208 protein-coding genes, 1 pseudogene and 2 riboswitches (2 of these 211 cut by a window edge) are annotated in these 230,686 nt (G+C 58.6%); of the genes and pseudogenes, 157 read left to right on the top strand and 52 right to left on the bottom strand.

What is annotated here, in order from left to right:
- Together ACP26L_RS30570 and ACP26L_RS30565 are read left to right on the top strand one after the other, a co-directional pair.
- On the top strand, window positions 1-253 hold the 3' end of the coding sequence (locus ACP26L_RS30570; RefSeq protein ID WP_426449228.1) for a CvpA family protein. 353 nt of this gene lie to the left of the window's left edge; only the last 253 of its 606 coding nucleotides appear in the window; its start codon lies off the left edge, out of view; its stop codon occupies window positions 251-253.
- A 194-nt stretch (window positions 254-447) separates the two neighbouring features.
- A complete protein-coding gene (locus ACP26L_RS30565) occupies window positions 448-1,926 on the top strand; it encodes a PLP-dependent aminotransferase family protein (protein ID WP_426449226.1) in 1,479 nt (492 codons plus the stop codon).
- A 121-nt stretch (window positions 1,927-2,047) separates the two neighbouring features.
- Here the strand turns inward: ACP26L_RS30565 and ACP26L_RS30560 are convergent, their stop codons facing one another.
- The 3 genes from ACP26L_RS30560 to ACP26L_RS30550 all read right to left on the bottom strand — a co-directional run bounded on the left by ACP26L_RS30560 (window position 2,048) and on the right by ACP26L_RS30550 (window position 3,956).
- Window positions 2,048-2,779 (bottom strand): SDR family NAD(P)-dependent oxidoreductase, encoded by a 732-nt coding sequence (locus ACP26L_RS30560; RefSeq protein WP_426449224.1) that lies wholly within the window; start codon window positions 2,777-2,779, stop codon window positions 2,048-2,050.
- Between the two features lie 178 nt (window positions 2,780-2,957).
- A complete protein-coding gene (locus ACP26L_RS30555; RefSeq protein WP_426449222.1) occupies window positions 2,958-3,335 on the bottom strand; it encodes a cupredoxin domain-containing protein in 378 nt (125 codons plus the stop codon).
- Window positions 3,336-3,599: 264 nt separating this feature from the next.
- Complete coding sequence (locus tag ACP26L_RS30550; protein WP_426449220.1) at window positions 3,600-3,956, bottom strand: phage holin family protein; 357 nt, start codon at window positions 3,954-3,956, stop codon at window positions 3,600-3,602.
- Window positions 3,957-4,179: 223 nt separating this feature from the next.
- Here ACP26L_RS30550 and ACP26L_RS30545 point away from each other — a divergent pair, with 223 nt between their 5' ends.
- From ACP26L_RS30545 to ACP26L_RS30445, 21 genes are all read left to right on the top strand, one after another.
- Window positions 4,180-6,564, top strand: coding sequence for an endonuclease MutS2 (locus ACP26L_RS30545; RefSeq protein WP_426449218.1), 2,385 nt, complete (start codon window positions 4,180-4,182; stop codon window positions 6,562-6,564).
- A gap of 185 nt (window positions 6,565-6,749) precedes the next feature.
- Complete coding sequence (locus ACP26L_RS30540; protein WP_426449216.1) at window positions 6,750-7,427, top strand: PspA/IM30 family protein; 678 nt, start codon at window positions 6,750-6,752, stop codon at window positions 7,425-7,427.
- Window positions 7,428-7,536: 109 nt separating this feature from the next.
- The gene (locus tag ACP26L_RS30535; RefSeq protein ID WP_426449214.1) at window positions 7,537-7,956 is read left to right on the top strand and encodes a DUF350 domain-containing protein; all 420 of its coding nucleotides are present in this window, start codon (window positions 7,537-7,539) and stop codon (window positions 7,954-7,956) included.
- A gap of 178 nt (window positions 7,957-8,134) precedes the next feature.
- Window positions 8,135-8,626, top strand: coding sequence for a hypothetical protein (locus ACP26L_RS30530; protein ID WP_426449212.1), 492 nt, complete (start codon window positions 8,135-8,137; stop codon window positions 8,624-8,626).
- A 201-nt stretch (window positions 8,627-8,827) separates the two neighbouring features.
- A complete protein-coding gene (locus tag ACP26L_RS30525) occupies window positions 8,828-10,117 on the top strand; it encodes an MFS transporter (RefSeq protein ID WP_426455160.1) in 1,290 nt (429 codons plus the stop codon).
- A gap of 182 nt (window positions 10,118-10,299) precedes the next feature.
- The gene (gene cysK / locus ACP26L_RS30520) at window positions 10,300-11,229 is read left to right on the top strand and encodes a cysteine synthase A (protein ID WP_426449210.1); all 930 of its coding nucleotides are present in this window, start codon (window positions 10,300-10,302) and stop codon (window positions 11,227-11,229) included.
- 241 nt (window positions 11,230-11,470) lie between these two features.
- The gene (locus ACP26L_RS30515; protein ID WP_426449208.1) at window positions 11,471-11,767 is read left to right on the top strand and encodes a hypothetical protein; all 297 of its coding nucleotides are present in this window, start codon (window positions 11,471-11,473) and stop codon (window positions 11,765-11,767) included.
- Between the two features lie 250 nt (window positions 11,768-12,017).
- On the top strand, window positions 12,018-12,509 hold the full coding sequence (locus ACP26L_RS30510; RefSeq protein ID WP_426449207.1) for an Lrp/AsnC family transcriptional regulator: 492 nt from the start codon (window positions 12,018-12,020) through the stop codon (window positions 12,507-12,509).
- 14 nt (window positions 12,510-12,523) lie between these two features.
- The gene (locus tag ACP26L_RS30505) at window positions 12,524-13,726 is read left to right on the top strand and encodes an aminotransferase class I/II-fold pyridoxal phosphate-dependent enzyme (protein WP_426449205.1); all 1,203 of its coding nucleotides are present in this window, start codon (window positions 12,524-12,526) and stop codon (window positions 13,724-13,726) included.
- 132 nt (window positions 13,727-13,858) lie between these two features.
- Window positions 13,859-14,128, top strand: coding sequence for an aspartyl-phosphate phosphatase Spo0E family protein (locus ACP26L_RS30500; RefSeq protein WP_426449203.1), 270 nt, complete (start codon window positions 13,859-13,861; stop codon window positions 14,126-14,128).
- A 119-nt stretch (window positions 14,129-14,247) separates the two neighbouring features.
- On the top strand, window positions 14,248-14,769 hold the full coding sequence (locus ACP26L_RS30495) for a hypothetical protein (RefSeq protein ID WP_426449201.1): 522 nt from the start codon (window positions 14,248-14,250) through the stop codon (window positions 14,767-14,769).
- Between the two features lie 38 nt (window positions 14,770-14,807).
- Window positions 14,808-15,031: riboswitch (cobalamin riboswitch) on the top strand.
- Window positions 15,032-15,224: 193 nt separating this feature from the next.
- A complete protein-coding gene (locus ACP26L_RS30490; protein ID WP_426449199.1) occupies window positions 15,225-16,235 on the top strand; it encodes an ABC transporter substrate-binding protein in 1,011 nt (336 codons plus the stop codon).
- A 1-nt stretch (window position 16,236) separates the two neighbouring features.
- The gene (locus ACP26L_RS30485; protein WP_426449197.1) at window positions 16,237-17,277 is read left to right on the top strand and encodes a FecCD family ABC transporter permease; all 1,041 of its coding nucleotides are present in this window, start codon (window positions 16,237-16,239) and stop codon (window positions 17,275-17,277) included.
- 130 nt (window positions 17,278-17,407) lie between these two features.
- Complete coding sequence (locus tag ACP26L_RS30480) at window positions 17,408-18,199, top strand: ABC transporter ATP-binding protein (RefSeq protein WP_426449195.1); 792 nt, start codon at window positions 17,408-17,410, stop codon at window positions 18,197-18,199.
- Window positions 18,196-19,275 carry a nicotinate-nucleotide--dimethylbenzimidazole phosphoribosyltransferase gene (cobT, locus tag ACP26L_RS30475; protein WP_426449193.1) on the top strand — a complete coding sequence of 360 codons (1,080 nt, stop codon included), beginning with the start codon at window positions 18,196-18,198 and terminating at the stop codon, window positions 19,273-19,275. The genes ACP26L_RS30480 and cobT overlap by 4 nt, the downstream gene beginning before the upstream one ends.
- Window positions 19,272-19,847: a bifunctional adenosylcobinamide kinase/adenosylcobinamide-phosphate guanylyltransferase gene (cobU, locus tag ACP26L_RS30470; protein WP_426449191.1), complete on the top strand. Its 576-nt coding sequence runs from the start codon at window positions 19,272-19,274 to the stop codon at window positions 19,845-19,847. The genes cobT and cobU overlap by 4 nt, the downstream gene beginning before the upstream one ends.
- Before the next feature lie 78 nt (window positions 19,848-19,925).
- On the top strand, window positions 19,926-20,927 hold the full coding sequence (gene cbiB / locus ACP26L_RS30465; RefSeq protein WP_426455159.1) for an adenosylcobinamide-phosphate synthase CbiB: 1,002 nt from the start codon (window positions 19,926-19,928) through the stop codon (window positions 20,925-20,927).
- Window positions 20,906-21,715, top strand: a complete 810-nt coding sequence (cobS, locus tag ACP26L_RS30460; protein WP_426449189.1) for an adenosylcobinamide-GDP ribazoletransferase — start codon at window positions 20,906-20,908, stop codon at window positions 21,713-21,715. The genes cbiB and cobS overlap by 22 nt, the downstream gene beginning before the upstream one ends.
- Window positions 21,716-21,727: 12 nt before the next feature.
- Window positions 21,728-24,541 carry a cobyric acid synthase gene (locus ACP26L_RS30455; protein WP_426449187.1) on the top strand — a complete coding sequence of 938 codons (2,814 nt, stop codon included), beginning with the start codon at window positions 21,728-21,730 and terminating at the stop codon, window positions 24,539-24,541.
- A gap of 14 nt (window positions 24,542-24,555) precedes the next feature.
- Complete coding sequence (locus ACP26L_RS30450) at window positions 24,556-25,125, top strand: cob(I)yrinic acid a,c-diamide adenosyltransferase (RefSeq protein WP_426449185.1); 570 nt, start codon at window positions 24,556-24,558, stop codon at window positions 25,123-25,125.
- Window positions 25,122-26,042, top strand: coding sequence for an RluA family pseudouridine synthase (locus ACP26L_RS30445; protein WP_426449183.1), 921 nt, complete (start codon window positions 25,122-25,124; stop codon window positions 26,040-26,042). The genes ACP26L_RS30450 and ACP26L_RS30445 overlap by 4 nt, the downstream gene beginning before the upstream one ends.
- 312 nt (window positions 26,043-26,354) lie before the next feature.
- Here the strand turns inward: ACP26L_RS30445 and ACP26L_RS30440 are convergent, their stop codons facing one another.
- Window positions 26,355-27,098 carry a YdcF family protein gene (locus ACP26L_RS30440; protein ID WP_426449181.1) on the bottom strand — a complete coding sequence of 248 codons (744 nt, stop codon included), beginning with the start codon at window positions 27,096-27,098 and terminating at the stop codon, window positions 26,355-26,357.
- 303 nt (window positions 27,099-27,401) lie between these two features.
- Here ACP26L_RS30440 and ACP26L_RS30435 point away from each other — a divergent pair, with 303 nt between their 5' ends.
- The 10 genes from ACP26L_RS30435 to ACP26L_RS30390 all read left to right on the top strand — a co-directional run bounded on the left by ACP26L_RS30435 (window position 27,402) and on the right by ACP26L_RS30390 (window position 36,501).
- Complete coding sequence (locus tag ACP26L_RS30435) at window positions 27,402-27,776, top strand: arsenate reductase family protein (protein WP_426449179.1); 375 nt, start codon at window positions 27,402-27,404, stop codon at window positions 27,774-27,776.
- A 29-nt stretch (window positions 27,777-27,805) separates the two neighbouring features.
- Complete coding sequence (locus ACP26L_RS30430) at window positions 27,806-28,882, top strand: site-2 protease family protein (protein ID WP_426449178.1); 1,077 nt, start codon at window positions 27,806-27,808, stop codon at window positions 28,880-28,882.
- A gap of 58 nt (window positions 28,883-28,940) precedes the next feature.
- Entirely contained in the window at window positions 28,941-30,140 is a 1,200-nt protein-coding gene (locus ACP26L_RS30425; protein WP_426449176.1) for an aminotransferase class I/II-fold pyridoxal phosphate-dependent enzyme, read from the top strand.
- Between the two features lie 174 nt (window positions 30,141-30,314).
- Complete coding sequence (locus tag ACP26L_RS30420) at window positions 30,315-31,397, top strand: Gfo/Idh/MocA family protein (protein ID WP_426449174.1); 1,083 nt, start codon at window positions 30,315-30,317, stop codon at window positions 31,395-31,397.
- Window positions 31,398-31,432: 35 nt separating this feature from the next.
- Window positions 31,433-32,452: a Gfo/Idh/MocA family protein gene (locus ACP26L_RS30415; RefSeq protein ID WP_426449172.1), complete on the top strand. Its 1,020-nt coding sequence runs from the start codon at window positions 31,433-31,435 to the stop codon at window positions 32,450-32,452.
- Window positions 32,449-33,429 carry a helix-turn-helix domain-containing protein gene (locus ACP26L_RS30410; protein ID WP_426449170.1) on the top strand — a complete coding sequence of 327 codons (981 nt, stop codon included), beginning with the start codon at window positions 32,449-32,451 and terminating at the stop codon, window positions 33,427-33,429. Before ACP26L_RS30415 ends, ACP26L_RS30410 begins: the two co-directional genes overlap by 4 nt.
- 267 nt (window positions 33,430-33,696) lie before the next feature.
- Entirely contained in the window at window positions 33,697-34,590 is an 894-nt protein-coding gene (locus ACP26L_RS30405; RefSeq protein WP_426449168.1) for a 5'-3' exonuclease, read from the top strand.
- A 179-nt stretch (window positions 34,591-34,769) separates the two neighbouring features.
- The gene (locus ACP26L_RS30400) at window positions 34,770-35,222 is read left to right on the top strand and encodes an acyl-CoA thioesterase (protein ID WP_426449166.1); all 453 of its coding nucleotides are present in this window, start codon (window positions 34,770-34,772) and stop codon (window positions 35,220-35,222) included.
- Between the two features lie 13 nt (window positions 35,223-35,235).
- Window positions 35,236-36,150, top strand: a complete 915-nt coding sequence (locus ACP26L_RS30395) for an ArsR/SmtB family transcription factor (RefSeq protein WP_426449164.1) — start codon at window positions 35,236-35,238, stop codon at window positions 36,148-36,150.
- 33 nt (window positions 36,151-36,183) lie between these two features.
- Window positions 36,184-36,501: a cupin domain-containing protein gene (locus tag ACP26L_RS30390; RefSeq protein WP_426449162.1), complete on the top strand. Its 318-nt coding sequence runs from the start codon at window positions 36,184-36,186 to the stop codon at window positions 36,499-36,501.
- Window positions 36,502-36,641: 140 nt separating this feature from the next.
- Here ACP26L_RS30390 and ACP26L_RS30385 read toward each other — a convergent pair whose 3' ends face one another.
- Complete coding sequence (locus ACP26L_RS30385) at window positions 36,642-36,935, bottom strand: DUF3055 domain-containing protein (protein WP_426449160.1); 294 nt, start codon at window positions 36,933-36,935, stop codon at window positions 36,642-36,644.
- A 273-nt stretch (window positions 36,936-37,208) separates the two neighbouring features.
- Between ACP26L_RS30385 and ilvD the strand changes: the two genes are divergently transcribed.
- Window positions 37,209-38,894 carry a dihydroxy-acid dehydratase gene (gene ilvD / locus ACP26L_RS30380; RefSeq protein ID WP_426449158.1) on the top strand — a complete coding sequence of 562 codons (1,686 nt, stop codon included), beginning with the start codon at window positions 37,209-37,211 and terminating at the stop codon, window positions 38,892-38,894.
- Window positions 38,895-39,217: 323 nt separating this feature from the next.
- Here ilvD and ACP26L_RS30375 read toward each other — a convergent pair whose 3' ends face one another.
- Window positions 39,218-39,526: a hypothetical protein gene (locus ACP26L_RS30375; RefSeq protein WP_426449156.1), complete on the bottom strand. Its 309-nt coding sequence runs from the start codon at window positions 39,524-39,526 to the stop codon at window positions 39,218-39,220.
- Window positions 39,527-39,758: 232 nt separating this feature from the next.
- Between ACP26L_RS30375 and ACP26L_RS30370 the strand changes: the two genes are divergently transcribed.
- Window positions 39,759-40,769, top strand: a complete 1,011-nt coding sequence (locus tag ACP26L_RS30370; RefSeq protein ID WP_426449154.1) for an HRDC domain-containing protein — start codon at window positions 39,759-39,761, stop codon at window positions 40,767-40,769.
- 292 nt (window positions 40,770-41,061) lie between these two features.
- Here ACP26L_RS30370 and corA read toward each other — a convergent pair whose 3' ends face one another.
- Window positions 41,062-41,997, bottom strand: a complete 936-nt coding sequence (corA, locus tag ACP26L_RS30365; RefSeq protein WP_014652656.1) for a magnesium/cobalt transporter CorA — start codon at window positions 41,995-41,997, stop codon at window positions 41,062-41,064.
- Between the two features lie 454 nt (window positions 41,998-42,451).
- Window positions 42,452-42,601: riboswitch (SAM riboswitch) on the top strand.
- 129 nt (window positions 42,602-42,730) lie between these two features.
- Between corA and metA the strand changes: the two genes are divergently transcribed.
- From metA to ACP26L_RS30340, 5 genes are all read left to right on the top strand, one after another.
- On the top strand, window positions 42,731-43,657 hold the full coding sequence (metA, locus tag ACP26L_RS30360; protein WP_426449151.1) for a homoserine O-acetyltransferase MetA: 927 nt from the start codon (window positions 42,731-42,733) through the stop codon (window positions 43,655-43,657).
- A complete protein-coding gene (locus ACP26L_RS30355) occupies window positions 43,654-44,868 on the top strand; it encodes an aminotransferase class I/II-fold pyridoxal phosphate-dependent enzyme (RefSeq protein WP_426449149.1) in 1,215 nt (404 codons plus the stop codon). Before metA ends, ACP26L_RS30355 begins: the two co-directional genes overlap by 4 nt.
- Window positions 44,869-45,126: 258 nt before the next feature.
- Window positions 45,127-45,948, top strand: a complete 822-nt coding sequence (blaOXA, locus tag ACP26L_RS30350; RefSeq protein WP_426449147.1) for a class D beta-lactamase — start codon at window positions 45,127-45,129, stop codon at window positions 45,946-45,948.
- Window positions 45,949-46,221: 273 nt separating this feature from the next.
- On the top strand, window positions 46,222-47,358 hold the full coding sequence (mqnC, locus tag ACP26L_RS30345; protein ID WP_426449146.1) for a cyclic dehypoxanthinyl futalosine synthase: 1,137 nt from the start codon (window positions 46,222-46,224) through the stop codon (window positions 47,356-47,358).
- Window positions 47,359-47,507: 149 nt separating this feature from the next.
- Window positions 47,508-48,695, top strand: coding sequence for a glycosyltransferase family 4 protein (locus ACP26L_RS30340; RefSeq protein ID WP_426449144.1), 1,188 nt, complete (start codon window positions 47,508-47,510; stop codon window positions 48,693-48,695).
- 142 nt (window positions 48,696-48,837) lie between these two features.
- On the opposite strand, the gene ACP26L_RS30335 is transcribed toward ACP26L_RS30340, so the two are convergent.
- Both ACP26L_RS30335 and ACP26L_RS30330 read right to left on the bottom strand, forming a co-directional pair.
- Window positions 48,838-50,508, bottom strand: coding sequence for a L,D-transpeptidase family protein (locus tag ACP26L_RS30335; RefSeq protein ID WP_426449142.1), 1,671 nt, complete (start codon window positions 50,506-50,508; stop codon window positions 48,838-48,840).
- 125 nt (window positions 50,509-50,633) lie between these two features.
- Complete coding sequence (locus ACP26L_RS30330) at window positions 50,634-51,743, bottom strand: diguanylate cyclase (protein ID WP_426449140.1); 1,110 nt, start codon at window positions 51,741-51,743, stop codon at window positions 50,634-50,636.
- Between the two features lie 129 nt (window positions 51,744-51,872).
- Between ACP26L_RS30330 and ACP26L_RS30325 the strand changes: the two genes are divergently transcribed.
- From ACP26L_RS30325 to ACP26L_RS30310, 4 genes are all read left to right on the top strand, one after another.
- Window positions 51,873-52,811: a putative sporulation protein YtxC gene (locus ACP26L_RS30325; RefSeq protein ID WP_426449138.1), complete on the top strand. Its 939-nt coding sequence runs from the start codon at window positions 51,873-51,875 to the stop codon at window positions 52,809-52,811.
- A 316-nt stretch (window positions 52,812-53,127) separates the two neighbouring features.
- Window positions 53,128-55,068 (top strand): threonine--tRNA ligase, encoded by a 1,941-nt coding sequence (thrS, locus tag ACP26L_RS30320; RefSeq protein WP_426449136.1) that lies wholly within the window; start codon window positions 53,128-53,130, stop codon window positions 55,066-55,068.
- A 334-nt stretch (window positions 55,069-55,402) separates the two neighbouring features.
- Window positions 55,403-56,086, top strand: a complete 684-nt coding sequence (locus ACP26L_RS30315) for a 3D domain-containing protein (protein ID WP_426449134.1) — start codon at window positions 55,403-55,405, stop codon at window positions 56,084-56,086.
- Window positions 56,087-56,470: 384 nt separating this feature from the next.
- Window positions 56,471-56,812, top strand: a complete 342-nt coding sequence (locus ACP26L_RS30310) for a hypothetical protein (protein WP_426449132.1) — start codon at window positions 56,471-56,473, stop codon at window positions 56,810-56,812.
- Window positions 56,813-56,980: 168 nt separating this feature from the next.
- Here ACP26L_RS30310 and ACP26L_RS30305 read toward each other — a convergent pair whose 3' ends face one another.
- Window positions 56,981-58,270 carry an ammonium transporter gene (locus ACP26L_RS30305; RefSeq protein WP_426449130.1) on the bottom strand — a complete coding sequence of 430 codons (1,290 nt, stop codon included), beginning with the start codon at window positions 58,268-58,270 and terminating at the stop codon, window positions 56,981-56,983.
- 249 nt (window positions 58,271-58,519) lie between these two features.
- Here ACP26L_RS30305 and ACP26L_RS30300 point away from each other — a divergent pair, with 249 nt between their 5' ends.
- From ACP26L_RS30300 to ACP26L_RS30110, 39 genes are all read left to right on the top strand, one after another.
- Window positions 58,520-58,945, top strand: coding sequence for a YugN-like family protein (locus ACP26L_RS30300; RefSeq protein WP_426449128.1), 426 nt, complete (start codon window positions 58,520-58,522; stop codon window positions 58,943-58,945).
- A 206-nt stretch (window positions 58,946-59,151) separates the two neighbouring features.
- Entirely contained in the window at window positions 59,152-60,732 is a 1,581-nt protein-coding gene (locus tag ACP26L_RS30295) for a S1C family serine protease (RefSeq protein ID WP_426449127.1), read from the top strand.
- A gap of 120 nt (window positions 60,733-60,852) precedes the next feature.
- Complete coding sequence (locus ACP26L_RS30290; RefSeq protein WP_426449125.1) at window positions 60,853-61,545, top strand: response regulator transcription factor; 693 nt, start codon at window positions 60,853-60,855, stop codon at window positions 61,543-61,545.
- 2 nt (window positions 61,546-61,547) lie between these two features.
- Window positions 61,548-63,062: a sensor histidine kinase gene (locus ACP26L_RS30285; protein WP_426449123.1), complete on the top strand. Its 1,515-nt coding sequence runs from the start codon at window positions 61,548-61,550 to the stop codon at window positions 63,060-63,062.
- A gap of 38 nt (window positions 63,063-63,100) precedes the next feature.
- Window positions 63,101-64,054, top strand: a complete 954-nt coding sequence (locus ACP26L_RS30280) for a 4-hydroxy-3-methylbut-2-enyl diphosphate reductase (protein WP_426449121.1) — start codon at window positions 63,101-63,103, stop codon at window positions 64,052-64,054.
- 33 nt (window positions 64,055-64,087) lie between these two features.
- A complete protein-coding gene (locus ACP26L_RS30275; RefSeq protein ID WP_426449119.1) occupies window positions 64,088-64,615 on the top strand; it encodes a DUF2062 domain-containing protein in 528 nt (175 codons plus the stop codon).
- A gap of 195 nt (window positions 64,616-64,810) precedes the next feature.
- The gene (aroF, locus tag ACP26L_RS30270; RefSeq protein ID WP_426449117.1) at window positions 64,811-65,857 is read left to right on the top strand and encodes a 3-deoxy-7-phosphoheptulonate synthase; all 1,047 of its coding nucleotides are present in this window, start codon (window positions 64,811-64,813) and stop codon (window positions 65,855-65,857) included.
- 250 nt (window positions 65,858-66,107) lie between these two features.
- The gene (gene glnA / locus ACP26L_RS30265; RefSeq protein ID WP_426449115.1) at window positions 66,108-67,532 is read left to right on the top strand and encodes a type I glutamate--ammonia ligase; all 1,425 of its coding nucleotides are present in this window, start codon (window positions 66,108-66,110) and stop codon (window positions 67,530-67,532) included.
- Between the two features lie 405 nt (window positions 67,533-67,937).
- The gene (locus ACP26L_RS30260; RefSeq protein ID WP_013920409.1) at window positions 67,938-68,132 is read left to right on the top strand and encodes a helix-turn-helix domain-containing protein; all 195 of its coding nucleotides are present in this window, start codon (window positions 67,938-67,940) and stop codon (window positions 68,130-68,132) included.
- A 326-nt stretch (window positions 68,133-68,458) separates the two neighbouring features.
- Window positions 68,459-68,899, top strand: a complete 441-nt coding sequence (locus ACP26L_RS30255; protein ID WP_426449113.1) for a hypothetical protein — start codon at window positions 68,459-68,461, stop codon at window positions 68,897-68,899.
- Window positions 68,900-68,930: 31 nt separating this feature from the next.
- The gene (locus tag ACP26L_RS30250) at window positions 68,931-69,692 is read left to right on the top strand and encodes a tyrosine-protein phosphatase (protein WP_426449111.1); all 762 of its coding nucleotides are present in this window, start codon (window positions 68,931-68,933) and stop codon (window positions 69,690-69,692) included.
- Between the two features lie 42 nt (window positions 69,693-69,734).
- On the top strand, window positions 69,735-70,472 hold the full coding sequence (locus ACP26L_RS30245; RefSeq protein WP_426449109.1) for a YveK family protein: 738 nt from the start codon (window positions 69,735-69,737) through the stop codon (window positions 70,470-70,472).
- Window positions 70,453-71,130 carry a CpsD/CapB family tyrosine-protein kinase gene (locus ACP26L_RS30240; RefSeq protein WP_426449107.1) on the top strand — a complete coding sequence of 226 codons (678 nt, stop codon included), beginning with the start codon at window positions 70,453-70,455 and terminating at the stop codon, window positions 71,128-71,130. The genes ACP26L_RS30245 and ACP26L_RS30240 overlap by 20 nt, the downstream gene beginning before the upstream one ends.
- A 280-nt stretch (window positions 71,131-71,410) precedes the next feature.
- Entirely contained in the window at window positions 71,411-72,301 is an 891-nt protein-coding gene (gene galU, locus ACP26L_RS30235; RefSeq protein WP_426449105.1) for a UTP--glucose-1-phosphate uridylyltransferase GalU, read from the top strand.
- A gap of 85 nt (window positions 72,302-72,386) precedes the next feature.
- Window positions 72,387-73,343: a GDP-L-fucose synthase gene (fcl, locus tag ACP26L_RS30230; RefSeq protein ID WP_426449103.1), complete on the top strand. Its 957-nt coding sequence runs from the start codon at window positions 72,387-72,389 to the stop codon at window positions 73,341-73,343.
- A gap of 13 nt (window positions 73,344-73,356) precedes the next feature.
- Window positions 73,357-74,349 carry a GDP-mannose 4,6-dehydratase gene (gene gmd, locus ACP26L_RS30225; RefSeq protein ID WP_426449101.1) on the top strand — a complete coding sequence of 331 codons (993 nt, stop codon included), beginning with the start codon at window positions 73,357-73,359 and terminating at the stop codon, window positions 74,347-74,349.
- Window positions 74,350-74,406: 57 nt separating this feature from the next.
- Window positions 74,407-75,921, top strand: a complete 1,515-nt coding sequence (locus ACP26L_RS30220; RefSeq protein ID WP_426449099.1) for a lipopolysaccharide biosynthesis protein — start codon at window positions 74,407-74,409, stop codon at window positions 75,919-75,921.
- A gap of 17 nt (window positions 75,922-75,938) precedes the next feature.
- Window positions 75,939-77,051, top strand: coding sequence for a glycosyltransferase family 4 protein (locus tag ACP26L_RS30215; protein WP_426449097.1), 1,113 nt, complete (start codon window positions 75,939-75,941; stop codon window positions 77,049-77,051).
- Window positions 77,048-78,184 (top strand): glycosyltransferase family 4 protein, encoded by a 1,137-nt coding sequence (locus tag ACP26L_RS30210; RefSeq protein ID WP_426449096.1) that lies wholly within the window; start codon window positions 77,048-77,050, stop codon window positions 78,182-78,184. The genes ACP26L_RS30215 and ACP26L_RS30210 overlap by 4 nt, the downstream gene beginning before the upstream one ends.
- A 26-nt stretch (window positions 78,185-78,210) precedes the next feature.
- Window positions 78,211-79,428: a hypothetical protein gene (locus ACP26L_RS30205; protein ID WP_426449094.1), complete on the top strand. Its 1,218-nt coding sequence runs from the start codon at window positions 78,211-78,213 to the stop codon at window positions 79,426-79,428.
- 39 nt (window positions 79,429-79,467) lie between these two features.
- Window positions 79,468-80,646, top strand: a complete 1,179-nt coding sequence (locus ACP26L_RS30200) for a glycosyltransferase (protein WP_426449092.1) — start codon at window positions 79,468-79,470, stop codon at window positions 80,644-80,646.
- Window positions 80,615-81,175 carry a WcaF family extracellular polysaccharide biosynthesis acetyltransferase gene (locus ACP26L_RS30195; protein WP_426449090.1) on the top strand — a complete coding sequence of 187 codons (561 nt, stop codon included), beginning with the start codon at window positions 80,615-80,617 and terminating at the stop codon, window positions 81,173-81,175. The genes ACP26L_RS30200 and ACP26L_RS30195 overlap by 32 nt, the downstream gene beginning before the upstream one ends.
- 2 nt (window positions 81,176-81,177) lie before the next feature.
- On the top strand, window positions 81,178-82,413 hold the full coding sequence (locus ACP26L_RS30190; protein WP_426449089.1) for a glycosyltransferase family 4 protein: 1,236 nt from the start codon (window positions 81,178-81,180) through the stop codon (window positions 82,411-82,413).
- Window positions 82,414-82,607: 194 nt separating this feature from the next.
- The gene (locus tag ACP26L_RS30185; protein WP_426449087.1) at window positions 82,608-83,348 is read left to right on the top strand and encodes a YveK family protein; all 741 of its coding nucleotides are present in this window, start codon (window positions 82,608-82,610) and stop codon (window positions 83,346-83,348) included.
- Between the two features lie 466 nt (window positions 83,349-83,814).
- On the top strand, window positions 83,815-84,705 hold the full coding sequence (gene galU / locus ACP26L_RS30180) for a UTP--glucose-1-phosphate uridylyltransferase GalU (protein WP_426449085.1): 891 nt from the start codon (window positions 83,815-83,817) through the stop codon (window positions 84,703-84,705).
- 12 nt (window positions 84,706-84,717) lie between these two features.
- Window positions 84,718-85,413 carry a sugar transferase gene (locus ACP26L_RS30175; protein ID WP_426449083.1) on the top strand — a complete coding sequence of 232 codons (696 nt, stop codon included), beginning with the start codon at window positions 84,718-84,720 and terminating at the stop codon, window positions 85,411-85,413.
- A 20-nt stretch (window positions 85,414-85,433) separates the two neighbouring features.
- Window positions 85,434-86,693, top strand: a complete 1,260-nt coding sequence (locus ACP26L_RS30170) for a glycosyltransferase (protein ID WP_426449081.1) — start codon at window positions 85,434-85,436, stop codon at window positions 86,691-86,693.
- A gap of 39 nt (window positions 86,694-86,732) precedes the next feature.
- A complete protein-coding gene (locus tag ACP26L_RS30165) occupies window positions 86,733-88,076 on the top strand; it encodes an O-antigen ligase family protein (RefSeq protein WP_426449079.1) in 1,344 nt (447 codons plus the stop codon).
- Window positions 88,073-89,311: a glycosyltransferase family 4 protein gene (locus ACP26L_RS30160; RefSeq protein ID WP_426449077.1), complete on the top strand. Its 1,239-nt coding sequence runs from the start codon at window positions 88,073-88,075 to the stop codon at window positions 89,309-89,311. The genes ACP26L_RS30165 and ACP26L_RS30160 overlap by 4 nt, the downstream gene beginning before the upstream one ends.
- Window positions 89,312-89,338: 27 nt before the next feature.
- Window positions 89,339-90,391 (top strand): glycosyltransferase, encoded by a 1,053-nt coding sequence (locus ACP26L_RS30155; protein ID WP_426449075.1) that lies wholly within the window; start codon window positions 89,339-89,341, stop codon window positions 90,389-90,391.
- A gap of 30 nt (window positions 90,392-90,421) precedes the next feature.
- Complete coding sequence (locus tag ACP26L_RS30150; protein ID WP_426449073.1) at window positions 90,422-91,750, top strand: UDP-glucose dehydrogenase family protein; 1,329 nt, start codon at window positions 90,422-90,424, stop codon at window positions 91,748-91,750.
- Between the two features lie 26 nt (window positions 91,751-91,776).
- On the top strand, window positions 91,777-93,156 hold the full coding sequence (locus tag ACP26L_RS30145) for a sugar phosphate nucleotidyltransferase (RefSeq protein WP_426449071.1): 1,380 nt from the start codon (window positions 91,777-91,779) through the stop codon (window positions 93,154-93,156).
- Between the two features lie 27 nt (window positions 93,157-93,183).
- Entirely contained in the window at window positions 93,184-94,080 is an 897-nt protein-coding gene (locus ACP26L_RS30140) for a glycosyltransferase (RefSeq protein ID WP_013920386.1), read from the top strand.
- A gap of 174 nt (window positions 94,081-94,254) precedes the next feature.
- The gene (locus ACP26L_RS30135) at window positions 94,255-95,601 is read left to right on the top strand and encodes a lipopolysaccharide biosynthesis protein (RefSeq protein ID WP_426449069.1); all 1,347 of its coding nucleotides are present in this window, start codon (window positions 94,255-94,257) and stop codon (window positions 95,599-95,601) included.
- Window positions 95,567-96,541: a polysaccharide pyruvyl transferase family protein gene (locus tag ACP26L_RS30130; RefSeq protein ID WP_426449067.1), complete on the top strand. Its 975-nt coding sequence runs from the start codon at window positions 95,567-95,569 to the stop codon at window positions 96,539-96,541. Before ACP26L_RS30135 ends, ACP26L_RS30130 begins: the two co-directional genes overlap by 35 nt.
- A gap of 83 nt (window positions 96,542-96,624) precedes the next feature.
- The gene (locus ACP26L_RS30125; RefSeq protein WP_426449065.1) at window positions 96,625-97,167 is read left to right on the top strand and encodes an acyltransferase; all 543 of its coding nucleotides are present in this window, start codon (window positions 96,625-96,627) and stop codon (window positions 97,165-97,167) included.
- Between the two features lie 192 nt (window positions 97,168-97,359).
- Window positions 97,360-98,859: an MBOAT family O-acyltransferase gene (locus ACP26L_RS30120; RefSeq protein WP_426449064.1), complete on the top strand. Its 1,500-nt coding sequence runs from the start codon at window positions 97,360-97,362 to the stop codon at window positions 98,857-98,859.
- Window positions 98,828-99,703 carry a hypothetical protein gene (locus ACP26L_RS30115; RefSeq protein WP_426449062.1) on the top strand — a complete coding sequence of 292 codons (876 nt, stop codon included), beginning with the start codon at window positions 98,828-98,830 and terminating at the stop codon, window positions 99,701-99,703. The genes ACP26L_RS30120 and ACP26L_RS30115 overlap by 32 nt, the downstream gene beginning before the upstream one ends.
- Window positions 99,704-100,101: 398 nt before the next feature.
- Entirely contained in the window at window positions 100,102-100,947 is an 846-nt protein-coding gene (locus tag ACP26L_RS30110) for a Kelch repeat-containing protein (protein ID WP_426449060.1), read from the top strand.
- A gap of 74 nt (window positions 100,948-101,021) precedes the next feature.
- Here the strand turns inward: ACP26L_RS30110 and ACP26L_RS30105 are convergent, their stop codons facing one another.
- Window positions 101,022-102,605: a right-handed parallel beta-helix repeat-containing protein gene (locus tag ACP26L_RS30105; RefSeq protein ID WP_426449058.1), complete on the bottom strand. Its 1,584-nt coding sequence runs from the start codon at window positions 102,603-102,605 to the stop codon at window positions 101,022-101,024.
- Window positions 102,606-102,736: 131 nt separating this feature from the next.
- On the opposite strand from ACP26L_RS30105, the gene ACP26L_RS30100 reads away from it, so the two are divergent.
- From ACP26L_RS30100 to ACP26L_RS30090, 3 genes are read left to right on the top strand one after another with little or no spacing between them, the layout of a single operon-like run.
- Window positions 102,737-104,410, top strand: a complete 1,674-nt coding sequence (locus tag ACP26L_RS30100; protein ID WP_426449055.1) for a right-handed parallel beta-helix repeat-containing protein — start codon at window positions 102,737-102,739, stop codon at window positions 104,408-104,410.
- A gap of 44 nt (window positions 104,411-104,454) precedes the next feature.
- A complete protein-coding gene (locus tag ACP26L_RS30095) occupies window positions 104,455-105,522 on the top strand; it encodes a polysaccharide pyruvyl transferase family protein (RefSeq protein WP_426449054.1) in 1,068 nt (355 codons plus the stop codon).
- The gene (locus tag ACP26L_RS30090; protein ID WP_426449052.1) at window positions 105,515-106,945 is read left to right on the top strand and encodes a lipopolysaccharide biosynthesis protein; all 1,431 of its coding nucleotides are present in this window, start codon (window positions 105,515-105,517) and stop codon (window positions 106,943-106,945) included. Before ACP26L_RS30095 ends, ACP26L_RS30090 begins: the two co-directional genes overlap by 8 nt.
- A 201-nt stretch (window positions 106,946-107,146) precedes the next feature.
- Here ACP26L_RS30090 and ACP26L_RS30085 read toward each other — a convergent pair whose 3' ends face one another.
- On the bottom strand, window positions 107,147-107,515 hold the full coding sequence (locus ACP26L_RS30085; RefSeq protein WP_426449050.1) for a helix-turn-helix domain-containing protein: 369 nt from the start codon (window positions 107,513-107,515) through the stop codon (window positions 107,147-107,149).
- Between the two features lie 477 nt (window positions 107,516-107,992).
- On the opposite strand from ACP26L_RS30085, the gene ACP26L_RS30080 reads away from it, so the two are divergent.
- On the top strand, window positions 107,993-108,160 hold the full coding sequence (locus ACP26L_RS30080; RefSeq protein WP_426449048.1) for a hypothetical protein: 168 nt from the start codon (window positions 107,993-107,995) through the stop codon (window positions 108,158-108,160).
- Between the two features lie 122 nt (window positions 108,161-108,282).
- On the opposite strand, the gene ACP26L_RS30075 is transcribed toward ACP26L_RS30080, so the two are convergent.
- Complete coding sequence (locus ACP26L_RS30075) at window positions 108,283-108,651, bottom strand: helix-turn-helix domain-containing protein (protein WP_426449047.1); 369 nt, start codon at window positions 108,649-108,651, stop codon at window positions 108,283-108,285.
- Window positions 108,652-108,925: 274 nt separating this feature from the next.
- On the opposite strand from ACP26L_RS30075, the gene ACP26L_RS30070 reads away from it, so the two are divergent.
- Window positions 108,926-109,267, top strand: coding sequence for an XRE family transcriptional regulator (locus ACP26L_RS30070; protein WP_013920371.1), 342 nt, complete (start codon window positions 108,926-108,928; stop codon window positions 109,265-109,267).
- 182 nt (window positions 109,268-109,449) lie between these two features.
- Window positions 109,450-109,608, top strand: a complete 159-nt coding sequence (locus ACP26L_RS30065) for a hypothetical protein (RefSeq protein WP_426449045.1) — start codon at window positions 109,450-109,452, stop codon at window positions 109,606-109,608.
- Between the two features lie 55 nt (window positions 109,609-109,663).
- On the opposite strand, the gene thpR is transcribed toward ACP26L_RS30065, so the two are convergent.
- Complete coding sequence (gene thpR, locus ACP26L_RS30060) at window positions 109,664-110,233, bottom strand: RNA 2',3'-cyclic phosphodiesterase (RefSeq protein WP_426449044.1); 570 nt, start codon at window positions 110,231-110,233, stop codon at window positions 109,664-109,666.
- A gap of 100 nt (window positions 110,234-110,333) precedes the next feature.
- Here thpR and serC point away from each other — a divergent pair, with 100 nt between their 5' ends.
- Window positions 110,334-111,422: a 3-phosphoserine/phosphohydroxythreonine transaminase gene (gene serC, locus ACP26L_RS30055; RefSeq protein WP_426449042.1), complete on the top strand. Its 1,089-nt coding sequence runs from the start codon at window positions 110,334-110,336 to the stop codon at window positions 111,420-111,422.
- Between the two features lie 274 nt (window positions 111,423-111,696).
- Here serC and ACP26L_RS30050 read toward each other — a convergent pair whose 3' ends face one another.
- The gene (locus ACP26L_RS30050; protein ID WP_013920367.1) at window positions 111,697-112,413 is read right to left on the bottom strand and encodes a response regulator transcription factor; all 717 of its coding nucleotides are present in this window, start codon (window positions 112,411-112,413) and stop codon (window positions 111,697-111,699) included.
- 119 nt (window positions 112,414-112,532) lie between these two features.
- Between ACP26L_RS30050 and trmL the strand changes: the two genes are divergently transcribed.
- Entirely contained in the window at window positions 112,533-112,997 is a 465-nt protein-coding gene (gene trmL / locus ACP26L_RS30045; RefSeq protein WP_426449039.1) for a tRNA (uridine(34)/cytosine(34)/5-carboxymethylaminomethyluridine(34)-2'-O)-methyltransferase TrmL, read from the top strand.
- Between the two features lie 161 nt (window positions 112,998-113,158).
- Window positions 113,159-113,413 carry an AbrB/MazE/SpoVT family DNA-binding domain-containing protein gene (locus tag ACP26L_RS30040; protein ID WP_426455157.1) on the top strand — a complete coding sequence of 85 codons (255 nt, stop codon included), beginning with the start codon at window positions 113,159-113,161 and terminating at the stop codon, window positions 113,411-113,413.
- Window positions 113,414-113,512: 99 nt separating this feature from the next.
- Here the strand turns inward: ACP26L_RS30040 and ACP26L_RS30035 are convergent, their stop codons facing one another.
- Complete coding sequence (locus tag ACP26L_RS30035) at window positions 113,513-115,078, bottom strand: alpha/beta fold hydrolase (RefSeq protein ID WP_426449038.1); 1,566 nt, start codon at window positions 115,076-115,078, stop codon at window positions 113,513-113,515.
- Window positions 115,079-115,470: 392 nt separating this feature from the next.
- On the opposite strand from ACP26L_RS30035, the gene ACP26L_RS30030 reads away from it, so the two are divergent.
- The gene (locus tag ACP26L_RS30030; RefSeq protein ID WP_426449036.1) at window positions 115,471-115,620 is read left to right on the top strand and encodes a hypothetical protein; all 150 of its coding nucleotides are present in this window, start codon (window positions 115,471-115,473) and stop codon (window positions 115,618-115,620) included.
- A 682-nt stretch (window positions 115,621-116,302) separates the two neighbouring features.
- Here ACP26L_RS30030 and ACP26L_RS30025 read toward each other — a convergent pair.
- The 4 genes from ACP26L_RS30025 to ACP26L_RS30010 are packed head-to-tail and all read right to left on the bottom strand — an operon-like array spanning window position 116,303 to window position 121,258.
- On the bottom strand, window positions 116,303-117,376 hold the full coding sequence (locus ACP26L_RS30025; RefSeq protein WP_426449034.1) for a phosphodiester glycosidase family protein: 1,074 nt from the start codon (window positions 117,374-117,376) through the stop codon (window positions 116,303-116,305).
- Between the two features lie 23 nt (window positions 117,377-117,399).
- Entirely contained in the window at window positions 117,400-117,834 is a 435-nt protein-coding gene (locus ACP26L_RS30020; protein ID WP_426449032.1) for a hypothetical protein, read from the bottom strand.
- The gene (locus ACP26L_RS30015) at window positions 117,831-119,447 is read right to left on the bottom strand and encodes a response regulator transcription factor (RefSeq protein ID WP_426449030.1); all 1,617 of its coding nucleotides are present in this window, start codon (window positions 119,445-119,447) and stop codon (window positions 117,831-117,833) included. Before ACP26L_RS30015 ends, ACP26L_RS30020 begins: the two co-directional genes overlap by 4 nt.
- Window positions 119,444-121,258 carry a cache domain-containing sensor histidine kinase gene (locus ACP26L_RS30010; RefSeq protein ID WP_426449028.1) on the bottom strand — a complete coding sequence of 605 codons (1,815 nt, stop codon included), beginning with the start codon at window positions 121,256-121,258 and terminating at the stop codon, window positions 119,444-119,446. Before ACP26L_RS30010 ends, ACP26L_RS30015 begins: the two co-directional genes overlap by 4 nt.
- A 161-nt stretch (window positions 121,259-121,419) precedes the next feature.
- On the opposite strand from ACP26L_RS30010, the gene ACP26L_RS30005 reads away from it, so the two are divergent.
- From ACP26L_RS30005 to ACP26L_RS29985, 5 genes are all read left to right on the top strand, one after another.
- Entirely contained in the window at window positions 121,420-122,301 is an 882-nt protein-coding gene (locus ACP26L_RS30005) for a carbohydrate ABC transporter permease (RefSeq protein WP_426449026.1), read from the top strand.
- Window positions 122,301-123,134 carry a carbohydrate ABC transporter permease gene (locus ACP26L_RS30000; RefSeq protein WP_426449024.1) on the top strand — a complete coding sequence of 278 codons (834 nt, stop codon included), beginning with the start codon at window positions 122,301-122,303 and terminating at the stop codon, window positions 123,132-123,134. The genes ACP26L_RS30005 and ACP26L_RS30000 overlap by 1 nt, the downstream gene beginning before the upstream one ends.
- A gap of 466 nt (window positions 123,135-123,600) precedes the next feature.
- Window positions 123,601-124,908, top strand: a complete 1,308-nt coding sequence (locus tag ACP26L_RS29995) for an ABC transporter substrate-binding protein (RefSeq protein ID WP_426449022.1) — start codon at window positions 123,601-123,603, stop codon at window positions 124,906-124,908.
- 225 nt (window positions 124,909-125,133) lie between these two features.
- A complete protein-coding gene (locus ACP26L_RS29990; RefSeq protein ID WP_426449020.1) occupies window positions 125,134-126,462 on the top strand; it encodes an MFS transporter in 1,329 nt (442 codons plus the stop codon).
- Window positions 126,463-126,640: 178 nt separating this feature from the next.
- Window positions 126,641-127,570 (top strand): NAD(P)/FAD-dependent oxidoreductase, encoded by a 930-nt coding sequence (locus ACP26L_RS29985; RefSeq protein ID WP_426449018.1) that lies wholly within the window; start codon window positions 126,641-126,643, stop codon window positions 127,568-127,570.
- Between the two features lie 214 nt (window positions 127,571-127,784).
- Here the strand turns inward: ACP26L_RS29985 and ACP26L_RS29980 are convergent, their stop codons facing one another.
- The gene (locus tag ACP26L_RS29980) at window positions 127,785-128,549 is read right to left on the bottom strand and encodes a polysaccharide deacetylase family protein (protein WP_426449016.1); all 765 of its coding nucleotides are present in this window, start codon (window positions 128,547-128,549) and stop codon (window positions 127,785-127,787) included.
- 401 nt (window positions 128,550-128,950) lie between these two features.
- A complete protein-coding gene (locus ACP26L_RS29975) occupies window positions 128,951-129,694 on the bottom strand; it encodes a DUF2161 domain-containing phosphodiesterase (protein WP_426449014.1) in 744 nt (247 codons plus the stop codon).
- A gap of 115 nt (window positions 129,695-129,809) precedes the next feature.
- Between ACP26L_RS29975 and ACP26L_RS29970 the strand changes: the two genes are divergently transcribed.
- The 6 genes from ACP26L_RS29970 (at window position 129,810) to ACP26L_RS29945 (ending at window position 138,597) form a co-directional block, all read left to right on the top strand.
- Window positions 129,810-131,255 (top strand): sn-glycerol-1-phosphate dehydrogenase, encoded by a 1,446-nt coding sequence (locus tag ACP26L_RS29970; RefSeq protein WP_426449012.1) that lies wholly within the window; start codon window positions 129,810-129,812, stop codon window positions 131,253-131,255.
- 3 nt (window positions 131,256-131,258) lie between these two features.
- Window positions 131,259-132,905 (top strand): LytS/YhcK type 5TM receptor domain-containing protein, encoded by a 1,647-nt coding sequence (locus tag ACP26L_RS29965; protein ID WP_426449011.1) that lies wholly within the window; start codon window positions 131,259-131,261, stop codon window positions 132,903-132,905.
- Between the two features lie 158 nt (window positions 132,906-133,063).
- Window positions 133,064-133,798, top strand: coding sequence for a LytR/AlgR family response regulator transcription factor (locus tag ACP26L_RS29960; protein WP_426449009.1), 735 nt, complete (start codon window positions 133,064-133,066; stop codon window positions 133,796-133,798).
- A 118-nt stretch (window positions 133,799-133,916) separates the two neighbouring features.
- Window positions 133,917-136,001, top strand: a complete 2,085-nt coding sequence (locus tag ACP26L_RS29955; protein ID WP_426449007.1) for a carbon starvation CstA family protein — start codon at window positions 133,917-133,919, stop codon at window positions 135,999-136,001.
- Complete coding sequence (locus ACP26L_RS29950) at window positions 135,994-136,197, top strand: YbdD/YjiX family protein (RefSeq protein WP_013920347.1); 204 nt, start codon at window positions 135,994-135,996, stop codon at window positions 136,195-136,197. Before ACP26L_RS29955 ends, ACP26L_RS29950 begins: the two co-directional genes overlap by 8 nt.
- A 504-nt stretch (window positions 136,198-136,701) precedes the next feature.
- Complete coding sequence (locus ACP26L_RS29945; RefSeq protein WP_426449005.1) at window positions 136,702-138,597, top strand: PrkA family serine protein kinase; 1,896 nt, start codon at window positions 136,702-136,704, stop codon at window positions 138,595-138,597.
- Between the two features lie 616 nt (window positions 138,598-139,213).
- Here the strand turns inward: ACP26L_RS29945 and galE are convergent.
- Complete coding sequence (gene galE, locus ACP26L_RS29940) at window positions 139,214-140,221, bottom strand: UDP-glucose 4-epimerase GalE (protein ID WP_426449003.1); 1,008 nt, start codon at window positions 140,219-140,221, stop codon at window positions 139,214-139,216.
- A gap of 159 nt (window positions 140,222-140,380) precedes the next feature.
- Here galE and ACP26L_RS29935 point away from each other — a divergent pair, with 159 nt between their 5' ends.
- Window positions 140,381-140,608, top strand: coding sequence for a hypothetical protein (locus tag ACP26L_RS29935; RefSeq protein ID WP_426449001.1), 228 nt, complete (start codon window positions 140,381-140,383; stop codon window positions 140,606-140,608).
- A 132-nt stretch (window positions 140,609-140,740) separates the two neighbouring features.
- Here the strand turns inward: ACP26L_RS29935 and ACP26L_RS29930 are convergent, their stop codons facing one another.
- The gene (locus tag ACP26L_RS29930) at window positions 140,741-142,300 is read right to left on the bottom strand and encodes an ATP-binding protein (RefSeq protein ID WP_426448999.1); all 1,560 of its coding nucleotides are present in this window, start codon (window positions 142,298-142,300) and stop codon (window positions 140,741-140,743) included.
- 266 nt (window positions 142,301-142,566) lie between these two features.
- On the opposite strand from ACP26L_RS29930, the gene ACP26L_RS29925 reads away from it, so the two are divergent.
- Complete coding sequence (locus tag ACP26L_RS29925) at window positions 142,567-143,346, top strand: class I SAM-dependent methyltransferase (RefSeq protein WP_426448997.1); 780 nt, start codon at window positions 142,567-142,569, stop codon at window positions 143,344-143,346.
- Here ACP26L_RS29925 and ACP26L_RS29920 read toward each other — a convergent pair.
- Window positions 143,336-143,524: a hypothetical protein gene (locus tag ACP26L_RS29920; protein ID WP_426448995.1), complete on the bottom strand. Its 189-nt coding sequence runs from the start codon at window positions 143,522-143,524 to the stop codon at window positions 143,336-143,338. The genes ACP26L_RS29925 and ACP26L_RS29920 overlap by 11 nt on opposite strands.
- 229 nt (window positions 143,525-143,753) lie before the next feature.
- On the opposite strand from ACP26L_RS29920, the gene ACP26L_RS29915 reads away from it, so the two are divergent.
- The 4 genes from ACP26L_RS29915 to ACP26L_RS29900 all read left to right on the top strand — a co-directional run bounded on the left by ACP26L_RS29915 (window position 143,754) and on the right by ACP26L_RS29900 (window position 149,669).
- The gene (locus ACP26L_RS29915) at window positions 143,754-145,124 is read left to right on the top strand and encodes an MATE family efflux transporter (RefSeq protein ID WP_426448993.1); all 1,371 of its coding nucleotides are present in this window, start codon (window positions 143,754-143,756) and stop codon (window positions 145,122-145,124) included.
- Window positions 145,125-145,306: 182 nt separating this feature from the next.
- On the top strand, window positions 145,307-147,427 hold the full coding sequence (locus ACP26L_RS29910; RefSeq protein ID WP_426448992.1) for a sensor histidine kinase: 2,121 nt from the start codon (window positions 145,307-145,309) through the stop codon (window positions 147,425-147,427).
- Between the two features lie 30 nt (window positions 147,428-147,457).
- Window positions 147,458-148,165 carry a response regulator transcription factor gene (locus tag ACP26L_RS29905; protein ID WP_426448990.1) on the top strand — a complete coding sequence of 236 codons (708 nt, stop codon included), beginning with the start codon at window positions 147,458-147,460 and terminating at the stop codon, window positions 148,163-148,165.
- 181 nt (window positions 148,166-148,346) lie between these two features.
- Window positions 148,347-149,669: a protoglobin domain-containing protein gene (locus ACP26L_RS29900; RefSeq protein ID WP_426448989.1), complete on the top strand. Its 1,323-nt coding sequence runs from the start codon at window positions 148,347-148,349 to the stop codon at window positions 149,667-149,669.
- A gap of 401 nt (window positions 149,670-150,070) precedes the next feature.
- Here the strand turns inward: ACP26L_RS29900 and ACP26L_RS29895 are convergent, their stop codons facing one another.
- The 4 genes from ACP26L_RS29895 to ACP26L_RS29880 all read right to left on the bottom strand — a co-directional run bounded on the left by ACP26L_RS29895 (window position 150,071) and on the right by ACP26L_RS29880 (window position 152,631).
- Entirely contained in the window at window positions 150,071-150,604 is a 534-nt protein-coding gene (locus ACP26L_RS29895) for a hypothetical protein (protein WP_426448987.1), read from the bottom strand.
- 178 nt (window positions 150,605-150,782) lie between these two features.
- Window positions 150,783-151,448, bottom strand: a complete 666-nt coding sequence (locus tag ACP26L_RS29890; protein WP_426448985.1) for an exonuclease domain-containing protein — start codon at window positions 151,446-151,448, stop codon at window positions 150,783-150,785.
- A gap of 172 nt (window positions 151,449-151,620) precedes the next feature.
- Window positions 151,621-152,271 carry a hypothetical protein gene (locus ACP26L_RS29885; protein WP_426448984.1) on the bottom strand — a complete coding sequence of 217 codons (651 nt, stop codon included), beginning with the start codon at window positions 152,269-152,271 and terminating at the stop codon, window positions 151,621-151,623.
- Window positions 152,272-152,277: 6 nt separating this feature from the next.
- Window positions 152,278-152,631, bottom strand: a complete 354-nt coding sequence (locus ACP26L_RS29880; RefSeq protein WP_426448983.1) for a PadR family transcriptional regulator — start codon at window positions 152,629-152,631, stop codon at window positions 152,278-152,280.
- Window positions 152,632-153,002: 371 nt separating this feature from the next.
- On the opposite strand from ACP26L_RS29880, the gene ACP26L_RS29875 reads away from it, so the two are divergent.
- The 11 genes from ACP26L_RS29875 (at window position 153,003) to ACP26L_RS29825 (ending at window position 166,114) form a co-directional block, all read left to right on the top strand.
- Complete coding sequence (locus tag ACP26L_RS29875) at window positions 153,003-153,875, top strand: PRD domain-containing protein (RefSeq protein ID WP_426448981.1); 873 nt, start codon at window positions 153,003-153,005, stop codon at window positions 153,873-153,875.
- 13 nt (window positions 153,876-153,888) lie between these two features.
- Window positions 153,889-154,395: a PTS sugar transporter subunit IIA gene (locus tag ACP26L_RS29870; protein WP_426448979.1), complete on the top strand. Its 507-nt coding sequence runs from the start codon at window positions 153,889-153,891 to the stop codon at window positions 154,393-154,395.
- Between the two features lie 91 nt (window positions 154,396-154,486).
- Window positions 154,487-155,977 carry an N-acetylglucosamine-specific PTS transporter subunit IIBC gene (gene nagE / locus ACP26L_RS29865; protein WP_426448977.1) on the top strand — a complete coding sequence of 497 codons (1,491 nt, stop codon included), beginning with the start codon at window positions 154,487-154,489 and terminating at the stop codon, window positions 155,975-155,977.
- A 192-nt stretch (window positions 155,978-156,169) separates the two neighbouring features.
- Window positions 156,170-157,498, top strand: coding sequence for an extracellular solute-binding protein (locus ACP26L_RS29860; protein ID WP_426448975.1), 1,329 nt, complete (start codon window positions 156,170-156,172; stop codon window positions 157,496-157,498).
- 349 nt (window positions 157,499-157,847) lie between these two features.
- Entirely contained in the window at window positions 157,848-158,732 is an 885-nt protein-coding gene (locus ACP26L_RS29855) for a carbohydrate ABC transporter permease (RefSeq protein WP_426448973.1), read from the top strand.
- 2 nt (window positions 158,733-158,734) lie between these two features.
- The gene (locus ACP26L_RS29850; protein ID WP_426448971.1) at window positions 158,735-159,562 is read left to right on the top strand and encodes a carbohydrate ABC transporter permease; all 828 of its coding nucleotides are present in this window, start codon (window positions 158,735-158,737) and stop codon (window positions 159,560-159,562) included.
- A gap of 83 nt (window positions 159,563-159,645) precedes the next feature.
- Window positions 159,646-161,451, top strand: coding sequence for a cache domain-containing sensor histidine kinase (locus ACP26L_RS29845; RefSeq protein ID WP_426448969.1), 1,806 nt, complete (start codon window positions 159,646-159,648; stop codon window positions 161,449-161,451).
- Window positions 161,452-161,456: 5 nt separating this feature from the next.
- Window positions 161,457-163,082, top strand: coding sequence for a response regulator transcription factor (locus ACP26L_RS29840; RefSeq protein WP_426448967.1), 1,626 nt, complete (start codon window positions 161,457-161,459; stop codon window positions 163,080-163,082).
- Window positions 163,069-164,652 (top strand): beta-N-acetylhexosaminidase, encoded by a 1,584-nt coding sequence (gene nagZ / locus ACP26L_RS29835; RefSeq protein WP_426455155.1) that lies wholly within the window; start codon window positions 163,069-163,071, stop codon window positions 164,650-164,652. Before ACP26L_RS29840 ends, nagZ begins: the two co-directional genes overlap by 14 nt.
- A 251-nt stretch (window positions 164,653-164,903) precedes the next feature.
- Window positions 164,904-165,455: a hypothetical protein gene (locus tag ACP26L_RS29830; protein ID WP_426448965.1), complete on the top strand. Its 552-nt coding sequence runs from the start codon at window positions 164,904-164,906 to the stop codon at window positions 165,453-165,455.
- Window positions 165,452-166,114 carry a GDSL-type esterase/lipase family protein gene (locus ACP26L_RS29825; RefSeq protein WP_426448963.1) on the top strand — a complete coding sequence of 221 codons (663 nt, stop codon included), beginning with the start codon at window positions 165,452-165,454 and terminating at the stop codon, window positions 166,112-166,114. Before ACP26L_RS29830 ends, ACP26L_RS29825 begins: the two co-directional genes overlap by 4 nt.
- A 321-nt stretch (window positions 166,115-166,435) precedes the next feature.
- Here ACP26L_RS29825 and ACP26L_RS29820 read toward each other — a convergent pair whose 3' ends face one another.
- Both ACP26L_RS29820 and ACP26L_RS29815 read right to left on the bottom strand, forming a co-directional pair.
- Complete coding sequence (locus tag ACP26L_RS29820; RefSeq protein ID WP_426448961.1) at window positions 166,436-167,242, bottom strand: histidinol-phosphatase; 807 nt, start codon at window positions 167,240-167,242, stop codon at window positions 166,436-166,438.
- Window positions 167,243-167,252: 10 nt separating this feature from the next.
- Window positions 167,253-168,155 carry a LysR family transcriptional regulator gene (locus tag ACP26L_RS29815; protein WP_426448959.1) on the bottom strand — a complete coding sequence of 301 codons (903 nt, stop codon included), beginning with the start codon at window positions 168,153-168,155 and terminating at the stop codon, window positions 167,253-167,255.
- 377 nt (window positions 168,156-168,532) lie between these two features.
- On the opposite strand from ACP26L_RS29815, the gene ACP26L_RS29810 reads away from it, so the two are divergent.
- Window positions 168,533-170,014 carry an MDR family MFS transporter gene (locus ACP26L_RS29810; protein WP_426455153.1) on the top strand — a complete coding sequence of 494 codons (1,482 nt, stop codon included), beginning with the start codon at window positions 168,533-168,535 and terminating at the stop codon, window positions 170,012-170,014.
- Between the two features lie 12 nt (window positions 170,015-170,026).
- Entirely contained in the window at window positions 170,027-170,584 is a 558-nt protein-coding gene (locus ACP26L_RS29805) for a PadR family transcriptional regulator (protein ID WP_426448957.1), read from the top strand.
- 387 nt (window positions 170,585-170,971) lie between these two features.
- Here ACP26L_RS29805 and ACP26L_RS29800 read toward each other — a convergent pair whose 3' ends face one another.
- Window positions 170,972-172,234 (bottom strand): MFS transporter, encoded by a 1,263-nt coding sequence (locus ACP26L_RS29800; protein WP_426455152.1) that lies wholly within the window; start codon window positions 172,232-172,234, stop codon window positions 170,972-170,974.
- A gap of 432 nt (window positions 172,235-172,666) precedes the next feature.
- On the bottom strand, window positions 172,667-173,443 hold the full coding sequence (locus ACP26L_RS29795; protein ID WP_426448955.1) for a MerR family transcriptional regulator: 777 nt from the start codon (window positions 173,441-173,443) through the stop codon (window positions 172,667-172,669).
- A 227-nt stretch (window positions 173,444-173,670) separates the two neighbouring features.
- On the opposite strand from ACP26L_RS29795, the pseudogene ACP26L_RS29790 reads away from it, so the two are divergent.
- The 3 genes and pseudogenes from ACP26L_RS29790 to ACP26L_RS29780 all read left to right on the top strand — a co-directional run.
- A pseudogene (locus tag ACP26L_RS29790) lies at window positions 173,671-177,090 on the top strand (DEAD/DEAH box helicase); the annotation flags it as partial.
- A 150-nt stretch (window positions 177,091-177,240) separates the two neighbouring features.
- Window positions 177,241-178,065: an Lhr family helicase gene (locus ACP26L_RS29785; RefSeq protein ID WP_426455151.1), complete on the top strand. Its 825-nt coding sequence runs from the start codon at window positions 177,241-177,243 to the stop codon at window positions 178,063-178,065.
- Between the two features lie 227 nt (window positions 178,066-178,292).
- Window positions 178,293-178,892 (top strand): hypothetical protein, encoded by a 600-nt coding sequence (locus ACP26L_RS29780; protein WP_426448954.1) that lies wholly within the window; start codon window positions 178,293-178,295, stop codon window positions 178,890-178,892.
- 119 nt (window positions 178,893-179,011) lie between these two features.
- Here the strand turns inward: ACP26L_RS29780 and ACP26L_RS29775 are convergent, their stop codons facing one another.
- Together ACP26L_RS29775 and ACP26L_RS29770 are read right to left on the bottom strand one after the other, a co-directional pair.
- A complete protein-coding gene (locus tag ACP26L_RS29775; protein WP_426448952.1) occupies window positions 179,012-179,140 on the bottom strand; it encodes a hypothetical protein in 129 nt (42 codons plus the stop codon).
- Window positions 179,141-179,242: 102 nt separating this feature from the next.
- Window positions 179,243-179,770, bottom strand: a complete 528-nt coding sequence (locus tag ACP26L_RS29770) for a hypothetical protein (RefSeq protein WP_426448950.1) — start codon at window positions 179,768-179,770, stop codon at window positions 179,243-179,245.
- A 129-nt stretch (window positions 179,771-179,899) separates the two neighbouring features.
- Here ACP26L_RS29770 and ACP26L_RS29765 point away from each other — a divergent pair, with 129 nt between their 5' ends.
- Window positions 179,900-180,790: a DinB family protein gene (locus ACP26L_RS29765; protein ID WP_426448948.1), complete on the top strand. Its 891-nt coding sequence runs from the start codon at window positions 179,900-179,902 to the stop codon at window positions 180,788-180,790.
- Between the two features lie 317 nt (window positions 180,791-181,107).
- Here ACP26L_RS29765 and ACP26L_RS29760 read toward each other — a convergent pair whose 3' ends face one another.
- The 4 genes from ACP26L_RS29760 to ACP26L_RS29745 form a co-directional block, all read right to left on the bottom strand.
- Entirely contained in the window at window positions 181,108-181,908 is an 801-nt protein-coding gene (locus ACP26L_RS29760) for an HAD-IIA family hydrolase (RefSeq protein WP_426455150.1), read from the bottom strand.
- 265 nt (window positions 181,909-182,173) lie between these two features.
- Window positions 182,174-182,296 (bottom strand): hypothetical protein, encoded by a 123-nt coding sequence (locus ACP26L_RS29755; protein WP_426448946.1) that lies wholly within the window; start codon window positions 182,294-182,296, stop codon window positions 182,174-182,176.
- A gap of 999 nt (window positions 182,297-183,295) precedes the next feature.
- Window positions 183,296-185,278: a sensor histidine kinase gene (locus tag ACP26L_RS29750; protein ID WP_426448944.1), complete on the bottom strand. Its 1,983-nt coding sequence runs from the start codon at window positions 185,276-185,278 to the stop codon at window positions 183,296-183,298.
- Window positions 185,271-185,966 carry a response regulator transcription factor gene (locus tag ACP26L_RS29745; RefSeq protein ID WP_426448942.1) on the bottom strand — a complete coding sequence of 232 codons (696 nt, stop codon included), beginning with the start codon at window positions 185,964-185,966 and terminating at the stop codon, window positions 185,271-185,273. Before ACP26L_RS29745 ends, ACP26L_RS29750 begins: the two co-directional genes overlap by 8 nt.
- Before the next feature lie 323 nt (window positions 185,967-186,289).
- Here ACP26L_RS29745 and ACP26L_RS29740 point away from each other — a divergent pair, with 323 nt between their 5' ends.
- The 11 genes from ACP26L_RS29740 to ACP26L_RS29690 all read left to right on the top strand — a co-directional run bounded on the left by ACP26L_RS29740 (window position 186,290) and on the right by ACP26L_RS29690 (window position 196,219).
- Window positions 186,290-186,781: a cysteine dioxygenase gene (locus ACP26L_RS29740; protein ID WP_426448940.1), complete on the top strand. Its 492-nt coding sequence runs from the start codon at window positions 186,290-186,292 to the stop codon at window positions 186,779-186,781.
- A 126-nt stretch (window positions 186,782-186,907) separates the two neighbouring features.
- Entirely contained in the window at window positions 186,908-187,867 is a 960-nt protein-coding gene (locus tag ACP26L_RS29735) for an acetylxylan esterase (RefSeq protein ID WP_426448938.1), read from the top strand.
- Between the two features lie 98 nt (window positions 187,868-187,965).
- Window positions 187,966-189,243: a serpin family protein gene (locus ACP26L_RS29730; protein WP_426448936.1), complete on the top strand. Its 1,278-nt coding sequence runs from the start codon at window positions 187,966-187,968 to the stop codon at window positions 189,241-189,243.
- Between the two features lie 99 nt (window positions 189,244-189,342).
- On the top strand, window positions 189,343-190,107 hold the full coding sequence (locus ACP26L_RS29725; RefSeq protein WP_426448934.1) for a TIM barrel protein: 765 nt from the start codon (window positions 189,343-189,345) through the stop codon (window positions 190,105-190,107).
- Between the two features lie 336 nt (window positions 190,108-190,443).
- Complete coding sequence (locus ACP26L_RS29720; RefSeq protein ID WP_426448932.1) at window positions 190,444-191,442, top strand: ABC transporter ATP-binding protein; 999 nt, start codon at window positions 190,444-190,446, stop codon at window positions 191,440-191,442.
- Window positions 191,432-192,229, top strand: a complete 798-nt coding sequence (locus ACP26L_RS29715) for an ABC transporter permease (protein ID WP_426448931.1) — start codon at window positions 191,432-191,434, stop codon at window positions 192,227-192,229. The genes ACP26L_RS29720 and ACP26L_RS29715 overlap by 11 nt, the downstream gene beginning before the upstream one ends.
- 7 nt (window positions 192,230-192,236) lie before the next feature.
- Window positions 192,237-193,037, top strand: coding sequence for an ABC transporter permease (locus tag ACP26L_RS29710; protein ID WP_426448929.1), 801 nt, complete (start codon window positions 192,237-192,239; stop codon window positions 193,035-193,037).
- 198 nt (window positions 193,038-193,235) lie between these two features.
- Window positions 193,236-193,688 (top strand): NUDIX hydrolase, encoded by a 453-nt coding sequence (locus tag ACP26L_RS29705; RefSeq protein ID WP_426448928.1) that lies wholly within the window; start codon window positions 193,236-193,238, stop codon window positions 193,686-193,688.
- A gap of 89 nt (window positions 193,689-193,777) precedes the next feature.
- Complete coding sequence (locus ACP26L_RS29700; RefSeq protein ID WP_426448926.1) at window positions 193,778-194,605, top strand: VanW family protein; 828 nt, start codon at window positions 193,778-193,780, stop codon at window positions 194,603-194,605.
- 141 nt (window positions 194,606-194,746) lie between these two features.
- Window positions 194,747-195,196, top strand: a complete 450-nt coding sequence (locus tag ACP26L_RS29695; protein WP_426448924.1) for a chemotaxis protein CheX — start codon at window positions 194,747-194,749, stop codon at window positions 195,194-195,196.
- A 246-nt stretch (window positions 195,197-195,442) separates the two neighbouring features.
- Window positions 195,443-196,219: an SDR family NAD(P)-dependent oxidoreductase gene (locus ACP26L_RS29690; protein ID WP_426448923.1), complete on the top strand. Its 777-nt coding sequence runs from the start codon at window positions 195,443-195,445 to the stop codon at window positions 196,217-196,219.
- A gap of 220 nt (window positions 196,220-196,439) precedes the next feature.
- Here ACP26L_RS29690 and ACP26L_RS29685 read toward each other — a convergent pair whose 3' ends face one another.
- The 3 genes from ACP26L_RS29685 to ACP26L_RS29675 form a co-directional block, all read right to left on the bottom strand.
- Window positions 196,440-197,453, bottom strand: a complete 1,014-nt coding sequence (locus tag ACP26L_RS29685) for a hypothetical protein (protein ID WP_426448921.1) — start codon at window positions 197,451-197,453, stop codon at window positions 196,440-196,442.
- Window positions 197,454-197,499: 46 nt separating this feature from the next.
- A complete protein-coding gene (locus tag ACP26L_RS29680; protein ID WP_426448919.1) occupies window positions 197,500-198,288 on the bottom strand; it encodes an RNA polymerase sigma factor in 789 nt (262 codons plus the stop codon).
- A gap of 169 nt (window positions 198,289-198,457) precedes the next feature.
- On the bottom strand, window positions 198,458-198,754 hold the full coding sequence (locus ACP26L_RS29675; protein ID WP_426448917.1) for a YusU family protein: 297 nt from the start codon (window positions 198,752-198,754) through the stop codon (window positions 198,458-198,460).
- 27 nt (window positions 198,755-198,781) lie between these two features.
- Here ACP26L_RS29675 and ACP26L_RS29670 point away from each other — a divergent pair, with 27 nt between their 5' ends.
- Window positions 198,782-199,681: an alpha/beta hydrolase family protein gene (locus ACP26L_RS29670; protein WP_426455148.1), complete on the top strand. Its 900-nt coding sequence runs from the start codon at window positions 198,782-198,784 to the stop codon at window positions 199,679-199,681.
- Window positions 199,682-199,831: 150 nt separating this feature from the next.
- Here ACP26L_RS29670 and ACP26L_RS29665 read toward each other — a convergent pair whose 3' ends face one another.
- Complete coding sequence (locus ACP26L_RS29665; RefSeq protein WP_426448915.1) at window positions 199,832-200,509, bottom strand: MOSC domain-containing protein; 678 nt, start codon at window positions 200,507-200,509, stop codon at window positions 199,832-199,834.
- 90 nt (window positions 200,510-200,599) lie between these two features.
- Here ACP26L_RS29665 and ACP26L_RS29660 point away from each other — a divergent pair, with 90 nt between their 5' ends.
- Complete coding sequence (locus ACP26L_RS29660; protein WP_426448913.1) at window positions 200,600-200,797, top strand: hypothetical protein; 198 nt, start codon at window positions 200,600-200,602, stop codon at window positions 200,795-200,797.
- Window positions 200,798-201,103: 306 nt separating this feature from the next.
- On the opposite strand, the gene ACP26L_RS29655 is transcribed toward ACP26L_RS29660, so the two are convergent.
- Entirely contained in the window at window positions 201,104-201,346 is a 243-nt protein-coding gene (locus ACP26L_RS29655) for a hypothetical protein (protein ID WP_426448912.1), read from the bottom strand.
- A gap of 227 nt (window positions 201,347-201,573) precedes the next feature.
- Between ACP26L_RS29655 and ACP26L_RS29650 the strand changes: the two genes are divergently transcribed.
- From ACP26L_RS29650 to ACP26L_RS29640, 3 genes are all read left to right on the top strand, one after another.
- Entirely contained in the window at window positions 201,574-202,491 is a 918-nt protein-coding gene (locus ACP26L_RS29650) for a LysR family transcriptional regulator (RefSeq protein WP_426448910.1), read from the top strand.
- Between the two features lie 388 nt (window positions 202,492-202,879).
- Window positions 202,880-204,496 (top strand): FAD-dependent oxidoreductase, encoded by a 1,617-nt coding sequence (locus tag ACP26L_RS29645; RefSeq protein ID WP_426448908.1) that lies wholly within the window; start codon window positions 202,880-202,882, stop codon window positions 204,494-204,496.
- Complete coding sequence (locus tag ACP26L_RS29640) at window positions 204,493-204,825, top strand: 4Fe-4S binding protein (protein ID WP_426448906.1); 333 nt, start codon at window positions 204,493-204,495, stop codon at window positions 204,823-204,825. The genes ACP26L_RS29645 and ACP26L_RS29640 overlap by 4 nt, the downstream gene beginning before the upstream one ends.
- Window positions 204,826-205,321: 496 nt before the next feature.
- On the opposite strand, the gene ACP26L_RS29635 is transcribed toward ACP26L_RS29640, so the two are convergent.
- A complete protein-coding gene (locus tag ACP26L_RS29635) occupies window positions 205,322-205,561 on the bottom strand; it encodes a thioredoxin family protein (protein ID WP_426448904.1) in 240 nt (79 codons plus the stop codon).
- A gap of 207 nt (window positions 205,562-205,768) precedes the next feature.
- Between ACP26L_RS29635 and ACP26L_RS29630 the strand changes: the two genes are divergently transcribed.
- Both ACP26L_RS29630 and ACP26L_RS29625 read left to right on the top strand, forming a co-directional pair.
- A complete protein-coding gene (locus ACP26L_RS29630) occupies window positions 205,769-207,301 on the top strand; it encodes a DEAD/DEAH box helicase (protein WP_426448902.1) in 1,533 nt (510 codons plus the stop codon).
- Window positions 207,302-207,317: 16 nt separating this feature from the next.
- Complete coding sequence (locus tag ACP26L_RS29625) at window positions 207,318-207,857, top strand: hypothetical protein (protein WP_426448900.1); 540 nt, start codon at window positions 207,318-207,320, stop codon at window positions 207,855-207,857.
- Between the two features lie 1,345 nt (window positions 207,858-209,202).
- On the opposite strand, the gene ACP26L_RS29620 is transcribed toward ACP26L_RS29625, so the two are convergent.
- The 3 genes from ACP26L_RS29620 to ACP26L_RS29610 form a co-directional block, all read right to left on the bottom strand.
- A complete protein-coding gene (locus ACP26L_RS29620; RefSeq protein WP_426448898.1) occupies window positions 209,203-210,699 on the bottom strand; it encodes an MDR family MFS transporter in 1,497 nt (498 codons plus the stop codon).
- A gap of 118 nt (window positions 210,700-210,817) precedes the next feature.
- Window positions 210,818-211,243 (bottom strand): MarR family winged helix-turn-helix transcriptional regulator, encoded by a 426-nt coding sequence (locus tag ACP26L_RS29615; RefSeq protein ID WP_426448896.1) that lies wholly within the window; start codon window positions 211,241-211,243, stop codon window positions 210,818-210,820.
- A 216-nt stretch (window positions 211,244-211,459) separates the two neighbouring features.
- Window positions 211,460-213,106: an FAD-dependent oxidoreductase gene (locus ACP26L_RS29610; RefSeq protein ID WP_426448894.1), complete on the bottom strand. Its 1,647-nt coding sequence runs from the start codon at window positions 213,104-213,106 to the stop codon at window positions 211,460-211,462.
- Window positions 213,107-213,329: 223 nt separating this feature from the next.
- On the opposite strand from ACP26L_RS29610, the gene ACP26L_RS29605 reads away from it, so the two are divergent.
- The 4 genes from ACP26L_RS29605 to ACP26L_RS29590 all read left to right on the top strand — a co-directional run bounded on the left by ACP26L_RS29605 (window position 213,330) and on the right by ACP26L_RS29590 (window position 217,031).
- Window positions 213,330-214,547 (top strand): S-layer homology domain-containing protein, encoded by a 1,218-nt coding sequence (locus ACP26L_RS29605; protein WP_426448892.1) that lies wholly within the window; start codon window positions 213,330-213,332, stop codon window positions 214,545-214,547.
- Between the two features lie 229 nt (window positions 214,548-214,776).
- Window positions 214,777-216,042 carry a threonine ammonia-lyase IlvA gene (gene ilvA, locus ACP26L_RS29600; protein WP_426448890.1) on the top strand — a complete coding sequence of 422 codons (1,266 nt, stop codon included), beginning with the start codon at window positions 214,777-214,779 and terminating at the stop codon, window positions 216,040-216,042.
- Between the two features lie 36 nt (window positions 216,043-216,078).
- Complete coding sequence (locus ACP26L_RS29595) at window positions 216,079-216,237, top strand: hypothetical protein (protein WP_426448889.1); 159 nt, start codon at window positions 216,079-216,081, stop codon at window positions 216,235-216,237.
- A gap of 83 nt (window positions 216,238-216,320) precedes the next feature.
- Window positions 216,321-217,031 carry a DUF4253 domain-containing protein gene (locus ACP26L_RS29590; RefSeq protein ID WP_426448887.1) on the top strand — a complete coding sequence of 237 codons (711 nt, stop codon included), beginning with the start codon at window positions 216,321-216,323 and terminating at the stop codon, window positions 217,029-217,031.
- A 1-nt stretch (window position 217,032) separates the two neighbouring features.
- Here the strand turns inward: ACP26L_RS29590 and ACP26L_RS29585 are convergent, their stop codons facing one another.
- Window positions 217,033-218,277, bottom strand: coding sequence for a serine hydrolase domain-containing protein (locus ACP26L_RS29585; protein ID WP_426448885.1), 1,245 nt, complete (start codon window positions 218,275-218,277; stop codon window positions 217,033-217,035).
- Between the two features lie 256 nt (window positions 218,278-218,533).
- Between ACP26L_RS29585 and ACP26L_RS29580 the strand changes: the two genes are divergently transcribed.
- Window positions 218,534-219,100, top strand: coding sequence for an RNA polymerase sigma factor (locus ACP26L_RS29580; protein WP_426448883.1), 567 nt, complete (start codon window positions 218,534-218,536; stop codon window positions 219,098-219,100).
- Window positions 219,075-219,920: a hypothetical protein gene (locus ACP26L_RS29575; RefSeq protein WP_426448881.1), complete on the top strand. Its 846-nt coding sequence runs from the start codon at window positions 219,075-219,077 to the stop codon at window positions 219,918-219,920. Before ACP26L_RS29580 ends, ACP26L_RS29575 begins: the two co-directional genes overlap by 26 nt.
- A 112-nt stretch (window positions 219,921-220,032) precedes the next feature.
- Here ACP26L_RS29575 and ACP26L_RS29570 read toward each other — a convergent pair whose 3' ends face one another.
- Complete coding sequence (locus tag ACP26L_RS29570) at window positions 220,033-220,902, bottom strand: helix-turn-helix transcriptional regulator (RefSeq protein WP_426448879.1); 870 nt, start codon at window positions 220,900-220,902, stop codon at window positions 220,033-220,035.
- A gap of 178 nt (window positions 220,903-221,080) precedes the next feature.
- Between ACP26L_RS29570 and ACP26L_RS29565 the strand changes: the two genes are divergently transcribed.
- Window positions 221,081-221,827, top strand: a complete 747-nt coding sequence (locus ACP26L_RS29565; RefSeq protein WP_426448877.1) for an SDR family oxidoreductase — start codon at window positions 221,081-221,083, stop codon at window positions 221,825-221,827.
- Window positions 221,828-222,338: 511 nt separating this feature from the next.
- Here the strand turns inward: ACP26L_RS29565 and ACP26L_RS29560 are convergent.
- Window positions 222,339-222,713, bottom strand: a complete 375-nt coding sequence (locus ACP26L_RS29560) for a hypothetical protein (RefSeq protein ID WP_426448875.1) — start codon at window positions 222,711-222,713, stop codon at window positions 222,339-222,341.
- A gap of 302 nt (window positions 222,714-223,015) precedes the next feature.
- Window positions 223,016-224,323 carry an aminotransferase class I/II-fold pyridoxal phosphate-dependent enzyme gene (locus ACP26L_RS29555; RefSeq protein WP_426455146.1) on the bottom strand — a complete coding sequence of 436 codons (1,308 nt, stop codon included), beginning with the start codon at window positions 224,321-224,323 and terminating at the stop codon, window positions 223,016-223,018.
- A 237-nt stretch (window positions 224,324-224,560) separates the two neighbouring features.
- Between ACP26L_RS29555 and ACP26L_RS29550 the strand changes: the two genes are divergently transcribed.
- The 5 genes from ACP26L_RS29550 to ACP26L_RS29530 form a co-directional block, all read left to right on the top strand.
- Window positions 224,561-225,316: a DeoR/GlpR family DNA-binding transcription regulator gene (locus ACP26L_RS29550; protein ID WP_426448873.1), complete on the top strand. Its 756-nt coding sequence runs from the start codon at window positions 224,561-224,563 to the stop codon at window positions 225,314-225,316.
- 340 nt (window positions 225,317-225,656) lie between these two features.
- The gene (kduI, locus tag ACP26L_RS29545; protein WP_426455144.1) at window positions 225,657-226,490 is read left to right on the top strand and encodes a 5-dehydro-4-deoxy-D-glucuronate isomerase; all 834 of its coding nucleotides are present in this window, start codon (window positions 225,657-225,659) and stop codon (window positions 226,488-226,490) included.
- Window positions 226,491-227,531: 1,041 nt separating this feature from the next.
- Window positions 227,532-228,542 carry a substrate-binding domain-containing protein gene (locus tag ACP26L_RS29540; RefSeq protein WP_426448872.1) on the top strand — a complete coding sequence of 337 codons (1,011 nt, stop codon included), beginning with the start codon at window positions 227,532-227,534 and terminating at the stop codon, window positions 228,540-228,542.
- A complete protein-coding gene (locus ACP26L_RS29535) occupies window positions 228,532-230,418 on the top strand; it encodes a cache domain-containing sensor histidine kinase (protein ID WP_426448870.1) in 1,887 nt (628 codons plus the stop codon). The genes ACP26L_RS29540 and ACP26L_RS29535 overlap by 11 nt, the downstream gene beginning before the upstream one ends.
- Before the next feature lie 6 nt (window positions 230,419-230,424).
- Window positions 230,425-230,686, top strand: the start of a protein-coding gene (locus ACP26L_RS29530) for a response regulator transcription factor (RefSeq protein ID WP_426448868.1). Its footprint extends 962 nt past the window's final position; only the first 262 of its 1,224 coding nucleotides appear in the window; it begins with the start codon at window positions 230,425-230,427; its stop codon lies off the right edge, out of view.

Here is a 230,686-nt window from a genome sequence, read left to right as displayed (position 1 = left end):
ACCGGGCTTGAAGCAGCTCAACCAGCTCAGCGGTGCGCTGCTGGGCCTGGCGGAGGCGGGCCTGCTGCTCATCCTGGCCCTGCACGTCATGACCGTGACGCCGGCCGAGCCGGTCCAGCGGCTGCTGAAGTCGTCGGTGACGGCTCCCTATATTTTCGAACAGATGCCTGCGCTGACGGGCCGGCTCAGGGAGCTATGGGAGCGAAGCCGGGAGGAAGAACCCCGGACGGCGGCTGTCCGGCAAAGCGGGTAACCCAGAAGGACCTTTCGGATTTCGCGAAAGGTCCTTCTGCATTAGCTGACGATTCCAAGCCCGGCTTCCCTTCCAGGTAGGGGAAGCGCCTACCCGTACGGCCGGAGGCTTCCAACTGTTATAGTGTTATATGTACAGGAACCCATGCCGGCGTGCATGCTAAGAAAACCCAAATCACCGGTGGAGGTGCCCCCATGCATATTGAATTGACACGAAAAAGCGCGGTAGCTCTGACCGGGCAGATCGTCCAGTCCTTCCGGGACCGCATCGATTCCGGGCTGCTGAGGCCGGGGGAGAGGCTGCCTTCCGTAAGGAACCTGTCCGCCTTCCTGAAGATCAGTCAAGTGACGGTGAGCAAGGCTTACGGTGAACTGGAAGAGAAGGGATACATCGCGTGCACGCAGGGCAGGGGCTGCTTCGTAATGGTACCGCCCGAGGAAGCGCCGGCTGCCCGGCCGAATCCCGAAGACTGGCAGCTGGCTCTGCCGGATTATCTGCCGAGAGCCCAGCTGTGGAGGCATTACAACGAGGGGGAGGGCATGTACCGTTTCAATACGGCGGCCATTCAGCCGGCGCTGCTGCCCTCGGTGGAGATTGGGAGGAACATCCAGCGGCTGATCGCGGAAGACCCTTCCCTGATCGGTACGTACGGCCCTTTCCAGGGGGATGGCGGGCTGCTTCGGGCACTGGGACGCTACCTGGCGGAGCGGGGCATCGCTGCGGGTCCGGAGGAGCTGCTCGTGACCAGCGGCTCGCAGCAGGGGATTGACCTGGCCGCCCGCACCTTCGTGGGGCCGGGGGATACGGTGTATATGGAGGCGCCCACCTATACGGGAGCGATCGATGTCTTTGCGAGCCGCGGAGCGAAGATCATGACGGTGCCGGTGGATGCCGAAGGCATGCGGACGGACCTGCTGACACGGCTCTGCGACACCCATCCGCCGAAGGTGATCTACACGATACCGACCTTCCATAATCCTACGGGGGTCACGATGAGCATGCGGCGCCGGCAGGAGCTGCTTGAGATTGCCCGGAGCTACGGGTGCCTGATCATCGAGGACGATCCGTTCAGCGACCTCTATTTCGGCGAGGCTCCGCCCCGTTCGCTGAAGTCCATGGACCGGGAAGGGCACGTCATCTACCTCAAAAGCTTCAGCAAAGTGCTCTCCCCGGGCTGCCGGGTGGCCTGCGCGGCGGCTTCGGGCGGGCTGATCGCAAGACTGACCGCCGCGAAGGCCACGGCAGATCTCGGTTCGCCGCTCCTGCCGCAGAAAGCGGTCGAGCCGCTGCTGGCCCGGCGGCGCTATGAAACGTATATGAGCGGTCTCCGGGAGGCTATGGCGGCCCGGTGCCGGCTGGTGACCGGACTGCTCAAGGCCCATGCGCCGTCCTCCGTATCCTGGAGCGAACCGGCAGGCGGCTTGAACCTGTGGCTGACGCTCCCTGCCTGGGCGGACAGCGGTACGATCTACCGGGAGGCGCTCAAAAAGAACATTGTACTCCTTCCTGGCACGGCCTGTTATGCTGCAGAGCCCCAGAGGAACCACCTGCGGCTCTCCTTCACCCAGATGGGGGAAGAGGAGCTCCGAGAGGGAACGCTGCGGCTCTGCCGCGTGCTCCAGGATAGTCTGGCACAGGAGAAGGCGGGCCGGCCCTCCAAGCCTGTCCTTTGACCCCCGCCGGCCGGAGTTCGTCTATACAGCCAGTCTGCAGCCAGGAGCCAAAAAACACCTCCGCCTACCGGACCTCTGCAGTCCGTGTAGTCGGAGGTGTTCGTCGTTGAGCGGTACGGCTTCACGCCCGCTCGATGCGGTAGCGGGTGGCCCGCTCGCCGTGTGACCCGCCGGCCAGCACGAGCCGTGAGGAGAAGCGGCTGCCGTCCGGTGCGGCCAGGGCCACAATCTCGTGAGCGACCTGGAAGGGGTCCCGGCCTGTGGCATGCATCTCGGTCTTGATGGTGCCGGGATCGTAGAGGTTGGCGATAATCCGGGAGCCGCTCTCTTCTTCTGCGGTCGTGCGGGTCAGCGACTCCAGCCCGGCCTTGGAAGCGGCATAGGCCGCAAAGCCGCCGGCCCCGTTGGCCGCAAGCGACGAGGTGATGCTGACGATCCGGCCGCCCCCCTGCCGGCGCATCACCGGGATCACCTCACGGGTCATCAGGAACGCGCCCGTCAGGTTCACCGCAATCTGCTCGTTCCACTCGGCCAGTGTGGTGTCGGCGACACGGCCCGCTTCGAACACGGCGGCGTTGTTGATCAGAGCGTCGATCCGGCCGAACGTCTCCAGAGCAGCCGCGACGATTCGCCGCACGTCCTCCTCCCGGCTGATATCGGCCCGCAGGGCAAGGGCGCTGCCGCCCGCTTCGCGGATTTCCGCAGCGGCCGCTTCGACTTTGCCTGCACGCCGGCCGCAGAGCACGACGTTTGCGCCTTCCGCAGCAAGACCGAGGGCAGCGGCCCGGCCGAGACCCGAGCCGGCTCCCGTGACGATGACCGTCCAGCCGTCCCATTTTCGTTCATTCCCCATGATTCCTACCGCCTTTTACGTCTATTTGTCATGTTCCTATCGTATCAGAACAGGGCGGGACCGTGAAATCACGATTTTTGATGGAAGGCATAAGAAAAGATTAGGAAAGGCGGCCGGACTGTCTAACGACGCTGAAGATCAGCGGAATATATGATTTGCGCAGTCAAGAGCATAGGGCTTATTCGACGATCAATTTGGCCGTCATCATCGCATGGCCGGGACCGCACGGCTGGGAGCAGATGATGTCGTAGCTGCCTGGTTTGTCGGGTTTGATGGTCGCTGTTTTCTTCTGGTTGCTGAGCTCGACTTTCAGCCCGTTGATCGTGACGGCGTGCAGCCCTTCTTTGTTCTGCAGCGAGAAGGTGACTTCTTCGCCGGCCTTCACCTTATATTCCGTTTTGTCGAATTTATAATTCGTGGCTACCAATTGAACCTGCTGGCCTGAGCCGGATGCGGCTGCGGGAGCCGCTTCCGGAGTGGCGGCCGGCTTAGCGCCGCAGGCGGAGAATACGAGCAGCATGCCTGCGGCCGCTGCCATCGTCATTATTTTTTTCATCGGAAAGTACACCCCTTTGTATGGACTGATGTGGAAATAAACGGTATATGCCGTACCTCCTCACCATACTCTTTTTCGGGGGCTGTGGCTGTGTCGGACCGGTGACACTCTGCTGAATATTGTTTGACAAGGGGCGGCGAAGAACCGCCGGACGGAAGAGTTCGCGTGCCCAGATAGGCGCGTACCCGAACATGCCCCTCCCCTCACATACAAAAAAACCAGCCGCTGCAGTTTCGGCGGCTGATTCTTTGGGCTGCCCGCTCCTTAATGCTGCGAGCCGCTGTGCTCGAACGGAGTCTTCACCGGGATGAACAGGTCGATAATCCCGATGACGAGGGCTGCCAGGATGGCACCGATGATGCTTGTCGACATGCCGCCTACGATGAACTGGGCGCCCCAGATAATGAGCGCACTCGTAATGAAGCCGACGATCCCGCGGCCGAACGGCGTGATTTTGCGTCCGAAGATGCCTTCGATCACCCAGGCGGCAACAGCGATTACCAGTGCGAGGAAGAAGGCACTCCAGAATCCGCCGACGGAGAAGCCGGGGACAATCCAGCTTACGACCAGCAGCATGAAGGCGGAAACGATAAATCTGACGAGATGACCCAGCAAATGCATCGTTCTACTCCTCCTTGGCTTCCTTGCGGCGTATTTGTCAACCTTGGCAAAGGGTGCACAGATGTATGATTCCCCGATCTGATCCGGGGTAACATGGCAAACCTTGGGGAATCCATTAGCTTTACTTCCGCGGGTTGGATATAATAAATGGAGGGATTTCCTTCAGGCGTTGACTGCGTATGAACGTCTCCAAACAGTGGAAAGGCAGGACCATACACAACCAATGAACACGAACTCATCATATAGTCAAAAAATACTGGCCACGCTTGATTTCCACGCCGTGCTTCAGCGGTGCGCGGCGCATGCCAATACCTCGCTCGGCAAGAGCCGGGTGGAAGAGCTGGAGCCAAGCGGCGCCTTCGAGGAAGTGAAGCGCCGCCTGCAGGCGACCGACGAAGCGGTCAATGTGGACCGGCTCAAGGGCGGCGCCCCGTTCGGAGGCATCCGCGACATCCGGCCTGCGCTGCACCGCGCCCGCATCGGCGGGATGCTGAACCCTGCGGAGCTGCTTGATATCTCGCTGACGAGCCAGGGAGGACGCCGTCTGCAGCGGTTCCTCGAGAGCGTGCACGAAGACTATCCGGTGCCTCTGCTCGTCGAGACGACGGAGCCGATGACCGATCATAAGGCGCTGGAGGACCGCATCCGCCTATGTATCGACGAGAACGCGCATGTGGTCGATTCGGCCAGCCCGGAGCTGGCGCGCATCCGTTCGGAGCTGCGCGGCAGCGAATCCAAGGCGCGCGAGCGGCTGGAGCAGATGGTGCGGACCCCGTCGATCCAGAAGATGCTGCAGGATAATCTCGTGACCATCCGCAATGACCGGTACGTGATTCCGGTCAAGCAGGAATACCGGAGCCACTTCGGCGGCATGATTCACGACCAGTCGGCCTCGGGGGCGACGCTGTTCATCGAGCCGGAAGCGGTCGTGCAGATGAACAACCGCGTGCGTGAGCTGAAGCTGCGGGAAGAAGCTGAGGTCGAAAAGATCCTCCGGATGCTCTCTGCCCTGGTGGCTGAAGCGGCCGACCCCCTCGTGGTGAACGTGGAGATCTTGGGCGAGCTCGATTTTATCTTCGCCAAGGCGGGGCTGGCCCGCGAGATGAAGGCCACGCTTCCGCTTCTGAACGACCGCGGCTTCATTAAGCTGAAGCGCGGCCGACATCCGCTGATCGCGTCTGAGAACGTTGTGCCGCTGGATGTGGAGCTTGGAGGCAAGTATTCTTCGATCATCGTGACCGGTCCGAATACAGGAGGCAAGACGGTATCCCTGAAGACGATCGGCCTGCTCTCGCTGATGGCGATGTCAGGGATGTTCGTTCCGGCGGAAGAAGGCAGCCAGCTCTGCGTCTTCGACGCGATCTATGCGGATATCGGAGACGAGCAAAGCATCGAACAGAACCTCAGTACGTTCTCGAGCCACATGACGAACATCATCCGCATTCTCCGGGAGATGACTCCGAAGAGTCTGGTGCTGCTTGACGAGCTCGGGGCCGGAACCGATCCGGCCGAAGGCTCGGCGCTCGCCATCTCCATCCTCGACTACATGCACCGCATGGGCTGCCGCATCGTGGCCACGACACACTATACGGAGCTGAAGGCCTACGCCTACGATCGCCAGGGAGTCATCAACGCGAGCATGGAGTTCGACGTGCAGACGCTGCGGCCGACCTACCGTCTGCTCGTGGGCGTGCCCGGACGAAGCAATGCGTTTGCGATCGCCGAGCGTCTCGGTCTGTCGCGGTCGATCATCGAGAACGCCCGCGGCCAGGTGGGCGAAGAAGAGCAGCGCGTGGAGTCGATGATCGCGACACTTGAGCAGAACACGATCCAGGCGGAGGCCGAGCGGGTGACGGCCCAGGAGCTCCGCCGCGAGGTCGAGGCGCTTCGGGAGAAGCTGAACGCCGAGCGGCGCAAATTCGAAGAGCAGCGCGATAAGCTGCTCGAGAAGGCCGAACGCGAAGGCCGGGAAGCGGTGGCCAAGGCGCGCCGGGAAGCCGAGGAAGTGATCACCGAGCTGCGGAGGCTGCAGCGGGAGGAAGCGGGCGGCGTCAAGGACCACAAGCTCAGCGAGCTGAAGAAGAAGCTCAATGATGCCGCACCGGAGCTGCGCTCGAAGCAGGTATCCCAGCTGCCGAAGAAGAAGCCGGACACGATCGGGCCCGGTGACGAGGTGCTCGTCACGAATCTCGGCCAGCGCGGCCATGTGGTGGAGGTCGTCAACGCCCAGGAGGTCAGCGTGCAGCTCGGCATCCTGAAGATGAAGGTGAACAAGGCCGATCTCGAGCTCGTCAAGCATGCGCCTCAGAAGAAGGCGGAGCCGCCTAAGGCGACGTCCTCGCTGAAGCGTACCCGGGATGAGAACGCCAAGATGGAGCTCGATCTGCGCGGGGCGAATGTGGAGGAGGCGATGATCGAGGTGGACCGGTTCCTTGACGAGTCGTACCTCGCCAACTTCGGCCAGGTCTATATCATCCACGGCAAAGGGACCGGTGTCCTGCGCGCCGGCATCCAGGAATATCTGCGCAAGCATAAGCATGTAAAGAGCTACCGCATGGGCAACTATAACGAGGGCGGCGCCGGTGTTACGGTGGCGGAACTGAAGTAAGGCCTTTCGGCTATCGTTCGAAGGCCGCTGCTGAAGACAAAGCGTCCTTCTGGGGTTCGCCACCTTTTTTGAAACGATGACCTGTCCCTGCTCGTATAGAACCACAGATCACCCGTTATTGTTTCTTGGACCCGCAAAAGTGATTAATACAAGTAAAACTTGCAAATCAGGGAGGGCTTAGGAATATGGGAATTTTCAAGAGGTTTCGCGATCTGACGATGGCTGCGATCAATGATATGCTCGACAAGGCGGAAGACCCGGTTAAGATGCTGAACCAGTTCCTGCGGGATATGGAAGCGGATATTCAGGAAGCGGAAATTGCGGTTGCGAAGCAGATTGCGATTGAGAAGAAGTTCAAGGCCCAGTATGAAGAAGCCGAGGAAATGGTGCAGAAGCGCGAGCAGCAGGCGGTCAAGGCGCTGGAGTCGGGCAACGAAGACCTGGCACGCCGTGCGCTGCAGGATAAGAAGGAGCATCAGACCCGCTTCGACGAGATGAAGAAGCAGTACGAAACGGCCAAGGGGAACGCCGACCGCCTCCGTGCCCAGCTTGGTGAGATGAAAGATGAGTTCGGCAAGATGAAGAACAAGAAGGACCTGCTCATCGCCCGGGCGGAAGCGGCCAAGGCGCAGAAGCAGATTAATCAGGCGATGTCGGGCTTTGGCACCGATAACGCGGCGAAGGGCTTCGACCGCATGAGCGAGAAGGTGCTGCAGCTGGAGGCTGAGGCCGAAGCAAGCAATGAGCTGCGCTCGAAGGACCGTTCTCTCGATGACGAGCTCAGCGCGCTCGGCAAGGATGACGGGGTGGAGGACGAATTAGCCGCCCTCAAGGCGAAGATCGCATCCAAGAACCAGCCGTAAGCGCGGCAGGGGCCAAAGACCGGAGACTGGAGGAGTCCGTTCCTTCAGTCTCTTCGGCTGTTCGGGCAGAAAGATCAAACGTGGGGCGAAAGGGCGGGTGATACCATCCATGAGCGAACGAATGGATTGGATGATGGGTAATCCTTATGTCGAGACGCTGGCTTATTTCTCGGTGGCTGTCTTGGCGCTGATCGTGTTCCTGGCGGTATTCGAGCTGGTTACGAAGTACAAGGACTGGGACGAAATCAAGAACGGGAACGTGGCGGTGGCGATGGCGACCGGCGGCAAGATCTTCGGGATCTGCAACCTGTTCCGTTTTGCGATCCTGAACAATGACTCGATCCTGGCTTCACTGGTGTGGGCCGGCTATGGATTCGTGCTGCTGCTCGCGGCTTATTTTATCTTCGAATTCCTGACGCCCTACTTTAAGATCGACGAGCAGATCAAGAATGACAACCGGGCCGTGGGCCTGATCTCGATGATAATATCCGTGTCGCTGTCTTATGTCATCGGAGCCTGCGTGACCTAATGGATCGGCCTGCTGGGCAGGCAAGGAGGGTAGTTTGGCGGGTGAAGTATTTATGGGGTTCATTGTTAGCGCTTGCGCTTGTTTTTTTCGGCGTAGGCGTATACTATTTTATTAATCATGCCTGAAGTCAGTCATGATGCGTCCGCGGCTGTGGGAGCCGTCCAAGGAGGAATGACGATTGTCGCAAAGTAATGACGTGATCTGCCCGTGGTGCCAGACGGAGATCGTCTGGGATCCGGAAATCGGACCGGAGGAATCCTGTCCGCACTGCTTCAATGAGCTTGGGGAGTACCGAAGCATCAACCTCCAGGTCAAAGGAACCGGCCAGCATATCATGTTCGATGATGAAGAAGATGAAGATTTCGGACTCTTGGACGAAGAGGCGGAAACCATGGATGATTATGAGGAAGGCGTACAGAGTGTGCTCGACACGCAGGAGATCGCCCCCGAATGCTCATCGTGCCGCAGCTTCATGCTCAAGGTAGGCACGCAGCCGGCGCCGGCGGGGTTCCGACCGTTTATCCACGAAGTGCTGGCGAAGCCGCTGGTCGCTTCGTCGTTCACGATGGACCTGTATACTTGTCCTTCGTGCTTCAAGCTCGAGCAGCATCTCTCCGAAGCGGACCGGCTGGCGATGATCGAGCAGCTGAAGGGCAGCGCGAAAGCATAGATGAAGAAGGAACCGGAGCGCATCTGCGTCTGCCGGTTTCTTTTTTTATGGCCATTTTGGCGGAAAGGCTCATGGAATTTGCGGGATAGGGAAGCTTAACTAGACACAGGCACCACATTCCAATTCATAGGTGAGAGCATGCATTCCGGTTCGAAACATTTTCCCCATGAATGGGTACGCAGTCCCTCTACTCCCGCCGTGATGAAATATCCGGCCTGGCAGGGCGTCGCCCGTACGGAGAAGGGCGGCCCCGCAGGGGGAGGAGCCCCGAATCGCAAGGGGCGCGGCGCGCCGCTGGAAGGGCAGGCGAAGCTCCTTCTGACGGTGAACGGGCTGTTCGCCGCCGCCAACGCGCTGTCGGGGACGTTCGTCAACGTCTACTTGTGGAAATCCAAGGGGGACTTCTCCCTCATCGGCTGGTTCACCCTGGTGACTCATCTGACCATGGCCCTCACGTTCTGGATCGCCGGCAAGTGGGTCAAAGAGCATAACAAAATGAACTGCCTGCGGGCCGGCGTGGCGGTGGCCGCGCTGTTCTATTCGCTAGTCCTCTGGTTCGGTGAACGGGCGGCCGATTGGTTCGTGCCGCTGGGCATGGTCATCGGCATGTCGTCCGGCCTCTTCTGGATCGCCTTCAACGTCGTCTATTTCGAGGTGACAGGCCCGGACACCCGGGACAAATTCAACGGCTGGGCGGGACTGATCGGCTCCTTCATCGGGATGGTTGCGCCCTGGATCTCGGGCTTCCTGATCGTCCGCCTGCAGGCGGCGCAGGGCTACCGGCTGATCTTCACCCTATCCCTGGCCGTGTTCCTGGTGGGCGTCATCGTGTCGTTCTTCCTCAAGAAGCGCAAATCCTCAGGAACGTATGAATGGTTCTTGACCTGGCGCTGTCTGCGGAGCGATGCGGCCTGGAGGACGATAGGCCTGGCGCTGATGGCCCAGGGGGCACGCGAAGGCGTCTTCGGCTTCATGATCGCCCTGCTCGTTTTCGTCCATACGGGAAGCGAGATGAGCCTCGGAAACTTCTCGCTGGTGACGTCGGCCGTCTCGCTGCTCAGCTTCCTTGCCGCGGGACGGCTGCTCAAGCCGGGCTCCCGCCGCACGGCGATGCTGATCGGGGCGGTGATGCTCGTGCTGATCATTCTGCCCTTCTTCTGGCGGGTGAACTTCACCACCCTCCTCATCTTCGGAATCGGGGCGGCGATCTTCTACCCGCTCTACGGGATTCCGATGACGTCCATCGTGTTCGACCGGATCGGCAGCGACGAGGAGAGCGCGAAGCGGAGGGAGGAGTATATTGTGCTGCGGGAGCTGGCCCTGAACGGAGGACGGCTGCTCGGCACCGCCGTCTTCATTCTCGTCGTGAGCCTGACCCAGTCACCGGCCGCCCTCAATTGGCTGCTGTTCGCCCTCGGCAGCACCCCCCTGCTGGCTTGGTACTGGATAGGTCAAGCGAGCAAGGCCGGTAAAACAAAGAAGGCTGCGTAGGCCTTGCTGTGGATGGAGACGGACCGTCACCCCGTCAGGGAGGGCGGTCCGTTTTGGGCTGCCCATCCGCAAGGACTCAGCTTGACAATCCCGGGCGGAATACTACAATGAGGGGGGAAGCATCATCAGGGGTTGGACTGCCCGGCAGGCGGGCTTAGGTATAGAGGAGGCGCTAAGAGGCCATGGGGACGAAGAGCAGGAGAATGGTGAACAGCATTACGGAGCTGATCGGGGATACGCCGGCGGTGCGCATCTCGCGGCTGCTCGGCAGTGAGGCTGCGGAGCTGTATGTGAAGCTGGAGTATTTCAATCCGAGCGGCAGTGTCAAGGACCGGGCGGCGTACAATCTGATCGCCCAGGCGGAGAAAGACGGACGGCTGCTGCCCGGCGCGACGATCATCGAGCCGACCAGCGGGAATACCGGCATAGGCCTCGCCATGAACGCGGCGGCCAAGGGGTACAAGGCCATCCTCGTCATGCCGGATAACATGACGAAGGAGAGGATTAACCTGCTCAAGGCTTACGGCGCACAAGTGGTGCTGACGCCGGCGGCCGAGCGGATGCCGGGGGCGATCCGCCGCGCCAAGGAGCTGCAGGCGGAGATCCCGAACGCCTTCATCCCGCAGCAGTTCGAGAATCCGGCGAACCCGGATATTCACCGGGTGACAACGGCACTCGAGATCATAGAGCAGATGGAAGGACGGCTCGATGCCTTTGTCGCCTCCTCCGGGACGGGCGGCACCATCACGGGGACCGGTGAAGTGCTGCGGGAGAAGCTGCCGGGCACCCTGATCTATGTGGTGGAGCCGAAGGGCTCGCCCGTTCTCTCGGGCGGGCAGCCCGGCCCCCACAAGCTGGTTGGCACAAGCCCCGGCTTCGTTCCGCCGATCTTGAACACGGACGTCTACGACGAGATCGTTCAGGTATCGGACGAAGATGCGCTGCATACGACGAGGGAGCTGGCGCGGCAGGAGGGCATCCTCGTGGGACCCTCAGCCGGTGCGGCCGTGTGGACGGGAATGCAGGTGGCACGGAAGCTCGGCCCGGGGAAGCGTGTGCTGTGCATTGCGCCGGACACAGGGGAACGTTATCTCAGCATGGATATCTTTTGATCGGAGAGTCTGCCCTTGGGCAGGCTTCTTTATTTAGCGGGAACTAAGGCAAGCCGCACGGAATAGACATAGGAAAGCGGCTGTCGGTTCGGGTGATGAACGGCTTATAGGGTGAAGGGCTTCCGGGGTTGAACACAAGGGGGATGAATCATCGGGCAAGGCTTGCATATTTATTCATTATTGCGTATAATAATAAATATCAAACTATGAACGAACCGTTAAGAGAGGAAGGGACTTGTAGATGAAGATCGCACTGCATAACGAACGGCCGGAAGAAGCGCAGCTGCGCCGGCTGATGGATGACCTGGCTGTCGAAGCGGGGGATCAGCCGCTCCTGCAGGAGTCTGAAGCGGGCCGCGGCGGCCGTGTGATTGCCGCCTACGACAGCGGCAGGCTGATTGGGATCGGCCGTCTCGTGGACAGCAGCGCCGGCGCAGAGGCCGGCGGCTTCGAATGCACGCTGCTTCCGAGCTACACCGGGCGGGAGATCGAGTCGAGCATGCGCAAGCTTCTCTCCGCCCGCCGCATCTGCCGCTGACCCCTTGCCCCATAGAGACTCGAATAGCAGCAGCCGCCTGAAACCCGAGGGTTTCAGGGGCTGCTTTTTTGCGTGACTGGGAAGCCGGCTCGGGATCTGAACCCGGGCCTGCGGGGGATTCCCGGGATGGGGCGGGCAGGGTTATTTTTGCTTTGCCAAAGGTGCGGCGTAGGTGTAATATGGAGGAATAATCTTTTGCCGGACCCCTGGGCCCGGCACCAACCTGAAAGCCGTAGGAGGATCCCAAGCCATGGAGCAGTTCAAGATGAAGATCATCGAGTTGTTGAAAGAAGATGCGCGCCGCAGCCCGGCGCTGATCGCGACCATGCTCGCCGCGCCTGAGGCGGAAGTGGCGGAAGCGATTCGCGAGCTGGAGGAAGAGCATATCATCGTCAAGTATGCGACGGTTGTCAATTGGGCCAAAGTCGACGATGAGAAGGTCACGGCGCTGATCGAAGTGCAGATTACACCTGAGCGCGGCCGCGGCTTCGACGCGATAGCGGAGCGCATTTACTTATATCCCGAAGTGAAATCCGTTTATCTGATGTCCGGCGCGTACGATCTGCTCGTCGAGATCGAAGGCAAGACGCTCAAGGAAGTGGCCTCCTTCGTCTCCAACAAGCTGTCGCCGATCGACCGCGTGCTGTCGACCAAGACGCATTTTATTCTTAAAAAATACAAACAGGACGGCATCACCTTCGAAGATCACGAAGATGACCGCCGGCTGTTAATCTCGCCGTAAAGGACGATGGAACGATGATTGAGCAGAAACAGCAAACGGGGGAACCCCAGAACAAATCGATGAGCGGGTATCTTGCCCCGCTTGTGCGTAATATTCCGCCATCAGGCATCCGGAAGTTCTTTGACCTTGCCAACGGCCGGAAGGATATCATTTCGCTTGGCGTAGGCGAGCCGGATTTCAGCACGCCATGGCACGTCAGGGAAGCCTGCGTGTATTCTCTGGAGCGCGGCAACACCAAGTACACGCCGAATTCCGGTCTGCCGGAGCTGCGAGAAGCCATCGCCGAATATTTGTACGAATCGTTCCAGACTCCGTACGAGCCTTCCGACGAAGTGCTGGTGACGGTGGGCGGCAGCGAAGCGATCGACCTGGCTCTTCGCGCTCTGGTCACGCCAGGGGACGAGATTCTCATTCCGGAGCCGTGCTACGTATCTTACAACCCGATTACCGCCATCAGCGGAGGCGTGCCGGTAGGAATTGAAACCTTCGCGAAGGACCAGTTCAAGCTCACAGCCGATTCCCTGAAGAAGGCGATCACGCCGCGGTCGAAGATCTTGATCCTGAGCTATCCGAGCAATCCGACCGGGGGCATTATGACCTACGAGGATTGGCTGCCGATCGCCAAGATCGTCGAAGAGCACGACCTCATCGTGATATCCGACGAAATCTACGCCGAACTGACCTATGATCAGAAGCATGTGTCGTTCGCCGCCATTCCGGGCATGCGCGACCGCACCATTCTGGTCAGCGGCTTCTCCAAGTCCTTTGCGATGACTGGCTGGCGGATGGGCTATGCGTGCGGCCACCGGGATATCATCTCCGCCATGACCAAGATTCACCAATATACGATTATGTGCGCTCCTTCCATGGGGCAGGTCGCCGCACTGGAGGCGCTGAAGAACGGGATGGACGAGAAGGACCGGATGGTCGAATCCTACAACCAGCGGCGCCGTCTTGTTGTCCAGAAATTCCGTGAGATCGGGCTGCAGTGCCATGAGCCGCAGGGGGCATTCTACGCTTTCCCGTCGATCGAATCTACGGGGCTGACGTCGGCGGAATTTGCGGAGCGCTGCCTGTTTGAGGCCAAGGTCGCAGTCGTGCCCGGGCATGTCTTCGGCATCGGCGGAGAAGGGTTTGTGCGCTGTTCCTATGCTTATTCGGTGTCGCAGCTCCTTGAAGCGATCGATAGAATAGGAAAATTTATGAAAAATCTCTAATTTCGACAAAAAAAGTCATTTTCAAATTCCCCAATAACTGGTATCTTAGAAGTATGGATATTCTCTATATTAATCATTTATGGAACTATCCGTCTAAGGACTAAGATACTAGAATGTTGGGAGGGATAAGGAATGGCATTTCCGGAATACCAGCTTCGGCAGAACTTCAATCTCGGATGGATTCGCGAGAGTGAAGAGAAGTCCAAGTGGATCTTTGGCAAACGCAAACGGGTTTCTGCGACTTCGACTCTGGAAGATGATATCTACCGGCTGAGGCAGGAGATGGAGCAGCTTGTTCAAAGCGGAAACAGCCTTACATCCTCCCGCGTAGTCGAGATCAGCATGGAGCTGGATATTAAGATTAACGAATATATGCAGGGATTTCGGAGAAGCCGGTCATGACCGGCTTCTTTTTTGCTGTTTGGCGGTCATGGAAAGCTTTGAAAGCCGCGGCCCCTTTATGATAAGATAGCATGATAGAAGAACGAGGTTCCGATGGATGTGAAGGGAGCAGGAAGTTCATGAGAAGGAAGTGGCTGCTTACGCTGCTGCTGGTGATCATTCTGGCCGGATGCGGCGGAGGGCCGAAGGCGGATGTGACGATCTTCATGATGTCATCGAAGGGGATTCCAAGCGAAGCTGCGGAGAAACTGCAGGGATCGCTTCAAACGAAGCTGGGAACAGCGCCGACCGTTCAGGTCCTGGCGACACCGGTCTTCAGTATGGAGAAGATGATCGTGGAGATTGCAGCGGGAGATCACGGGATTCACGTGCTGCCGGGCGACCAGCTTGAGGCGCTGAAGAATCAGCAGGCCTTCATCCCCCTGGATGATGTGGCGAAGCCGGAGGATTTTCCGAACGGCGTGTTCGAACTGGAAGAGAACGGCAAGAAGGAGAAGCACCTGTACGTTATTCCGATGGAAGAGTCGGCCTGGTTCAAGGAGCTGAACCTGAACGGCATGGATCTGTATGCCTTCATCCCGGTGAATGCGCCGGACAAGGAGAAGGCGAAGCAGGTGATGAAGCAGATTGCCGTGAAGTAAATGTAAAATTGAAATGAAGATGCGGCTGCCGGATTCCGGCGGCCGTCCGCAGTCCGGGTGCCTGGGGGCCTAGCCATAAGAGGCCGCTCAGGTTAAAAGGGAAGCCGGTGTGAATCCGGCACGGTCCCGCCACTGTCATCGGGGAAAGCTCCACTGCAGCCACTGCGCGCCGGAAGGCGTACGGGAAGGCGGAGCGCCGCCGGTCCGTTATTTTTCGGCCGGCCCCGTCAGTCAGGAAACCTGCCCGGACCTTGGTGTTGTCGCCCTTTCGAGGAAAAAGGGCAGACCTTCTCCTGCCTTGACGGCACCCTGCGTCCCTGTGGACAGCCGGGGGGGCTCTCGGCGGGATGATAAGGACTGCCCTCTGCTCGGAAGCGATTCCGCGGCAGAGGGCTTTTTTGGCGTTGGCTTGCCGGGGAGAATCCCGGAAGAAGATGAGAATAGGGAGTGGGCGGATGAAAGCGTGGAGAAGAAAATGGATGGGAACGGTGCTGAGCCTGGCACTGGCGGGAACCCTGGCCGCCTGCGGCAAATCGGCAGCGCCCGTACCGGGCCAGGGAGAGCTGACGGAACCTCCTAAGGCGCAGAGCGGTACAGGCACGAGCGAGGGCACAGCTGCAAAGCGGACAGTCTATCCGCTGAAGGTGAAGGACGCGACGGGGAAAGAGTTTACGTTCGAGAAGGCGCCGGAGCGCGTGGCTTCGACCTCACCCAGCGAAACGGAGATTCTGTTCGCGCTGGGACTCGGGGACCAGGTGGTCGGCGTATCGGACTTCTGCGACTATCCGGCGGAAGCGAAGTCGAAACCGAAGCTCGGCAGCATCATGAAGCCGAACGAAGAAGCGCTGATCGGCTCGGGAGCGGATGTGGTGATGACCGGCGTATCCATGAAGAGCGATACGGTGAACAAGCTGCGCGAGCTGAAAGTGAATCTTTTTAAGGTGGAGCCAAAGACCATCGACGATGTGATGAAGAACATCCTGACGATGGGGGAGATCTTCGACCGTCAGGAGCAGGCGCAGCAGGTTGTTGAGAAGATGAAGCGGGAGCGGGAGCAGGTGGTTCAGGCCGTGAAGGATCTGAAGCCGGAGGAGAAGCGCCGGGTGCTCATCGAATTCTCGCCGGGCTGGACCGTAGGCTCGGGCGAGTTCCTGGACGAGCTCATCACGCTCTCGGGGGGGATTAACGTGGCCGCCGGGGAGAAGGGCTACATGAAGATCAACGAGGAGAAGGTCATCGCGGATAATCCGCAGGTGATTCTGTATCCGGCGAATCTTATAGATGACAAGTCCGGCAAGAAGCTCGATGAGATCATCCGCGGCCGCAGCGGCTGGGAGAAGATAGATGCCGTGAAGAATAACAAGCTGGCAGGAGTCGATAAGGATACGACGTCCCGTCCGGGTCCGCGCATTACCGAGGGGCTGCTTGAGATCGCCAAGGGCATTTACCCGGAACGGGTGAAATAAAATGAAGCGGAGGCTCGCGCTGTGGATGGGAGGGGCACTGCTCTTCCTCCTGCTGTCGGCGACCGCAGCGATGTCGATCGGCACGGTTCATGTGCCTTTTCGCCATGTATGGGGCATTCTGCTGCACGGGCTGACGGGGGGCGGGGCAGAGGGCGCCTCCACTCCGTGGACGACGGCGCATGAGCAGATCATCTGGAAGGTGCGGCTGCCCCGGATGGTGCTCGGCTGCCTGGTGGGAGCGGCGCTCGCGCTTGCTGGGGCCGGGTTCCAGGGCGTACTGCGCAACCCGCTGGCGGATCCCTATACGCTGGGCGTCTCCTCGGGCGCCTCGGTGGGGGCGGCATTCCTGATCTTGTTCGGCCTGCAGTATGCGCTGTTGGGGGAGTGGACGATTCCGGCAGTGGCGTTTGTAACGGGGAGTCTGACGCTCTATGCGGTGCTGGCGCTTGCCAGGACCGGGGGCAGGCTGCGGATGGAAACGGTGCTGCTCGCCGGCGTGGTGATGCAGTCGTTCCTCGGCGCTGCCGTATCGCTCATGGTGTCGATGTCCGATCAGGTGATCAACGAGATCGTGTTCTGGATGATGGGCAGCCTGACGCTGCGGGGATGGTCCTACTCGGTGATCCTGCTGCCTTATCTCATCGTGGGGGCGGCGGTGCTGCTGGCTTACGGCAGTGCGCTGAATCTGTTTGCCCTCGGCGAGCGGCCGGCCGCCCATCTCGGCGTCGAGGTGGAACGGGCGAAGCTCGTGGTGCTGGCGTCCTCCACCCTGCTTACGGCGGGGGCGGTCTCCGTCTCCGGGGTGGTGGCGTTCGTGGGTCTGCTTGTGCCGCATCTGCTTCGTCTGCTGATTGGACCGGATTATCGGCTGCTGCTTCCCCTCTCCCTTGTCGGAGGGGCCGTCTACGTGCTGTGGGCCGATACGCTGGCCCGTACTCTGCTCTCGCCGACGGAGATTCCGCTCGGCGTCGTTACGGCGTTCATGGGGGCGCCCTTCTTCGCTTATCTGCTCTACCGGCGCAAGCAGGCAGTGAGGGAGTAGCGGACGGTGCAGCAGCTGAGGTCAGGGCAGAGATTTGAGTCGGCAATACAGTTCAATGAATGTATGGTCCCGGTGAAGATCGTTAATGAAGTGAAACAAAGTTCAAGTACACGTTGAAGGGGGGACGGCCATGACCGGGATGATGATCAAGGAGCTGGGCAAATCGTTCGGGGCACGAACCGTACTCCAGGGGATCGACCTGGAGGTCCGCGCGGGGGAATGGCTCGGCATCCTGGGCCCGAACGGCAGCGGCAAGTCGACGCTGCTGCATATGCTCTCGGGCGTCGAGACGCCGGACCGGGGGGGCATCGAGCTCGAAGGGCGGCCGCTGGCGGGCTATTCCCGCAGGGAGCTGGCCCGGCTGCTGGCCGTCCTTCCGCAGGATGCGCTTCCTCCCCTGGGCTTCACGGTCAGGGAGATCGTGGAGATGGGACGCTATCCTTACCAGAACTGGCTCGGGGATGAGAAGGAAGACCGGTCCGCTCTGGTGGAGCGGATTCTCTCCTGGCTGAAGCTCGAGGAGCTGCAGGAGCGTACGGTCGATGCGCTCAGCGGCGGAGAACGGCAGCGGGTGGCGCTCGGACGGGCCCTGGCCCAGGAGCCGAAGCTGCTGCTGCTCGACGAGCCGACGACCTTCCTGGATATCGGTTATCAGCTGGAGATGCTCGAGCGGATCGACCGTTGGAAGGAAGAGTGCGGCATGACTGTCGTCTCCGTACTGCACGACCTCAATCTTGCTTCCATGTTCTGCGACCGGCTCTTGCTGCTTCACGAGGGCCGGATTCGGGGGATCGGTACACCGGAGGAAGTGCTGCAGCCGGAGGGGCTCGAACAGGTCTACGGTACGAGACCTTACGTGCTGCCGCATCCGGACGGCGGGGTGCCGCAAATACTGCTTGGAAGGGAAGGATGGCGCAGATGAGTAGAGGAGAACTGGAGAATGTGCTGGCGGCGATTCGGCCGCTGGATGAAGGAGCGATGGCCGGCGCCGCCCAGCGGCTGGACGAGCTGACGAAGCCTCCGGGCAGCCTGGGACGGCTGGAGGCTGTCGCGCAGCAGCTGGCGGGTATCCGAGGAGAGGCCCTGCCGGAGCTCGGACGTAAGGCGGTCGTGGTCATGGCGGCCGACCACGGCGTCTGTGAGGAAGGGGTCAGCGCCTTCCCGGCCGAGGTTACGCCGCAGATGGTGCTGAACTTCCTCGGAGGCGGAGCGGCTGTGAACGTGCTGGCGCGCCAGACCGGCGCCGAAGTCGTCTGCGTCGACATCGGCGTGAATGCGGAGCTGTCCCATCCGCTGCTCCGCTCGCACAAGGTGCGGTGGGGGACGGCCAACATGGCCCAGGGCCCTGCGATGACGCGGGAGGAAGCCGTCGAGGCGGTGCGCATTGGCATGGGGATCGCCTTCGGACTGGCGGATGAAGGCTTCGGCCTGCTGGCGACCGGCGAGATGGGCATCGGCAACACGACGGCGAGCAGCGCGCTGCTCAGCGTGCTGACCGGCGAAGAGCCGGCGGCGGTCACAGGCCGGGGCACGGGCATCGACAGTGCCCGTCTACAGCATAAACAGGAGGTTATCCGCCGGGCGATCGCCGTGAACCGGCCGGATCCGGCCGATCCGCTCGATGTGCTCGCAAAGGTCGGCGGCCTGGAGATCGCCGGGCTTGCAGGTGTCATTCTCGGCGCCGCATCCCGGCGCATGCCGGTTGTGATCGACGGCTTCATCTCTTCGGCGGCTGCACTGATCGCCGCCCGGCTGGCACCGCTGAGCCGGGGCTATATGATCGCCTCGCACCTCTCGGAGGAGCTGGGCCATGCCCGGCTGCTGCAGGAGCTCGGCCTGAAGCCGATGCTCCAGCTGGATATGCGGCTTGGCGAAGGCACCGGCGCGGTGCTGGCGTTCCCGCTGGTGGAGGCTTCCCTGAAGCTCATGCGCGAGATGGCGACCTTCGGGTCGGCCGGCGTGTCGCAGGCGGCCGGGGAGACGCCGGCCGGGGCATGAGCGGGGCGGGGGAAGCGGTACGCCCGCTGCGGGTGCTCGTCACCGGAGGCGCGCGCAGCGGCAAGAGCGGCTTCGCGGAGCGCCATGCGGCACGGCTGGGCGCGAGGGGGCTCTACATCGCTACGTCGCAGGCGTACGATGACGAGATGCGCGAGCGCATTGCGCTGCACCGGCGGAGCCGGGAGGAGCAGTCCTTCCCGTGGACGACGGTGGAGGAGCCTTACGGGCTCAGTGGTGTGCTGCAGGAGGCGCGCGAGCCGGTTGTGCTGGTCGACTGCCTGACTCTGTGGCTGTCGAACTGGCTGCTGCGCTTGGAGCAGGAGCCGGACGCGCAGCGCCTCCTCGAGGAGAAGATCGAGGAGCTGGCGCGGGAGTTCGAGCGGGCCGGGCGGCCCGTGATTCTCGTCACCAATGAGGTGGGGTACGGCCTCGTGCCGGAATATAAGCTTGGCCGGGTCTTCCGCGACCTCTCGGGGCGGATGAACCAGCGGCTGGCCCAGGCGGCGGACCAGGTATTCCTCGTGACCTCGGGGATTCCGCTGGAGCTCAAGGCGCTGGCTTACCCCGAGTGATTGGCGGAGAGGCCGGGCAGCCGGCTGCTTAGGGATCCGGCCCGGGGAGTCAACGGACAAGAAAGATGGGGATTACACGTGCTTCCATACGGTTTGCAGGAAATATTGGCGGTCGCCCTGGCTGCGATTGTCATCGACTGGGTGATCGGGGATCCGCAGTGGAAGTGGCTGACGCATCCGGTCGTCTGGATCGGCCGGCTGATCCGCCTGCTGGAGCGGGGGCTGTACCGGACGCCGGGAGAGGCCGGGGGGGACCTGCTGACGCTCCGCTTGCGCGGGCTGGCGCTTACGCTGATCACGATCGCGGCGGCCTACGGTGCGGTGTGGGCGATCTGCCGGGCGGCGGAGAGCATTCACCCCTTGCTCGGCTATGCAGCGTCGGGCTGGTTCATCTCTACGACGATCGCCGTCAAAGGCCTGAAGGACGCCGCGATGCTTGTCTACCGGCCGCTCCGCTCGGGCAGCCTGGAGGAGGCCCGCAAGTACGTGGGTTATATCGTCGGCCGGGACACAACCCGGCTGGAGGAGCCCGAGATTACGCGGGCAACCGTGGAGACGGTGGCGGAGAATATCGTCGACGCGTTCGTCTCGCCGCTGGTATTCGCGCTGCTCGGCGGAGCTCCGCTGGCGATGCTGTACCGGGCGTCGAATACGCTCGATTCGATGGTCGGGTACAAGAACGACAAGTACCTGCACTTCGGCTGGGCGTCGGCCCGGTGGGACGATGTGCTGAACTGGCTCCCCGCCCGGTTGACGGGCGGGCTGCTGGTGGTGTCAGCCTGGCTGACACCGGGGCTGTCCGCAGCACGTGCGGCGAAGGCCGTCCGGATCTTCGCCCGGCTGCATCCGAGCCCGAACAGCGGCATTCCCGAATCGGCCGTAGCCGGAGCGCTCGGTATCGAGCTCGGCGGGGTCAACGTGTACCACGGCCGGACGAGCGAGCGGGCCCGGATGGGCTGGCCGCTGCGGACCCGGGAGCGTGGAGACATTCTGCGCACGGTCGGGCTTTTATATAAAGTAAGCTATCTGGCGGCGGGGGGATTGCTGTGCGCACTGCTTTGGATTACATACGCGGGATAGGAGGGGCGGCTGCGGCCGCTTTTCAATTTTTGTCGAGGCTGCCGGTTCCCGTCACGCTCGATTACAGCGGAGGACTGTTCCGCCGCAGCGTCGTCTTCTATCCGCTGGTCGGTGCAGTGCTCGGCGCGATCCTCTGGGGAGCGGGGGCGGCGCTGCAGGCCGTACTGCCCCCACTGCCGGCCGCTGCGGTGCTGCTGGCCCTGTGGGCTGCACTTACCGGCGCGCTTCACCTCGACGGGCTGATGGACACGGCGGACGGGGTGCTCAGCCACCGCTCCCGGGAACGGATGCTCGAGATCATGAAGGACAGCCGGGTCGGCGCGATGGGCGTGGTCGTCTGTGTGCTGGTGCTGCTCCTAAAGTGGTCGTTTCTGGCCTCGCTGCTGGAGCGGGGCGGGGGGATGGCGCTGCTGCCTCTGGTGCTGCTGTGGAGCCGCTGCATGATGGCTGCAGCCCTGATCTGCTGGCCGTATGCCCGGAAGGAGCAGGGCGGCGGCATGGGCAGCCTGTTCGACGGACTCGGCTTCCGCCACCTGGCGGGCGCCGCCGGGCTGGCTGCGGTACTGACGGCGGCTGCGGGCTGGTGGCTCTGGGGGGCAGGCGGCGGAGGGGCCGCACTGATGACGGTATTGGCACTTCTGCCTGCTGCGGCTGCCGCAGGTTGCGCCCTTATGGGCGCCTATCTGCACCGCAAGCTGGGCGGGCTGACCGGCGATACGTATGGCGCGATCAATGAAGGGGTAGAGACGCTGCTGCTGGCTGTATGGGTCGGCATGACAGGCTTTTAGGAGGCGAAGGGGATGTTGGAGAAATACGGGCACGGCGGGGACCTGGAGACGGCGGCGGAGAAGTACGGAAGGCCGCCGGGAGCGTTTGTCGATTACAGCTCGAATATGAATCCGTTTGGTCCTCCGGCGGCGGTGGGACATATTCTGCGCACCCGCTGGCAGGAGGCGGCCGCTTATCCGGACCCGGCGGCCAGGGAACTGACGCGCCGGCTTGCGGCGAAGCATGGCGTGGATCCGGCGTGCATCCTGGTCGGCAACGGGGCTGCAGAGCTGATCGATCTGGCCGTGCGGGTGCTGCGCCCGGCGGTCACGGGACTGGCCCGCCCCTCGTTCAAGGAATACGAGGATGCGGTGCGGAAGACGGGCGGGACCGTCAGGGATATCCCCTTGAGGGAGGAGCATGGCTTCGAGCTGCAGCTGGAGGATCTGGAAGCGGCAGCCCCTCACTGCGACCTGCTGTTTCTCGGCTCGCCGAACAATCCGACCGGGCGGCTGCTGCCGCAGGCCGTGCGGGAGAAGCTTGCCTTAGGCGCGCTTGCGGCGGTCGTCGATGAAGCGTTCCTCGACTTCCTGCCGGAGGAAGAGGAGCTGTCGCTTGCCGCCGCAGCGGCGGGGAGCCCCTACCTCATCGTGCTGCGTTCGATGACGAAATTCTATGCGATTCCCGGTCTGCGGCTCGGCTACGCCGTCGCGCATCCGGACCGCATCCGGGCGATGAAGGAGCTGCAGGTGCCGTGGAGCGTCAATGCGTTCGCCCAGTGGATCGGGGCGGCGGTCCTGGAGGACCGCTCGTACGCCCGGCGGACGCTCGAGTGGCTGCCGGGAGCAAGGGCGGAGCTGCTCGCGGGCTTGCGGCAGCTGGGGGTGCTCGCATGGGACAGCGATACGAATTATGTGCTGTGCTCGCTGCGGGCGCTTGGTTGGACCGGGCGCAGGCTGCAGGAGGCCATGGGTCGAAGAGGCATCCTTATCCGCGACGCCTCGTTGTTCCCGGGCCTGGACGATTCCTTCGTCCGGCTGGCGGTGAAGCTGCCGGAGACCAACTGGCGGCTGCTCGCCGTACTGGCGGAGGTCTTCGCGGAGAAGCAGCAGCGGGAACGCAGCGGTGCTGCTGCCGTGACCGGGGGGGCCGCTCACGCTCAGGAGGCGGCTTTCGCGGTCAAGCCGGCAGCGGGCCGGTATGCCGGGGGATTGGCTGCTGCAGGGCCTTCTGCGGTGAAGCCGGCAGCGGACGGCCCGCTCTCCACTGCGGGGGGAACCGTGGCAGCCGTGCCCTCCCGCCGCCGGGGATCCGTCGTCATGCTGCAGGGCACGGCTTCGGACGTCGGCAAGAGCTTGCTGACCGCAGCGCTCTGCCGCATCCTGCTGCAGGACGGCCGCCGGGTGGCGCCGTTCAAGTCACAGAACATGTCGCTGAACTCGTACGTAACGCCGGACGGCAAGGAGATCGGCCGTGCCCAGGGGATGCAGGCCGACGCCTGCCGTATTCCCGCGACGACGGACATGAATCCGATCCTGCTCAAGCCGAAAAAGGACATGGTGGCGCAGGTCGTCGTCCACGGGAAGCCGTATCAGGATCTTGATGCCCGCACCTATAGGGAGCGCTATCTTCCCGAGGCGGAGGGCGTGGTCAAGGAAGCGCTGGAGCGGCTGCGCACCGTTCACGACGTGGTCCTGATCGAGGGGGCGGGCAGTCCCGCCGAGGTCAACCTCAAGGACCGCGATATCGTGAACATGCGGCTGGCGGGCTGGGCGGACGCCCCAGTGCTGCTCGTCGCGGATATCGACCGGGGCGGCGTGTTCGCTTCGCTCGTCGGCACGCTCGAGATCCTGACGCCGGAGGAACGTGCCCGCGTGCGGGGCTTCGTGATCAACAAGTTCCGCGGGGACGTTACGCTGCTGAAGCCGGGGGTCGACTGGCTGGAGGCGCGCACGGGCATCCCGGTGCTCGGGGTGATCCCGTACCTGCCGCAGCTTGGTCTCGAGGACGAGGATTCCGCCTCGCTCGAGCGCAAGCTGGCCGAGACCGCGCGCAGCGGCCCTCCGGTGAAGCTGCCGCCGGACATCCTTGACATCGCGGTCCTGCGCCTCCCCCGCATCTCCAACTTCACGGATGCGGATCCGCTGGCCTTTGAGCCGGATGTGCGCCTACGGTTCGTCTCCTCGCCCGAAGACTTCGGGCAGCCGGATGCCGTGATCATCCCCGGCAGCAAGAACACGGTCGACGACCTGCTCTATCTGCGCTCGAGCGGGCTGGACCGCAAGCTGCTCGCTTATGCCGCAGACGGCGGCTTTGTCACCGGGATCTGCGCCGGCTATCAGATGCTCGGGGCACGGCTGCTTGATCCCCTGCTTGTCGAATCCGACAAGCAGGAGATCGAGGGACTCGGCCTACTGCCGACCGAAACGGTATTCGCCGCTGAGAAGCGGACTGTCCGGGCCTCGGGGATCTCGAGGCTCTACGGCGGATTCCCTGTGGAGGGCTATGAGATCCACATGGGCCGCACGACCTTCCTGGAGCCGGTGGAGCATCCGTTCCTGCTGCAGGAGGAAGGCTCCGCAGGTCTGCCGGATGGAGCCGCCATGGCTGGGGGTCGTGTCTGGGGCACGTACCTGCACGGCGTGCTGCACAGCGACGACTTCCGGCGCGCCTGGCTGAACCGTGTACGCGAGAGCCGGGGACTCGGGCCGCTGCCCGCCGAGCTGCGCTTCACCGAGCGGCGGGAGGCCGCCTTCGACCGCTTGGCCGAGCATGTGCGCTCCCACTTGGATATGCAGCGGTTGTATGAGATGATACAGGAACAGGAATCTGCCATTCTTACTTAGGGAGGGACTACGCATTGCGCATCTATACAAGAACGGGTGATGCCGGCCAGACCGGTGTCATTGGAGGGCGCGTCGACAAGGACGACGTCCGGGTGGAAGCCTACGGGACGACCGATGAGCTGAACTGCTTCGTCGGGCAGGCGATCGGGTTCCTGGACCCGCAGCGGGACGCAGATCTTGCAGCCGACCTGCTGGAGATCCAGCACGAGATTTTCGACTGCGGCTCGGACCTTGCCCTGCTGAAACAGGAGCTGCGGCCGTACAAGGTGACCGCGGAGATGGTCGACCGCCTCGAAGCATGGATCGACAAGTACGACGCCGAGACGCCGGATATCAAGCGGTTCATTCTGCCGGGCGGCTCGCTCGCTTCCTCAACCCTGCACGTCTGCCGTACGGTATGCCGCCGGGCTGAGCGCCGGGTGGTGACGCTGGCCCGCACCCAGCCGATCAACGACGAGGTGCGCCGGTACCTCAACCGGCTGTCCGACTTCTTCTTCACGGCCGCCCGGGTGGCGAATCACCGCGCCGGAGCACCGGATGTGGAATATGTGAGAAGTGCTGAGGTGTTCCGGCGCAAATCATGACCTACTACAAACCGCTCCAATACATTGTACCGCCCGAGGATGAAGGCATGCTTCTCAAGACCGTGCTCCAGAACCGGATGGGGCTATCCCGCAAGCTGCTCTCCCGCCTGAAGCTGACGGAGGAGGGCATCACCGTGAACGGGGAACGCCGCTACATCAGTGTGAAGGTGAAGGCCGGGGACCGGGTCGCCGTACGGATGGAGGTCGAGGCCTCGGATGACATCCTGCCTCAGCCGATGCCGCTGGACATCCTCTATGAGGATGACGAGCTGCTCGTGCTGAACAAGGAGGCGGGACGGATCGTCCACCCGACCCACGGCCATTACACGGATACGCTGGCGAACGGCGTCGTGCATTACTGGCAGGAGCAGGGGAAGAGCTTCCGCTTCCGGCCGATCCACCGGCTCGACCAGGAGACCTCCGGTACCCTGGCCGTGGCCAAGAACCCGTATGTCCACCAGCAGATTTCCGAAGAGATGCAGACGACGGGTCTCAAAAAAGAGTACCTCGCCTTCGTCCACGGACAGCTGGAGCCGGACGAAGGGACCGTCGATCAGCCGATCGACCGCGATCCGGAAGCGCCGCATATCCGGATCGTGACGCCTTCGGGCTACCGCTCGGTGACCCATTACCGGGTCGAACGCCGGTTTGCGGACGCGACCCTGGTCCGCCTGTGGCTGGAGACCGGCCGCACGCACCAGATTCGCGTACACATGCGGCACCTCGGCCATCCGCTGCTTGGCGACAAGATGTACGGGCCGCCGGAGGAAGAGGGAGCCTTCGGGCTGCAGCGCCATGCGCTGCACGCCTGCCTGCTCGGCCTCACCCATCCTGTCCGGCGGGAGTGGATGGTGTTCGAGGCGCCGCTGCCAGAGGATCTGCAGCAGCTGCTCCGGCAGCTGGAGGGCGGGGAGTAAGGCTGCCCGGCCCGGCGAGAGCAAATCCGGGAGTATACCGTCCCACGCCAAAAAAGACCGTATCGGACTTCCAGGGAAGTATCCGGCACGGTCCTTTGGCATGCTTGGAAGCGGTAGGAGTTCGAGAACCCGGTGCCGTGGGATCGGCGGCACGAGATCCGCTTGCATAGGCGTCATCCCAGCCATCTGCTGCTCGGCGATAAGACATACGAGGTGGAACACCGTGCGCTGCCCAGCTGCCCGACTGACCGTCCCGCTCGGAGGGCTTAACGGATACGAGGCTCCGCCGCTGCAGCACCTGCCCGCCCCGTTTTACTGCAGCATCCCTACATACTCCTTCAGTGCCAGGGAGAACGAATCCTGGGCGCCGGCCGTCGGAATCCACAGGCGGCTGGTCATGCCGCCGTCATACCGGCTGATCTTGTAGTCGACCGGGTAAGGGAGCACTTCGACGCCTTGTTTGCTGAAGTGCTTGATCGAGCGGGCCATGTGGAAGGCGGAGGTGACGAGAATGGGCTTCCGGAATCCCTGCTGGTCGAGCAGCGCCTTGGAGTTGCGCGCATTCTCCTGGGTCGTACGGGAGGCGTCATCCAGCAGAATAGCCTTCTCGGGGACGCCGAGGGCGATCAGCTTCTGCTTGGACAGGCGTCCCTCGTTCACCGTATCCTCATAGACCTGGCCGCCCGAGATGAGAATCGGGAGCGGCTTCTTGGCGTAGAGTTCGGACACGGCGACAACGCGGTGCAGCGTGGAGCCGCTGAGGTGGCCGGTGGCGCTGATGTCCGGCGTGCCGCTGACGCCGCCGCCGGTCAGCATGACATACACATCGCCCTCGACCGCCTTGGGCGGATCGTAGCGGTCCTCGATGGACTTCAGGAGTCCTTCGCCTGTGAGCGGAATCGACATGAAGTAGAAGAGCAGTGCCGCAGCTGCAAGCACGATGCCGGCCGAGCGGCGGACACGGAAGTACAGCCAGGCTCCGAGGAGCAGCAGAATCAGGATGTAGAGACCTGGAGGGAAGAGGAAGCTGTAGACTAGTTTAATGACATAAATCATGGGGGACTCCTTACGGTTTCTGGGGATTGGGGAAGAGGTCCGGGAGAAAACCGGCGCGCACGCTTCGCCCATTTCCATTATGTTCCGTGCGCGGCGCATTTTCAACAAACCCTATATGGAACACTCAATCCCCTTTACCTCAACAGCCTGAATCGCAACAGCCTGAATCGTAACAGCTTCAATCGTAACAGCTTCAATCCAATAACCTTCAAGGGCACAGTATTTGCAGGCGGAAGGCGTTCGTCGGTATAATGGGATGGAATGCCGGCAGGCTAACGAAAGATAAGGATGGTAATTCACCCCATGAATGACTCGAAGCTTAAAGTATATCAGTATCCCCAGTGCGGGACCTGCCGCAGCGCGGTCAAGTGGCTCAAGGAGCATGGCTGGGAAGTGGACGCGGTTCATATTGTGGAGCAGCCGCCGACCGTGGAGGAGTTGCGGGAAATCATCACGCGAAGCGGCCTCGATATCAAAAAGTGGTTCAACGTCTCCGGCGAAGTCTACAAGGAGCTCGGACTGAAGGATAAGCTGCCGGGGCTCAGCGAGGAAGAGAAGATGGCGCTGCTTGCATCGAACGGCAAGCTGATCAAGCGGCCGGTTGTCATCAGCGGCAGCCAAGTGACGGTGGGCTTCAAAGCCGATCAGTACGAGGAAGCCTGGGGCAGTCGGGGCTAATACGAGCAAGTTGAGGAGCGTGAAGCCTGTTGCAGCAGCGACAGAAACCAAAGAAGCAAACTCCCCTGTGGTACATCGGGGCAGCGGCCATGTTTATCTTGAGCCAGTTGAAGACGCTGATCCCCCTGCTCAAGTTCAGTAAGTTCGGCGGTACCTTCCTGTCCATGCTGATCTCGGTTTGGTTTTATGCGATGTTCTATACATGGAAGTTCGCTGTGGGGTTCGTGTTTCTTCTCCTGGTTCATGAGATGGGACACGTATTCGCCGCCCGGCAGAAGGGGCTTCCCGTATCGGCTCCCATGTTCATACCGTTCCTAGGGGCGCTGATCAGTATGAAGCAGCATCCGCGCGATGCGGCGACGGAAGCTTACGTGGCCATTGGAGGACCCGTACTCGGTACGGTCGGGGCACTTGTGTTATACGGAGTGGCTTTATATTCGGGAAGCCCGCTGTTCTACAGTCTGGCCTATTTCGGATTTTTTCTGAACCTGCTCAACCTGCTCCCGATTCATCCATTGGATGGAGGAAGGATCTCCACCGCCGTCACCCGCTGGCTGTGGCTGGTCGGCCTGATTGGCGGGCTTGTCGTGATTTTCTATCTGAAGTCCATTCTGTTCTTCATTATCTGGGCGATGTTCGCCTATGACCTCTACAAGAAGTTCGTCAGCAAGAAAAAGGCCGCGCAGACCCGCGTTATGGGCGCGAGCTTCGAGGTGGCCGCAGATCCGCTGATGGAGCAGGGCTACCTTATTCCGGGACCGGAACATAAGCGCGACCTGCCATTCCTCACCTATTCGGATCTGGAGGGCCAGCAGCACGTGAAGGTATACTGGGAGGGGCTCGATTTCACCGGCTCCATCCCCTTGATGGAACAGGGCTTAATCAAGCGTGTTCACGTCATACAGCTGGAGCGCAAGCAGAAAGAAGACGGACTCTATCTCATGATCCACTGCCAGGTGGAGTACACGAAGTATGAGAATGACGCCTACTACGACGTCTCTCCCGCTACCCGCTGGAAGTACGGCATTGCGTATTTGCTGCTCGCCGCGTTCCTGTTCGTGATGATGAGAGAGGTCCATGAAGTGCCCGGTCTGCGTCTTCGCTGACGCGCGGGCTCTTCCTTTGAAGCAGGCATGTCCTATACGAAAAAAAGGTTGGGTGGATATGACGAAGAGGCAGTCGAAGCGTTTGGCCGAACTGGGTTCGGCCATTTTTTCTGAAGTGGCGCAGTGGAAGAAGGAAGTGCAGGCCGGCGGTGTCGACGTCATCGACCTGGGAATCGGAAGCCCGGACCGGGGGCCGTCCGAGCGGGTGCGCGCCGCTCTGGCCGAGGCGGTGAGCGACCCGGGACAGTACGGCTACCCCACGTCCGAAGGCAGCCTGTTCTTCCGGCAGACCGTCGCGAAGTGGTACCGCCACCGGTTCGGTGTCGAACTCGACCCGGAGCGCGAGGTCGTGACGCTGATGGGCTCCCAGGACGGGCTCGCCCACCTGGCGATGGCGGTAACGGATCCGGGCGACACTGTCATGGTGCCCGATCCGGGGTATCCGATCTATGCGGCGAGCCTAGTGCTGGCCGGTGTCGAACCGTATTTTCTGCCGCTCCGCGCGGAGAACGGGTTCCTTCCGAAGCTCGGGGATATTCCCGAGGAGACGGCCCGGCGGGCGAAGTTCATTCTGCTCAACTACCCGAGCAACCCGCTGTCGGCCGTGGCGACGAAGCCGTTCTTCGAGGAGCTCGTGCAGTACGCCAAGGCGAATGACCTGCTCATCGTCCACGACGTGGCTTACTCCGAGATGGCGTACGACGGGTTCCGGCCGCCGAGCATCCTGGAAGTCGAGGGGGCCAAGGAGGTCGCTGTCGAATTTCATTCCTTGTCGAAAAGCTTCAACATGGCCGGCTGCCGCATCGCCTTCATGGTCGGCCAGCCGGATGCGGTGCAGGCGCTGCGCATCCTGAAGTCGAATATCGACTACGGCGTCTTCCTGCCGGTCCAGCGGGCCGGGATCGCGGCACTGGAGGAGGACATGGAGCCGGGCAGCGTCTCCGTAGCCGGCTTGTACGAACGGCGGCGCGATCTGGTGGTGGAAGGGCTGCGGGCGGCCGGGTGGGAACTGCCGAAGCCGCAGGCCACGATGTTCATCTGGGCGCCGATTCCGGAGGGCTGGACATCTCGACAGATTTCCCGGGAAATGCTATATTCCGCCGGTGTTGTCGTAATTCCGGGCGACGCTTTCGGCCGGGAAGGCGAGGGCTATGTCCGTATTGCTCTCGTTCAGGAAGAAGAGCGCCTGCAGGAAGCGGTCCGCCGAATCGGGGCTTTTTTGCAGACCGCCGGACACCGCACGGGCACGAACTCATAGGGATTGTGCAAAGCCGTCTCTCTTGCTCCTAAGAGAACGGCTTTTTTTCGTACGGCTTGAGCCGAGGGGTGTCGCGATTTCTAACTCCGCCTTGTCGCCATATTGCAATATCCAGTACAGGGCAATTCTGTTACGATGAAGGCAAGGTCACGTACATAACAGGAGGGAATATCTATGTCCAAGAAGCTTCGAATCGGTATCGTAGGGTGCGGAGGAATCGCGAACGGCAAGCATCTGCCGGCGCTTGCAAAGCAGGATCGTGTAGAGGTTGTCGCTTTTTGTGACATTATCTTGGAGCGGGCGGAGAAAGCGGCGGCGGAATACGGAAGCGAAGACGCGAAGGTGTTCGAGGACTATACGAAGCTTCTTGAAGACGCTTCCATCGATGCCGTGCATGTTTGTACGCCGAACGACTCGCACGCGGAGATTACCATTGCGGCGCTGGAGGCCGGCAAGCACGTGATGAGCGAGAAGCCGATGGCGAAGACGGCGGCGGATGCGCGCCGGATGCTGGAGGCGGCGGAGCGGACGGGCAGGAAGCTGACCGTAGGCTACAACAACCGCTTCCGCCCGGACAGCCTGTATCTGAAGCGGCTCTGCGAGGACGGCGAGCTCGGCGAGATCTACTATGCCCGGGCGCATGCGATCCGGCGCAGGGCCGTGCCGACCTGGGGCGTGTTCCTCGACGGGGAGAAGCAGGGCGGGGGCCCGCTGATCGACATCGGCACGCATGCGCTCGACCTGACCCTCTGGATGATGGATAATTATGAGCCCAAGGTTGTGCTCGGCACCGCATTCCACAAGCTCTCGTCCAAGGAGAATGCGGCGAATGCGTGGGGGTCCTGGGATCCGGCGAAGTTCACCGTCGAGGACTCGGCTATGGGGATGATCGTCATGAAGAACGGGGCTACGATCCTGCTGGAGTCGAGCTGGGCGCTCAATACGCTGGATGTGAAGGAAGCGAAGTGTACGCTGAGCGGAACCGAGGGCGGTGCCGATATGGAGGACGGCCTGAGGCTCAACGGCGAGAAGCACAGCAAGCTCTACACCCACAAGGTGGAGCTCGGGACGAAGGGCGTCGACTTCTATGACGGTAAGACGGAGAAGGCGGAGGATACCGAGATGCGGCACTGGATCGATGCGATCCTGAACGACACGGATCCGGTCGTCACCCCGCGCCAGGCGCTCGTCGTCTCTGAGATTCTGGAGGCGATTTACGAGTCGTCGAGGACCGGGCAAGCCGTGTACTTTGATTAAGAACCCGGACGGGGAAAAAGGAGGCAGGTGCGATCATGATTCGAGTAGCGATGCTGAGCTTCTGGCATGTGCATGCCAAGGATTACGCCAAGCAGGCGCAAGAGCATCCCGGCACGGAGATTGCGGCCGTATGGGACGAAGAGCCGGAGCGCGGACGCAGGGAAGCGGAAGCCCGCGGGGTGCCGTTCTACGCCAGCCTGGAGGAGCTGCTGGCCCGTCCAGAGATTGACGGGGTTATCGTAGATACGCCGACCCATTTTCACCGGGATGTGATTATCGCAGCGGCCCGTGCAGGCAAGCATATCTTCACCGAGAAGGTGCTGGCGGCGACCCAGAAGGAGGCGGTAGAGATCCTGCAGGCCGTGGAGGCAGCCGGGGTCAAGCTCACGGTCTCCCTGCCCCGCCTCAATCACAGCTACACGCTGGCGGTGCAGGACATTCTCGCCCGCCGGCTGCTCGGCGAGCTGACGCTGGTGCGCACGCGCCTCTCCCATAACGGCGCAGTCTCCACGGAGCAGTCGCCGGACGGCTGGCTTCCCGGCCATTTCTTTAACCGGGAACAGTGCGGAGGCGGCGCGCTGATCGACCTCGGCTGCCATCCGATGTATCTTGCCCGGCTGTTCCTCGGAGAGCCGGAGAGCGTATCCGCTCACTACGGCTATCTCACCGGGCGTGAGGTGGAGGACAACGCGGTGGCCGTGCTGCGCTACCCGAACGGGGCGCTTGCCGTGGTCGAAGCCGGCTTTGTCAATGCGCACTCGCCGTTCGTGATCGAGGTGCACGGCACGGAGGGCAGCCTGCTGTTCTCCTCGCACGACAACCGGCTGCTGCTCCGCTCGAATGCGGCCGGGGAGGGATCCGAGCGGGAGTGGCAGGTGCAGCAGCTTCCGGCGGAGCTTCCTTCCGCGTTCCACCAATGGGTGGTGCATATTCAGGAGAATACGAGCGCGGAAGAGAACATTGCGCTGGCGCTGGAGCTCACCCGGCTGATGGAAGCGGCGAACCGTTCGGCTGGCACGGGGGCGGCGGTGCTCTTGAGCGAGCTGCCGTCATGAGCAGCCAGACCCGCACCGGCGCTAAGCCGTACCCGTTCGAAGTGATGCTCGAGAATCCGAGTGCGCTCGACCGGCTCGACGTGCAGTTCCGCTGGGGGGACTATGGCATCCGGATGCTTCGCTTCCATCATACGTCCTTCCCGCCGGGGCGCACCGTCCAGTTCCACAAGCATTCGGACTTCGAATTTCACTTCATCCCTCGGGGCAAAGGGAAGGTGATTCTGGGCACCGAGCCCTATTCCCTGCACGAGGGACTGATGTACCTGACGGGCCCGGGCCTGCTGCATTACCAGGAGGCCGACGCAAGCGAAGCGATGGATGAACTCTGCCTCCACCTGGATATCCGCAGGCTGGAGCGAGGGCCTGAATCGGACGGCGAAGACTGGGGGGAGAGCTGGGAGCGGCAGGAGGCGCAGGCCTGCATCCGGCAGCTGGAGCAGCTGCCGCCCCGCCCGGCTGCCGACAATTACCGGGCGATGGAATGCTTCCTGACCGCCTACCGGGCCTGGCATGAGAACCAGCCGGGCGTGATGACCGTCATCAAGCAGGCGATCGTCCAGATCCTGCTCCGCGTGGCCCGGGCTTACGATGCGCCGCCCCAGCCGCTGCTGCCGTCCCGCGATATGAAGCATTACCGCTACGGGCTGGCCGTCCAGTTCATCCAGGACAATTACATGGCTCCTTTGACGCTCGAGGTAGTGGCGGAGCGGGTGCAGGTCAGCCCCCGGCAGCTGCAGCGGATCTTCCGCGAGCGGACGGGCGGCACGTTCAGCGAGTATATCGAGAGCGTCCGTCTCTCCCGGATCTGCAGCGAGCTGGCGGAGAGCGATCTGACGATGGACCAGCTCGCCGTACGGTGCGGCTTCTCGAGCAGCAACTACCTGCATTATGTATTCAAGCGCAGGCTGGGCACGACCCCGATGCAGTACCGCCTGCAGTACCGGGAACAACGGCAGCCGCAGTCCCAATCGAGGTAACTTAGGAGCTCGGAAGCGATCGTCCGGACACCCCCTTTCGCACAGGTCACAGCCAGGCCAAGCCTGCGGCTGGACCTGCCGCAAAGGGGGTTCTTTTGGCTGTATAAAGGAAAATCCCGGCGTCTTCCATAAGCGGACTAACCATTCGTGCCGTGGATCATCAGCATGCCTAATGGTTTGTAGTATTTTCAAAAATATCGAAGGGGGAGGGGGCGGTTTATGGTATAATGGGACTATCTTGTTAGAAATGGGAGTGCGAAACCGGCAATGATGGAAGAACAACGCAAGCTGCTGATCGTCGACGGAATGGCTCTGTTGTTCCGGGCGTACTACGCGAACGCGTACGGCGGATACATCCGCAGGACGTCAACCGGGATACCGACCAATGCGGTATACGGATTTTTCAAATATTTTCTCGATGCGGTCCAAACGTTCAAGCCCACGCACGTCATCTGCTGCTGGGATATGGGGAGCAAGACGTTCCGCACGGAGCAGTATTCGGGGTACAAGGCGAACCGGCCGGAAGCCCCGCTGGAGCTTATCCCGCAGTTCGATCTTGTGAAGGAGGCGGTGGCGAGCTTCGGCGTGCCGAACATCGGCTTCGCGGGGTACGAGGCGGATGACTGCATCGGAACGCTGGCAGGCTGCTTCGGCCAGGAGATGCAGGTGATGATTCTGACCGGGGACCACGACATGCTGCAGCTGGTGAGCGGACAGGTGAGCGTGATCATCATGAAGAAAGGCGCTTCGAACTATGCGGTCTATACGCCGGAAGCGCTGCTGCTCGAGAAGGGGCTGACCCCGCAGCAGTTCATCGATCTCAAGGGGCTTATCGGCGATACCAGCGACAACTATCCGGGCGTGAAGGGGATCGGCGAGAAGACGGCGTTGAAGCTGCTGCTCGAGTATGGGAGCATCGAAGGGATCATCGAGAACCTGGAGAGCCTGCCGAAGGGCGTACGGGCTAAAATATCGGCGGATCTCAAGATGCTGCATCTCTGCCGGGACCTGGCCAGAATCCGCTGCGACGCGCCGGTGGCCTGTTCGGTCGAGGACAGCTGCTGGAATCCCGATACGGATACGGTGCGCAGCAAGTTCGTCGAGCTCGAGTTCAAAGGGCTGCTCGGAGAGCTGCGCTGGATCGGGGCGGCGGTTTCTTAACCGCCGGGCCTGTCCGGGGCCTTGATTTGGACGGGCGTTTTCGGTATGATAACGACAAAAACAGGCCATTTGGATGAAGTTTCCTTCCATACCTTGGCTGCAGGGAGGCATGAGACTGGGTGCAAAGATACGCCAAGGAATCACGATGCTATAAAACATCCCGGATCTTTCCTACGGACGTGAACAACCATAATACCCTGTTCGGCGGCAAGCTCATGGCTTATATCGACGATATCGCTTCCATCGCGGCCACGAAACACTCCCGGTGCAGCGTGGTGACGGCTTCGACGGATTCGGTCGACTTCCTGTCCCCGGTAAGGCCTACCGATTCGGTCTGCCTCGAAGCCTACGTCACCTGGACGGGCCGCAGCTCGATGGAAGTGTTCGTGAAGGTATCGACGGAGGATCTGCTCTCGGGCAGGCGCAAGATTGCGGCAACCTCGTTCCTGACCTTCGTAGCCCTGAACGCCGAGGGCAAGCCGGTTCAGGTTCCGCAGGTGGTTCCCGAATCCGAAGAGGAGCGTAAGCTCTTCGAAACGGCGGATGCCCGGGCGGAGATGCGCCGGCTGAGGCGCGAGCAGAGCCGGAACTTTGCGGATGTGCTCACCACGACCTTCCCTTGGGAGACATAGGAGTGGTGCCGCAATGAAACTGGACATATCCGAGAAATCGCTGCCGGTCTATGAAGCGCTGGCCAGCGGCGTGCGGCTGCAGATGATCCGTCTGCTCGCCGTGAAGCCCATGAACGTCAAGGAGCTTGCCGGAGCTCTCGGGCTCAGCTCCGCCATCATGACGATGCACATCAAGAAGCTGGAGCGCGCCGAGCTCATCAAGACCGAGATGTTCCCGGGCAAAGGGGGCGCCCAGAAGGTGTGCTCGCTGAATGTGGACTCGCTGCATATCGAGTTCCCGCAGGGGGACAGCGTGCAACAGTCGTACTATGAGACCGAGATCGGCGTAGGCCATTACACCGACTTCGAGATCCAGCCGACCTGCGGTCTGGCGACGAGGGACAAAATCATCGGGGAATACGACGATCCCCGCTTCTTCCTGTCTCCGGAGCGCTTCGATGCGAGGATTCTCTGGTTCGGGCAGGGGTACATAGAATACAAGGTGCCGAACTACATGCTCGGCAACGAAACGCCGACCAAGCTTGAAGTCTCGCTTGAGCTCGGCTCGGAAGCGCCGGCGAGCAATAACGACTGGCCTTCCGACATTCACTTTGCTTTGAACGGCGTGCCGCTTGGCGCGTGGACTTCGCCTGGCGACTTCGGAGGCCGCAAGGGGAAGTACACGCCGGAATGGTGGTCGATCGACTGCAATCAGTACGGCCTGCTCAAGGTGCTGCGCATCGATGCGGAAGGCACGTTCATCGACGGCTACAAGGTGTCGGATGTGACGCTGGAGCAGCTCGACATCCGGCGGAAGCAGTGGACGCTGCGGCTCACCGTGCCGGAGGATGCCCAGAATGTCGGCGGGCTGACGATCTACGGGGAAGGCTTCGGCAACTACGACCAGAATATCCTGTTCCGTCTGTTTTACGAGAAGGTTCGCGACTAATACCCTTGGTTCCTGTGGGAGGAGAGAGTGGATATGAGCAACATTAACGTATGGGAGAACGCCGAGCCGGGCGTCAAACGCAAGATTTTTGAGCCGGGCGCGGGCATCATGATGATGGAAGTGCACTTCGAGGAGGGGGCGGAGGGGTATATTCACAGCCATCCGCACGAGCAGCTGTCCTACTGCCTCAAGGGTCGTCTGGAGTTCACCATCGACGGGGAGAAGCAGGTCGTATCCGCAGGTGAGACGATCTACATCCCGAGCGGCGCGAAGCACGGCTGCCGGGCGCTGGAGCCGAGCGTGCTGCTCGATTCCTTCACGCCGGTGCGCGAGGATCTTGTGAAACGTTAAGATTCGCAGCACTTATCCTTTTTGAATTGGAAGAGATCGCTTGGAACGAATAAAAACGCGCATCGTCCCGCTTGGGAAGGTGCGCGTTATTTGTTTACCGGAGGCAGGCCAGCGGTGAGTGCTTTATCCGGCGGGCAGGGCTAAATATCCGTGAAGTTAATCGGACCGATCACTTCGGTCAGGAATTCGCGCAGCTCGGCGGCCTCTTCGTCGGACAGCTTGTACGCATGCTCCAGGTAGCCTTCCTCCTCGAGATCGTCGGGCCCGATCACGCAGGTCTTGCCGGTCTGCAGATCCGTCACGAGCTTCTTGCCGTAGAAGCGGTTCGTCGTGGTGATGGCCAGGTCGAACCGGCGCAGCGATTCCCCTACTACACAGACGAAGCGGGTCGTCGTTTCTTCCGTGCCGTCATACAAAAAATCAAATTCCGACATGCCGTTTCCTCCGTTCCTCCTGCAGCGGGGCTGCAGATATTCCAACCGCATCATTATAACAGATTCTCCGAAGACGTGGCAAAATCGGGCGCATGGCGGCCGGGGCAGGGGCTGTTGGCCTGCATTCCCTCCAATTGCCTAGTGTGAATACCGGATGAACTTGCTCGGGATTCGTAGTCAATTGCCGGGAAACATGGTACAATCGGAGGAAGCGACACCAGATGTCATTTTTTATTATGATGCATAGGTACAGAAACGGAGGATTACAGAGCAATGGCCAAGGCTAAGATGAGAAGCGACATGATCAAAAAGGGCTTCGACCGCGCACCTCACCGCAGTCTGCTTCGCGCAGCGGGTGTGAAAGAAGAGGATTTCGACAAGCCGTTCATTGCGGTGTGCAATTCCTATATCGATATCGTACCGGGTCACGTTCACCTGCAGGAATTCGGCAAGATCGTGAAGGAAGCCATCCGCGAAGCGGGCGGCGTGCCGTTCGAATTCAACACCATCGGCGTGGACGATGGCATTGCTATGGGCCATATCGGCATGCGTTACTCGCTGCCGAGCCGTGAGATTATCGCTGACTCCCTCGAGACGGTGGTGGCTGCGCACTGGTTCGACGGTATGGTCTGTATTCCGAACTGCGACAAGATCACACCGGGCATGATGATGGGCGCGCTGCGCGTCAACATCCCGACGATGTTTGTCTCCGGCGGTCCGATGAAGGCGGGCAAGACGAGCGACGGCCGTTCGATCTCCCTCTCCTCGGTATTCGAAGGCGTAGGCGCTTACCAGGCCGGCAAAATCGACGACAAGTCGCTGCTCGAGCTCGAACAGTACGGCTGTCCGACATGTGGGTCCTGCTCAGGTATGTTCACAGCGAACTCGATGAACTGTCTGGCCGAAGGCCTTGGCCTTGCGCTGCCGGGCAACGGCACGATTCTCGCGATCTCCGAAGACCGCAGAGAGTTCGTGAAGAAGTCCGCGAAGCAGCTCATGGAGCTGATCAAGCTCGACATCAAGCCGCGTGACATCGTAACGATCGAAGCGATCGACAATGCGTTCGCCCTCGATATGGCGATGGGCGGTTCCACGAACACGGTGCTTCACACGCTGGCTCTGGCGCATGAAGCGGGCTTCGAATACCCGATCGAGCGCATCAACGAAGTGGCGAAGCGCGTGCCTCACCTGGCGAAGATCGCCCCGGCCTCCGATTACCATATCGAAGACGTTCATAATGCGGGCGGCGTCAGCGCAGTGCTCAACGAGCTCTTCAAGAAGCCGGGCGCGTTGCACGGCGACTGCATTACCGTAACGGGCAAGACGCTGGCCGAGAATGTTGCAGGCTGCGAGATTCTCGACAAGGACGTCATCCATCCGCTCGACAATCCGCATTCCGAGCAGGGCGGCCTGGCCGTACTGTTCGGTAACCTGGCTCCGGGCGGCTCGATCATCAAGGTCGGCGCGGTGGACAAGTCCGTCGGCGGCTACCACAAGGGGCCTGCGATCTGCTTCGATTCCCAGGAAGCGGCGCTCGAAGGCATCGCAAACGGCAAGGTCAAAGAAGGCCACGTAGTCGTTATCCGCTACGAAGGTCCGAAGGGCGGCCCGGGCATGCCTGAGATGCTCGCTCCGACATCGCAGATCGTGGGCATGGGCCTCGGCGCGAAGGTCGGTCTGATCACCGACGGCCGTTTCTCCGGTGCATCCCGCGGGATCTCCATCGGCCACATCTCGCCGGAAGCGGCTGAGGGCGGCCCGATCGCCTTCGTGAACGACGGCGATATCATTGAACTGGATCTGGTTAACCGCACGATTCAGCTTGAAGTCAGCGACGAAGAGCTGGAAGCACGCCGTGCGAACTGGAAAGGCTTCGAGCCGAAGGTGAAGACCGGGTATCTGGCCCGCTATTCCAAGCTCGTCACCAACGCCAGCACCGGCGGCGTTCTGAAGATCTAATCCGTAGGCGTAGCAAGCAAGACAGCCTGACCGTACGAGAGACGGTCAGGCTGTCTTTTTTTGGGCTGGACCCGCTAATCGCTGCGGGCTGATGAGACTCACACCCGCTGGATTGGGTTGTCTTAACCATCACGAACCGTCTTCATGCACGGGATCCCGCTGATCTTGGAGGCAGATCGGGCCTCAGGCCAACGCCTCCATGCAGGAGGCTTCACTTGGCCCGCAGGCTGCCCGGCGATCTAAGGTAGGTAGGCTTGATTCTTACTGCACCACGGGGCGGGAAGCAGGCTGGGGCTGTAGTCCCGGCTCAGTACCCGGGCCGCTTAAGATTCCACCTGGTCGTCACCCGTGGAATCGTGGGTCGGATGGCCGCCGGGGTATTCCCTTGACATGCCGGCATGCAGCTCCCGGTTCTCATAAGTGAAGCGATTCTGCGAATGCTGGTCGTCCCGCCATGGCGTGCTCTTGCCGAGGCCCTCGGTAAGGGCGCTGCTGCCGTAGGGGCCTTCCGGAAATTCCTCGGCCGTCAGATCATTGCGCATGGATTCGACGGTCGCCAGGTCCGTATATTTCTGGTGGGGGGCCTGATCCGCGAATCCGTCGCCGCTGCGGTCGGTGGTGTCTTTCTCCATAGTTCATCCTCCTGTAGGTCAGAGCTCTGCTTTGGTAGCATCCCCCAGCCGGATACAAAATATCCAAATCCTGCTTGACGCCCTCCAGTCGGCATGGTACTATAGTACTAATTTCAAACGATGAACGAACGAGAACGAGGAAGCACCTCTCTTGCCTGACCGGCTGGAGAGGTGCTTTTTTGCATGGGCTTCAGGTTCTAGTTTGGAAACCACACCTCAGGAGGACTGGCATATGAATTTGATGTTTCTGAACAGCATGGAGAAGACGACGGCGGAGGGGGAAGTGTTCACCGCCCAGGTATCGATCGGTGAGAGCGAAGGCAGCTGGATTGTCATGTGGAATGAATCGCCGGACGAAGGGCTTGGAGCGGCGGAGACCTGGTACGAGGGCAGCGAATGGAGCGCGATGATGAAGACGTTCCGCGAGCGCGTGTTCGCCAAGCAGTGCGAAGGCTACGCGCCTCTGCTCGAGATGCAGGTCAGCGAGATGGATGGGCTGGACGGGCGGATGGCCTACATGCAGCCGCTGCACTTCTACAGCGAGCGGCATGCCCAGGAGGAGCTGTACGAGGCGCTTCGCCAGTGGCGCTTCAAGCAGGCGTCGCAGGAGGGGAAGGCGCCGTTCATCGTAGCGACGAACCGGCTGCTGAAGATGATCTCCGCGTTCGTGCCGCAGACCGAAGAGGAGCTGCTGCAGCTGCCGGGCTTCGGCAAGACGAAGGCGGCCGCGTACTGCACGGCGATCCTGGCGCTGACCGCCGGACGTGAGCGTGCGGGCAGCTTCCCGCTGACGTGGGTGGAGTCAGCCGTCGATCCGGCGGAGCTGAACGCCTGGCTGCTCGGGGAGAAGGAGCGCAAGATGAAGGCGGAAGCCGACAAGCAGGACGTGAAGCGGCGGCTGCTGGAGGCGGCGCAGCGGGGGGCAAAGCTCGACGAGGTCCAGGAAGAGACGAAGATCCAGCGGCGCAATCTGCTGCTCTGGCTTGAAGAGCTCGACCGGGACGGCTACGATCTAGAGGCCTACATCGAGGCGATGCTGGAGGAAGTGGAGGAAACCCTCATCGCGGCGGCCTGGCAGGCGTTCGAGCAGCAGGGGGACCGCTACCTGAAGCCGATCCTGAAGGCCGTTTACCCGAGCGAGGAACTCTCGGCCAAGGACAGCGACCGCGCCTACGAGTGGCTGCGCCTGCTCCGCATGAAATACCGCAAGGCGAATACCGTGACGCAGAGCGCCGCATCGTAAGCGGGATTCACCTGCCGGGCGGAAGGAAAGCTCCGAAGCTCCCGGCCGCCCAAAGCTGAGATGCTCATCGAGCTCGGCAGCTAGGAAAGCACAGACGCAGTGATAAGTGTGACCATGAAACGGCTGGGCAGCTGAACTGCTGAACTGCCCTATGCCAGCGATCATAGCGCTTCCTCGCCTTTTACCGCCCGGTAGACCACTCCATGCCAGTGTCCTGCGCACTACAATAACAAAACCCCCGGACCTCCATGGAAGGAAGTCCGGGGGTTTCTCATCGGCCGGCGGGTTATGCTCACAGCCAGTCTTTCTTGCGGAACAGCCAGAACATCGCGATGCCGAGGAACACCATGCCGAAGATCAGTGAGAGGCCGCCCCAATGGGACTTGGCTCCCGGGATATACTCTACGTTCATCCCATAGATCCCGGTGATGAACGTCAAGGGCATGAAGATCGTGGTGATGGCCGTGAACACTCTCATGATTTCGTTCGCCCGGTTGGCCAGGGACGACTGATAGGCTTCGCGCAAGTTGCCCATGAGCTCCCGGAACGTATCGAACGTCTCGGAGATCTTGACCGCGTTCTCGTAGATGTCGCCGAAGTACTTCTTCAGCGGCTCGGAGATCAGCTTCAGCTCCTTGCGGCCCAGGGTCGCGATCACTTCACGCTGCGGATTGAGCACCTTCTTCAGCCACAAGATCTCGCTGCGCAGACCGATGATCTCGTTGAGATGCGCCTTCTTCGTGTGCATGAGGATCTCTTCCTCAAGCTTCTCGATCTTCGCGTCGATCCGGTCGCCGACCAGGGTATAATTATCGATGATCAGGTCAATGAGGTGATACAGGAACTCGTCGGGCGCCTTGACTTCCTCTTCCCAGAGGACGGGCTTCAGGGCGCGGATTTCGTTAATTTTCTGCCGGGTAATCGTTATGATGTAATGCCTGCCTAGAAAGATGTTAAGGGCACGCAGGAAAATTTCTTCGTCATCAAAGCGGATGGAATTAAATACAATGAAATAGTGCGTGTCGTACAGTTCGATCTTCGGACGCTGTTCTTCTTCCGTCAGCACGTCCTCTACAGCCAGTTCGTGAAGGTGGAACAAGGGCTGAAGCATCTCGAGATCCTCCGGTTCCGCGTCGATCCAGTAGAATCCGTGATGCGGAGGGACCACCGTCTGGGTAATGTCCTCCACCAATGTGAATATGCCGTCCTGCACCAAGCGTGCCTTCATAGGTCTCACCCTTTCGTGTTGCCGAAACCGGAACACGACCCTTGCCTACGGCGTGCGGACTGCAAAAACCTGCTGAGGGCGTCAGCCGAAGGGGCGGCTGCGGAGGGCAGGCGGATGGCAGAATCGAACGATGGCAGGGGGCCGGGTTCCATTCGGAATATGGAGCATTAATTGAACGCAGAAGCGACTCCTCGGGTCTCCGTCCATTCGTTTGATCGCACCCCTTTATTGAGAAGATTGTCGAACCCTTGTCTAGTATAACTCGGCGTTTTCAAGAACACAATGCAGATTTGTCGGCCTGCTATAAGGTATGTTCGAAGGGGATTCAGGGTGCGGACAGCTGCCGGCGGGAGGGGAAATAAACGGCTTAGGGCGTGGACTCCCCCCTTGACGGGCGCTTTCTTTTCGATTAAAGTATTGTTATCCAAAACAACTGAATAGATTCGGTTTCACACTCTTATCAAGAGCAGGTTGAGGGACTAGCCCGATGATACCCGGCAACCGACAATCCTTTGCAAACAGCAGGCAGGTATACAGACACGAAGCGAAGGCATTGCACGGTGCTAATTCTTGCGGAAGCGTAACGGCTTCTGATAGATGAGAGAGAGGACGATGTAACATACAAAGGCCTTTCTCGTCGCGCGCGGGGAAGGTCTTTTTGCTGTAATACCTGGCCTTCTCCCTCGCAGAGTGCGGGAATAACGAATCGATCCCAAGAAGGAGTGAAACCCGGATGCCAATTAAAGTACCAGATCAACTGCCCGCCAAAGAAATCCTGATTAACGAGAACATCTTCGTCATGGACGAAAGCGTGGCGTTCCAGCAGGATATCCGTCCCCTGCGGATTGCGATTATGAACCTGATGCCCACCAAGGAGACGACGGAGACCCAGCTCCTCAGGCTGATCGGGAACACTCCGCTGCAGGTCGAATTCATTCTGCTGCACCCGAAGACGCATACTTCGAAGAACACCTCGCTCGAGCACCTGGAGCAATTCTACAAAACCTTCGAGGACGTCAAGCACGAGTATCTGGACGGTATGATCATTACGGGCGCCCCTGTGGAACAGCTGAACTTCGAGCACGTGAACTACTGGGACGAGCTGGCCGAGATCATGAACTGGTCCCGCACCCACGTGACCTCGACCCTCCATATCTGTTGGGCGGCCCAAGCGGGCCTGTTCCATCACTACGGCGTGCCGAAGTACCCGCTCGAGGAGAAAATGTTCGGGGTATTCCCGCACACGATCTCGAAGCCGAACGTGAAGCTGCTCCGCGGGTTTGACGAAGCGTTCTATGTGCCGCAGTCGCGCCATACCGAAGTGCGCCGGGAGGATATCCTGAAGCATCCGGAGCTCGAGATTTTGTCGGAGTCGGAGGATTCAGGGGTCTACATCGTCGCCACCAAGGACGGCAAACAGATTTTCGTTACCGGACATTCGGAATACGACGCTTGTTCATTGAAGGCGGAGTATGACCGGGATGTGAACAAAGGGCTCGAGATCGCCATACCGAAGAATTACTATCCGAACAACGATCCGGCGCGGCAGCCGCTCAACACCTGGAGAGCCCATGCGAACCTGCTCTTCTCGAACTGGCTCAACTACTATGTCTACCAGGAAACGCCTTACGACCTGTACAAAGGAGAATATGTGATATGAGTACACACGAGGAACAGAAGCCGCAGTCGAATAAGCTCCAAATCGAAAGCCGTCTGGCGCAGATCGGTTCTATCGAAGAGCCGGTTACCGGGGCCGTATCCTTCCCGATCTATAACTCTACGGCGTTCCGCCATCCGAAGCTCGGCCAGAGCACCGGCTTTGACTATGCCCGCACGAAGAGCCCGACCCGCACGGTGCTTGAGAAGGCGATCGCGGAGCTGGAATCCGGCGACGCCGGGTTTGCTTGTTCCTCCGGCATGGCCGCCCTGCAGACGATCTTTGCCTTGTTCCGCCAGGGCGACCATCTGATCGTATCGCTGGATCTCTACGGCGGCACGTACCGCCTGCTGGAGAAGATCATGTCGCGCTTCGGTGTGACGGCGACCTACGTGGATACGAATGATCTGGATGCACTGGAAGCGAGCGTGCAGCCGGGGACCAAGGCCGTGCTGATCGAGACGCCGACGAACCCGCTGATGATGGTTACCGATATCGAGCTCGTGTGTACATGGGCGAAGAAGAAGGGCATTCTCACCATCGTGGACAACACGCTGCTGACGCCGTTCTTCCAGCGCCCGATCGAGCTCGGAGCCGATATCATCATTCACAGCGCGACGAAGTACCTCGGCGGCCACAACGACGTGCTGGCCGGCCTCATCGTCACGAAGGGCAAGGAGCTCTCCGAGGAGATGGCCTTCCTGCACAACTCCATCGGCGCCGTTCTTGGGCCGCAGGATTCCTGGCTGCTCATGCGCGGGATGAAGACGCTCGCGCTGCGTATGGAGCGCCATCAGTACAATGCGACGAAGATTGCGACGTTCCTGCAGGAGCATCCGGATGTCGAGACGGTCTACTATCCGGCGCTTGCTTCCCATCCGGGGCATGAGATTCAGAATCGTCAGTCGTCGGGCAACACGGGGATTTTCTCCTTCAAGATGAAGGATGCCCGTACGATTGAGCCGATTCTGCGCCATATCAAGCTTATCGCCTTCGCCGAGAGCCTGGGCGGGGTGGAATCGCTGATGACATACCCGGCTGTACAGACGCATGCGGACATTCCGGAGGAGATCCGCCGCAAGGTGGGTGTCGACGAGAAGCTGCTGCGCTACTCGGTAGGCATTGAGCATGCCGATGACCTGATTGCAGACCTGTCCCGGGCGATTGAGCTCGCCAAGCAGGAGATTGAGAGCGGTGTGCCGGTGCTCGGCTGATCCCTTTCATCTGAAGCGTGCCCGCGCACATATAATAGAAAGAAAGAGGAGTGCCCGTAGAAGCGGGGCTCCTCTTTTTGTCGTTTGGGGGCCCGTGCTGCATTTTTATTCGTGCCCTAGGCTTGGCCTGCGTCCCTCCTCCTATCAGCCAAACGTCAGGGACCGTCCATGTTCTGCGGGAGATGGCGGATCTATAATAAGACTTGCAAGCAAGGCTGCAGTACATGGAAATGTGGATGTGAGGGAGGAAAAAAGTCCATGAAGCGCAAACGGATGGTATTGACACTGCTTGTTCTGTTGTTCGGTGCGGCGGTGCAAGGGGCTGCCGCCCAAGACAGGGAAGGAAAGGAAGGGGCGGGACGAGTGGTGCCCGTCAAAAAAATTCAGGCGGAGAGTGCGTTCCGAGGCCGTACCGGTACCTTCGTGATCAAGGACCTGCACAGCGGGGACACGTATGTCTATAACCGGGATCGGGCGGAGACGCCGCTGACACCGGAGTCCACCTTCAAGGTGGCGAATGCACTGATCGGCCTTCAGAACGGAGCGGTGCGCGATGAGTATGACGTGAAGCGCTGGGACGGGACGATACGCGAGTTCGAGAGCTGGAACCGGGACCACACGCTGGGATCGGCGATGCGGGAGTCTGCCATCTGGTACTATCAGGCGCTGGCGCGGGATATCGGAACGGAGCATATGCAGCAGGGACTCGACAGCCTGTCCTACGGCAACCGGGACCTCAGCGGGGGCATCGACCGCTTCTGGCTGGACAGCACGCTGAAGATTACGGCGATGGAGCAGGTAGACTTCCTCGAGAAGCTGGTGCGGGAGCAGCTGCCTCTGGACCGTCCGGTCATGAAGACGGTGAAGCGCATGATGATCCAGGAGGAGGGCGATACCTACACGCTGTACGGCAAAACGGGAACCCGCCTGTCGGATTACGGGCTCGGCTGGTATGTCGGCTTCCTGACGGGAGAGAAACGCAGTTATGTCTTTGCGGCGAATCTAGAAGGCAGCGGATCCGAGGCCAAGGGGATCACGCTGGAGATTCTGAGGAGCCATGGCCTGCTTCCTCCGAATTGACGGACCGGGCTTTTCTTCATTTCGGGTGAGGTGACCACCGGACAGCAGGTGCGCCTGCCCTCTTGTGCCTTGTCATTCCTTAGGGCATCCTACTTGAGGACCGTACCGATCCGCCGCGAGGTTTGGGGCAGTCGCCCAAGGCTTCCGTACCGTTCACATAATGTTTGCAAAATATCCGCGGGGGGAACCGGAGGCTTCTTCCTGCGGCCTTTTGGTATAGCGGGGATGGAGCGGTTTGTGGTACGATGGGGAATATAAAGGAGATGAAATGCGATGAGTTCCATCGATCGTATCTTGGATTCGGTGCTGGCAGGAGAACGCCTTGGCGTGGAGGACTGCATAGCGCTGTACGAATCCGATCAGATTGAGAAAATGGGCCACGCGGCCAATCAGATCATGCTGAGACATCACCCCGAGCCGGTGACAACCTTCGTGATCGGACGCAATATCAACTATACGAATATCTGTGACGTATTCTGCCGGTTCTGTGCATTCTACCGTGCTCCGGGTTCGCCCGAGGGGTATGTTCTGCCGGATGAAGTCATATTCCAGAAGATTCAGGAAACGATCAACGTCGGAGGCACCGAGATCCTTATGCAGGGCGGCGTGAATCCGGACCTGCCGTTCTCCTACTATACAAACCTGCTCCGCGAGATCAAGAAGCGCTTCCCGGATATCACGATGCACTCCTTCTCGCCGGCGGAGATCATGAAGATGCAGGTCCTTTCCGGCCTTTCACTAGAAGATGTGATCCGGGCATTGAAGGAAGCCGGTCTCGACTCCCTCCCAGGCGGTGGCGGCGAGATTCTGGACGACCGCACACGCCGGAAGATTTCGAGACTCAAAGGCTCATGGCGTGACTGGATGGACGTGATGCATGCGGCACACAAGGTCGGCATGCATACGACCGGTACGATGGTCATCGGCTTCGGCGAATCGAATGAAGAACGGGCGCTGCACCTGCTGCGGATCCGCGAACAGCAGGACCTGTCGCTCGCAAGCGGCTATCCGGTTCCCGGCTTCCTGGCCTTTATCTCGTGGACGTTCCAGCCGGAGAACACGAACCTGAAGGCCGAGAAGCTCGGAGCGGAGGATTACCTGAAGAACGTGGCGATCTCCCGCCTCATGCTCGACAACGTGAAGAACTTCCAGTCCTCCTGGGTCACGATGGGGCCCGAAGTGGGCAAGCTTTCGCTGCATTACGGTTGCAACGACTTCGGTTCGACCATGATTGAGGAGAATGTCGTCTCCGCGGCGGGTACAACCCATAAAGTGAACATTTCTTCTACGCTGCAGCTCATCCGCGAAGCGGGCAAGATCCCTGCCCAGCGCAATACGAAGTACGAAATTTTGCGGATGTTCGACGATGAGATGGTACAGGTAGAAAACGACTTTATCATGCAGAACTAGATCCATATACGGAAGACCGCTGAGCGATTCGGCGGTCTCTTTTTTGTGTAATTTTAAAAGAAGCTTTAGGCGGGGCTTATTGACTATCAATCTAATGAATGTTAGTTTTAGAGCAATGACAACAAAAACTGGAAAGACGGGGGAACCGTGTGAAACATATTTTATATCTCCAGCCTTACCCGAGTCAGGTTGGCGGCGTGGATACGGTGCTGCTGCAGCTCATCGAAGGCCTGGACCGGACCCAATACCAGCCGTTTGTTCTTTTGGCCGGGCACAGCCCCTATGTAGAGAAGTACGAGAGCTTGGGCGTCAAGGTGTTCATCGGGAAGCTCGCGGTATTCGGCAAACCGACGAGCTATAGGTATTACTGGGACAATACGCTGAAGCTCTTCAGCACCGTGAGAACCGTGCTGGACATCATCAAGAAGCATCGGATCGATCTTGTTCACTCTCATAAGATGGAGCTCATGGGCGGCAATATCGCGGCCAAGCTCAAAGGGATTCCTTCCGTACAGACGGTGCACGAGCTGCCAAGAGGCATGCTGCCTGCTTATCAGATGGTCGGACTGCTGAATCATCTGTTGAATGATAAAGTCGTCGTCCTATGTGAGCGGAGCAAGGTAATGTTCCGGTGGTTTGGCAGGGAATCGGGCAAATTGACGAAAATCTACAACGGCATTCAATTTTCCGAAGCTGATTACGATAGCGCTTCCAAATCGATTCGAGAGCAGCTGGGGCTTCCTACGGAGGAACCGCTGATGATGACGGTGGCGCGGCTGGCGCCGGAGAAAGGAATGGAGACCCTGATCCGGGCTGCCGAGCAGTTCAAAGCGGACGGGAACCGCGGGCATTTTGTCATCGTAGGCGATGCGACTTTTGAGCATGAGAAGGTATATAAGGAGAAGCTGTTTGCCTTGGCGGTCTTGCTCGGTGTGACGGACCGTGTCCATTTCGTCGGGCTGCGGCGGGATGTGCCGGAGCTTCTTCGCCAGGCGGATGTATTCGTGCTATCCTCCGTCTTCGACACGTTCCCCACCGCGATTCTGGAGGCCATGCGGGCGGGACTGCCTGTTGTCTCGACGGATGTGGGGGGCGTGCCCGAGATGGTGCGTCCGGAGAACGGGATGGTGACTCCAGTGTTTGACCATAAAGCTTTGTCAGACGCGGTTGCAAAGGTCCTGTCCATGGATTATCAGAGGATGGGGCTCCGGGGGAAGGAAATGATGGAGAAGGAGTTCTCCCGTGCGGCTTATGTCGGGCGGACCGTCCAGCTCTATGAGGAGCTGTGGACGCAGTACGGTATGAGCAGCCGGCAGGTGGAGTACGCCGGTTCGTAAGTGGGCGCCAAGAGTGGAGCATCATACAACGCGCGAAGATCAGGATATCATCATACAACGTGCCAAGATCAGGGACAAGCATCATTCAGCTTACCCCAAAAGGCCTGCTGCAGGTTCGCAGTAGGCCTTCTTCCGCCTGGGCTCATCCGAGCCAGTGGAAAATCCGGCCTGGGGCGGTCTCGTCCTGTGGGGCCGTGCCGGGTGAGGATGAGGCGGACGAAGCGGAGTCAGGAGAAGCAGAACCGGGAGATGCGGATGCCGGAGCAGCCGAACCGGACGAAGCCGATGCGGGAAAGGGCAGGTGCCCCGCCGGCAGCAAGGCTTGTGCCGGAATCACGGTCCGGGCCGGGGGGGCCGCAGCTGCAGCCGCCTCTCCGGCCTCCGCCGGGCGGATGACGACCTGTGTGCCGCGGGGCACCAGCGGATACAGCGCGGCGATGTCTTCGTCGGTCATCCGGATGCATCCAAGGGATGCATTCCGCCCGATGGACGAAGCATCGGAAGTGCCGTGCACGGCCAGCCGGCCCATCCCGAGCGCAGCGGCGCCATATACCCCTTCCTGGCGGCCTTGGGGGGCCAGCACCCGCTCACCGATGGTGAAGCTGCCGTTAGGCGTAGCACCTCCTGCCCCGAGCCCTACAGGGTACTCGGCAAGCAGCGCCTCTCCGGCGGTGAGCCGGATCACGTGCCTGTCCTGTATCACTTCAAGGGCCGCCTGCCGGTAGGGAACAGACAAAGGACCCTGATGGAGGGCTGCTTGACCGCCATCCCCATTCCCGTCGCCGCCTGCCGTCTCCAGGTTCCCTTCCACATCGGCGGCAGAGACGTTCGGGAAGAAGGCGCCTTCAGGAGAGGACCCGCTGGGCTGATACACCCAGCCGCCGCTTCCATCGAAAAAAGCCCTTACCTCGGACGAACCGGACAGGGCTTCCTCAGGAAGGAAAGAGATATAGTTGGAAGGATACGAGCCGAGCAGAGTCTGCACGGACGCAGGGTAGGCGCCGTGCTCGCTCTTATAGGCGGCCAGAGCGGTACGCACCAGGTTGGCGCCCGCTTCGGTACGGAGCTTCTGCTGCTCCGCCTGAAGGAAACGGATCTTGACGGAATCATCCACGGCCGGCTGGTATTCCGCGATAACGAAAGCTTTGGACTTCCAGCTCTCGTCTGTCAGGGGCACGACACTTTTGCCGGCGACAGGGGAGGCCATCCCGAAGATCACGATGCTGTTCTTCGGATGACCCTCGGACAGCTGAACCGCCCGCTCATGAAGCAGCTCTTCGACTTCTTCGTTCGGTGTACCGTAAGGGATATGCAGCAGGAACGGCAGCTCTACGCTTTCGTATGTAACGGCTTTGCCGATGCCGAGCGGACTCCAGACCGAGACCACTTTGGAGATGGCCGCAGGGCCGTAGAAGAGTCCGGCAAGCAGAAGATTAATGAGCAGCAGGGCCAGGAGCAGCACCTTGAGGAAGAGCGGTATGACCGGCTTGTTCTTCGAGGCGGCCGGGGCTTCTGCGGACTCGGCGAGTCCGGCATCCTTCTCGAGCCGGCGGATGGAACCGGAGGCCAGGTAATAGTAAGGAGAGGGATGGGTCCTCATCGTTTCCCTGTAGTGAAACAGGGCCTTCTCCGGACGCCCCTCGGCTTCATAATGCTGGGCCAGCCGGAAGTGGGCTTCCGGGGAACGGCGGTCGAGATAGTTGATGACCTTCTGATAATAATTCGGATCGTTGCGGTTCAAATATAGGTTCTTATGCAGATGAATGAGATGGTCGGCTTTAGGCACTCGATAACGGGTCGTCGGGTACGGCATAGCAGGAGCCTCCTAGAAGAATTGTCCTAATGATACAAATAGTATCACAAAATAGGTCTAAACGGAAGAGTCAGACCTAAATAAATATACATTATGTATCATGGACATCAAAAAAAGACGCCTCCTTAAGGCGTCAGGGTCATGACTTCCTTCCCATGCACCTTCATCCGGTTGCGTCCACCATGCTTGGCTGCGTAGAGTGCTTCGTCTGCTCCATCGAACAGCTCTTCCTTGGAGCAGCCCTTGCTGAAGGTATGAATCCCCACCGAAATCGTGACGGGATTGCCGTCCAGCTCCAGATGCTTCATTCCCGCGATGCGAACCCGCATCCGCTCCAGCTGGATCAGGAGCTCCGCCAGCCCGGTCTCCGTACACAGGACCGCGAATTCTTCGCCTCCATACCGGGCGGGAAAATCATTCGGCGATACCATCTCGCGGATGACCGCTGCGACCCGGATCAGTACGGCGTCGCCGGCCTGATGTCCGTAAGTGTCGTTCACTTTCTTGAAGTGGTCTATATCGAGCAGGGCCAGATGAAAACCCAGTCCGTTCTGTTCGCCGTGAATCATCAATTCATCCAGATATTCATGGAAGGAGCGGTGGTTGTAGAGACCGGTGAGCGCATCGGTCTTGGCCATCTTGTCCATTAGAATATTGCGGACGAGCAGTTCTTGTTCCGAGGCGAGGGTGGACTTCAGGTCCTGCAGGAGATCGTGTCCGCGGCGGCGGATCTCAAGGCCGAGGAATGTTCCGAAGGTCAGAATGACCGTCATCGCAATCCGTTCTCCCCAGGGTGATGAGCTGAACTCGTGCAGAACGACAATATGGATGAAGAAGAAGCTGGCGAGCGAAAGGCCGTAAGCGAAGAGAAGCTTGCGCCGCTGAAAATAAAAAACCGAGGCGAGAATCGGAAGAAATAATGTGGTCAGCGAGGGGCTGACCTGCGGAAATGTGGTAATAAGATTCAAGGAGAGCGCAGCACCGCCGCAGATGACGACATAGTCCTGGAAACGCTTCAAGAGAACGTAGGCCGCTTCAACCACCAATAACCCCAGCATCATCCAGAGCGTATGGATGCTCAGGATCGCTGCGGGAATATAATGCGGGTTCCAGCGAGAGGTCGTCACATAGACGGATGCGGCAGCGACTGTGAGAACCGCAATGCCCCAGTATCCATTGAGCAGCCTCCGGTTCCAGCGGGACAGTCTCGCTTGCTGTACCGCATCAAAAACCATAGGAATTCACTCCAATTTCCTGTGTAAATCTCATTTATTACTATACCATGGACGCTTGATATTTGTATATATGCGACTCTTGGGCCATATACTTTAAGGGAGGCAAGGGTCTGAAAGGAGTGAATGGGGATGAAGCTGTTTACGGTATATTTGCTGAAACGTACGGACGCACAGGCAGACCGGCTCAGCCTGGAACTCTCGGGTTCCGGCGATTTGCTACATAATACAGACAAAATCCATATCGCTCTTAACGGCACGGAGGGGCTGCATCAGATTGAGGTGTCAGGCAAGCTTCCGGCTTTTCAACTTCATTCGGACGGAGACGTCTTGTTTGCGGAGGCTTCACAGGTACTTGCGGATTACGTGCTGCGCGAAGAGGAGCTTCCTCTCCTGAAGAGTCTGATCCGGCAGGAATTCGGGTACAAGCGGGAGGAGGATATCCGCCAGATCCTCTCCTACTGTGACCGCATGCTTGGAGCGGAAGCGGAAGGACGTGTTCTTGCAGGCCCGAGTGATTATGCTAAAGCTTATGCGCGGCGTAAGGAAATCATAGCCGGTGAGCTCAAGGAATTTCTGCAGGAGCATACGCTGCTCAATCTTGACGGTTTTCTGAAATTCAGGCTTCACAGCTACCGGGATGAGCTGCGGGAGATCGTCGAGTATGCCGTCGATGAATTCGTGATGGACCAGCAGTACCGGGAATTTATCTCCCTTCTCCAGTATTTCGTCTATATCCAGGAAGCGAAGGTTCCGATCGTTCATCTGATCCATAAGGGCGGGGCGGATTTTATGCTGATGAACGAACGGATGGAGCTTATCGAGACGGAAGAGAACGATACGGTCGTCACCGCCCAGATGCTCGAGAAAGACATGAATTTCGAGGATATGATCGTCTCTACCCTGATTACCGTTTCACCGGGCAAAATTTTTATTCATACGAGAGAGCCGGACGTGCAGGTGATCCACACGATCCGCCAGATCTTCGAGAACCGGGTGGAGCTGTGCGGGTACTGCCGGATGTGCCACAGCCTTGACCGCTCGACGGCTGCCGAATATAATAAAGGATAAAGCCGCCATCAAAGACATGAAGAGCTGAAGTGCTGCCCAGAGAGAGGGGACAATGGCTGTAATCCCCTTCAGTGAACGACAGATCTTTACCCCTTTGTAGCTGTGATATGGAACAGGGATGCAGGGAAGCTGCTCCGCCAGTATATATCACCGGTTCATTCCCGTTACAGGATGTCTTAAGGATCCGATTGTCTTGGCCAAAGAAGTGTGCCGGCAGCGGATTGAATTAGGGTGGAACCACGAGCCGAAGCGCTTCGTCCCTTCTGGGATGTTGCGCTTTTTTGTATTTTCACGATGAAATTGGAGGGTTATGAACATGGCAGTCAAAGTAACATTCCCTGATGGGGCCGTAAGAGAGTATGCGGAAGGAACTACTGTAGAAGAAGTAGCCGGATCGATCTCCTCCGGTCTCAAGAAGAACGCGGTGGTTGGCAAAGTTAACGGCAAGCTGGTCGATCTGAGCACGAAGCTGGAAGCAGACGCTAAAGTGTCGATCGTTACCCTCGACAGCGAGGAAGGGCTTGAAGTGTACCGTCACAGCACGGCTCACCTCATGGCGCAGGCTATCAAGAGACTGTACGGGGAGAAAACGGTCAAGCTCGGCATCGGCCCTGTGATCGAAGACGGCTTCTACTACGATATCGATCTGGAAACTTCGCTGACGCCGGACGACCTTGCGAAGATCGAGAAGGAAATGGAGCGGATTGCCGGCGAGAACCTGGCGATCTCCCGCAGAGTGGTCTCCCGGGAGGAGGCCATCCGCATCTTCACCGAGCTCGAGGATCCGCTCAAGCTGGAGCTGATCCGCGACCTGCCCGAGGACTCCGTGCTGACCATCTACGACCAGGGCGAATTCTTCGACCTCTGCCGGGGACCGCACCTGCCGTCGACGGGCCGGATCAAGGCGTTCAAACTGCTCAGCGTAGCCGGGGCATACTGGCGCGGCGATTCCAAGAACAAGATGCTGCAGCGCATCTACGGTACGGCGTTCGCCAAGAAGTCGGAGCTCGAAGAGCACCTGCACCTGCTCGAGGAAGCGAAGAAGCGCGACCACCGCAAGCTCGGGCGCGAACTGAAAATGTTCACATTCTCGAACGAGGTCGGACAAGGGCTGCCGATTTGGCTGCCGCACGGTGCCAAGGTTCGCCAGACGCTCGAGCGCTACATTGTGGACCTTGAGGAACGCCTCGGGTACAACCATGTCTATACACCTGTTCTCGCGAACGTGGAGCTGTATAAGACCAGCGGCCACTGGGAGCACTACAGCGAGGACATGTTCCCTAAGATGGTCATGGACAACGAAGAGCTCGTACTGCGTCCGATGAACTGTCCTCATCACATGATGGTCTACAAGAGTGACATGCGCAGCTACCGCGACCTGCCTGTACGGATCGCCGAGCTCGGCACGATGCACCGCTACGAGATGTCCGGCGCCCTGACCGGCCTGCACCGCGTGCGTGCGATGACGCTCAACGACGCGCACATCTTCTGCCGTCCGGACCAGATCAAGGAAGAATTCGCCCGCGTCGTGAACCTGATCCGTCAAGTGTACGCGGACTTCGGCATTACCGAATACCGCTTCCGTCTGTCCTACCGGGATCCGAAGGATACCGAGAAGTACTTCCCGAACGACGAGATGTGGGAAATGTCCCAGCGCATGTTGAAGGAAGTTGTGGAAGAGCTCGGCCTTCCGTACTTCGAGGCGGAGGGAGAAGCGGCCTTCTACGGGCCGAAGCTCGACGTGCAGATCAAGACGGCCCTGAAGAAGGAAGAGACGCTGTCGACAGCACAGCTCGACTTCCTGCTGCCGGAACGCTTCCAGCTGGAATACGTGGGGGCGGACGGCCAGAAGCACCGTCCTGTGGTCATCCACCGCGGGATTATCTCGACGATGGAGCGCATGACCGCCTTCCTGCTCGAGAACTTCGCCGGTGCGCTGCCGACCTGGCTGTGCCCTGTACAAGCCAAGGTGCTGCCGGTATCGGGGAACTTTGACGCTTACGCGAGGGAAGTCGAGTCCAAGCTGCAAGCGGCGGGCATCCGAGTGGAAGCGGACCTGCGCAACGAGAAGCTTGGTTACAAGATCCGCGAAGCCCAGCTCGAGAAGATTCCTTACATGCTCGTTGTCGGCGAGAATGAAGTGCAGTCCGGCGGGGCGTCCGTACGCCGCCGCGGTCAAGGGGACCTCGGTGCCCAAAGCCTCGATGAAGTGGCGGCACTGATTCTGGAAGACATCCGCAGCAAGAAAGTGCAGTAAGGATTAAGATTTCGTTTCGTCATGTTGGTCTGCTTTTGTTGAAGCGCCTGCCCGGTACACTCCGCTGAGTGCCGGGAGGCGGTTTTTTTTGCGCCTATAAGCGGCATGCCGAGAGGGCTGCCGGGATGCCCGGCTGTTTCTTCCAGACCTCCCTTGGTTATATAGCTTAGAGACTTGTTCTCTAACATCCCTTGTAAGAAAGCCCTTGTGCGGCTTGATGCCGCCTTCTGTCTCCGGGATAGAAGGCCTGCAGTTAAAGGCTGCCAGCTTTGGATGTATAGCAGGGGCTTCCAGTGGATAGCCTCTTAAGTAAGGGGAGGTTTGGAACAAACTTATGTTATCGAAAACCGCAAGCCATGTCTTATGGATCTGCTGCATGATACTGATGCTGTCCATATGGATGTGGTTTGAACCAAAGCCGCCATTCGCGGCGGACAGGCTCCCTTCGCAGGAGGAGCCGTCTGTAACGGTTATGGGGGCTGTACCGCCCGCACAGAGTACGATGAGAGCCAGCAGCCGCTCTGCAGCGGCACAGGAGCCCGAAGCCAAGCCGGTATCCGGCGCGGCAGCCGCAGAAGAACGAGCGCGCAGAGAGAACTACAAGCTGTTTCCGCACAGCGGACAAGATCTGAGAAGGTTTAAGGCGGTAGAAGTGACGGCAACCGGGTATTATGCCGGCATTGAGTCCACGGGCAAAACGCCGGGGCATCCCGAGTATGGGGTGACCTACTCCGGTTTGAAGGTTACCCGGGACGTGGCGGCTTTCTCCACGATCGCCGCTGACCCGGCCGTATTTCCGATCGGAACCGTCCTCTATATTCCCGGATACGGGTATGGGGTGGTAGCCGATACCGGAGGAGCCATCAAAGGCAGACGGATCGATCTGTACTTTGAAACCAAAGATCAGGTCTACCGGGAGTGGGGCAAAAGGACGCTGAATGTGTTCGTGGTCAAGGAAGGCTCCGGAAAGATTAACGAGGTACTCTGGAACACCTTGAAGACGGAGCTGCTGTTCTGACATGGCCAAGTAAAAGCACAACAAGATACGGAATCCCTGCCGTACACGGCGGCAGCAAATAGCCAAGAAACGACCTTCGCATAGAGGGCGCAGCAAAAACCCTGGGAACGAGGCTTTCCGGGGTTTTTGCCGCCTCAATGAAAGGGAAATCCGCACATTGCCGGGGGAATGCGGCATGGTTATTAGAGGATTGGTGCCAAGCAAGCACAAGGAAGGGGAATAAATTGCGCTGGAAGAGAGGATGAGGAGGTAAAAGCCGAACAAAATTGTTGGTTTCCAAAGTTATTGTTTTGGTGTAAAATAAGGTTACAGTGATTATTGTTAACATTATGGGATAGGTGATATTTCATGCTAAATGCTTTGTTAGCAGGGAGTTCGATACGTGTGAAAGAGCGGAAAGCAGCCGAAATTTATCCATTTCTGGAGGCTTACATTGCCCGGAAGGAAGAACAGATCTCAGAAATCGAGCAAGTGATCGAACGATACGAGAAAAAACGGATGTTGGAGGAACGGAGCTACCAATCCATGTCAGCTTTGAGGCGGATATTTGCCGGCAAAAAGCCGGACCATCACCTTGCTGTGGAGTACATCCACTATGTGAAGAGGCCGATGGAGCAGATCCGGAATCTGCGGATGGAGATTGAGAATGCCCGCAGCATCCTGAACGGCGATCCGGCGGACACCATTTCCGTATCCGGTGACCTGGAGAGAGAGTTGAACTCATAACGGGAGCATGTTCCCAAGCTCGTGCTGCAGCTTCTGTGCCTTTTATTGAGGCGGGGAGCTGTTTTTCTGTGCACGGATATAAAAGCCTTTCCGCCTCTGTCCCTATGCAGCCGGGACGAATAAAGAAACACACCGTTTCCGCGAAAAGAGCCGAACGGTGTGCTCCGATTATCTTTTAAGCTGATCGAGTTCAATGAAATCCGTATCCTGGCTGTAGGCCGGAACCCCGTGTATGCCAACGTCCAAGCCGACGAGTTCCTCGTCGCGGGAGACCCGGACGGGTACGGCCAGCCGGATCAGCTTGAAGACCACCCACGTAGTGGAGAAGCCCCACACGATAATAATGGCGAGCCCGAGTGCTTGAACTCCAAGGAGTTGGAAGCCGCCGCCGTAGAACAATCCCGTGTAGCCATGGCCGAGTCCTTCGATGAGCTCGGGCTTGGCGAACAAGCCGACGGCGAGGGTGCCGAGGCTGCCGCTGATGCCGTGAACCGCGAAGGCGCCCACCGGATCGTCGATCTTCTTCGACTCCAGGAATTCCGTGGCGAAGACCATAGCCATACCGCATACAGCTCCGATCAGGATGGCCGCCCCGTCACTGACGAAAGCGCAGCCGGCCGTAATGCCGACAAGACCGGCGAGAGAGCCGTTAATAACCATCGGCGGATCGGATTTGCGGTACCGCAGCATGGTGAATAGAATGCAGGTCGCCCCGCCTGCCGAAGCGGCCAGCATCGTCGTAATGGCGATGTGCCCGATCGAAGCGTTGGTCGCGCTGAGCGTGCTGCCCGAGTTAAAGCCGAACCAGCCGAACCATAGGATGAAGGCGCCTACAGAGGCAAGGGGGAGGTTCGAGGGAGGAACGATATTAGCCGTGCCGTCCTCGGAGAACTTCCCGATCCGGGGGCCGATGAGGATCGCTGCGGCGAGTGCGGCGAAGCCGCCCAGGGCGTGGATGACGGCTGAGCCGGCAAAGTCGATCATGCCGAGTCTTCCGAGCCATCCGCCGACGCTCCAGACCCAGTGGCCGGCGATAGGGTAGATCAATCCGGTCATCGCAATGGTGAACAGAATGTAGGCGTGAAAATTAATCCGTTCGGCTACCGCGCCGGATACGATCGAGATGACGGCAATGACGAACGCGCATTGGAACAGCCAATAGGTTTCGTGCGAGATGGTGAGGTCGATGTGCGAGAGGTCTCCATCAAGAAAGAAGCCGCTCGTGCCGATCAACCCGGAGAAGTCCTTGCCGTACATAATCGCAAATCCGAAGAAGTAGAAAATAAGCGCGCCAAAAGTAATGTCGACGAATACTTTCATGATAATGCTCACGGCGTTCTTCTGCCGGACAAACCCTGCCTCAAGCAGGGCGAAGCCGCCTTCCATAAGCAAAATCATGGCTGCGGTCAGCACAACCCAAACCGTATCGAGTCCGCTGGCCAAGGTAGCCAAATCCATGAAGCCAATCCCCCTTGAACCGTACGATATATAGATTTTACGTTCTTCATTATACGGGTTTGATGGAAATTATGTCAACGGAATACGTAAGATATTATCACATCAAAACCTGCAATTTTCGTCTTTTCTTAATCGGATGGGAGGTTTCAATCCAATTGGAAGGGTTAGGGATAATCTTCAGCCCGTAAGCTCATTCTATAGGGTATCTACAACGCATGCCGACTATCCGTTATGGAGGAGATGAATTGAATGATTCCGCTGAATTCCTCGCTGACCAGCCGTGAAGAGGCCTACGGGCAGGCGCGCGCTTATCTGCAGGAGCATGGGTTTTCGCTCGGCGGCAACTGGGACTATGAGCACGGAAGCTTTGACCGGTCCCTCGACGAGGTGCAGAAGGTGTGGCTCCGTATCCCGTTCCAGGTAACCCACGGCGCCTTGGACGGAGACACGGATGCGACGGATGCCGTCATTCGGATCGGCCAGCCGTTTGTGCTGAAGCATCTATATAATGAAGGACTGGATCCGGAGGCGAAGGGCATGACGTTCGGCGCCTTGATCGACCAGTTCCAGGAGCCGGTGGACAAGGATGCCCCAGTGGAACCCAAGTGGGTGACACAGGCCGAGGAGCTTCTGCGCAAAGTGGAAGCTTCGTTCCCTTCGTCGCCGTCAAGATAACGCCTTGCCCCGACATCCCCCTCACTCTCTCCGGAGTCCGTTAGGGGGATGTCTTGCATGCGTGGCGGAGCCGAGCTATTTTACCTCCATTTTAGGTTTCTTTAAGGTTTCCTTAAGGTTAAGGGTGCAATATAAGAACATAACAGGAACGCAAAGGAATGCACTCATACAACTCAATGAAACTCATCGAATGGAGGCTTTTGCACATGGACAACAATGAACGCAATCCTTATGATAGCCGGCTGCGTCCGGAGAACGAAGAGACAGGACGCGGCAGTGAAGAAGCCGGCCGAGACCACCGCGAAGAAGCGGCGGGAAGAGAAGAGCGGGGATCCCACTACTTCTCCTACGGTCCTTACAAATCCAACAATACCGGCAGCACGACCTCGAGCGACAGCACGGGCCATACGCCGGTGGAGGTAACCCCGCCGAAACCGCTTCGGTCCTATGCGTTCTCTTCCTCTGAAGAGAATGCGGGTACAGACCGGCCGATGGGTTCTTGGCAGGTGGGCCAGCCCCAGAAGAAGGGCACCAGCTTCCGCACCATCTTCGCCTCTTTCATGGCAGGTGTTCTGGTTGTGGGCTCGCTGATGGTGGCATCGGACCGGATGAATCTGTTCACGGGAACGCAGGGCGTCATGGCCGGCGGCGGAAGCGGCGGCTCGCAGGCCTCGGCTCCGGCGAATAACGGCGGTGTAGTGCCGACCGCACTCGGCGGCGTGGTACGTCCGGACAACATTTCGTCGATCGTCCAGCAGGCGGGGCCGGCGGTCGTCAAGATCGAGACGCTCGTCAAGCCGAAGGCGACGCAGGGCGGCAATTCCCTCTTCAACGATCCCTTCTTCCGCCAATTCTTCGGGGAAGACGCCGTGCCTCAGCAGCCGGACAGCGGAAGCTCCGGCCAACTGCAGCCGGGCGGCATGGGGACCGGATTTATCTTCGAGAAATCCGGCTACATTCTGACCAACGAGCACGTGATCGACGGGGCCGATGAGATCAATGTTTATGTGAAGGGCAGAGATGAGCCGTACAAAGCCAAACTGCTCGGCAACAGCTATGATCTGGACCTGGCGGCTTTGAAGATTGAAGGAGACACGGATTTCCCGACCCTGCCGATCGGCAGTGCCGATTCCGTGAATGAGGGCGACTGGGTGGTGGCTATCGGAAATCCGTACGGCTTCGATCATACGGTAACGGTAGGTGTACTGAGTGCGAAAGAGCGTCCGATCGACATTCCGGACAGCAACGGCACGCGTCACTACAAGCATCTGCTTCAGACGGACGCGTCCATTAATCCCGGCAACTCCGGCGGACCGCTTCTGAACCTGAACGGGGAGGTTATCGGGATTAACACGGCCGTCAGCGCCCAGGCGCAGGGCATCGGATTCGCCATTCCGACGAGCACGATCTCCTCGGTGCTCGACAACCTGAAGAACAACGTGGAGATTCCGAAAGAGCCGATTCCTTATATCGGGGTGGCACTTGATGAGATCGACAAGGATTGGGTGGCTGAGCTTAAGCTCGAGAACACGGAAGGCTCTATCGTGACACAGGTGGAGCGCAAGAGCCCAGCCTTCCAGGCCGGTATCCGTCCGTATGACGTGATCGTGGAGGTTAACGGAGCGAAGGTCAAGAACACCAAAGAAACGCAGGAAGCGGTCAAAAAGCTGAAAGTCGGCGACAAAGCGACCCTTGGCATCATGCGTGAAGGCAAGAAGGTGCCGGTGTCCGTGACCATCGGCGATCGGAATGTTCTGCTCCAGCAGCAGCAGCAGAAGCAGCAGTAAGGCCGAAGGCTGAATAAATGAGGAAGCAGAGCGGAGATACGCGGAGCTCTGCTTCTTTTTTTGTATTGCGCCGGGGTTTGTTGGTACAATAAATGGAAGAGGCAGGTGTGCAAATTACGGATGAGAGAAAAAATACTCGTGATTGACGATGATGAAAAAATCACTTCCATGCTGCGCCGGTCGCTGGCCTTCGAAGGCTATACCGTCTTCACGGCCAATCACGGCATGGACGGCCTGAAGCAGATTCTGGAGAACGACCCGGATGCAGTAGTGCTGGATGTGATGATGCCCCAGCTCGACGGCTGGGAGGTGGTCCGGCGCATCCGCGAAGGCGGCTCGAAGGTGCCCGTGCTGATGCTTACGGCAAAGGACGAAGTGTCGGACCGGGTCAGAGGGCTCGATCTCGGGGCGGACGACTATCTCGTGAAGCCGTTCGCGCTGGAGGAGCTGCTCGCCCGCATCCGGGTGCTGCTGCGCCGCAAAGCATCGGAGAAGGAAGAACTGGCGGCCAACAAGCTGCAGTATCTCGATGTCTTCATGGACCTCGATACCCGGGAGGTATACCGGGGAGACAAGCTGATCGAGCTGACGACCAAGGAATTCGACCTCCTGCATCTGTTCCTGCAGAATCCGCGGCGCGTGCTGTCCCGCGATGTCATTATGGAGAAAATCTGGGGCTATGATTACAGCGGGGAGTCCAACGTGCTCGAGGTCTATATTGCGCTGCTGCGCCAGAAGACGGAGGAGCACGGGCATAAGCGGATCATCATGACGGTCCGGGGGGCCGGCTATGTACTGAGGGGAGAGGCCTAAAGATGTCGATCCGTCTTCGGCTCACCCTGTGGTACACGGCCATCTTGTCGGCTACACTCCTGCTGCTCGGGGTAGGGCTTTATTTTTTTCTCTACTATTATTACTTCAATTCCCTGAAGCCGGACCTGCAGCGGACCGCGGATGTGCTGCGCACCCGGATCCAATATGACGGATATTCCTTCAAGCTAAATGTCCGCGATCAGCTCCGCTATAACAATTTGTACTTCCAGGTGGTCAGTCTCGAGGACGGGGGCAAGACGCTGTCGCCGAGTCTGGCGGAGACCGGGCTTGAGCTGCCGGACCTCAAGGTGACGGAGCTCAAGTGCATTGTCAACAACGAATGCCGGTTCGACAAGATTCAAATGAACAACGTTCATTTTCTGATGTATTCGACCCCGGTGACCGTCAGCGGTCTTGCCCTCCCGGGCGAGCCGGTTATCGGCATTATGCAGGCCGTCATCGAGATCGATGACATCGAACGGCTGCTCGCCATGCTTCGTTTCATTCTGACGGTGACGGCGCTGCTCTCGATTGTGCTGGCCGCGTCGGTCGGCTGGTTCCTGGCGCGCAAGGCGCTCCGTCCGATTGAACAGGTCATCACGGCCGCCAGCCGGATCGAGAGAGGGGTCGATCTGGACAAGCGGATCGAATATTACGGCCCGAATGACGAGATCGGCGAGCTTACGCAGACGATCAACGGGATGCTTGAGCGGCTCCAGACGGCTTACTCGGAGATGGAGGAGGCTTACGGCGCCCAGCGGCGCTTCGTGTCGGATGCCTCGCATGAGCTGCGTACTCCGCTGACCACCATCCGGGGCAATGTCGACCTGCTCGAGAAGATGTGGAAGAATGTGCAGCAGGGGACGCTGACTCCGGGGGAGCTGCAGCTGGAGATGACGCTGGAAGCGATGCATGATATTTCGGGCGAGGCGGAAAGGATGTCACGGCTGGTCAACGACCTGCTCTCGCTGGCCCGGGCCGATGCGGGCTTCCAGATGGCGAAGTCGGAAGTGGAGCTTCTACCTCTGCTGGAGGAGGTGGCGCGCAAGGCGCAGCTTCTGCCGAGAACGGTGGAATTCCGCACGGGTCCCTTCGATGGGGTTGGGGATGCCTGCATTCATGGCAATGCGGACTACATCCGGCAGCTTCTGTTTATTTTTATCGAGAATGCCTTCAAATACACGGAGCAGGGGTACGCACTTCTGGATGCGCAGCTGCACGGAGATCTTGTAGGCATTTGCATCGAGGATTCGGGAATCGGGATGGACAAGGAGGAGGTTCCGCATATCTTCGAGCGGTTCTACCGCGCCGATCCCTCAAGAGGGCAGAAGGCGGGAACGGGTCTAGGGCTCTCCATCGCCAAGTGGATTATTGATGAGCATGGCGGCTCGGTCGAGGTACGTACCCGCAAGAATGAAGGGACGGCCTTCACCATTTGGCTCCCAGTATCCCCCTGTACCGGTGATCTCACTTCCGGGGCAGAGGGGCATTCCCTACCGGAGGGGAATCAGGTATAATAGACATATGCGACTATATTTCGACAGGCAGGTGCAGGATGGACGTTATTAAGATTTCTCCCCGCGGCTATTGTTACGGGGTTGTGGACGCGATGGCGCTGGCCATGCATACCGTAAAGAACTTGGAGCTGCCAAGACCTATATATATCCTGGGCATGATTGTACACAATGCCCACGTAACGGATTTCTTCGAGAAGGAAGGCGTCATCACGCTGGACGGGCCGAATCGGCTGGATATTCTGGAGAGCGTGGAGAAGGGTACTGTGATCTTCACCGCACACGGAGTATCGCCAGAAGTCCGCCGCCGTGCACGGGACAAAGGGCTTACGGTTGTGGATGCCACGTGCCCCGATGTTACGAAGACGCATGATCTTATCCGGGAGAAGACGGCCGAGGGCTACCATGTCATCTATATCGGCAAGAAGGGCCATCCGGAGCCGGAAGGTGCGATCGGTGTGGCGCCGGACCGTGTGCACCTGATCGAAGGGACCCTGGAGATCGATACGCTTCAGCTGGAGTCGCCGCGGATTCTGATCACGAATCAGACCACGATGAGCCAATGGGATATCAAGCATATTATGAAGCGCCTGCTTGAGCGTTATCCGCATGCGGAGATTCACAACGAGATCTGCTTGGCGACACAGGTGCGTCAGGAGGCTGTCGCCGAGCAAGCGAAGGAAGCGGATCTCGTCCTTGTGGTCGGTGATCCGCGGAGCAATAACTCCAACCGGCTCGCCCAGGTATCCGAAGAGATCGCCGGGGTCAGGGCTTACCGCATTGCGGATATCACGGAGCTTCGCAGAGAGTGGCTTGCACCCGTCCGCCGAGTGGCGGTCACATCGGGCGCGTCGACGCCGACTCCGATTACGAAGGAAGTCATTACGTATCTTGAGCAGTACAATCCCGAAGATCCGCAGACGTGGGAGATTCGCCGGACGGTTAACCTGGATCGCTTGATTCCGGCACCTAAGGCCAAGACGCGGGCGGAGTAGGGCGAGAGATCAGGAAGAGAGGGACGGCAGCGGATGAAGACATCGGCGAAACGAACATTTCGGCTTCAGAACATCGGGCGCTGGTTCAGGCTCAAATATTTGCTGCTGACTCGGGCCAAAGGAGGGCCGGCCATGGTGGCACTCGGCTTCTCAATCGGTCTTGCTGTGGAGATGTTTACGCTTCCGACGGCAGGCCTTGCCTTTTTCCTTATCTTTCCGCTGGTCTATCTGATGAGAGCCAGCATGGCCGCGGCCCTGCTGGGTTTCCTGTTCGGTAAAATTATCTATATTCCACTATCCTTCGTCCACCGGAGGGTTGGAGAGATGCTGCTTCCCCACGGGATTAAGGGATCGCTGCTCCACAGTCTGCCGGATTGGCTGGACACGTTCATCAAGTTTAATCTCAAGCTCTTCGTCGGCGGTGTGGTTGACGGGGCCATTCTCGGTATTCTCCTGTATTTCCCTGTCAAATGGCTGCTGGTCTGGTTCGAAGGAAAGCGTAAAGAAAAACGGCAAAAGAGAAAAGAACAGCGGTTCCTCGCTCACGGCACCAATGGTTGAGGTGATCGAAAAGGAAGAGGAAACGCAGGCTGGAAGCTTCGGGGGATCGAAGCTTTTTTCTTTTGGGGTTAGGATGGGGATTAGGTATTGACGGGAGGGGCTTCCCGTTGTAAAATTACTTTAGTACTTAAAAGCGTATAAGCGTCGAAGCGTTTGTGTAAGATAGTAAACTTGTCCCCAAGGGAGTGTTCTCATATGATCGTTATCATGTCCGGAACGGTAAGCGAAGAACGGATTGCGGAAGTTGTTCATCACATCGAGAAGCATGAGGTAACCGCCCACGTATCGAAAGGGGTCGACCGTACGATTATCGGGATCATCGGCAAGGCGAGCCCTGTGCTGGCCGAGCAGCTTCGTCAGCTCTCCGGGGTGGAGCAGGTCGTCAAGATCTCCAAATCCTATAAGCTGGCGAGCCGTGACTTCCATCCGGATGATACGGTGATCCGCATTGGGGATGTGGCTATTGGCGGCGATCAGCTGGTCGTCATGGGCGGCCCCTGTGCGGTGGAATCCCCTGAGCAGATCGACGAGATTGCGCGTCTCGTGAAAGCCTCGGGAGCCCAGGTGCTGCGCGGGGGCGCCTTCAAGCCGAGAACGGGGCCATACAGCTTCCAGGGAACCGGAGTGGAGGGGCTCGTGATGATGGCCGAGGCGGGGAAGAAGCACGGTCTGCTGACCATTACGGAGGTCATGACACCGGAGTATGTGGACGTCTGTGCGGAATACGCGGATATCCTCCAGGTGGGCACTCGCAATATGCAGAATTTCGATCTGCTGCGCAAGCTGGGATCGATTCAGACGCCGGTACTTCTGAAGCGGGGGTTCAGCGCTACATATGATGAATTCCTCAATGCGGCTGAATATATTCTCGCAGGCGGAAATCCGAACGTTATGCTTTGCGAGCGGGGCATCCGCACCTTCGAATCCTACACGCGCAATACGCTGGATCTTGCCGCTATACCGGCCCTCCAGACGCTAAGCCATCTGCCGGTCATTTCGGACCCGAGCCATGGTACGGGGCGCCGGGAGCTGGTGGAACCGATGTGCAAGGCCTCCGTCGCTGCGGGAGCCAACGGGCTGATTGTGGAGATGCATACGGATCCCGATAACTCTATGACCGGCGACGGGGTGCAGTCCTTGTTCCCTGACCAGTTCGCCCGGTTAATGGTAGACCTGGAGAAACTTGCACCCTTGTGCGGCAAGCGATTTGATACCCGGAAGGAAGCGGTGTTTACCGCATAATATTCGGAATAAAGAACGAGACGGCAGGCTTGAAATCCCGTTTATTCGGGGAGTCAAGCCTGCTTTTTGTCGAAATGGTGAAAAACAAGCCACAGTGTGAGCATATCTCACACCTCGATAAAAAATACCTTACATAAGTATTGACGAACTTTCCCGAAAAGTCTTATAATAGCAACATGATTAACAAAAACTTGAACAATGTGAGACCGAACGGCCGTTAATGTTCGGAAATTAGGAGGTAAGGTAGTCCATGTCAGTTCAAAACGTGTTAAACACCATCCAGGAAAAAGGCATCGAGTGGGTAGATTTCCGTTTTGTAGATCTTAGCGGTAGAGCACACCACATTTCTTTGCCGGCTTCTGAAGTTGAAGAAGCAACTTTTGAGAACGGCGTAGCATTTGATGGTTCCTCGATCCCTGGATTCAAAGGCATCGAAGAGTCCGACATGGTCATGATGCCGGATACGGAATCCACATTCATCGATCCGTTCACGGCTCATCCAACCCTCGTAATCATGTGTAACATCTATACGCCTGACGGCGAGCGTTATGAGCGCGATCCGCGCAGCATCGCTCAGAAGGCTGAAGAATATCTGCAGCAATCCGGCGTAGGTACAACGGCTAATTTCGCTCCTGAGTCCGAGTTCTTCATTTTCGACGAAGTTCGCTTCGAGAGCGGCCAGAACAAATCCTCTTACTTCGTGGATTCCGAAGAAGCACACTGGAACTCCAACCGTAAAGAAGAGGGCGGCAACCTGGGCTTTAAAGTAGGTCACAAGGGCGGTTATGTGCCTGTAGGTCCTACGGATACCCAGCAGGATATCCGCAGCGAAATGTGTCGACTGCTGATGGAATCCGGCCTTCGCATCGAGCGTCACCACCACGAAGTGGCAACAGCAGGTCAAGGCGAAATCAACTTCCGCTTTGATACCCTGACTAAGACTGCCGATAACCTGATGAAATACAAATACATCGTACAAAACACGGCTAGACAGTACGGCAAAGTGGCTACGTTCATGCCTAAGCCGCTCTTCGGCGACAACGGCAGCGGAATGCACGTTCACATGTCCATCTTCAACGGGGACACGCCTCTCTTCTTTGAAAAAGGCGGCTATGCAAACCTGAGCGAAATGGCTTTGAACTACATCGGCGGTATTCTGTACCACGCACCGGCACTGATCGCTCTGACGAACCCGAGCACGAACTCCTTCAAGCGTCTGGTTCCTGGCTACGAAGCACCGGTTAACCTCGTATTCTCCAAAGGTAACCGTTCCGCAGCAGTTCGTATTCCGGTTGCCGCTGTTACGCCAAAAGGCTGCCGTATCGAGTTCCGTACACCGGACTCCACCGCTAACCCATACCTGGCATTCGCAGCTATGCTGCTCGCAGGTCTGGACGGCATCAAGAAGAAGATCGATCCTCGCGCACTGGGTTACGGTCCGCTGGACAAGAACATCTACGACCTGTCTGACGCTGAGAAGAGCGAAATCCGCAGCGTACCAGGCACGCTGGATGAGGCGCTTGACGCACTCGAGGCTGACTATGAGTTCCTGACAGAAGGCGGCGTCTTCACGAAGGACTTCATCGACAACTATGTTGGTCTGAAGCGTGGCGAAGCCAAAGCGGTATCTATCCGTATTCATCCGCACGAGTACTCCCTGTACTTCGATCTGTAAGTTTTGTTTTGTACGAAGCTCCCTTGCTTGCAAGGGAGCTTCTTTCGCGTTTATGAGTGTCTTGGCGGGAGAGTGTAATTTATACATATTATATAATAGGAATTTTTTTGAACGGCTCTCTGGAACATCTGAATGTAAGGGCTTTAAATGGGGAGGTAGGCTTCATCAGGCTTCCGGGATAGGGGCGCGTTTCAAAAGCATGCTTAGCGGGCAACCTCAGTCTTGTGGGAATCGAAATGGCGGCCCGGTAGGGACGCGGATCGAAGGGACGCAAAATAAATAAAAAAATATGCCATTTTTATGCTAAGATAGCGATACGAATTGTATCTTCCGGCAAAATTCGCTATAATATGTGTTGTGGGCGGTGAATGAGGATCAATATGATGACTAAGGAGGATAAGGAACGTGAAGTATGGTAACAAAATCAGCTTGCTGCGTGAAGAAAGACAACTGACCCAAGAAGAGCTGGCGGTTTGTATAGGCATATCCAGGTCAGCGCTTTCACATTACGAGAATAACAGAAGGCACCCGGATTATGAAACTTTAAAGAATATTGCCGATTTCTTCGACGTATCTTTAGATTACCTCATGCGGGAATAGTTGAAACAGTGTGGAACCTCTTTTTTTTCTTTTTTATCTTAAGAGAATCAGAGGGTAGAGCTGTCCAGGGGCAATCCTATATTTCGAGGATTCTTTCTTTCGTTTTGTAAATGTTTGTCGTTTTTTCATGTGGAATGCCTTTTTTCTGTGGTAAAACATACTTTTCTACCAGATCTCGACAAAGTAAAAAATAGTCCTTGACAAGATACACTTTGTATCATAAATTTAGAGTATGGCGAACGATACATAATGTAACTTTAAGTGACATATTTTTTATCGGGACCATAAGGAATAGTCATCGCTACAAGAGAAGGAAGGTAATCCCCATGATTGAGACAAAAGAAAAATTATCCTCTCCGGTTGTCTTGAAGATGAATATGGATTCGGAAATGTATATCACGCAGATTAACTCCATGAAGGTAAGCAGCTCCAGGGCTCTTGTCACATTGATCTCGGTTGGTCCCGACCGGATTGAATTCCAATCCGAATTGAACTTCCCGGTATCCGCACAAGTCATTTGTTCCTTCGCGCTTCCGTTTCAGGAGCAGACAGTCGAACTTGAAGCCGTACTTGTACAGAGTAACAGGATTGGGACAACTTATCAATACACTGCCGAGCCGCAGCTTACCGCCTGGAAGAGAGAGCAGTTGACGGCGGCGATCCGGAACCGACTCGATTCCTTCGAGCGCTTCTACGAAGAAGCCAAACATGCATACACGATTATGGACATAGAGCAGTCCCGTTGTTTGTTTGATCACATGGTATAAGGATTCGTTAATACCTAAGGTGGAAACAGGAATGATCGATATTCATAGTCATATACTCCCCGCTCTGGATGATGGGGCGCGGGACATGGGGCAGACGCTGCGAATGATTAAGCAGGCTGAACTCCTGGGGGTTACAACCCTTATTGCTACTCCTCATCATGCCAATGGAACCTTCATCAATGAATCGGCCGTAATCCGGCGCACGGTAGACGAAGTTAATCGGCAGCTGCAAGAGCGTGGAATGACGGTTAAAGTGCTGCCGGGTCAGGAAGTACGCTGGTTCGGCAGATTAATGAAGGATTTGGAGAATGGCAAGCTGGTGACGCTCGCTGATTCCCGATATCTGTTGCTTGAGTTTCCCTCTTCGTACGTACCCGCTGCCGCAAGGCAGACCATATCTTCGCTTTTGGCTGCGAATTATATTCCTATAATTGCTCACCCGGAGCGCAATCGGGCCATCTTCCAACAACCTTCACTACTGTATGATCTGATTAGAGAAGGAGCGTTATCCCAGGTTACTTCTCATTCCATCACCGGCTTATTCGGAAAGAAAATCCAAAAGTTCGCTATGGACTTGTGTCGTAAACATTGTGCCCACTTCATTGCATCCGATGCTCATCACGAAACGGGACGTTGCCTTAATTTGCCTACTGCTTACGAATATATAGGCGAGCACCTCGGGGCGGACTACGTAGAAGGATTTATCAGCAGAGCATCTCTTGTTGTGCAAAACCTGAATATAGAGACGGTCGAACCTATTCGGCCGGCAAGAAAATGGTTTGGCATTTTTTGAAAACAACATGAAAATTTTCTGAAAATTCCCAGGGGGGAAACCATGGAAGTCAAACATTACTTGCAAATACTTCGGAGATACATATGGTTGATACTGGGAGCGACAGTGATTGCCAGTTTGTGTACGGCACTGGTAAGCGTACAGTATTTGCCGCGGGTCTACCAAGCTTCGGTTAAGCTTCTGATCAACAGTGAAGGCAAGGGCAATGGAGTCGACATCAGTTCGATCAATACCAACCTTAAGCTGATCAAGACCTATTCGGAGATTCTTCAGACCTCAGCCGTGCTGGAGAAGGTGGCGGCGGCTTATCCGGAATTCATGCTCACTCCTGAGCAAATGGCAAAGATGCTGCAGGTCAAACAGTCTTCGGACTCCCAGGTAATGACACTGGTGGTTCGGGATACGGATTACAGACGAGCTGCTGAAACGGTGAATGCCATATCATACACGTTCCAGAAAGAAATTGAGAATGTCATGAAGGTCAGCAACATCAATGTGTTGGGACTTGCGAACCCCGAGAAACCTGCCCAGCCGGTTCTTCCCAATACGCAGCTGAATGTTCTTGTCAGCGTGCTTGTCACGCTTCTGCTCGGTGTCGGTTTTGCTTTCCTGCACCATATGCTGCAGAACACCGTTAAGAATGAGAAAGACGTGGAAGAGCTGCTGGGGCTGACGGTGCTGGCCGCCATCCCCACTGCCAAACCCAAAGATGTCGCTCTGCAATTATCCCCAAGCGGTCGAAAGGTAGGAGAGATTCCTTATGCCACAGCGAAGCAGTAAGAACAACGTCATTATTACGGAAGCCAACCCCCAGTCTCCGATCAGCGAGTCCTATCGTACGTTAAGGACGAACATCGATTTCTCCCTGGTGGACAACGACAACAAAGTGATCATGGTCACCTCCACCCAGCAGGCGGAAGGCAAAACGACGACGGCGGTGAATATGGCCGTAGCCTATGCTCAAGCTGAGAAGAAAGTACTGGTCGTCGATGCCGACATGAGAAGACCTAATGTGCATAACATGTTCCGGCGTCCGAACCGGGTAGGTCTTTCGAACCTGCTGGCCGGACAGTATACGGTCCAGGAACTGATCACCGAAACTCACATTCCTCATTTAGAATTGATTTCCGCGGGTGTCATCCCCCACAATCCTTCCGAACTGCTCTCATCCGAAAGATGGGTCCAATTCATCGAATTCGCCAAGAACAAGTATGACGTGGTAATCGTCGACACGCCTCCGGCACTCAGCCTTCCGGATGCTCAGCTGGTAGCCGGACACAGCGACGGGGTGGTCATCGTGATCGATGTCGGTAAAGTGAAACGCGAAGCCGTCAAAAAAATGAAAAGCAATCTCGAGCACGCCAAGGGTCGCATTCTCGGCGTTGTGCTCAACAATATGAACAAAAAAGAAGCCGGCACCTACGCTTATCAGTATTAAGATGGGGCTGCCGAAACAATAGAAAAGTCTCATGCTTCAGGTAATGTCTACTGCACCTTTATCACTGTAGGCACTCGATCATGCTGTGGGCTCAGCGAGCCTTAGACGTCAATCGTCGGTGGTGTGATGTGAGGTTGGGTTGAATGCCCTCTCTCCGAACCAATAAAAATTCTAGTTATATTGTCTTGGTAGAGTAAGACAATATAGCTAGCTTTTTTATCTCAACATACATGCAGTGTAGGTTTGTCTTAGACAAAGAAAAGAGTAGGAGGGAAACCAAATGAAAAAAGTAAGAAAAGCAATTATTCCCGCAGCAGGACTTGGAACAAGGTTTTTGCCCGCTACGAAGGCGATGCCCAAAGAGATGCTTCCCATCATAGACAAGCCTACCATCCAGTATATTGTGGAAGAAGCCGTGGAGTCCGGAATTGAAGATATCATCATCGTGACTGGTAAAGGCAAACGGGCCATCGAGGATCATTTTGACCATGTTCACGAGCTTGAACATAATCTGAACGAAAAAGGCAAGCTGGAGCTTCTGGAGGAGGTTCGCCGCTCTTCGAAGGTGGAGCTGCACTTTATCCGTCAGAAAGAACCGAAAGGTCTTGGACATGCCGTATGGACCGCCCGCAAGTTTATCGGCAACGAGCCGTTCGCGGTACTTCTCGGTGACGACATTGTCTCTGCGGAGAAGCCGTGCCTGAGACAGCTCATCGAGCAGTACGAGCAGACGGGTTCCTCGGTCATCGGCGTTCAGAAGGTATCCGATGAAGAAACGAACCGTTACGGGATCATTGATCCGGCACAGAATCAGGAACGTCTCTATGAAGTGCGTAAGTTTGTTGAAAAGCCGGCACTGGGCACGGCGCCTTCCAACCTGGCGATCATGGGCCGCTACGTGCTGACCCCGGAAATCTTCGATATCCTGTCTCTGCAGGAGCTCGGAGCGGGCGGGGAGATCCAGCTGACCGATGCGATCCAGAAGTTGAACGAACTGCAGCGGGTGTATGCCTACAACTTTGAGGGCACTCGCCATGACGTCGGCGAGAAGCTTGGTTTCATACTGACGACCCTTCAATTCGCAATGAAGTCGAAGGATCTTCGCCAGCCGGTGCTGAACGCAATCAAAGAAACCCTTGCCAACCACAAGCTGATTGACGTGATTGGCTAATCGATCCGATTCATAATCCCGCAGGGCCCCGGAAGCAGGAAAGGAAGCTGCCGGGCCTTGCGAAACTCCAGTTGAGGTGATCGCAATGAACAAGAGCTCTAAAATTTATGTTGCCGGTCATCGTGGACTTGTCGGCTCTGCCATCGTCAGAAGGCTGCAGGCTGAAGGCTACGACAACCTGGTATACCGCACATCGCAGGAGCTCGATCTCCGCGATTCGGGTGCTGTGAATGCCTTCTTCGCATCGGAGGACATTGAGTACGTGTTCTTGGCTGCGGCTAAAGTAGGCGGTATCGTAGCGAACAACGAATATCCGGCCACCTTTATCCGGGATAATCTGATCATTCAGACGAACGTTATTGACTCGGCTTACCAACACGGTGTAAAGAAGCTGATGTTTCTCGGAAGCACATGCATCTATCCGAAGTTCGCACCTCAGCCTATGAAGGAAGAGGATCTGTTGACGGGCATTCTTGAGCCGACGAATGAGCCATACGCTATCGCCAAGATCGCCGGTATCAAAATGTGTCAGAGCTATAACCGCCAATACGGCACGAGCTATATCTCCGTCATGCCGACGAACCTCTACGGTCCGAACGATAATTTCGACCTGAAGAACTCCCACGTCCTGCCTGCCATGATCCGCAAGTTTCATGAGGCGAAGACGGAAGGCAAACCGGTGGTTGAGCTGTGGGGTACGGGCACGCCGCGCAGGGAATTCCTGCACGCGGATGACCTGGCCGATGCGTGCGTATATCTCATGAATACTTACAATGACAGCGATATTGTGAATATTGGTGTTGGAGAAGACATTGCGATTCGTGAGCTGGCCGAGAAGATTCAGCAGATTGTCGGCTATACGGGCGATGTCGTTTACGACTCCAGCAAGCCTGATGGCACGCCGAGAAAACTTGTAGACGTAACGAAGTTGAACGGTTTGGGCTGGAAGGCGAATATCTCGCTTGACGAAGGTCTTGCTTCCACATACGAATGGTTCCTGCAAACACAGCAGCAGCAGCTAAGAACACTCACGAACATATAGGAGGAATATACACATGAAATCAGCACTTATTACTGGGGTTACCGGTCAAGACGGGTCGTATCTGGCGGAGTTTTTGCTTGAGAAAGGCTACAAGGTATATGGTCTTCGCCGCAGAACAAGCACACCTAACTACGAAAACGTGCAGGCGATCAAAGACCAGATCGAATGGATCTCCGGCGACCTGACAGATCTTCCATCCTTGATCGAAGCCGTACGTATCGCTGATCCGGACGAGGTTTATAACCTGGCTGCCCAGTCCTACGTGGCGGCATCGTGGCCCCAGCCGATCCTGACAGGCAACATCACGGCACTCAGCGTGACGAACATGCTGGAGGCCGTACGGATCGTGAAGCCGACCGCTCGCTTCTATCAGGCATCAAGCAGCGAGATGTTCGGTAAAGTGCTGGAGGTTCCTCAGAAAGAAACCACTCCGTTCTATCCGCGCAGCCCTTACGGTGTTGCCAAAGTATACGGACACTGGATTACCGTCAATTATCGTGAAAGCTTCGACATGTTCGCATGCTCCGGTATTTTGTTCAACCACGAATCCCCGCGCCGCGGCCTGGAATTTGTAACGCGCAAAATCACCGACGGCGTTGCGCGCATCAAGCTGGGACTCCAGACCGAACTGCGTCTCGGCAACTTGGATGCACTCCGCGACTGGGGCTTTGCAGGGGACTATATCAAAGCCATGTGGCTGATGCTGCAGCAGGATACACCGGAAGATTTTGTCATCTCTACGGAAGAGACTCATTCCGTACGTGAATTCCTTGAAGTGGCCTTCTCTTACGTAGGTCTGAACTACGAAGACTATGTTGTTCTGGATCCGAAGTTCGTCCGTCCGGCTGAAGTAGACCTTCTGATCGGTGACTGCACGAAGGCGAAGGAGAAGCTCGGCTGGAAGCAGGAAGTGAACTTCACGCAGCTGGTACACATGATGGTTGACGAAGACATCAAGCGCGTTCAGGCCGAAGCACGTTACGCCAATGCAATGGCATTAAGCTAAACCTGGTTCACCGAGATGCGCAGCGCATTCCATAAAATCTTCGGCAAGGCCAAGCAAATGGGGAAGACACGTGACTTTAAGAACCTGACTTACAGTTCGATTGAGTTTATCGTCAACCCTCTGATTACGATATTAATCACTCCGCTGCTTCTGAAGATGCTGGGTGCGGAATTCTATGGAAGCTGGATTCTCATGGGATCCCTTGTTGCCATCCTGAGTGTCACGAACCTCGGGGTGAGCAGTTCTGTAGTCAAATTCGGCTCAGCCTATCTGGAGACGCAGGACTATCTTTCGTTTAACCGTGTACTGCGTTTTACCATGGCCCTCTGTTTGTTGATCGGAGTAGGTACGACGGTTCTGCTGTACCTGCTGGGTCCAAGTCTCCTCTTTTTGTTCCAGAACGTTACCGGGGAGACGGGGGAACAGATCGTTGCAGCTACACGGGTGCTGGGCGCCGTCGTTGGAGTAAAGATCATCAGCAGTGTATTTGCTGCCGTATGCATGGCACATCACCGGTACGACGTCCTGAATAAGACGAACATGCTCGTCAACGTGGTCACGAACCTGATGAGTGTGGTGCTGGTCTACTTCGGGTTCAAACTGCTCGGTCTTGTCGTTTTGATGCTACTGATGTCGGTAGGTGCAGCGGGCTTTCAATATATGATCGGCCGCAGGCTGAGCCCAGAACTCAACTATACGCCGCGTTGGGATAGAGAGGCTTCCAGGACGGTGCTCGGGTACGGCATGTACTCCTGGCTGCAGGTAATCAGCAGTGTTATCTACACGCAGATGGACCGGGTCATTATCAGCTCCATCCTGGGGCCCGCGGCGCTGGGCATTTACTCCGTATGCATGCAGCTTGCAGCTAAGCTGCACGAGATTCCGGCGGCGGCTGGTGCCTTTCTCTTCCCTAAGTTCAGCTCTCTTCGAGAGAGCGGTAATATGGAAGAGCTGAAGAAGGTATATATCTTTGCCAACAAAATTGTCATTCTGGCGGTCACCGCTCTCAGCGTACCGATGTTTCTGTACGCTGAGAGCATTTTGACCGTGTGGATCTCGCCGGAATTTGCGGCCGAAGCTTTCACGCTTCTGCGACTGCTGATTGTCGGGGTTGCCTCGGGTACGGTGGCGATCGTGGCATTTTATTATTTGAACGGAACCGAATATGTGAAATTGAACACAGGAATTAATTTTGGAACAAGTGCGGCTACGCTGCTCGGCAGCCTGCTGCTCGTTCCGCTGCTCGGCATCCCGGGCGCCGCCTTCTCCCGTATGCTTGGATTTCCGATCGGGGTCGGTGCCAGGGTGTTTATAGAGTTTCGTCTCATGGGCCTGAAGCTGAAGCTGCTGCTCGGGACGCTCATTCCTCCGGTATGCTTGTTTTTGCTCAGCGGGCTGTGGGTATTCTGGACGGGCGGACCTTCGGCGGGTACGCTGATTTCCCTGCTGCTGCAGCTGGCGGCGGCCGGGACGGTTGTGCTGATTCTAATAGGTGTGCTTCTGTTTGGAATGGATATACTGTCTCTTCGTATCGGGAGACTGCGTAAAAGGGAAAGGGAAGAGGCCGTGTGAAACCAAGAGTGATGTTCATGACCAACATACCAAGTCCATACCGGGTTGATTTTTTCAATGAACTCGGCAAGCATTGTGACTTGACCGTTTGGTTCCAGGCGAAGAACGAAGCGAACCGGGAGTGGAAGGTAGATGGCATCGGCCGCCACTTCCAGTACAAATTTCTTCCGGGACGTACCTTCGGTCTCGATAAGCACTTGAACTTCTCCGTATGGAAGGAGCTGCAAAGCAACCGGTTCGATGTGCCGATTATGGGCTGCTACAGCTCGCCGACGGAGATGATGGCCATTCAATGGCTTCGCATGAGGCGGATCCCGTTCATCCTGAACTCCGATGGCGGTTTTCCGGCCCCTGAAGAGTCGCGGTTCAAACGCAATTTGAAGAGAGGGCTGATCTCCAGCGCTTCTTTCTGGCTGTCGTCCGGGAAGAACTGTACGGAGTATTTGACCTATTACGGGGCCAAAGCGGATCAGATCCATGAGTATCCGCTGAGCTCGGTGCACTATACTTCCGATCAGCTCCGGCCCTTGAGTCCGGAGCGGCATGCCGAATTGAAGCGGAAGCACAATCTGAAGGGGACCGTCTTTCTGTCGGTAGGGCAGTTCATTGAGCGCAAAGGATTGGATCTGCTGCTGCGCTCCTTCCGGGAACTGAACGCTCCCGATGCAAGTCTTCTCCTGATTGGCGGTGGTCCGCAGGAAGAGGAGTACAGGGCATACCTCCGGGAGAATCGGGTGGAGAACGTCGTGATTCTGCCCTTCCTTCAGAAGGAAGAGCTGATCGAGTACTACAAAGTATCCGACGCTTTCGTGCTTCCTACGCGGTATGACGTGTGGGCTTTGGTCCTCAACGAGGCCATTATGTTCGGTCTGCCGCTGATCTCAACTACGATGGCCGGCGCTTCACATGATCTGATCGAGGATGGCCGGAACGGATACATGATTCCCGTGGATGACGGGCAGCGGCTCACTTCCGCGCTGCTCGGCATTCTGGAGTCGCCGGAACGCCGAGCACGGTTCGGGGAACGAAGCTTGGAGATTGCCGACCGGTATTCGATGGACCATATGGTGGATGCCCATCTCGAAGCCTTGGAACGATTTCTCGGCCGGCATAGAAGTGAGGCTATATGAGTACAAAATTCATGTTTTTTGATACGTCCAATGACGGACATCACTTTTACTACAACTGGACGGCTATTCAAGGGGTCCGCGAGAAGGAACCGGATGCGTTGTGCTGCTATGCGACCACCTCCATGGAACCGGAACAATCTAGGAGCCTGGCGGAGGCGGGGATTTCCATGATGGTCATGGACTCCGAGCCGCCGAAGCTCCCAGCTGTCCTAGGGCGGACCGTGATGCTGTACCGTCTGATCCGGTACTGCCGGAAGAACGGGTACCGCAAGCTTCACCTGCTGTATCTCGATTGTCTGCTGATTCCGCTGCTGCTGGTATGGCCCTTGCTTTTGGGTTTGCACTGCACAGCCACTATGCATTGGTATCCTACGCGTCCGAGCAAGCAGCGGGCCCTTTCTTTTTTTCTGGGCCTTGGCGTGATCCGCCAGCTTATCGTGCACGGAGAGTATACGAAGCGCTACACCGTGGAGCGGGTCCGTTCTTCCGCTAAAGGTGCGGTGGAGAGTATTCTCTACCCCCAGCTGCACCCTCAGCATCCCGACCCCGAACAGGACGAGGCGATGAAGCTCAGATGGGGGGCTGCCGCACCGGGACCGTATGTACTGGCTTTCGGCGGCACGCGTTATGACAAGGGCCTGGATCTGCTCCTTCAAGCGATCGCCAAGGTGGAGGAGCCATGTACACTGGTCATTGCAGGCAAGGAGGAGCATTTCACCCGCAAGGACATCGAGGAATGGAAGAAGCGCCTTCCATCCCATTGTCATGTGGTGACGGAGCTCGGATACATTGCCGACGAGGCGGTGTCTTCCTACTTCGATTCCTCCGATCTGATCGTGCTGCCCTACCGCCGGATGTTTACGGGCCAGAGCGGTCCGCTGACGGAAGCGGTGGTGCGCAACAAGCTCGTCATAGGTCCCGATCACGGAGAAGTCGGGTTTACAATCGAGCATTATCAGCTCGGTCTCGTCTTCCAATCGGAAGATGTGGATGATCTAGCCAAGCAGATCAACTATGCCCTGCGCCACCGGGCGGATCTGGCTGAGAAAATCAATGCCAGCCAAAACCATTACCGTCAATTAATCCAACCGGAGTTTTTTATGGATAAGTATGGAAAAACACTGGGGGCGTAAGTTCAACTACATGAAAGGAGTAGACCATGCTGCTGCGAGTTAAGGTCTTGCTGCTTCTTATCGCTACTTTCATGATGCGGCCGACCGCTTTCGGACAGAACCTGTCAAGCTTAGCCATGGTGCTGAGCTTGGGGGCGGTCTACTTCCACATGGCAGAGCAATCCATCATTAAAAACGTTCGCTTCACCCGGCACATTCAATTCGTGCTGGTCGTCAGTATCATCATGTGGGTATACTTTTTTGCCCACGCGGGTGTGCAGGGCGGCATGAACTTTGAATTTGTCATCAAGGCGGCCGTGGCCCACATCGTCATCCTGTTCTCTTTTGCGCTTGTGCTGAGCGACGAGAGGGCGAACCAGAAGTATTTCCGCGGCTTTATCTTCATCATGATGGGCTTCGTCATCTCGTACTATATCAGCGTGCTGCTGACGGCCTTCGTGCCCTGGGAATCTCTCTATCTGTTCAAAATCAATGTAGAGACCTACGAATCGACGGGGAATACTTATTTCCCTTTCACCATCTTATACAGCTTCATAGAGATGCCTGGGCTCAATCTGCCGAGGCTGCTTGGCCTGTTCCGTGAGGCCGGTATCTTCCAGGCCTTCTTGATCTGGGCGATCTTCTCTTTGGAGTCCTACAATTTGGATCGCAAGTGGATTCAAATTGTGCTCTTTTTTGGCGTTGCGGCGACTTTATCCACAAGTGGATTGGCTATTTATTTCGTCGCACTGGCGATGCGGTATTTATTTAACCGCAGAGGTATCAAGGCCATCCTCATTTTCGCGTTCATGTTCTATGCGGCCTTCTTCGCCCCGTTTATCGGTCTGAACGATAAGTCCGAGAAGCTGGGCGCTTCAGTGACGGACCGCTCGGATGCGACATGGGAAGGGCTTCAATTGTTCATGGATAACCCCTTCGGGGTGGGGCTGTACAATACGGGATATAACAATGCGGACCAGCTTGGCATTAACCTCCTGTCATCGAGCTATATGATCGGGATTATAGGGGTCCTGCTGGTGATAACCGTCTATTTCGCCACCGTGTTCTGGGTGGAAGACAAGGCGCAGTATCTGGTGGCCGTGACTCCTTTGTTCCTGACACTGCTGATCTCACAGCCGGTACTGGACGCCCCGCTGTTCTACATTATGCTGATGGCTGCTTACAAGAAGCCGCAGGAAAAGGAGCTGCCTCTGGAACAGCGTGTGCTGTGGCAGGAGCCGCGAGCTCCGGTAGCCGGCCCATAGAGGCAGGTCCTAAGTTTACCCGGGAAGGGGGAGGGTCTCATGAAGCATATCTTATATATTCAGCCTTATGCCAGCCAGGTCGGCGGCGTGGATACGGTGCTGCTGCAGCTGGTGGAGGGACTCGACCGGTCGCGTTACCGCGCATTCGTACTGCTTCCCGGTCCGAGTCCCTACGTGGCCAAGTATGAAGCGGCCGGCGCCACCGTGCTGTTCGGGCAGCTGGCCGTCTTTGGCAAGCCGACGGATCTGTTCTACTATCCGCGCAATCTGGCTAAGCTGTGGGTTACGGTCCGCACGGTAATGCGGGTGATCCGCGAACATAGGATCGATATTGTGCATTCGCACAAAATGGAGCTCATGGGCGGCAATATCGCGGCGAAGCTGATGCGGGTGCCGGCGGTGCAGACCGTTCATGAGCTGCCGCGCAGGCCCTTGTTCGCTTATCAGGCGGTAGGTTATCTTAATCACTATTTCAATGATAAGGTTATCGTCCTCTGCGAGCGGAGCAAGATTATGTTCAACTGGGGATCGAGGGTCTCAGACAAGCTGCTGAAGATCTACAACGGGATCGACTTCAAGAAGGAGCTTGCCGCACTTGGAGGCAGTGAGATCCGGAAGGAGCTTGGCATTCCGGCTGATGCGCAGATCGTCATAGCCGTAGCGCGCCTGTCCCCGATGAAGGGAATGGAATACTTCATCCAGGCGGCCGACCGGCTCAAGAAGCAGGGCAGGGCGTATCATTTTCTTATTGTGGGAGATGTGGCTTTCGACCATGAGAAGGCCTATAAGCAGAAGCTGATGGATATGGCCCAGGAGTTCGGGCTGAACGGCACGCTTCACTTCCTGGGGCTTCGCAGAGACGTTCCTGAGCTGCTCCGGCAGTCGGACTTGTTCGTCCTGCCTTCGGTCTATGATATCTTCCCTACGGTCATTCTCGAGGCCATGAGAGCGGGTCTGCCGGTAGTGGCGACGGATGTGGGCGGAGTGCCCGAGATGGTCAGGGAAGAGACCGGCGTGCTCGTCCCCGCGGAGAATCACGAAGCGCTTGCCGGCGGCATTGCGCGCGTGATGGATGCGGATTACCGGGCGATGGGCGAGAGAGCCCGCGAACTGGTCGAGATCGAATTCTCTCGTGAGGCTTACGTACGAAAAACAACCGACATATACGAGGAGCTATGGCAGTCGTATGAAAAATATAGTACGGCTAGATCTGTATAATCAAGACGGCTATTCCAGAGGGCGCAGCGGCATCGTTGTTCTCTTGTGGTGGCTGGTTCAGGGCAGCCTGTTCCGTTTCTCGCTTCATAACATGTACGGCTGGCGGAGGTTTCTTCTGAAGCTCTTCGGCGCCCGGATCGGAGCGGGAGCGAGGGTAAGGTCCACGGCCCGGTTTACTTACCCGTGGAAGGTAAGCATAGGAGAGCACTCCTGGGTAGGGGATTACGCGGAGTTCTACAGTCTGGACCGCATCGAGGTAGGAGCTCACTGCGTAGTCTCCCAGCAGGCTTACTTGTGCACGGGCTCACATCGAATGGACGATCCCAACTTCGGATTGATTACGAAGCCGATTGTCTTGAAGGACGGCGCTTGGGTGGCCAGCCGCTCCTTCGTGTATCCGGGCGTCACGATCCACGAGATGGGTGTGGTGGGTGCCTGCAGTACGGTAACCAAAGATGTGGGAGCTGGTGAAGTACATATCGGTTCTCCGGCCCGCTTCAAGAAATACAGATTCGAGGATAAGAGGTAGCCATGAAGAAAAAAATCGTATTTGTGATCAATTACTTTTATCCGGACTTCGCGTCGACGGGACAATTGATGACTTCTCTCTGCTTGCATCTGCAGGACAAATTCGATATTACGGTAATCGCTGCACAGCCGGGGTATGCAGGCCAGAAGTCGGAGGCGGCCGACAGGTTCGTCACCGACTACCTGGAGAATATTCGTATCGTAAGAATCAAACTCCCTGTGCTTGACAAAAGCAGCAAGTGGAGCCGTCTTCGCTATATTACCAGTTATTTCTTCCTGGCTACCTGGGCTATGCTTATGGAGAAGAAGACGGACATTGTCTATACCATTTCTTCTCCGCCGATCCTCGGCGGTTTGATTGGGACCATCGGCAAGGTATTGAAGAGAACCAAGCACGTCTACAATATTCAGGACTTCAATCCGGAGCAGGCGGAGGCCGTCAGCTTCACCAAGATGAAGTGGATGTACAGTCTCGCGCGGGTGCTCGATAACCTCAACTGCAAGCTGGCCGACCATATTATTACGGTCGGGCGGGATATGCAGGAGACTCTCGCCAAGCGCTTCGGCTACCGCGGCGTACCGGATAACTCGGTCATCAACAACTGGACCGAAGAGAACGAGATCGTGCCTCTGACGAAGGAGCATCCGCAGGTACGCGCTTTCCTCGAAGCGAACGGGCTGACCGACAAGTTTATTGTCATGTATTCGGGGAACCTGGGTCTATACTACGATCTCGAGAATATCATCACCGTAACCAAACATTTTGAAGCTGACGAGCGCGTGGCCTTTGTCTTTATCGGAGAAGGGGCCGTCAAGGGAAGAATGCAGCAGTTCGTGAAGGAGCATGGATTGAAGAACGTCCTCTTCCTCCCGTACCAGCCGAAGGATTACATCCGCTACTCGCTGAATGCGGCTGACGTCCACCTGGTTGTCAACCAGAAGGGCATTAAGGGCGTCTCGGTGCCCAGCAAGATCTATGGGGTCATGGCCTCCGGCAAGCCCATCCTGGGCGTTCTGGAGAACGGCAGCGAAGCCCACCGTCTGATTATGGAGAGCGAGTCGGGCTATGTTGTCGAACCGCAGGATTACCGGGGGATCACCGCGTGCATCGAGGCTATGGCGGCGACAGATTCTGCGGAACTTCGCAGAATGGGACTGAATGGGAGGACTTACCTCGAATCCTATCTCAAGAAGGAACAATCGATCGAAAAGTACAGTTTGCTGCTCGAAAGCATCTGAGGTATCTAACGCGGTCCCGGTTCGAAAAAGCGTGAAAGGCATGGAACCGCGTCGGATTTCCAAAAAATACTTGACAAGATACACTATGTATCATAAATTTAAAGTGGGTTTTCGATACAATTCGTATCCCGGCATGTCGCTTTATGAAAATATATGAAAATAAATAAAATAAACAAATCGGATGGAGGACCATTATGGAACTGAAGCAGTACGGGAAAATGATTCTGAAGCGAATATGGTATATTCTAGCGTTCGTGCTCATCGCGAGTGTAGGATCAGGTTTCTTCAGCTACTACTACGTCAAACCGGTTTATGAGGCTTCCAGCAAGATTATCGTCAACAAATCGAATGAAGTTAACGACGAGCTCAGCGTCGGAACGATCGATATGAATATCCGGCTCATCAATACGTACAAAGAGATCATCCTCACACCGGCGATTATGGATAAGGTCGTCGCCCAATACCCGGATTTGAAACTCAGCACCGAAGAGCTCATGAGAAAGATCAAGGTCAGCTCCGTCAATAACACCCAGGTGATGACATTAATCATGCAAGACACCTCCTACGAACGCGCAGCCAAAACCGTCAATGCGGTAGCGGAAGTGTTCAAAGCCGAAATCCCCCCAATTATGAAGGTCGACAACGTTACCATATTGAACGAAGCCAAGACAATCAGCAACCCAAGCCCAGTCAAACCGAATCATATTCTCAACACGCTAATCGGATTGATCGTCTCTCTGGTTATTGCAACCGGCGTAGTATTTGTTATTGAGTACATGGATGACACCATCAGAACCGAAGCGGATGTCGAACAAGCCCTTGGCCTGCCGACCCTGGCTGTGATTATGAAGGCCACGAAGACGGATATGAATTCAAACAAACCTACTTCCACGATCAACCGTACCGACTCCCCGGCCGTTGCAGCCAATCAGTAGTTCCTGAAGGTTCTCCATTGATCAGGTAATGTCTACTGTACCTTTATCACTGTAGGCACTCGGCCATGCTGTGGGTTTCGCAGCCTTAGACGCTAGTCGTCAGGGGTGTGGCGTGAGGAAGGGTTCAATGCCCTAATTTGCATGAAAGCTGAACATGCAGCGCAGACTGCAGATTGACCGGCAGCTCCATCCCTCCCGGGAAGGCGCTGTTGGCGCCTCATAGAAGCACAAGTTATGCAGTCTTGATGCATGTGAGACTGGGTGACCGCATACGCCGCTCGCAGCCTGCAGAGTTACGACAGGGCGGACTCGAGAAGGAACGTCACACCGTGTAGAGCTTCACTACGTGCAGCTTTATGTTCCAGCGGTAAGAAAGCATAACTGGTATCTTTTATGATACGATTCGTATCGTGCAACGAGATAAAATGGATCGGCTCTGAGCCTACAATTGTGGAGGTAGAAAACCATGAAGAAAGTAAGAAAAGCAATTATTCCTGCAGCAGGTCTCGGCACGCGTTTTCTGCCTGCAACCAAAGCCATGCCTAAAGAGATGCTTCCTGTCATTGATAAGCCGACGATCCAATATATCGTGGAAGAAGCTGTCGCTTCGGGGATCGAAGATCTTATCATCGTGACGGGCAAGGGCAAGAGGGCGATCGAGGATCATTTCGACCATGCCTTCGAGCTCGAGAAGAACCTGGAGGACAAGGGCAAGATGGACCTGCTTCGTGAGGTTCAGCGCTCGGCGAGCGTCGAAATCCACTATATCCGCCAAAAAGAGCCGAAGGGTCTCGGTCATGCCATCTGGTGCGCCAGAAGATTCATCGGTGACGAGCCGTTCGCTGTTCTGCTCGGGGATGACATTGTCCATGGGGAGACGCCGTGCCTTAAGCAGCTGATTCAGGAATACGACAAGACACAGAGCTCCGTGATCGGGGTTCAGCCGGTATCCCTGGAAGAAACGCAGCGCTACGGCATTGTCGATACAGGCATCAAGAACGGCCGGCTGTATGAAGTACAGAACCTAGTGGAGAAGCCGCCGCTCGGTAAAGCGCCGTCCAATCTGGCCATCATGGGTCGTTATGTGCTGTCGCCGCGCATCTTTGATTTCCTGGCACTGCATGAAACGGGTGCGGGCGGAGAAATCCAGCTCACCGATGCGATCCAGAAGCTGAGTGAAATTGAGAAGGTTTATGCCTATAACTACAGTGGCGTTAGATACGACGTCGGCGAGAAATTGGGATACATTCTTACGAACCTGGACTTTGCCCTGCAAAACAAGGAGCTTAATCAACCGCTCTTGAAGGCACTGGAAGAGCTGGTCGCACTAGAAGAAGCAGCCGAAACAATCGGGTAGAGGAGGATTCCAATGAGCGTTCCGAATTTATCAGAAGAGGGCAAAACCCTCGAAACCGGAGAATATTATTCAACCGCCGCTCTGAATCAAGGGTACGGGCATAACGTATATCTGGCAATGAAGCGCATGATCGACATCGTAGGAGCCATCGTCGGGTTGGTGATTACGGCACCGCTATTTCTCATCCTCGCGATTCTCATCAAGCTTGAAGACCCGAAGGGCCCCGTATTTTTCAAACAGCAGCGTGTAGGCAAGAACGAGGCGCTGTTCCACATGTTCAAATTCCGTTCCATGGTCTCCAATGCGGAAGAACTGCTCGCCCAGCTGCTCAGCCAGAATGAGGTCAGCGGTCATATGTTCAAAATGAAAAACGACCCGCGGATTACAAAGATCGGCCGGTTTATCCGGAAAACAAGTCTGGATGAGCTTCCTCAGCTCTGGAATGTCCTGAGAGGCGATATGAGTCTTGTCGGTCCGCGTCCGCCGCTTCCGCGGGAAGTGAAAGAGTATTCGAATTACCACAAACAGCGTCTCTCCGTTACGCCCGGCTGCACTGGGCTCTGGCAGGTTAGCGGAAGAAGCCAGCTCGGATTCGAGGAAATGGTCGAACTGGATTTGAAGTACATCGCAAACCGCAATTTGTTCTTTGACATAAAGATCATCTTCAAGACGGTGAGGGTACTGTTGGGATCGAAAGACGCATTTTGATATTTTACCGGAGGTCTCCAATGAAGAAAATCATATTTATTACCAACAGGCTTCCATTTCCCAACACCGATGGACGAAAAAATCTGCTTTCCCAGTATCTCACCCAGATCAAAGAAATTCACCCGGACAGCGAGATTATCAATATCTCCTTTGTTGATGATCCGAAATATCTGAGCGCCAAGCCGAAGCTTATCGACCGAATCATTACCATCGATTCGCCGGGTTTCTTCGAGAAAGTTTACAATGCGCTGGTCTATTCGCTCCTTCTCCGCAAGTGGCCTCTTCAGGTATCGGTCTACTACAGCAAGAAAAACCACAAGCTGATTGCCGAGACGATCCAGAAAGAGAATCCGGCCTACGTCATCTACGATATGGTCCGGGTTGCCGAGTACACGGAGAAGCATCCGGCGAAGACGATCATGAGCTATGACGACCTGCTGTCCCTGCGATATCAGCGCCAGCTGGAGTGGTTCAAGTATATTCCTTCCGTATTCGGCGGATTTGCCGACAAGCTCCCTAAGTTCGCACGCGGAGCGGCTGAGTTGAAGTTCATTCAGAAGATGCTGATCCGTCTCGAGAGCCGGCTGCTTGAGAAGTACGAGCAATCGGTGGCGGGACGCTTCGATCATCTGATCTTCACCTCACCGAAGGAAGCGGAACACTTCAAGGATATCGTTCGGCATGAGTCGTGCCACGGCATTCCGATGAAGATAGATCCGGTTGCCGCCGGCGGCAGCGAAGATGCGCGCCAGTATGACCCGAACAAGATCGTATTCGTCGGTAAAATGGATATTCCGCACAACTGTTCCGCTGTCTTTTACTTCTGCGAGAAGATCTGGCCCCAAGTTAAGAAGCACCAGCCTGACGCGAAGTTCTACATTGTCGGGAAGAATCCTACAAGAGAAGTGCTGCAGCTGGAGAAGCAGTATCCAGACGTTATTGTCACAGGGGAAGTGAATGATGTTAAAAAGACCGTGATGGACTCGGCATTAATGATCGCGCCGCTGCTCTTCGGTACGGGAATCAAGACGAAGATCGTCGAGGCGATGTCTTGGGGAATTCCTGTAGTGACCAATGCCATTGGCAGCGAAGGCATCAATGCGAGCCACCGGAAAGATTTGTTTATCAGCGAGAATGACGAGGAAATGGTTCAGAACATCCTTCAGCTGCTGAATAACGCGGAGATGAATCATTCGATGTCCAAGAACTCGATCGATTATGTGTCTCAGCACTTCAGCAGTACGGTTACGAAGGAAAAACTGGAGCTGATCCTGGTTTAGCAGCAGCAGAAATTTAAGAATATAAGTGTGGTGCCTCTGATGAAATCGCTCATCTTTTCCTTGTTTTTCATAGGAATTGCCGTATTGACCTACGACAGTTTGCCTTACTTCGAGTTTTCGGTATATCGGCCGATAGCAATCTTTCCGCTGTTTGCAGCCTCCATGCTGCTGCTCTTCGAAAGATTCCGGTTTCATCAGGGCGATTTCTTTCTCATCGCTTTCTTTATCTACAGCTGCAGCAATTCGTTAATCAAAGCAGCCGTATATAACGACCTTTCCAGCAGCATCAAACATATGATCACGCTGGTGATCGGGATCTCGATTTACCGGGTGGCGATGTATGCCGGGCAGCATATCAAGGAGCGGGCCGCCGGCACCGAGACGATGAACAAAGCATTAATGATTGCATTTGTCCCTGCCATTCTAGCCGGTTTCATGCAGTTCTTCGATGCCTTCTTCGTTCACAACGGGTTCTCCAAAGCACTTACCTCGCTGTTCTCCGAGCAGGTGTACCATAACCGGATTCAGATGCTGTCGGGTGAGCCCTCTTGGGCGGCGCTGCATATGATCACCGGCGGGCTTCTGATCTACTTCTTGTACGATAAGCAAAAGAAGAGGTCGTGGATGGTTATCGCTTTAGCCCTGCTGCTCATTATGACGTTCTCCGCTTATGCCTACGCCGTCATCCTGATCGCCTTCTTTATCTACATGCTGATTAACAGCAAGCAGCGCGTTAAGATGCTCGTCATTATGGGCCTGATGTTCTCGTTCATCTTTATTCTGGTTCCTTTTCTCATCAAAACGTTCGGGGTGAGCGGGTATTACACCCACCGGTTTAACCTGGATAACATGAGCATTGACTACTTGATGCGTACAGACAATTCGTTCTTTGTCCGTTTCGTCTTCCCGGTGATCGGCTTCATCGAGTTCGCGAGGCACCCCCTGACCGGGATGGGCGGAGGGTTCTACTACAGGGAATTCGCCGACACCCTGCTTCAGTATTTCGATGTCGGGCTGAAGTTCCGTGAAGTCAGCGACATGGTCCTGCGTACTCCGGATATGGCGACATCCAGGAACTTGTACTCGAAGCTGTTCAGTGAAGAAGGCTTCATCGGAGTCGTCCTGTTCTTCGGATTCCTGTTTACGATCTTCAAGCAAAGCTGCACGACACAGTACAGCAAATTCGTCTTTGCCATCTGTTTGTCGTCGGTTATGAACTTTGATTCCTATGCTTTTATTGATTTTTGGCTGTTGATCGGATTGATCCGCGGCGGATTCTTCGCAACTGAACCGGGGCTGCCGCTATTGACGGTGAAGGAGCAGCGCTTCTCGGTTAGTTCCGTGCCCCAGGCGCAATATCCAAGAATGGAGCCACGATTATGAGAATTGTCATCATGAACAGTTTGTATTCACCGGATATTATTGGTGGAGCGGAGATCTCGACGCAGATTCTTGCCGAAACCCTGTCCCAGCGCGGGATGGAGGTCAGCGTGGTCACCGTCGGTGCACAGAGCCGCTCAGCCGGAGTTATCCAGGATACAGTGAACGGGGTGGATGTAATCCGTCTGCCCCACAACAACCTGTACTGGCTTGGCGATTCGAAGAATAAGGGAAGCCTGAGCAAGGTAGGCAGAAGATTAATTGATATTTACAATCCGCTGCAGATCGAGGAAGTGCGCAGGGTGCTGCGGACGATCAAGCCGGATCTGATTCACACGCAAAACTTATCAGGACTTGGTACAGGCGTGTGGAAGGTTGCTTCCGAACTGAATATTCCGGTCGTTCATACGCTCCGGGATTATTCTCTTCTGTCCCCGATGAGCACAACCAACATTCATCCCATGATCAAGGGCTTATACAAGCAGCTCCCGATGAAGTTCAGTCGGGGCGTCTCGGCCGTGATTGGCATCTCCAGCCATATCTTGAACAAACACGTACAATCAGGTCTGTTCGCCCCGTCGAACAAGTACGTCATCCCCAATGCAGTGGATGGGGATATCCGAGTATCTCCCAAGAAAGTCAACCTCGGGAGCTTGGTCATCGGCTGCTTTGGCCGGTTGGAATCGGAAAAAGGTGTTCAGTATTTGGTTGAGGCTGTCAAAAAGCTGCCTCGCGATATGGTACAGAAGGTGTACATTTGCGGAGAGGGCGGCATGAAAGAGCAGCTTGTAAAGGACTGCGGAAATGATGAGCGCTTCGTGTTCACAGGCAAGGTGCCTCCTGCCGAAGCACGCAGGCTGATGGGAGAAGTGGATATCAGCATCGTACCGTCGACTTGGGATGAACCGTTCGGACGGGTCATCATCGAGTCTTATCAGGTGGGCACGCCGGTATTTGCGTCAACGGTCGGGGGCATTCCCGACGTTGTTACCAGACCGGAAGACTGCTTGTTCAAGCCGGGGGATGCAGATGCGATCGCTAACTCCATCCGCTCCTACTTCAACAAGACCAAAGAGCAAAAAGAAGAGCTTCATGCGCTCTGCCTGCAGCACTGCCATCTGTTCACAACCAGCGCTCTGGCAGCGAGGCATATGGAAGTGTACTCGCTGATTCTCGGCACGGTACTGGAGAATCCAAGGACGGAAGCCGCCCAAACCATGGACGCCATCAATGCTTAAACCTTGAAGTCATAGTGGGAGGACTCTATGCGCGTTTGGATGGGACCCAAATACAACGATACGAATATGTACAACCAGCTGCTCTCGGAATCGCTTGAGGGCATTGGGCTCGAAGTCAACGATGTTAAGCGGAAGCAGTTCAGCAAGCTGAAGCGCGGCGATGTGCTGCACGTTCATTGGATTCATCCGCTGTACCAGAAAAACAACATGCTGCTCTTTCTTATAAGAAGTCTGGTCATGATACTGGTATTCTCGTTTCTTCGGCTGAAAGGGGTTGTGCTGATCTGGACGATCCACAATCTCTATCCGCATCAGCATAAATTTCCAACTTTGGAACGGCTGACGAGGAAAACCGTTATTTCCCTTTGCACGAAATGTGTAACAGCCAGCGAGTTCATTAAGAAGCAGGTTGTGAAGGAATTCGGGGTGAAGCCGGATAAGATTGCGGTGATCCCGCACGGCCACTATCAAGGCGTGTATCAGCACCAAGGGAAGAACTACCGGGAGATCTACGGCATTCCCGAAAATGGCTATGTGTACCTCTTCATCGGTGCGATCAAGCCTTACAAAGGGGTGCAGCAGCTCGTTGAATCCTTCAACCGGATCAAGAACGAGAACACATACCTGGTGATCGCCGGCAAGCCTTCCAAAGACATGGAAGAGGTACTGGCCCGGTATCAGGGGCAGCAGAACATCATCATGGATCTGCGGTTTATACCGGATGAAGAGGTTGCCGACATCATCTCCATGTGCGATTCCTTCGTCCTGCCCTTCCAGGAGATCACCACTTCGGGATCGGCTATTCTGGCCCTGAGCTTCAAGAAGCCGATCGTCATTCCGAAGACCCCGTTCGTAGACGAGTACTTTACTCCGGAGATTGCATCCATCTACGACCCGGCCAAGGGGGAGCTCCTGGAGAGTGCCATGCTTCAGGTACAGAAGGTCGACCCGGTGCAAGTCGAGCCCGTTTACGAACATATCCTGGGCCGGCTGGACTGGAAGAACATTGCACTGCAGCTCAGCGAGATCTATCAGAACAGGCCTGCTCCCCGCGTCAGCAGGGCATTAGACAAAGGCTAAATACAAAACAATAGGATAGAGGGTGGCTTCATGAAAATCACTGTGATTGGTACGGGTTATGTTGGCTTGGTCTCCGGCGTTTGCTTTGCCGAACTTGGGAATGAAGTCGTATGCGTAGATAAAATCAAGGCTAAAATCGAAAGCTTGAACCGGGGTGAGGTTCCGATCTACGAGCCGGGCCTCGAAGAGCTGATCGCGAAGAACACCAAAGAGGGCAGACTTTCTTTCTCCGATAACCTGACCGCACCGGTGGAAAACTCCGAGATCATCATCATCGCCGTAGGAACGCCGCCTCTTCCGAATGGAGAAGCCGACCTGCAGTATGTCGATCAGGTAGCCCGCGATATCGCCCTTGCAATGAACGGATACAAGGTCGTCATGACGAAGAGCACCGTGCCGGTTGGAACCAATGAGCGCATTAAGGGCATCATCTCCGAGCTGACCACGCATCCGTTCGATGTCGTCTCCGTTCCGGAATTCCTGAGAGAAGGTTCGGCGATCAAGGACACGCTGAATCCGGACCGGATCATCATCGGCTCCGACAGCCCGAAAGCCCAGGAGCAGATTACCCTCCTGCACAAGCCGCTGACCGACAATATCATCATCACGGATATCCGCAGTGCCGAGATGATCAAATATGCTTCCAACGCATTCCTGGCGACGAAGATCTCGTTCATTAACGAAATTGCCAATATCTGCGAGAAGGTAGGCGCAGATGTGACCAAGGTAGCCATCGGCATGGGCTACGACAAACGGATCGGTTCTTCCTTCCTGCAGGCCGGTATCGGTTATGGCGGGTCCTGCTTCCCTAAAGACACAGGCGCCCTCATCCAAATTGCCGGGAATGTCAACTATGAGTTCAAGCTTCTGAAGGCTGTCGTCGATGTCAATACCGATCAGCGGTTCAACGTCATTGCGAAGCTGAAGGAATCGCTCGGCGACCTCAAGGACCGCACCATCGGCATCTGGGGGCTTGCCTTCAAGCCCAACACGGATGATATCCGTGATGCGCCGGCCATCGATATCGTGGAAGCCCTCGTGGCGGCGGGAGCACGTATTCGCGTGTACGACCCGATTGCCATGCCGAACTTCAAGCGGGTTGTCCAGCATGCTTCGATCGAGTGGTGCGACGAGCCTTACGAAGTGGCGACAGGCTGCGACGCGGTCTGCCTGCTGACCGAATGGGATGAATTCAAGAACGTCGACCTGATCCAGGCGGAAGCCCTGATGAAACAGCCGATCCTGATCGACGGGCGGAACGTGTTCTCCAAGGAGCAGATCGAAAAAACCAACTTCAGCTACTACTCTGTCGGCCGTCCGAGCATGACGAGACACTATAGAGAGCCTGTAAACAACTAATACAAATAGATAGAGGGAGTGATAGCATGAAACTCGTATTGTTATCCGGAGGATCCGGTAAACGTCTGTGGCCCCTGTCCAATGATTCCAGATCGAAGCAGTTCCTGAAAGTCCTGGTCAACCCGGAGAACCAACTGGAGTCCATGGTGCAGCGTGTATGGCGCCAGCTCGGAGCAGCCGGATTGTCCGAATCGGCCTATGTGGCGACAAGCAAGGCCCAAGTGGAAATGATCCAAAGCCAGCTCGGTACCGCGCCGATCATCGTGGAGCCGGAGAGAAGAGACACATTCCCTGCGATTGCTCTCGCCGCTACGTACCTGTATTCCATCGTTGGCGTCAGCCTGAATGAGGTCGTTACGATTCTGCCGGTTGACCCGTATGTCGATGAAGCTTTCTTCAAGAAGATCAATGAACTGGAGCAGCTGGTTCTGAGCACGAATGCCGATCTGGCACTGATGGGGGTTACACCGACCTACCCGTCGGAGAAGTATGGTTATATCGTACCGAAGAACGGCAGCGAGTCCAACGTGGGCGCTACGGATTACCGCGTGGTGGACCGCTTCACGGAGAAGCCGGACGAAGAGACGGCGAAGGCGCTCATCGAGAACAGCGCGCTGTGGAACTGCGGCGTGTTCGCCTTCAAACTGGATTACATGATCAATCACCTGATCAACAAAGGGTACCCGATTCAATACGAGGAAATGGTCAAGCAGTATGACAAGATGACCAAAATCAGCTTTGACTACGAAATCGTGGAAAAAGCGGAGAAGCTCGTCGTGACTGCATACGACGGCTACTGGAAAGACCTTGGCACATGGAACACCCTGACCGAGCAGATGGATACCGATCTTATCGGTAAAGGCGTCATCTCCCCATGCTCGACCAATACCCACCTCGTGAACGAGCTGGATATTCCCGTTGTCGTGCTTGGACTCGATAACGTAGTGGTCGCGACTAGCCCGGACGGCATTCTCGTAACGGAGAAGAATGCCAGCCCTAAAATAAAGGATATGCTGAAGAACATGGAGCAGCGTCCGATGTACGAAGAAAGACGCTGGGGATCTTACCGCGTACTCGACTATAAGAAGTTCGCCGAAGGCCAGGAGATCCTGACCAAGCGTATGTGCATCCAAGCCGGCAAAAACATCAGCTATCAGCTTCACCTGAAGCGCAGCGAAGTGTGGACGATCGTCTCCGGCGAAGGGGAGTTCGTTCTCGACGAGAACTACCGTAAAGTCAAAGCGGGTGACGTGCTGGTCATCCCGGTTGGCGGACGTCACGCGATCCGTGCCCTCACCGACCTCGAGTATATCGAAGTACAGAGAGGCAGCGAGCTCGTGGAAGAGGATAACATCCGTCTCTATCTCGAATGGTCCGAGATTATGGAGCAAAGCAAACCGGTCTAAGAATCCTAAGGAATTGGAGAGAGTTCGATGAAGGCAACCATTGCCATCTGCACGTACAACAGAGCGAATGATCTGGAACTGGCGATCAGGAGTGGATTGGATCAGGATTTTGACCCGGAAGCATTCGAGATCATTGTTGTGGATAACCGCTCGACAGATCATACGGCAGAGCTCGTGGGTAAATTTAGCGAATCTCATCCATCCCAAGTTCGATATATCTATGAAGAGAATCTGGGATTGTCCTATGCGCGCAATAGGGCTATGAGTGAGGCCAGAGGGGAATACATCCTCTTCCTGGACGATGACGCGATCGCCAGCAAGCAGTGGATCAAGGGGCTTCTCGATGTATTTGAGAGCGACCCGCTGGTTGGGGTCGTGGGCGGACGCATCGACCCGATCTGGGAAGGCGGAGAGCCGGATTGGCTGCCCCATGAGTATAAGACGCTGTACACGGTCCTGGATTATTCCGACAAGCTTACCGAAATGAAAGCCCCGGCGATCCCGTTCGGCGCGAATGTGGCGTTCCGGCTGAGCATGTTCAAGGAATTCAAGCCTTTCCGTGTAGACCTGGGGCGTGTGGGAACGAACCTGTTGTCCAATGAGGAAAGCGAATTGATCGGCCGGCTCCGTCAAAAGTACAAGGTGTATTACACGCCTAACGCGCCCGTCAAACATAAAATTGCGAAGGACCGCTCAACGAAAAAATGGTTCCTGCGCCGGATTTATTGGCAGGGTGTAAGTGACGCGATCCGCTCGGAGAAGAAGACGAACGTGTTCCTGAAGTCCAATGTCAAGATCGCCTTGGCTGGAGTAGGACTGCTCTTCTCGTTCTTCAATGTGAGAAGCAGAGTGAAGCTCATGGTCAAGATCCTTTACGGGAACGGAGCGATAGCAGGCGTACTTCGCACGTACAAGGGAGCATAGCGAGCGAACAGCCAAAATGTTGACGGTCTCCGGAATGTATTGTATAAATATATAGATATCGATACGAAATGTATCGTTCGGATGGGTGAGTACTATAGATAACGGGACAGCAAGTTTTTGGAGATGCCGGCTATGAGCGTAATGATAATAAAAAAGGTGTTCCAGGGAAAAGGGATGGCTGGTACTATTCTTCGTACCAGCTTTACCAATTTCTCGATGCTGCTCATCACCACGTTGACTTCCATCATAACCGCCCGCATGCTGGGCGTGGAAGGGAAAGGCGAATTGTCGGCCATTCTGTTCTGGCCGACCTTTATTGCCGGGTGCATCGGTTTCGGACTGCCGACATCGCTGATTTACAATCTGAAGCAGGACAGCAGCCGGGCTTCGGATTACCTGCGGATCTCGATTTTATTTCAGATCCCGGTTAGCATACTGGCCGGGCTGGTGGCTTGGTTCGGCCTGCCGATATGGCTGAGCGAGTACTCCGCTACGGCGGTTCGTCTGGCGCAGTATTATACCATCTTGACGATTCCTCTGCTGCTCGCGGTCAACCTGCTCTCGGCCATTGCCCAGAGCCTTGACAAATTCAATATCTACAACGGCATCCGGCTCAATGTGCCCCTGTTTAACGTCATCGGATTGATTGCGCTGTGGCTGCTGGGATCCTTGTCGCTTACTTCCTCTACCAATATCTTTCTCCTGACCACGCTGCTCGTTGTGATCTACTCCGTTATGAGTCTGAGACCCTATGTAGCGATGGGCCTGCGGGGAAATCCGATTGACCGGACCGCCGTCAAACCGCTGTTCGGGTATGGGATGAAAGTCTACGCGATGGAGCTCCTGGGTACTTTGTACAACCAGTTCGATAAGATCATTATCGTAGCGCTCCTGACACCGCGGGACTTCGGATTGTATTCGGTCGTCTTCGCGCTTTCGCGGGTGTTCAATACGGTACAAACCGCGATCAGCAATGTGATGTTCCCGAAGGTAACGGGCATGGAGCATGACAAGATTATCCGGCTCGTCGCACGCGCCTTCCGTATCTCCATGACGGTCATGGCCATTGTGGTGGTACCGAGTATGTTCATTGGAAGATTTATGCTCGGCCTGCTCTTTGGCCCCGAGTTTCTGGAAGCAAGCTCGACCTTCTATCTCCTGTCGATCGAATGCATTATCGGCGGTGGATCCTGGGTGCTTGCGTCCTCCTTCAATGCGATGGGACGTCCGGACCTGGTGCTGATCCGGCAGCTGATCGCAATCAGTATTACCGTGGCGCTCTTCTTTGTTCTGGCGCCGCTGTACGGGCTGTTCGGTCTCTCCCTGGCCTTGGTGATCGGGGCCGTGGTGCGGCTTGCCATTACCTTGTTCCAGATTCCTCGGGTATTTAAGGTACCTCTTCGGAGCATTGTTTTTGATAAGGGTGACTACACCTTTATGATCCAGACGATAAAACAAAAGATATCGGGTAAAGGAGATCGTCCTCATGAAAAGCGCGAAAGCCATTCATCCAATGGATGAATTGAAGGAAAAGCTGAAGGATATTCTGAAAGTGATCCCTCGCGGGTCGAACGTGTTTTACCTTGACTATCCCGTTCACAGCAACGGCGGCGACATGCTGATCATGAAGGGCACGGAAGAATTCTTCAAGGATTACAACATTAACGTTCGCGCCAGATACAGCGTGCTGGATTTCAAGGAAGGCACCGATATCCCTTCGGACTGCATCATTGTGCTGCACGGCGGCGGAAACTTCGGCGACATCTACCCGGCTCACCAGAGACTGCGTGAGATGGTCATTAAGAACTATCCGAACCACCGGATCGTGGTGATGCCGCAGACGATCTTCTACAAGAGCGAGAAGGAATACGATAAGACGGCAGCCATCTTCAACAAGCACCGTGATCTTCACGTGTACTTAAGGGATACGCTGTGCTATGAACTGGCGCTGACGAAGTTCACCGACTGCAACGTCTACCTGTCTCCGGACATGGCTCACCAGCTCTGGCCGATTGCTAACCCGAAGCAGACGCAGAAAGATACGCTGTACTTCCTTCGTACGGATGTCGAAGCGGGCAACGGGCAGGCGAATCTCGAAGTGGGAAGCCCGGCCGATACGCTCGACTGGCAGACGCTCTTCACCCCGTTCGATAACAAGGTAGCCAAGCTGTTCTCGAAGATGTATACGGTGAAGCGTATGGCCGGCAACAGCCTGCCGGTAGGCGCCCTCTGGTACAACTACACGGATTACCTGCTGAAGAAGGCCATTGAGCTGTTCAGCTCGTACCGGGTGATCAAGACGTCCAGGCTTCACGGGCACATCCTGTCCTGCCTGATGGATAAACAGAACATCCTCATAGACAATTCGTACGGCAAGAACTCGAGTTATTACTACACGTGGACTCATCCCATCAAGACGGCTCAGCTCCATGTCAACGACGCCAAGAGTGATCTGGCTTAAGAGAAGGAGGGCTCAGCCCTCCTCTTTTTTTATTTCCCAGCCGAAGGGGCCTGGAACCGAGAAGAGAGAAGAGAGAGAAAGATATGTCGAAGAGATCTGTAAAGCAGTATGTAAGGTACGCTTACCGTATCGGTCTGGGATTCCTCTTCCGCTTCCGTACGGAGTCCTGCGGCCCTTGGCTGCGGGTATGCGGAAAAGTGACTCGCAGCGGCGCGAGCGGGACTGCACTGCGAATTGGCCGTAAGGTCATGCTGTTCCAGGATGTAGGTTTCTATCTGGATGCGCCGGGCGCGGAAATTTCTATAGGGGACGGCACGTATGTGAACCGGCGGACGGAAATTATGGCCAAGAAGCAGGTCTCCATCGGCAGTTACTGTGCGATCTCGTGGGACGTGTCCATTATGGATACGGATTTCCATGCGATTGACGGCCTGCCGTCGACGGCTCCTGTCAAGATTGGGGACCGTGTCTGGATCGGCTGTAAGGCGATTATTCTCAAGGGGGTTACCATTGGGGATGGAGCGGTGATTGCAGCCGGTTCCGTAGTAACGAAGGATGTTCCGCCGGGGTGTGTGGTGGCCGGCTCGCCGGCCAAAGTCATCAAACAAATCGGCGGATGGAAGTAGAGATGATAAGCGTGGGAACATCAGTTTCCCGTGAAGCGCGCGATAGATCAAGATTCGTTTTCCCTTCGGTGTCTTGGCGGCAGATGGTGGACGTATGGATTGAGGCGGCGGTTTTTTACGGGATAGCTGTTTTGTATCTTAATTTCTGGAGCGTGCCGGACGGCCGTTTCAGTCTAAGGAGAGGCATGTAATATGCTGTTTAACAGCTGGGAGTTTTTTGTACTCTTGTTCATTACTTTCGGGTTGTACTATATTCCTGCTCTGCACAAGCTGCAGATCCCCATTTTGATTGCCGCCAGTTTGGTATTCTACGGATACCATCAGCCTGTATTACTGCTGCTGCTGCTGCTCTCTATTCTCATCAATGCAGTCTCCAGTTACGGTGTATTCTACGGTAAGAGGGAGCACAGGCTTCTATGGGCTTCCCTGGGTGTCATCGTCAACTTAGCCATTCTGGCTTTCTTCAAATACTCCAGTCTGGTGTACCAGTCGCTGTTCGGTCATGAAGGCGATATCGCCCTCTGGTTATCGGGGCTGCCGCTCCCGCTTGGGATCTCGTTCTTTACCTTCCAGGGGATCAGCCTCGTGGTGGATGTGTACAGGGAAAAAGAGAAAGGTACGGGTCGAATATCCATCGAGAGAAACTTCGGCAAACATCTCTTCATCATCACCTTCTTCAAGGCCTTCTTTCCTCAGCTTGTGGCCGGTCCGATCGTCAAAGCCTATGACTTTTTGCCGCAAATCAAGCGGAAACTCATGAAGGATATCCCTTGGGACAGCGCCTTCAAGCTGCTGACCATGGGCTATTTCCTGAAAATGGTTGTGGCAGACAACATGAAAGACCAGACGTTCTGGATTGCGTATCCGTACTTCCAACAGGAATCGAGCGTGACGCTTGCAGCCATGCTGTTCGGCTATTCGATGCAGATCTTCGCGGACTTTGCGGGATACTCCCTGATTGCCCTCGGGCTTGCCGCACTCTTCGGTTACCGTATGCCGCATAACTTCAACTTCCCTTATATCTCGACTTCGCTTGGGGAGTTCTGGAGACGCTGGCATATTTCATTGTCAACCTGGCTTAAGGAATACTTGTATATCGCGCTTGGCGGGAACCGTAAAGGCAAGACCCGCACGTATATCAACCTGTTCCTCGTGATGGTTCTAGGAGGTCTGTGGCATGGGGCGGCCTGGAGCTATGCAGTCTGGGGGGCTTGGCATGGCGCGGCGCTGGCCATCGAAAGAGCGGTGCAGATCTGGCTGAAGAACAGGAAAGCGAAGACGGCGGGTCTTGGCAGCATTCCGCCGGAGGTGGCGGGTCGAATCGCAGCGACGACGGAGGCAGCAGCCCCGAAGCACTGGAGCTCGGCTCTGCTTAAAGGCCTGTATATGCTGCTGGTGTTCTCTTTCGTAACCATCGGCTGGCTGCTCTTCAAGCTTCCAGAGTTCAGTCATGTGATTCTCTATCTAAGTTCCATGGCATCGAATCTTCATCGCGGGGTCGATTTCGGCAAGGTCATGTACATTCTGATCTACTCTTTGCCGGTATGTTTGTATCATCTTGTTTATCTGATCCGCCAGAGCAAGGGCCAGGCTTGGGGACGCAGGCTCGATCCTCTGTTCTACGCGGTAATGCTGTTCTTCATTCTGTTAAATAGTGGGGATGCCGGTGAATTCATCTACTTCCAATTCTAAGCTGATCGTGCAGTCGCTTGCTTCCTTCCTCGTCCTTACGGTGGGCTTCGTTGCCTTTGTCGGCACCGGGGTCGTCCATGGAGGGAGCGGCACCAACCAATGGCAGAATAACGTGATTAAGGCGGAGCGTTATTTGTATGCAGGGGAGTCCTTCAAATATGTAGTTACGGGCTCCTCCATGGCTTATCGTCTGCTTCCCGAGTATTTGGGGGAGGAGTACTCCAATATTGCTTTTGCAAGCGGGGGTTCTCTAACGGGGCTGCAGGTTATTCTGGAGAGAGGAGGCGAGCTCCCGTCCACCGTATTCGTTGAGATGAATGACACGCTGCTCCGGGGTCAGGATAAGGAATTTATCCAAAAGCTGACCTCACCGGTATTCAATGGGGTGAAAAGTGCGTTCGCCGCCTTCCGGACGGAAAACCAGCCTGTCATTCTCTTCAAAGAATGGGTGAAGGGAGGGACAGGCAAAGAGCCGGAGGCCGGCGGCTCCGTGGACCCCGATATCTTTGCATCGGAGCTTGCCAGACATGCGGCGGACCATGCCAAGCAGCCTGATCCGGAGCAGCTTCGTTCCGTTACGGGGGAGCTGAAGCGGGCTGTCGATGCCCTGCGTTCCAAGGGAGTGCAGGTAGTACTGTTCGAGCCTCCGTCGCACCGCAGTCTGCAGGAATCGGTTCTCTCCACGTCTCTTCGCACGTACTGGGAGACCGAGTTTCCGAAGGACCACTATTCCTGGGTTCCAACTCCCAATCCGGATGAATATGAGACGGCGGACGGCATTCATATGACCGGGGGGTCAGCCCGGAAGTATGCTGCTTTTCTAAAGGAACATTTAGGAAAATAGATACAGAACGAGGCTTGACTCGATACATACTGTATCATATAATGAGTCATACCTACCTGAGTTGCGGCAGAAATAGGACTTAGGTCCATTATTGGCATCATCCAGCCTAATCGTGTTTTGCTTGGTCTCTCTGTGGGTAATACACTTGTATCGATTGATTTGCCCCTTAGTAGGACTAACTCTGGTGAGACCGCATACAGTAAGATATCAAGGGCTTCCGCTGCCTACTCCTACCCGGCAAGCAGGATCAACGAGAACAGTGAAGTGAAAGGGGCTGCACCATGAAGAAGTATTCCAATCGCCTTTATACGGTCCTATTGTTACTCATTCTTCTATTTACAACTGTTTTCAGCCTAAGCACCGCCTGGGCTGAAGGGGATTGGGAGAAGAAAGCATCCATGAGCCATGCCAGGTACGGGCAGGGAGTTGAACGTGTAGGAGATTTGATTTATTCGGTTGGTGGTGAAGACGATTCGGAGAGAGGCTACACAGCAGCTGTAGAAGCTTATGATCCGGCAAGCAACACATGGATAAAGAAGGCGGATCTTCCACAGCCCGGCGTGCACCTTAAGACGGTCGTGTATAATCATTTTCTTTATGTGATCGCAGGCTACGATCCACTTACCGGGACACCGGTCCCGGTTCAGTTCTACGATCCGGACAAGGACCAATGGACCATTGTGCCCGATGTCGTGTGTGACATTTACGATCCGGCGGTAACCGTATGGAATGGCCGGATCCTCGTCTCCGGAGGCTATCAGGCTTCCGGGACTACGCTGGATACGGTATTTACATTCGATCCTGCAACAGGGAAGCGGGAGACGGTTGCGGTGATGCCGACTCCGCGGTTCGGGCACACGGCGGCCGTGGTCAATGACTCGTTGATGGTCGCGGGTGGGGCCCCTAATGCCTTTGGTGCTGTGCGGCCCATGAGCTCGGTCGTCTCCTATGACTTTGCCTCCAAGACTTGGAGCCCCCAAGCTTCGATGGCCACTCCGAGAATGCATCCGTCCTCAGCGGTTTTCGGAGGCCAGTGGTTCATTCTGGGCGGCGGCAGGCAGGAGGTTCTGGGTGAGGTGTACAACCCGGGGCAGAATGCATGGATTCCGATTCCTGCTTCCGACCTCGGCAACCGGAATCAACCTGGGGTAACATCCTTGGGAGACTCATCCCTGGTTCTGATCGGCGGGTATAGGGATACGGCGCTTGCCACAGTCGAGTCGATATCGTGGATGGTTCGTTAAGTATAGAATATCCGCAGTCCAAAGCGAAGGAACCTGATCTCAGGAGCCTTCGCCTTTTTATATGTTAAGGAGAATCAGCCTATTAGAATGGTCCCGAAGAATTGCACCGAAAATTCAACGGTGGTACCGGTGGAAGAAGGACGGTAAGCCTGTACCTGCAGGAAGGACCCTCTCATTTTGGGGGTGACCAAGTCGATCGCTCCAATATAATCCTGTCTGATTTTGGTTATCGTCAGGGCTGTGCCGTTCCAGACCACCCGGTACAAGTCCGTCTTGCTGAGCGGACCTTGCTTTGCGACCAAGTATAGAAGCCCTTCCGCCGCTTTCCCAAGGGATAGAGCATCTACCCATGGCGTATAGCTTCCGCTTACCACTGCGGTTACATAATTGTTCTGATCCCTCATGGGAACAGGGATTCTCGGCGGGGCCGTCTCGAAGAAGACCGGTCCCAAGGCGTTGCTGTAGAGACTGTTCCCGCTGAATTCGCTAAGGAAACCGCCATTCACCAGTTGGATGCCGTAGGCGGCGTTATTGCGGAAGGTATTGTCGAGCACCTTCAGGCCGATCGGCTGACCCGCGATACTCAGTCCGCTGCCTCCATTACGGTTGACGATATTGTCCGCTACGTGGAAGTCGCTGTAGGTGTCCCCGGTAATGCGGATGCCGCCGGTGCTGCATTCCGTAATGAGGTTGCTCGTCAGTACCACTTCATTCACCTGCTCGCCCATGCTGAAGTCGAGCTGAATGCCGTAGTCGCCGCATTTGCGGATGGTATTGCTGCTTATCGTAAGATAATCGCTGTGGATGACATAAATACCGGAATTCGTACCGAGATCGGGACTGCTGCCGATATCATGAATGGTATTTCCCGTAATGTTGATATGGGAGGCATTATCTTCAATATGGATGCCCTGCTGCCGGCAGTTCGCGATGACGTTGCCGGTGATGGAGATGTAGGTTCCGCCCGCTATTCCGATCCCGAAGCCGGCGTTGACACTGGAGGATTGTTCCGGAGGACAGGAGATGTAATTTCCGTGAATCGAGATGTTGTAGGCCGCATCGAAAGGTTCTCGGTTAACGCCCATCATTTGAATGGGACTGTTGATTTCGATCGCATCACCGCTTATATTCACGAAATGGTTGTTGTTAATACGCAGGTCCGATAAGTCGTTCGCATTGAGATTCGTAAGAATGCCGTAGAGGACCCCATCAAACCGGCAGTCAGTAACCGAAACATGTTCAATGCCGGGTCTGTCTAGATAAACGGCTTGTGCGGTAGCCCCGGTAAACGTACATTTGCTGATCCGAGTATGGAGGGTGTTGGCGGCCCAGAAGATGCCGATTCCTACTTGTGGGGTATCGTATCGTATAACCAGCTCTTCTACGGCCGTATGATTGCCGTTAATCTGAAGCATCGTAACGTTCGACGGATTGCCGTTGAAGATGACCGTTCCCGGTCCGGCACCGCGTACGATGGTGTTTGAGCCAATTGCCAGGACTCCTGAAATCTTATACGCGCCTTGGGGCAAATACACAATCCCTCCGCCGCTCGCTTCCACCGTGCGCAGGGCCTTAGTAATAGCGGACGTATCGTCACGATTACCGTCTCCCAAGGCACCATATTTAGGGTCCCGAACATTCTCTACCGTATAGTCCATATGCAATCACCTCCTTGACTTCAAATGACTATTCATAGTATGCAAAAATTAACCTAAAGTGATTGAGCATATGCTCCGATAGTAAATACTATACGAAGATGGGACTACCATATGTTGGGTGGGATAAAAAAGTGAAAAATGAAAACGAGAAGCTGACCAGGAGAGCCATCCTCAGCATGATTGGACTTGGCGGGCTCTCCCTGGCAACGAGCAAATGGCTTGCTCCCGTCCCGGCAGCCGCCAGCGCTGCGGTTGAGGACGATATCTATAACGTAATGAAATTCGGTGCGACCGGGAACGGTACGACGAACGACCAACCGGCGATCCAGAAGGCCATTGAGGCGTGCAAGAAGGCGGGTGGGGGAACCGTGTATCTTCCTGCCGGCACTTATCTGATCTCCTCGCGGCTGTTCCTCGGCAGCAATACGGTGCTGAAGGGCAATGCAAAGCTCGTCAAACCGGACAACAGTGAAGTGGGCATGATTAGTATCGACGGCAGCAATGTGTCGGTGGAGGAACTCTGGCTTGAGAACCTGAACCAGAATGCCGGCTACAATATCAATCTGGCCCGCAATGCCAAGCACATCGAGATTCGTTCCTGCAAATTTACGGGTGTGAAGACCCAGGCCGTCGATATGAACGCCAAGGGGATCAAGCATATCCTGATTCAGGACTGCATCTTCGAAGCGGTAACCTATGGAGTTCTTACGAACTATAATGCGGATGATCTCGAAGACTTGAAGATTATCGGCAACCGATTTATCGATATTTACGGTGATGCGATCGAAATTAACAGTCCGATTTCCGGAACCAAGAAGTCTGCGTACGAAGCAGCAAGCAATATCATCATTTCCAATAACTATATTTCCGTACCGATGGGAAAAGGAACAGGTGATACGGCGGGGTTTGGGATCGGATTGGCTGGTGCTAGCCGGGTGTCCGTTATTGGAAACATCCTCAAGAACTGCCGTTATGAGGCGATTCACGTCGAGGACAACTGCCGGAACATCTCGATCACAGGTAACATTATTGACGGAGTACAGAACGATCCGAACAACGGGTTGAACTCCGGGATTTATGTCATTGACGCTGAACAAATCGCCATCATGGGTAACGAAATCCGCAATTGTCAGAACTACGGCATTCATTTTGAATACTCCAATGTCAATCAAGGGAACAAAGCGACGATCATCGGCAACAACGTCATGAACTGCGGCTCAGGGGGAATTCGCTACGCCGGCAATCTGATGTCCGATGCGCTCATCAGCGGCAATGTGGTTACGAACAATGCCGGTCCCGGAGTCTGCCTGGCCGGCGACAGCAACAGCATTCAGATTAAGGATAATATGATCCGCGACAATAAAAGTCATGGAGTGCTGCTGGAGCAGTCCAAGATGGTGTCCGTCTCCGGCAATACCATCTATGGCAACAAAGGCGAATGTGTGTTTGTGGACAAGCCCAGCTTCACGGTTCCCATGACCCAGTGCCACACCCTGCTCAATCTGGGAAGCAAGCCGGCCAAGACGCTGTGGTCGGATTCGATCTCGCTCGGGGTTTTTGCGGATGGCCATCTGCACGTGGTAGTAAAGAAGGGGATAGCGCACTACTCCAAGCTCTATAAGGTATCTTGGAATGAGGCCGAGCTGCAGGCAGTACTCCTGAAGGAGACCGGTTCAACGGGGATCGTGATATCCAATCCGCGGATGAGCGGAAAGAAACTCCAGATCAACGCTTACGCCGAGGCATCGGGCGGAGATCCACTGCTGGTGGATGTTCAATTCCAAGGGATGATTATGCTGGGTTAGACTGACCAAAAGGGCTGCGGTGAACGGACTTGATAACTTCACGATTGGATCGGCTGCTCCGTGAAACCCGGGAAATCACGCTTGTCGGGTACTATGGGGTCAATAACTTCGGTGATGACCTGATGCTTCGCAGCATATTGGACAAGCTGGCCCCTTATGGGCTGAGGGTGAACCTGATTTCTTATGGCGAGGCTATTCCCTGGATTGATCATGACATCCGTGTGTATTTCTGGACCAGAGGACGGCGGGGCCACAATATCCGGATGTTCCTGCAGGCCATCGCTTCAAGCTCCCTGGTACTGTGGGGCGGCGGAACCTGCTTCACCGACGAGGATGGGGACGGGCTGTTCCGTCCCATGATGCTTGCCCTGCTGTCAGGCAAACGGATTGCATATATGGGTGCGGGTATAGGGAACCTTCGGCGCCAAAGCCGGCGTGCCAAAGCCGCCCTGCTGCTGAACGTGAGCACCTATATCTCCTTCCGGGACGACCGTTCTTACCGGAAGGGCTCAGCCTGGACGCTCCTGAATAGAGGAAAGATCGAGAGAATTGAAGATCCGGCTCATGAACTTCTGCGTGCCTACCGGTCTCCTACCGGAACTCGGGAAGAGAATGGGCGGACGCTCGTTGTAGCCTGGAGGAATCTCGAGAAATACGGCGCAACGACAATAGGGAATAAGCTGGAGCCGGTGGCCGAACTGTGTCTCCGGCTTATCGTGCGATATGGGATAAGCCACGTGGGGATTATCCATGCGGACTCGGGCTTCGACGAAGGCATCGGCCGGCGGCTGTACGCACTTCTATGCGAGCTTCCACTTCCGCAGGGGGTAGAGCTTCTCTATCAAACGAGCGTCCATTATGAAGATAAGCTCAAGGTTCTCGCTGAGGCGGAGGTGGTCCTCACTTCCCGCCTTCATGTCGGTGCGGCAGCTTATTTTCTGGGCAAGACCTGTTATATGTACAATTATTCACCCAAGATGGCTTATTTTGTAGAAGAGTTCAAGTCGGATTCCCTGATCATGTTAGAAGAGGATGGGCAGGGAGCGCTGCAGCTGCCTTATTCCCCGGAATCCGCCCCTGAAGGGCTCGGAACGGAACAACCCCATGGCTAACCCGAATGGCAAAAGGCTGCTGAAGGAGATGCTCGTCTACGGACTTGGCACTTTTGGCTCCAAGGTGATGGCTTTTCTGCTTTTGCCGCTGTATACGCACACGCTGTCCAAGGAAGAATTCGGTTTCATCGAGATGCTGAATACGATCTTGTTCCTTGCGGTGCCTGTGATCGGGCTGCAGATCTCGGATGCACTTTACCGGTTTCTGCTGGAATCGAAGAATGAAGAAGAGAAGACAAGGTATATCTCAACTGGCTTAGCCCTGATCCTGGCCAGCTCGCTGTCAGGTGTCCTTGTCTATTGGATATGGAGAGGAAGCGCCGCGTGGCAGGAGAGCCGTGAGGCTTGGATAATGCTTCTGGTGTTCGCTGCCCTGGCATCGGCTGTGGGCAAGCAGATTACACGCGGACTGGGATTGACGAGAACCTTCGCAGCTGCGGATATGGTCACGACCGCCGGTACAGCTGCGGGAGCCGTCTTTTTCCTGGCATTCCTGGACTTAGGGGTTGACGGGTTCCTGTATTCGCTTCTCTTAAGCCATACGGCTGCCTTGGTGCTTCTGGTAGGGAAGGGAGGCTGGTGGAGGGATATAAGAGTGTCGGCGGTAAGTGCGGCCTACGCCAAGCGCCTGCTCGCCTACGCGATTCCTCTGCTGCCGAACCTGATCTCCTGGTGGATGATTCAGGCGGTTGACAGGTATGTAATCAAGGCTTATGAGGGATATGGCGAAGTCGGATTGTACGCGGTTGGGATGAAGCTCGCCAGCATCATTGCGCTGCTGACCAGCGTGTTCCAAATGGCCTGGCAGTCCGAAGCGGTCCGGATGTACCATTCTCAGGAGAGGGACCGATTCTTCTCTGATATATTTCATATGTATTACGTGCTGCTGAGTACCGGGATTGCGGCTCTGTTGGTGATACTGAAACCGCTGCTCGGGATCATGGCCGCCCCTGAATATGCTTCCGCCTGGAAGTATGCGAGCCTGCTCCTGCTGAGCTCGCTGTTCTCCGGGATCGCCGGCTTCTACGGCGTTACATACATCGTGACGAAACAGACGAAGGGAGCGTTCTACAGCTCTCTGATCGGCGCTTTAGTCAGCGTCATGCTGAATCTGCTGCTTATCCCCGTGATTGGAACGATCGGCGCGGCGGTGGCGAATCTGACCGCTTTTGCGGTGATGTCGCTGGTACGGTTGAGGCACACGAGAGGGTACATGAAGATCTCCGTGAACCTGTGGGGCTTTCTGCTCAACGTCAGCATCCTCCTGCTTCTCTGTTTCTCGCATTTTACCGGGATGAGTGAGCACTGGGGAGCGGGACTTCGAATACTGTTAATGGTCGTACTGCTGCTGCTGAACCGAAAGCCGCTCCTGCGGCTGCTACGTTTGTTCTCCACTTTCCGCAGGAAGGAGGAGGGCAGATAAGTGCTTTCTCGACAAAAATAAGGATACGGCGGGCGAGGTTCCCGTACGCATCTTGAAATCATGACAACAAGAAGCCCTGACTGCGTTCCCGGGAACGCAGTCAGGGCTTCTTGTTGTTTGCTCCGTACCTTGATTCGAGGGTCCTAGAGCTAGTAAATGGATTCGAACTTTGGTTAATGATTCCATGTCTGCGCTTTCCTTTTAGAAGGAGCGTTCGGCACGTACAAAGGCGATAAACCGCTTTGCTTCTTCAGGCGTCAATTGCTTCCCATCGATCGTCAGGGAGAAATGCTGCAGGATGCGGTCATCTGAGAGCTCCAGGCTCTCTACGAACTGCCGTACCTGCTGATCCAGAACCATCTCGGGATCCTGCGTGCGTCCCAGCAGGTAATCGATGGAAATCTTGAAGTAGTTGGCAATCTTGACAAGCGTATCATAATCGGGTTCCCGGCGGTTCTTCTCGTAGTGGGAAAGGGAGGCGCGGGAGATGTTGAGCTTAATGGACAGCTCTTCCTGAGTCATTCCCTGTTTTTCCCTTAACAAAGCGATTCGATTGCCTATTTGTCCCATTGTTCTCACCCCGTCCATCATTTTCAGTTTCCCAGTTCCTAGAGCGTGAGGTTTGAAACCTTGCATAGGCACTTCGGAATGCTTGAGTTGGTAGTCTTATAGACCTATATGAACTGCCGGTCATCTTTTATTTCGTTTTCTTCGATAGGTTATGTAACGTTCTAATACGATAGTCTCATAGAAACATGTTATTAATAGAGAACAATGCGAGGAAGGTTCCAACTAAACCTGTCGAAAGAACTAATTAAATTATACATTACGTATCGTCATTTGTGAAGATTCGATCTTAACGTTTAAATAATAATGTTAAAAAATTAACAGAAATATGCGGCATAACCCAGTTACATATCGTATCTGAAATGTGCTACAATAAGTATATGTTGAAGTGATTCAAGATGCCGCGGCTTGGGTAATGATCCTGTAGTGAATATGCTCCCGGCAATCACGAATCACATCCATAGGAGAGAAGACCATCCCATGAGCCATACCGTATCCCTCGATATCCGCAGCATGATGCAGCAGCTCGGGATTCACCCGGAACGGGTAACCGAGATCCTCACGCAAGTCCTGGAATCCTCTTCATCGGAGGAACCCGGAAGCAGCAGTTCTGTGGATCCGGACCGTCAGCCGCTCCCCATCCTTTAATTGCCCAGTATGTCCCCCTTGACGGAAATTATACGAACGGCCCCAACAGCTGACGGATACATAGCCGACTTGCTAATGAAACCAAGCAAACATGCCAAAGAGATCTGATCCGGTTATTCCGGTCAGATCGATCTTTCGGCTCTTACGAAGGCGATGAATCTCTTGGCCTCCTGAACGGTCAGTTTCTTGCCATCTATGGTTAAGGAGAAGGTACCGATGATCTTCTCATCGGACAATTCCAGACTGTCGACAAAATTCCGTACTTCCGGGTCCAGGACACTGTGAGGGTCTTCCGTTCTGCCCATCAAGTAGTCTATGGAAACTTTGAAGTGATCTGCAATCCTCACTATGGTCTCATAGTCGGGTTCCCGCCGGTTCTTCTCATAATGCGAGAGGGAAGCACGGGAGATCTCCAGCTTTCTGGATAAGTCCTCCTGGGTTAACGCATGTTTCTCTCTAAGAAGAGCGATTTTATCCCCAATTTTGATCATGCTACTATTCCCTCCGTCAAGCTGGCGCTGCTTCAGCACTGCATCATAATGTCGAATCTTGTTGAATCGTCAGATATGATTATACAATACGTATCATGGTTTGTGAAGAAGGAGATTACAAATTCTTGAATAAGGTCAGCCGACCGTGAAATCATAAAATTTTCTATACAAAGATACAGAATGTATCCAAACTATGATACAATTAGTATTGTATCCGGCACCTTATTACTAGAGATAAGGACTATTATCATCATTCATAGGGAGGAATCATCTAATGATAGGAGCTCGCATTCAAAAACTCAGACACCAGAAACGCATGTCGCTGACTGAACTTGCCGCACGCGCCGGTGTAGCCAAATCCTACTTAAGCTCCATTGAGCGAGACCTGCAGTCGAATCCTTCGATTCAATTCCTTCGCAAGCTTGCGCCGGTACTTGGAGTTAACGTTCAGACCCTGATTCTGCATGACCCGGGTGAGAAGCAGGAGCAGCTCGACCAGGAATGGGTTCAAATTATACAGGAATTCAACGAGCTCGGGCTCAGCAAGGATTCTCTCCGCAAGATCGTTCGACAATTGAAGACACGGCAGGCCGTGACCTACGAACAAGCAAGATAGGGGAATGAGGAATCATTCCCCTATTCCTGCTTCTATGGTCGCATTTTCCGTGTTGTTTGAATAGAGGAAAGACTCGGCAAAATTGGATATTTATGATCATCAAAATAATGGGAACATCAGATAAAATATGTAACGAGAGTCAGCATAGATGACATCAAGTACCCGAAGAAAGTGGGACCGTCATGGAAACAAGCATTCCGTTGGATATTATCCACACCCTCCGTCAACTGGGCATCAGCACAGCCAAGGCGCTGGAATTTATCACGCATGAAGCTGCGAATTTATCCGCCGCATCCTCCGACTTGACAGACGGGAGCGAGCGCTCCGGCGATACGGAATAATCCGTGGTTATTCCCGGTTGTTCCACCCCGATATTCCCCGCACAGGAACCATCCTTTATTCCGTAAAAGTGAAGATCCGCAGAGGTTCGTACATTGGACGGGCTCCCAGGCGGCTTTGGTATAAGACCAGCCGGTCGGCCTGCCACGGAATCAGACATGCTTCCGGCAGCGGGCAGCGGCCCAGTTCCGCCTGGTCCCATCCCTGACCTTGGTAGGTTCTTGCCACGGTGACGTGAGGCTTGAACTTTCTTTCCTCCGACGGAAAGCCCGTATCGGTCATGGCCAGCTCCACCTGCTTATGAAGCGAATGCAATGCCTCCAATGAGCCCTCCAATCCTACCCATAAGATAGACGGTGCAGATCCCCGTCCGAACGTTCCGGTCTGTCCAAGCTGCAGCCGCATGGAGCTCGATTTGGCGGCAGCCTGCTCCAGCGCTTTCTCGATCGATGGAATCCTTGACCCCTCCACTTCCCCAAGGAATTGAAGGGTGATATGCAGGTCCTCCGGATGGACCCACTTGCGGAAAGAAATCGTCTTCTTTACACCGCTCATCCAATTCCCCAACCCCTCTTTGAGATGGCCGGGCAGCGGCACGGCCACGAACAGCCGAAGAGCTGATTTCATTACACCTTCCTCCTCTTTGTTCAAGAAACTTACACTTGATGTTACGCGCCAACCTTTGCTATCATAGCCATATCATATGAAAAGCGAGGGTGTTTTAATCGTGACTAGGCGCGCTTATAATTTCAATGCAGGTCCGGCCGCGCTTCCCTTGGAAGTGCTGCAGCAAGCACAAGAGACATTCGTTGACTACAATGGCATCGGCATGTCTCTCATGGAGATCTCCCACCGCAGCAAAGAATACGAAGCGCTGAATGCGGAAACGGCATCCCTCCTGCTTGAATTGCTCGGAATCCAATCAGGGTATCAGGTTCTCTTCCTTGGCGGAGGGGCCAGCATGCAATTTGCTCAGATCCCACTGAACTTCCTGAAGCCGGGTACGGTTGGAAGCTATATCATCACCGGCAGCTTCTCGGAGAAGGCTTATCAGGAAGCACAAATCGTAGGTGAAGCCTCCATTGCGGCTTCCAACAAGGAAGGCAAATGGAGAAGCCTGCCTAAAGCAGGCGATATCGTCATCGATCCGAAATCGTCCTATGTACATATGACGACGAACAACACGATCGAAGGCTCGCAGTGGTCGGACATTCCGGATACCGGCGGCATTCCACTCATCGGCGACATGACCAGCGGCATTCTCAGCCGTCCGTTCGATGCCAGCAAGTTCGGCATGATCTATGCCGGCGCCCAGAAGAATCTTGGTCCTTCCGGCGTTACGGTCGCAGTGATCCGCGATGACCTGCTTGCGGAAGAGCCGAAGCATCTTCCGGTCATGCTGCGTTACACGACGCACGCAAAGAACCAATCCCTCTACAATACCCCGCCGGTGCATTCCATCTATATGGTGAATCTGGTCCTGAAGTGGGTGAAGGAACAGGGCGGCGTGGAAGCGATGGAGAAGCGCAATGTGGAGAAATCCAAGCTTCTTTATGATGTTATCGATGCATCGGGCGGCTTCTACAGCGGCAACATTGATGCGGACAGCCGTTCCATCATGAACGTGACGTTCCGTCTGCCAAGCGAAGAGCTGGAGAAGCAGTTCGTTAAGGAATCCAAGGATCACAACTTTGTAGGCCTTGCTGGTCACCGGAGCGTTGGCGGTATTCGGGCATCCGCTTATAATGCCGTTCCTTACGAGGCGTGCCAGGCGCTTGCGGAGTTCATGAAAGACTTCCAGCAGCGCAACAGCTAAGAATCAAGCAGTCTTTCCACAGACCTGTCGACCGGTGCTGCGGAAGGGCTGTTTTTGTTACCTGCTGTGGGATCCACGAAAAAAGCGCCGCTGGAGTTCCATTCCAGGGCGCTCGTTCGTATGAGGGGCGATTTTGGCGGGGGAAGCCTTGAGCAGGGGCGCCGATGCATGGCGAACCCGCGGGTTAGGCGGAGAGAGCAGCATGGGCGAGGGCGGTACCCGTTCGATAAGAAAGCAGGGTTACTTCCGCTCTGCCCAAAGGCGCTGCTGCGGCTTAAACAGGAACTTCCTTGACGGAAGGCTCCGTCAGTTTGTATCCGACATTGCGAATCGTTACAATGTATTCTGGATTGCGTGCATTCGTCTCGATCTTATCCCGCAGGTGGGAGATATGCACATCGACGATCCGGGTATCGCCGAGGAAGTGGTAATCCCATACCCCGTGCAGCAGCTGCTGCCGGCTGAGCACCTTGCCGCGGTGTTTGCAGAGGAAGAGCAGAAGGTCGAATTCCTTCGGTGTCAGGTCGATATTCTGGCCTTTCACTTTGACCTCGCGCTGGTCCGGTTGAACTACAATCTGGCCTATGGTTAATGGTGTATTCTCGGAGGAAGAAGGCAGGGTTTGGATGCGCCGGATAATGGCTTGAATGCGGGAAATGAGTTCCTGGGGGCTGAACGGCTTCGTCATATAGTCATCGGCCCCGTTGTCGAGTCCCGCGATTTTGTCGGAGAGATCCTGCATGGCGGTCAGCATGATGATGGGAACGAGGTTGTTCTGACTTCTCAGCTTGCGGCACACTTGAATGCCGTCCATCTTCGGCAGCATCAGATCCAGTACAATCAGGTCCGGGCGGAAATGTTGAATGGCGCCAAATACTGCCTCGCCGTCATACACACAGTGAACCTCATATCCGACAAGCTTCAGATTAAACTCTATAAGCATCGAGATGGAAGGTTCATCGTCAACGACAAGAATTTTCTTCTTCATCATTCCGAATAATCTCCTTTGTAAACGCTGGGATGAACCTATTATCTCAATCCACTATCATCTTCGTATTAAGAAAAGGTAAAACCTGTGTTAAAATTGCAAAAATAGAGAGGAAAGGCGACATGGCTTTTCATATTGTATTGGTGGAACCCGAAATACCGGCAAATACCGGCAACATCTCCCGCACGTGCGCGGCTACCGGAACCTGGCTTCATCTCGTTAGGCCGCTGGGCTTCGATACGGACGACCGGACCCTGAAACGGGCGGGTCTCGATTATTGGCACAGCGTCAAGCTGGAGTATCATGACTCGTTCCAAGAGGTCAAGGATCAATACCCGGACGCCCGCTTTTTCTTTGCCACTACGAAGGCGCAGAAGCTCTACACGGATGTCGAATTCAGGGACGGCGATTTTCTGGTCTTCGGTAAAGAAACGAAGGGCCTGCCGCCGGAGATCCTGGAGGCGCATCCAGATCAGCTGATCCGTATGCCGATGACCGAAGCGGTACGCTCGCTGAATCTCTCGAATTCTGCGGCCATCGTCCTGTTCGAAGGGCTGAGACAGACCGGATTTCAGGGGCTGCGCTAGCGCCCCGGACTCCTCCACAGCTTGGGGCATCGAGGCCGTGAAAAGGATGAACATGCGTACTTTTCAGGAAATCTCACCGGATTGGGAAGGAATTTAGGATGGTGTGTCGAATCCTATGAAAGAACCGCAAGGCAATGTGTGAAAAGTGAGGTGAATTGATGATGAAACCGGCAGGTGTAGTACGAAAAGTCGATCAACTGGGAAGAATCGTGCTTCCCAAGTCGCTGCGCAAAAGATATCAAATGAACGAAGGAGATCCTGTCGAGATTTTGGTAAGCGGAGATCATATTATCCTGGAGCGGTACCGGCCGCGCTGTGTATTCTGCGGCTCCATGGAGCAGGTCAGCGACTTCAAGGAACGTCATATATGTGCCGAATGTTTGGGCGAGATGCATCTTCTCAAGACAAGCGAATAAGCATCCTGCTTGAACGGATAGGGCGCAGCAAAAAGCACCCCGGTTTCCTTTGGACCTTAGCGGTCAGGGAAGCTGGGGTGCTTTATTGCGTACAGCGGGCTACTCCGGAAGGAGCTTTCGAACCGTCTCCCGCTTGCGCATCCACTTCCTGAGCTCGCGCGGCATGCCTTTGCGCTGATAGATGGCAATCAGCCGGTCATAGAGCGGCAGCTCATCTGACGGGCAGTAGAGAAGGGCGCTCTGGAGAAAAGGAACCGCTTCGAGTTGATGCTGGCCCATCAGGCAGTAATCCGCAGCCCATACGCAGAGCTGCTCCCAGCCATGCTCGATCTGCTCCCGGAGGGAGAGGGAGAACGGATCGTAACCGCCGGGAATGATCTTGCCCTTGAGGCGGTCCAGCAGATTGCGGCACAGGGCGTACTTGTCCTCCGGATCCCGGGTTTCCAGCGCCCGCTGCAGGTCGGTCAGAAAGTCAGAGAGATCGCACTGGATCCGACCGTTCAGGCGGATAAGATCCCGTTCCGTGTGCAGGATAGGATCCTTGCCGGCAGGCATTTCGAGAAGCTTGGCAAAATGGCTGAGATACACCCTCAGATTGCGCATCGCCTTGGAGTGCTCGACTTCGGGAAAGAGCCGCTCGCATAATTCCTCGCGCCCTGCGGCAGGATGGAAGACCAGATAGATCAGCAGGCTTTTGGCATGACGCGTATTCCAGCTTTCTTCGACAAGCTTCCCGTTTAACCGCACCTCGAAGGTGCCCAGGCATCGGACCTGAAGCAGCGGCACCGCCGTCTGCGGAGAGGTATCCCGCTGGACGGCCAATCTCAGCATCCGCTGCAGCTCATGCTGAACGGGCGTGCGGACGGAACGCTCACCACGGGGCCTGCGCATGAAATAGTCGATCCAATCGGCGCTGTAGATCGGCTGGTCCACGAACAGCAGAGAAGCGGCCCCGGGAACCACCAGGAAGTGAGAGGACTCCCAGAGTGAGTGCATGATGCCGGCCGCGGAGGGCGTACAAAGCTCATCGTGCTCGCCGCACAGGAGCAGAACGGACTTACCGGACGGCTCCCAGGAGGAGGCGTCCGTGTTAAGAACATGCCGGACCCAGCGGGAGTAACCGGCGGGGCAGGCTCTCTCAAAGGCCTGCGTGATGCGCCGCCTTACGGCACTCTCGGTATGCTTGACCGTCAGCTTGCGGGCCATCCGTTCCCCGAGCGACGGCATACCGGAGGTTTCGGCGAGGGCCAGGCGGCCTTCGTATTCCTCCTCGGCGGACGACAGGGGGAAGGAGGGGGGCGGGGAGATCAGAATGAGCCGGTCCACAACCGACGGCTTCAGCTGGGCGAAGCGGGCGGCGAGCACGGCTCCCAGCTCATGGCCGATGAGGGAGGCCCGTTCTATTCCCAGGTGAGCCTGAAGCCGGGCCAAGTCGAGCAGATGATCATCGGGCGAGAAAGACTCAGAGGCATCCTTGCTCCGGCCATGTCCTCTCAGATCGTACAAAAGCAGCGAGTAGCGGCTTTGGAGAAGCGGAACGACCGAGAACCAGAAAGAGCTGTCAAGCCCGGCACCATGAATAAGCACGAGCGTAGGCTGCAAAGAAGAGGAGCTCGGCAGCCAATCGTAGTAAATATCGGATGAGAACAGGGGGTGATGAAGCATACTGGATGAGTCCTCCGACACTAATAATGATGGATATTGGGGTGAATGGACTAGGTCTAAAGTCATTATATCAAATGGTAAGGAGATTTTTAAGAAGTGATCCGAAAAAACCAAAGAATCGGCGTCATCCTGTAACGTTTCTGTAACGGAGGGTGTGTTACAATGAAAGTATTAAAAAGAAGAGAAGAGTTCTCTATAGAGAACTACTGACGGGGTCATTGAAGACGTAAGCTCAAATACGGAAACATGTGAAGAAAAGATAGAGTTAAGAAAAGATAGAGTTAAGAAGAGATAGAGTTAAAAGAAGTGATAGAGAGATAGAGTTAAAAAGAAGTGATAGAGATAGAGTTCGGATAAGGAAAGATTCGGATAGAGGATGGATGGGAGAGATCATGATGGTCACACAAGAAGCAGTGAAGATTGAGCTGGAGATCCGAGAGGTGCTGGTACAGCTCGGAATTAGCGAGGAACGCTGGAAGTCCATGCAAGCCGAAGGGGAGAAGCGGGCGATGCAGACCGGGGTAAAGGGAAAGCTGGCCTAATGGTGCATGTTCGCTGCCTCAACGAGGGGCTGTTGGGGTCACCACTTGACAGGGCCAATAGGTTAGTCAGGCAGGGGAAGGTTAGCTTCCAACGGCTGATGAGAAGCAGAGCAGTGGATGACCCCAGGCATCGGTTAAGGTTAAGGGGACCGATAGAACCATAGATTGCGGGCCTGTCAGGATGGGCAGGCAGTGGAAGAGATCGACTCCGGACTCGACGAAGCCGGTCGGTTGACGTCACTTGGCAGCAGAAGGCGCCTGGTAAGATTGGCGGTCGGTCGAGGGGATATAACGGCGTGATATACATAAGCCAGCAGGACGCTGGGCCGTATAGCCTGTTGGCTAAGGGCGGAAGGTTGGGCCCGATGAGCAGCCGATCTATGCGGTGACGCTTCGCAATAAAATAGGCTGGAACATAACGGCATGAGCGAAAGATTCGATTCTTCGCTCATGCCGTTACCGTTCCAGCCTATTCGCTGTGTCTGCCTCGGGAAATCGTGGCAGGCTGCCCGATTACAGACCCTTCGTCTTATCGTCGTTATACGCAGCTGTAAGCATCGCAACGATGAACAGAAGGAAAACGACGATCATAATCCAAAATGTAGATGACATGCGGCAGCACCTCCGCCCTATATTATAACCAACCGGGTTTCAAAAGAAAACATATAAATCTGTGAACAAATCATTGAAAGAACAAGAAGTGCGTGGCCAGCGGCCGCAGGCGGCCGTCCGACGGCCGGTTGATGATCTGCCCATCGAAGATCAGCGACGACGAACCGCCGCCGTCCAGGTTATAGGCATCCTGGATACCTAAGGCGAGCAGCTTGTCCTGGAGCTCGGGAAGCGTCGCCCCCGAATGGCCGTTCTCATCCTGACCGTCGGTTACAATGAAGAGCAGCTGGTCATTTTTGAAGCTGCCGACCAGCGTTCTCGGTGCCCGGGCGGGGGAGGTCAGCCACTGGGTGGGAATCTCCTGCTTCACCCCGCCACGCAGGAGCACGGGGACGAAGGTGGCGCCAAATTCAGGCTGTAGCTTGTCCAGGTCCTCTTGTCTCGAGAACTTGCCGCCGATGAGCTTCCGGTCTTTGCTCAGGCCAATGAAAGCCAGATCCTCAAACGTCGGCTCGAAGCCGTAGACATATTTGCCGCCGAGCATGGTGGTGCTTAGCGGGTAGCGCCGGCCGCTCTTCGGGTCGTCGGCGAATCCGCCGGCATTGACCCCGGCGACCGCCCCGTAGCGCTTCACCGCTTCGAGGGTAGTCTCGCTGCCGCCGACCCGGTCCTGGCCGAGGACCATCTTCATCCCTTGGTCCGATCCTAGCCCGACCTTCAAGGCGTAACCGCTGTACCCCTGTCCCTGGAAGGTGTACAGCTTGAGGTCCACATTCGGTGACGTCACGGCGCGGGACGGACCCGTACCCAGCCTGGCGGCGAACCTCGCGTCAAAGAGGGCCGCCGGCCGCTTGGCCGCCGCCTCTGCAATGGTCACCATGGAGGCGGCGGAGGCCGAGCTCTGTGCGTACAGCTCGTAATACTGCTGCACGGTGGTGCGGGTCAAGGCCGCGTCCACCCGGCTGCGCTCGAGGGCGGAGAGGGCGGTCTGCAGCTCCTCCTGAAGGCCGGCCGCCGGGGGAGCCGGAAGTGCGCGTTCCGGCAGCGTGACGGGAAGGGCCGAGAACAGAAGGAACAGCATCCCGCCGAGGAATGGCGCCAGGGCGAGCATCATCATCCGGTTGATGGCTTGGATGGGATTCATGGTGCAGACTTCCCTTCCTTCACTTACTGCAGCGCATCCAGCTGTTTCTGCAGGGCCTCCAGCTTCTTCTGAAGCTCGGAGAGCTGCGTGTACAGCTGGTTGCTGTTATCGGTTTTGGAGCTCGCACTGTCCTTGGTGAAGGCCAGAAGCTCGTTGACAGAATCGATCTTCGCCTGCAGCTTCGCGATGTCGCTTCCGAGAGATTCCCGGAGCCCTGCGATTTGGCCTTCGTACTCCTGCTGCACCTGCGTCAATCTCGCATCCGTCTGGGCGGCGATGTCCGCCGCGATCTGCTGACGGAGGTGGTCTGTGTAGAGCTTGGCGCCGAAGGCGCCTCCGCCCGCCAGCAGAAGCCAGAAGAGAAACAGTACGAGATACGTTCTTCGTTTGCGCTTGCGGCCCGGTGCGCCGGCGCGTACGGCATTCGGCCGTGCCGCCGGCTCCATGGGGGTATTCATGACGGGTTCACCTTCCTGTATTCGTTCGGAGAGCTGCCCACCATCTTCTTGAACACTTTGCTGAAATATTTTTCATCCTCATATCCGACCATCTCGGCCACCTGGGAGACGCGCAGGTGGGGGTTGAGCAGCAGCAGCTTCGCCTTATCAATGCGGATGCCGCTGACATAGTCGGAGAGATTTACGCCAAACTCCTGTTTGAACTTTCGGGAGATGTACTCGCGGCTCAAGAAGAAATGGCTGGCGATCTCCTGCAGGGTAATATCCTGATGATAGTGACTCTGAATGTATTTCGAGATCTCGAATATGACATTGCTGTCCTGGTGCTGCTGGGTGAGCAGCTGACGGGAGAGCTCGATGAGGTCAGCCGCCAGCTGCTGCTCCCACTGGTCCAGGGACAAGGCCCCCTGCTCGTCCAGCGGGACGATGAACGGCGAACGTTCCCCGCTGGCAGACTGGGGAGCGGGTTCTCCGAGCAGCTCCGAGAGCCAGCGGTTCTTGAAGGCATTGTACTCATGCCGCCACAGCTCCAGCTGCTCGACATCGATGGAGGGCAGCTCGCGGACCGCGGCGATCCACTCGCCTACGACCCGGCGGATCTGGTCTGCACTGCCGCTGCGGACCGCCAGCTGTATGGATTCGGCGTAGGCGGAGAAGGTGAGCAGCTTGTGGGTCGGCGCACCCTGCGGGCTGTAGACATGGATAGCCTTCGTCCTGGACAGCAGATTGCGGGCACGCAGGGACCGGCGGGCTTCCTCATACGCCGCGGGCAGTCCCTTCGGAAACTCCTGGTGGAGCGACAGCCCGATATCGAGCGTGCTCTGCAGGACAACCAGCAGGCTCTGCTGGATCTTGTGGAGCAGCTCTTCCGCGGCACCGAGCCGGTCGTACAGCAGGATCAGCACTTCGTTGTCACTGTTCCAGTACCGGTACGCAATGCCGGCACGGCCGCCTTCTTTGAGCACCTCGTTCGCAATATTCGTGAGAGAGAAATAGAGCAGATCCGTATTCTTGTCGAACTTCCGGCGGAGCACCAAGCTCATCGTATCGAGACTGAGGATGGCGACCCGGCAGGTGCTGACCCCGGTACCCAGCCCGAATTCCTGCTGGAGTGTGAGCGAGCAGGCTTCGTAGCCGGAGGGCTCGGCGGTCAGGCCGGAGAGCATCTTCTCCCAATAGACCGGCTTGAACTGGTTTCGTTCGATATTGCGCTCGGTCTGCAGCAGCCGCTCGGCTTCCTCCCGCTTCCAGGCCATCACCGCCTTGTCAACCGCCTTATAGAGCTGCTGGGCGTCGATCGGCTTCAGAATATAGTCGATGCCGCCTGACTTGACGGTATGGCGGACGAACTCGAAGTCGTCGTGGCCGCTGATCACGATCGTCTTGCCCTCCGGGTAATGCAGCTGCAGCCAGTCCAGCAGCTCCGTGCCGCTGCGCAGCGGCATCATCATATCGGTGAAGATCAGCTGGGGTTTATGCTCAGTGATAAGATCGGCCGCATCCAGACCGTCCTGGGCCTCCAGGATCCGGGTTACGCCGAATTCCTCCCACGGCACGAGCAGCTTGATGGCTTCCCTTACATGTTTCTCGTCATCTACGATGATGGCAATCACAGTGTGCTTCCTCCTAGCGGTGTGGACGGAAAGCGGAGCGTGATCCGCAGTCCGGTAGGTTCGCGGTGCTCCAGGAAGAGCACCGCGGTATGGTTAAAATGCAGCTCGAGCCGGTTCTTGACGTTCTGCAGCCCGATGCTCTCGCCAAGATGGCCGGGATCCGCCGTATCGGCGGCAGGATCGTCCTGCGCCAGGCGGAGCGACAGCTCCTGCAGCGCCTCGTCGCTCATGCCGCGCCCGTTATCCTCGACAGTGAGCTCCACCGAGCCGTTCGGGAGCAGACGTGAGGACAGAATGAGCTCTCCCAGGTTCTCCCGCGGGTCGAAGCCATGCTTGAAGTAGTTCTCGATGAGCGGCTGCAGGGTCATCTTCGGCAGCACGCAGTCTACGGTCGCTTCATCTATATGATAACCGACCGTCAGTTCGTTCTCAAAGCGCTGCTGCTGAAGCTCGAGGTACGCCTTGGCGTGTTCGATTTCTTTGCGGAGCGGCACAAGGCTCTCACTCGTGTTCATGCTGTACCGCATCATTTTGGCCAGGGTGGAGATGAGATGGTATACCTTCGGCGCCTGGTGCTGAAGGGCGAGCGTGCCGATCGACTGCAGCGAGTTGTACAGGAAGTGCGGGTTGATCTGGGCCTGAAGGGCCTTCAGCTGGTTCGTCTTGTTGGCGAGCCCGAGCTTGTACTCCCGTGTGATGAGGTCGTTAATCGTATCCATCATCAGCCGGAACCGCCGGGCTAGAATGCCGATCTCGTCCTTGGTCCGCACCTGGATGTCGACGTCGAGCTGACCGGTCTGAATGATATTGATGTATCCGATGAGTTCCTTGATCGGACGGGTGAAGCGTACGGAGATCCACATGGTCAAACCGGCTACCACGAACAGCAGAATGCCCAGAATGACGAACTGGATCTGCGTCAACTCCCGCGCTCCGCGGTAAAGTTGTTCATAAGGAACTTTTTTGACGAGATACCAGTTCATGTAAGGAGTTTCGATCTTCTCATACAGGTGAATGCTGCTCTTATCCTCCATCGTGCCATGGGTCTCCGAAGTCTGCAGCATCTGCTCCACCCAGGGATCCTGCAGCTTCCAGCCGAATTTCACGCCGGGAACGCTGGAGTAGATCAGCCGGCCCTCGCTGTCGAGGAGGTACGCCTCTTCCTGGTCGTTGAGCAGCTGCTGCAGAAGGCCCGACAGCGTATCAAGCGAGAAGTCTACCGAGAGGCTGCCGATATGCTCCATGGAAGGAACCCGGTAGATCGCCCGGTGAATAGTTAGAACTTCCCGGGGGGTAAAGTAAGCTAAAAGCGATAATCCGTAATCATGGCTGGTATGTGTCGTCTCCACCACGGCTTCATAGGATCCGGGCTTGATCAGCGGGTTGAGCGGCATGGTCACGTCCGGACTGGGCCGGATCACCGTATTGTTGGTGAGCAGGAACGACCGGTCCTCCCCGGGGTTGCGGTCCAAGATGTTCAGGTAAACCTGGAACACTTCCCGGTTGACGGCGATGGTCCGGATCAGATTCTTGATCTCCGCCTCGCTCTGATAGCCCCGGAACCCGAGGTCCATCAGGCGCACGAAGGACGGATTCTTATAGACGCTGAAGCTCAGGTCGACGAGCTGGTTCATATAATTGACGATATTGATCCGGCTCTGTCCCAGCAGGTTGGTATTCTCCTGGATCGCTTTCTCCTTGACGGACTGCTTCGTATAAGCATTCGTTACGATCATGGACGTCACGATGGGAGCAATGGTTGCAATCAGCAGAACTACGATTAACTTGAAACGAAGCGAGTTTCGGCCCACAGGGGTCTCCTTTCCATACGCCTCCCGCACGATAGGTCAATATTTTACACCTAACGGTTCATCATTCTCTGTGTTGGGAGAGGGGCTGCTTTTTGTATACTCTGTACTATAGACAAAAAGCAAAGTAAAAAAAAGTGCGAATTTTAAAGGAGGAACATACGATGAATCGACGAAAATCGGCAGACTGGCTCGAACAGCTCGTGTTTGTCGGACCAGCTTTCATCTGCTTCGCGTTGATTGTGATCGTGCCTTTTTTCCTAGGGATGTACTACTCGTTCACCGATTGGAATGGGGTTTCTGGCAAAGTCACATGGAGCGGTCTCGCCAACTTCAAGCAAATTATATTCAATGATCCGGATTTCCTGAAATCCTTCTGGTTCACCGTACGGTTCTCCGTGGCGGCCGTCATCATATCGAACGTATTGGCATTCACTGTGGCGCTGATCCTGACGCGTCCGCTGAAGCTGCGCAATACGCTGCGTACCGTCTTCTTCCTGCCGAACGTGATCGGCGGCCTGCTGCTCGGCTTCATCTGGCAGTTCATCTTCGTGAAGGGCTTCCCGGCGATCGGGCAGCTGACGAACATTCCGTTCTTCAATCTTCCTTGGCTGGGAGACGAGATTACCGCCTTCTGGGGGATCGTAATCGTCTTCGCCTGGCAGACAGCGGGTTACTTCATGGTTATCTACATCGCGGCGCTCATGAACGTGCCCAAGGATATCATGGAAGCCGCGCAGCTTGACGGCGCGAAGCCTTGGCAGCTGCTCTACCAGATCATTGTGCCGCTGATCATGCCGGCCGTGACGGTGTGTCTGTTCCTGGCGATCTCGAACGCCTTCAAAATGTTCGACCTGAACCTGTCGCTGACCAAAGGCGGTCCGTTCAAATCGACGGAGTCCGTCGCGCTCAACATCTACACGGAAGCGTTCCAGAATAACCGGTTCGGTCTGGGTACGGCCAAAGCCTTCCTGTTCTTCATTGTCGTAGCGGTCATCACCACCATCCAAGTACGCATCACGAAAAGCAAGGAGGTTGAAGTGTAATGGAAACACCACGCTATACGGTCCGTACATTCAGCCTTGAGATCATCGCCATCCTTCTTGGACTGGTGTTCCTGGTTCCGTTCTACTTCGTTATCGTCAACTCGTTCAAAACGTTCGCGGATCTGCTGACGGACCCGACTTCGCTGCCGACTTCCCTGATGTGGGATAACTTCGTCCGGGCGTGGAAGATTCTCAAGTTCCCGACGGTACTGACGAACTCGCTGATTATTACGGTGGTGGCGAACCTGGCCATTGCCTTCCTGAGCGCCATGGCGGCTTACCGCATGGTCCGCCACCCGAACAAGCTGAACAACTTCCTGTTCCTGATCTTCGTCGCGGCGATGGTTATTCCGTTCCAGTCGATCATGATTCCGTTGGTCCGCGTGGCGAAGACGGCCGGCCTGTTCGACAGCATCTTCGGACTGGTGGTCTGCTACATCGGCTTCGGGGCACCGCTCTCCATCTTTATGTTCCACGGGTTCATCAAGTCGATCCCGATGGAGATCGAAGAGTCCGCGGTGGTGGACGGCACGAGCACGTACGGCACGTTCTTCCGCATCGTGCTTCCGCTGCTCAAGCCGATCGGCGTAACGGTCATTCTCCTCAATTCCCTGTGGATCTGGAATGACTTCCTGCTGCCGTTCCTGATTCTCCAGGATCCGACGCTGAAGACGATTCCGCTGGCGACCAACACCTTCTTCGGGCAGTATACGAAGCAGTGGGATCTGGCGCTGGCCGCTCTGGTGCTCGGCATCATCCCGATCGTGATCTTCTTCCTTGCGATGCAGCGCCATATCATCGAAGGCATCACGGCCGGTTCGGTCAAAGGGTAAGCGGCTTACAACCAAGAAGCATTATGCGCAGAAACCGGCCCTTGTGCCGGTTTTTGTTTTGGTAACTGGAAGGGTCGCATCCACACATATGCTGATGAATTTTTGCTGGGGGATCCGGATGCAGCCTGCGTCCGAGCGACTTTGCCTGCGCCGGTGATTCAGCCTAGCTAGTGATCCCTGCGACGGGTCGAAAACGCAGGATAGAATGAATAAAGAACGATGGCAAGCGATTCATTCCGGTACGCTGCAGGGTATTAAACGAAAGAGGCATGTCCGGGTTCTGCACAAAAAAGAAGGAGAAAAGTGCATTTTTGTGACATGAAAGAATGAAAGCGTGGTCAATTTGTTCCACCTTTTTGTTCAATATCCTCGGTGTTGGGTTCACCTGCCAGAATTTATAATGTGAATTGTAGACACACTAAACGTAAGCATCAACAGAGTCTACCAATAAAGGGAGGGTACACCCATGAAACAAGGAATCAAAAAAGCAACAGCCCTTTCGCTGAGTGCGGTTCTTCTTGCAGGACTGGCTGCAGGCTGCGGCGGGAATAAAGAGACAACCAAAGAGCCGGCTGCCGGAGGAACGGATGCAGGAGGCAAGCAGGTAACACTGAAAATTTTCCAATTCAAAGTGGAAATTAACGAAGCGCTGAACCGCCTTAAGGACGAATACGAGAAGGCGAACCCGAACGTGAAGCTGCAGATCGAAACGGTCGGCGGCGGCGCGGACTACGGTGCGGCCCTCAAGACGAAGTTCGCTTCCAGCGACGCGCCGGACATCTTCAACGTCGGCGGTTACCGCGAGATGGATACATGGATGGAGCACCTGGAGGACATGTCCGACCAGACTTGGGTGAAGGACGTCGTTCCTGCAGCAAAAGAACCAATGACCAAAGACGGCAAGCTGTACGGCATGCCGATGAACATCGAAGGCTACGGCTTCGTATATAACAAAGAATTGTTCGCGAAGGCAGGCATCACCGAAACGCCTAAGACGCTTTCCCAGCTCGAAGATGCGGCGAAGAAGCTCCAGGCGGCAGGCATCACGCCGTTCTCGAACGGCTACGGCGAATGGTGGATCCTCGGGATCCACAACCTGAACGTGGCGGTTGCACGTCAGGCTGACCCGAACAAATTCATCGCAGGTCTCTATGACGGTTCCCAGAAGTTCGGCGGACAAGTGTTCGACGAGTGGACGAAGCTGCTCGACCTGACACTGAAGTACGGCCAGGCGAACCCGCTGACGACAGACTACAACACGCAGGTTACGAACTTCGCAAGCGGCAAAGCGGCTATGATGCAGCAGGGTAACTGGACGCAGGTACAGATCGACAAGATCAACCCGAACCTGAAGCTCGGCGTGCTTCCAATGCCGATCAACGAAGATGCGGCAGCCAACGACAAGCTCTTCATCGGCGTACCGAACAACTGGGTGGTCAACAAGAACTCCGCTGTGAAGAAAGAAGCGAAGGATTTCTTGAACTGGCTCGTAACTTCCGACATCGGCAAGCAGTACATGACGAAGGAATTCAAGTTCATTCCGGCGTTCACGAACATCACGGCTGACGAGAAGGACCTCGGTTCAATCGCTACCGACCTCATGAAGTACAGCAAAGAAGGCAAGACGCTGAGCTGGAACTGGCCTAAATACCCGGATGGCGTAACCAACGAGCTGGGTGCTACGATGCAGGCTTATGTTGCCGGCAAAGTGAACAAAGATCAAATGTACACCGATTTCCAAAAAGCTTGGGATAACCTGAAAGCGAAGAAATAACAGCGATTCGCTGCGGATTTCACGCCCTGGTATCACGAGACGAAGCCTCAGCTCTCCGGCTGGGGCTTTTTGCCGTTTAACAAGAGGAAGATTCAGGAGTACAATAGGGAGCAATCCGCCTGAATTATAACGTTTCAATTCAGGTAATACCGGATAAAACATAGAGTCGGGGACTGCACCAAAAAGGTTTGTGTTGGCCATTCTGACAAAAGAGGGTGTGAGGGTGTGGGTAGTCTTGGGCAGTGGGCCAAGGAGCAGTGGAGCCTGCGCAGGGAAGCGGTTCCGGAGGAGCGGAGGCTGTCGAAGGAAGCCGGGGTTTCGCTGTTCATCCACTTCTGCTTCCAGTTCGGCGCATCGATGTCCGGGGTGTTCTTGACGCTGTACTTGTGGCGCTTGACGCACAGCCTGGCGATCAACGGCATTTATTATGCGGTGACGTATGCGGTGGCCCCGTTTGCCTTTGCGCTCGGCGGCTGGCTCATCAAGCGGAAGGACCGGATGGTGACGTACCGGATCGGGATCGCCATGACGGCCGCCTTCTATCTCGGCGTCGTCTTCGCGGGAGAGAAGGTGGCGGAGTATTATCTGGTGTTCGCGATACTGAACGGCATCTCCAGCGCTTTCTACTGGGCGGGTTACTTGACGCTGATGTACGACGTGTCCACGGACAGCAACCGGATCCGTTTTCTGGCCATCAACATGGTGCTCTTTACGCTGGGCGGACTGATCGGACCGGCGCTCGCCGGCTTTATGATCTCACAGTACGAGGGGCTGCAGGGATATACCCTGGTGTTCGGCACCGCCTGTTTCATGTTCGTGATGGCGTCTGTAGTGTCCATGAAGATTCCGCTGAAGCCCTCGCACCATAAAGCCTATTATCTGAAATTCACGGGTCTGCTCATGCACCGCAGCCGGGCATGGCTGAACTCGCTGTATGCCTTCGGGGTGATGGGGCTCTTCCAGGGCATGATGCTGTTCCTGCCGAACATCCTGCTCTTCCGGCTTGTGGGACGCGAGGATCTCGTTGGTTATCTGGGTGTATTATATGCGGGGCTGTCGATCGGCACCAATCTCTTCCTCTCCCGCTTCGGCAGCGAGGAGAAGGCGGTGAAGTTCATCGTGATCTCTACCTTCGGCTATCTGTTCGCTACGTTCTTCCTGATCTGGAAGATGACGCTCTTCACCGTCATTACCTTCATGATCATCTACTCGGTCTGTGCACCGCTGCAGGGCAATACGATCACTTCCTCCTACTTCCGGATTATCGGCCGTCTGCCGCTGAAAGGCCAGCTTCGGGTCGAATCCGTCGTCATGAGGGAAGTGTTCCTGAACGGAGGGAGGGTCGTGTCCATCTTCGCGCTGCTCGGCTTAATGGAGTATGCGGGGGACGAAGTGCTGCCCTGGGTGCTGGCTGCGGCCTCGCTGCTGCAGATCGGTCTGGCCGGGCTGCTTCGATCCCGGGATGCCGGGGTAGAGCGCCGGGCGGACAGGCTGCTGTCCCGTACAGGGGGAGGGAAGGCCTCCTCCGGAGGGGCGGCCGGGACAAGGCTGTGATCGGATCCTGGCCAGGCAGCTGATAACAAACATAAATGGTGCGTGATAAGCAGCAGATAAAGGAGCTTCCTCTTGGAGAGGAGGCTTCTTTGCGTTTGCAGGCCCGCCTGAACGGGTATGAAGGATGGAGAGGCTTGGAAAGCTATACAATACGGATGGAAGGAAAGGAGCTACAGGTATGTACGATTGCATCATTGTCGGCGGAGGCATCGCCGGGCTCCAGGCTGCCATTCAACTCGGACGGTACCGGCACAAGGTGCTGGTCATCGACAAGCAGAAGGGACGCTCCGCCCTGTGCGGGAGCTACCATAACCTGCTAGGCTGGCCGGAGGGGGTCTCAGGTCCCGAGCTGCGGGAGCGGGGCCGCCTTCATGCGGAGCGGCTCGGCGTGGAGTTTCTGGAGGATGAGGTGATTGCGGCGGCCAAATCGGAGGATCAGTTCCAGGTGGCGCTGGCCGGAGACGGCGGTTCGTTCAGGAGCCAGACCCTGCTGATTGCTACGGGGGTTATGGACCGGTTCCCTCCGCTGCCTGGACTCGAGGAACGGCTTGGGGTGAGCATCTACATCTGCCCGGACTGCGACGGCTACGAGGTGATGGACCGCAGAGCGGTCATCATGGGCGCCGGCGAGGCCGGCTCGGGTATGGCGATGGCGATCAGCTATTGGACCGACCGGATCACCTACGTGAACCATGACCGCTCGGCGGTGTCTACGTCCAAACGGGAGGCGCTCGAAGCGAGGGGCATCGCATATATAGAGGAAGAAATCGAGGAAGTGCTCGGCGGGGAGGACAAGTCCTTCCACGGCGTCCGGCTCAAGGACGGTCGCGTCATCGAAGGGGAACGGGGATTCATCGCCTTCGGGGGCAACCGGGTTATCACGGATTGGGCGATGCCGCTTGGGATCGAGCGGCTCGAGAACAAGCATATCGTCACTGATCCGCGGACAAAGATGACCGGCGTCCCCGGCGTGTGGGCGGCCGGGGACGTGGGCATCCACGCGGAGCAGACAAGCATCGCGATGGGCGAAGGCGCGCTCGCGGCGATCTGGATTCACAAGGAGCTGGTGAAGCGGCTTCGGCAGAAGGCTGCGGAGCACAGCGGGTGAGCGGTGGAGCTTGGTGAGTCAGGGCAAGCGCGTTAAACTTCATGAGCTTGCCGAAGTGAAGGGCAGGCAGGCTCCGCAAGCCGGCAGAACAAGCTGGGATGGAGGCTTTGGGTCAAGGGCTGAGAGTTAAGGGCTGGAATTAGGGGCTGGAATCAAGAGCTGGAATCAAGGCTGAAGTCAGGCTGGAATTAAGGGCCGAAATCAAAGGCTGGAATCAAGGCCGGTGCGCCTTCTCCAGCTTGTTTTGCCATGTCTCGAAGGACTCTTCCCCGTTCACGAAGATGCGGGTCAATCGTAGAGGATCCTGGCTCGAGAGGGTAACCCCCTGCTCGATCGTGAAGGCGTACCGGTATCCGGCTTTTTTGAGCAGGCGCAGGGTCGTGCGGTTGTACTCCCCATAGGGATAGCAGAAGACATCGGCCGTCGTGCCGAGCTGCTCTTCGATCAGCCGTTTCGCCTCGGTGAGCTCAGCTTCCTGCTTTGCTGCACTTAGGCGCGGTAGGTGGGGATGGGTCATACCGTGCGGCTGAATGTCCCAGCCCGCTTCGTGCATCTCCCGGATCTGGTCCCACGTCAGGAAGTAAGGATCGGTCGCAGAGACCTCCGGCGAGACGAAGAGGGTGGCGTTCAGACCGAGGCGGGAGAGGACGGGCAGGGCTTCCGTGTAGTTGTTTGCGTAGCCGTCGTCGAAGGTGAGCAGGACCGGCTTCTCGGGGGCGGTCTCCCGGCCCTCCATGATGTCGGTAAACTGCCGGAGGGTCAGTGCCGTATACCCGTTCTCCGCGAGGTGGGTCATCTGCTCCTCGAACTTCTCCGGGGTGATCGTGGCCCGGTTGCCCGGATCGACCGTAATGCTGTGATAGTTAAGCACAGGAATGCGCACAGGCTGCGGAGCGGAGACGGCGGAAGCGGGAATGGGCAGCATCAGACAGAAGGCGAGCAGGAGAAGACGGGCATATCGGCGTACGGTCAGCGGCATAGGAGGCAGCTCCTTCCGGGGATAAGGTGGAAAAGCTCATGTTTACCTATATGTACCCGGCAAGCCTGCAGGTGATGCATATAATAGGAAGCGCTGTCAAAAAAAGCGGGAAGGAGAGCCGGTGCGGTCCATACGACACGGTTCAAGATCCGGACGGGCGGGGAAGCAGCAGGCGAAGGGCAAGGTTCGGACGACAGGAAAGGCAGCACGGAGAGAACGCCTGACGATCCCGGTCAGTGGAAAAGGGCGGCAGCCGGCCGATGCGGTCGACCGCTCATTGGCTGCCCGCTGAATAGAGGACGAAGATCGTCAGGTGACCATTCGCGAAGACCGGACCATGAAGAGCTCTTCTACTCCAGTTCTCGGCAAACCAGTCGGGGAGCCGGAGCTTCCCGGCTGCCTTACCCCTGTGCCGTGTCGAGGGAAGGAAGCCCATCGACGACGTGCGCGTAAGTCTTGAGGGCTTCTTCGCCCTGCGGACTGAGCGTGTAGACTCCGCGGTCCACCCGGCGGAACCAGAGATAATAGTTCTTCTGCAGCATTGATGCCGCCTGGGCATGTCCGGTAAGATCGCGGAGCTGCTTCGGACTCATCGGCCCGCGGCTGCCGAGAAGGCTGGCCAGCTGCAGGGATTTCTCCCGGTAGGCGGTGACGAGCTTGCGCTTCGTGCTGCCGCCCACGTTGTAATCCGCCCGGCGCTCCTGGAACTCCTGGAGCAGCTTGCCTGCGGCGTATTTGCTGTGCCGCGGCGGGGACGCGAGCGGGTACAGCGCCTGGCCCTCGAGCGGGTGGCACTCGACTTCCACACGGGGCTTGCGCGTCTTATAGAACTGCACGGTGATCATGCCGAGGCCGAGCATCCCGCAGAGCTTGCGAAGCTCCGGCCAGGTGGCGTTGTGCGGCGCTTTGCCCTTGGCCGGCCGCTCGAAGGCCACATAGACGGAGCGGGTGAGACGCAGCCGGTCGATCCCCTGCAGCAGCAGGGGGATGGAGAAGCTGCGTTTGAGCTCGATGATCAGCGGCGGCTCCTCGCCGCGGACGGCGACCACGTCACAGTGGCGCACCTCGCCGCGGACACTGTACCCGAGCTCCTCGAGATAGGCTTTGACGGGAGCGTAGAGCTCCGTTTCGCTTTTGATGGCCAAGGGGACCTGTCCTTTCCGTTCGACTTTTGTTCGTACCTGCAATTATAGCACAGATTCCATAGGATAGATTTGGTATAATAGGGGAGATTGCAGACGAGAGAGGAGACGGATGAAGATGGGTATGGAGCTTGAATGGAAACTGGAGCGCGCCGAAGGGCTGGGACTGGAGCAGGCGGGGGAGATCGACCCTTGGCTCGGCCGCAGCTTCTACTGCGAGAGCTGCGGGAAGGATCACGAGGTGCCGATCCGCCGCGTGATCATTGACCGCGGCGCGCTCGCGGCGCTGCCGGACTATGCGCAGGAGCGGGGGCTCCGCTCGCTGCTGCTGGTGTGCGACCGGCATACGGCTAAGGCTGCCGGCGAAGAGCTGCTCGAACGCTGCCGTGAGGCGCAGCTCGAGGCCAGGCTGGTCGTGCTCACCGAGGATGAGCACGGGGAGCTCGCCGCGGACGAGCGGGCCATCGTGCAGCTGCTGCTGCACGTGGACGCCGCCACGCAGGCGATTGCCGCCGTGGGCTCGGGCACGCTCCACGACATCGTCCGCTTCGCGGCGTTCAAGACCGGCCGCGTGTTCCTCAGCGTCCCTACCGCCTCGTCGGTGGACGGCTTCGCTTCCGTAGGCGCGCCGCTCATCCTCGGCGGCTTCAAGCAGACGGTCCCGGCCTGCGCCCCGGAAGCCGTCTTCGCGGACCTGGCGCTGCTCGCGCATGCGCCGCAGACCCTGACCGCCGCCGGCTTCGGCGACATGCTCGGCAAGTACACGTCGCTTGCCGACTGGCAGCTCGGCCGCCTGCTGCTGGACGAGCACGTGTGTGAGCTCTCCGCGGAGATGACCCGGCAGGGGCTGGCGCGGTGCGTCGACTACGTCGACGATATTGCCGCCGGCACCGAGGAAGGGCAGCGCCGTCTGATGGAGGGCCTGATCCTCTCCGGGATCTCCATGCTGATCGTAGGCCATTCCCGTCCGGCTTCCGGCGCGGAGCACCACCTCTCCCACTTCTGGGAGATGCGCTTCCTGCAGCTGCGCCGCCGGGCGCTGCTGCACGGCGCGAAGGTCGGCGTAGCGGCGGTGCGGATGGCCGGCCTGTATGCGAAGACGGCACAGCTGGACGCGGAAGCGGTAAGAGCCGCCGCCGCGCAGCGTCTCGCCGATCCGGCGTTCCTGTCGCCTGCGCAGGCCGAAGACGCCATCGCGGAAGGCTACGGCACGATCGCCGATCAGGTGCGCGCGGAGAATGCCGCGGAGCTGGATCCGGTAAGCCGCGAAGCGCTGCTGCGGGGCATCGGGGAGCGTCTCGCTTCGCGCTGGGAGGCCGTGCAGGCCGTATGCCGCAGCGTGCCGGCGCCGGAGCAGATGGTGCAGTGGCTCAGCCGCGCCGGCGGGCCGGTGGCGGAAGCGCAGCTCGGCGTGGAGCCGGAGCTCGTGGAGCAGAGTCTGCGTTATGCGAAGTACGTGCGCAGCCGCTACACGATCCTGCGGCTGCAGGAGTGGCTGGCCGGGGCGTCGTCGCAGCCTCAGGTAACGGCGGCAGGCGTACAGGCGCAGGCGCAGTCGGAGTAGCCCATGTTTCATCTGCTGGTCGATATGCTGGAGCGGGTCGGGTTTCTGATCGCTCTGGCTTTTGTTTTCTCCCGGAGCCGGTGGATGCGGGAGTATATGAGCTACGCAGGGGACGGGACGTACCCGTGGCGGTTCGTCCTCTTCTTCAGCCTGTATGCGATGCTCGGCACCTACTCCGGCGTCACGGTCACCGATTACAGCTACCGGCCGGCGCCGTGGATCGGGGAGATCTCCTCGCTGTCCGCGATCGCCAACTCACGCTCGGTCGGCGTGGTCATCGCGGGGCTGCTCGGCGGACCGTGGATCGGCCTGCTTGTCGGCGGCCTGGCGGGCCTGCACCGGTTCAGCCTCGGCGGCTTCGTCGCCGTCGCGTGCATGATCGCCCCGCTGCTGCAGGGGCTGCTCGGCGGGTTGTGCCGCAGACCGCTTCGTAAGCGCTTGCGGAGGGCATCTTCGTCAGCGATCCGCCTTGCGTTCCTGGCGGGCCTGCTGGCCGAGCTGCTGCAGATGGGGCTGATTCTCCTCATCGCCCGTCCGTGGCACGATGCGCTCACGCTGGTCTCGCTGATCGGCGGGCCGCAGACCCTGGCGAACTCGATCGGGGTCGCCCTGTTCTTCGTGCTCTACCAGACGATGGAGAGCGAGGAAGACCGCATCGGGACCGAGCATGCGCGCAAGGCGCTGCATATTGCGGACTTGACGATGCCGCTCTGGAGGCTGCCGTTCGACCAGGCCGTGGAAGAGGTGGCCCGGACGCTCAATGAGGAGACGAAGGCGGTGGGGGCTTCCTTCTATAAGGGGAGTTCGGAGCTCGCGAACCAGGGCAGGAAGACGGCCTACTTCATCGACCTGCCCCTGGAGACGCAGAATAGGACAGCCCTCGGCGCATTCCGGTTGTTCTATGAGCGCAGCCGGGAGGACAGCCCTTCCCGCCGCCGGATGCTGCGGACGCTCGCCGGCCTGATGTCGCAGCAGTATGCGTTCGTGGAAGCGGAGCGTCAGGCCCAGTTGCTGGCTGACGCCGAGATCCGGTCGCTGCAGGCCCAGATGAACCCGCATTTTCTCTTCAACGTGCTCAACACGGTGAAGTCGTTCATCCGCACGAAGCCGGATGAGGCCCGGACGCTGGTCACCCAGCTCTCCCGCTTCCTGCGGACGAATATGAAGAATTCGTCCCGCACGCTGATCACGATCCGCGAAGAGCTGGAGCTCGTCACCTCCTACCTCAGCTTGACCCAGGCCCGGCTCGGGGATCAGCTCGAGCTTGTGACGGAGATTGAGGAGCGGACGGTGGAGCGGCTGCTGCCGCCTTTTACGATCCAGCCTCTGGTGGAGAATGCGATTCTGCACGGCACGAGGAACAGCGGCCGGCCGGGGCTGATCCGCATCCGCATTCGGGAGCAGGGCGGGGGAGTGGAAGTCAGCGTGGAAGACAACGGCAGCGGTATGCCGTTGCACGGGGAGCGGAGCGGGGGTGAGGAGCACGCGGGCATGGCGCTGGAGAACATCGCTCAGCGGCTCGGGTATCACTACGGGATGGAGGAGCCGCTCGAGATCCGCAGTGAGCCGGGGAAGGGGACGCGGGTCCGGTTCCGCATACCGGCGCCCGTAGAGCCGGACAGGCTGACGGAAACCCGAGGGCTCGGATGAGCCTGATGGACTCCGTCAGCCGCGCCCTGCCCCAAGCTGTTACAATGAGCAATGGAGATCGCACGGTATTTAGGACTTGTGCCCGCGCAGTGCCATGGAATAGCTTCGCATAGGTCTAGATGAGAAATGGCGAGAGGAACAAAAAGGAGGGAGCATTCATGGGATACAAGGTGGTTATCGCGGACGATGAGGCGCCGGCGCGGGAGGAGCTCGCTTACCTGACCGGACAGATGCCGGATGTCCAGAGTGTGGTGACGGCATCAGGGGGCATGGAAGCGGTCTGCCGGGTGCAGGAAGAGCAGCCTGACCTGCTCTTCCTTGATATGGATATGCCGGACCTCAGCGGCCGGCAGGTGGCTCAGCTGCTAGCGGACCTGCAGCCGGGTTTGAAGATTGTGTTCTCCACCGCCTATGACCAGTATGCGGTGGATGCGTTCAAGCTCCGCGCCTTCCACTATCTGTTGAAGCCGTATGATGAGGAGGATGTGGCTGAGGTGTTCCGGGAGCTGCGCAAGGCCGCGGTGCCTGTGATGCCGAAGCCGGGGGCGGCAGGAGGAGGGTGCGTCAAGCTGGCGCTGGAGGTCGAGGGAGGGATCAAGTACGTTTTCCCGGCTCAGATCCAGTACATCAGCAAGGAAGGCAAGCATGTGCTCGTTCACACGGACGGCGGCGCGTATCCCGTTGGCTATACGCTGCAGGAGCTGGAGCAGAAGCTGGCTTCGCACGGTTTTTTTCGCTGCCACAAGAGCTATCTCGTCCGGCTGGCGGCGATCACGGAGCTGAAGTCCTGGATCAACGGAGCTTATGATGTCCGGATCGGCGACGAGGCCGGCACGAACGTGCCGGTGAGCCGCAACTACGTCAAAGAGCTGCGTTTGAAGCTCGAAATCTGACACGTTGGGAGAGGGAGCGGACATGTTGCGCCGCGGGCATTCCTCCCGGGCAGGGAAGCGTTTATACTGATGGATAAAGATGATGCAAGCGCTATCATATCTATTGGAGGGGAATGCTGTGGCAAGAAGCTTCAAATCCATCCTGTTGTGGGGGATCGTCTCCGTACTCGGCGCCGTCGCGTTCGCTACGATCGCGTTGAATCGGGGCGAGTCCATAAACGCGATGTGGCTCATCATCGCCGCCGTATCCTGCTACGCGGTGGCCTACCGGTTCTACAGCCGGTTCCTGGCCCGCAAGGTGTTCGGGCTGGACGACAACCGCAAGACGCCGGCGGAGCTGAATAACGACGGCAAGGACTATGTGCCGACGAACAAATGGGTGCTCTTCGGGCACCACTTCGCGGCGATTGCCGGAGCCGGCCCGCTGGTCGGTCCGGTGCTGGCGGCCCAGATGGGCTATCTGCCGGGCACGCTGTGGATCGTCATCGGCGTGATCCTCGGCGGGGCGGTACAGGACTTTGTGATCCTGTTCGCTTCGACCCGCCGTAACGGGAAGTCGCTGGGCGAGATGATCAAGGAGGAGCTCGGTCCGGTGGCCGGCGCCATCGCGATGGTAGGCATTCTCGGCATCATGGTCATCCTGCTGGCCGTGCTGGCACTCGTGGTCGTCAAAGCGCTGATCGGCTCGCCGTGGGGCATGTTCACGATTGCCGCCACCATCCCGATCGCCCTGCTCATGGGCATGTACATGCGGTATATCAGGCCGGGCCGGGTGGTGGAGGCTTCGCTGATCGGACTGGTGCTGCTGCTTGGCTCCTTGGTGGCGGGCAAGTATGTGGCGGAGTCCGAGTACCTGTCGGCCATGTTCACCTTCAGCGGCGAAGCGATCGCCCTAATGATGATTGCCTACGGATTCATCGCTTCGGCGCTGCCGGTATGGCTGCTGCTCGCGCCCCGCGATTACCTCTCAACGTTCCTGAAGATCGGGACGATCGTCGGCCTGGCCCTCGGGATCTTCGTCGTCATGCCGGAGCTTGCCATGCCGGCCACCACCAAGTTCATCGACGGTACGGGTCCGGTATTCGCCGGCAACCTGTTCCCGTTCCTCTTCATCACGATCGCCTGCGGGGCCGTCTCGGGATTCCATGCGCTGATCTCTTCGGGCACAACGCCGAAGATGCTCGAGCGCGAATCGCACGCCCAGCCGATCGGCTATGGCGCGATGCTCATGGAATCGTTCGTCGCGATCATGGCGCTCGTCGCCGCCTGCGTGATTACACCGGGCGCTTACTTCGCGATTAACTCGCCTGCGGCCGCGATCGGCACCGATGCCGTGCAGGCCGCCGCCAAGCTGACGTCCTGGGGCTTCACCATCACGCCGGATGACCTGACGGGGCTTGCCAAGGACGTCGGCGAGACGACGATCCTGTCGCGGACCGGCGGCGCCCCGACGTTCGCTATCGGCATGGCGCATATTCTCTCCGGGGTCATCGGCGGGAAGGCGCTGATGGCGTTTTGGTACCATTTTGCCATCCTGTTCGAAGCCCTGTTCATCCTGACGACGATCGACGCCGGCACCCGGGTCGGGCGCTTCATGATCCAGGAGATCCTCGGCAGCGTCTCGAAGCGTCTCGGGAATACGGAATCCACGATGGGCAATGTTGTCGCAACCGCGCTCTGCGTAGCGGGTTGGGGGTACTTCCTGTACCAGGGTGTGGTGGATCCGCTCGGGGGCATCAACTCGCTGTGGGCGCTCTTCGGGATTGCCAACCAGATGCTGGCCGGCATGGCGCTTATTCTTGGCTCTACGATCCTGCTCAAGATGGGCCGGAAGAAATACGCCTGGGTCACTCTGGTGCCGACGGCCTGGCTGCTCGTTGTGACGATGACCGCGGGCTGGCAGAAGCTCTTCCATCCGGAAGCGAAGATCGGCTTCCTGAAGCATGCCGAACAATATAAGGAAGCGATGGCGTCCGGGAAGCTGATTGCGCCGGCGAAGAACATGGCCCAGATGCAGCAGATCATCACCAACGATTATGTGGACGCAGCCCTGTGCGGGCTGTTCATGATCATCGTGCTGCTCGTGCTCTTGTCCGCCCTGCGTACCTGGTACCGTGTGCTGACGAAGGGGCAGGTCGGGGTGAACGAGGCGCCGTACGTGGCACGCGGGCAGGACGGCCGGGAGGCGACGACCTATGTTTGAGCGGGTCCGGACCGTACTGCAGTACCGGCAGCAGTTCCTGGATCTGCTCGTCGGCGTACCGAACTATGAAACGTATGTGAAGCATATGCAGGAATGCCATCCGGAACTCCCTGTCCAGACAAGGGAGGAGTTCTTCCGCGAGGCGCAGGATGCCCGCTACAACGCTAAGGGAGGCAAGGTCTCCCGGTGCTGCTAGAGGACGGTTGTGGGCGAGTCCAAGTCCCACACGGCCATGTCCGCTATAGAACTGTATAAAAGCTCGAATACCCTCCGGCGGCTGCCGTGAGGGTGTTTGGCATGAATGTCTTCCTTTACCTGGGAATGTTTGGTACAGGGGAGGCTCGGGCTCCTTTTATTGATTTTGTCTAAAATTTCGGGCAACTTCGTCCCTCTTCCTGCATAGGTATTTAATACACTTCAGAACATGAAGAGGGTTGTAAAGTAACCTGACGCGCTGTCATCCATAGGAAACTCACGCCGATGCTGTCCAAGCAAGTACTGCCGCCGGTACCCACCGCCAAAAGCCGCTGCCGTCTCCCTCAGAAGCAGCCGAAGACGACCTCAAGGCAATCCTGACAACGTATGTGTAACATCGGGTTGTCCCGGCCGTGCCTCATGTGGATTCCCACGGTACGGTTTAGGGCGGGCCGACGCTTTCGAAGTAGGTTTTGCTTGGCGAAACCCTTAGGAGGTTAGAATCATGAGCTTATTCAAAAAAATCGCCGACCACCGCACGGAAACCGAAAGACTGGCTTGGGTTGGTTCCTTCGCCGAATATGTGGAGAAGCTCCGCGAGAATCCGCGTTTGGCCATGACGGCGCATGCACGGGTGTATGAGATGATCGCCTCCCAGGGCATCACGGAGGAGAACGGGCGCCGGAGGTACAATTTCTTCGACAAAGAAATCTTCGGTCTGGATTCCGCTGTGGAGAAGCTGGTGGAGGAGTACTTCCACTCCGCCGCCCGCCGTCTCGAGGTGCGCAAGCGGATTCTGCTCCTGATGGGCCCGGTGAGCGGCGGGAAGTCGACGCTGGTGACGATGCTGAAGCGGGGGCTGGAGCAGTTCTCCCGGACCGATGCCGGCGCGGTGTACGCCATCCAGGGCTGCCCGATGCATGAAGAGCCGCTGCACCTCATCCCGCACGAGCTGCGTCCGGAGGTGGAGAAGGAGCTTGGAGTGAAGATCGAAGGCAATCTCTGCCCGTCGTGCCAGATCCGTCTTCGCGACGATTACCGCGGACGCATTGAGGATGTGCTGGTGGAGCGGGTGCTGATCTCAGAGGATAACCGCGTCGGGATCGGGACCTTCAGCCCGTCGGATCCGAAGTCCCAGGATATCGCCGACCTTACGGGCAGCATCGACTTCTCGACCATTACGCAGTTCGGTTCGGAATCCGATCCGCGCGCGTACCGTTTCGACGGGGAGCTCAACAAAGCGAACCGGGGCATCATGGAGTTCCAGGAGATGCTGAAGTGCGACGAGAAATTCCTGTGGAACCTGCTTTCCCTGACGCAGGAAGGGAATTTCAAGGCCGGGCGCTTCGCGCTGATCTCCGCAGATGAGCTGATTATCGCGCATACGAACGAATCCGAGTACAAATCGTTCATCGCCAATAAGAAGAACGAGGCGCTGCAGTCCCGGATGATCGTCATGCCGATTCCGTATAACCTCAAGGTGTCTGAGGAGGAGAAGATCTACACCAAGCTCATCCAGCAGAGCGACATGAAGCATGTGCATATCGCCCCGCATTCGTTCCGCGCCGCGGCGATCTTCTCGATCCTTACCCGTCTTAAGGAATCGAAGAAGCAGGGCATGGATCTCGTCAAAAAAATGCGCATGTACGATGGCGAGGAAGTCGAGGGCTACAAGGAAGCGGATCTGAAGGAGATGCAGAACGAGTATCTCGAAGAGGGCATGTCGGGGATTGACCCGCGCTATGTCATCAACCGTATCTCCAGCGCGCTCATCCGCCATGATCTGGAATTCATCAATGCCCTTGACGTGCTGCGGGCGCTGAAGGACGGACTCGACCAGCATCCTTCGATCACCAAGGAGGAGCGGGAGAGGTACCTCAACTTCATCTCGATCGCGCGCAAGGAGTACGACGAGCTGGCGAAGAAGGAAGTGCAGAAGGCGTTCGTCTACTCCTTCGACGAGTCGGCGAAGACACTCTTCAACAACTACCTCGACAATATCGAGGCGTACTGCAACTGGGCCAAGATCAAGGACCCGCTTACGGGTGAAGAGATGGATCCGGATGAGCGGCTGATGCGGTCGATCGAGGAGCAGATCGGCATCTCCGAGAATGCGAAGAAGGCGTTCCGCGAAGAGATCCTGATCCGGATGTCCTCCTACTCCCGCAAGAACAAGCGCTTCGACTACAGCAGCCATGAACGTCTGCGCGAGGCGATCGAGAAGAAGCTGTTCGCCGACCTCAAGGATATCGTCAAAATCACGACGTCCACGAAGACGCCGGACGGCAACCAGCTCAAGCGGATCAACGAAGTCATCAAGCGTCTGGTCGAAGAGCACGGCTATACCACCGCTTCGGCCAACGAGCTGCTGCGCTATGTCGGCAGCCTGCTGAACCGGTAAGTCCGGCTCCGCGCTTTAGTGGAGTGCATCAGACGAAACGCTGATCCGCGGATCAGCCGCAGGCTTTCCCCGTTCCACAGCCCGACCTCTCCTCCGGCAAGGAGGATTTTCTTTCTCCGGCCCGGGGGAGCGGGTCAGCTGTAAGCGGGACGGCTGCAGATGTTGAACGTAAAGAAGCCTCTACCCCGTGAGGGTAGGAGGCTTCTTTTGCACTTGCCGGCCGCCGCCGGGGCGAGGAAGCGGCGTTAAGCATTTGCTGCCAAGCGAGGGTATATGGTTTCGAAAGTGACCTTTGTGCGAAGCACAACGGGAGTGACATAAGCATTTGCTGCCAAGCGAGGATATATGGTTTCGAAAGTGACCTTTGTGCGAAGCACAACGGAACGAGAAAGCATATACCCGAGCGCCCAGCACGCAAAGAAGCCTCCACCCCGTGAGGGTAGGAGGCCTCTTTTGCACTTGCCGATCTGCCGCCGGGTCAAGGAGACGGCGATAAGCATTTGCTGCCAAGTGAGGATATATGATTTTGATAGTGACCTTTGTGCGAAGCACAACGGAACGCAAAATCATATACCCGAACGCCCCAACGGAACGAGAAAGCATATACCCGAGCGCCCTAGTATCCGTTCGGATTCCCCGTCTGCCACCGCCACGCATCGGCGCACATCTCTTCGATGCCGCGCTGCGCGGTCCACTGCAGCTCCTCGCGGGCTTTGGCCGGATCGGCATAGCAGACGGCCACATCGCCGGGACGCCGGTCGACGACCGCGTACGGCACCTTCTGACCGGAGGCCTCCTCGAAGGCGCGGATGACCTCCAGCACGCTGTATCCCTTGCCTGTGCCGAGGTTATAAGCCTCCACACCTGTTGTGGAGCGCACCTTCTCCACAGCTCTCAGGTGTCCTGCAGCCAGATCGCAGACATGGATGTAGTCGCGAACCCCGGATCCGTCCACCGTCGGATAGTCGCTGCCGAAGACGCGTAGCTCCTGAAGCTTGCCGACAGCCACTTGGGTGATGTAAGGCAGGAGATTGTTCGGGATGCCGTTGGGATCTTCGCCGATTCTTCCGCTGGCATGAGCTCCGATCGGATTAAAGTAGCGGAGCAGGGCGATGCTCCAGGACGGATCGGAGACATGCAGGTCGCGCAGAATCTCCTCAATAATAAGCTTCGATCGGCCGTAGGGATTCGTGGCGGACAGCGGTGAGGCTTCGGTGATCGGCACCTGCTCGGACATGCCGTAGACGGTGGCCGAGGAGCTGAAAACTAGCTTTTTGACGCCGTGCTTCTGCATCTGCTCGCACAGATTCAGCGTGCCGGTGATGTTATTCTCGTAATAGCGAAGCGGCTGGGCGACGGACTCCCCGACAGCCTTGAGGCCGGCGAAGTGGATCACCGCGTCGATCTCATTCTCGGCGAAGACGCTGCCGAGCTTCTCCTTGTCGAGCAGGTCCACTTCATAGAAGCGGAAATCTTGACCCGTCAGTTCGCGTACGCGCTCGAGCGATTCCATCTTACTGTTCGACAGGTTGTCCACGACGACGATGGACTGCCCCGCTTGGAGCAGCTCGACACAAGTATGGCTGCCGATATAGCCGGCTCCGCCGGTAACCAGAATGGACATGGGTTATAAACCTCCGATTAGGTATGTAATGAGAAAAGCGCTGCTGGGCAGGGCCCAATTTGGGCGCTGGGCATTCACCCTCCGGGGCGGGCTGACATATACAGAGGGTAGATGAGGGTCCCAAGAACCCGATTATAACTTGAAATGAGGTCCTTGCCTATGCAAAAGAAGCAAGTAACCGCACCGAGATCCGCATCCTCCGAAACAAGACGGCCCTGGTATGGCGGCTACCACGGCGGTTGGGGGCCCCAATTCGGTTATCCGCATTACGGCTACCCCAAATACGGCCCATGGGGGGGCGGGCCTCTGGTGGTTCCGCTGCCCGTACCGGTGCCGGTTTCGTATTATCCGTACCCGCCGTACCCGTACGGCCCCTATCCTTACTAATATGGATAGTGGAAGACTTATCTGACAAGTCAGCCTGCTTGCTCCTTCACCGGAGCGGCAGGCTGCTTGGAGTTTCGGGCAAGGGGGCCTGCCTCTTCGGACCGCAGGGCGATCCGGCGGTCCTATCCGTTCTTATACGGCGAGTGTTCCGCCCGGTATGACGGCGGGAATGATGATTTCCACCGTGGTGCCTTGTCCGAGAGCGCTGTGGAATTGGAGGGTGCCGCCATGGTTCTCGATAATCCGGAAGGTCACCATAAGTCCGAGTCCGGTTCCTTTTTCCTTCGTGGTGTAGAAGGGCTCTCCGAGACGGGGAAGACGGTCCTCCGGAATGCCGCATCCCTGGTCGGTGAAGCGCATCAGGACCTGTTCATGATCCGTGCGGAGGAATTCAATGTGAATCTGGCCGCCTTCGGCCGGCATGGAATCGACGGAATTGTTCAGGATGTTGATGAACACCTGCTTGATCTGGTTCTCGTCACACAGGATCGGAGGAAGATCGGGATCGATATGAGTGTGGATGTCCACGTTGTGGATCAAAGCTTGGGAACCCATCAGCATCAAGGTGTTCTGCAGAATGGCGCCGGCGTCCTTCTTCTGGAACCGGACGGACTGGGGCTTGGCGATCACAAGGAATTCGCTGACGATAAAGTTGATACGGTCGAGCTCTTCGAGCATGATATCGAAGTAGTTGTCGTAGCCGTTGATCTTGCCCTGCAGCAGCTGCACGAAGCCCTTGAGCGAGGTAAGCGGATTGCGGATCTCGTGGGCTACGCCGGCGGCCAGCTGGCCGACGACCGACAGCTTCTCGGAGCGGATCAGCATCTCTTCGGCCCGCTTGCGGTCGCTGATATCCTGGCCGATCATGTAGACCCCGGCAATCTGCTTGCCCACAAAGATCGGAAAATTGAGCACGCTGGCCTCCACCGGGTAGCCATCCTTGTGAAGGAAGGTAAGCTCGTAATGGGGCGTGGAGCCGTTCAGGGTATCCTGGAAGTGCTGGAGCCACAGGGGGTAATGCTCGGGCAGGATCAGCGGCTGGATTGTACCGCCGGACAATTCCTGCTCGGAATACCCGATGACCTGGAACATGGCCGGATTGACACTGGTCAGCAGACCATTGAGGTTCAGGGAGCAGATGGGATCGGGATTGTGCTCGAAGAGCGACTTGTACCGCAGCTCGCTTTCTTCGAGGAGCAGCTCGGCCTTCTTCTTCTCGTACAAGGCCTTGATCATGGCATAGGACCGGGCAAAGCGGTGGTCCTCCTCCTGGGCAAGCACGGTTTCGAAGAGCTCGTCTCCTTCATGGCTCGGCGGGATGCCTTGGTCGAGCTCTTTCATTTTGCCCAGGAGACTGCGCACGTTCGTAATATGTTCACCGTGGATCCACGCGGCGGAAGCGGTCTTGTATCTGGAGGATGTACCGGAGCGGAGCGTAACGACGCCCTTGCGCGGCTCGTAATCGGTGACATGGTTCATATTGACCACGTTCATCTGATCGATGAGCCGGAAGCCTTCCTCGTACAGCCATTCCTCAAAAACTTCGAGAGAAGCGGCCCAGTAATATTTGTCGGAAACCGTATGGATGATGAACTCCTTGTCCCGGATGCACTCGATCTTGACTACGTCATCGGACGAGATGATCGTGATGTCGGAGCTCTTTTTATCGCGGATGACTGGGATTTTCTGCATATGATGAGATCACCTGCCTGTCGCATTCGATTCATTATAGCACGGATGCCAGGCATGGAACAGCAGGAAAACGGTTGCGGCATTCCAGGGAATGGAAATGAACTTGCGGGTTCGACAGGTTGGGGGGCTGGATGTTTCGACCATATCAGGGCATGGGTGGGGATTAATTATAGGTAAAATCTATTAAAATAATTATATTTATATATTGGATCAATAAACAAGGGTGTAAGATAATGGGAAATAGAAGAGAGGGAGTGTGAGCGAAGATGAACGAGACGAAGTCAAACGAGTGGAACGCGGGACATTACGACCAGAAGATTGGGTATGTCTCCCGCCTGGGGCAAAGCCTTATCGGGCTGCTGCAGCCGGCGGAGGGGGAGCGCATTCTGGATATCGGCTGCGGCACCGGCGACCTCGCCTGGGAGATTGCGCGGAGCGGGGCTCATGTCACGGGGATCGACAGCTCGGAGGCCATGGTCGCACAGGCAGCTGCAAAGTACCCGTCTTTAAGCTTCCGCGTTGACGATGCGCAGACCTTCCGGCTGCAGCCGGAAGAGGCGCCCTACGATGCGATCTTCTCTAACGCGGCGCTGCACTGGATCCGCAGGCCGGCGGATGCCGCCCGGTCGATGGCGCTGGCGCTGAGGTCCGGGGGCAGGCTCGTGGCGGAGTTTGGGGGGCAGGACAATATAGCCGAGATCTATCAAGGGATCCGCTCGGCGCTGGAGTCCGCCGGCATCGATGCGGATGAACGGAACCCGTGGTATTTCCCTGGGATCGGCGAATACGCCTCCGTACTGGAGGCTGAAGGCTTCCATGTCCGTACCGCCGAGCTGTATGAACGGCCGACGCCGCTTGGGGATGGGGCACAGGGGCTGAGGAACTGGCTGGATGCCTTTGCAGGCAAGTTCTTCGCGGGTATGACGGAGCCGGAGAAGGAGGAGGCCTATGTGCGGTGCGAAGCTGCGGTCCGTGGGAAGCTGCTTCGCGGAGGGGAATATATAGCGGACTACCGCAGGCTGCGGATCACGGCCATCAGGCTGTAACCGGTGTTTTATTCATGCCGCGTTCCGGAAGGAGGGCGGCTTGATCTTCCAGGTGATCCATCTTCGTTTCCATCTCGGACAGCCGGCGCTCCAGATGCTCCAGCCGGGCACCCAGCCCGGCATAACGCCGCTGTATTTCGTTCATTTCCCGGGTCAACTCTTGGATCGGATTGTTCATGGGATTCTCCCTGCCTCTCCGCCTGACGGTCAGGCTGTTGATACAGCATTCGCAGGCGGCTTTCAAATTGGGGGTGCACATCCAGTTCATTCCACAATATGGAGGGGAATTCCTTCCGGAAGGCCTGATTTTTTTCCTTCGATCCGGCCGCAATTGGCGCTTGTTCCTTCGGGGGCTTTGAGGCACAATGGAAATGAAAGCCTAATCTTCGAAGGACGGACGGTGCGCCATGATACCTCAGCTTGCCGGATGGACCCGCAATTGGAAAATGATTCTTACGCTTGCCCTGCCTTCGATTATCTCCTTCGCCTCCGGTACGGTCACCGGCACCATCAATCTCATGATGGTCGGCGGGATGGGGGCTCTGGTCATTGCGGTCGTCGGGGTGTCGAACATCATTGCCTATAATGCCTGGGCGTTATGCTCGGGCTTCGGCCATTCGGTGAACTACCTGGTGGCCCAGAACTATGGGGCAGGCCAGATGGACCAGGCCGTGCGCCGCACCCATATCGCCCTGTACGTGGGAATTGCCGCCGCAGTGCTTGCCGTGCTCACCGGATGGCTGGCCCCCGGCCTCATCCTCCGGTTGATGGGAGGCTCGGAGGAGCTGGTGGCCGCAGGCAGCAGCTATCTGATGTACCGCTTTTTCGCGGTCGCCTGCTTTACCCTGAGCTTCATCCTGCACGGCTTCTTCCGGGGCATCGGCGATACCCGCACGCCCATGGTGATGACGATCGCCGCCAATATCGCCATGATCTTCTTCACTTATACGCTGACCTACGGCCATTGGGGCTTTCCGGAGCTCGGGCTCTCCGGCGCGGGTCTGGCGGTCCTGATCGGCGAAGCCCTGGGACTGCTCGGGAGCGCTTACGTTTATTTTATCCGCCTGCACGGACGCTTCGCCACGAGGCGCAGGGTTACGGTGGAGCGGGAGGAAGCCTCCCTCATCCTGGCGGAGAGCGGCAAGCTCGGGATGCAGGAGCTTGCGATGTCACTTGCCATGTTTGTATTTACCATGTTTATTACAAGGCTCGGAACGGAGGCGCTCGCGGCCAACGAAATTGCCCTGAACGTCATGGGACTCGGCTTCATGCCGGCCTTCGGCTTCGGAGCCACCGCCACGATCCTCGTCGGCCAGGAGATCGGGCGGGGGAATCCGCTGGGCGCCAGGCGCATGGCCGGGGATGTTGCCGTGCTGGGAAGCCTGTTCCTGCTTGTACTCGGTACGGCCGAGCTGGTGTTCTCTACCGAGGTCGCAAGGCTCTATACCCAGGATTCGGCGGTCTATGAGCTGGCGGGAAGGCTCATCATGGCATCGGCCTACCTTCAGCTGTTCGACGGCCTGCTCAATTATTATGCGGGCGGGCTGCGCGGCCTCGGCGATACGACATTCCTGCTCCGCGTGTCGCTGATCCTGAACTGGCTGCTGTTCATTCCGCTGGCTTACGTTCTGACTTTTTCGGCGGCTCTTGGGAGCATGGGCGCCTGGTTCTCGCTCTACGCGTTTCTGGCCGCCTTTGCGGTAGTGCTGTGCATCCGCTTTTACCGCACCGACTGGTATTCGGTTACCGTCAAGCAGAGTCCGGGCCACAGCGGTTAGCTGCTGCGGGCTCTCAGTCCTCTGCCGCGGGAAGCTTCGGCTTCCGCGGCAGAGGTTCTTTGCGTCCTTCCATTTCGTTTGAAGGAATTTACAGAAAAGCATCGAATTATGTAATTGATGCTTTTTAAGGTCCTCTGGGCTATAATGCGACACGAAGCGTCGGAGGGAGTTGAACCAACCGCATGTTCAGCAGGACCTTATGGCCATACGGTGCGGTCCTGATCATCTCCATGGGTCTGCTCGGGCTCGTCCTTGCAGGAGGGCTTGCCATGCTCCAGCAGGCGGGTCCTCCTGCGGCGGCACGGCAGGGAGTGCTCACTCTGGATGACCCGCAGGAGCTCAGCAGGGGTGTCCTGCTGGAGGGGGAGTGGGAGATGTACTGGGGCGAGCTCCTCACGCCTGATGATTTTGCAGCCGCAGCGCCCCCAAGACAAGGCGGCCGGTCCGTAGTGCTCCCCGGCACATGGACGGGACTTCCGTCACCCGAGGGGAAACTGCCGGGCCTCGGCTATGCCACCTACCGGCTGCGGGTCCAGCTTCCCCCGGGAACCGATGACCGTATGCTGCTCGCGGTGAGAATCCCGCCAGTGAACAGCGCCTACCGGCTCTGGGTAGGGGGAACGCAGGTTGCCTCCGCGGGGACGGTAGGGACCTCGCGGGAAACCTCGGTTTCGCAGTACACGAAGGCGATGGCCGTCTTCCATCCCCGGAATGCGGAGCTGGACATGGTGCTCCAGATCGCGAATTTTTCGCATGCCAAGGGGGGGCTCCGGCAGCCCATCGAGCTGGGGGAGATGTCGGCGGTCCACCGCTCGGAAGACCTGGCGGTCGGATTCGACGCCCTGCTGATCGGCTCCCTGCTCATTATGGGGCTCTATCATCTCGGTCTGTTTACCGCAAGGCGCCAGTCCTGGTCGATGTTCTATTTCGGCATGTTCTGCCTGCTCTTCTCGCTGAGGATCACGCTTCTCGGCGAGGTACTCCTGGTCAAGCTCTTCCCCGGTCTAGACGGGGAGCTTCAGCTCACCCTCGAGTATTTGACGGCCGCGCTGAGCCTCCCGCTGTTTACGCGATTCTTCTCGAACTCGTTTCCGCAGGAGAGCTCGGAGCGGCATACCCGGCTGTTTACGCTGCTGCCCGGAGCATACGCGGTGCTGGTCATCGCCCTGCCCTCCGTCATGTTCACCGGCACCTTGATTGTGCTCCAGCTCATCATCACGGTCTGCGCCATGTACATCATCTTTATCGCAGCCCGGGCCGCACGCCGCAGGCGTACGGGGGCAAGGTTCCTGCTGGCTTCCTGCCTGCTGTTCTTCGCCACCGTAATCAGCGACATGCTCTATGCCCATGAACTGGCGGTGTCGCGGGATACGCTGTCCGCCTTCGGCCTGCTCTTCTTCGTTTTCTCGCAGTCCGTGCTGCTTTCGGTGAAGCTCTCCCGTACCTATGTGCAGGAGGAGCAGCTGACGGCGGCACTGACGGCACTGAACTCCGGCCTGCACAGCAAGGTGCTCGAGCGCAGTGCCGAGCTGGAGGCGGCGAACGGGGAGCTCGTACGCAAGAATGAGGAGCTCTCCCGCCTGGAGAGCTCCCGCAGCAGGCTGCTCAGCAACATTTCGCATGACCTGGGCACGCCGCTGACCACCATCCGCTGCTATCTTGAAGCGATTATGGACGGAATGGTCGAGACGGACGAGGAGAGGGAGCGGTATGTCCGCCTGATTCACGGCAAGGTCCTGGGTATGGACCGGCTCATTGAAGATCTCTTCCAGCTGTCCCAGCTCGAAGCGGGACGGGTTGTGTTCAAGTTTCGGCCCATTCCAGTAGACCGGCTGGCGGGCCTGCTGTTCGGCAGATATGAGCTCGATACGCGCAATAGCGGCATCGGCTACGACCTGACGGTAGACCGGATGGGTGAGGCGGCCGGACGGGCGGAGTACGCCGAGGTGGAGGCGGATCTGGAACGGCTGCACCAGGTATTCGGCAATCTCATCTTCAATGCGATGAGCTTCATGAGACGCGGCGGCCGCATCGAGGTGTCCGTCACCGAAGACGGACGCGAGATGCGCTGCAGTGTCAGAGACAACGGGCGGGGCATCGAACCGAAGGATCTGCCTTATGTCTTCGAACGGTATTACTCCGGGCGTGCTTCTCCCGGCAAGACAAGCGGCGGGCTAGGGCTGTCGATCTCCAAGGAGATCGTAGAGGCCCACGGCGGCCGCATCTGGATCGAGTGGTCCGAGCCGGGGGAGGGGACTCTGATTGTGTTTGCCCTCCCGATTCGTGAACCGGTTTCGGAGTAGAATGGACAATATCAAGTGGTGGTGGTACGAATGTCTGGACAAACGATACTGCTGGTCGAGGATGACCGCGAGATTGGCGAGATGATCCGCAAGTACCTGGAGAAAAATGAGTTTCGTGTGGTTTGGTCACAGAACGGGGGCGAGGCGGTGGCCCTGGCAGCCCGGGAACGCCCGGATTTGGCGATCCTTGATGTGATGCTGCCGGATACCAGCGGCTTCGAGGTCTGCCGGGAGCTGAGAGGGATGACCTCCGCGCCGATTCTGTTCTTGAGCTGCAGGAGGGAGGAAGAGGATAAGATTAACGGACTGAACCTGGGAGGTGACGATTATATTACGAAGCCGTTCTCGCCAAACGAGCTGGTGGCCAGGGTGAAGGCGAACCTGAGGCGCCCCCGGCTGGTTGGGGAAGGAGACCCGAGCGGCATGAGGGTCCAGGTCGGACCCATCGCCATCGACCGGCTGTCGAGGACGGTAACAGTCGATGGCCGGACGGTGCTCCTCTCCCGCAAGGAATTCGATCTGCTGAGCTTCCTGGCGCTGAGCCCCGAGAAGACCTTTACACATGAGGAGCTGTTCCGCGAAATTTGGGGCCAGGAGTGCTTCAATGACTCCCGGACGATCATCGTACATATCAGCAACCTGCGCAAAAAAATCGAACCGGACCCCGCCAATCCCCAATACGTGATCAATGTGCACGGAGTGGGCTACAAGTTCGTCCTCGGCATCCCCAAGCCGTAAGTCCGCGGCTGACCTGGGCTGGAAAACAAATGCGGCCCGGGCCCCTAACATGTTCTGCTCCTCCTGCCGATATCAGTAGGTATATATCAGGATTGACCGTTCTGCGAATTCTTTCACCTGTGGGAAGAAGCCCGGCTTTAGGGCCGGGCAGCCGCGGATCCTGTCAACAGGAGGAGCCTTCATGAGCAAATGTCCTTTCAGCACGGTAGCCGGATGGTTCGGGTGGAAGCGGGATGCGAAGCCCGCCCATCATGAGCTGTTCCTGAAGCAGGAACAGCTCAACCAGGCTGCCGTATCCTATACCATCGACGACCGCGAGCTGGATGAGCAGCTGCGAATGATCCGGCTCACGGAGCAGGACCTGCGGGTGATCAAGGTGATTCAGCCGCTGATGGAGAGCCAGATCGACTGGATCGTGGAACAGTTCTATGATGCGGTTTTGAAGGTGGGCAAGCTGGAGAAGATCATCCGCGACCACAGCACGGTGGATCGCCTGCGCAGGACGCTCAAGGTGCATTTGACCGAGCTGTTCAGCGGGCAGATCGACCGCAAATTCGTCGAGAAGCGGATCGGCATCGCCTTGATCCACCAGCGGATCGGGCTGGAGCCCAAGTGGTATATGGGCGCTTTCCAGAATCTGCAGAATGCCTTCCTGCAGGTCGTGCAGACCCATGTGCAGGATCGTGAAGAGAGCATCGTGATCTCGGGTATCGTGACGAAGCTGCTCAATTTCGAACAGCAGCTCGTGCTTGAGGCGTACGAGAAGGAGAATCTCCGCCAGCGCGGGCTGGAGCATGAGCGCTACCGCCATGATCTGCGTTCGATCAGCGAAGAGCTGTCCCTGCTCACCGACGTGAGCAGCAGGTCGGTCGAAGGCCTGATCGCCAGCAGCGGGGGCGTCAAGGAAGCGTTGGAGATGACGGTGCAGCAGTCCAAGACGAGCCAGAGCCTGGCCGGTACGGGACAGGAGCGGCTCCACTCGCTCGAGACCCGCATTCATGCCATTCATGACCGTGCGGACCACATGCAGACGACCATCGTCCAGCTCAGCGAGCTCATGGGCCAGATCAAGGAGATCGTCACGATCGTGCAGGACATCGCGGAGCAGACGAACCTGCTGTCACTCAATGCTGCGATCGAGGCCGCCCGTGCCGGGGAACACGGCAGAGGCTTCTCCATCGTAGCCGATCAGGTGCGCAAGCTGTCTGAAGACACGAAGAGCACACTGACCCGGATTGGGGATATTGTGTCACAGTCGGACCAGTACAATACGAACGTCATCCGTTCGATTACCGAGGTACAGCAGGTGGTGGAGACCTCCCGCAAGGAAGCGGCGGAAGCGCGCCGTGTCTTCACAGGCATTATGGACTCCATGCAGGGCAACATCGACCGTACCGCCCAGATGGAGTCCGGTATGGAATCGCTGCAGCAGGTTGTACGGGAGATCGGCGGTGCGGTGAACAAGGTAGCCGCTTCCGCCGAGACGCTGCGCAGCCGCGCATAAGAGATGGGGCAGCAGCAGCATCTCCTCTGAATCATCAACGATTGAAGCAAAATAGGCGGAAGCACCGGACCCGTTGACTGGATTGTACAGTCAGGGGGGGCCGGGGACTTCCGCCTTTGTTTTTGGGCTTGGGCTGTCATGGGAAAAGAAGACGGGGACGGGGCGTACATTTTTTCATGAAGTTGAAGTCCGTAAAAGGTAATCGGGTGCAAGCGTGAGCCGTGAGACGTTACCTGTAGGAAGTTATGGGTTCCGCTCCGGGGATGGGTCAAGCATGGTTTGTATCCGACAAACCACCAAACGGCTGCCCGCACTCTCCCGCTTCTTCCGCCGGTGTGTCACCGGCTCCCAAGGCCGGAAGCTTCGCGGCCTCCGCTCTTCGGAGCCGGCGGCAAGCCGGCCTACCCCATGTAGGCCGAAGCATCGAACGGCAGCTTGTGCGTATGGTTCGACTGCTCGATCAGGGAAGAGAGCTTCACGGCTTCGCGTTCCTTTTTCTGCGCGGCGCGGCTGTAGGCCTCCGGATCGTACAGCGCTACGGTGAAGAGAGGCTTCGCGCCGTCACCGCTGCCGCCCCGCGATACATGACGCTCCATCTTCTTGGCCGCGCCCAGGGAAGCCAGCATGCTCAGCTCGCTTCGGGTCTGCTTCGCCAGCTCGATCGCCTCGAGCACGGTCAGGTCCAGGTCGTTCCAGCGGATCGTATGCGAGATATTGGCCTTGGCGATCAGGACATCCAGCGTCCGGTAATCGGCGGCCGTCCTCTCGATCTCCTCGGTAATCATGTCGACCGTGCGGGAGGGATATTCCGCCTGCTCGCCCTTTTCGATGATCACCTTGCTGTTCTGCATCCGCTCCTGCATCAGGTGATGCAGCCGCCGGGTGATCGCCGCACGGACGCTCAAGGCCTCCGCTATCGTTATGTATTCCTGCATGCTCTGCCTCCTTCCGGTGTATGTGCTTACTCTAACGACGGAAGCGGGACAAAGGTTGCAGAGGACAACGACAAAAAACCTGCCCCCTGGGGGACAGGTTTGTGCGCAAGCGTCTTTTTCAAAATGAAACGCGCATGGTCCTTATGAGGAAAGGACCATGCGCGTTAATCACATCCGATCAGGACGAGGTGCCGGTATCGAGCAGCTTCGCCAATGCGCCGAACGGATTATGCGAGGCTTCGCCTTCGGAGTAGACCAGCTCCGTGGAATAGAGCAGCTCTTCGGATGCGAGGTTCTTCTCCAGTCTGAAGGTGGAGTACCGTTTCACGAACACCTGCGCCGTGTTGTAGGCGTCGTCCAGCGCCCGGTGCTGCTGGCCCTGCAGGACGATCTCCTCGATCTCCAGGGCGCGCTTCAGCCCTACCTGCTTGTAGACCTCGGGATTGATCATCCGCGAGTACTGGCTCTGCAGGTTATTATGGTTGCGGATCCAGTCGAGCTCCATCTGCAGCTCGCGCGTCTGGCGGAGCAGCTGCATCTTGTCGTCGGGCCCCCAGGAGCAGAGGTAGTAGTCTTCTTCGCCGATCCATTCGGTGAAAGCCTTGACGGCTTCGCGGAACTGCGGCGCTCCCGCCACGTCCTCCTGCTTGATGCCGGTGAAGGAGACGGTGGAAGGAGTGAGCGTGGGCTGCTTCGTAGGCTTCACGAAGGTCTGGAAGGTGTCGACGATCGCGGCCGTGCCGTCCGTTTCCTTCACCCGGACAGCGCCGATCTCGATGATCTCGGCGATCTGATGCTGTTTGCGCTGCACCGTGAATTCCAAGTCGTAGATGATGTACTGCATGGGTGTTCCTCCGCTTTTCTGTATATTGAATGGTGCCCTGGATATGCGATGGGATAACGGGACAATAAAAAGAAAAGCCGGCAGGGGTCTGCCGGTCCAAAGGCAAAAGCCTATGTTTCATTGTGCCACAAATAAACCCAAAAGGAAATGAGAAATTCATCTCATGGCTGTGTCAGTTTTTGGCGGCTTTTCCTTCTTTTTTCGCAGAAAGAAGGGGGCCCAGCAGATAGTATAGAAAGATAAGGGCGCAGACGGCGGACAAGGCATAGGCCGGCAGTCCATCCAGTGTGAGGCTCGGCCCGGCGGGCAGGAGATAGCGGTTCGCCAGGATCAGGAGAATGTAAACGCCGATGGTCAGAAGACTATTCACGTAAAAAATAATATGCATGGTGCGCCGGTTCTTGAAGGCGGTGAGCCGTAAGGAAGCCCAGGCAAACAGAAACAGGAAGAAGCTGACCCCGATATAAGAGCACATCTCATATAAATCGAAGACGATCCGTCCGGAAAATCCCTGCCTCACCACGTATAAGGGAAGCAGGAGCAGGAACACCAGGACATAGAACTGGAACTGGCTGACAGGAGAGCGCCTCGGCAGCTCGCGGATCAGCTCCTCGCAGTAAGCCTTCGGATCCATGCCGAATACCTCCTCGAACGACCGGCCGCGGGCTTCGGCTTCCGCGAGGTGCTCGCCAAGCTCACCAAGCACCTGCATGGCTTCCGGGTCGGAGAGGGACAGGGAGCTCATGACGTAGAATTTCATTTCATCGAACAGCTTCTGATTGGCCGGACTCAGCGGGGGAGACAGATCCCGGGCTGCGGTCATGGTCGATCACCCTTTCTGGTGAAGTATGGCGTCCACGGCTTGGGCCAGCTCCTGCCAGCCGCTGCGGAACTGCGCAAGCTGACTCGCTCCCTCCTCGCTGAGCCGGTAATACTTGCGGTTCGGGCCCGAAGGAGAGGGACGAAGGGTGCTCTCGACGAGCTTTTCCCTCTCCAGCCGGAGCAGCAGCGGGTAGATGCTGCCTTCCTTGGCGAAGTGAAAGCCGCGGGCTGCGAGCTTCTCCATAATCTCGTAGCCGTAGGTTTCTTCTTCGGCAATGATGGCCAGTACACAGCCCTCCAGGACGCCTTTGACAAGCTGGCTGAACAAGGAGACATCATCCTTTCGGCAGGTATATTGCATAGCAAGATAGTGGGGCGGACATCTGCCTTGCATAACAAGTTAGCTTGATCGCTTATATTGTAATCTTTTTCCAGGCAAGACGCAAGATCCAGGAGAATTCTTAAAGCGGCCGCGTTGAGAAAGGCCTTCCCCGTACGGTGTCCCCCCTCCGGCAGAAGAGAATGGTATCCCTCCACTAGTCAAAAGTATCCCTATTGACGAACCCCCGCCCGATCCCTTATGATGACATTGTAATCGAATACATTTGGCGTGTTACCGGTTAAAGGGCATGAGCCAGGAAAAGACTAGAGATTAACATCAGTCTATTTTCTGGCTCTTTTTGTCGTCCCCGCATCTAAGAATCCCACATCCTTGAAAGGTGGTGTACCCCCTTGACAACGAACCGTCCGCTGCGGATCGAGCGGGTCATCAGCAACAACGTGCTGATGGTGCTTGAGCCCCAAAGCGGCAAAGAATATGTCCTGATGGGCAAGGGCCTGGGCTTCGCCTCGAAGGGAAACGGTACGATCGACAGCGGGGACCCGCGGATCGAGAAGCGCTTCCGGCTCGACGACCGCGACCAGCTGAGCGAGTACCAGAAGCTGCTCGAGGGGATCGACCCGGAGGTCATCGAGATCTCGGAGACCATCATTGAGAGCGTGAAGAAGCAATTCGAGCAGCCGGTCAATAATAAAATTTACTTCGCGCTGCCGAGCCATATTCAATTCGCGGTCTACCGGCTGCGGGGCGGGATGGATATCGTCAACCCGTTCCTGCAGGAGACGCAGATGTGTTTTCCCAAAGAATACGAGATTGCGCGCAGCGCGGCGGAAGCCATCTCCTCTCGGTTCGGGATCACGGTGCCGGAGGATGAGATCGGGTTCCTGGCGTTCCACGTGCATTCGGCGGTGTCCGACGTATCGGTCGGCCACCTCGTCAAGATGTCCTCGCTGGTCGGCGAGCTAGTGGAACGGGTGGAGGAGCGGCTCGGCAGCCGGCTGCCAAGGGACAGCATGGATTACATCCGGCTGGTCACCCACCTGCGGTCGGCTGTGGACCGGATTTCCGGGAGGAAAGCGGTGCCGAATCCGTTCATGCGGGATTTCGAGCAGGCGTACCGCCGCGAGTATCTCCTGGCATCCGAGCTTGGGGAGATGATTCAAGAAGGGCTCGGTGAGGAAGTGCCGGAGGACGAGATCGGCTACATGGTGATGCACCTGTACCGGCTGTTCCTCACATACGCTCCGCCGCAGCATGAAAGTTGAAGGAGGAAGAAAGATGTTATCCAAACTGTTCGGAGGCAGGAATAAAGCAAACCTGCTCGAGATCGCAGCGCCGCTGACAGGGACGGCCGTTCCCTTAAGCGGGGTGCCGGACCAGGCATTCGCCGAAGGGCACATGGGCGGCGGGCTGGCGGTCGAGCCGGAGGAAGGGCGGCTGGTCGCGCCGTTCGACGGCACCGTAGCCCATCTCATCAAATCGAAGCATGCGGTCATTCTGGAGCATGCAAGCGGTGTTCAGGTGCTCATGCATATCGGTATTAACACGGTGGCGCTCAAGGGAGAAGGCTTCCACGCGCTCGTCGCCTCAGGCGACACGGTGAAGGCAGGGCAGACGCTGATCGAATTCGACATGGAGGCGATCCGGGCCGCGGGCTATCCGCTGATCACCCCGGTCGTCCTGGCGAATCAGGCGGAAGCCGAGGCGGAGCTCGATTCCGTGAAGACGGGCCGCGTGCAGGCCGGCGAACCCGGTCTGCTCCGGGTGAGCGTCAAGCTGCAATAACCTCCCGTCGTTCGTAACAGGTAATCCGGAGGGGCAGGCCGCACGCCGGCCTGCACTCCTTCTATAACATCATCCGAAAGGGTTGACCCTTATGCTGGCATCCTTACAAAAAATCGGCAAGGCCCTCATGCTTCCTGTAGCCGTGCTCCCTGCAGCGGCCATCCTGCTGCGCTTCGGCAACATTGACTACATCAAAGACTTTCACATGGGCGAAGGCGCCGGCGGCTTCCTCAACCAGTACATCGCGCCGTTCTTGAACGCCGGCGGCTCGGCGATCTTCGATAACCTGCCGCTGATCTTCGCGGTGGGCATCGCGATCGGGCTGGTCGGGGACGCTGTTGCCGCGCTCGCCGCCGTAATCGCTTACTTGGTGCTGACCAGCGTGCTCTCCAAGGTTCCCGGCGTATTCACCGAGATGATCGGCAAGGACGTCAAGCTCAACATGGGCGTGCTCGGAGGCATTCTCGCCGGGGTGCTGGCCTCTTATTTCTACAAAAAGTACCACAACATCAAGCTGCCGGATTGGCTCGGCTTCTTCAGCGGCAAGCGCTTCGTGCCGATCATCACGTCACTGGCGATGGTCATCGTAGGTATCGTCTTCGGCATCATCTGGGGACCGGTCCAGAACGTGCTCGACGAGTTCGGCCGCTGGATCGTCGGCCTCGGCGGCATAGGCGCCCTGATCTTCGGCATCGGCAACCGGCTGCTGCTTCCGTTCGGTCTGCACCACGTATTGAACTCCATCGCCTGGTTCCAGATCGGTGACTTCACCGATGCTGCAGGCCAAGTGGTCCACGGCGACCTGACCCGCTTCTTCAAGGGTGATAAGTCCGCGGGAATGTTCATGACCGGCTTCTTCCCGATCATGATGTTCGCCCTGCCGGCGGCTGCGCTGGCGATCGTGCATACGGCAAGACCGGAGAAGCGCAAAGCGGTCGCTTCGATCATGTTCGGCACGGCCTTCGCTTCGTTCCTGACGGGGATCACGGAGCCGCTTGAATTCGCTTTCATGTTCGTCGCTCCGGTGCTGTACGGCTTCCACGCCGTGATGATGGGGATCTCGGGCTACATCCTCTACATCATGAACGTGAAGCACGGCTTCGGCTTCTCGGCCGGCCTGCTCGACTATCTCATCAACTACCAGCTCGCCACCAACCCGCTGCTGATCATCCCGGTCGGTCTGGTCTTCGCGGTGCTGTACTATGTCGTATTCCGTGTGCTCATCGTAACGCTGAAGCTGAAGACACCGGGCCGCGAGGACGAAGAACCGGCTGCAGCGGCATCTTCGGCGGAGAACGGGAAGCCTGCTGCGGCTGCACCGGCTGCCGGAGGCAAGGCCATGGCGCTGCGTGAGAAGGCGGACAGCGTGCTGACGTCCATCGGCGGAGCCGACAACGTCGTGGGGCTGGACGCGTGCATCACCCGCCTGCGTCTGGTCGTCAAGGATGACATGATCGTGGACGACAAAGCGCTGAAGGCGCTCGGGGCGGCCGGCGTCATGCGGCTCGGCCAGGGGGCCGTGCAGGTCATCTTCGGGCCGCAGTCCGAATCGCTCAAGGATGAAATTAACAAGCTGATGTAACAGCAGGGAGGCGGTTTTTCTCTTCGGAGAGCCGCCTTTTTGTCGGGAACATGTTGAAATCGCTTTCACCAGAGTGGAGAAATTTACCCCTTCTTTGTCGAAATCGTACCCTGCCGGGTTTATCGAAGCCCATACTATAATCGAACTTGTAAAGATCATCCCAATTTAAGTTCCTTACGGAGGGGTCATGTTATGAAAAAAACAGTATCCACGCTTGTGGCTTCCGCCATGCTCGTCTCGGGTCTGACAGCCTGCGGATCTTCGGACACCGGGGGAGCGGCCGATAAGGGCGGCACCGCCGCAAACCAGGATGCAGCGAAACCCTTCACGGTTTCGCTGCGCCACGTGCAGGTCCGCGACGACGCGAAGCTGCGGCTGAAGCTGCTCGAAGATGTGGGGAAGCGGATGGAAGAGAACGTGCCGGGGCTGAAGGTGGAGCTCGAAGGCGTGGAGGATAAGGTCAACCGCTTCGAGAAGCTGCCGGCCGAGATGGCGGCGGGCACGCCCCCGACCATCTTCGATCTTTTCGGGGGCACGGATACGCAGAAGTTCGTGAAGGCGGGGCGCCTGCTGGACCTGACCCCGATCCTCGCGGAGCTCCGCCTTAAGGATAAGTTCCTGAATCTCGACGAATTCACGGTGGACGGCAAAATCTACGGACTGCCTACAGCGGGCTTCGTGGAAGGGGTCTTCTACAACAAGAAGATCTTCAAGGACCTCGGCGTCGAAGTGCCTAAGACCTGGGAAGAGTTCCTGGCGGTGGCGGAGAAGTCCAAAGCGAAGAACATCACGCCGCTGGCCTTCGCTTCCTCCGATGCGTGGGTGATCAACATGCTTATGAACACCCTCTGGGTGCGCACCGCCGGAGCCGAATCCGTGAACGGCTTCGTGGCCGGGAGCAAGAAGTGGACGGACGGGGACGTGCTGGACGGCTTCAAGAAGTTCGAGACGCTCGTGAAGAGCGGCTACTTCCAGGAGGGCAACCTCGGCCTGAAGTATGCGGAGCAGCAGAACAAGTTCCGCGCAGGCGAAGCGGCGATGCTCTTCGACGGCTCCTGGGCGAACTCGGCCGTAGTCGATCCCGAGAAATCGAAGATCGCGAACGACGTAGGCTTCTTCAACTTCCCGGCGACAGGTGGCAAGGGCGATGGTCTCATCAACGGCTCCTTCTCCAACGGCTACGGCTTCTCGGCCGCGCTGAACGAAAATGAGCTGAAGGCGGTCAAGGAATTCATCAAGATCATGTACAGCGAAGAAATGCAGAAGCGCCAGCTCAAGGAATCCGGATTCCTGCCGGCGCTGAAGATCTCCGATCTCTCCGGCGTGAACCCGATCGTCGGCGAGATTCTGAAGGTGGCGAATGCGAAGCAGTTCCCGGCCTTCGACTCCGTGATCCAGGCGAAGGTCCGCGAAGCGCTGGAAGTGAGCATGCAGGAGATGATCGGCGGCAAGGCGACAGCCGAGCAGGTCGTGGAGAAAGTGCAGAAGGCCCAGGATGCGGCCAACAAGGAAAGCAAGTAAGAGGCACTAAGCACAAGGCACGGAATCTGAGGGGAAGCCAAGCTGGAGCCTGACGGGACTTCTGCAGCTGCGAAGGAAGCAGGTGAGGGCCGGGCGGCCCTCACCCTCCAGAGCACGGAAGCTAATCCCGCCCGCTAAACCGAAGCCGAAGCCGTAGACCCCGGTCCCCCTCTTCCTGCGGATGCCGTTCTCCTTCGGGAGGCGGCATTCGGTACGAAGGGGGCCTGCCGGATTCCTGCCCGAGTCCGGTCCGCACGAATCCATTTTTCACCTGACTTTTCGAAGCGCGTTCCACGGAAGGAGGACCGCTGCCGCGGGATGCCCGGTGTGTCCCACAGGAGGTTTCCATATGAAAAAAACGATGCAAAATCCGCTGACATATACGCTGTTTCTTCTCCCGACGCTCGCCCTCTATATCTTGTTCTTTCTGATCCCGCTGGCCCAGTCGGTCCAGTACGGCTTCACCCGCTGGGACGGCGTCAATACGCCGGAATTCATCGGCCTCGGCAACTTCATCCAGGCCTTCGCCGACGAGAAGGTATGGCAGGCGTTCAGGAACAACTCGTACTTCATTCTGTTCTCCGTCTTCATCCAGATTCCGATTATTGTGTTCCTCGGCATTCTCATCTCCGGCATTACCAGGCTCAAGGGCTTCTACAAGACCTTCGTCTTCGTGCCGAGCATTCTCTCCACCGCGGTCGTCGGGATTCTGTGGTCCTTCATCTACCACCCCGAGATCGGTCTCCTAAATCAGCTGCTCCGATCCTCGGGCTTCAAGGAGCTGACGCATACGTGGCTGGCGGAAGACAGCACGGCGATGCTCTCGGTGCTCGTCACTAATGGCTGGCAGTGGGTCGGCTTCTACGTGGTGCTGGTGCTGGCCGCCATCCTCGGCATCTCGAAGGAAGTGTTCGAGGCCGCGGAGCTCGACGGCGCCCGGGGCTTCCGCAAAGCCTGGCACATCACGCTCCCGCTGATCCGCCCTGTGATCATGGTCATTATCCTGCTCTCGATTACCGGTGCGATGAAGGCGCTGGATATCGTCATGGTCATGACGAACGGCGGTCCGGCCGGACTGACCGAGGTGCTCGCCACTTATATGATCAAGCAGGGAACCCGGCTTAACGATTACGGGTATGCCAACGCTATTGCGCTGCTCATCTTCCTGTTCACGCTGGTCCTGACGATGATCTTCAACGTGATTTCCAAAAAAATCGGGGAGGCTGACGCATAACGATGTCATCGACATGGAAAAAAGGCCTGTCCCACGGCATCCTGTGGGTGTACCTGCTGCTGACGCTGTACCCGCTCGTCTGGGTGCTCAATTCCTCGTTCAAAACGAACAAGGAAATCATCACGAATCCCTGGGGCCTGCCGCAGGAATTCACGCTCGATAACTACGCCGCAGCGTGGAAGGGCGCGAAGATCTCCACGTACTTTTTCAATTCGTTCTATGTTAGTATAGTGGCAAGCGTGGTGACGATCCTGTTCGCTTCGGCGGCAGGCTACGCGATCACCCGGATGCAGCTCGGACGCGTCAACAAGTACGTGAATGCGGCTCTCCTGCTCGCGCTGCTCGTGCCCGGCGGGACGCTCATTCTCCCTTTGTTCGTCTGGCTGCGCGACCTCGGTTTATACAACACGCATTTGGCCCTGATCTTCCCCTATGTGACGTTCGGACTACCGCTCACGGTCTTCATTGTATCCGCATTCATGAAGTCGATCCCGGCGGATCTCGAAGAAGCGGGCGTCATGGACGGACTGACCGCCTTCGGTCTGTTCGCCCGAATCATTCTTCCGCTGACCGTACCCGCGCTCGTTACGGTCTTCATCCTGAACTTTCTGTCGAACTGGAACGAGTTCGTGATGGCATACCTTTTTCTCTCCAAAGAAAAGCTGCGGACCCTGCCGACCGGCATGGTCGCCTTCATGAACCAATTCAATATGAACTACGGGGGCCTGGCCGCGTCGATCATGTTCAGCGTGGTGCCGGTGCTTGCCGTGTATGCTTTCCTGCAGGAGAAAATTATCGAAGGCGTCACGGCCGGCAGCACCAAAGGATAAGGAAGCCCCCCAGGCTGTACGGCTTCCCGCCTTCGGACGCGGAAGCGGCGGGGCGCTTCGGAGGAAAGGAAGACTCGCGCGCGATGAATCTTCGCATCAAAGTATTCACGGCCTTCATGGCGTTCATCATCGCGCCGCTGTTCGTGCTCGGCGCCATCACCTACCTGCTGTCCCAGCACATCATTGAACAAAATTACGCCGAGCAGTCGGAATTCACGCTGAAGGCGGTAGGACGCAATATCACCTACGTGCTCAAGGAAGCGAACTATTTCTCGGAGGACTACATGCTCCGCGACGACATCCAGCGGCTGCTCGGGCAGCGGGAGTCCGTCGATCCCGTCACGCAGGCCGAATACGAACGGCTGCTGCAGCGCACCTTCCTCTCCTACACGCCGGCGTATGCGGTTACTCTGTACAGCCTAAGTGGGCAGTCGTTCTCCCAGGGGCGGATCGGGTATCAGCGGGTGCCGTATGCCGGCCTCGTCAAGCATCCGGTATTCCGGGAGGTCCTGGCCCTGAACGGCCCGCCGAGGTGGCTCGGTCCTTATGAGGCGCCGGAGTGGACGGGCAGCGAGCCCCTCTTCACCGTGGTGCGCGTCATTAACGACAAGTACACGCTCGACAACCGGGGCATTCTGCTGCAGCAGTTCCAGTTTCATGAGCTCAACCGGATCTTCAACTATTTCGGCACGTCGCACAGCAAGGACCTGCGCTTCATGATCGTGAACGGCGAAGGGTTGATCATGGTCGACAACAAGGGGGAGCTCGCCGGCCAGACGCTGGGCGGTCATGCTTCGGAAGGGCTGCAGCTCGGCGAGGAATACCAGAGCCGCAAGATGAAGTTCGACGGCGTGGAGAGCGTCGTGTCGGTCCATCATCTGGAGCTCAAGGACTTCGGGCAGATGAACTGGAGCATCGTCTCTATCACGCCATGGGCTTACTTGTCGGGCCGCACGGAGCAGGTGCTGCAGTGGATCTCCGCGATCACGGCGCTGACGCTCATCAGTGCGCTGCTCTTCAACCTGTTCTTCGTGAACCGGATCATCCGCTTCATCCTGTATGTCGTCAGCTCGATGAAGAAGGTCGAGATCGGGGATCTCAGCATCCGGGTCGAGGCGCACAGCAGGGATGAGACCAGCGTGCTGGCGCGGGGCTTCAACTCCCTCGTCGACCGGATCGAGACGCTGATCGGGGAAGTGAAGCTGGAGCAGGACCGCAAGAACCGGGCGGAGCTCATGCTGATGCAGGCGCAGATCAAGCCCCATTTTCTGTTCAATACGCTTGAGTCGATCAATGCGCTGGCGGCGCAGAACGAGGGCCGCAAGGTCAGCCGGATGGTGCAGCGGCTCGGTACGCTGCTGCGGGTGAGCTTCCTGCAGAAGGAGGAGATCCCGCTGTCGCTCGAGATCGACCATGCACGCAATTATCTCGAGATCCAGAAGTACCGCTTCGAGGAGCTGTTCGATTACGAGATCGACGTGCCTGCCGGGCTCGGCGGGGTGCCGATCCTCAAGCTGACCCTGCAGCCGCTGCTCGAGAACAGCATTCAGCACGGGCTCGAGGAGAGGCTGCATGCGGAAGGAGCGGGCTACAAGGGCATGCTCCGCGTCCGGGCTGAAGAGAAGGAGGATGCGGTCATCCTGTGGGTGGAGGATAACGGGATGGGCATCCGCAGCGAGGTGCTGGAGCGGTTCCACGGTACGCCGGGGTCCCGGATCAGAGCCTCCGGGGCCGGAGAGGAAGGCGGGGAACGCATCGGGCTCGGGATCCCGAACGTGGCGGACCGCCTGCGCATCCATTACGGCAGCCGCTGCGGGATGATGATCTGCAGCCTGCCGGGGCAGGGGACAGTGATCCGCTGTACGATACCAAAGGAAGCAAGCGGGTGATACGCATGAAGGTCAAAGCAATGCTCGTGGATGACGAGATTCATATCGTACGGAACTTGGAGAAAATCATTCCCTGGGAAAGCCTCGGCATTGAGATCATCGCTACGGCCGGTAACGGCGCGAGGGCGCTGGAGCTGGCCGAGGAGCTGAAGCCCGACCTCATCCTCTCGGACATCCGGATGCCCGTCATGGACGGCATCGAGCTCCTGAAGCAGCTGCGGGCGTCCGGCTATGCGGGCGAGATTCTCATGCTGACCGGCTTCCAGGAATTCGACTATGCCCGGTCCGCCGTCAAATACGGGGCCAGGGAATATATCCTGAAGCCGATCGATTACGAAGAGCTGGAGAACATTCTCCAGAGCCTGGCGGCGGAGATCCAATCGGTGAAGCTCAGCCGGATGAAGGATATGGCGAAGTGGCGCGAGCTCTCCGAGCTGGCTTACGAGAAGATCCTGCTCGATCTGCTCATGGACTATACTTCGTTCCCGCTGCACCGGCTGCAGGAGGAAGAGGACCGCGTCTGGCTTAATCAGAGATACTGGATGCTCCTGGTCGACCTCGACGATTATTCGCAGATGATCCGGCAGGACGAGCGGGAGCGCAAGCTGGTCCACTTTGCGGTGCGCAATGTGCTGCAGGAGGCGCTGCGCTCGGAGCTCGTGGAATACGCCGTGCTGCTGACCCGGGAGGGGGAGTGGTGTCTGCTCATCCCGCTGCCGCAGACGGCCCGTGACCCGGCGGCCCCGCTGGAAGCCTGGTCGAAGGAAGTGCAGGAGGCGGTCCGGCGCTACGTGAAGCTGTCGGTGAGCGTAGGCGTCTATCCGTCGCCCGTCTCGGCCGAAGGGCTGGCGGATGCGTATAAGAAGCTGCAGCGCAGCCTGCAGCTTGCGCTGCAGAAGCAGGCAGTTGTGCTGCACAGGGAGGTGCCGGAGGCGGACACGCAGGGCCAGTCGTTCTGGAGCCTCGCGGACCGGCTGGCGGCGGGACTCACCCAGGGCGATTCCCCCAAGGTGGACGCGGCGCTGGAGGAGCTCGGCCGGCTGCTCAAGGAGCACGGGATGCGCGCCGAGCAGATGCTGCACTTCCTGAACCTGCATCTGCTGCGGGAGATGCGGGCGATCGGGCTGCTCGATTCGCTGCAGGAGCAGCGGGTCATGGGCGAGCTCGAGCGCAGCATGAGCATCAAGGAGCTGATGGACTGCGTGCTCCTGCTTGTGCGCGAGTGCATGCAGACCGGGCAGGCCCGGCGCAAGTCGCCGGAGGTGCTGATGGCCACCGCCCGCGAGTATATTCAGAAGGGACTCTCCCGGGATCTTGGGCTCGAGGAGCTGGCCCAGCACCTCGGCATCTCCAACTCCTACTTCTCCCTGCTGTTCAAGCAGCATCACGGAGAGACCTTCCTCGAGTACGTCACGCGGGAGCGGATGGAGCTGGCGAAGAGCCTGCTGCTTACCAGCGATAAGAGCGTTACGCAGATCGGCAAGCTGGCGGGGTATGCGGAGCGGCGCTATTTTACCAAGGTATTCCATAAGTACGAAGGCATGACGCCATCGGAATTCCGGGACCGGAGCAAGCCCGGTGCCTGCGAGAGGGAGAAGGAGGAGGAGGAGGCTTATGATGGAGCGCAGTAAACTCAGTTTGAAGCAAAAGATCGGCCAGCTGCTCATGTGCGGGTTTCCCGGGCTGGAACCGACCCCGGAGATTGAGGAGCTGGTCCGGGACGGCTGGATCGGAGGCATTATCTATTTCCGGCGCAACCTGGCGGAGCCGGCCCAAGCGGCCGCCTTGTCTGCGAAGCTGCAGAGCTTTGCGGCCGAAGGCAGCGGGGTGCCGCTGCTCATCGCCGTCGATCAGGAAGGCGGGATGGTTACCCGCATCGAGAAGGGCGTGAGCGTCATGCCGGGGGCGATGGCGCTCGGGGCGACCGGCGACGCGGATGCCGCGTACGAAGCGGCCAAAGTAACGGCTGCCGAGCTGCTGGCGATGGGCATCAACATGAACTTCGCCCCGGTGCTTGACGTGAACAACAACCCGCTGAATCCGGTGATCGGCGTCCGCTCCTATGGCGGGGACCCCGAGCTGGTGGCGCGGCTGGGTACCGCGGCCGTGCGGGGGTACCAGGAGACGGGCGTCGCCGCCACGGTCAAGCACTTCCCTGGCCACGGCGACACCTCACAGGATTCGCACCACGAGCTGCCGACGGTGCCGCATGACCGCGAGCGGCTCGACCGGCTGGAGCTGGTGCCGTTCCGCGAAGCCGTCCGGCAGGGCGTGGATGCCGTGATGACGGCGCACCTGCTCTTCCCGGCGGTGGAGCCGGAGCCGCTGCCGGCTACGCTGTCGCCGCGCGTGCTGACCGGGCTCCTGCGGGAGGAGCTCGGCTACGGGGGCGTCATCGTCACCGACTGCCTCGAGATGAACGCCATCGCCGGGCATTACGGCGTGGCGGAGGGGGCGGTGCTCGCCGTGGAGGCCGGCGCGGACCTCGTGCTCGTCTCGCACCGCATCGAGCTGCAGCGGGCGGCGCTGGACGCGCTGACCGCAGCCGTAGAGAGCGGCCGCCTCAGCGAAGAGCGGATCGACCGCTCGGTCGACCGGCTGCTCGCGCTGAAGGCGCGGCGGGCGGTGCAGGCGGCCGCAGGGACGGCGCCGGCGGTGACCGGCCGCACGCTGGCCACCCCGGCGTCCCAGGCCCTCGCCGAGCGGATCGGCGAAGCCAGCGTGACGCTCGTGGCCGGCGAGCTGCAGCCGCTGGAACGCGGCCGTAACGTGCTCGTCGTCTGGCCGGAGGTGCGGGTCGGCTCCGAGGTTGACGAGGTGCTCGGCCGCAAGGAGTCGCTCGGCCACTGGCTCGCGCAGCTGGGCTTCGTTGTGCGCGAGGAGCGGATCGGCATCCGGCCGACCGAGGAGGAACGGCAGCGCGTGCTGAAGCTGGCCCGCCAGGGCGGCCAGGCGGTGGCGGTCAGCTACAACGCGGCGTTCGAGCCCGAGCAGGCGGCGCTGATCCGCGATTTAGCGGAGCTGCCGGGCCTGCGGCTCACGGCGGCGTCCGTGCGCATCCCCTCGGACCTGGCGGTCCTCGGCCCCGTGCCGGTCTACCTTGCCTGCTACGAGAACACCCCGTTCGCGATGAAGGCGCTTGCGCGGGTGCTGGGAGGGGAGCTTCTGCCGGCCGGCGTGCTGCCGGCTCCGATTCTGTAACACACGCTTTTCATTCTCACCACACTCGAATCAACCGTGTTCCCTTTCCGTCGTAGCGGAAGGCGGGATACGGTTGATTTTGCGCGGGGCAGCGGGCTCCCGCCATCACCCAATTGTTGGCATTCCGGTCCACTTACCCAGTCCCCCGGCGGGCGCAGCGACATACGCTAATGTATAGACAAGTAGGCACTGCGCCGCGCGTGAGGCTGCGGATGCGGGCCAAAAGGCCAATTAGAAGGGAAAGGATCGAGATGAAGAGGACCAAACATGCCGCCTCCCGCAGGCGCCCCGGTATCAGCGCATCCGCCGTCAAAGGGCCGCAGCGGCCCCGCAGGAAAGCTCCATCGGGGGCTGCTGCGAAGCCCTCGCGTCCCCGGTTTGCCGCCCCCGAAGTGGAGGGCTTCCACAGCCCGTTCGGCCCCGGATTTCCGTTCAGCTATGGAGAGCCGGCCGGTTACGGGAACCGGTCCGGGTCCGGCAAGAAAGGCGTGGGAATCAAGGAAGCGGGGGAAGAGCAGGGAGCCGCTGCAGAACAGGCGGCGGACCGCGGACCGTCCGCCTTCGGGGGAGGGGACTGGTTCAGCCAGATGGGCGGGCTGGACGGTCTTCTGAATACGATGGGGAAAGTACAGAAGATGTACAATATCTTCAAGCAGTTCGGGCCGATCTTCAAGCTGTTCGGCGGCTTCGGGGGACTGGGGGGCTTCGGCGGTCTGGGCGGACCGGTGAAGACGGCCTCCGTACGTGTGCACCCGAGGAAGAAGGCGGTCGGGCGCGGGGCCGGACCGCGGCGCCGGCCATGACGGGTTCACGGTCCCGCTCCGGGACGAAAAGCATCCCCTATCTGGCGCTCGGAGACTCGCTGACCGCAGGCGTCGGGGCCTTCGGCAGCGTCGGCTTCGTGCGGGCCTACGGGGGGCTCGCCGGGGAAGCGCTGGGCCGCCCGGTAGAGACCGAAGTGATAGGCATCCCCGGAGCCACGACGGGGGAGCTGAGGATGCTGCTGGAGCGCAGCCCGGAGCTCCGCGGCATGGCCCGGGCGGCGCAGCTCCTGACGCTGACGGCGGGAGGCAATAACCTCATCGATGCGGCCAAAAGGTTCGCCGCCGACCGGGATCCGGGCCGGCTGGCGGCGGCGCTGGAGCGGTGCCACGAGGACTATGCCGCCCTGCTGCAGACGCTGCGGAGGCTGAAGTCCGACGGCTCCGGCCCCTATGCCGTCCGGGCGGCGCTGCTCTACAACCCCCTGCCCGGGGTGCCGGAGGCCGCCGACTGGGTGAAGCGGTGCAACCGGCTGCTCGGCAGTCTGGCGGGAGGCAGCGTGAAGTTCGCGCCCCTCTACGGGGTGTTCGAGGGCCGCGAGCGGGAGCTGTTGTCGGCCGACGGCATTCACCCGAATGCCGCAGGCTACCGCATGATCGCCGGCCAGCTGCACCGGCAGGGCTATGGGCCGCTGGCATAACGGCAGCGATGGTTTCGCTCGCTCTACGCGCTGTATGAGGGCGCGCGGCCGGCATTGCCGCTCGCCGGGCTGCATCCATCCGAATCCCGCGGTTGCCGGGCAACCTCGCACCCTGCGCAGGCCGGCGCGTGATTCCGTGGCGTCTGCCCGGCCGGCAGGGGCTATAGGGGCCGGCTGCGGGCCCGCCGCAGAAGGTCGAATCGGCGTGCCTTCCACCCAGTAAAGCCAAACAAGCTGCCTCTGCGGCAGGCCCTGATTAACGGGCGCCGCGGAGGCAGCTTGTTCTGTTTTGGAAGGGCACCGTCTTGCGTCCGCCATGAGTTACAGTGGAACGGTGACCATTTGCTTTTCCTTATAGTACACCCATTCGCGGAAGCCGATCTCCTTGAGCCGGGCGGCCACCTCGTCCCAGTCGTCCCCGACCCTCTCCGGCTTGTGGGCGTCGGAGCCGAAGGTGACCTTCACGCCGAAATGCAGCGCGCGCTCCAGGATGGCGTCGATCGGATACCAGCCGCCGCAGTCCTTCGTCTTGCCGGAGGTATTGATCTCGATGGCGATGCCGCACTCGCCGATCGACTTCAGCGTCTTGTCGACGGCTTCGGTCTGGATATCGGAGAACGCGGGGTAGAAGCCGCGCATGGCATCGATGTGCCCGAGGATCTGGAACATGCCGCTGCGCGCAGACTGCTCGATAAGGTCGTAGTAGAGCTCTTTTTGCTCCACCTTCTGCTTTTCCGTGAGGCCGTTCCAGCGCTTCTTGTTGAAGATGCTGACGCCGCCGGACAGGTGCACTGAGCCGATGATGTAGTCGAACGGATACTGGTCATACACCTTGCGGTATACGTCCGCATGCTCCGGGAAGAAGTCCGATTCCACGCCGAGCAGCACGTCGATCCGTCCGGCATACTCGGCCTTAAGCTTCAGCACTTCCTCGATGTAGCGGGCGAATTCGCTCTTCGCCATGGCAATGCCCGGCTGCTCCCGGTCCTTCTTGCTCGCAAAGTAAGGGGAATGGTCCGAGATGCCGATGACCTGCAGGCCATTCTTGATCCCGGCTTCGACATAGTCGCGGATCGTGCCGATGGCATGACCGCAGCGTTCATGATGGGTATGCAAATCGAATTTCATGATCTTCTCCTCACTCCGAACCTATGAATTGAATTTCCTGCATGCCTTTGAGATCGAGCAAAAACTGGTTCAGCGCCGAGCTCAGGTACCGGCCCGACTTGTAAACCACACCGACGGGGTGGGATATCTCGAGCTCGTTGACCTTGATCATCTTGAGGGTGCCAAGACGCAGCTCGCTTTGGATCGAGAGCTTGGAGATGATGGCGGCGCCGAGGTTAAGCTCGACCATCCGCTTCACTTCCTCGCTGGACGACAGCTCCATGACCACCTGGGGCGTGATGTACAGCTGCTTGAGGATCTGGTCGACAAAGCGCCGGCCTGCGGTCTCCGGTGACAGCATGATCAGGGGCAGGTCGTGCAGCCGCTCGATCGGCACATGGCTGTATTTGGCCAGGGGATGGTCCGGCGACACGACCAGCTCGAACGTATCGTAGTAGAGGACCGAGCTCTCCAGCGCGGGATGCTTGTCGAACAGGTAGGTGATCCCAAGGTCGATCGTTCCGTTCTCGACGCTCTGCATGATCTGCGAGGTCGTCATCGAATGGATCGTGGTCTTGATCAGCGGGAACTGGTTCTGAAAGTAGGACAGGACCCGCGGCAGAATCTGAATGGCGATGGACGTCGTGGTGCCCAGGTCGATATGTCCCTGGGGCGTCTGGTTAAGGTCGGCCAGCCGCTGCTTGAGATCCTCCACCGTCTGTAAGATGAGCTCCGCATGCTCCAGGAAGACCTGGCCGCTGTCGGTCAGCGTCACAGGCTGGTTGCGGTCGATCAGGGTCGTCTTGAACTCGTCCTCAAGACTCTTAATCTGGGCGGATACGGCAGGCTGGGTTAGATTCAGCAGCTCGCCCGCTTTGCGGAAGCTCATGGTTTTGGAGATCGTTATTAGGGTTTCCAATTGATTGAGATTCACGTCGTTCCTCCTCTCCCAAGGCATGAACGTGCACGCTGACAACGTATTCATAAATAACGGAATTTTATCGGCTATGTATTTAATATAAATACAATTTGTCGCACAATTCCATTATAAGATACTTCTGGCCATAGGGCAAACTACGAACTAACCTGCATTAGGCAGAATCACAGAGGAATTCGCTCTTGAAGTATACTCAAATTTGAGTATACTAAACAAGTGCCGCTTATCCGGTATTACGGCCACAGGCTCTGACGGCCAAGCGGTTTGCATGACCCCACTAAGTAAACCATACATAGGAGTGATCTCGTTTGTCCCAACCTGTCAACGCTTCCTCTCCGAGGAAATCCAACATTCCGTGGACCGTGGCCGGCCTTATGCTGGGCCTTCTGCTCGCTTCCCTGGACCAGACGATCGTCTCCACGGCGATGCCGACGATTGTAGGCCTGCTCGGCGGTCTGGAGTACTACGTCTGGGTGTTCTCGGCGTACCTGATCGCCAATGTCGTGTCGATGCCGATCTTCGGCAAGCTCGGCGACATGTACGGGCGCAAGCTGTTCTTCCTGATCGGCCTCGTCGTCTTCATGGCCGGGTCCGCCTTGTGCGGCACTTCGTCCACGATGACCGAGCTCATCATCTACCGGGCGGTGCAGGGCATCGGCGGCGGCGCACTGATGCCGATTACCTTCGCCATCGTCTTCGATATCTTCCCGCCGGAGAAGCGGGGGAAGATGCAGGGGCTCTTCGGCGCCGTGTTCGGCATCTCGAGCGTCCTTGGACCGCTGGCCGGAGCGTATTTTACCGATAACGTGGATTGGACGTGGATTTTCTACATCAATCTGCCGCTCGGCATCGTCTCGCTGATTCTCATCTGGATGTTCTACCATCCGGTGCTTCCAAGCAATCCAAACCAGAAGATCGACTGGCTTGGCACGGTTGTCTTCGCCGTCTCCGCCCTCTCGCTCATGTTCGGGCTGGAGCTTGGAGGCAAGGAGTATGACTGGCTGTCGCCGCAGATTCTGGGTCTCTTCGCTATAGCTGTTGTGTTCTTCCTGCTCTTCTTGTATGCCGAGCTCCGGGCCTCGGCGCCGATCATCCCGCTGGATCTGTTCGGCAACCGCGTCTTCACCGCGAGCATGGGAGCGAGCTTCTTCTACGGGGCGATTATGATGGCGGGAGCCACTTATATCCCGCTGTTCGTGCAGGGCGTGTTCCAAGGCTCGGCGACCAGTGCGGGCCTCGTCCTCACCCCGATGATGCTGGGAGTCGTGGCGAGCAGCGCAATTGGCGGCCGCTTCATCTCCCGCCTGCCTTACCGCAATATTATGATGGGGTCGGCGGTCCTTCTCCTGCTGGCCACGATCCTGCTCAGCATGATCACCGTGGATACGCCGCGCTGGCTCATTACCGTGTACATGATTCTGATGGGTCTTGGCATCGGCACCGGGTTCCCGGTTACTTCCGTGTCCTCGATCCACGGCGTCCCGTTCCATTACCGCGGCATCGTCACGTCGCTCGTCTCGTTCTTCCGGTCGATCGGCTCGGCCGTAGGCCTGACCGTTCTTGGCAGCCTGCAGGCTTCGGCGCTGCAGAAGCGGCTCGCGGAATCCATGCCGGATGCGGGCGGGCAGACGCCGGCGGATCCACAGGTGCTCCTCTCGCCGGAATTTCAGGCCCAGGTGCCGAAGCCGGTGCTGGAGAAGCTCATCGCAGGTATGGCCGACTCCATTGCTTACGTGTTCCAGATCTCGATCATAATGGCGGCGATCGCCATTATTTTCATCCTGCTGATGGGACGGGCCAGACTGGAGATTCCGGCCGGAGGCAGAGAAGACAGACCGTCTCCCCAGGGCCACTAGGGGGGAACGGGCATGTCGATGAAGCTCGTGATTCTGGGCCTGCTCATGGAAGGGGACAGCCATCCGTACGAGATGCGCCAGAAGATGAAGGAGAGGGCGATGCTCAACTACATCAAGATGCAGGAAGGCTCCCTCTACTATGCGATCGATACGCTTCATAAATCGGGCCATGTGGACGCGGCGGAGGTGATCAGCGAAGCCGGCCGCCCGGACCGGACGGTGTACCGGATTACCGAGTCGGGGAGGGACCTCTTCCGGGGGCTGCTCCTGGAGCAGTTCGAGGATCCGAAGGCGGTGTTCCACCCGATGTATGCCGCCCTGATGTTCGCACGCCACGGGGATCAGGAGCGGATTGCCGGGATCCTCGAAGCCAAAGCGGAGGAACAGCGCTGCATTGTAAGGCATCTGCAGGAAATTTACGAGGAGCATATTCCGCAGGTGTCCCGCGGCGTGCTGTATATCATGAAGGGCCGCCTTGAGCATGCGGAGACGGAGCTCCGCTGGATGGAGCGCCTGCTGGCCGACTGCAGAGCCGGGCGGCTCGGCGAGAGAGGCTCGGCCCTGGATTGAGCGTCACTGGACTGAACGCCAATGGATCGAATGGCACTGTGTCGCACGTCACTTGAATCAACGTCACTCTGGATGAGACGCTGCCATGAATGCGGCCCGTGATTTTCCGGGAACCGGGCATAACGTATATTCGGGCATAACGTATATTAATGAAGCGAAAAAAGAAGCAGAGGAGGTCCCTTCGGACTGCCTCTGCTTCTTCTATTGGTTTCGTATCACCTGCAATCGATAAATCGTCAGGTGCGGTGGAGGGGGCCACCGTCAGCACAATGCCGGCACTGCAGCCGCGAAAAAATGGGGAGGTGCAGCAGCCAAAGGTCCAAGCATTGTGCCGACGCTTGCGTACGTCACATTCAGCCCACAGAAGCTTGGCGGAGGGTTCCAGCGCTATTCGGCCGCCGCCTCTTCCCGGCTCTTGGAGCGGTTTGAGACGGAGACCCGGCCAAGAAACGGGGTGAGCAGCGCGCCGAGCACCACAAAGGCAAGACCCGCCCAGAACACCGCATGCAGGGAAGAAACCAGCGAAGTCTTGATCACCGGGACGATGCTTCCGAGCAGAGCGGGCGGAAACTGGGCCAGGGATTCCGGGCTGAGCAGGGCGGAGTAAAGCGCCTGCGGGTTCGTATGCACCATATGGGTGATGGATTCTTCCAGCCCGGCCGCCTCCGCCGGCAGGCCGTGCAGCAGCGGCAGCAGATTGGCCGACAGCAGCGTGTCCGACCGGCTGTTCATGACGACACCAAGCAGCGTCATGCCGAAGGTACCGCCGATCTGCCGGAAGAACGTGCTCGAAGAGGTGACCACGCCAAGCTCCGACTTCGGGAAGTGCTCCTGAAGGGTCAGGGTCAGCAGCGGCATGACAAGGCCCATGCCAAGACCAATGACAAGCATGATGCCGCTGGCATAGAGCTTCGTCGTGTTGACGCCGAGCGTGGTCAGCAGGAGGAAGCCGCCGGCCATGATGATCATGCCGGCCGTCATCTGGGGCCGGACGCCGACCTTGAGCACAAGCTGGCCGCCGGCAATGCTCGCGAGAATCATGCTGAGCATCATCGGGGTCATCACGGTGCCCGAAGCGGAGGCGCTGATCCCGACGATCCCCTGCATGAACAGGGGAACGAACATGATGGCGCCGAACATGCCGATGCTCATGAGAAAACCGATGGCGTTCACGATGGAGAAGGTCCGGTCGCGGAAGAGGCGGACCGGCAGGATCGGCTCGGGGGTCGTCGACTCGATCCTCACGAAGACGGTTAGCGCGGCAAAGGACAACACGAATAGGCCGATGATCTGCCACGAACCCCAGGCGTATTGTCCGCCGCCGAAGCTCAAGGCGAGCAGAAGAGAGACGACGCCCACGATCATGGCCGCCATGCCGGCGATATCAAACCGGACGGGGCCGGCTGACTTATGGCTTTGGAGACCCAGCGCGATCAGCACCGAGCCGAGCATGAAGATTAGGAGGCCGGTCACGTACACGGATTTGCGGCCGAGCAGGTCGGCAAGCTTGCCGGCGATCGGGACAACGATCGTTGAAGTGAGCATGTAGGCGGTGGTGAGCCAGGTCATCAGGCTGAGCCCGCCTAGCTCGCCGACGATGCGCGGCATGGCTGTGCCGACAATCGTGCCCTCGAGGGCCGAGAACAGCATGGCGATGAGCAGGCCGGCAATGAGCAGCCAGGACCCGCCGGGGGCGCTGGAGGAGCCGGACCCGTCTCCGGTAGTTAAACCTCCCCCGGCAGAGGAAGCTTCTTCTGAGCGGGTTTCCTCATCAGGCAGCCCGAGGAGAGGTTTCTTTAAGGATTTGGATTGAGCCACGAGGATACGCCTCCCATAGGAATGATCTCCATTTAGAATGGCCTGAGGATGGAGGGGTGTTCCGTGGAAAATCCTGTGGAAACATCACACATGAGAAGGTGGGGCCAAGAAGGAGAACGCTCGCGTCTCAGCGATCGATTGTTCATCTGCCTCAAAGGGAAAAAATCCGGCCTTCCGCAGTCCCTGGGTTCAAGACTTTCGAGGAGGCCGGGAACGCCCGGCGCCAAACACCCCGATGGGGACTGGAGTGTTCACATACCGGCACTATTGCCTCCCGTCACCCAGCCGGGAGGCCGCATAGGCCTTCATGGCGTCCCGCCAATACTCGGCGAGGCGGGGGTGGAACGCTTCATACAGCTTGCGGAAGTCGGGGTGATCCGTATAGAGGTCGCCAAGTCCCGCATACATCTCCCCGGAGGGCGTATAGAAGCGGGAGATGACGCCGAAGTGATCCGCCACCACCTCCTGGGCTTCCGGGCCCTCCGGAGCCAGTTCGCTCTCCAGCACGGCCGTCATCCGCCGGTTCAATTGGGCATACTCGGCGTTTACCCGGTCGTAGTCCTCTTTTGTCCACTCCTTCCTCCGCTCCCTACTTTCCTCGATATGCTTTTCCGCCTGCTTCCCGTACCTTTCTATGATCTCGCGCTCGTACTGCTTCTGCTTGCTTCGGTCGAAGCCTTCGTACAGTTCATCGCTGTTCATGGTCCGCTCTCCCTTCAGTCTGCCGATCGTCTGATCGATCGTGTTCATTAGCGTGTGGAGACGTTCGGCCCGAAGGGCGAGCAGGCGTTTGTGCTCCTCCAGCGCCCCGATCCGGTCGAATGAGTCGCTGCCAAGCAGGCCGCGGATCTCCTCCAGCGGAAAATCGAGCTCCCGGAAGAAGAGGATCTGCTGCAGCCGGAGCAGCTCTTCCTCCCCGTAATAGCGGTAGCCGTTCGCTTCGTCCCGGTGCGGGATCAGCAGGCCGATCTCGTCATAATAGTGCAGGGTCCGCACGCTGACGCCGGATGCCTGCGCCACTTCTTTGACCGTATGCTTCATGCGTTTTCGCCTCCTCAGCAACCAAGATAAGCTATCACGCCCCGTGAGAGTCAATGGGGTGTGCAGCGGATTTTTGCCTTGAACCGGAACCGGACTCTTCATTGGTTTTCATCTTACTATAATGGCGGGAGGGCAAGCGAACGGGGATTTGTATATGTTGGTAATTCGGCTGTGCTTTGCTATGATGAGAGAACGAACATACATTCCAGATCGGGGAGGATGCAGACATGCAGGCCAATGACAAAAAGCGGATAGAAGGGCTGCACCCGGTGCTGTCCTCCTGGTTCCTTACGCGCTTCGGCGGGGGGACGGACGTGCAGCTGCAGGCCCTGGGTCCGCTGCAGGAGGGCAGGCATGTGCTGATCGCCGCACCAACGGGTTCGGGCAAAACGCTGGCGGCACTCCTGCCGTGTCTGGACCGGATCGTGAAGGACAAGGAGGCGGAGGGGAAGGCGGCGCCCAAGGTCCGCCTGCTCTACATTACGCCGCTGAAGGCGCTGAACAATGACGTCCATCATCATGTGATGGGTTATATTCCGGAGCTTGCGGCGGAGGCCGTGCGGCTGGGTCTCCCCTGGCCCGGACTGAGTGCCGCCGTGCGCACCGGCGACACGACGCAGAGGGCGCGGGCGGCGATGCTGCGGCAGCCGCCGGATGTGCTGGTGACGACGCCGGAGTCGCTGTACATCCTGCTCACTTCGGCGAAAGGCAAGGCGATGCTGAAGGACGTCCGGCATCTCATCGTCGATGAGATCCATGACCTCGCGGGCGGCGACCGGGGCATGCATCTCTCCGTCACCCTGGAGCGGCTGACGGCGCTCTGCGGAAGAACGCCGCAGCGGATCGGCGTGTCCGCGACGCAGAACCCGATCGGCCGGGTGGCGCAGTATCTCGGCGGCTGGGAGAGCGGCGGGGACGGAGCGGGGCAAGGGGCGGAACGCCCGAGGCCCGTTCACATCATCGAGAGCCGGATGGACAAGGTCTTCCGTCTCTCCGTCACGATGCCGGAGCAGGCGCCGGTGACCCAGGACCGGCAGGAGGCCCTGTGGGCGCCGCTTACGGAGCGGATCCTGAAGCTGATGGAGGGCGCCCGCTCCGTGCTCGTCTTCACGAACAACCGGCGTCTCTGCGAGCGGCTGACCCTGCGGCTCAACGACCATGTCGGCTATGAGCTGGCCCGCTCGCACCACGGCAGCGTGTCCCGGGAGCAGCGCCTGGAAGTGGAGCGCGCGCTCAAAGCCGGCGAGCTGCGCTGTCTTGTCGCGACCTCGTCGCTCGAGCTCGGCATCGATGTGGGGCACATCGACCTCGTGCTGCAGATCGACTCGCCGAAGAGCGCCGCATCGGGCATCCAGCGGATCGGACGGGCCGGCCACGGCGTGGGCGACGAGAGCCGGGGGATCATCGTGGCCCGCAGCCGCAGCCTGCTGGCGGAATGCGCAGTCCTGGCCGCCAAGGTGAGCCGGCGCGAGATCGAAGAGATCCGGATTCCGCGGCTTGCGCTGGGCGTACTATGCCAGCAGGTCACCGCCATGGTGGCCGGCGGGGTCTGGACCGTCGACGAAGTCTTCGCCGTGCTGCGGCGCAGCGATTCGTATCATGAGCTGCCGAGGGAGCGGTTCGAGTCGGTGCTCGAGGTGCTTTCCGGCTACTATCCGTTCGTGAAGCCGCTGCTCGACTGGAACCGGGAGAGCGGGGAGCTCACCCCCCGCAGTGTGACGGCGATGGCGGCGATCATGGGGGCGGGCACGATCCCGCAGGGCTCCGCTTATCCCGTGCATCACGCGGACTCCCGCATCCATATCGGCGAGCTAGATGAAGAGTATATCCATGAGAGCCGGGTGGGGGATGTGTTCCAGCTGGGGACCTCCTCCTGGAAAATCCAGCGGATCGCCGGCGACCGCGTCTATGTGACGGAGGCTGGGGAAGCCTTCAGCGAGATTCCCTTCTGGCGGGGCGAGGGGCAGGGCCGCTCCCTCGAGCTGTCGCTGTCGATCGGCCGCTTCCTGGAGGAGCTGGGGCAGAGGCTGGACCGCGGGGAGACGGAACCCGGAACGGTGGAATGGCTTGGGGCGGCCTATACTCTGGATGCGCGAAGCGCCGGGGAGCTGATCGGTCTTGTCAAGTCGCAGAGGGCCGTCTCCATGCTGCCTACCCATCGGCGCATCGTGGCCGAACGGTTCCAGGATGAGATGAAGCAGCATCATCTCATCATCCACAGCCCTTTCGGGCGCCGGCTGAACCGCACGTGGCAGCTGGCCCTGCAGCAGCTGTTCGAGAGCCGGCTGCCTTATCGGCTCCACGCCCATTCCCGGGACAACGGCATCCAGTTCGTCTGGCCGGACGTCGGCGGGACGGCGATGGAGGCCGTGCTGCCGCTCGTACGGAGCGTCACTTCCGGGAATGTCATCGGCATGCTGCGCCAGGCGGTGCCCGGCTCTCCCCTGTTCGGCTCGGTGTTCCGCCGGCTGGCTGAGACGTCGCTGCTTCTGCCGCGGAGCTTCAAGCGGATGCCGGCATGGAAGAAGCGGATGCGCAGCGAATCGCTTCTGCGGGAAGCGCTGCCTTATGCGGAGCGGTTTCCTTTTGTCAGCGAGGCGATGAGGATCTGTCTGGAGGAAGAACTGGACGCCGAAGGGCTGCAGCTTGTGCTGCGGGATATCGAAGAAGGGCGCGCGGCGTGGGAAACGTGCGAGAATGCGTTCCCGTCGCCCTTCGCGGCTGCCTTCCTGGCGGACTTCGCGGGTGCGCAGATCTATGAATCCGATGTCGTGTCGCGGGACCTCCAGCTGCAGCTGATGGGGCTTGACCGGACACTGGCCGGCACGCTCTTCGGCGAGAGCGCCGTGCAGGCGCTGCTGACGGAGGAGGGCCCCGGCGGATCCGCGTCTGCAGAGGCGCTGGACGCGGAGGAACCCGGCGAGCTGCTGCGCTACCTGAAGCGGCGGGGGGACCGCAGCGTCGGCGAGATCGCGGCCGATGCCGGCGGCGCGGGGGAGGCGGGCGTGGCCTCGGCCCTCGCCGCGCTGGAGGCGCAGGGCCGGGCGGCGAAGGTCCCCCTCGCCGGGGAGCAGCGCTGGATCGCGGCCGAGGAGGCGCAGACCTACGCGCGCCTCGCGGACGATCCGCTGGCGCTGCGGTTCGTACTCGCCCGCTGCGTCGACGGCAGCGCCGAGCCCTTCACCGTGCGCGGCCTGGCCGCCCGCTACGGCATCAAGCCGGCGGCAGCGGCGGAGGCGGTGTCCGTCTGGGCGGAGGAGGGGCGGATCGAGCCCGCCCCGGGAGCCGCATCGGACGGCGAGCCGTCTGCGTGGGTGTCGCGCGAGGCGCAGTCCCGCCGCATCCGGCAGGCCGTGCATGCGATGCGCAGCAGGGCCGAGCCGGCCCCCGGCGAGCGGTATCTCGCGCGGCTGCTGAAGCTGCAGCATGTGCGCCCGGACTGCCGCCTGAGCGGCGAAGAGGGGCTGCGCGAGGTGATCGGGCGCCTGCAGGGCTGCTTCCTGCCCCTCTCCGAATGGGAGGGGACGGTGTTCCCACTGCGGCTGACGGACTACCGCAAGGAAACCCTCGACGGGCTCTGCGCCGCCGGCGAGGTGCTCTGGATCGGCCGCAGGGAGCCGAAGCAGAAGGAGGGGCGGGTGGCCTTTTTCCTCACGGAGGCGGAAGAGCTGTACGCCCCCCTGCTCGCCGCGCGGCCGCAGGGCGGGGAGGCGCCACCGCTGCTTGAGGTGCTGCGGCGGCGGGGCGCTTCCTTCGTCACTGCGCTGGCCCGGGAGACCGACCGGCTTCCCTCCGAGGTGACGGACGAGCTCATCGCCCTGGCCTGGGAAGGGCTCGTGTCGAGCGACCAGTTCGCCCCGCTGCGGCAGCATGGCAGCGGGGGAACGCGGCCGGCGGCCGCCAAGGCCAAGCCGCTGCGGACAGCCGGGCGCATCCCCTCGCCGCCGGGGCGCTGGTACGCGCTGGAGGCGCCGAGCGAGCCGGACCTGCGCGCCTCGCTGGCGGCTTGGGTGAAAGGGCTGCTGGCCGGCTGGGGCCTGCTCACCCGGGACCTGGTGAAGGCTCAGCTGCCGTGGGGCTGGGATGCCGTATACGGCACCCTGCGCCAGCTGGAGAGCTGGGGGATGCTCACGCGCGGTCTCTGGGTGCAGGACATTCCGGCCATGCAGTATGCGGCCGCCGATACGGTCGAGAGTTTGCGCCGGCCGGATCCGGAGAGCGGCGCAGGGCAGGGCGTGCTCCTGCTGCCGGCGACCGACCCCGCGAATCCGTTCGGCCTGACCGTCCGCTGGCCCGCCGTGAAGGGCATCACCTTCGCCCGCAAGAGCGGCTGCGATCTGCTGCTCCACGGAGACCGGTGGCTGATCTGGTGCGAGGGCGGCGGCCGCCGGATTCATACGCTTCCCCGCGAGGACGGCTTCGCTCCGGGTGAGGAGGAGTTCGGGGCCGTGGTGAGAGGGCTGGCGGCGGCTTACCTCCGCCGTCCCGGCGTGCGCAAGCTCGTCATCGAGACGTGGGACGGCGTGCCGGTTCTGGAGCATCCGGCGGCAGGTCCCCTCCGGGAGCTGGGAGCAGAGACCGACAGGGCCGCTCTTGTCGTGTGGCCGAGCATGGTGCGGTAACCTGGCGCGGGGCGACTTCCTGTGCATTTCCCTTGGGACCAAGCGCCTGCCTGGGGTGCCTGGGGAAGCCTTTTTCTACCGGGCCCCGGCTGCTCCGCCATGAAACCATAATTTAGGAGGACAGCCTCCCCTCCAGCGGGTAAGTAAAAATATGGACATCCAGTGCATACACTCTTCTATACGCTTCTATAGACAGCTCCCGGGTCGGGGAAGAAAGGGTGATAGGCATGAGGCAAGGGCAAGGGGGAAGGCTGCTCCTGGCGGCCATTCTGTTCGTATCCGCGGTGGCGGGATGCGCACCGAACAATGACACAGCGGTGAAGCAGGCAGAGGAAGCGGCGGGCCAAACGGCAGGTCCGGTGGACGGCAGCAAGGCCTGGTATCCTACGGTTGATGAAGCGGTGAAGGCGGGACTTGCGGCGGAGGAGGGGCGGCTGCTCTCCGTGGAGAAGGACGAAGCGGAAACCTTCGTCTTCTTCATGGCCCGGACGGGCGGGGCTGATGGGGCGCTTGGGGTGGCCAGCATTACCAAAGGGGAGCAGGGGTACCGATGGTACAGGGGGGAGGCTTACCACGCTTCGCAGTCGGTGGACGTTCCCTATGATTCCATGAGCTTCGCTGTCAAAGCGGAGAGCGGACACACGATCAAGGTGTATTCGGGCCGGGTGTACGACGCTTCCATCCGCAAGATGAACCTGCTGGAGAATGGCGTGCTGCTGCAGGCCAAAGAGATCGCCGATCCGAAATCCGGCCTCTATTATTTCATGGTGGAACGGAGAAAAGCACCCATGGAGAGCGGCGCCTTCGAAGTGAAACCTGCCAAATAGCCTTGGTGAAGACGGATGCCGGCTGAGGCCTGGGGGCATGCGTCAGGAGGCAAGCACGCATGCAGTCCGGCAGCCGGCAGCTCGGCTGTGCATTTGCGGGAAAAGATGCAGCCCCGGGCCTATGGCTTCACGGGAAGCCAGCGCAGCGGAATCGGCTGCTTGCCGCCAAGCGCAAGCTCGACGAGGCCGATCCGCAGCAGGCAGCGCAGCCTCGGGCCTGTTACCAGGGGAACATGGCCGGGGCTCACCGGCCAAGCGGAATGGTGAGGCCTTTGAAGCCAGCACAGCGGCATCTGGCTGACGCAGGGGAGCCCGCATTTTTCCGCCGCCAAGCCGGAGACGGCCGCAGGCTACTGCGGCGTCTTCCGGCTTTCTTCGATTCTGCGCGGCAGTTCTTCTTCCATCCAGCGCTTGAGATCGGGGGCGGTAATGCGGCCGGCCAGCTCATTGATCCGTACATTGACCGTCTGGGGGACGGAAACCCCGGTGCTCAGCCAGCTGTCCTTGGCCGGAATGGCGATCCGGTCGACCGCATTCGTGAGGGTGAGGACCGTTCCGTCGGCCGTTTCCATCACGAGCTGTTCAGGTCCACCGGAAGGCAGGGGCTGCCGGCTCAAGCCGCCCTGCAGGGTGCCGATGGAGAGCCAGTACACAATCCGCGCGATTTCCAGACGGTTCTTGTCATCGTCCGGCAGATTCAGGTCTACCGGGGATCCCGTGCCTTCTTCTTCGCCGCCCGGAAGTATCCGGGCGGCCGTAATCTCCTCCGCCATGGGAAAGATCCCGGCTTCGGGGCCGGCCGGGCGGTCGGCCATCACGGCGGCCAGGAACAGAGCCGCGGCCAGCAGAACGGACAGCGGCAGCAGAAGCTTATTCATAGGGGGCGATCCTCCGTCCGGAGCTTGATTAAGGGAAGCAGGTATTTTTTCGATTCCTTACAAGTATGAACCAGAGGGGGCGCGGTCAAGCGGGGGCGGGCGAGATTTTTTGGAGGAAAGGGGAAAGGCATGACAAGGGTGATGCTGGTGATCGAAACGACGGATGCGGAGGGCGCATCGCGCTGGTATTCGGATATCTTGGAGTGGGACCGGGTGGATTCGAGTTCCGAGGAAGGGTGGGTGCTGCTTCGGATGTCCGGCGGAGGCCATGTCCTGCTCGCGGGCAGGGGAGCAGGGGAACAGGCGCCCGGCCGTTGGGCCGCGTTCGCAGCAAAACGTCTGAAGCCGGGAGAACGGCTGTACCTGTCCCATCCCGAGGGAGAAGAGGGCGCATTGAATCGGCTGGAGGCTCGGCTGCAGGCGGCGGGTGCGGAGTACACGGACGAATCCGAGCCGGGCTGCTGGCGCTCTCTGGCCGTGGACCTTCCTGACGGAGGAATCGCGGTATATTGGCAGGAGCTGTTTCCTCGGGAGGAAGCGATTCGGGCGATGTTCGCCGACGGCCCCGGACGCCTGGAATCGGTGCTGTCGGGACTGAATGACCGAGAACTGGATTGGAGCCTGTCCGCGGGCTCCTGGAGCATCCGGCAGCAGGTGCTGCATCTGGTGGATCTGGAGCTCGCCGCACTGCATAAGCTCAAATTCGCGCTCGCTTCCCCCAAGGCAGGCCGCAAATACGTAAGTCCCCCGTTTCATCAAGACGAATGGGCCGAAGGGATGGGCTATGGAGAGCGGCCGGTGGCGGCTGAGGTGCAGCTGTTCCGCCAAGTCCGCGAGCATGTGCTGTCCATCTGCAGGCATGTGCCGGGGGCAATGGGGCGTTTCGTGATCACGAAGGACGGCCGTGAAGAGAGCGCCGGCCGCCTCATGAAACAGATGGCCGGTCACGTGAACGTCCACCTGCGCCGGATTGCGGAGATCCGTTCGCTGCACGGGCATCCACCGGAGGAGTGGAGCTGATCGCGGCAGGAGCGCTCTGCCAGCAGAGCCAAGCCCATGCGCCGGCCGACAAGGCACCAATAGCGCTGCTTGTGGAACGACAGGCCATGGAACGGCAGCCCATGAAAAAAGCCGGCATCCGCCGGCCCTGCTGCTGTTTTTACCGCCTAGTGTTAAACAGATGCCCGAAGCATCCGCAGCGATGGGTTCTTGCGGCTGCCCCCGTCAGCCCCCTCAAAAGCCGCAGAGTGAGTTCTCCATGACTCCTGCGGGCAGGTTTATCCATACTTGCATAAGCTGCTGCGTGGACAGCGGAACGTGCTGCCCAGCGCAGCCGTCTAACCGATCCGCTCCGCGAGCTCCATCAGGTGCCGGCATACGAGCTCGGGCTGGACACCGCTGCGGGCAATCTGTTCGCCGACGTTATCCTCTGTCGCGAGACCGGTCAGCACAAGCGCGGTGCGGCAGCCCGCATCGACTCCGCCGCGGATGTCCGTGCCGAGATTATCGCCCACCGCCCAGATCTCTTCCGGCGGGAGGCCGAGCCGCTCAACGGCGTAGCGCATAATAACCGGCGAAGGCTTGCCGATCACCATCGGCGGGGTCTCGCTGGAGCGCTCGATAGCGGCTCCGATCGAACCGGCTCCCGGCGTCAGCTCGCCGTTCCAGGGCAGCAGGTGGTCGGGGTTGGTCAGTACAGACAGGGCGCCGCGGCGGATGTGGCGCACGGCAGCCAGCAGCTTGCCGTAGCTGAAGCTCCGGTCGATTCCCTGTACGACGGCAGCGGCCGTGTCCAGCTGTCCGGCTTCATCCGCGGAGATCGCTTCGAATCCCGCTTCCGTGAGCGCCTGGCGGAGTCCCTCTTCGCCGATATACAGGACCGGGCCCTGGGGAAGGGCGGCATCCTTCAGATACAGGGCGGCTGCCTGGGAGGAAGTCAGCACCTCCTGTGCCACAGCGTCAATTCCGGTCTGCCTCAGGTGGTGTGCCACCTGCTCCGGTGTCCGGGACGAGTTATTCGTTACATAGACATACGGGTATCTGCGCTCCTTCAGCCAACCGATAAATTCGGCCGCGTAAGGAATCGGGTGATCCCCGTGATACAGTGTTCCATCCAAATCCAGCAAAAAGCCCGGCATGGTCTCATCCTCTCTAACCGTGTACATGCAAGTCAGTGACAGTATACCCTCCGCTTCTCCTTCCGGGCAAGTCGTGGCGATGCCTCAGGTATCCCCTTATTCCGAATAAAAAGGCAGCCGCCCCCAATAAAAGGTGTTTAACCCTTATCCAGAGGATTACAGGTTATTATAATGAAATCAAAACAGAAAATGGGTTCGTGCCTTGGATCGAATGGAGTTCCCCCAGAAATCTTATTTAGCTACTGCGCTGCCGAAGCATGTGGGTTCACAGGTTATCCTCTGCACCAATGATAAAAACCTGCATGGCCGGCTGTGTCTGGTCAATGAGAGTACGGCGGTGATCGACTCCTGCGGCCGGGAGATTCGCGTCAGCCTCTCTTCGATTCATGCCGTATCCTTGTCGCATCCGCTTCCTCTACGGGACAGCCGGTAAGAGGGGCGTGCTTAACGGAGTTGCACTTGCCGGCGCCTTGCCCGTGTCATCTACCCCTGTCCAGGGTAAAGCTGCGGTAACACGCACTGGAGGCCGAACCTATAACGGTTCACGGTGGTACAGAAATTCAAGCGGCCTTCCGGCGATGAGGTTTGAATGGCCGTCCCCGGCGGGGAACCCTGCAGCTTGGGCGGCCAAAGCCCGGGACCCAGGAAATGGGGGGAGAGCAAGGCCCCAGCTCCGGACAAGCGGGCCGCAGAGACCGTGGCCCGGACGACGGGTGAAGACGGCACTGACAGGAGCGCAGTGGATGGACAAGCAGCTCAAAGTGGAGGGGATGACGGCTCCCCATGCTTTCGCGCCTCAGCGTCAGTTACAGTCCAGAAAGCCGCCTTCGCCACTGGTGTTTCCACATCTCGCAGAGAAATTGACGTACAGGCTCCCTGCATCCGGGGAGTAATAAAAGGAGTCTCCTCCAAAGCCGTATACAGCAGGGCATTGGCATACGGCAGCTCTTTGCACGTAATGGTGGTGTATTTGCGGAAGGCTCCGGCCGGTTGGAGAACACGCACCAACATCATCACCCGAAACACATCTGCCTGGAGGGATCAGGCGGGTGGAAAATGAAATAGAGGAACCCAGATACGTTATTTGCTCCAGCGCAGGTGTCAAATCGTGATTAGAGGAACTGAGGTACGCTATTTCGCTTTGGGAGGGGGCTTTTCGAGGATTCAGAGACCGATAAGTGATCTGAGTTCCGCTAATCGTCGGGAAATGATGGGAAATCTTCGGATAAGGCATCCTGGTTCCGTTATTTTCAAAATCCAAGAGAACTGCAGCCCGAGGGGCCCCTCAGAAAAGTAAGAGAGAGGTGCAGCTTCCCCTAATCTTGGAATGGATCGACTGGTCATGATGCAAAACGGCCGCCTGGATTGGATCAGGCGGCCGTTCGTTTTACTCTTGAAGCTTCAGCTTGACGTAGAAGTGGATCTCACCCTGATCCGATTCGGCCCAGATGCTGCCGCCGTGTGATTCCACAATGCTCTTGGCGATGGCGAGTCCAAGACCCGTTCCCCCGCTGCTTGAGGTGCGGGCGGCATCGACGCGGTAAAAGCGGTCGAAGAGCTGCTCGAGCTGGTCGCGCGTCAAGGCGTCCGCCTTGTTGCTGATGCGCACGATCGCCCAGCCCCGGTCCTTTGCCATACCGACGGAGATCACCCCGGGTTTCTGGCTGTATTTGACGGCGTTGCCGAGCAGGTTTTCGAATACGCGAATGATTTTCTCGACATCGACCCTCACTGCAAGCCGGTCCTGCGGAAGGCTGCGGATCAAGGTAAGCTGCTGCTCCTCGCTCAGCGTCACATATTCTTCGAGCAGCTGCTCGAGCACCTCGTTTAGGATGACATCTTTCCTATGGAGGGGAACCTCCTGGCTCGAATACTTCGTGTATTCGAACAGGTCTTCGATGAGTCCGCGGAGCTTCTCCGCCTTGCTGTAAGCGATGCCGACATAGCCGGCCGCCTGCTCGGGGGAATCGTAGCTGCGGTCATGGAGCAGCTTCAGATATCCCATGATGAGCGTGAGCGGGGTGCGGAGGTCATGGGAGACGTTCGTGATCAGCTCGTTCTTGGACCGTTCGGACCGCCGCTCCTCTTCGATCCTGTGCTGCAGGTCGGCGACCATCTGGTTCATGTCCTTGGCAAGTGAGCCGAGCTCGTCGTTCGTGCGCTCGATCACCCGGTGGTCGAGATTGCCGGTGGCAATGATGCGCAGACCTCCGGCGAGCTCTTCAATGTACCTCATTTTGCGCTGGGTGAGGTAGTAGAAAAGGAAGATAAAAACGGCGAAGGCGCTGAGCATGGACAGCGGGCTCGTACCTTTGCGATAGGAAATCACAGGCTGCGGAATGCCGGTCACGATGAGGTAGGACTTCTGGTTATTGAACGTGACGGGATAAAAACTCGAGAATTCCGTACGGGAATCGTCCCTGCTGTTTCGGGCGTTCATCGCGTTGCGGATGACGCTGTGCACATCGACGTACGTCTCCGGCGCATTCTCGCTGCGGAACACCACACGTCCCTCGAGATCCGTGATGACGGTCTTGTAATTCTCGTTCGCCGCAAGACGCTTCACCGTGCTCAGGAACTGGCGCTTATTGCGCTCCTGCTGCTCGAGCCGCCACTTCTGGTTCTCGGCGTCACGCTCCTGCTGCTCCGCGTCGGAGGGGGTACCCGGCTCTAAGGGTGCGGGGGGCATCGCAGGGACAGCCGGAGCTGCAGCCACGCCTGCCGCGACTGGCGCTGCCGGGGCAGCTTGGGCCGCGCCCGTGCTTGCGGCTCCAGCCGACGCCGCGCCGTTCGCCCGCCCGCTGGCCGCGCCCGTGCTTGCAGCTCCGGCCGGCCCCGCGCCGTTCGCCCGCCCGCTGGCCGCACCCGTGCCTGCGGCTCCAGCCGGCCCCGCGCCGTTCGCCAGCCCGCTGGCCGCGCCTGTGCCTTCCGAGCCGGCAGCCGCTCTATCCGTTCCCGGCGCCACGAAGCTGCTCGGCACCGACTCTTGGCTTCCGCCTTCAGGCTCCTCGGGCGGCGTCTCCGGCTCTTCCTCCTCGTCTACCTCTACCGGCTCGAGCAGCTCCACAAGCCCTCTCGCTTCACTGTCGATCCGGTCGATGCCGACGGAGTAGTCGATCACCGTGCCCTTATTGATCTGCCCGAAGATCGCCGAGGAGATCGAATAGAAGATCAGCGAGGCGAGCAGGCAGACGCCGAAGGTCAGCACAAGCTGCAGGCGGACGCTGCGCTCCACCTGCACCTTCGCCATCTTGTAGAGGTCCGCCAGGAAGAGCAGGAACCCGCGCAGCAGCGTGAAAGGGAACAGCCGGAACGGAAACCGGTCCAGCAGAGGCTTCCGGGGCTTCTTGATTTTGACAGGCTTACTCAACTTTATATCCCACTCCCCATACCGTTTTAATGAATCGCGGCTTGCGAGGGTTGTCCTCGATTTTTTCCCTGATCTTGCGGATATGTACCATAACGGTGTTGTCCGAATCGAGATAGGTTTCCTTCCAGACGGTCTCATAGATCCGTTCGATGCTCCAGACGGTGCCGCGGTTGCGCGCCAGAAGCTCCAGGATGGCGAATTCGCGGGGAGTCAGCTTGATCTCCCGGCCGTCGAGCTTTACTTCGTGAGTCGCCGTGTTGATCGTCAGGTCGTCTACCTCGATCTCGTGCTCCCGGTTTGGAGCGGCCACATTCAGCCGGGTGTAGCGGCGCAGCTGGGATTTGATCCGGGCGATGAGCTCCAGGGGATTGAAGGGCTTCGTCATGTAGTCGTCGGCTCCGGTGCCGAGGCCGAGGATCTTGTCCATATCCTGGCTCTTGGCGGAGAGCATGATGATAGGCATGTTGCGGGATTCACGGATCTTGAGGCACGCTTCGATCCCGTCCATCTTCGGCATCATGATATCGAGGACGATGAGGTCCACCACCTCCTTTTCCAGCACGCTGAGAGCTTCCAGTCCGTTCGCCGCCCGAAGCAGGCGGTATCCTTCGTTGCGCAGGTAAATCTCAATGAGGTCGATAATGTCTTTTTCGTCGTCGACAATCAGTATGTTCGGCTGCTGGGCCATGCAGGGTCCGTACTCCTTCCCTAGGGAAATTCTTGTGCAAGCATACCATGTGCCCGGGAGAGCCCACAATTGCGGCCCTCTCGCCGCCGGTGCTCTCTAGCTCTACTCCAGTATAGGTTCCAAATCTTAACGAATTGGGAGCTCAATCCTTAAAACATTCTTAAGAGCGCAGGGGGCCCAAATAGGCTTCCAGTCCAGTCCTTGAAGTCCTTAGGGCAGGAACCCCGGAAGCGGCGGGAGCATATCTTGGTGGTAACTCATGATCATAAGAGAAACTTATCGAAACGGTAAGTAAATCTGATAAAAAGAGCGGAGGACACCAGATGAACTGGATCCAGCGGATGGAAAAGGAATTGTCGGGGCTGACCCAGGCGTCGCCGAAGGAACTGAGAGTGCTGCTGCAGGGGTTCGACTTGTCGCCGGAGGTGCTTGCGCCGTATATTGCCGAGCCTCATGCGCTGCCCTATGGCCGGACCTCGCTGATTCGCACCGAACAGGCGGAAGCGGTGGTCATTCATCTGCCGGCAGGCAGGGAGACGTTCATTCACGACCATGGGGATGCGGTCGGCTGTATGTTCCTCGTGGAGGGGGAGCTGACGAACCGGATGTTCCGGGTCGACTCGTATGGATACCCGTACCAGACGGGCGAGGTGCCTGTCAGCGAGCGGAGCTATTTTTATGCGCCTAAGCATCAGATCCACCAGCTTGCCAATCCCGGTTCGACGCGTGCCGTTTCGTTTCATATCTACATGCCCGCCCCGGCTCAGGCCCGCACTTATCTCCGCTACGAAGAGGTCCTCGATTACGTCATTTGACAGCTCCGCGCTCCAAATTTTACTGGGATTCTCTCCATTGACACCGCGGCGGGGATTCGTTACCCTGAGGGAAAATGCCGGCTTGGCAGGTCCTGGAAAGGCTCGGCCGGCAGGAAGGCGGGGGACATGAACCATATCCACAAACGAATCCGCGAGCTCGAAGGCTTTACGGCGCAGACGGAGGCGCCGGACGATCTGGATGCCTTCTGGCGGGAGACGCTGGAGGCATCCGCGGGCAGGCCGCTGAACGCCCGCAGGGAAGAGGTGGAGAGCCTCTCGCCCTATGTCAAGACCTACGAGGTCGTCTACGAAGGCTATGACGACACGCCGCTTCACGGCTGGTTCCTGCTGCCCGCCTTCACCGCGCAGCCCCGGCCGGAGCGGCTGCCCTGCGTCGTGCTGTACCACGGGTACACGGGCAGCAGGGGTTACCCGGAGGAGCATGCACCCTGGCTGCTCATGGGCTTTGCCGTCTTCGCGGTGGACGTCCGGGGGCAGGGCGGAGACAGCGGCAACCTCCTGCCGCAGACGTACGGCATGACCTCCGGTTGGATCACGCAGGGGCTGCTCGACCCGCATCAGAGCTACTACCGGGCGGCGGCGGTGGACGCCGTGCGGGCCGTGGAGTGGGCGGCGGCACAGCCGGAAGTGGACGCGCAGCGGATCATCACGGCGGGGACGAGCCAGGGCGGCGGCCTGTCGCTCTTGACCAGTGCACTCAGCCCGATACCGGCGCTGACGCTGGCCGATCTGCCGAACCTGTGCCACATGGACTACGGCATCCTGAACTCGACCGGGTCGCTGACCGAGGCCGCCAAGTTCGCCTCGCGCCATCCGGAGCACCTCGATCAGGTGCTGCACACCCTGGGGTATTTCGATCTGCTGCACCTGTCGGCGAGACTGCACAGCCCGGTCTTCGTCTCCGTGGGGCTGAAGGATACGGTGTGCCTGCCGGAGACCGTCTACGCGGTGTACAACCGGATCACGGTGGCGAAGGATATCCACGTATTTCCGTTCAACGGCCACCACACGAGCGGCGACCACTTCCGCCGGCAGGTCGAATGGATCCGGAGACAGTGGGGCTAGGCAGCGGCCTCAGCCGATAATCCCCTCATTATGCTGCAACATCCCCTCCCTGTACCCCGTCAGAGGAGGGGACAGAGAGGGGGGAGCTTGTGAAACTCATGATCAAGAAAACGCATACATATAAGCTGGCCCGGGGGCTGCTCGTCCTGATGCCGGTGGCCCTGCTGCTGGCCGGCTGCGGCTGCGGGCAGGAGCGCCGGACGGAGGGGGCAATCGAGCATCGGGCTTACGCGGCGGAGGAGCTTGATCCCCGGATCGCGGAAGCCCACAATGCATTTGGCTTGGAGCTCCACCGGAAGCTCGTGGAGGAACGCCCCGGCACGAATGTGTTCCTGTCGCCGTACAGCGTGGCGTCCGCCCTGTCGATGGTGTACCACGGTGCTGACGGCGCCACGCGCAGCGAGATCGGCAGGGTGCTGCAGGCCGCAGAGCTTCCTGTCGATGAGTGGAACCGGGGAAGCCGGATCCTGAGGGATCTGTTAGAGCATTCGGGAGAAGCGGTGCACTTGAATGTCGCGAATTCAGTGTGGGTCCGTAAGGGAGTCCCTCTCCGGGAGAGCTTCTTGGACCGCAACCGTGACGATTACGGCGCCGAAGGGATCGCACTCGATTTTGCCGGCCCCAAGGCCGTGAAGACCATCAACAGCTGGGTACAGAAGCGGACCGGGGGCAAAATTCCCTCGATCATCGATGACCCCATTCCGGGCAGCACGCTGGTGTATTTGATCAACGCCGTCTATTTCAACGGGCGCTGGTCCAATCCGTTTGAGAAGAGCGCCACGGAAACGAAGGATTTCTACCCGACCTTGGACGGGCCTGCGATGTCCGTACAGATGATGCGGGGCCAAGGGAGATACCCTTATCTTCAAGAAAAGGGGTATCAAGCGGTTCGGCTGCCTTATGAAGGCTGGAGGTTCCATATGCTCCTTGTGCTTCCGGATGAAGGCATGAGCCTCCAACAGTTGCAGGAGAAGCTCTGGGCGGATGCCGGGTTCTGGCGCAGGGAGATGCCGCTTCGGCAGGGGACGATAGAGCTGCCGCGGTTCAAGATCGAAGGGGACTACATCCTGAACGATGCGCTGGCGGCGCTCGGGATGGAATCGGCCTTCGACCCCAGAAGGGCGGAATTCTCCGGTATCTCGGAAACCGTGAAGCCGTTTTATCTCAGCGCGGCAAGGCACAAGTCCTACGTCCAAGTAGACGAAGAGGGCACGGAGGCGGCAGCCGTCACCGCATTTTCCATGGCAGGAGGGGCCGAACCGCCCAAGGACGAACCCTTCCACATGACCGTGAACCGCCCGTTCCTGCTCGCCATCCAGAGCTCGGAGACCGGGAGCCTGCTGTTCCTGGGCTCGATCTACAAGCCGGAGGAATGAAGCCGCCGCGGCCCAACGCCATCATACAAGCTTATCGAGTAAGCACCTGCATGCACTACCAGCCCCACCACAACCACGCACACCAAAGGAGAGAACCTCATGCAGTATTCGCTGTGTATCGGAGCTTACCCGGGCCAGGACGCCCTGTATCATCTTCGCAAAATCAAAGAGCACGGCTTTGGCGGACTGGAGCTGTACGCCTGGTGGCAGCTCGGCGACCTCAGCGCATTCGCGCGTGAACAGGAGAAGATTGGCGCAGGCATCATCGCCACCTGCACCAAGGAGTTCAATCTCGTCGATCCGGCGAAGCGCGAAGACTATCTCGCCGGCCTGCGGGAGACGATCGAAGCATGCCGGGTGCTCGGCTGCCGCTCGATCATCACGCAGACCGGTGCGGTTCGTGAGGGCGTGCCGCGCGAAGCTCAGCGTGACGCCATGGTCGAGACGCTGAAGCGCGGTGCGCAGCTGCTGGACGGCACGGGCATCGTGCTGGAGGTGGAGCCGCTTAACGGGCTGGTCGACCACCCGGGACACTTCCTGCAGGCCTCCGGCGAATCCGCGGAGGTGATCGACCGGGTGGGCAGCAGTCAGGTCCAGCTGGTCTTCGACGTGTACCACCAGCAGATCACGGAGGGCAATGTGATTCGCAATGCGGTCCAGTTTGCGCCCCAGATTAACCACTATCATATCGCGGACAACCCGGGGCGCAAGCAGCCGGGCACCGGGGAGCTGAACTACATCAATATTCTCCGGGCAATCCGGGAGACCGGGTTCGACGGCTATGTCGGACTCGAATGCGGGTATACGACCGATACCGATGAGGCCCTGCTCCGGTTCAAAGAGGAGATTGCCTCGAAGGTGTAACGGGACAAGGTAATACATCGAAAACCAGTATTGCCAATTATTACATCCCGTGGTAATATCCCATGTAAGCTATTGCGAAATGATGGGGAAGGGCTTCTAGGGATCCGACGCCGGGCGGCTGTGCAGCAGCCTTGCCTTGGGCGGGCGAACCAAGCGAAGCCGGCACAGCCGATAGGGCTGCGCTACACCGTAGGGATAAAAGACCTTCGTGCAAGTTCCTCCGCCGGCCGGGCGGGGAGGCACGAGGGTCTTTTTTGCTGTACCCGAGCAAAGAACGCCCCCGTACAGTCCGCTGGCGGCCGTTATCGCGATAAGAGAGAGGAGTGTGCAGCCGGTATGTCATGTATTCAGGTTCAGAAGCTCAGCAAAAGGTTCACCGTCAAGCGGAAGGAGGAGGGGATCGGGGCGAGCCTCCGCTCCCTGCTGCGGCCCCGCTATGCGGAGAAGGTGGCCGTGGACGGCATCGACCTTCAGGTCTCGCAGGGGGAGACGCTGGCCTTCCTCGGCCCGAACGGCGCAGGCAAGTCGACGACGATCAAGATGCTCACCGGCATTCTCCATCCTTCGGACGGCCGGGCCGAGGTGCTCGGCCTCTGTCCCTGGACGCAGCGCAGCCGGCTCGCCTACCGGATCGGCTCGGTGTTCGGCCAGAAGTCGCAGCTGTGGTACCACCTGCCGCCCGCGGATTCCTTCGAGCTCATGAGCCGCATCTACGAGCTCAAGCGGGGCGATTACCACGCGCGGCGCGAGGAGCTCGTACGCCGGTTCGAGCTCGAGCCGTACCTGCACACGCCGGTGCGCAAGCTGTCGCTTGGCGAGCGGATGCGCTGCGAGATCGCCGCTGCGGTGCTCCACCGGCCGCAGATTCTGTTCCTAGACGAGCCGACGATCGGTCTTGACGTGGTCGTCAAGGCGAAGATCCGCGAGCTTATCCTGGAGATGAACCGGGAGGAGGGCACGACCGTGTTCCTCACCTCCCACGACCCGGGGGATATCGAGCATCTGTGCCGCAGGGGCGTGGTCATCAATTACGGCGAGGTCATCTTCGACGATACGGTTGATTCGATGAAGCGGGATTTGCTGACGGGCAAAACGATCTCCCTGCAGCTGCTCGAGCCTGGCGGTCCGTTCCGGTTCCGCGGGGTGGAGGTGCTGGAGCAGACCGGTGCGAGCCTGAAGCTCGCGGTCGATACGGCAGCAGTCTCCACGCAGGAGGTCCTGACGCACCTGGTCGGGGCTTACCGCGTGTCGGACATCACGATCGAGGATCCGCCGATGGAGGCGGTCATCACGCATATTTACGAGCGGGAGAGGAGTGGCAGCCATGCGGGCTAAGGTGCTCAAGTATACCGCGGTGGGGCAGATCTCGCTGCGCAATCACCTCGCTTACGTGACGGATTTTTTGCTGCGGACGGTGTTCCTGGTCATCATCATGTATATCTTCCTGCAGCTGTGGCAGGCGACCTACCGCGGGGAGGGCAGCGCGACCATCGAGGGGTACAGCCTCGAGGGCATCCTCTGGTACATCCTCTTCGCCGAGTCGCTGGCGATGGCATTCCCGAGCCTGACGACCCGGGTGGAGGAGGAGGTCAAAAGCGGCGACGTCGCTTACCGGCTGACCCGTCCGCTCAGCTATATCGGGTACCACTATGCCTCGTATGCCAGTGAGGTGGCGCTCCGCGTTCTGGTGAACCTCGCCGTGGGCTGTACGCTCGGGATATCCTTCTTCGGCTGGCCGGACTTCGGCCCGGGCTGGGCCGGATTCTTCCTCGTGGGGATCGGGGCGGTGACGGTCAACTTCCTGATGAACATGATGCTGGCTCTATGCGCCTTCTGGATCGAGGAGACCCGGGGCCTCGAGTTCGTGTACCACAAGCTGCTCTTCACGGTCGGAGGCATGCTGATGCCCCTGGAGCTGTTCCCGGAGAAGCTGCAGGAGGTATGCCGCTGGCTGCCGATGCAGGCGGTCCTGTACTTCCCGGCCAAGACGGCCGTGAACTGGCGGGAGGCGGATCTCGCTTCCATGCTGCTCATCCAGCTGGGATGGATCGTGCTGCTCTCAGCACTGACGCTGTGGATCTACAGCCGCGGCGTGCGCAAGCTGAATGTGAACGGAGGGTGAGACGAAGATGAACGGATACCGGGCCAAAGGGCTCGCCGCCTGGGTATGGACCTGCTGGAAGCTGAACCTCGCGGGAGCGATGGAGTTCCGGATGAGCTTCCTGATGACGGCCGGCATGATGATGGTCAACAATACGGTGTGGATTCTGTTCTGGGGATTGTACTTTCAAAGATTCCCCGTGGTGAACGGCTGGACGCTGCAGGATGTCATGATGATGTGGGCGGTGAGCGCAGGAGGGTTCGGGCTGTCGGCGGTGTTCTTCGGCAACGCCTACCGTCTCGCCTCCCTCGTGGCGGGCGGCCAGCTCGACGTCTATCTGGCGCAGCCGAAGCCGGTGCTGCTCCATCTGCTCGTGTCGCGGATGTCGCTGTCCGCGATCGGCGATGTGCTGTTCGCGCTGATCTTGTATGTGATGTTCGGAGAGCTGTCCCCCTTAGGCATTCTTCGGTTCGCCCTAGCGCTGCTCATCGCAATGCTGATCTTTCTTTTCTTCGTGGTGGCGGTGCAGTCGCTCGCCTTCTACATCGGGCAGGCAGAGGGGATCGGGCACCAGCTCTTCCAGGCCATCCTGGCCTTCTCGACCTACCCGACCGGCATCTTCAGCGGTTGGGGGCGCCTGCTTCTGTTTACCGTGATTCCGGCCGGATTCATCTCCTATCTGCCGATCGGGCTCCTGCGGGAGGCGGACCTCGGGTTTACCCTGCAGGCCCTCGGTGTGTCGCTTCTGCTGACGATCGTCGGCATGGGAATATTCCATCTGGGCCTGCGGCGGTATACATCGGGCAACGGCATGGGGATGCGGATGTAGGGTCGGCTGCGGGCAGAGATTCACTAGCGCTTGGAAACTTTCTCTGCGAACGATGCGTCTAACTTCGGGAGCCTCCGCCATGAATCGGGGAGGCTTTCCGCGAATACATATGAGAAGGATGTCGAAACTCCTCGTTCTCTGCTGACGATGAGATATTCACGCGGCAGCAAGCTACAAGCAGAAAGGAGGGGAACTTCTATGGGCAGACCCACATGGTTCAGCGTCTACAGCGCGGTCTACCTCCTCTTCATCAAGGAGGGCAGCCTTCTGATGCTGAGGCGGTGCAACACCAAATATGAAGACGGCAAGCTCAGCCTCGTCGCAGGCAAGCTGGACGGCGGGGAAGAGGTGCGGCAGGCGGCCCTGCGGGAAGCGCGGGAGGAAGTCGGCGTCGAGATCGAAGCGGACGATCTGGCCGTGGCGGCGGTGATGCACCGTCATTCCGACGCGGGGGAATGGATTGATTTTTACCTGACCGTGCGGTCCTGGCAGGGAGAGCCGGCCAACATGGAGCCTGATAAATGCTCGGAGCTGGTCTGGGCTCCGCTCGACGCGCTGCCGGAGGATACGATCCCCCACGTCCGCCGGGCGGTGGAGCAGGTGCGCAGCGGCATGTTCTACGACAGCTGGGGCTGGGAAACAGGCGCCTGAAGGCCTGGCATTCTTCATTAGAATGCCCATACCCGGGAAAACTTCAGCCGCCCGGCAACATTTTGCCAATAACAAAGGAGCTGTCCCCCATGAACCTGAAGAATCCGATTCCTGCACCGAAGGACCGCTCCCCTCTGCGGCTCGCTGCGGGCATAGCCTATTACCGGGCCCGCCGCAGGCTGCAGTGGCTGATCTCGGGCAGCGACTACGCCTCGGAGCGCAGCCGGGAGCTTCTGCCCTATGTCCTCTTCACCCACCGGACGCCGCTGCTCCGGCAGCTGAAGGATGTGGACATGCGGCTGCAGTACAATAAGGTGACGAACCTGAGGCTGGCGGCTGCCAGGATCGACGGACTGCTGCTGCGTCCGGAGCAGACGTTCTCTTACTGGAAGACGATTGGCCGCCCCACACGGGCCAAAGGGTACCTCGAGGGGATGGTGCTGCACCGGGGGACCGTGCGGACGGGAATCGGCGGCGGGCTGTGCCAGCTTTCGAACCTGCTGTACTGGATGATGCTCCACACGCCGGCAGCCATTACGGAACGGTACCGGCACGGTTACGATGTGTTCCCCGATGCGGGCCGGACCCAGCCGTTCGGCACGGGGGCGACCTGCTTTTACAACTATCTCGATCTGCAGGCGGTGAACGGGACGGAGTCCTTGTACCAGATCAGCCTGGAGCTGAACGACACCCACCTCATCGGTTCCTGGCGTTCCGACCGTCCGGCGATGCACCGCTACGAGATCGTGGAGAAGAAGCATTGGTTCACCCAGGAGCTTTGGGGCGGCTATATCCGTCACAATACGATCTGGCGCAACGTATGGAATGCGGAAGGCCGGCTGCTGGAGCAGCAGCATATTTCCGACAACCATGCGATCATGATGTACGATCCGAGTCTACCGCCAGAAATGCCATAATATAACAGGACCTTTTTCCAGTCTTTTCTGTCTTAAGACCCATAAATAAACTATACGAATGTGCCGATAATAGGTATAATGGAATAACAATATAGTCCTTAAGGGTATAGAGAATCGTCGAAAAAGGAGACCGGACATTACATGAAGGCAGAACTTATTAATCCGTTTCTGGAATCGGCCCGCGTTGTCATAGAGCAGGTAGCCAACGTCCGTCCGTCAACAGGTGAGCTCGGAGTGAAGGATGTCGTAATCAGCGAGCAGTACATTTGGATTCAGATCGGTATGACGGGACAAATGGAAGGGGACATCGTATTCGGCCTGCATGAAGATGTGGCGAAGAAAGTGGTCTCGGCCATGATGGGCGGTTACTCCATTACGGAGATGGACGAGATGAGCAAGAGCGCGATCTCGGAGCTCGGCAACATGATCAGCGGCAATGCCAGCACGATGCTCTTCAATCAAGGCGTCGTAGTGGACATCACACCGCCGAAGTTAATGCAGCAGGCAGCCGCAGGCGCCAAGAAAGCACTGACGATTCCTTTGATCATGGAAGGCATCGGCGAACTGGATATTCAAGTCCTCATCGCATAATCCACTCGAATACGGAACCCCAAACGCAGGGCTGCTGTCTCCTTAGAGGAGAAAGGCAGCCTATTTGGGTTATCGGCAGGCGGGGCCGCCCGCGTGGGAAGGCAAACGGCAGAAGAGGCAGATGGGCCGAATGCGGGTACAATAAGGTCAGGGGATACCAAGAGGATTCCCGGTCGGCGGTGTCGAATAGGTGGCGATTGCGATTCCATTCCATACATAGGCACAGGGGGCAAGGGGGAACTAACAATGAAGTGGGAAGGCAAAATAGCCGTCATCACCGGCGCATCGAGCGGATTGGGGGCGCTTCTGGCACAGCGTCTGGCGGAGCAGGGCGCGGTTCCGGTGCTGATGGCCCGTTCGGCGGAGAAGCTTGCAGAGGCCGCAGGACGCCTGGACGGACGCCATGGTGTAGAGGTGCTGGACGTGACTTCCGCCGAGGATGTCACACGGGTCATGGACAAGGTGCTGGCCGAGTACGGGCGGATCGACCTTCTGATCAACAATGCGGGCTACGGGGTGTTCGACCGCTTCGTGGATGCGCCGCTCGAAGAGTTCGAGGGCATGATGGATGTCAATTATATGGGGACCGTGCGCTGCACGAAAGCGGTGCTTCCCGCTATGCTTCGCCAGGGCAGCGGACATATCGTCAACGTCGCTTCCATGGCGGGCAAGATCGGATCGGCGAAGTCGAGCGGTTATTCGGCGACGAAGCATGCGGTGCTCGGCCTGACGAACAGCCTGCGGCAGGAGCTGGTCGGCACGGGCGTCTATCTGACGGCCGTCAATCCGGGCCCGATCGACACGCCGTTCTTCGACCGGGCGGACCCGGGAGGCGGCTACGTCAAGAACATCAAGTGGTTCATGCTGAAGCCGGAGGAGGTGGTCGGCCGGATCCTGAAAGCCGTCGAACGCCGGACCCCGGAGGTTAACCTGCCGTGGGTCGGAGCCGCCGGGGTGAAGATGTTCCAGTTGTTCCCTCGGCTGTTCGACCGGGTGGCGTTCAAGCTGCTGAACAAGAAGTAGGCGCAAGCGGCCGCGGCCCAAAGAATGCAGGACGGGCACAGCAAGAGGGATATCCCTTTTGCTGTGCCCGTTTTCCGTTATTGGGGGCCGCGAAGGCGGAAGGAGGCCGCAGGAAGGCTCGGGGCCTCATATAGGAAAGGGCGGCCGCCCGTCCGGCCGTCCTCCGGTTCAAGCGTGCACGCATACCGGCCTCAGGAGGACGGTGCGGGCTGCTGCTGTATTACTCCGCCTGCCGCTGCTCCTGCTGCTCGCTCTTCTCCTGCAGAGCTGCCAGCATCGCCTCCAGCGTGCGGACCCCTGTTTCCTCCGCCGACTTGGCATCACGGAGCAGGGCGACAGCCTTATCGGCCGAGTCCGGATCGTCCGGCGACCCGCCCTGCGGGAAAGGGAAGAGCGGCAGCAGGCCCGCGAGTGCCTCATGCACCCGGCGGTAGTGCCGCTCGGCATCAAGGGCCAGCCGGCGCACGGTCAGCTCCACCGGGCTGTCTCCGGCCCAGACTTCCTGCAGTCCCTGCAGGAAGTCCGCGGCATGGTACCGTGCATCGGTGACCAGGGCCGCATTGTAAGCATTGCCCATTGGACTGACACTCCCGCCCCGGAAGGCTTCGATCCAGGCGTCATAGCCGGCGAGGCCGTTGCGATAGGTGCAGGCATGCTCACCCTTTTCGTCCTCCCTGGCATGGCGGACGATCATCTCGAGGGCGCCGCGGAGCATGGCCTGCCGGTCCAGATGAAGCGGGAGCGGGTCCTCCAGCGTCAAGACGAAAAGCTCGCCGATCCGCCCGCGGCCGATGCTCGCGTAAGGCAGCAGGCCGTCCTGCTGGACGTCGCGTGCCTCGAAGGCTTTTTTGTCGTCGTCGTAGCCGTAGAGCACGCCGAACTCGGGGATGAACAGATCCCACGCCATCGCGGGAATGCCGCGGTCGATGCTCCGCTGGGCGAGCACCAGCGCCTTCTCCAGTTCGTCGTCCGACGGAGGGGTCAGGGGGGCCGACTCGGCGCAGGCCGTGCGGAAACCCAGGTTGGCCATCCCCTCCGAGAGGAGGCGCCGCCAGGGGAAGGAGGTCGGGCCGGCGACATCCACGTTGGCCGGGTTGATGTTGATCCGGAACGCGTGGGACGTATAGCCCATCACCTCGGTCAGCGTCAGATCAGGCGTGTTCGTATAACGGGTCAGGTTCCATAGGGCTTGGGCGGCACTCGTCCAGGTCATGCAGGGGGGTGTTTGTTCCATAGGGATGTTGCTCCTCTCCATTATCATCGGGCAGACTCATTCGAATTCATAACATCAGCCGGCCGGCATCGAGCGAGCGGCGGACCGGGCAGCCGCGGTCGCGGCGCTGCTGCGTATACTCGCCGAGCCTTTGCTGCGTTCTTGCTTCACGGAGCTTCTGGCGGGATCGGGAGAGCGTCTTGTAGATGGCGGCTGCCGAGCTGCCGAACCGGACGGACAGCTCCTGCGGGGAGAGCTCCTCCAGCACGGCGGCTTCCACCAGCTGCCGCTCCTTCGGGGTCAGGCAGCCGAGCAGGCCCATGATCGTGTCGAGCGTTTCGCGGCGGAGCAGGGCGGCCTCGGGCAGCACGTAAGGCTGCTCCTCCCGCGAGCGCGCGCCACCCTGCGCCTGCAGACGGTCGAGGAGACCGGCCTGCCCGTGTTCACTGCCCGCGGCGGAGTCCTCCGCGCTCAAGGAGGCCAGCGGCTGCTCCTTGGCGTGGGGGCCCCCGCGCCGCAGCTTCATGTAGGCCTCATTGCGCACGATGCGCTGCAGCCAGGGCACGAAGCGGCCCGGATCGGCCAGCGTGCCGAGCCGCAGGAAAGCACGCAGCATCGCTTCCTGCACGATGTCTTCGGCCAGGTGGGTATCCCTGGCCAGCGCGCTGGCCAGGCTGTAGGCCTCCCGGCGGTGCCGGCCCATCAGCTCGCTGAACGCTTCCGTGTCGCCGCCTCGGGCCCGCATCAGCAGGGCCCGGTTATCTTCCGCTGTGCCGGCCGGAAGGGCTTTCGGTTCCTTGGGCTGCTCCTGCAGCTTCTCCGGACCTGCCTCCGTTTGCTCTTGGATGGACCGCATCCTTTTCTCTCCCTCCATCCTGTTGTCGGCTCCTATAGGATAGATGCCGCAGCCGGACGATTTCTGACCGTTTCCCCGGGCAGGCACAAAAAAAGACCGAAATCCGTTTGCTTTTTCGGTCTGGGGGTATGTATTGTGTATAGCAGGTCCTATTGCGGCCGGCGGCCGCTCAGGATTCCTGTCCATTCGCCTGGTCCGGCTGGGTCTGCTGCTCGAGCTTCTGATTCTCGGCTTTGAGCTTCTGGTTCAGGCTGCGCACTTCTTCGAAGAGCTCGCGCACCCCCGCTTTCATTTCGGGGTGAAGCCCGTTCCAGTGGCCTGTGAGGGCCGGCATCGTTTTGTGAATGTGGCTGTAGAGCGCCCACACTTTGATCTTCTCGATGTTCTCCGGCGTGGGATCGCCGATGAGCAGCTCGGTAAATTTGGCGACGAGGCCTTCGAACTCGTCCAGAGCTTGCGAATTCATTATGAAAGTCCACCTTTCGTTCCGGTCATACTAACTCCTAGTGTACTGCCGGTACAGGGGGATGTCAAAAGAAGGGAGGGGCTGCAGATGCACACCGAAACGCTTGAACAAGCCGGAGCTGCCGCCGGGCTCCCGGACGGTACGCTGCTTCACCGGGAGGAGCTCAGCAGTCCTGCCAAGGGAATCGCACTTTATCTATTGACTTATGCCAGCCAGGGACTGCAGGTGAGGGGGTATCTTGCCGTACCGCAGAGGGCGGTGCCTGCGCCCGGATTGATCTTCTGCCGCGGGGGAATCCGCAAGGTCGGCATGGTGCGCAAGCGACGCATCCTCTCGATGGCCCGCCGCGGCTATGTCGTGTTCGCGCCGTTCTACCGCGGCAATGAAGGCGGCGAGGGCCGCGAGGACTTTGGCGGCGAGGACCGCCATGACGTCTGCGGCGCCATCTCGCTCGTGCAGTCGCTACCCGAGGTGAAGCCCGGGCCGGTGCCGCTGATCGGCTTCTCCCGCGGGGCGCTGATGGCGCTGCTCGCCGCACGGGAGTGCGACCAGGCGGGGCCGGTCGTCGTGTGGAGCGGGGTCAGCGACCTCTTCGACACCTACGAGGAGCGGGTCGACCTCCGGCGCATGCTGAAGCGGGTCGTCGGCCATCCGCGCAAACAGGCCGAAGCCTATGAGGACCGCTCGCCCGTGTACTGGATCGACGAGATCCGCGTGCCGGTGCTCATCGTCCACGGCACGGGGGACACGCAGGTGAGCGTGGAGCAGGCCCGCAAGCTGGGCACCGCCCTGGAAGCGGCCGGCAAGGAATACCGGATGGAGCTCTACGACGGACTCGATCACCGCTTCCCGAAGGAAGAGGACGAGCAGGCGCTCGATGCCGTGTTCGGCTGGATCACGGAGAAGCTGGCGGCCGGGGGGCGGTAAGAGGCTTGAGGTTCGGTTCATAACTCCACCCGCAGCAGGCCCCAAAAGCCGTCCGTCAGGAAGGCTCTTGGGGTTTTTTCGGTCATGATCCCGTTCCGCCGACACCGTTTTGCTTATAGTCTCATTGGCGCCGGACCGAACCCGCTTTCCTTAGCCGCCGTGCAGCCGGGCGGCCGGGTCCGTCGGGATGCCCGCCAGCCTCTTCTGCAGGGTGGTCCGCCAGCCCGCCGACAGAGCGGGGACGGCAAGGAGCTCCGCTGTGCCATTCAGGTCGGCTGTATCGCGGTGCATGATCCGGTTGGCCTCGGACACGGTCCATCCGGGCGAGGGCCGCTCGGCGAGCTCCACGAGGCACGGCGCCTGGACGCTGCCCTCCTCGAGCACGCGGAAATACCAGCCCGTAAAGCCGGATTCCTGCATGAGCAGCGGCAGGTCGGGCCGGCTGTACCGCACGGACAGCTTGAAGCAGGGCTGGCGCGGCTGGCTGATCTGCACGAGGGCGGTGCCGAGCCGGAAGATGTCGCCGATGCACACGGATGCCTCCTGAAGGCCGTGCAGGGTCAGATTCTCCCCGAAGGCACCGCAGCCCAGCGGCTGATCCAGCTTCTTGGCCCAAAAGGCATAATGCTCCGAAGGGTAGACGCATACCGCCTTGTCCGGTCCCCCGTGGTGTACGAGGTCCGCCTGGCCGTCGCCGGCGAATCCCTTCCGCAGCAGCGGTATCCTCTCCCGCACGGGATGCTTGCGGATTCCCGTCGATACCTCGCGGCCGCGGTACGGCAGAGATTCGGGCAGGCCCGTATTCAATGAGATAACCTCCGCTTTCATGAACATGTCCTCCTACGCGTGCAGCTTTTTTTGTAAGATGGTCCCATTGTACAGGGGAACCTGTGGGCGCACCATCCCCGGATGCCAATCATGATGATAGGCCGTGCCTATGATTCGCCGGATCGGGCCGCGGACAAGGCGGATTATGACCGGTTCGATGAGGAGAAAGCACAGAAGCAGCAGCGTATGGAGCTCGTCATGATTGTGCCCGGGTACTTTCATCATGGGGGCATTAAGATGGCTGCTGTAGGACAGAAAGGGAAGGCGGCGGAGCGAAGCCGTGGATGATCTGGGTCCTCCTCGGTGCGGCACTCTTCTTCGCCGTGTCCAGTGCAAGGACCAGTATAAAGACAAGCAAGGAGCAGCTGCAGCTGCTCTAAGTTGATCCTGAAAGATTAGCTGCTGCGGGCTTATCCAAAGAGGTAAAGTGGCGTATCCATCGGATAGGGCACAAAAAAGGCCCCGTGTGCACCTGCACAGGGCCTTCTTTCGCTACGGGCGGCAGTGTCTGCCGGCTTTCCCGGTTTGCGGGTCACCCGTCCGACCTGCAACCGCTTTCCAGAGGTTCCGCCGCTGATGAATCGTCCGCCTTGCTCAGCCCACTTCCGCGGTTTCAAGCGTGGAGGTGAAGTGCCAGCATCCGGGACGCACGGAACCGCACTGCCTGCCCGGACGGGAGGGGGTGACGAGCTTCTGCAGGTACAGGACGGCCGCGTCCATTTCCTGGCTCAGCTCGACGACGAGGGGGTCCGACAACCGAAGTCCGAAGGTGGTGAGGAGCTGGTCAATGCGGCGGTTGTTTTCGGAAAGGATATATTCGGCTTTTTCGAGGTTCATGAAAATAACCCACCTTCATCTATATTAGTTTAGTCAAGGTAATTGGTTTCTTTAGGAATTTTATCGGATAAATGGGCGGGAATGTTTATAGCAAATGGCAAGGTCTTTCGAATCATTGCAGATTTCCCTTATTATGTCTATACTCATAGGAAATTCCTATGCTTTCGGGATGCGGGAAGGCGGAGGCCGCGGTACAGGATATGCCGGCGGGGAGAGGAAGAGAGCGGATGGAGCTGAGACAGCTCGAATATTTCATGAAGGTGTGCCAGGAGCTGCATTTTACCAGAGCAGCGGAGAAGCTGAACATTACCCAGCCGTCGCTGAGCCAGCAGATCGGTCTGCTGGAGCACGAGGTGGGGACGCTGCTGTTCGACCGGGTGGGGAAGAAAATCGTGCTGACCGAGGCCGGCCGCATTCTGCGGGAGCATGGCTACCGGGTGTTCCATGAGCTGGCGCAGGCGAGGGCCGCCATCGGCGAGCTGCAGGGGCTCGGGCGGGGACGCTTGACGATCGGCGCCTTGCTCACGTCCGTCCAGTATTTGCTGCCGCCGACGGTCATTCCGTTCCACCGGGATTACCCTAAGATCGAGATCTCGGTGCTCGGTCTCCGGACGGGCGATATTTATGAAGGGCTGCTCCGCAACGAGCTGGATCTCGGTATCGTGTTCTATCCGATGGAGCATCCGGAGCTCGAGAACGTGCTGCTCTGCGAGGAGGAGCTTGTGCTGGCCGTACCGGCCGACAGCAGATGGGCCGAGGGCGAAGCAGCGGAGCTGCGCATGCTGAAGGAGGCGCCGTCCGTGCTGCTGCCCGGCTCGTACCGGCTGCGCCAGCTGATCGACGGGGAGTGCGCGGAGCACGGCTTCCGGCCGAAGCCGGTCATGGAGCTGACGACCCTGGAGTCTCTCCTGCATATGGTCGGCCAGGGGATCGGCGTTACGGTGCTCCCGCTGCCGTATCTGCTGGGTGCGGGCCATCCGAACATCCGCGTGCTGCCCTTCCGGGAGCGGCCGACCCGGCGGATCGGCATCGCCTACCGCCGCAATAAGCACCTCTGCGCAGCGAGCCGCACCTTCATCGGGAAGCTGACCGAGGCGGCTCAGCAGGGAGAGTTCCAAGCCCGGACCGGCGGTGCGGCCAAGTAAGCGGAACCGGATGGAGAGCATACGTCAGGACTGTGCCCTGCAGCCGAGCTCAGCAGAACACGCAGCGGATCGGCACGCCCTCAACTCTCCTTTGTGCCCGTACACGGTTGACAGGCAGAAGGATGGAATGATAAAATCCTTTTATTCCTATTACATAAGTTTGAATTATGTCGTAACCATCTACCAGACACCCTGGAGACAGCTGCCGGAAGGCGGGATGTCTCCTTTTTTTTGTTTTGCGGGTCACGGTACCGTGCTCAAGAAGTATGAGGGCCGGTTTGAGGGGATCATGAATCGTATGGCAGGCCTACCGTTTGAATGGAGGCACTCCTTGGAGCTGAGGGGTGCCTCTTTTCTTATATGTTTTCATCAAGGAGGATGAATGAGGATGACGATACAGGCAAAGCAGCAAACCTGGGCCGGGGGGCTGAGGCTGGAAGGGGATGTTCTGGTGATCGGCGGAGGGCCGGCGGGAACCTGGGCGGCGTTGACCGCCGCCTCGCACGGGGCACGCGTCGTGCTCGCGGACAAAGGCTACTGCGGAACGAGCGGGGCTACGGCCCCGTCGGGGACGGGCGTGTGGTACGTAGAGCCGGACCGCCGGGCCAGGGAGGAGGCCAAACAAAGCCGCTACGGGCTTGGAGGCCGGCTCGCGGAGGAAGACTGGATGAACCGCGTGCTCGACCGGACTTATGAGAACATGAACCGGCTGAGCGCTTTCGGCTATCCGTTCCCGAAGGATGAAGAAGGGAGGCCTTACCGCCGGGGGCTGCAGGGGCCGGAATACATGAGGCTGATGCGCAGGCTCGTACAAAAAGCCGGCGTTACCCTCCTCGACCACAGCCCGGCGCTGGAGCTGCTGGGGGACGCTCACGGCGTGGGTGGTGCCCGGGGCGTCCGGACGCAGACCGGGGAAGCCTGGGAGGTCCACGCTGGGGCGGTCATTATTGCCACGGGTGGCTGCGCTTTCCTGAGCAAGGCGCTCGGCACCAATGTGCTGACCGGCGACGGGTACCTGCTGGCCGCGGAGGCGGGCGCGGACTTGTCGGGCATGGAGTTCTCCAATGCCTACGGCATCTCGCCGACGTTTTCTTCCGTTACCAAGACGGCGTATTACCGGTATGCGACCTTTTATTATGAAGACGGGACGGAAGTGGAGGGGGCGGGTTCGGCCAAAGGCCGCTCGGTCATCGCTCGGCAGCTGCTGGCCGGCCGGCAGGTGTATGCGCGTCTGGATAAGGCGCCCGAAGACGTGAAGCCGCTGCTGCGCGTAGGCCAGACGAACTTCTTCCTGCCGTTCGACCGGGCGGGCATCGATCCGTTCACGGATCTCTTCCCGGTCACGCTCCGGCTGGAAGGCACCGTGCGCGGGACGGGCGGCATCCGGATCACGGACGAGAGCTGCGGGACCGCGGTGCCGGGGCTCTATGCGGCGGGGGATGCGGCCACGCGCGAGCTGATCTGCGGCGGCTTCACCGGAGGCGGCAGCCATAATGCGGCCTGGGCAATGTCGTCCGGCTCATTCGCCGGTGAAGGGGCGGCCGCCTACGCGCGCAGCCTCGGGCCCCTGGCCGGCCGGCGGGAGCTGAGGGGCCTGTCTTCGACCACGGTGACGGCCGCTTCGGCGGGAGACCGGGCGGACCGCCCGAAGGAGCATATCCGCGCCGTCCAGGAAGAGGTCATGCCATATGACCGCAATCTGTTCCGCACGGAAGCAGGGTTGCAGGCGTCGATCGGCCGGCTGGACGGCATCTGGAGGGTCATCCGCAGCGGGGCTTCGCCGCTTGGAGCGCAGGCCGTGCAAGCGCGTGAAGCGGCGGCCATGACGGCTACCGCCCGGTGGATGTACCACTCGGGCCTGGCCCGCACCGAAACGCGGGGCATGCACAAACGCGAGGACTTCCCGGACCAGGACAGCGGGCAGCATTACCGGCTCCGTTCGGGCGGGCTCGACGAGGTCTGGGTTCAGCCGGAGCCCCTTCGGAAGGAGGCGGCGGCCCAGTGATCGAGCTCATCAGCGAATCGCGCTGCGTGCAGTGCAACCGGTGCGTCGACGTCTGCCCGACCAACGTCTTTGACAAGGGGGAGGATGGCCTTCCCGTCATCGCGCGTCAGAGCGATTGCCAGACCTGCTTCATGTGCGAGCTGTACTGCCCGGCCGACGCCATGTATGTCTCGCCCGATGCGGAAGCGGCGGCGGAGGTCACGGAGGAGAGCCTGGAGGCGCAGGGGCTGCTCGGCGGCTACCGGGAGAAGGTGGGCTGGGGGCCGGGCCGGAGGCCTGTCTCCGCACACGAGTATATGTATCAGCTTGCTGCAAGGTCGATCCCTTAGCAGCCCATTGTTGGAATACAGAACCAGGAGCAGCGGCCTCACGGCATACTGCTCCTGGTTTTTGTTTCCGGCCCTCATCCTAAAGCGCTCCTTGCCTATGCCTGATGGGCACTGGGAGGGGCGTAGGGGAGACGCAGCAAGCGATGGGGCGCGAGGGTTCAAGCGCCAGGGAGCGGGCAAGCCGGGCTCCGGCTGCCAAGCCGAGGGGAGGGGCCTGGAGCGGGAACCCGGCTTGCGCTGCGGTGCCGGGGCGAGATACCGGGAGCGGAAAAATGCCGGCTCGGGCTTCCGTGGGACGTTGAGGGCCCCGGCGTGGGGGAGTCGGCTCCGGCTGCCATGACGTGTATTAGGCCTAGCGCAGGATACCCGGCTCGCACAGGCTTGCCCTGGCGAGACCCAAGTCCGGCATGAAGGCTCGCGCAGCCATGCCGGGTGGGGCCAAGCCCGGGAGCACAAGTTCTCGGGGAACGGGACACTTGAGGCGAGGTTGTCAGGACTATCCCTTTTTGACATCCTCCAGGCTCGCCCCGTAGTTGATGTGATATACCTGGCCGTCCAGCACCAGGGCCGGCACCGACACGACGCCGGAGGCTTCGGCTTCACCGATCCTGACCTGCTGCTCACCGAGATGGACGATCTCCGTCGTCACCTGCGCCGGATCGAGATACTCGACCACCATCCGCTCCGCACTTACGCATACCGGGCACCCCGCATGATAGAACACCGCTTTTGCCATCTTTCATCGCTCCTTCGTTAAGTTAGGATTTGTGCTGCAACCTGAGTATAGAAGGAACGGCCCTTTCCATCTATTTCTAATTTCAACTGGTTACGATAGGTTTACCCTATGAATGAGCGAGGGTGGAGGCGATTTTGGGGGCGGCGAGAAAAACCTTCCCGATTTTGGTATACTAGGAACACGCAAGGAAAGAGAAGGGATGATGGCATGACTACGGGATTCGCATCTTTACATATTAATCCCCATTTCGTAAAACGGCTGGAGGAGCTTGAGATCACCGAGCCTTCCCCGATTCAGGCGGACGCCATTCCGGTGGCGCTGTCGGGCCGGGACGTGGTGGCCCAGTCGCAGACGGGCACGGGCAAAACGCTCGCTTACGTGCTGCCGGTGCTGCAGAAGCTCGATGAGAACCTGCGGGAGGTACAGGCTATGGTGCTGGTGCCGACCCGCGAGCTCGGCATGCAGATTGTGCAGACGGTGGAGGAGCTGACGCAGGGCACGGGCCTGCGCGTCCAGCAGCTCATTGGCGGGGCTTCCATCGACCGGCAGATCGACAAGCTGCGGACGAAGCCGCAGATCGTGGTGGGTACGCCCGGCCGGGTGCAGGAGCTTGTGAAACTGCGCAAGCTGAAGCTTCACGGTATCAAGACCGTCGTCGTGGACGAGGTCGATCAGGTGTTCGAGCTGGGCTCCATGCAGGACGTGGAGGCGCTGTTCAAAGGCATGCTGCGCGACCGTCAGCTGCTGTTCTTCTCCGCAACCTTCCCGCCGCCGATCCAGGCGGTCATCGACCGCTGGATGAACGAGCCGGAATACGTGCGGGTCAACCCGACCCAGCGTACCTCGGAGACGCTGGAGCATGTGTACTTCGTCAGCGAGGAGCGGGAGAAAATCGATACGCTCCGCAAGCTGGTCCGCCTCTACAATCCAAGGGCGGCGATCGTGTTCATCAACGAGACGGACAATATCGGCGAGGCGGTGGCGAAGCTGCAGTATGCCGGTCTGTCGGTCGAAGGCTTGTACGGCGACTCGTTCAAGCAGGAGCGGGCCAAGACGATGCAGGGCTTCCGTGCCGGCCGATTCCAGCTGCTGCTGGCGACGGATGTGGCTGCACGGGGTCTGGACCTGCCGCAGGTGACGCACGTCATCAACCTGGATCCGGCACTGGATGCGGATCATTATGTTCACCGCGTAGGGCGGACCGGCCGGATGGGCCGCAAAGGCATGGCCGTGTCGATCGTGACGCCGCGCCAGCAGTTCATCCTTGAGAAATTCGAGAAGGCGCTCGGCATCAAGATCGAACGCCGCGTGATGTCGCACGGCCGCCTGATCGATCCGGAGCAGGAGCGTGCGATCCGCCAGGAGAGTAAGCGCAAACTCGTGGAGCGGCGTGTGCCCGGCGGCCAAGACGGACGCGAAGCGCCGCAGCAACCGCGGGGGGCTGAGCGCCGGGCGTCTGAGGCCGGGGCACCGCGGCCAGCGCGGATGTCTGAGCGCGGCGATGCACCGGCAGGGGCGCCGCGCGAGGGCAGGACGCCGGAGCGCGGTGCAGCGGCGCAGCCGGGAGCGGCTGCCGGGCGGCCAGTGGCGCGGACCGCAGGCGCGCCTGTGCCGGGAGCCCGCGCACCGCGTACGCCTCAGCCCGCGCCGGACAAGCGCAAGGCGGAGCGGGAGCGCGACCGCAAGAATAAGGGAGCGCCGCGCTGGCTGAAGGAGAAACAGGAAAAGCCGAAGGGCTAGGAGGCGGGGGCGCGCCATGCGAGTGCTGATGAAGACGATCTTCCTGACGGGAGCCGTGCTGGTCATTGCCGCGGCGCTGCTCCTCTGGTTTGTCCGGCCGCCGCAGCCGCTGGATCTTACCTACAAGGAGCTCCCACTCAGGGAGAAGGCGCTCGACATGCTCCGCAGCCGGAAGCTCGAGGTGACGCTGACGGAAGCGGAAGTGAACGAGCTGCTGAAGAAGGCGCTGGCCGCGTCCCCCCAGGTATCTGCGAACGTCCGGATCACCGGGGCGAGGTTTTACCTGGAAGGGGAGGCCTTGTCCGCCGATGTGCAGCTGCTCTACCGGAACCGCTGGGAAGCCGGGGGCCGGCTGTTCTTCGATCTGGCGTGGCAGGACCCTTACCTGACCGCAGTCCATACGGGGTCCGCGATCCGGGGGCTCCACCTGCCGGACGCTTGGTTTCGGCTCCAGCCGCTGCAGACGGATCTCAACAGCTACCTGCCGCAGGCGGCCGCGATCCGCGATCTGCACTTCGAGCCGGACGGCGTACGGTTGAGCTTTCGGCTGCGCTGACCAGGTCGACTCGTGCAGGCGCCTTCCTTGACCGCGGTCATACTAGTACTGTGATGAGGTGAGGCTGCGCTGACCAGGTCGACTCGTGCAGGCGCCTTCCTTGACCCCGGTCATACTGGTACTGTGATGAGGTGAGGCTGCGCAGACGGTTCGACTCGTGCAGGCGCCTTCCTTGACCATGGTCATACTGGGGCGGTGATGGGGTGACTGCTTCACAGACGGTTCGACTCGTGCAGGCGCCTTCCTCGACCACGGTCATACTAGTACTGTGATGAGGTGAGGCTGCGCAGACGGTTCGTCTTGTATAGGCGCCTTCCTTGACCATGATCATACTGGGGCGGTGATGGGGTGACGGCTGCGCTGCCGGACGGTTTGTTTTTCGGCTTCATCGGCACACGCACGATACCCCGGTATTCGCGTCTGGGATGGGGGAACTCAGATCAAGTGTGTGGAGCAGGTGTTGTCGGGGGCTGGGCAAAGGTCGTCCGTGAGGATAACGGAACTCAGGTATCTTATTGGACAATTTCCCGGCATTTCCCACGGAATAGCGGAACTCAGATGCTTTATGTCGGCCTTGAAGCCTCCAAAGCACGTCTAATCCGTCAAATAGCGCATTGGAGTTCCTCTATTTTGAAGAGTGCCCCGGCTTTGGGGCAAATAACGCATCGTACTTCCGCTATCTCATTCACAGCCCGCACCGGCGTCACAGGGACCGGTACAGCAAATAAGCCTTCTCCGTTGGGAGAAAGCTTATTTGCATTATAAAGCTGTAGGGACCTGGGCCGCTGGGGAAGTCGGCATCCCAAAACGGGATGCAGTCCTCGCTTGCAAGCTGCTGCCTGTCGTGGCAGCTGGACGCGGTCAAACTACGGCAGCAGTGGTTGGAGCAGGCCGGATAAGCTCAATTGGACATATCCGCCAATCGGGTTGATATTTGACCGTCCAAAAGCCTCCGGCCACCGGCCTTTGCCGGACCTCTGGCCACACGCCGGTCCTCCCGCCGCGCCTCCGGCCAAACGCCGGCCCTCCCGCCGGTCCTCCGGCATCCCGCCGGTCCTCCGGCCTTAGCCTTGCCTCTTGCCCTCGCCGAGCCACGGGCCACCGCCGGCCCTCCGGCCCGCGCCGAGCCACGGGCCACCGCCGGACCTCCGGCCCGCGCCGAGCCACGGGCCACCGCCGGACCTCCGGCCCGCGCCGAGCCACGGGCCACCGCCGGACCTCCGGCCCGCGCCGAGCCACGGGCCACCGCCGGCCCTCCGGCCCGCGCCGAGCCACGGGCCACCGCCGGACCTCCGGCCCGCGCCGAGCCCCCGGCCGCCTGCCACCCGTCGGCGAGCGAACAGCGCTAAGCCTTCTGCAGCCCGCCGCGGTCGGGGATCTTTTTGCCTCCGCTGCCTTGGCTGCCCTTACGCCGCAGGATGAGGGCGAAGGGCAGGCCGATCAGCACGACGATGGTGGCCACCCAGTATACGTCGTTGACGCTCATCGTGAAGGCCTGCGCGCCGATAGCGGCCTGGCCTGCAGCGCCCCCGTTCTGGGCCAGATCGGCCGAGTGGACGCTGACCCGGGAGGCCAGCATCGAGGTAAACAGGCCGATGGAGAACGAGCCGAGGCCCTGCCGGATCCAGTTGTTGACGGAGGATGCATGTCCCGACAGCTCGCGCGGGATGACTTCCATGCCCGCATTCGAGGCCGGCATGGTCGACAGGGCGATACCGACGTTGCGCACCGTCATCCAGAGAATAATGTACGTATGGGACACGCCGACGGACAGATGCGCCATGGCCAAAGTCCCTACGGCAATGAGCAGAATGCCCGTGATGACCAGCGGCATAGGTCCGATCTTGCTGTACAGCTTGCCAGTGATCGGCATGAAGATCGCCATGGCCAGTGAGGCCGGAAGCAGGATGAGTCCCGTATCCAGAGCGCTGACATGCTGGATGTTCTGCAGGAACACGGGCGTCAAATACGTGCCGGAGTACAAGCTTACCGTGATAATACAGCTGAGGATCAGGGTGTACGTATATCTCGGGTATTTCAGCACCCCCAGATTCAGCAGCGGCTCCGCCACCCGGTTCTCCCGCCGGACGAACACGGCCAGCGAGATCAGGCCGATGGCGAGAAGCGAGAGCGTCTGCCAGGACTTCCAACCCCAAGCATGAGCGTTGCTGAAAGCTACAAGCAGGGAGGCGCTGCTGAGGACGACCGTAATGAAGCCCGGCAGGTCGAAGCTCTTCGGCGCCGCGATCCGGTAGTACGGAATGTTGCGCATCGCGACATAGATCGCGACGATGCCGAACGGCAGGTTCATTAGAAACAGCGAATGCCAGTCAAAATGCTGGATCAGCCAGCCGGCAATCGTCGGTCCGAGCGCCGGGGCCAGCATGGCGGACAAGCTCCACATGGAGATGGCGAACGGCTGGCGGTCCCTTGGAATGACCTGATAGATGATCGTCATCGTGGTAGGCATAACCATGCCGCTGAAGACGCCCTGCAGAATACGGAAAGCGATCAGCGATTCGATATTCCAGGCGGCGGCACAGAGCCCTGACATCAGCGTGAAGCCTATCAAGGCGACGACATACAGGTACTTGGTGCTGAAGCGGTCTCCAAGATACCCGGTGATGGGGGCGATGATTCCGGTAGCGAGCATGAAGCCCGTCAAGGTCCACTGGACCATATCGAGGCCGGTCCCGAAGTCCTCCATAAGTATGGGAATCGCCACGTTGATGGTGGAGACGCCCAGGATGGCCAGGAACGACCCGAAGAAAATACCGATGAGCAGCGGCCAGAAGGCCACCGGCTGGTTCCGGTCCTCTACCGGCGGAAGCGGGGTGGACATACGTGTTTTCTCTCCTCTCCTTGCTGGGCAAGCTTGCAGTATGGTGGGTATCTCTATCTATAGATCCGTTTGGAGAACCTGTCCGGGATTGCGCCCGCTACGTCAGGTTCCCGCACGGTTATTCCTTTTTCTCCATAGCCTTGCGGAGCAGCCGCGTTAATTCGGCCGTCTCCCGGTCGTCGAGGCCCCGCCAGAAACGTTCGACAAGAAGCGAAGCCTTCTCATCAAGCTCTCGAAGCGCCTCGAGGCCCGGGTCCGTGATGCGGAGCTGGACGACCCGGCGGTCCGCCGGCAGCGGGACGCGTTCGGCGAAGCCGCCGGCCACGAGCTTGTTAGCCAGGTTCGTGACGGCCGGCAGCGTAATCTGCAGCGCTTCGGCGATCTCGGAAGAACGCCGGACCCCTTCGGCCCTCAGCACCTCCAGCACATAATACTGTTGGCTCGAAAGATTACTGCGCAGCATGCTGCTGATCTCCGCGACCCAGCGGCGCATGGTGAGCCGGGTCCATTTTTCAGTTTCGGTTCTAGCGGTGGGTTCATGCATGAGTGAAGTACCTCCGGAGCAAGGACAGGATAGGACAGCCTTCCTTTATGTATTAACCATTCAATAGTTTATTGATTGAATACTTTAATCGTTGAACAAAATGATTTTACTCCCGTAAGGGCACCCTGTCAAAAAACAAAAGGGTCCTGCAGCCGCTCTATACAGTATGAGCGGCGCAGAACCCCCGGTATTCAGACTCGTGGTTCTTTATGCTTCCTATTTCTTCCTCTTCTGAATATAGGAAGGATAAACAATCTCCCCACTGTCGAGCTTCGCGATCTCTTCCGCACTCCAGCCCTCGATCTTGCTGCGTCCGGTCACGCCGGTGACCTTGATCGCATACTTGCTCTCCAGATAATTGTGCAGGGCAGGCATGTCCGCTTCCTTCAGCTCGCGGAGCGTCTTCTTGCCCTGGATCTGCCCCAGGATCACACCGATCGATTCCGCCGCCAGGCTCGTATTCGGCTGAATGCGTGCGCTGCCGTAAGCGATGGCCGAGGATCCGACGTTCTTGCCTGCCAGAATGACATTGTCGTAATTCTTGAGCAGGAAGCTGCGCAGCGGCATCCCGTACTTGTCGGGACGGCCCATCTCGATGCCCCACTTGTTCGCGGAGGTGCCCTGCAGATCCAGCGGATACCCGCCGATGGAGACGTTGTCCCAGAACATCCTGGCCCCGAGCATGTCGGATACTTTCATGACGTAATCCGTTTCATAGTGATTGTATTCGCGGATATACGGATAGCTCGGAAAGCCGTTCAGCTCGGCCTTCTCCCACCCGGTGATGTTCTTCCGGAAGTGCTCGAGGAGCAGCGGCATTTCCTTCTTCCCGAGCTCCATCGCCTCCGCCACGGACTTGTCGTCCGCAGGGTTGACGGTGTAGATCAGGAAGGCGTTGATGAGCACTTCGCCGTCCCGCTGATGGACGGCATTGAAGCCGCGGAGGAACACTCTGTCGTTCGACGGCTTGTACTTCGACGTCATGCCCGACAATCCGATCGCATAGCTGCGGTCAACCGAGCCGTACCCGTACTTGGCGCTGCGTTCTTTGGATGTCATGGCTTCGAAGCTGCTCTGGAACTTCGCCCAGTCGACGTTCTTGAATTTCATCATGAAGCCGGCGCTCATGTACTCGATGTCCTTCTGGCCGTAGAATGCTTCGAGACCCGGCATCCGCACAGCCCCTTTGAGCCGGGATACCACCGCCGCGTAGTCGGTGTTCTCGACCACGTAATTGGCCGCCAAGCGCTTCTTAACCCCGTCCTTGGTCGTGTAATCGATGCCGGCCACCTTGCTCTCGCTGCCAAAAGCACCTGCGGCGAGCTGCACGCCGTCGATCTTCACCCCTTGCTCCACCGGGATATCTTTGCTCAGCTTGCCGAAATACTGCTCAAACTCGGACAGCTTGCGGATCTTCCCGGCACGGAATCCGTCGAAGAGCTCCTTCGCGCGTCCCTGCACGAGCAGGCGGTGCTGCTCGTCCCGCGTCTCATCGAGGAACAGCATCTCGCCCTGCAGCACCTGCCCGCCGAAGGCCGGCCTCGGATCGATCACCTTCACCTTCAGCCCTTCGTCCGCTGCGGCCCGGGCGAGATACAGCCCTTCGAGCTCGCTGCCGATGAGGGCGATATCAACCTTTTCTTCCTCTACACTGGCCTGCTTCACCGCTCCGGCATCCGCCTGTCCGGCGGATGGGGTTCCTGCGGCATCACTGCCGGAGGTCTCCTGCTTGGCTGACGGTTGCGACGCCGTCTGCGGGCGGCTTCCCCCGAACTGGCCGGACATCAGCGCGGCCACTGCGGCGACCGCGACCAGAGCCAGGACGAGAAGTCCGACCGACAGCCTTTTTCCGTTCTTCTTCATGGGTGCCGATACACGCTCCTCATTCTCTCCAAACCGCTCCCATAGCGGAGGGCCTGCGTTACTGAAGACCAGTCTAACATTTTTATACAGAACGATCAAAGCACCCCCCCAAAGGTTTTCACTTCGGCGAAATCCTTAGTATTAGCACGGAACACTTCGCGAAGGTTGTTCTGATATTCCCATTCTGCATCACAACCAACTTCATAATCAGAGGAGAATGACGATGAACAAGACGTTCAAGAAGTCCGTAATTTCCGGTTTGACCCTGGCCATGATGCTCGGCGGCGCCACGGCGGCGTTCGCGGACAACGGTAACGGCAAAGGCAATGATAAGAATAAAGGCAAGTCTGCGAATGTAAAGGCTTCCAAGAATGTGAATGTGAACATTAAGCTGAGCTTCGACGATCTGCAGGGTGCGGATGTCGAGTGGGCACAGCGCTATATCGCCTCCCTGGCCTCGAAGCAGGTATTCGAGGGCTACGAGGACGGCACGTTCCAGCCGCGCAAAACGATCACGCGGATCGAGGCCATCACGGCGGCGGTGCGTTTGATGGGCCTGCGCGACCAAGCGGAGTCTGATGCGGCGAAGTCGGCTGATCTCAATTTCAAAGACAGTGACAAGCTTGAAGAGAAATATCCTTGGGCGGTAGGCTATGTATCGGTAGCGCTGCAGAACGACCTGTTCACTGAAACCGACACGATGGTTCAGCCGGAGAAGGAAGCGGACCGCCTGTGGGCGACGACCCTGCTCGTCAAGGCGCTGAAGCTGCAGAACGAAGCGAAGGCGAAAATGAACGCAAAGCTGCCGTACAAGGATGCGTCGCAGATTCCGGCCGGTTCGGTGGGCTATGTCGCGGTGGCGATCGAGAAGAACCTCATCGACGGCTACGAGGACAACACCTTCCGTCCGAATAAGCCGGTGACCCGCGCCGAGCTGGCTGCGCTGCTCGACCGTACGGGCACCCAGCTGCCTGACCAGGCTTCCGTCAAAGGAACGCTTACGGCCGGTGTAAGCAATAACCTCCTCAATGTGAAGCTGTCGAACAACACGACGGTGAACGTTGAGCTCGATTCGAACGCGTTTATTTTCCGCAATGGCTCCCGTGTAGCCTCGTCGGAGCTGCGCGCGGGTGACGAGCTGCTCGTTCGCACGTACAACTCCAAGGCGATCTATGTCGAGGTCACGAAGCTGGCGAACAGCACGACGACGCCTTCCACGGACTTCAGCGTCTCGGGTACCCTGAACAGCTATACGCTGAACAATCAGGGCGAGATCGCTACGATTACGATCAACCAGCCCGTGAACGGGGGTACGCAGACGGCCGTGTACAACGCGTCTTCGAACCTCTACATCTCCGGAGACCTGAGCCTGCTGACCGCCGGCCGCTCCATCGAGCTGAAGGGCAAGAATTCCCTTGTGACGACACTCATCATCCGCTAATTCACTGAGATAGAGAGAGTCAGGGTTTCTCCTATTAAAAAGGGTTAGAACGGCTGGAAGCAGCCCTTCCTCCGGTGCCTTGGGTGCGCCGGGGGGAGGGCTGTTTCGCATTTGGCGGGAATTGGGCGGGAGCACGCGGGCGGAAAGGGTGGACACCCGTAAGGTTCGGTGTATAATGAATAGAAATTAGAATGAATGGAAATCCGAAAGCGGCTGGAGGAACCCCGTCATGACAGAAGCATCTAATACGAATCCCATCAAACTTGAAGATATCCTCGTGGCCAGCCATGTGCTGAAGGATGTCATCCAGCATACACCGCTGCAAAAAAATTTCATCCTCTCCGAACGCTACGGCTGCAATGTCTATCTGAAACGGGAGGACCTGCAGGTCGTCCGCTCGTTCAAAATCCGCGGCGCCTATAATATGATCCGCTCCCTGCCCCAGGAGCAGCTGGAGAAGGGGGTCGTCTGCGCGAGTGCCGGCAACCATGCGCAGGGCGTGGCTTATTCCTGCAAGGCACTGGGCATTCCGGGGCGCATCTTCATGCCGGCGACAACGCCGCGTCAGAAGATCTCCCAGGTCAAGCTGTTCGGCGGCGCTTTCGTTGAAGTGGTGCTGACGGGCGATACGTTCGACGACGCCCTGCGGGAAGCGGTGGCCTACGGCCAGCGGGAAGGCATGGCCTTCATCCACCCGTTCGACGACCCTAAGGTGGTCGCCGGGCAGGGGACCGTGGGCCTCGAGCTCATGAACGACCTGCGGGAGCAGGTGGACTTCGTCTTCGCCGGCATCGGCGGCGGCGGCCTGATCTCGGGCGTCGGCAGCTATATCAAAAGCATCTCGCCGCAGACCCGGGTGATCGGCGTCGAAACGACGGGCGCCCCATCGATGCAGCAGTCGCTGGAGGCGGGCGAAGTCGTCACGCTCGCCGAGATCGACAAGTTCGTCGACGGCACGGCGGTGAAGCGTGTCGGCGAGCTGACCTACGATATCACGCGCAGCGTCGTCGACGACATCATCGTCGTGCCCGAAGGCAAGGTCTGCACAACGATCCTCGAGCTCTACAATGAGAATGCCATCGTGGCGGAGCCGGCTGGAGCGCTTACTGTGGCGGCGCTCGAGTTCTACCGCGAACAGATCAAGGGGAAGACCGTGGTGTGCATCATCTCCGGCGGCAATAACGATATCGACCGGATGCAGGAGATCAAGGAGCGCTCGCTGATCTACGAAGGCCTGAAACACTACTTCATCGTGAACTTCCCGCAGCGCGCCGGCGCCCTGCGCGAGTTCCTCGAGTACGTGCTGGGTCCGAACGACGATATTACCCGCTTCGAGTATACGAAGAAGACGAGCAAGGAGAACGGGCCTGCCCTGGTGGGCATCGAGCTCAAGCATAAGGAAGACTACGGCCCGCTGACCGAGCGGATGATTCAGCGCGGCCTGCAGTTCAGCGAAATCAACAAGGACCCGAACCTGTTCAATCTGTTGATCTGACCGGGCGTAGAGCCTGCAGGGGGGAATGAGGAAGGCATGCCGATCGACGAGAAACAGGAACCGGTGACCGATACGTTCCTGGAGGATTACGAGGAGTTCGCCGAGGACGACGATGACCGCTGGCGTCCGGGCGGCCTGCGCGGCAGCTGCCGCGACCGCAATGCGGCGCTGCGCCGGCGTCCGCGGCTGATGTAGGCAGGTTGGAGCCCTCTCCGGTGATAGGCCGGAGGGGGCTTTTGTGTTTTTTATTCGTAATGGGTAGAGAGGAGCAGAGAATGATGCTGTGGGTTGTATTCCTAGCCTTAGCGGTTGGCGCGTGGCTGCTTTCATATCTAAAGGACAACCATGGGTGGAGCGGGACGGACCCCCTGGAAGGGGAATCTGCCGGTGGCAGACCTGTGCCTCACCGGGGGACGCCGGAATTTTGGGCCGGACGCGGAGAAATTCGGACGCTGGAAGAAGCAGGCCGCGTGCTGAAGGAGCTGAGCGGACAAGAGCCGAAGCCGTATGCCTCTATTGAGCTCGGGCGCAGCCGTGATGAAGCCTGCCTCTCCGTCAGGACAGCGAGTGCTGCGGCCCGCAGCTGGGTGTACGGGCTGCAGGAGTGCCTGGGACCGGGGCTCGTTGCCTATGCGGGAGCGGACAACTATTCGGAGGAACCGCCAAAGAGAGACGTCATTGTTGGTTCCGGCAGGAATCAGTATGCGATTGTAGAGTATGAAGGTACATTTGCAGGTAATTACGATCTGACGAACGAAGACATCCTGGCGAAGCTGAAGTCCTTTGACGAACGGTACGGCATCCGCATACGGGAAGCTTCATGGGACTCCGTAGGTTTTGACCTCGTGCGCCGGCCCGATGATATTCCGGCCTTCTGTGCGGAGCTGTACGAATTTTGCCCCGATGTGGTGGATGAGGCTGTGGGCAGCATGGAAGCGCTGGAGGAGCTGGTTAGAGAAGACGGTTATATTGTATTGTGGTGGGATTAACTCATGGAGATGATTGGGGCAGGACTCCGAAGGCGGACATGGCGATCCGCATCCCGAGCTTATTCTCGCCGGCTCCCTTGGCATCCGTGGAATTCACCGAATAGACGACACGCCGCTCGAGGTCACGCGTAGCGAACATGCCGTTCGCATAACCGGGTCTCGCTCCCGTTTTCCCCCAGAAGGTGATCCCATTGATGACGGCACGGGACATGCCCATGCTCATGGTCGCCGGCCCCGCGTCTTTACCGTCTGCACTCCAGGCAGTCACGTTCGGTACGGTAAACATATGCTGGAGCTGGTCTTCAGGCAGCAGCTGGCCCCGGAAGAGCGAGGTCATGAAGGTATCAAGGTCGGAGGTGGTGGAGATGATCTGGCCTGCGGCCCAGGTGAAGGATTGGCTGCCTTCGGTCACATCCACCAGCTGGGGCTTGCCATCTTGCTCTACAGCCTGGTATCCCAAGGCATGGGTTCCGAGAATCCGGACATCGCTTCCCGGCAGATAGGTGTCATACAGGCGGAGAGGTGTAATGATGCGGGACTCCACTTCCGTCTCGTAGGTATTGCCCGTCACTGCTTCAATGAGCAGCCCTGCCAGGAAGTAATTGATATTGGCATAATGCTGGCGGGTACCCGGCTCGAATTCCATGGGCTGGGTTGCGGCCAGCCGGACAACCTCCTCGGGAGTCCATTGGATTCCCGGCAGATCTGCCTCCTCCACACCGTCCGGGAGCTTGGGGCTGGGAAGTCCGCTCGTATAATTGAGCAGCTGGCCTACCTGAATGGACGGGTACGATTCGGGCAGCAGCCCGGGCAGATAGCTCTGGATCGGCTTGTCGAGGTCGACCTTGCCTTCGGCAGCGAGCTGGAGAACGACGGCGGCGGTGAATATCTTGGTGATGCTGCCGATGCGAAACCGCCCGTCGGCCCGGGCCGGCGCGCCCGTCCTGATATCCGATACGCCGGTGGCGCCCATCCAGCTCTGTGTGGGGGTGCCCACGAAGACCAGTGCTGCCGTGGCCTCCTTATTCGGGAGTCCGGCCATGGCTTTGCTCACCGACGGCAGGTTCAGTGGGGGAAGTACCGTCCTGCCGGATTCCTTGGAGGCGGGAGTGCCGGCGGGGTCCGCGATGGCTGTGGGTACCCCAGAAACGGCGGCGGAAGCAGCAGGCACGGCTGCACCGAAGACGCTTACGGACACCATGGCGCAAAGCAGGGAAGATACGATAATTGTTCTCACTATGCTCATCTCCTTTGTTCTAAAGCTACTTTCTCATTATGCAGGGTGTAAAAGCTGCACAAAACGTCCCTAGGTCCAACGAGGAACTGGACCTTAGGCGGAGCTCATCGGAGTGCCGGACATGAAAAAACCAACAGACCAAACTGACTGAAACGTCCGATTTGGTTTTTTGATTTACTTTTTTGATGTACGATGTCACATTCGAAGCACGACGGCAGTTATATAAGTGGAAGCTTGTTCAAGAAGGGAAGGGAGACTGGAAAGGATGGAAGAGGAGAGCGTGGACGGGCTGCTGAGGAGAGTGCAGGGAGGAGAGACGGATGCGTATGCAGCCGTGATAAGAAGGTACCAGCAAAAAATCCATGCCTACTGCTATTGGATGTTGGGAGACAGGTTTGAGGCGGAGGATGCCCTTCAGGAGATTTTGTTCAAAGCCTATCGTAATCTTCACACCTACCGGCATGATCATTCATTTACCGCGTGGCTGTACGCGATCGCTTCGAATCACTGCCGAAGTCTGCTCCGCCGAAGGCAGCGATGGCGTCTGCTTATGCCCCTGCTCGGCAGCCGATCTGAGGAGAAGAGTGCGGAGGCTGTCTATGAAAGCAGCGAAGAAAGCCAGCTGGAACTGCTCCAGGGGTTGTCGGCCAAGGAGAAGGAAGTCCTGATCCTGCGGGTGTTCGAGGACCGGTCCTTCGAGGAGATCGGAAGCATCCTCGGGCTGCGTCCGGCGGCCGCGCGCAAGAGATTCGAACGGCTTAGAAACAAGCTGAAGGAACAGTGGGGACTGAAGGAGGAAACAGTGCATGAACGGCGATTTGAATTTCAATAAAATAATCCGGGGACTGCGGGAGCCGGAGTCCCCGGGAATCGATGTCACGGAGAAGGTCATGAGCCGGATTCATGCGTGGGAGGCGAGGTCAGGAGGAAGTGATTTGAAGCGAAACGGGGTTCTTCGCCAAAGGGGAACCATGCATCGGGCCGGTCTGCTGACGGCCGTATTCTTGCTGCTCGCGGCCGTGTCGGTCGGTGCGGCTGCCGTCTATCATACGCAGTGGAACGGTATCGGGGTGACGGTCGAGGGAATGGGTGAGGCGGAACCGCAGTCGTTGGTGAGGCCTTCTTTTCGGGAGATCATCGCGGGGGTTCTGGAGAACAGGTCGGCCGAATGGAAGGGTGTAACGGCGGAGGAGGCTGGGAGGCAGTTGGGCGTCGGCTATCTCATCGCTTCTGCGGCAGGAGAGCAGCCGGCAAGAACGTTCGGTGTTATCCCTCGGGCGGAGGAAGCGGCAGGAAGCCCGCGGCAGACCGACGGGCCTTGGCTCGGAGGAGTATACGATCTATACGAATACAGCGGTGGAGCATGGATCATCGTCCGGCAGCTGCCGGACAAGCCGATGACACAGGCCTTGGAGGGGACAGTTACGCTGAGCGAGAATTACGCGGGCGGATGGGAAAAGGCGATGGAGACGGATGAAGCATTCGGTGTGTTCCGGCAGGAGGAGGCCTCGGAGGAGAAGCTGCTTGTGGTGTCCTATAAAGCCCATGATAACCAGGTTATCCGGCTGGAGCTGACCGGCAGTACCGGCAGGGAAGAACTGCTGCGGCTGGCTCGGAGCTATATCGAGGCAGGGATGCAGGCGGCTCCCTGACCGCAAGGCAGCCCTTATTGAAGATAGGCAAGCCCGGGATGCTCATGGTTCCACGAAGGGTTGAATAAGCATCCCGGGCTTGCTGTATTCTGTACGCTTTGGCGGAGGCCTCTTATTCCACGATCGCTGCCTGCGAATCGGCCAGCAGCCGTTCGATCTTCTCCGCCGTTCCGCTGCCGGGAACCGGCGTATTGACCAGCAGCTGAAGGTCGGGCGGATCGGCCACCTGCAGCGCCAGAGGCTCGAAGATGAGCAGGCCGGCGGCCGGATGGCGGATGTGCTTGCGGCCTTCAGGCGTCTCGACAACCTCGTGCCGCGACCACATCTCGCGGAACTCGGGGGAGAACCGGCTGAGCTCCTGCAGCATCTCCGCCCACCAGGGGTCCTCGACGAACCGCCCGTAGCCTGCACGAAACTGGGCCAGCAGGCGAAGGGCCTGGGCTTCCCATTCCTCTCCTTTGAGCTGCCGGAAATAGGGGGAGGTGAACGTCATCCAGACGAGATTGCGCTCCTGCTCATCCCATGTGCTGTAGTCACCGAACACGGTGCAGAACGTCTCGTTCCAAGCCACGACGGTCATCCGGGCATCGAGCACGCAGCCGGGTGTGGTGCCGAGTCCGTCCAGAAAATGCCGCAGGGCAGGAGAGATGATCCTGCGGGCAGGGGGATCGGCCGGTGGGGGCTGCCGGTGCGCGAGCAGGAACAAATGCCTCCGTTCGGCGGCATCCAGCTGAAGTACCCGGCTTAAGCTCTCGAGCAGGGCAGCGGACACGCTGATCTCCCGTCCTTGCTCTAGCCAGGTATACCACTCGACGCTGACGCCGGCGAGCAGGGCAACCTCGGTCCGCCTCAGTCCGGGCGTCCGCCTTCTGCCGCCTGGCGGCAGACCGGCCTGTTCGGGGGACAGCCGCTCCCGCCGGCTGCGCAGAAAGTCGGCGAGCTCGGTACGCCGGTCAAACTTTTTTTGTTCCAAACGGTTCACAGGATTCGCCTCCATTCCTTAGGGGGAAGCGCTGCTTCCAGGATAAACGGACAACTCCTTGCCTTATAGGTTCCATTATACACTAAGGATGTCAAGGGCGACGGCGTTCCCGATGCAGCTCCTGGAGAGAGCGGGGACAGCGCCCCATCCAAACCATAGGTAAGGAGCTTGAGAAGATATGTCGAACTATGCGGTTGAAGGAAAAGTGGTTGTTATTACGGGAGCAAGCAGCGGGATCGGAGAGGCGGCGGCACGGCTGCTGGCCGGGCATGGAGCGAAGGTCGTGCTGGGGGCGAGACGTACGGATCGGCTGGAGGCTTTGGCATCGGAGATCCGTTTCGAAGGAGGCACCGCCGTGTACCGGGAACTGGATGTTACGAAGCGTGAGCATATGGAAAGCTTCCTGGGCTTCGCCAAAGACACCTTCGGGCGCGTCGATGTCGTCGTCAATAATGCCGGCGTCATGCCGCTGTCGCCGCTGGCCTCCTTGAAGGTGGAGGAGTGGGACCGCATGGTCGATGTGAACATCCGCGGCGTGCTCCACGGCATTGCCGCGGGACTTCCTCTCATGCAGGAGCAGGGCGGAGGCCAGTTCGTGAACATCGCCTCCATCGGGGCGCATACGGTATCGCCTACGGCAGCCGTCTACTGCGCGACGAAGTTCGCTGTCCGGGCGATCTCGGAGGGCCTGCGTCAGGAGATGGGCGGCTCCGGGCTCCGGGTTACGCTGATCTCGCCGGGCGTGACGGAGAGTGAGCTGGCCGACAGCATCTCGGATGACGAAGCGCGGCAGACGATGAAGGAGTACCGCCGCATTGTCATCCCCGCTTCGGCGGTGGCCCGCTCGATCCTGCACGCCGTCGGGCAGCCGGACGATGTCACCGTAAGCGAGATCATCGTGCGGCCAACGGCCAGCCCGGCATAAGCGATCGGCAGGGTGCGATGAGGTTGAACGCCGATGAAGGCAAGCTCATTCATCGGATACTGCGACTCTTGGTCTCAATAGATGCTCGTACCTTCAGTATCCATGCGCAAAGAGGAGTAAGGGAACCTGCGTCCCTTACTCCTCTTTGGTTTGACCCGTCTGACTCAGAACTTGATCAATGAAGCTCTCAATGGCTGCTGAATTCAATAGCTGGTTCACTTGTTTACTAGGAAGATCAAAAGCATACAGTGCATTGTCGGTCCATCCCTGCGATTTCAAGTATGCCTTATATAAATGAAACTGCTGTCTGAGCCGCTTAACCCATGGACAAAAATGACAGGCGTGCGTTCGGTTGCAGCCATCATTGCCGGCAGGCTTTACTAGGTTCATGGCATAGTGACTGGAAGCTTGCCGCGGCCGAAACGAAACAGGAAGCAGTCGCCGAGGCAATCTGCTCCCTGTTTACTTCACCTGCGTTAATAAAAAGCATGCCCGAGCCCTTTATGCGTGATTACTGTCTAATGATAAGGAGGTCTTGAGGCGGTCTACCGGTATTTTGGATTTGGGAAATTTCAGAGTTTGTCAGGTTGCGGCCTACCAAAATCAGTGAAGATGTGACATTGTTGAAGTTAAAATTACTGAGGTTCGCTACGTTTTGGCTGCCCCGGAACACTCGAAACGCTCCCTGAAAATTAACTTGCGAGAACAGAACAAGTGTTACTTGAGAGCTCTGCGCAACGTTTCTGAGCCGGAAGCTCGAGAGAACGTTATTAAACCGAAACGCTCCAAGATCACGAACAGCAACTCCTCCACGTCTGAAGAGGATTCGGCGAAACGTAAAATTGTTACCGGACCAAAGAGCAAGACGTACATCGCGGTTTGCCATCTATATCACTCCTTTTCAAAGAATGATATAGCTTATGATCAATATGAAAGAAGGGTATAAGACAAATCCCACGGGTTAAAAGTTTGTTTTTGGATTTCCCCTGCCGTATCATGGGGGACCGAGCCGCACGGGGACAGGATGAACGGCTTCGCCATCCTGTCAGAATGATGCGCGTTTATAAGAAATATAGATGAAGGAATTGAGCCCTGGCGAGATATAAATTCCAGTTTTAAAAAAATCACGGACCTGAGGTCCGTGATCTAAGGAATGCTGCCCTTATATCTTATTGGTGATTCAGCTTGTTACTTCACCGATACCTTGCCGAGATCCTGTACGCCCTGGTAGATCGTCTCGAAGAGCTCTTCGAGGTTCTCTTCTTCGATGCACGAGAAGGCGACGCGCAGGTCGGTCTCGCCGAGAGCGATCGTGCCGATGCCGTACTTGTCGAGAAGGTGGACGCGGAGCGTCTCGGCATCGACGGTCTTAAGCTGCAGGCACATGAAGTAGCCGGAGTTGAACGGATAGTATTCCCATACGCCGTCATACTTGCCGGAGTCGAGCAGGGCTTTGACCTTGTTCGCGCGGCCCTTCATGATGTCGAATTTCTCCTGCTTCTGCTTAGGGAAGTCAGGGGACTGCAGGGCGTGCAGCACGAACGTCTGCGAAGGGTGCGGGCCGCTCGAGATCGTGGCGCGGATGATGCCCATCGTCTTCTGCTCCAGCGCGGCAAGCGTCGCTTCCGGCTGGCCGACATACGTGATGAAGCCCACACGGAAGCCCCATACGTATTCTTCCTTCGTTGCGCCGTCCACCTTGATCGACAGCACGCGCTCATGCAGGCCCGCGAGGGAGCCGGCGAGGGACTCCTGGAGGGAGTTCTCGAAGAACAGGCCGAAGTACGCGTCGTCCGTCACGGCTACCACGTTGATGCCGGCTTCCGCCGCTTCCTTGATGGCCGCCACGATTGAGCGTCCTTCTTCGGCATCCGGCGTGTAGCCTGTCGGGTTGTTCGGGAAGTTCAGGACAACGACCGCTTTGCCTTTGGACTTCTGCGCGAGGAGCGCTTCCTTCAGCCCTTCGGCGTTGAAGCGGCGCTCGCTGTTATAGAGCGGATAATTCACGATCTCGGCGCCGCGGCGGATGCCGAAGGTCAGCTCGTAGTTTTCCCAGTTTTTGTCGGGGATCACGACAGCGTCGCCGGGACCTGTGAACAGGTCGGCCACAATGCTCAGGCCATGGGTCAGCGCGTTGGTGGCGATGGGATTCCCGAGGCTTTTGCCCTTCAGCGACGGGTTCTCTTCGATCATCTTCGCGCGCCATGCGGTGCGGAGCTCCGGCTTGCCTGCCGGCGGGGCATATTCATAAATGTCCTTCGGGTTGTACGCGGACAGTGTATCCTGGATAACCTTCAGGTGCATCGGTTTGCCATTTTCGAGTGCCGTACCGATCGTTGCGTTGAATTTTTTGGCCTTTGCCTTGGCTTCGGCGGATTGGCTCAGGATGCCCTCCTTTGGAAAATAAATCTGCTTCCCGAGATCGGAGAGCATGTCGTACACATGCGGAGCCTCCTTGGAAATCGTCTCATTCAGCTTGTGGGCAAGAGGGTTCATGACGGTCCATCCTTCCATGGGTCTACTGGATTTGTACTGGAACTGCTCTGGATTTTAACTAGCCCATATTATAGCACTTTAGTGTAGTAGCGTCACGGTCCGTTTGGCACTTTTCGTGGATTTGAGCCGGGAGCTGTGTTACCATAGTAGGCACTGGGGTGCAGTATGGTTCGTTTGGGTTCGTTTGGCCCCTGGCGAATCAGCTTGGCCCACAACGGAGAGGAGTGCGCTGGAGTAGTGACAGCCATCAGACGTTACGAAAAAATCATGGAGCTGCTCATGGCGCACGGCGAAGTGTCCGTGGCCGATCTGGCTGCGCGTCTTGAGGTTACCGGCAAGACGATCCGGCAGGATCTCGAGAAGCTGGAGGAGAAAGGCCTCCTGCACCGCACCCACGGAGGTGCCGTGCTTGCCAATGAGAGCTATTCCGGCCTGCTCGGCAGCCAGCCCCTGACGGGACGGCATCCGGACGAGAAGCATGGGGCGGCTCTGGCTGCGCTGCGGTTCGTCGAGCGTCATGATATTATTGCCCTCGACAGCGGGAGCACAACCCTCGAGATGGCCCGGCTGCTCGAGAATACGCCGCTGACGGTCATCACGAACGATCTCTACATCATTGCGGAGCTGATCAAAAAGGACCAGATCCGCCTGGTCGTCCCCGGCGGCTTCCGCAGCCGGAACATGCTCGTCAGCGAGGAGGCGGGATCGTTCCTGCGCCGCCTCAACGTGCAGAAGGCGTTCCTGTCGGCGACCGGGATCCATACGGAGTACGGCTTCACTGTATTTACCCATTCGCATGTGGAACAGAAGCGGGCGATGATCGAGTCGGCGAAGGAGGCGTTCTGCGTCGCCGACCACAGCAAGTTCGATAAGACGGCACTGATGACCTTTGCGAAGCTCGGGGAGATTGGGACGATCGTCACGGACGCGGACCTGCCGGAAGCGACGGCGGCGAAGTATGAGGCGGCCGGTGTGAGGATTCAGCGGGGGTGACGGTGCTGGTCCGCAGCCTCGTCTGCTTGGACGGAGATGGGGGATGCCGGCCCGAACTGTAGGGGGATTTTTCCAGCGGGCGGGCCTGCGCGAAAGCGAAAGAATGAGGGAGCCGATCCGAAAGGGCGGAGGATTCCGCAGGAATGCCTGCGCGGGAGAAGGATTCCGGTGGGAAGGTGACGACACTTGCCGTCTTGCCGGCAGGAAGACGTGTCCGCAGCCTCGTCATGTTTTCTGTAGTTCAAATGGGTTCACATATATTTTATTTGAACTTAAATGAACATTCGTATTATAATGAATTCGTGAAGCAATACATATCCGGGAGGAATCATTTATGTCTATGGAAATCCGTTATGCAACGAATCCGACTGAAGCCAAAACGTACGATACCGCACGTCTGCGCAGCGAATATGTGATCGAGAGCCTGTTCGTGGAAGGCCAGCTCAACCTGGTATACAGCCACGTGGACCGTTTCATCACGGGCGGCGTCATTCCGACGAGAGAGCCGATCAAGCTCGAAGCCGACAAGCACGACATGGGCGCAGAATTTTTCCTCGAGCGCCGCGAAATCGGGATCATCAACATCGGCGCGCCGGGTAAGGTTACGGTAGACGGCACCGAGTATACGCTCGAGAGCAAGGACTGCCTGTACGTCGGTCTCGGCAACAAGGAAGTGCTCTTCGAGAGCGCGGATGCGGCGAATCCTGCCCGCTTCTACCTGAGCTCCACGCCGGCCCACAAGAACTATCCGACCCAGAAGGTCGCCATCTCCGAAGCGGAGCCGGCTCACCTCGGTTCGATCACGAACTCCAACGAGCGCACGATCTACAAATACATCCACCTGAACGGCGTACAAAGCTGTCAGCTCGTGATGGGCATGACGCTGCTGAAGCCGGGCAACATGTGGAACACGATGCCTTGCCATACGCACAACCGCCGCTCTGAAGTGTACCTGTACTTCGATATGCCGGAAGACGGCGTAGTCTTCCACCTGATGGGCGAGCCTACTGAAACCCGCCACGTGGTTCTGCGCAACGAGCAGGCGGTCATCTCCCCAAGCTGGTCGATCCACAGCGGCGTGGGCACGAGCAACTACACCTTCATCTGGGCTATGGCCGGCGAGAACCAAGAGTTCTCCGACATGGACCACGTAGCTATGCAGGACCTGAAGTAACATAGTGTTTTGAACGGAGAACCGTCGGCCTTTTGGGGCCGGCGGTTTTTTGACGTTGGCGTTGGGGAGAAGGGGGACGTGATGGGGGCGAGGGCTGAGGAGACGTGCGGGAGGGCGGGGGTGAGAGCGAGGGGGGATGAGGACGAGACGAACGAAAACGAACTTGAGGGAAGGAGTGTACGACAGGTCGCGTGGGGGCGAAGTGGAACCGGGGGGCGAAGTGGGACTGAGGAGAGGGTGAGGGCTGGGGGTGGCGAGACGGAGGGCAAGAAGGAAAAATTAGGGGAAGTAGGGGACGGGTCACGGAGCGAAGTAGAGCTGGGGAGGAGTGAGCGAGGTGACGGGTTATTTGATGGCGGAGCGGAACCGGGGAAGCAAGAGCGACGGGTAACGTGGGGACGAGTGGAACTGGGGGAGGAGAGGCGACGAAACTTGATGGTGGAGCGGAACGGAGGAAGCAGGCGACGGGTTACGTGGGGACGAAGTGGAACTGAGGAAGCAGGGGTGACGGATTACGATGGGGCGGAGTGGAACCGGGGGAGGAGGGTCGACGGGTTACGTGGGGGCGAAGTGGAGCAGGGGAAGGAGTGGGGGGCGGGTCACGTGGAGCGAAGTGGAGCTGGGGAGAGAGGGGACTCGGGTCGATAGGAATTCGCGGTAGGGAGCAAATGGCCCGTCAAAAATAAAGGAACTCAGATGCCTTATTAGCCCCATTTAGAGGCTCTAGTACGAAATAGAGGAACTGAGGTTCGCTATTTGGCCGAAATGGGAGGAGTGGGCGCGAAAAAGGGCCCCATAACGCATCTGTGTTCCGCTATTTTCAAAAACAGCGTAGGAAAAGGGGGAATAACGCATCGTAGTTCCGTTATTTGGGAAAGGGCGAGGCGGGGCGTGCCCCATCCTGCAGCTCGTTCCCCTCCAACCCTCCTCCGACACGTTCCTCATTGCCCCGCAGCGCGGAAGGCGCTACAATGAGGGCCGGCACTTGTGTCGAAGTGTGCCAATTTTTCCGCACGTATGAAAGGGGTTACAATCGATCCTATGAAAAAGCTGCTGTGGATCTACGCCATCCTGATCGGTACCTTCATCCTGTATGTCGTTCAGTACCATACGCGGGAGGTGTCGTCCCGGGCGGGGGGCGCGCATGACGGGCTGCGGGGGGAGATCGGCGAAAAGTACGTGATGGTCACGTTTCAGTCCGGCATGGAGTACTGGAAGTCCTCGCTGAAGGGCTTCGAGGACGCGGCTCAGGCGCTGAACGTGTCTGTCGAATACCGCGGGGCGACGCAGTACGACGTGCATGAGCAGATCACTGTGCTCGAGCAGGTGATCGCGAAGAAGCCGGAGGGCATCGCGCTGTCGGCGATCGACCCCGTGAAGCTGACGGCGGCGATCAACAAGGCGGTGGACGCGGGCATTCCCGTCGTTCTCTTTGACTCCGGCGCGCCGGAGAGCCGAGCGCTGTCGTTCCTGTCGACGGACAATTACAATGCAGGCGTCACGGCGGCCCGCAAGATGGCGGAGCTGCTTGGCGGCCAAGGGGAGGCTGCGGTGGTGACGCTGCCGGGGCAGCTCAACCATGAGGAACGCAAGCAGGGATTCATCGACACGCTCAGCAAGGAGTTTCCGCAGATCCGGCTGCAGTCCGTGAAGGACGGGCGCGGGGACCGGATCTACTCGAAGCTGGCGGCAGCCGACATCCTGAAGGAGTCTCCGGAGGTGGACGGGATATTTGCTACGGAAGCGAACGGGGGCGTCGGTGTCGGCGAAGCGGTGCAGGAGGCGGGATCGGCCGGGAAGGTGAAGATCATCGGCTTCGACACGGACAAGGACACCCTCGACATGGTCAAAAAGGGTGCCATCTCCGCCACCCTCGCGCAGGGGACGTGGAATATGGGGTACTGGTCGCTCCAGTTCCTGTTCCACCAGCATCACGGCTTGACCGGTCCGGGCGGAGGGACGAAAGCCGCCGCCTCCTCGCTGCCGGGGAATGTGGACACGGGCATCACGGTGGTGACGGGTGACAATGTGGAGCAATTCTATGCCAAATAACAGACTCTGGCGGATACTGGCGGGCGTGCGGCCCCAAACCAAGACGGGAAGATACCGGATGAATGACCTGCCGATCCGGGACAAGCTCATCATTCATTTTTTGCTCATCATCATCCTGCCGTCGGTGCTGCTTGGGGGCAGCATCTTGTGGACGGTGGACCGGATCATTGAAAAGCAGGTGAGCGAGAACACGCTGCAGCTCATCGGCAAGGTGAACAAGACGCTGGAAGCGTACGCGGGGAACATGCAGAACATCACGTACTTCCTGTCGTTCCAGCCGGAGGTGAAACGGTTCCTGGAGCGGGGGCCGGGGGCGGCCCAGCGCGGTGCGGCGGCGGAGGAGTATGAGATCCGGCAGTTCATGCAGGGTTTCACGACGCTGTACCCCGAGGTGGCCGGCGTGCTGCTGGTGAACGCGCAGGGGGACTATATTTCGAACGAAATGTACGCCCGCTCTTCCCGAAGCCTGACGGAGGAGGAGTGGTACAAGCAGGCGGTGGCGAGCAAGGGGATTTTTACGATGGTGGGGCATCCCCACGGGCGGAACGTGACCACCCACGTCAGCTACAAGGACAGCGAAGTCGTGTCGGCCGTCCGGGCGATTCTCGATCCGCAGACCCAGGCGGTGAAGGGCGTCGTGCTCATTGACCTGAAGCTTCGGGTCATCGCGGAGACGGCCAAGGATGTGCGGCTCGGCAAATCGGGCTACCTCACGATCATCGACGACCAAGGGGACGTCATCTATGCACCTCCGCGTCCGCTGGTGAGCCGGATTCCCGGAGAATGGCTCGAGGATCACGGATCGGGCACCTTCGCACAGGAGGTTGGCGGGGAGAAGCTGCAGTTCATCTACCGGGCATCCCCGTTCACGAACTGGACGACCGTCGGCGTGTTCTCGATGGAGGAGTCGGCGCTCGAGGCGCAGGAGATCGGGTTTTATGTGGTGTGCTTTGTGTTCATCGTCTGCCTGTTCGGCATTGCGGCCTCGTACTATCTCTCCCACTCGATCTCCCGCCCGATCGTGCAGCTCATGTCGTTCATGCGGATCGCGGAGTCGGGGGACCTGACGGTCCGCTACTGGGGGGACCGCCGGGACGAGGTCGGCAACCTCGGGCGCAGCTTCAATACGATGATCGCCCAGATCGACAAGCTGCTCACGCTGACCGAACGGCAGGAGCGGCAGAAGCGCGAGGCGGAGCTGCGGAGCCTGCAGGCGCATATCAAGCCGCATTTTTTGTACAATACGCTCGATACCATCCACTGGATGGCCCGCAAAAAAGGGGCCGAGGACGTCGCCGAGGTCGTACAGTCCCTGTCCCGGCTGTTCCGCATCGGCCTCAGCAAGGGCAGCGACCGGATTCTGCTCGCCCACGAGATCGAGCACATCTGCTCCTATCTCACGATCCAGAAGTCGCGCTACAAGGATAAGCTCAACTATACGATCGACGTGCCGGAGCACCTGCTGAACGTCTCCGTGCTGAAAATCGTGCTGCAGCCGATCGTCGAGAATGCGATTTACCACGGGATCAAAGAGCGCCGCGGCCCCGGTCATATCGCCGTGGAGGCGGAGGAACGCTGGGGGCTGCTGCTTCTGCGGGTCCGAGACGACGGAGCGGGGATGGATGCGGAGAAGCTGCGGGAACTGCAGGAGCGTCTGGCGGCATCGCCCGCTTCGGACGACGAGCAGGGAGAGCCGCGGGAGCCGGTCAGCTACGGCATGATGAACGTACAGGCGCGGATCCAGCTGGCGTTCGGTTCCTCGTACGGGCTGACGATCGAGAGCGAGGCCGGACGGGGCACCACGGTGACCATCATTCACCCGCTGCTGCGGGATGGACTGCAGCCGGTCAAGCGTACAAGCGAAGGAGGGGCATGATCAGCTATGGAAAAAAGGTGGAAAGTGCTCATCGCCGACGACGAGCCTTGGATCCGGGAAGGCATCCGCGATGCGGTCGATTGGTCGTCGCTTGGCATGGAGGTCGTGGCAGAGGCCGAGGACGGCGAGGAAGCGCTGGAGCTGGCGCTGACGCACGGCGCACAGGTGCTCCTCGTCGACCTCAACATGCCGATCATGAACGGTATCGAGCTGATGAAGCGGGTGCGCGTGGAACTGCCGGACAGCCGGATCGTCGTCATTACCGGGC

This window comes from Paenibacillus sp. S-38 (genome assembly GCF_049942825.1).
Lineage (GTDB): Bacteria > Bacillota > Bacilli > Paenibacillales > NBRC-103111 > Paenibacillus_G.
This window is presented reverse-complemented; position numbering and strand designations above follow the sequence as displayed.

Bases quoted from the DNA above. Each gene is read 5' to 3' on its own strand.
- ACP26L_RS30105 (WP_426449058.1), bottom strand. From the start codon at position 102,605: ATGGACTATACGGTAGAGAATGTTCGGGACCCTAAATATGGTGCCTTG.
- ACP26L_RS29850 (WP_426448971.1), top strand. From the start codon at position 158,735: ATGTCATCGACATGGAAAAAAGGCCTGTCCCACGGCATCCTGTGGGTG.
- ACP26L_RS29605 (WP_426448892.1), top strand. From the start codon at position 213,330: ATGAACAAGACGTTCAAGAAGTCCGTAATTTCCGGTTTGACCCTGGCC.
- ACP26L_RS29945 (WP_426449005.1), top strand. From the start codon at position 136,702: ATGAGCTTATTCAAAAAAATCGCCGACCACCGCACGGAAACCGAAAGA.
- galU (WP_426449105.1), top strand. From the start codon at position 71,411: ATGAAAAAAGTAAGAAAAGCAATTATTCCCGCAGCAGGACTTGGAACA.
- ACP26L_RS29915 (WP_426448993.1), top strand. From the start codon at position 143,754: ATGATACCTCAGCTTGCCGGATGGACCCGCAATTGGAAAATGATTCTT.
- ACP26L_RS29615 (WP_426448896.1), bottom strand. From the start codon at position 211,243: ATGCATGAACCCACCGCTAGAACCGAAACTGAAAAATGGACCCGGCTC.
- glnA (WP_426449115.1), top strand. From the start codon at position 66,108: ATGTCAGTTCAAAACGTGTTAAACACCATCCAGGAAAAAGGCATCGAG.
- ACP26L_RS29890 (WP_426448985.1), bottom strand. From the start codon at position 151,448: ATGCAGTACATCATCTACGACTTGGAATTCACGGTGCAGCGCAAACAG.
- ACP26L_RS30325 (WP_426449138.1), top strand. From the start codon at position 51,873: ATGAAGCTGTTTACGGTATATTTGCTGAAACGTACGGACGCACAGGCA.
- ACP26L_RS29745 (WP_426448942.1), bottom strand. From the start codon at position 185,966: ATGGCCCAGCAGCCGAACATACTGATTGTCGACGACGAAAAAGACATT.
- ACP26L_RS29980 (WP_426449016.1), bottom strand. From the start codon at position 128,549: ATGCCGCTGACCGTACGCCGATATGCCCGTCTTCTCCTGCTCGCCTTC.
- ACP26L_RS30170 (WP_426449081.1), top strand. From the start codon at position 85,434: ATGAAGAAAATCATATTTATTACCAACAGGCTTCCATTTCCCAACACC.
- ACP26L_RS30065 (WP_426449045.1), top strand. From the start codon at position 109,450: ATGGAAACAAGCATTCCGTTGGATATTATCCACACCCTCCGTCAACTG.
- ACP26L_RS30390 (WP_426449162.1), top strand. From the start codon at position 36,184: ATGAGCAACATTAACGTATGGGAGAACGCCGAGCCGGGCGTCAAACGC.
- ACP26L_RS30195 (WP_426449090.1), top strand. From the start codon at position 80,615: ATGAAAAATATAGTACGGCTAGATCTGTATAATCAAGACGGCTATTCC.
- ACP26L_RS30150 (WP_426449073.1), top strand. From the start codon at position 90,422: ATGAAAATCACTGTGATTGGTACGGGTTATGTTGGCTTGGTCTCCGGC.
- ACP26L_RS29860 (WP_426448975.1), top strand. From the start codon at position 156,170: ATGAAAAAAACAGTATCCACGCTTGTGGCTTCCGCCATGCTCGTCTCG.
- ACP26L_RS30405 (WP_426449168.1), top strand. From the start codon at position 33,697: ATGATGGAAGAACAACGCAAGCTGCTGATCGTCGACGGAATGGCTCTG.
- ACP26L_RS30175 (WP_426449083.1), top strand. From the start codon at position 84,718: ATGAGCGTTCCGAATTTATCAGAAGAGGGCAAAACCCTCGAAACCGGA.
- ilvD (WP_426449158.1), top strand. From the start codon at position 37,209: ATGGCCAAGGCTAAGATGAGAAGCGACATGATCAAAAAGGGCTTCGAC.
- ACP26L_RS29540 (WP_426448872.1), top strand. From the start codon at position 227,532: ATGAAAAAGCTGCTGTGGATCTACGCCATCCTGATCGGTACCTTCATC.
- ACP26L_RS29630 (WP_426448902.1), top strand. From the start codon at position 205,769: ATGACTACGGGATTCGCATCTTTACATATTAATCCCCATTTCGTAAAA.
- ACP26L_RS29965 (WP_426449011.1), top strand. From the start codon at position 131,259: ATGTTTCATCTGCTGGTCGATATGCTGGAGCGGGTCGGGTTTCTGATC.
- trmL (WP_426449039.1), top strand. From the start codon at position 112,533: ATGGCTTTTCATATTGTATTGGTGGAACCCGAAATACCGGCAAATACC.
- ACP26L_RS30560 (WP_426449224.1), bottom strand. From the start codon at position 2,779: ATGGGGAATGAACGAAAATGGGACGGCTGGACGGTCATCGTCACGGGA.
- ACP26L_RS30445 (WP_426449183.1), top strand. From the start codon at position 25,122: ATGACCTACTACAAACCGCTCCAATACATTGTACCGCCCGAGGATGAA.
- ACP26L_RS29740 (WP_426448940.1), top strand. From the start codon at position 186,290: ATGAACTGGATCCAGCGGATGGAAAAGGAATTGTCGGGGCTGACCCAG.
- ACP26L_RS30555 (WP_426449222.1), bottom strand. From the start codon at position 3,335: ATGAAAAAAATAATGACGATGGCAGCGGCCGCAGGCATGCTGCTCGTA.
- aroF (WP_426449117.1), top strand. From the start codon at position 64,811: ATGATCGTTATCATGTCCGGAACGGTAAGCGAAGAACGGATTGCGGAA.
- ACP26L_RS30425 (WP_426449176.1), top strand. From the start codon at position 28,941: ATGACGAAGAGGCAGTCGAAGCGTTTGGCCGAACTGGGTTCGGCCATT.
- ACP26L_RS30355 (WP_426449149.1), top strand. From the start codon at position 43,654: ATGAGTACACACGAGGAACAGAAGCCGCAGTCGAATAAGCTCCAAATC.
- ACP26L_RS29760 (WP_426455150.1), bottom strand. From the start codon at position 181,908: ATGCCGGGCTTTTTGCTGGATTTGGATGGAACACTGTATCACGGGGAT.
- ACP26L_RS29655 (WP_426448912.1), bottom strand. From the start codon at position 201,346: ATGAACCTCGAAAAAGCCGAATATATCCTTTCCGAAAACAACCGCCGC.
- ACP26L_RS30130 (WP_426449067.1), top strand. From the start codon at position 95,567: ATGAAAAGCGCGAAAGCCATTCATCCAATGGATGAATTGAAGGAAAAG.
- ACP26L_RS30155 (WP_426449075.1), top strand. From the start codon at position 89,339: ATGCGCGTTTGGATGGGACCCAAATACAACGATACGAATATGTACAAC.
- ACP26L_RS29675 (WP_426448917.1), bottom strand. From the start codon at position 198,754: ATGAATTCGCAAGCTCTGGACGAGTTCGAAGGCCTCGTCGCCAAATTT.
- ACP26L_RS30080 (WP_426449048.1), top strand. From the start codon at position 107,993: ATGAGCCATACCGTATCCCTCGATATCCGCAGCATGATGCAGCAGCTC.
- ACP26L_RS30290 (WP_426449125.1), top strand. From the start codon at position 60,853: ATGAGAGAAAAAATACTCGTGATTGACGATGATGAAAAAATCACTTCC.
- ACP26L_RS29805 (WP_426448957.1), top strand. From the start codon at position 170,027: ATGTCGATGAAGCTCGTGATTCTGGGCCTGCTCATGGAAGGGGACAGC.
- metA (WP_426449151.1), top strand. From the start codon at position 42,731: ATGCCAATTAAAGTACCAGATCAACTGCCCGCCAAAGAAATCCTGATT.
- ACP26L_RS30220 (WP_426449099.1), top strand. From the start codon at position 74,407: ATGGGGAAGACACGTGACTTTAAGAACCTGACTTACAGTTCGATTGAG.
- ACP26L_RS29800 (WP_426455152.1), bottom strand. From the start codon at position 172,234: ATGCTGTTCTCGGCCCTCGAGGGCACGATTGTCGGCACAGCCATGCCG.
- ACP26L_RS30255 (WP_426449113.1), top strand. From the start codon at position 68,459: ATGATTGAGACAAAAGAAAAATTATCCTCTCCGGTTGTCTTGAAGATG.
- ACP26L_RS29880 (WP_426448983.1), bottom strand. From the start codon at position 152,631: ATGCAATATACCTGCCGAAAGGATGATGTCTCCTTGTTCAGCCAGCTT.
- ACP26L_RS30455 (WP_426449187.1), top strand. From the start codon at position 21,728: ATGTTGGAGAAATACGGGCACGGCGGGGACCTGGAGACGGCGGCGGAG.
- ACP26L_RS30300 (WP_426449128.1), top strand. From the start codon at position 58,520: ATGATTCCGCTGAATTCCTCGCTGACCAGCCGTGAAGAGGCCTACGGG.
- ACP26L_RS29580 (WP_426448883.1), top strand. From the start codon at position 218,534: ATGGAAGAGGAGAGCGTGGACGGGCTGCTGAGGAGAGTGCAGGGAGGA.
- ACP26L_RS30165 (WP_426449079.1), top strand. From the start codon at position 86,733: ATGAAATCGCTCATCTTTTCCTTGTTTTTCATAGGAATTGCCGTATTG.
- ACP26L_RS29720 (WP_426448932.1), top strand. From the start codon at position 190,444: ATGTCATGTATTCAGGTTCAGAAGCTCAGCAAAAGGTTCACCGTCAAG.
- ACP26L_RS29635 (WP_426448904.1), bottom strand. From the start codon at position 205,561: ATGGCAAAAGCGGTGTTCTATCATGCGGGGTGCCCGGTATGCGTAAGT.
- ACP26L_RS29680 (WP_426448919.1), bottom strand. From the start codon at position 198,288: ATGCGGTCCATCCAAGAGCAAACGGAGGCAGGTCCGGAGAAGCTGCAG.
- blaOXA (WP_426449147.1), top strand. From the start codon at position 45,127: ATGAAGCGCAAACGGATGGTATTGACACTGCTTGTTCTGTTGTTCGGT.
- ACP26L_RS30030 (WP_426449036.1), top strand. From the start codon at position 115,471: ATGATGGTCACACAAGAAGCAGTGAAGATTGAGCTGGAGATCCGAGAG.
- ACP26L_RS30540 (WP_426449216.1), top strand. From the start codon at position 6,750: ATGGGAATTTTCAAGAGGTTTCGCGATCTGACGATGGCTGCGATCAAT.
- ACP26L_RS29650 (WP_426448910.1), top strand. From the start codon at position 201,574: ATGGAGCTGAGACAGCTCGAATATTTCATGAAGGTGTGCCAGGAGCTG.
- ACP26L_RS29930 (WP_426448999.1), bottom strand. From the start codon at position 142,300: ATGCAGAAAATCCCAGTCATCCGCGATAAAAAGAGCTCCGACATCACG.
- ACP26L_RS29950 (WP_013920347.1), top strand. From the start codon at position 135,994: ATGTTTGAGCGGGTCCGGACCGTACTGCAGTACCGGCAGCAGTTCCTG.
- ACP26L_RS29905 (WP_426448990.1), top strand. From the start codon at position 147,458: ATGTCTGGACAAACGATACTGCTGGTCGAGGATGACCGCGAGATTGGC.
- ACP26L_RS30190 (WP_426449089.1), top strand. From the start codon at position 81,178: ATGAAGAAAAAAATCGTATTTGTGATCAATTACTTTTATCCGGACTTC.
- ACP26L_RS29620 (WP_426448898.1), bottom strand. From the start codon at position 210,699: ATGTCCACCCCGCTTCCGCCGGTAGAGGACCGGAACCAGCCGGTGGCC.
- ACP26L_RS29685 (WP_426448921.1), bottom strand. From the start codon at position 197,453: ATGGAACAAACACCCCCCTGCATGACCTGGACGAGTGCCGCCCAAGCC.
- ACP26L_RS29645 (WP_426448908.1), top strand. From the start codon at position 202,880: ATGACGATACAGGCAAAGCAGCAAACCTGGGCCGGGGGGCTGAGGCTG.
- ACP26L_RS30375 (WP_426449156.1), bottom strand. From the start codon at position 39,526: ATGGAGAAAGACACCACCGACCGCAGCGGCGACGGATTCGCGGATCAG.
- ACP26L_RS29725 (WP_426448934.1), top strand. From the start codon at position 189,343: ATGCAGTATTCGCTGTGTATCGGAGCTTACCCGGGCCAGGACGCCCTG.
- ACP26L_RS30315 (WP_426449134.1), top strand. From the start codon at position 55,403: ATGTTATCGAAAACCGCAAGCCATGTCTTATGGATCTGCTGCATGATA.
- ACP26L_RS29715 (WP_426448931.1), top strand. From the start codon at position 191,432: ATGCGGGCTAAGGTGCTCAAGTATACCGCGGTGGGGCAGATCTCGCTG.
- ACP26L_RS29595 (WP_426448889.1), top strand. From the start codon at position 216,079: ATGCCGATCGACGAGAAACAGGAACCGGTGACCGATACGTTCCTGGAG.
- ACP26L_RS30500 (WP_426449203.1), top strand. From the start codon at position 13,859: ATGGCATTTCCGGAATACCAGCTTCGGCAGAACTTCAATCTCGGATGG.
- ACP26L_RS30550 (WP_426449220.1), bottom strand. From the start codon at position 3,956: ATGCATTTGCTGGGTCATCTCGTCAGATTTATCGTTTCCGCCTTCATG.
- ACP26L_RS30525 (WP_426455160.1), top strand. From the start codon at position 8,828: ATGAAATATCCGGCCTGGCAGGGCGTCGCCCGTACGGAGAAGGGCGGC.
- ACP26L_RS29565 (WP_426448877.1), top strand. From the start codon at position 221,081: ATGTCGAACTATGCGGTTGAAGGAAAAGTGGTTGTTATTACGGGAGCA.
- ACP26L_RS29625 (WP_426448900.1), top strand. From the start codon at position 207,318: ATGCGAGTGCTGATGAAGACGATCTTCCTGACGGGAGCCGTGCTGGTC.
- ACP26L_RS29535 (WP_426448870.1), top strand. From the start codon at position 228,532: ATGCCAAATAACAGACTCTGGCGGATACTGGCGGGCGTGCGGCCCCAA.
- ACP26L_RS30025 (WP_426449034.1), bottom strand. From the start codon at position 117,376: ATGAATCCCATCCAAGCCATCAACCGGATGATGATGCTCGCCCTGGCG.
- ACP26L_RS29770 (WP_426448950.1), bottom strand. From the start codon at position 179,770: ATGAATAAGCTTCTGCTGCCGCTGTCCGTTCTGCTGGCCGCGGCTCTG.
- cobU (WP_426449191.1), top strand. From the start codon at position 19,272: ATGAGCGGGGCGGGGGAAGCGGTACGCCCGCTGCGGGTGCTCGTCACC.
- ACP26L_RS29895 (WP_426448987.1), bottom strand. From the start codon at position 150,604: ATGCAGGAATACATAACGATAGCGGAGGCCTTGAGCGTCCGTGCGGCG.
- ACP26L_RS30125 (WP_426449065.1), top strand. From the start codon at position 96,625: ATGTCGAAGAGATCTGTAAAGCAGTATGTAAGGTACGCTTACCGTATC.
- ACP26L_RS30185 (WP_426449087.1), top strand. From the start codon at position 82,608: ATGGAACTGAAGCAGTACGGGAAAATGATTCTGAAGCGAATATGGTAT.
- ilvA (WP_426448890.1), top strand. From the start codon at position 214,777: ATGACAGAAGCATCTAATACGAATCCCATCAAACTTGAAGATATCCTC.
- ACP26L_RS29810 (WP_426455153.1), top strand. From the start codon at position 168,533: ATGCTGGGCCTTCTGCTCGCTTCCCTGGACCAGACGATCGTCTCCACG.
- ACP26L_RS30200 (WP_426449092.1), top strand. From the start codon at position 79,468: ATGAAGCATATCTTATATATTCAGCCTTATGCCAGCCAGGTCGGCGGC.
- ACP26L_RS29920 (WP_426448995.1), bottom strand. From the start codon at position 143,524: ATGAACAATCCGATCCAAGAGTTGACCCGGGAAATGAACGAAATACAG.
- gmd (WP_426449101.1), top strand. From the start codon at position 73,357: ATGAAATCAGCACTTATTACTGGGGTTACCGGTCAAGACGGGTCGTAT.
- corA (WP_014652656.1), bottom strand. From the start codon at position 41,997: ATGAAGGCACGCTTGGTGCAGGACGGCATATTCACATTGGTGGAGGAC.
- ACP26L_RS30330 (WP_426449140.1), bottom strand. From the start codon at position 51,743: ATGGTTTTTGATGCGGTACAGCAAGCGAGACTGTCCCGCTGGAACCGG.
- ACP26L_RS29870 (WP_426448979.1), top strand. From the start codon at position 153,889: ATGTTATCCAAACTGTTCGGAGGCAGGAATAAAGCAAACCTGCTCGAG.
- galU (WP_426449085.1), top strand. From the start codon at position 83,815: ATGAAGAAAGTAAGAAAAGCAATTATTCCTGCAGCAGGTCTCGGCACG.
- ACP26L_RS30515 (WP_426449208.1), top strand. From the start codon at position 11,471: ATGAAGATCGCACTGCATAACGAACGGCCGGAAGAAGCGCAGCTGCGC.
- ACP26L_RS30005 (WP_426449026.1), top strand. From the start codon at position 121,420: ATGAATCGACGAAAATCGGCAGACTGGCTCGAACAGCTCGTGTTTGTC.
- nagE (WP_426448977.1), top strand. From the start codon at position 154,487: ATGCTGGCATCCTTACAAAAAATCGGCAAGGCCCTCATGCTTCCTGTA.
- ACP26L_RS29585 (WP_426448885.1), bottom strand. From the start codon at position 218,277: ATGAGCATAGTGAGAACAATTATCGTATCTTCCCTGCTTTGCGCCATG.
- ACP26L_RS29560 (WP_426448875.1), bottom strand. From the start codon at position 222,713: ATGGCAAACCGCGATGTACGTCTTGCTCTTTGGTCCGGTAACAATTTT.
- ACP26L_RS29820 (WP_426448961.1), bottom strand. From the start codon at position 167,242: ATGAAATTCGATTTGCATACCCATCATGAACGCTGCGGTCATGCCATC.
- ACP26L_RS30070 (WP_013920371.1), top strand. From the start codon at position 108,926: ATGATAGGAGCTCGCATTCAAAAACTCAGACACCAGAAACGCATGTCG.
- kduI (WP_426455144.1), top strand. From the start codon at position 225,657: ATGGAAATCCGTTATGCAACGAATCCGACTGAAGCCAAAACGTACGAT.
- ACP26L_RS30135 (WP_426449069.1), top strand. From the start codon at position 94,255: ATGGCTGGTACTATTCTTCGTACCAGCTTTACCAATTTCTCGATGCTG.
- ACP26L_RS30240 (WP_426449107.1), top strand. From the start codon at position 70,453: ATGCCACAGCGAAGCAGTAAGAACAACGTCATTATTACGGAAGCCAAC.
- ACP26L_RS29780 (WP_426448954.1), top strand. From the start codon at position 178,293: ATGAGGCAAGGGCAAGGGGGAAGGCTGCTCCTGGCGGCCATTCTGTTC.
- ACP26L_RS30160 (WP_426449077.1), top strand. From the start codon at position 88,073: ATGAGAATTGTCATCATGAACAGTTTGTATTCACCGGATATTATTGGT.
- ACP26L_RS30210 (WP_426449096.1), top strand. From the start codon at position 77,048: ATGAGTACAAAATTCATGTTTTTTGATACGTCCAATGACGGACATCAC.
- ACP26L_RS30440 (WP_426449181.1), bottom strand. From the start codon at position 27,098: ATGATTTATGTCATTAAACTAGTCTACAGCTTCCTCTTCCCTCCAGGT.
- ACP26L_RS29900 (WP_426448989.1), top strand. From the start codon at position 148,347: ATGAGCAAATGTCCTTTCAGCACGGTAGCCGGATGGTTCGGGTGGAAG.
- ACP26L_RS29690 (WP_426448923.1), top strand. From the start codon at position 195,443: ATGAAGTGGGAAGGCAAAATAGCCGTCATCACCGGCGCATCGAGCGGA.
- ACP26L_RS30535 (WP_426449214.1), top strand. From the start codon at position 7,537: ATGAGCGAACGAATGGATTGGATGATGGGTAATCCTTATGTCGAGACG.
- fcl (WP_426449103.1), top strand. From the start codon at position 72,387: ATGAACAAGAGCTCTAAAATTTATGTTGCCGGTCATCGTGGACTTGTC.
- ACP26L_RS29935 (WP_426449001.1), top strand. From the start codon at position 140,381: ATGCAAAAGAAGCAAGTAACCGCACCGAGATCCGCATCCTCCGAAACA.
- ACP26L_RS30115 (WP_426449062.1), top strand. From the start codon at position 98,828: ATGCCGGTGAATTCATCTACTTCCAATTCTAAGCTGATCGTGCAGTCG.
- ACP26L_RS29830 (WP_426448965.1), top strand. From the start codon at position 164,904: ATGAAGAGGACCAAACATGCCGCCTCCCGCAGGCGCCCCGGTATCAGC.
- ACP26L_RS30245 (WP_426449109.1), top strand. From the start codon at position 69,735: ATGGAAGTCAAACATTACTTGCAAATACTTCGGAGATACATATGGTTG.
- ACP26L_RS29730 (WP_426448936.1), top strand. From the start codon at position 187,966: ATGATCAAGAAAACGCATACATATAAGCTGGCCCGGGGGCTGCTCGTC.
- ACP26L_RS30085 (WP_426449050.1), bottom strand. From the start codon at position 107,515: ATGGGACAAATAGGCAATCGAATCGCTTTGTTAAGGGAAAAACAGGGA.
- ACP26L_RS29885 (WP_426448984.1), bottom strand. From the start codon at position 152,271: ATGACCGCAGCCCGGGATCTGTCTCCCCCGCTGAGTCCGGCCAATCAG.
- ACP26L_RS29610 (WP_426448894.1), bottom strand. From the start codon at position 213,106: ATGAAGAAGAACGGAAAAAGGCTGTCGGTCGGACTTCTCGTCCTGGCT.
- ACP26L_RS29665 (WP_426448915.1), bottom strand. From the start codon at position 200,509: ATGAAAGCGGAGGTTATCTCATTGAATACGGGCCTGCCCGAATCTCTG.
- ACP26L_RS29825 (WP_426448963.1), top strand. From the start codon at position 165,452: ATGACGGGTTCACGGTCCCGCTCCGGGACGAAAAGCATCCCCTATCTG.
- ACP26L_RS29985 (WP_426449018.1), top strand. From the start codon at position 126,641: ATGTACGATTGCATCATTGTCGGCGGAGGCATCGCCGGGCTCCAGGCT.
- ACP26L_RS29960 (WP_426449009.1), top strand. From the start codon at position 133,064: ATGGGATACAAGGTGGTTATCGCGGACGATGAGGCGCCGGCGCGGGAG.
- cysK (WP_426449210.1), top strand. From the start codon at position 10,300: ATGGGGACGAAGAGCAGGAGAATGGTGAACAGCATTACGGAGCTGATC.
- ACP26L_RS29795 (WP_426448955.1), bottom strand. From the start codon at position 173,443: ATGAAGCATACGGTCAAAGAAGTGGCGCAGGCATCCGGCGTCAGCGTG.
- ACP26L_RS29845 (WP_426448969.1), top strand. From the start codon at position 159,646: ATGAATCTTCGCATCAAAGTATTCACGGCCTTCATGGCGTTCATCATC.
- ACP26L_RS30505 (WP_426449205.1), top strand. From the start codon at position 12,524: ATGATTGAGCAGAAACAGCAAACGGGGGAACCCCAGAACAAATCGATG.
- ACP26L_RS30090 (WP_426449052.1), top strand. From the start codon at position 105,515: ATGGCTAACCCGAATGGCAAAAGGCTGCTGAAGGAGATGCTCGTCTAC.
- ACP26L_RS30485 (WP_426449197.1), top strand. From the start codon at position 16,237: ATGAAGCGGAGGCTCGCGCTGTGGATGGGAGGGGCACTGCTCTTCCTC.
- ACP26L_RS29840 (WP_426448967.1), top strand. From the start codon at position 161,457: ATGAAGGTCAAAGCAATGCTCGTGGATGACGAGATTCATATCGTACGG.
- ACP26L_RS30335 (WP_426449142.1), bottom strand. From the start codon at position 50,508: ATGCCGTACCCGACGACCCGTTATCGAGTGCCTAAAGCCGACCATCTC.
- ACP26L_RS29660 (WP_426448913.1), top strand. From the start codon at position 200,600: ATGATGATAGGCCGTGCCTATGATTCGCCGGATCGGGCCGCGGACAAG.
- ACP26L_RS30510 (WP_426449207.1), top strand. From the start codon at position 12,018: ATGGAGCAGTTCAAGATGAAGATCATCGAGTTGTTGAAAGAAGATGCG.
- ACP26L_RS29995 (WP_426449022.1), top strand. From the start codon at position 123,601: ATGAAACAAGGAATCAAAAAAGCAACAGCCCTTTCGCTGAGTGCGGTT.
- ACP26L_RS30495 (WP_426449201.1), top strand. From the start codon at position 14,248: ATGAGAAGGAAGTGGCTGCTTACGCTGCTGCTGGTGATCATTCTGGCC.
- ACP26L_RS30020 (WP_426449032.1), bottom strand. From the start codon at position 117,834: ATGAATACCCCCATGGAGCCGGCGGCACGGCCGAATGCCGTACGCGCC.
- ACP26L_RS30420 (WP_426449174.1), top strand. From the start codon at position 30,315: ATGTCCAAGAAGCTTCGAATCGGTATCGTAGGGTGCGGAGGAATCGCG.
- ACP26L_RS30285 (WP_426449123.1), top strand. From the start codon at position 61,548: ATGTCGATCCGTCTTCGGCTCACCCTGTGGTACACGGCCATCTTGTCG.
- ACP26L_RS30295 (WP_426449127.1), top strand. From the start codon at position 59,152: ATGGACAACAATGAACGCAATCCTTATGATAGCCGGCTGCGTCCGGAG.
- ACP26L_RS30385 (WP_426449160.1), bottom strand. From the start codon at position 36,935: ATGTCGGAATTTGATTTTTTGTATGACGGCACGGAAGAAACGACGACC.
- ACP26L_RS30140 (WP_013920386.1), top strand. From the start codon at position 93,184: ATGAAGGCAACCATTGCCATCTGCACGTACAACAGAGCGAATGATCTG.
- ACP26L_RS30250 (WP_426449111.1), top strand. From the start codon at position 68,931: ATGATCGATATTCATAGTCATATACTCCCCGCTCTGGATGATGGGGCG.
- ACP26L_RS30395 (WP_426449164.1), top strand. From the start codon at position 35,236: ATGAAACTGGACATATCCGAGAAATCGCTGCCGGTCTATGAAGCGCTG.
- ACP26L_RS30480 (WP_426449195.1), top strand. From the start codon at position 17,408: ATGACCGGGATGATGATCAAGGAGCTGGGCAAATCGTTCGGGGCACGA.
- ACP26L_RS30435 (WP_426449179.1), top strand. From the start codon at position 27,402: ATGAATGACTCGAAGCTTAAAGTATATCAGTATCCCCAGTGCGGGACC.
- ACP26L_RS30305 (WP_426449130.1), bottom strand. From the start codon at position 58,270: ATGGATTTGGCTACCTTGGCCAGCGGACTCGATACGGTTTGGGTTGTG.
- ACP26L_RS30565 (WP_426449226.1), top strand. From the start codon at position 448: ATGCATATTGAATTGACACGAAAAAGCGCGGTAGCTCTGACCGGGCAG.
- ACP26L_RS30415 (WP_426449172.1), top strand. From the start codon at position 31,433: ATGATTCGAGTAGCGATGCTGAGCTTCTGGCATGTGCATGCCAAGGAT.
- cobT (WP_426449193.1), top strand. From the start codon at position 18,196: ATGAGTAGAGGAGAACTGGAGAATGTGCTGGCGGCGATTCGGCCGCTG.
- ACP26L_RS30110 (WP_426449060.1), top strand. From the start codon at position 100,102: ATGAGCCATGCCAGGTACGGGCAGGGAGTTGAACGTGTAGGAGATTTG.
- ACP26L_RS30075 (WP_426449047.1), bottom strand. From the start codon at position 108,651: ATGATCAAAATTGGGGATAAAATCGCTCTTCTTAGAGAGAAACATGCG.
- ACP26L_RS30000 (WP_426449024.1), top strand. From the start codon at position 122,301: ATGGAAACACCACGCTATACGGTCCGTACATTCAGCCTTGAGATCATC.
- ACP26L_RS30490 (WP_426449199.1), top strand. From the start codon at position 15,225: ATGAAAGCGTGGAGAAGAAAATGGATGGGAACGGTGCTGAGCCTGGCA.
- ACP26L_RS29925 (WP_426448997.1), top strand. From the start codon at position 142,567: ATGAACGAGACGAAGTCAAACGAGTGGAACGCGGGACATTACGACCAG.
- ACP26L_RS30145 (WP_426449071.1), top strand. From the start codon at position 91,777: ATGAAACTCGTATTGTTATCCGGAGGATCCGGTAAACGTCTGTGGCCC.
- ACP26L_RS30035 (WP_426449038.1), bottom strand. From the start codon at position 115,078: ATGCTTCATCACCCCCTGTTCTCATCCGATATTTACTACGATTGGCTG.
- ACP26L_RS29735 (WP_426448938.1), top strand. From the start codon at position 186,908: ATGAACCATATCCACAAACGAATCCGCGAGCTCGAAGGCTTTACGGCG.
- ACP26L_RS29700 (WP_426448926.1), top strand. From the start codon at position 193,778: ATGAACCTGAAGAATCCGATTCCTGCACCGAAGGACCGCTCCCCTCTG.
- ACP26L_RS30280 (WP_426449121.1), top strand. From the start codon at position 63,101: ATGGACGTTATTAAGATTTCTCCCCGCGGCTATTGTTACGGGGTTGTG.
- mqnC (WP_426449146.1), top strand. From the start codon at position 46,222: ATGAGTTCCATCGATCGTATCTTGGATTCGGTGCTGGCAGGAGAACGC.
- ACP26L_RS29590 (WP_426448887.1), top strand. From the start codon at position 216,321: ATGCTGTGGGTTGTATTCCTAGCCTTAGCGGTTGGCGCGTGGCTGCTT.
- ACP26L_RS30370 (WP_426449154.1), top strand. From the start codon at position 39,759: ATGAATTTGATGTTTCTGAACAGCATGGAGAAGACGACGGCGGAGGGG.
- ACP26L_RS29855 (WP_426448973.1), top strand. From the start codon at position 157,848: ATGAAAAAAACGATGCAAAATCCGCTGACATATACGCTGTTTCTTCTC.
- ACP26L_RS29710 (WP_426448929.1), top strand. From the start codon at position 192,237: ATGAACGGATACCGGGCCAAAGGGCTCGCCGCCTGGGTATGGACCTGC.
- ACP26L_RS30120 (WP_426449064.1), top strand. From the start codon at position 97,360: ATGCTGTTTAACAGCTGGGAGTTTTTTGTACTCTTGTTCATTACTTTC.
- ACP26L_RS29755 (WP_426448946.1), bottom strand. From the start codon at position 182,296: ATGAATCGAAGAGAGGCTGACGCGAATCTCCCGGCCGCAGGAGTCGAT.
- galE (WP_426449003.1), bottom strand. From the start codon at position 140,221: ATGTCCATTCTGGTTACCGGCGGAGCCGGCTATATCGGCAGCCATACT.
- ACP26L_RS29555 (WP_426455146.1), bottom strand. From the start codon at position 224,323: ATGAACCCTCTTGCCCACAAGCTGAATGAGACGATTTCCAAGGAGGCT.
- ACP26L_RS29705 (WP_426448928.1), top strand. From the start codon at position 193,236: ATGGGCAGACCCACATGGTTCAGCGTCTACAGCGCGGTCTACCTCCTC.
- ACP26L_RS30040 (WP_426455157.1), top strand. From the start codon at position 113,159: ATGAAACCGGCAGGTGTAGTACGAAAAGTCGATCAACTGGGAAGAATC.
- ACP26L_RS29970 (WP_426449012.1), top strand. From the start codon at position 129,810: ATGGGTATGGAGCTTGAATGGAAACTGGAGCGCGCCGAAGGGCTGGGA.
- ACP26L_RS29765 (WP_426448948.1), top strand. From the start codon at position 179,900: ATGACAAGGGTGATGCTGGTGATCGAAACGACGGATGCGGAGGGCGCA.
- thrS (WP_426449136.1), top strand. From the start codon at position 53,128: ATGGCAGTCAAAGTAACATTCCCTGATGGGGCCGTAAGAGAGTATGCG.
- ACP26L_RS29695 (WP_426448924.1), top strand. From the start codon at position 194,747: ATGAAGGCAGAACTTATTAATCCGTTTCTGGAATCGGCCCGCGTTGTC.
- ACP26L_RS30050 (WP_013920367.1), bottom strand. From the start codon at position 112,413: ATGATGAAGAAGAAAATTCTTGTCGTTGACGATGAACCTTCCATCTCG.
- thpR (WP_426449044.1), bottom strand. From the start codon at position 110,233: ATGAAATCAGCTCTTCGGCTGTTCGTGGCCGTGCCGCTGCCCGGCCAT.
- ACP26L_RS29910 (WP_426448992.1), top strand. From the start codon at position 145,307: ATGTTCAGCAGGACCTTATGGCCATACGGTGCGGTCCTGATCATCTCC.
- ACP26L_RS29575 (WP_426448881.1), top strand. From the start codon at position 219,075: ATGAACGGCGATTTGAATTTCAATAAAATAATCCGGGGACTGCGGGAG.
- ACP26L_RS30275 (WP_426449119.1), top strand. From the start codon at position 64,088: ATGAAGACATCGGCGAAACGAACATTTCGGCTTCAGAACATCGGGCGC.
- ACP26L_RS30410 (WP_426449170.1), top strand. From the start codon at position 32,449: ATGAGCAGCCAGACCCGCACCGGCGCTAAGCCGTACCCGTTCGAAGTG.
- ACP26L_RS30205 (WP_426449094.1), top strand. From the start codon at position 78,211: ATGCTGCTGCGAGTTAAGGTCTTGCTGCTTCTTATCGCTACTTTCATG.
- nagZ (WP_426455155.1), top strand. From the start codon at position 163,069: ATGGAGCGCAGTAAACTCAGTTTGAAGCAAAAGATCGGCCAGCTGCTC.
- ACP26L_RS30215 (WP_426449097.1), top strand. From the start codon at position 75,939: ATGACCAACATACCAAGTCCATACCGGGTTGATTTTTTCAATGAACTC.
- ACP26L_RS30545 (WP_426449218.1), top strand. From the start codon at position 4,180: ATGAACACGAACTCATCATATAGTCAAAAAATACTGGCCACGCTTGAT.